Annotated in this window: 199 protein-coding genes, 2 tRNA genes, 1 other RNA gene, 4 pseudogenes and 1 riboswitch (2 of these 207 running past the window's edge); of the genes and pseudogenes, 100 read left to right on the plus strand and 106 right to left on the minus strand. The window is 59.2% G+C overall.

Going from position 1 to position 230,686, the window contains the following annotated elements:
• The 4 genes and pseudogenes from ACLEXF_RS21485 to ACLEXF_RS21500 all read right to left on the minus strand — a co-directional run.
• Positions 1-342, minus strand: a pseudogene (locus tag ACLEXF_RS21485) (hypothetical protein); the annotation flags it as partial.
• Positions 343-487: 145 nt separating this feature from the next.
• The gene (locus tag ACLEXF_RS21490; RefSeq protein ID WP_004205145.1) at positions 488-790 is read right to left on the minus strand and encodes a PTS lactose/cellobiose transporter subunit IIA; all 303 of its coding nucleotides are present in this window, start codon (positions 788-790) and stop codon (positions 488-490) included.
• Positions 791-888: 98 nt separating this feature from the next.
• A complete protein-coding gene (locus tag ACLEXF_RS21495) occupies positions 889-2,211 on the minus strand; it encodes a PTS sugar transporter subunit IIC (RefSeq protein ID WP_004205144.1) in 1,323 nt (440 codons plus the stop codon).
• A gap of 11 nt (positions 2,212-2,222) precedes the next feature.
• Positions 2,223-2,537: a PTS sugar transporter subunit IIB gene (locus ACLEXF_RS21500; RefSeq protein ID WP_004205143.1), complete on the minus strand. Its 315-nt coding sequence runs from the start codon at positions 2,535-2,537 to the stop codon at positions 2,223-2,225.
• A gap of 94 nt (positions 2,538-2,631) precedes the next feature.
• Between ACLEXF_RS21500 and ACLEXF_RS21505 the strand changes: the two genes are divergently transcribed.
• The 4 genes and pseudogenes from ACLEXF_RS21505 (at position 2,632) to ACLEXF_RS21520 (ending at position 6,631) form a co-directional block, all read left to right on the plus strand.
• On the plus strand, positions 2,632-2,847 hold the full coding sequence (locus tag ACLEXF_RS21505; protein ID WP_131080047.1) for a hypothetical protein: 216 nt from the start codon (positions 2,632-2,634) through the stop codon (positions 2,845-2,847).
• The gene (locus ACLEXF_RS21510; RefSeq protein WP_004205142.1) at positions 2,831-3,772 is read left to right on the plus strand and encodes a LacI family DNA-binding transcriptional regulator; all 942 of its coding nucleotides are present in this window, start codon (positions 2,831-2,833) and stop codon (positions 3,770-3,772) included. The genes ACLEXF_RS21505 and ACLEXF_RS21510 overlap by 17 nt, the downstream gene beginning before the upstream one ends.
• Positions 3,773-3,985: 213 nt before the next feature.
• Positions 3,986-5,355, plus strand: a pseudogene (locus ACLEXF_RS21515) (MFS transporter).
• 13 nt (positions 5,356-5,368) lie between these two features.
• The gene (locus ACLEXF_RS21520) at positions 5,369-6,631 is read left to right on the plus strand and encodes a gallate dioxygenase (RefSeq protein ID WP_004205139.1); all 1,263 of its coding nucleotides are present in this window, start codon (positions 5,369-5,371) and stop codon (positions 6,629-6,631) included.
• On the opposite strand, the gene ACLEXF_RS21525 is transcribed toward ACLEXF_RS21520, so the two are convergent.
• Complete coding sequence (locus ACLEXF_RS21525) at positions 6,628-7,854, minus strand: LysR family transcriptional regulator (protein WP_017900183.1); 1,227 nt, start codon at positions 7,852-7,854, stop codon at positions 6,628-6,630. The genes ACLEXF_RS21520 and ACLEXF_RS21525 overlap by 4 nt on opposite strands.
• A gap of 127 nt (positions 7,855-7,981) precedes the next feature.
• Here ACLEXF_RS21525 and galB point away from each other — a divergent pair, with 127 nt between their 5' ends.
• From galB to ACLEXF_RS21545, 4 genes are read left to right on the plus strand one after another with little or no spacing between them, the layout of a single operon-like run.
• On the plus strand, positions 7,982-8,722 hold the full coding sequence (gene galB, locus ACLEXF_RS21530) for a 4-oxalmesaconate hydratase (protein ID WP_004205133.1): 741 nt from the start codon (positions 7,982-7,984) through the stop codon (positions 8,720-8,722).
• On the plus strand, positions 8,719-9,432 hold the full coding sequence (locus ACLEXF_RS21535; RefSeq protein ID WP_017900182.1) for a 4-carboxy-4-hydroxy-2-oxoadipate aldolase/oxaloacetate decarboxylase: 714 nt from the start codon (positions 8,719-8,721) through the stop codon (positions 9,430-9,432). Before galB ends, ACLEXF_RS21535 begins: the two co-directional genes overlap by 4 nt.
• A 1-nt stretch (position 9,433) precedes the next feature.
• Complete coding sequence (locus ACLEXF_RS21540) at positions 9,434-10,519, plus strand: 4-oxalomesaconate tautomerase (RefSeq protein ID WP_004205131.1); 1,086 nt, start codon at positions 9,434-9,436, stop codon at positions 10,517-10,519.
• A 5-nt stretch (positions 10,520-10,524) separates the two neighbouring features.
• Positions 10,525-11,388: an NAD(P)-dependent oxidoreductase gene (locus ACLEXF_RS21545; RefSeq protein WP_182971997.1), complete on the plus strand. Its 864-nt coding sequence runs from the start codon at positions 10,525-10,527 to the stop codon at positions 11,386-11,388.
• Positions 11,389-11,391: 3 nt separating this feature from the next.
• Here the strand turns inward: ACLEXF_RS21545 and ACLEXF_RS21550 are convergent, their stop codons facing one another.
• From ACLEXF_RS21550 to eefA, 8 genes are all read right to left on the minus strand, one after another.
• Positions 11,392-11,682 carry a YicS family protein gene (locus ACLEXF_RS21550; RefSeq protein ID WP_002923120.1) on the minus strand — a complete coding sequence of 97 codons (291 nt, stop codon included), beginning with the start codon at positions 11,680-11,682 and terminating at the stop codon, positions 11,392-11,394.
• Between the two features lie 106 nt (positions 11,683-11,788).
• Positions 11,789-12,691, minus strand: coding sequence for a DMT family transporter (locus ACLEXF_RS21555; protein WP_004205129.1), 903 nt, complete (start codon positions 12,689-12,691; stop codon positions 11,789-11,791).
• 151 nt (positions 12,692-12,842) lie between these two features.
• Positions 12,843-14,273 (minus strand): PTS N-acetylmuramic acid transporter subunit IIBC, encoded by a 1,431-nt coding sequence (gene murP / locus ACLEXF_RS21560; protein ID WP_004205128.1) that lies wholly within the window; start codon positions 14,271-14,273, stop codon positions 12,843-12,845.
• 24 nt (positions 14,274-14,297) lie between these two features.
• Positions 14,298-15,200, minus strand: coding sequence for an N-acetylmuramic acid 6-phosphate etherase (murQ, locus tag ACLEXF_RS21565; RefSeq protein WP_017900180.1), 903 nt, complete (start codon positions 15,198-15,200; stop codon positions 14,298-14,300).
• A 162-nt stretch (positions 15,201-15,362) separates the two neighbouring features.
• Positions 15,363-16,526: a multidrug effflux MFS transporter gene (locus ACLEXF_RS21570; RefSeq protein ID WP_017900179.1), complete on the minus strand. Its 1,164-nt coding sequence runs from the start codon at positions 16,524-16,526 to the stop codon at positions 15,363-15,365.
• 45 nt (positions 16,527-16,571) lie between these two features.
• Complete coding sequence (gene eefC / locus ACLEXF_RS21575) at positions 16,572-17,936, minus strand: multidrug efflux RND transporter outer membrane subunit EefC (protein ID WP_049093866.1); 1,365 nt, start codon at positions 17,934-17,936, stop codon at positions 16,572-16,574.
• Positions 17,937-17,939: 3 nt separating this feature from the next.
• The gene (gene eefB, locus ACLEXF_RS21580) at positions 17,940-21,047 is read right to left on the minus strand and encodes a multidrug efflux RND transporter permease subunit EefB (RefSeq protein ID WP_017900177.1); all 3,108 of its coding nucleotides are present in this window, start codon (positions 21,045-21,047) and stop codon (positions 17,940-17,942) included.
• The gene (gene eefA, locus ACLEXF_RS21585; RefSeq protein ID WP_017900176.1) at positions 21,047-22,171 is read right to left on the minus strand and encodes a multidrug efflux RND transporter periplasmic adaptor subunit EefA; all 1,125 of its coding nucleotides are present in this window, start codon (positions 22,169-22,171) and stop codon (positions 21,047-21,049) included. The genes eefB and eefA overlap by 1 nt, the downstream gene beginning before the upstream one ends.
• A 206-nt stretch (positions 22,172-22,377) precedes the next feature.
• Here eefA and ACLEXF_RS21590 point away from each other — a divergent pair, with 206 nt between their 5' ends.
• On the plus strand, positions 22,378-22,500 hold the full coding sequence (locus tag ACLEXF_RS21590) for a hypothetical protein (protein WP_032426094.1): 123 nt from the start codon (positions 22,378-22,380) through the stop codon (positions 22,498-22,500).
• Here ACLEXF_RS21590 and ACLEXF_RS21595 read toward each other — a convergent pair.
• A complete protein-coding gene (locus tag ACLEXF_RS21595) occupies positions 22,460-22,576 on the minus strand; it encodes a hypothetical protein (protein WP_032431163.1) in 117 nt (38 codons plus the stop codon). The genes ACLEXF_RS21590 and ACLEXF_RS21595 overlap by 41 nt on opposite strands.
• Here ACLEXF_RS21595 and ACLEXF_RS21600 point away from each other — a divergent pair.
• Positions 22,551-22,967, plus strand: a complete 417-nt coding sequence (locus ACLEXF_RS21600; protein ID WP_004205120.1) for a GNAT family N-acetyltransferase — start codon at positions 22,551-22,553, stop codon at positions 22,965-22,967. The genes ACLEXF_RS21595 and ACLEXF_RS21600 overlap by 26 nt on opposite strands.
• A gap of 738 nt (positions 22,968-23,705) precedes the next feature.
• Here the strand turns inward: ACLEXF_RS21600 and ACLEXF_RS21605 are convergent.
• Positions 23,706-24,353 (minus strand): TetR/AcrR family transcriptional regulator, encoded by a 648-nt coding sequence (locus tag ACLEXF_RS21605; protein WP_032456747.1) that lies wholly within the window; start codon positions 24,351-24,353, stop codon positions 23,706-23,708.
• A gap of 80 nt (positions 24,354-24,433) precedes the next feature.
• Here ACLEXF_RS21605 and ACLEXF_RS21610 point away from each other — a divergent pair, with 80 nt between their 5' ends.
• Positions 24,434-25,927: an MDR family MFS transporter gene (locus ACLEXF_RS21610; RefSeq protein ID WP_407259551.1), complete on the plus strand. Its 1,494-nt coding sequence runs from the start codon at positions 24,434-24,436 to the stop codon at positions 25,925-25,927.
• Here the strand turns inward: ACLEXF_RS21610 and ACLEXF_RS21615 are convergent.
• Positions 25,924-26,838: a LysR substrate-binding domain-containing protein gene (locus ACLEXF_RS21615; protein ID WP_114506286.1), complete on the minus strand. Its 915-nt coding sequence runs from the start codon at positions 26,836-26,838 to the stop codon at positions 25,924-25,926. The two genes, ACLEXF_RS21610 and ACLEXF_RS21615, sit on opposite strands and share 4 nt — an antisense overlap.
• 95 nt (positions 26,839-26,933) lie before the next feature.
• Between ACLEXF_RS21615 and ACLEXF_RS21620 the strand changes: the two genes are divergently transcribed.
• Both ACLEXF_RS21620 and ACLEXF_RS21625 read left to right on the plus strand, forming a co-directional pair.
• The gene (locus ACLEXF_RS21620; protein WP_023319359.1) at positions 26,934-27,566 is read left to right on the plus strand and encodes a pyridoxamine 5'-phosphate oxidase family protein; all 633 of its coding nucleotides are present in this window, start codon (positions 26,934-26,936) and stop codon (positions 27,564-27,566) included.
• Entirely contained in the window at positions 27,563-28,033 is a 471-nt protein-coding gene (locus ACLEXF_RS21625) for a DUF1348 family protein (RefSeq protein ID WP_017900757.1), read from the plus strand. Before ACLEXF_RS21620 ends, ACLEXF_RS21625 begins: the two co-directional genes overlap by 4 nt.
• Positions 28,034-28,053: 20 nt before the next feature.
• Here the strand turns inward: ACLEXF_RS21625 and ACLEXF_RS21630 are convergent, their stop codons facing one another.
• The gene (locus ACLEXF_RS21630; protein ID WP_004205112.1) at positions 28,054-28,590 is read right to left on the minus strand and encodes a carboxymuconolactone decarboxylase family protein; all 537 of its coding nucleotides are present in this window, start codon (positions 28,588-28,590) and stop codon (positions 28,054-28,056) included.
• Between the two features lie 118 nt (positions 28,591-28,708).
• Here ACLEXF_RS21630 and ACLEXF_RS21635 point away from each other — a divergent pair, with 118 nt between their 5' ends.
• From ACLEXF_RS21635 to ACLEXF_RS21645, 3 genes are all read left to right on the plus strand, one after another.
• On the plus strand, positions 28,709-29,614 hold the full coding sequence (locus ACLEXF_RS21635) for an AraC family transcriptional regulator (protein WP_017900756.1): 906 nt from the start codon (positions 28,709-28,711) through the stop codon (positions 29,612-29,614).
• 126 nt (positions 29,615-29,740) lie between these two features.
• Positions 29,741-30,550, plus strand: a complete 810-nt coding sequence (gene nlpA / locus ACLEXF_RS21640; protein ID WP_407259552.1) for a lipoprotein NlpA — start codon at positions 29,741-29,743, stop codon at positions 30,548-30,550.
• Between the two features lie 24 nt (positions 30,551-30,574).
• Positions 30,575-31,429 (plus strand): DMT family transporter, encoded by an 855-nt coding sequence (locus tag ACLEXF_RS21645; RefSeq protein WP_004205109.1) that lies wholly within the window; start codon positions 30,575-30,577, stop codon positions 31,427-31,429.
• Here the strand turns inward: ACLEXF_RS21645 and ACLEXF_RS21650 are convergent.
• Positions 31,419-31,979, minus strand: coding sequence for an NUDIX hydrolase (locus ACLEXF_RS21650; protein WP_048326072.1), 561 nt, complete (start codon positions 31,977-31,979; stop codon positions 31,419-31,421). The two genes, ACLEXF_RS21645 and ACLEXF_RS21650, sit on opposite strands and share 11 nt — an antisense overlap.
• A gap of 166 nt (positions 31,980-32,145) precedes the next feature.
• On the opposite strand from ACLEXF_RS21650, the gene ACLEXF_RS21655 reads away from it, so the two are divergent.
• Both ACLEXF_RS21655 and ACLEXF_RS21660 read left to right on the plus strand, forming a co-directional pair.
• On the plus strand, positions 32,146-32,925 hold the full coding sequence (locus tag ACLEXF_RS21655) for an MBL fold metallo-hydrolase (RefSeq protein WP_064187385.1): 780 nt from the start codon (positions 32,146-32,148) through the stop codon (positions 32,923-32,925).
• A gap of 21 nt (positions 32,926-32,946) precedes the next feature.
• Positions 32,947-33,900, plus strand: coding sequence for a GlxA family transcriptional regulator (locus ACLEXF_RS21660; protein ID WP_004205105.1), 954 nt, complete (start codon positions 32,947-32,949; stop codon positions 33,898-33,900).
• Here the strand turns inward: ACLEXF_RS21660 and ACLEXF_RS21665 are convergent.
• The 5 genes from ACLEXF_RS21665 to ACLEXF_RS21685 all read right to left on the minus strand — a co-directional run bounded on the left by ACLEXF_RS21665 (position 33,897) and on the right by ACLEXF_RS21685 (position 37,240).
• The gene (locus tag ACLEXF_RS21665) at positions 33,897-34,946 is read right to left on the minus strand and encodes an NAD(P)-dependent alcohol dehydrogenase (RefSeq protein ID WP_004205104.1); all 1,050 of its coding nucleotides are present in this window, start codon (positions 34,944-34,946) and stop codon (positions 33,897-33,899) included. The genes ACLEXF_RS21660 and ACLEXF_RS21665 overlap by 4 nt on opposite strands.
• 154 nt (positions 34,947-35,100) lie before the next feature.
• The gene (locus ACLEXF_RS21670; protein ID WP_004205103.1) at positions 35,101-35,391 is read right to left on the minus strand and encodes a putative quinol monooxygenase; all 291 of its coding nucleotides are present in this window, start codon (positions 35,389-35,391) and stop codon (positions 35,101-35,103) included.
• Position 35,392: 1 nt separating this feature from the next.
• The gene (locus ACLEXF_RS21675; RefSeq protein ID WP_004205102.1) at positions 35,393-36,400 is read right to left on the minus strand and encodes a zinc-binding alcohol dehydrogenase family protein; all 1,008 of its coding nucleotides are present in this window, start codon (positions 36,398-36,400) and stop codon (positions 35,393-35,395) included.
• 112 nt (positions 36,401-36,512) lie between these two features.
• Positions 36,513-36,980, minus strand: coding sequence for a DUF3237 domain-containing protein (locus ACLEXF_RS21680; protein WP_053809853.1), 468 nt, complete (start codon positions 36,978-36,980; stop codon positions 36,513-36,515).
• A gap of 165 nt (positions 36,981-37,145) precedes the next feature.
• Positions 37,146-37,240 (minus strand) — tRNA-Sec (locus ACLEXF_RS21685).
• A 292-nt stretch (positions 37,241-37,532) separates the two neighbouring features.
• Between ACLEXF_RS21685 and ACLEXF_RS21690 the strand changes: the two genes are divergently transcribed.
• The 3 genes from ACLEXF_RS21690 (at position 37,533) to ACLEXF_RS21700 (ending at position 42,139) form a co-directional block, all read left to right on the plus strand.
• The gene (locus ACLEXF_RS21690) at positions 37,533-38,927 is read left to right on the plus strand and encodes a glycoside-pentoside-hexuronide family transporter (RefSeq protein ID WP_049093065.1); all 1,395 of its coding nucleotides are present in this window, start codon (positions 37,533-37,535) and stop codon (positions 38,925-38,927) included.
• Between the two features lie 12 nt (positions 38,928-38,939).
• Entirely contained in the window at positions 38,940-41,258 is a 2,319-nt protein-coding gene (yicI, locus tag ACLEXF_RS21695) for an alpha-xylosidase (protein ID WP_423265812.1), read from the plus strand.
• A 158-nt stretch (positions 41,259-41,416) separates the two neighbouring features.
• A complete protein-coding gene (locus ACLEXF_RS21700; RefSeq protein WP_004205097.1) occupies positions 41,417-42,139 on the plus strand; it encodes a MurR/RpiR family transcriptional regulator in 723 nt (240 codons plus the stop codon).
• A 187-nt stretch (positions 42,140-42,326) separates the two neighbouring features.
• On the opposite strand, the gene ACLEXF_RS21705 is transcribed toward ACLEXF_RS21700, so the two are convergent.
• From ACLEXF_RS21705 to ACLEXF_RS21720, 4 genes are all read right to left on the minus strand, one after another.
• On the minus strand, positions 42,327-43,706 hold the full coding sequence (locus tag ACLEXF_RS21705) for a 6-phospho-beta-glucosidase (protein ID WP_023319347.1): 1,380 nt from the start codon (positions 43,704-43,706) through the stop codon (positions 42,327-42,329).
• Between the two features lie 12 nt (positions 43,707-43,718).
• Positions 43,719-45,278: a PTS transporter subunit EIIC gene (locus ACLEXF_RS21710; RefSeq protein ID WP_004205095.1), complete on the minus strand. Its 1,560-nt coding sequence runs from the start codon at positions 45,276-45,278 to the stop codon at positions 43,719-43,721.
• Between the two features lie 251 nt (positions 45,279-45,529).
• The gene (locus tag ACLEXF_RS21715; protein WP_407259554.1) at positions 45,530-47,245 is read right to left on the minus strand and encodes an AsmA family protein; all 1,716 of its coding nucleotides are present in this window, start codon (positions 47,243-47,245) and stop codon (positions 45,530-45,532) included.
• Positions 47,246-47,395: 150 nt separating this feature from the next.
• Positions 47,396-48,787: a nucleobase:cation symporter-2 family protein gene (locus ACLEXF_RS21720; protein WP_407259555.1), complete on the minus strand. Its 1,392-nt coding sequence runs from the start codon at positions 48,785-48,787 to the stop codon at positions 47,396-47,398.
• A 284-nt stretch (positions 48,788-49,071) separates the two neighbouring features.
• Between ACLEXF_RS21720 and gltS the strand changes: the two genes are divergently transcribed.
• Entirely contained in the window at positions 49,072-50,274 is a 1,203-nt protein-coding gene (gene gltS, locus ACLEXF_RS21725; RefSeq protein WP_004901437.1) for a sodium/glutamate symporter, read from the plus strand.
• A gap of 114 nt (positions 50,275-50,388) precedes the next feature.
• Here gltS and glpK read toward each other — a convergent pair whose 3' ends face one another.
• On the minus strand, positions 50,389-51,900 hold the full coding sequence (gene glpK / locus ACLEXF_RS21730; RefSeq protein ID WP_004873089.1) for a glycerol kinase GlpK: 1,512 nt from the start codon (positions 51,898-51,900) through the stop codon (positions 50,389-50,391).
• Positions 51,901-51,921: 21 nt separating this feature from the next.
• Entirely contained in the window at positions 51,922-52,773 is an 852-nt protein-coding gene (locus ACLEXF_RS21735; protein ID WP_049115182.1) for an MIP/aquaporin family protein, read from the minus strand.
• A gap of 442 nt (positions 52,774-53,215) precedes the next feature.
• Between ACLEXF_RS21735 and zapB the strand changes: the two genes are divergently transcribed.
• From zapB to ACLEXF_RS21755, 4 genes are all read left to right on the plus strand, one after another.
• Positions 53,216-53,461 (plus strand): septal ring assembly protein ZapB, encoded by a 246-nt coding sequence (gene zapB / locus ACLEXF_RS21740; RefSeq protein ID WP_004150222.1) that lies wholly within the window; start codon positions 53,216-53,218, stop codon positions 53,459-53,461.
• Between the two features lie 152 nt (positions 53,462-53,613).
• Entirely contained in the window at positions 53,614-54,603 is a 990-nt protein-coding gene (locus ACLEXF_RS21745; protein WP_004205090.1) for a sulfate ABC transporter substrate-binding protein, read from the plus strand.
• A 242-nt stretch (positions 54,604-54,845) separates the two neighbouring features.
• The gene (locus ACLEXF_RS21750) at positions 54,846-55,616 is read left to right on the plus strand and encodes a CDP-diacylglycerol diphosphatase (RefSeq protein ID WP_161992950.1); all 771 of its coding nucleotides are present in this window, start codon (positions 54,846-54,848) and stop codon (positions 55,614-55,616) included.
• Between the two features lie 64 nt (positions 55,617-55,680).
• Positions 55,681-56,985, plus strand: a complete 1,305-nt coding sequence (locus tag ACLEXF_RS21755; protein ID WP_114465977.1) for an SLC13 family permease — start codon at positions 55,681-55,683, stop codon at positions 56,983-56,985.
• A gap of 92 nt (positions 56,986-57,077) precedes the next feature.
• Here the strand turns inward: ACLEXF_RS21755 and tpiA are convergent, their stop codons facing one another.
• Both tpiA and ACLEXF_RS21765 read right to left on the minus strand, forming a co-directional pair.
• Entirely contained in the window at positions 57,078-57,845 is a 768-nt protein-coding gene (gene tpiA, locus ACLEXF_RS21760; protein WP_002922909.1) for a triose-phosphate isomerase, read from the minus strand.
• A 109-nt stretch (positions 57,846-57,954) separates the two neighbouring features.
• Positions 57,955-58,554, minus strand: coding sequence for a YiiQ family protein (locus ACLEXF_RS21765; protein WP_043522751.1), 600 nt, complete (start codon positions 58,552-58,554; stop codon positions 57,955-57,957).
• A 112-nt stretch (positions 58,555-58,666) separates the two neighbouring features.
• On the opposite strand from ACLEXF_RS21765, the gene ACLEXF_RS21770 reads away from it, so the two are divergent.
• On the plus strand, positions 58,667-59,095 hold the full coding sequence (locus ACLEXF_RS21770; RefSeq protein ID WP_004173894.1) for a DUF805 domain-containing protein: 429 nt from the start codon (positions 58,667-58,669) through the stop codon (positions 59,093-59,095).
• Here the strand turns inward: ACLEXF_RS21770 and fpr are convergent, their stop codons facing one another.
• The 7 genes from fpr to gmk all read right to left on the minus strand — a co-directional run bounded on the left by fpr (position 59,096) and on the right by gmk (position 67,082).
• Complete coding sequence (fpr, locus tag ACLEXF_RS21775) at positions 59,096-59,842, minus strand: ferredoxin--NADP(+) reductase (protein WP_048293911.1); 747 nt, start codon at positions 59,840-59,842, stop codon at positions 59,096-59,098.
• 150 nt (positions 59,843-59,992) lie between these two features.
• Entirely contained in the window at positions 59,993-61,003 is a 1,011-nt protein-coding gene (glpX, locus tag ACLEXF_RS21780; protein ID WP_004205085.1) for a class II fructose-bisphosphatase, read from the minus strand.
• 48 nt (positions 61,004-61,051) lie between these two features.
• Complete coding sequence (gene recG, locus ACLEXF_RS21785) at positions 61,052-63,133, minus strand: ATP-dependent DNA helicase RecG (RefSeq protein ID WP_043522747.1); 2,082 nt, start codon at positions 63,131-63,133, stop codon at positions 61,052-61,054.
• A gap of 5 nt (positions 63,134-63,138) precedes the next feature.
• Complete coding sequence (gene trmH, locus ACLEXF_RS21790) at positions 63,139-63,828, minus strand: tRNA (guanosine(18)-2'-O)-methyltransferase TrmH (protein WP_023319341.1); 690 nt, start codon at positions 63,826-63,828, stop codon at positions 63,139-63,141.
• A gap of 161 nt (positions 63,829-63,989) precedes the next feature.
• Positions 63,990-66,110 carry a bifunctional GTP diphosphokinase/guanosine-3',5'-bis pyrophosphate 3'-pyrophosphohydrolase gene (gene spoT / locus ACLEXF_RS21795; RefSeq protein WP_004205080.1) on the minus strand — a complete coding sequence of 707 codons (2,121 nt, stop codon included), beginning with the start codon at positions 66,108-66,110 and terminating at the stop codon, positions 63,990-63,992.
• Between the two features lie 18 nt (positions 66,111-66,128).
• Entirely contained in the window at positions 66,129-66,404 is a 276-nt protein-coding gene (rpoZ, locus tag ACLEXF_RS21800; RefSeq protein WP_000135058.1) for a DNA-directed RNA polymerase subunit omega, read from the minus strand.
• Between the two features lie 54 nt (positions 66,405-66,458).
• On the minus strand, positions 66,459-67,082 hold the full coding sequence (gmk, locus tag ACLEXF_RS21805; protein WP_002922664.1) for a guanylate kinase: 624 nt from the start codon (positions 67,080-67,082) through the stop codon (positions 66,459-66,461).
• A 258-nt stretch (positions 67,083-67,340) separates the two neighbouring features.
• On the opposite strand from gmk, the gene ligB reads away from it, so the two are divergent.
• Positions 67,341-69,017 (plus strand): NAD-dependent DNA ligase LigB, encoded by a 1,677-nt coding sequence (gene ligB, locus ACLEXF_RS21810; RefSeq protein WP_043522741.1) that lies wholly within the window; start codon positions 67,341-67,343, stop codon positions 69,015-69,017.
• A 5-nt stretch (positions 69,018-69,022) separates the two neighbouring features.
• On the opposite strand, the gene ACLEXF_RS21815 is transcribed toward ligB, so the two are convergent.
• Entirely contained in the window at positions 69,023-69,640 is a 618-nt protein-coding gene (locus tag ACLEXF_RS21815) for a trimeric intracellular cation channel family protein (RefSeq protein WP_002922654.1), read from the minus strand.
• Between the two features lie 275 nt (positions 69,641-69,915).
• Between ACLEXF_RS21815 and ACLEXF_RS21820 the strand changes: the two genes are divergently transcribed.
• Positions 69,916-71,190, plus strand: coding sequence for a chloride channel protein (locus ACLEXF_RS21820; protein ID WP_043522738.1), 1,275 nt, complete (start codon positions 69,916-69,918; stop codon positions 71,188-71,190).
• Between the two features lie 33 nt (positions 71,191-71,223).
• Here the strand turns inward: ACLEXF_RS21820 and ACLEXF_RS21825 are convergent, their stop codons facing one another.
• The 3 genes from ACLEXF_RS21825 to ACLEXF_RS21835 form a co-directional block, all read right to left on the minus strand.
• Positions 71,224-72,282, minus strand: a complete 1,059-nt coding sequence (locus ACLEXF_RS21825; RefSeq protein ID WP_043522736.1) for a bifunctional transcriptional activator/DNA repair enzyme AdaA — start codon at positions 72,280-72,282, stop codon at positions 71,224-71,226.
• Positions 72,279-73,031: an isocitrate lyase/PEP mutase family protein gene (locus ACLEXF_RS21830; RefSeq protein WP_043522734.1), complete on the minus strand. Its 753-nt coding sequence runs from the start codon at positions 73,029-73,031 to the stop codon at positions 72,279-72,281. The genes ACLEXF_RS21825 and ACLEXF_RS21830 overlap by 4 nt, the downstream gene beginning before the upstream one ends.
• A 179-nt stretch (positions 73,032-73,210) precedes the next feature.
• Entirely contained in the window at positions 73,211-74,074 is an 864-nt protein-coding gene (locus ACLEXF_RS21835) for a YicC/YloC family endoribonuclease (protein ID WP_004205076.1), read from the minus strand.
• Positions 74,075-74,200: 126 nt separating this feature from the next.
• On the opposite strand from ACLEXF_RS21835, the gene rph reads away from it, so the two are divergent.
• Together rph and pyrE are read left to right on the plus strand one after the other, a co-directional pair.
• A complete protein-coding gene (rph, locus tag ACLEXF_RS21840; RefSeq protein WP_004205074.1) occupies positions 74,201-74,917 on the plus strand; it encodes a ribonuclease PH in 717 nt (238 codons plus the stop codon).
• A gap of 65 nt (positions 74,918-74,982) precedes the next feature.
• Positions 74,983-75,624 (plus strand): orotate phosphoribosyltransferase, encoded by a 642-nt coding sequence (gene pyrE, locus ACLEXF_RS21845; protein ID WP_004205073.1) that lies wholly within the window; start codon positions 74,983-74,985, stop codon positions 75,622-75,624.
• A 46-nt stretch (positions 75,625-75,670) separates the two neighbouring features.
• Here pyrE and slmA read toward each other — a convergent pair whose 3' ends face one another.
• From slmA to coaBC, 3 genes are all read right to left on the minus strand, one after another.
• The gene (gene slmA / locus ACLEXF_RS21850) at positions 75,671-76,267 is read right to left on the minus strand and encodes a nucleoid occlusion factor SlmA (protein WP_004205072.1); all 597 of its coding nucleotides are present in this window, start codon (positions 76,265-76,267) and stop codon (positions 75,671-75,673) included.
• Between the two features lie 124 nt (positions 76,268-76,391).
• Complete coding sequence (dut, locus tag ACLEXF_RS21855) at positions 76,392-76,850, minus strand: dUTP diphosphatase (RefSeq protein ID WP_017900056.1); 459 nt, start codon at positions 76,848-76,850, stop codon at positions 76,392-76,394.
• Positions 76,828-78,042 carry a bifunctional phosphopantothenoylcysteine decarboxylase/phosphopantothenate--cysteine ligase CoaBC gene (coaBC, locus tag ACLEXF_RS21860; RefSeq protein ID WP_032431274.1) on the minus strand — a complete coding sequence of 405 codons (1,215 nt, stop codon included), beginning with the start codon at positions 78,040-78,042 and terminating at the stop codon, positions 76,828-76,830. The genes dut and coaBC overlap by 23 nt, the downstream gene beginning before the upstream one ends.
• 172 nt (positions 78,043-78,214) lie before the next feature.
• Here coaBC and radC point away from each other — a divergent pair, with 172 nt between their 5' ends.
• From radC to mutM, 4 genes are all read left to right on the plus strand, one after another.
• Complete coding sequence (radC, locus tag ACLEXF_RS21865; protein WP_017900054.1) at positions 78,215-78,880, plus strand: RadC family protein; 666 nt, start codon at positions 78,215-78,217, stop codon at positions 78,878-78,880.
• A 216-nt stretch (positions 78,881-79,096) separates the two neighbouring features.
• Complete coding sequence (gene rpmB / locus ACLEXF_RS21870) at positions 79,097-79,333, plus strand: 50S ribosomal protein L28 (protein WP_000091955.1); 237 nt, start codon at positions 79,097-79,099, stop codon at positions 79,331-79,333.
• 20 nt (positions 79,334-79,353) lie between these two features.
• Positions 79,354-79,521, plus strand: a complete 168-nt coding sequence (gene rpmG / locus ACLEXF_RS21875) for a 50S ribosomal protein L33 (RefSeq protein ID WP_002922510.1) — start codon at positions 79,354-79,356, stop codon at positions 79,519-79,521.
• A gap of 135 nt (positions 79,522-79,656) precedes the next feature.
• Positions 79,657-80,466 (plus strand): bifunctional DNA-formamidopyrimidine glycosylase/DNA-(apurinic or apyrimidinic site) lyase, encoded by an 810-nt coding sequence (mutM, locus tag ACLEXF_RS21880; protein WP_064178615.1) that lies wholly within the window; start codon positions 79,657-79,659, stop codon positions 80,464-80,466.
• A gap of 182 nt (positions 80,467-80,648) precedes the next feature.
• Here mutM and coaD read toward each other — a convergent pair whose 3' ends face one another.
• The 7 genes from coaD to rfaQ form a co-directional block, all read right to left on the minus strand.
• On the minus strand, positions 80,649-81,128 hold the full coding sequence (gene coaD, locus ACLEXF_RS21885) for a pantetheine-phosphate adenylyltransferase (protein WP_004205067.1): 480 nt from the start codon (positions 81,126-81,128) through the stop codon (positions 80,649-80,651).
• Positions 81,125-81,901 (minus strand): glycosyltransferase family 2 protein, encoded by a 777-nt coding sequence (locus ACLEXF_RS21890; protein WP_023319330.1) that lies wholly within the window; start codon positions 81,899-81,901, stop codon positions 81,125-81,127. Before ACLEXF_RS21890 ends, coaD begins: the two co-directional genes overlap by 4 nt.
• Positions 81,901-83,175, minus strand: a complete 1,275-nt coding sequence (waaA, locus tag ACLEXF_RS21895) for a lipid IV(A) 3-deoxy-D-manno-octulosonic acid transferase (RefSeq protein WP_004205065.1) — start codon at positions 83,173-83,175, stop codon at positions 81,901-81,903. Before waaA ends, ACLEXF_RS21890 begins: the two co-directional genes overlap by 1 nt.
• A gap of 91 nt (positions 83,176-83,266) precedes the next feature.
• Entirely contained in the window at positions 83,267-84,256 is a 990-nt protein-coding gene (locus tag ACLEXF_RS21900) for a glycosyltransferase (protein ID WP_004205064.1), read from the minus strand.
• Between the two features lie 29 nt (positions 84,257-84,285).
• Complete coding sequence (locus ACLEXF_RS21905; RefSeq protein WP_048326050.1) at positions 84,286-85,380, minus strand: glycosyltransferase; 1,095 nt, start codon at positions 85,378-85,380, stop codon at positions 84,286-84,288.
• Between the two features lie 2 nt (positions 85,381-85,382).
• A complete protein-coding gene (locus tag ACLEXF_RS21910) occupies positions 85,383-86,510 on the minus strand; it encodes a glycosyltransferase family 4 protein (protein ID WP_043522726.1) in 1,128 nt (375 codons plus the stop codon).
• Positions 86,507-87,583 carry a putative lipopolysaccharide heptosyltransferase III gene (gene rfaQ / locus ACLEXF_RS21915; RefSeq protein ID WP_017900048.1) on the minus strand — a complete coding sequence of 359 codons (1,077 nt, stop codon included), beginning with the start codon at positions 87,581-87,583 and terminating at the stop codon, positions 86,507-86,509. Before rfaQ ends, ACLEXF_RS21910 begins: the two co-directional genes overlap by 4 nt.
• Before the next feature lie 111 nt (positions 87,584-87,694).
• On the opposite strand from rfaQ, the gene ACLEXF_RS21920 reads away from it, so the two are divergent.
• Both ACLEXF_RS21920 and ACLEXF_RS21925 read left to right on the plus strand, forming a co-directional pair.
• Entirely contained in the window at positions 87,695-88,657 is a 963-nt protein-coding gene (locus ACLEXF_RS21920; protein ID WP_012540311.1) for a polysaccharide deacetylase family protein, read from the plus strand.
• Between the two features lie 18 nt (positions 88,658-88,675).
• Positions 88,676-89,755, plus strand: a complete 1,080-nt coding sequence (locus tag ACLEXF_RS21925) for a glycosyltransferase family 9 protein (RefSeq protein ID WP_017900047.1) — start codon at positions 88,676-88,678, stop codon at positions 89,753-89,755.
• A 44-nt stretch (positions 89,756-89,799) separates the two neighbouring features.
• On the opposite strand, the gene ACLEXF_RS21930 is transcribed toward ACLEXF_RS21925, so the two are convergent.
• The 5 genes from ACLEXF_RS21930 to rfaD are packed head-to-tail and all read right to left on the minus strand — an operon-like array spanning position 89,800 to position 94,829.
• Complete coding sequence (locus ACLEXF_RS21930) at positions 89,800-90,969, minus strand: O-antigen ligase family protein (RefSeq protein WP_017900046.1); 1,170 nt, start codon at positions 90,967-90,969, stop codon at positions 89,800-89,802.
• Positions 90,947-91,855 (minus strand): hypothetical protein, encoded by a 909-nt coding sequence (locus tag ACLEXF_RS21935; protein WP_064189825.1) that lies wholly within the window; start codon positions 91,853-91,855, stop codon positions 90,947-90,949. Before ACLEXF_RS21935 ends, ACLEXF_RS21930 begins: the two co-directional genes overlap by 23 nt.
• The gene (gene rfaC, locus ACLEXF_RS21940; RefSeq protein ID WP_407259556.1) at positions 91,855-92,826 is read right to left on the minus strand and encodes a lipopolysaccharide heptosyltransferase RfaC; all 972 of its coding nucleotides are present in this window, start codon (positions 92,824-92,826) and stop codon (positions 91,855-91,857) included. The genes ACLEXF_RS21935 and rfaC overlap by 1 nt, the downstream gene beginning before the upstream one ends.
• 3 nt (positions 92,827-92,829) lie before the next feature.
• On the minus strand, positions 92,830-93,888 hold the full coding sequence (rfaF, locus tag ACLEXF_RS21945; protein ID WP_004205055.1) for an ADP-heptose--LPS heptosyltransferase RfaF: 1,059 nt from the start codon (positions 93,886-93,888) through the stop codon (positions 92,830-92,832).
• An 8-nt stretch (positions 93,889-93,896) separates the two neighbouring features.
• Complete coding sequence (gene rfaD / locus ACLEXF_RS21950; RefSeq protein ID WP_004205054.1) at positions 93,897-94,829, minus strand: ADP-glyceromanno-heptose 6-epimerase; 933 nt, start codon at positions 94,827-94,829, stop codon at positions 93,897-93,899.
• A gap of 213 nt (positions 94,830-95,042) precedes the next feature.
• On the opposite strand from rfaD, the gene kbl reads away from it, so the two are divergent.
• The 3 genes from kbl (at position 95,043) to ACLEXF_RS21965 (ending at position 98,232) form a co-directional block, all read left to right on the plus strand.
• Complete coding sequence (gene kbl, locus ACLEXF_RS21955) at positions 95,043-96,236, plus strand: glycine C-acetyltransferase (protein WP_017900044.1); 1,194 nt, start codon at positions 95,043-95,045, stop codon at positions 96,234-96,236.
• A 12-nt stretch (positions 96,237-96,248) separates the two neighbouring features.
• Positions 96,249-97,274: an L-threonine 3-dehydrogenase gene (gene tdh, locus ACLEXF_RS21960; RefSeq protein ID WP_004205051.1), complete on the plus strand. Its 1,026-nt coding sequence runs from the start codon at positions 96,249-96,251 to the stop codon at positions 97,272-97,274.
• Between the two features lie 169 nt (positions 97,275-97,443).
• On the plus strand, positions 97,444-98,232 hold the full coding sequence (locus tag ACLEXF_RS21965; RefSeq protein WP_017900043.1) for a glycosyltransferase family 2 protein: 789 nt from the start codon (positions 97,444-97,446) through the stop codon (positions 98,230-98,232).
• Positions 98,233-98,237: 5 nt separating this feature from the next.
• Here the strand turns inward: ACLEXF_RS21965 and ACLEXF_RS21970 are convergent, their stop codons facing one another.
• From ACLEXF_RS21970 to gpmM, 3 genes are read right to left on the minus strand one after another with little or no spacing between them, the layout of a single operon-like run.
• Positions 98,238-99,194, minus strand: coding sequence for a divergent polysaccharide deacetylase family protein (locus tag ACLEXF_RS21970; protein ID WP_004205049.1), 957 nt, complete (start codon positions 99,192-99,194; stop codon positions 98,238-98,240).
• A 3-nt stretch (positions 99,195-99,197) separates the two neighbouring features.
• Positions 99,198-100,469, minus strand: a complete 1,272-nt coding sequence (gene envC / locus ACLEXF_RS21975; protein ID WP_004205048.1) for a murein hydrolase activator EnvC — start codon at positions 100,467-100,469, stop codon at positions 99,198-99,200.
• A gap of 9 nt (positions 100,470-100,478) precedes the next feature.
• Positions 100,479-102,023, minus strand: coding sequence for a 2,3-bisphosphoglycerate-independent phosphoglycerate mutase (gene gpmM / locus ACLEXF_RS21980; RefSeq protein WP_407259557.1), 1,545 nt, complete (start codon positions 102,021-102,023; stop codon positions 100,479-100,481).
• 245 nt (positions 102,024-102,268) lie between these two features.
• Here gpmM and ACLEXF_RS21985 point away from each other — a divergent pair, with 245 nt between their 5' ends.
• The 5 genes from ACLEXF_RS21985 (at position 102,269) to cysE (ending at position 105,498) form a co-directional block, all read left to right on the plus strand.
• A complete protein-coding gene (locus tag ACLEXF_RS21985; protein ID WP_004205046.1) occupies positions 102,269-102,700 on the plus strand; it encodes a rhodanese-like domain-containing protein in 432 nt (143 codons plus the stop codon).
• Positions 102,701-102,804: 104 nt separating this feature from the next.
• Positions 102,805-103,056 carry a glutaredoxin 3 gene (gene grxC / locus ACLEXF_RS21990; RefSeq protein ID WP_002922429.1) on the plus strand — a complete coding sequence of 84 codons (252 nt, stop codon included), beginning with the start codon at positions 102,805-102,807 and terminating at the stop codon, positions 103,054-103,056.
• 60 nt (positions 103,057-103,116) lie between these two features.
• Positions 103,117-103,584: a protein-export chaperone SecB gene (gene secB / locus ACLEXF_RS21995; protein ID WP_002922428.1), complete on the plus strand. Its 468-nt coding sequence runs from the start codon at positions 103,117-103,119 to the stop codon at positions 103,582-103,584.
• Positions 103,584-104,603 carry an NAD(P)H-dependent glycerol-3-phosphate dehydrogenase gene (gene gpsA / locus ACLEXF_RS22000; protein WP_004205045.1) on the plus strand — a complete coding sequence of 340 codons (1,020 nt, stop codon included), beginning with the start codon at positions 103,584-103,586 and terminating at the stop codon, positions 104,601-104,603. Before secB ends, gpsA begins: the two co-directional genes overlap by 1 nt.
• 73 nt (positions 104,604-104,676) lie before the next feature.
• Positions 104,677-105,498, plus strand: coding sequence for a serine O-acetyltransferase (cysE, locus tag ACLEXF_RS22005; protein WP_002922426.1), 822 nt, complete (start codon positions 104,677-104,679; stop codon positions 105,496-105,498).
• Positions 105,499-105,600: 102 nt separating this feature from the next.
• Here cysE and trmL read toward each other — a convergent pair whose 3' ends face one another.
• The 5 genes from trmL to ACLEXF_RS22030 form a co-directional block, all read right to left on the minus strand.
• A complete protein-coding gene (gene trmL / locus ACLEXF_RS22010) occupies positions 105,601-106,074 on the minus strand; it encodes a tRNA (uridine(34)/cytosine(34)/5-carboxymethylaminomethyluridine(34)-2'-O)-methyltransferase TrmL (protein ID WP_032456727.1) in 474 nt (157 codons plus the stop codon).
• A gap of 106 nt (positions 106,075-106,180) precedes the next feature.
• Positions 106,181-107,365: an FMN-dependent L-lactate dehydrogenase LldD gene (lldD, locus tag ACLEXF_RS22015; protein ID WP_004205042.1), complete on the minus strand. Its 1,185-nt coding sequence runs from the start codon at positions 107,363-107,365 to the stop codon at positions 106,181-106,183.
• Complete coding sequence (lldR, locus tag ACLEXF_RS22020) at positions 107,365-108,138, minus strand: transcriptional regulator LldR (RefSeq protein WP_004205041.1); 774 nt, start codon at positions 108,136-108,138, stop codon at positions 107,365-107,367. Before lldR ends, lldD begins: the two co-directional genes overlap by 1 nt.
• The gene (lldP, locus tag ACLEXF_RS22025; RefSeq protein WP_004205040.1) at positions 108,135-109,790 is read right to left on the minus strand and encodes an L-lactate permease; all 1,656 of its coding nucleotides are present in this window, start codon (positions 109,788-109,790) and stop codon (positions 108,135-108,137) included. The genes lldR and lldP overlap by 4 nt, the downstream gene beginning before the upstream one ends.
• Before the next feature lie 283 nt (positions 109,791-110,073).
• Entirely contained in the window at positions 110,074-110,436 is a 363-nt protein-coding gene (locus tag ACLEXF_RS22030; RefSeq protein ID WP_002922410.1) for a YibL family ribosome-associated protein, read from the minus strand.
• A gap of 272 nt (positions 110,437-110,708) precedes the next feature.
• Between ACLEXF_RS22030 and ACLEXF_RS22035 the strand changes: the two genes are divergently transcribed.
• Positions 110,709-110,933 (plus strand): hypothetical protein, encoded by a 225-nt coding sequence (locus ACLEXF_RS22035; protein ID WP_002922402.1) that lies wholly within the window; start codon positions 110,709-110,711, stop codon positions 110,931-110,933.
• Here the strand turns inward: ACLEXF_RS22035 and mtlR are convergent.
• From mtlR to mtlA, 3 genes are all read right to left on the minus strand, one after another.
• A complete protein-coding gene (gene mtlR, locus ACLEXF_RS22040; RefSeq protein WP_268086746.1) occupies positions 110,922-111,518 on the minus strand; it encodes a mannitol operon repressor MtlR in 597 nt (198 codons plus the stop codon). The two genes, ACLEXF_RS22035 and mtlR, sit on opposite strands and share 12 nt — an antisense overlap.
• Entirely contained in the window at positions 111,518-112,666 is a 1,149-nt protein-coding gene (gene mtlD, locus ACLEXF_RS22045; protein ID WP_423265813.1) for a mannitol-1-phosphate 5-dehydrogenase, read from the minus strand. Before mtlD ends, mtlR begins: the two co-directional genes overlap by 1 nt.
• A 102-nt stretch (positions 112,667-112,768) precedes the next feature.
• On the minus strand, positions 112,769-114,676 hold the full coding sequence (gene mtlA / locus ACLEXF_RS22050; protein ID WP_017900038.1) for a PTS mannitol transporter subunit IICBA: 1,908 nt from the start codon (positions 114,674-114,676) through the stop codon (positions 112,769-112,771).
• Between the two features lie 538 nt (positions 114,677-115,214).
• Between mtlA and ACLEXF_RS22055 the strand changes: the two genes are divergently transcribed.
• The 5 genes from ACLEXF_RS22055 to selB all read left to right on the plus strand — a co-directional run bounded on the left by ACLEXF_RS22055 (position 115,215) and on the right by selB (position 120,756).
• Entirely contained in the window at positions 115,215-115,583 is a 369-nt protein-coding gene (locus ACLEXF_RS22055; protein WP_004205035.1) for a DUF3302 domain-containing protein, read from the plus strand.
• A 3-nt stretch (positions 115,584-115,586) separates the two neighbouring features.
• A complete protein-coding gene (locus ACLEXF_RS22060) occupies positions 115,587-116,723 on the plus strand; it encodes an HlyD family secretion protein (RefSeq protein ID WP_004205034.1) in 1,137 nt (378 codons plus the stop codon).
• A 92-nt stretch (positions 116,724-116,815) separates the two neighbouring features.
• Positions 116,816-117,424, plus strand: a complete 609-nt coding sequence (locus ACLEXF_RS22065; RefSeq protein WP_043522705.1) for a glutathione S-transferase — start codon at positions 116,816-116,818, stop codon at positions 117,422-117,424.
• Positions 117,425-117,529: 105 nt separating this feature from the next.
• A complete protein-coding gene (gene selA, locus ACLEXF_RS22070; protein ID WP_043522703.1) occupies positions 117,530-118,918 on the plus strand; it encodes an L-seryl-tRNA(Sec) selenium transferase in 1,389 nt (462 codons plus the stop codon).
• On the plus strand, positions 118,915-120,756 hold the full coding sequence (gene selB, locus ACLEXF_RS22075) for a selenocysteine-specific translation elongation factor (protein ID WP_053809872.1): 1,842 nt from the start codon (positions 118,915-118,917) through the stop codon (positions 120,754-120,756). Before selA ends, selB begins: the two co-directional genes overlap by 4 nt.
• A gap of 74 nt (positions 120,757-120,830) precedes the next feature.
• On the opposite strand, the gene ACLEXF_RS22080 is transcribed toward selB, so the two are convergent.
• Positions 120,831-122,780, minus strand: a complete 1,950-nt coding sequence (locus ACLEXF_RS22080) for a glycoside hydrolase family 127 protein (protein ID WP_049115155.1) — start codon at positions 122,778-122,780, stop codon at positions 120,831-120,833.
• A 9-nt stretch (positions 122,781-122,789) separates the two neighbouring features.
• The gene (locus ACLEXF_RS22085; protein ID WP_025999220.1) at positions 122,790-124,190 is read right to left on the minus strand and encodes an MFS transporter; all 1,401 of its coding nucleotides are present in this window, start codon (positions 124,188-124,190) and stop codon (positions 122,790-122,792) included.
• A 251-nt stretch (positions 124,191-124,441) separates the two neighbouring features.
• Between ACLEXF_RS22085 and ACLEXF_RS22090 the strand changes: the two genes are divergently transcribed.
• Together ACLEXF_RS22090 and ACLEXF_RS22095 are read left to right on the plus strand one after the other, a co-directional pair.
• The gene (locus ACLEXF_RS22090) at positions 124,442-125,257 is read left to right on the plus strand and encodes a helix-turn-helix domain-containing protein (RefSeq protein WP_407259559.1); all 816 of its coding nucleotides are present in this window, start codon (positions 124,442-124,444) and stop codon (positions 125,255-125,257) included.
• Positions 125,258-125,367: 110 nt separating this feature from the next.
• Entirely contained in the window at positions 125,368-125,853 is a 486-nt protein-coding gene (locus ACLEXF_RS22095; protein ID WP_004205027.1) for a 4Fe-4S dicluster domain-containing protein, read from the plus strand.
• Positions 125,854-125,895: 42 nt separating this feature from the next.
• Here the strand turns inward: ACLEXF_RS22095 and avtA are convergent, their stop codons facing one another.
• Positions 125,896-127,152 (minus strand): valine--pyruvate transaminase, encoded by a 1,257-nt coding sequence (avtA, locus tag ACLEXF_RS22100; protein WP_004205026.1) that lies wholly within the window; start codon positions 127,150-127,152, stop codon positions 125,896-125,898.
• A gap of 167 nt (positions 127,153-127,319) precedes the next feature.
• Positions 127,320-129,353, minus strand: coding sequence for an alpha-amylase (locus tag ACLEXF_RS22105; RefSeq protein WP_004205025.1), 2,034 nt, complete (start codon positions 129,351-129,353; stop codon positions 127,320-127,322).
• Positions 129,354-129,666: 313 nt separating this feature from the next.
• On the opposite strand from ACLEXF_RS22105, the gene ACLEXF_RS22110 reads away from it, so the two are divergent.
• Positions 129,667-130,485 (plus strand): protein bax, encoded by an 819-nt coding sequence (locus ACLEXF_RS22110; protein ID WP_017900030.1) that lies wholly within the window; start codon positions 129,667-129,669, stop codon positions 130,483-130,485.
• Positions 130,486-130,546: 61 nt separating this feature from the next.
• On the opposite strand, the gene xylR is transcribed toward ACLEXF_RS22110, so the two are convergent.
• The 4 genes from xylR to xylF all read right to left on the minus strand — a co-directional run bounded on the left by xylR (position 130,547) and on the right by xylF (position 135,718).
• On the minus strand, positions 130,547-131,725 hold the full coding sequence (xylR, locus tag ACLEXF_RS22115) for a D-xylose utilization transcriptional activator XylR (RefSeq protein WP_049004410.1): 1,179 nt from the start codon (positions 131,723-131,725) through the stop codon (positions 130,547-130,549).
• 233 nt (positions 131,726-131,958) lie between these two features.
• A complete protein-coding gene (gene xylH, locus ACLEXF_RS22120) occupies positions 131,959-133,140 on the minus strand; it encodes a xylose ABC transporter permease XylH (RefSeq protein ID WP_017900029.1) in 1,182 nt (393 codons plus the stop codon).
• Positions 133,118-134,659, minus strand: a complete 1,542-nt coding sequence (locus ACLEXF_RS22125; protein ID WP_049115151.1) for a xylose ABC transporter ATP-binding protein — start codon at positions 134,657-134,659, stop codon at positions 133,118-133,120. The genes xylH and ACLEXF_RS22125 overlap by 23 nt, the downstream gene beginning before the upstream one ends.
• A 63-nt stretch (positions 134,660-134,722) precedes the next feature.
• Positions 134,723-135,718 carry a D-xylose ABC transporter substrate-binding protein gene (xylF, locus tag ACLEXF_RS22130; protein ID WP_017900027.1) on the minus strand — a complete coding sequence of 332 codons (996 nt, stop codon included), beginning with the start codon at positions 135,716-135,718 and terminating at the stop codon, positions 134,723-134,725.
• 494 nt (positions 135,719-136,212) lie between these two features.
• On the opposite strand from xylF, the gene xylA reads away from it, so the two are divergent.
• From xylA to yiaB, 3 genes are all read left to right on the plus strand, one after another.
• Positions 136,213-137,535 (plus strand): xylose isomerase, encoded by a 1,323-nt coding sequence (gene xylA / locus ACLEXF_RS22135; RefSeq protein WP_004205019.1) that lies wholly within the window; start codon positions 136,213-136,215, stop codon positions 137,533-137,535.
• 92 nt (positions 137,536-137,627) lie between these two features.
• Complete coding sequence (xylB, locus tag ACLEXF_RS22140; protein ID WP_064151002.1) at positions 137,628-139,082, plus strand: xylulokinase; 1,455 nt, start codon at positions 137,628-137,630, stop codon at positions 139,080-139,082.
• 166 nt (positions 139,083-139,248) lie between these two features.
• Positions 139,249-139,620, plus strand: a complete 372-nt coding sequence (gene yiaB, locus ACLEXF_RS22145; protein ID WP_065903770.1) for an inner membrane protein YiaB — start codon at positions 139,249-139,251, stop codon at positions 139,618-139,620.
• A gap of 28 nt (positions 139,621-139,648) precedes the next feature.
• Here yiaB and ACLEXF_RS22150 read toward each other — a convergent pair whose 3' ends face one another.
• Positions 139,649-140,644, minus strand: coding sequence for an acyltransferase (locus ACLEXF_RS22150; protein WP_004205016.1), 996 nt, complete (start codon positions 140,642-140,644; stop codon positions 139,649-139,651).
• A gap of 179 nt (positions 140,645-140,823) precedes the next feature.
• On the opposite strand from ACLEXF_RS22150, the gene ACLEXF_RS22155 reads away from it, so the two are divergent.
• The 5 genes from ACLEXF_RS22155 (at position 140,824) to ACLEXF_RS22175 (ending at position 146,640) form a co-directional block, all read left to right on the plus strand.
• Entirely contained in the window at positions 140,824-141,123 is a 300-nt protein-coding gene (locus ACLEXF_RS22155) for a YsaB family lipoprotein (protein WP_025999219.1), read from the plus strand.
• 127 nt (positions 141,124-141,250) lie between these two features.
• Positions 141,251-142,162, plus strand: a complete 912-nt coding sequence (gene glyQ / locus ACLEXF_RS22160; RefSeq protein WP_004205014.1) for a glycine--tRNA ligase subunit alpha — start codon at positions 141,251-141,253, stop codon at positions 142,160-142,162.
• Between the two features lie 9 nt (positions 142,163-142,171).
• Positions 142,172-144,241, plus strand: a complete 2,070-nt coding sequence (glyS, locus tag ACLEXF_RS22165; protein ID WP_053809877.1) for a glycine--tRNA ligase subunit beta — start codon at positions 142,172-142,174, stop codon at positions 144,239-144,241.
• A gap of 325 nt (positions 144,242-144,566) precedes the next feature.
• On the plus strand, positions 144,567-144,719 hold the full coding sequence (gene hokA, locus ACLEXF_RS22170; RefSeq protein ID WP_004205012.1) for a type I toxin-antitoxin system toxin HokA: 153 nt from the start codon (positions 144,567-144,569) through the stop codon (positions 144,717-144,719).
• A 301-nt stretch (positions 144,720-145,020) separates the two neighbouring features.
• On the plus strand, positions 145,021-146,640 hold the full coding sequence (locus ACLEXF_RS22175) for an ATP-binding cassette domain-containing protein (RefSeq protein WP_423265814.1): 1,620 nt from the start codon (positions 145,021-145,023) through the stop codon (positions 146,638-146,640).
• Between the two features lie 98 nt (positions 146,641-146,738).
• Here ACLEXF_RS22175 and cspE read toward each other — a convergent pair whose 3' ends face one another.
• From cspE to ACLEXF_RS22190, 3 genes are all read right to left on the minus strand, one after another.
• Positions 146,739-146,951, minus strand: coding sequence for a transcription antiterminator/RNA stability regulator CspE (cspE, locus tag ACLEXF_RS22180; protein ID WP_000014594.1), 213 nt, complete (start codon positions 146,949-146,951; stop codon positions 146,739-146,741).
• 251 nt (positions 146,952-147,202) lie between these two features.
• A complete protein-coding gene (locus tag ACLEXF_RS22185) occupies positions 147,203-147,493 on the minus strand; it encodes an HTH-type transcriptional regulator (RefSeq protein WP_004205010.1) in 291 nt (96 codons plus the stop codon).
• 244 nt (positions 147,494-147,737) lie between these two features.
• Complete coding sequence (locus tag ACLEXF_RS22190; protein WP_049093596.1) at positions 147,738-149,093, minus strand: MFS transporter; 1,356 nt, start codon at positions 149,091-149,093, stop codon at positions 147,738-147,740.
• A 440-nt stretch (positions 149,094-149,533) separates the two neighbouring features.
• Between ACLEXF_RS22190 and ACLEXF_RS22195 the strand changes: the two genes are divergently transcribed.
• A complete protein-coding gene (locus ACLEXF_RS22195; RefSeq protein WP_002921929.1) occupies positions 149,534-150,244 on the plus strand; it encodes a DUF3053 domain-containing protein in 711 nt (236 codons plus the stop codon).
• A 109-nt stretch (positions 150,245-150,353) separates the two neighbouring features.
• Here the strand turns inward: ACLEXF_RS22195 and ghrB are convergent, their stop codons facing one another.
• The 6 genes from ghrB to ACLEXF_RS22225 form a co-directional block, all read right to left on the minus strand.
• A complete protein-coding gene (gene ghrB / locus ACLEXF_RS22200; RefSeq protein WP_017900020.1) occupies positions 150,354-151,325 on the minus strand; it encodes a glyoxylate/hydroxypyruvate reductase GhrB in 972 nt (323 codons plus the stop codon).
• A gap of 24 nt (positions 151,326-151,349) precedes the next feature.
• Complete coding sequence (locus ACLEXF_RS22205) at positions 151,350-152,630, minus strand: MFS transporter (RefSeq protein ID WP_004205006.1); 1,281 nt, start codon at positions 152,628-152,630, stop codon at positions 151,350-151,352.
• Positions 152,631-152,734: 104 nt separating this feature from the next.
• Complete coding sequence (locus ACLEXF_RS22210; RefSeq protein ID WP_032456719.1) at positions 152,735-153,670, minus strand: sugar kinase; 936 nt, start codon at positions 153,668-153,670, stop codon at positions 152,735-152,737.
• 3 nt (positions 153,671-153,673) lie between these two features.
• A complete protein-coding gene (locus ACLEXF_RS22215; RefSeq protein WP_407259561.1) occupies positions 153,674-154,423 on the minus strand; it encodes a sugar phosphate isomerase/epimerase family protein in 750 nt (249 codons plus the stop codon).
• A gap of 111 nt (positions 154,424-154,534) precedes the next feature.
• A complete protein-coding gene (locus ACLEXF_RS22220) occupies positions 154,535-155,551 on the minus strand; it encodes a LacI family DNA-binding transcriptional regulator (protein WP_004205002.1) in 1,017 nt (338 codons plus the stop codon).
• Between the two features lie 103 nt (positions 155,552-155,654).
• Entirely contained in the window at positions 155,655-156,317 is a 663-nt protein-coding gene (locus ACLEXF_RS22225) for an OmpA family lipoprotein (RefSeq protein ID WP_002921917.1), read from the minus strand.
• 166 nt (positions 156,318-156,483) lie between these two features.
• Here ACLEXF_RS22225 and ACLEXF_RS22230 point away from each other — a divergent pair, with 166 nt between their 5' ends.
• Complete coding sequence (locus tag ACLEXF_RS22230; RefSeq protein ID WP_048326017.1) at positions 156,484-158,814, plus strand: molybdopterin guanine dinucleotide-containing S/N-oxide reductase; 2,331 nt, start codon at positions 156,484-156,486, stop codon at positions 158,812-158,814.
• On the opposite strand, the gene ACLEXF_RS22235 is transcribed toward ACLEXF_RS22230, so the two are convergent.
• Both ACLEXF_RS22235 and tag read right to left on the minus strand, forming a co-directional pair.
• The gene (locus ACLEXF_RS22235) at positions 158,783-159,223 is read right to left on the minus strand and encodes an N-acetyltransferase (RefSeq protein ID WP_004205000.1); all 441 of its coding nucleotides are present in this window, start codon (positions 159,221-159,223) and stop codon (positions 158,783-158,785) included. The genes ACLEXF_RS22230 and ACLEXF_RS22235 overlap by 32 nt on opposite strands.
• Entirely contained in the window at positions 159,201-159,782 is a 582-nt protein-coding gene (tag, locus tag ACLEXF_RS22240; protein ID WP_004204998.1) for a DNA-3-methyladenine glycosylase I, read from the minus strand. Before tag ends, ACLEXF_RS22235 begins: the two co-directional genes overlap by 23 nt.
• Before the next feature lie 205 nt (positions 159,783-159,987).
• On the opposite strand from tag, the gene ACLEXF_RS22245 reads away from it, so the two are divergent.
• The 19 genes and pseudogenes from ACLEXF_RS22245 (at position 159,988) to ACLEXF_RS22335 (ending at position 184,328) form a co-directional block, all read left to right on the plus strand.
• Positions 159,988-160,569, plus strand: coding sequence for an autotransporter outer membrane beta-barrel domain-containing protein (locus ACLEXF_RS22245; RefSeq protein WP_072140522.1), 582 nt, complete (start codon positions 159,988-159,990; stop codon positions 160,567-160,569).
• 241 nt (positions 160,570-160,810) lie between these two features.
• Positions 160,811-162,016: an L-lactate MFS transporter gene (locus tag ACLEXF_RS22250; protein WP_004204995.1), complete on the plus strand. Its 1,206-nt coding sequence runs from the start codon at positions 160,811-160,813 to the stop codon at positions 162,014-162,016.
• Between the two features lie 242 nt (positions 162,017-162,258).
• A complete protein-coding gene (gene eptB, locus ACLEXF_RS22255; RefSeq protein ID WP_211777083.1) occupies positions 162,259-163,932 on the plus strand; it encodes a kdo(2)-lipid A phosphoethanolamine 7''-transferase in 1,674 nt (557 codons plus the stop codon).
• Between the two features lie 193 nt (positions 163,933-164,125).
• Positions 164,126-165,520 carry an ankyrin repeat domain-containing protein gene (locus ACLEXF_RS22260; RefSeq protein ID WP_154041470.1) on the plus strand — a complete coding sequence of 465 codons (1,395 nt, stop codon included), beginning with the start codon at positions 164,126-164,128 and terminating at the stop codon, positions 165,518-165,520.
• A 119-nt stretch (positions 165,521-165,639) separates the two neighbouring features.
• Positions 165,640-165,716: transfer RNA gene (locus ACLEXF_RS22265), tRNA-Pro, on the plus strand.
• Between the two features lie 34 nt (positions 165,717-165,750).
• Positions 165,751-165,883, plus strand: a non-coding RNA gene (locus ACLEXF_RS22270) — RtT sRNA.
• 821 nt (positions 165,884-166,704) lie between these two features.
• Positions 166,705-168,312, plus strand: coding sequence for a dipeptide ABC transporter periplasmic-binding protein DppA (gene dppA, locus ACLEXF_RS22275; RefSeq protein ID WP_017900014.1), 1,608 nt, complete (start codon positions 166,705-166,707; stop codon positions 168,310-168,312).
• A 134-nt stretch (positions 168,313-168,446) separates the two neighbouring features.
• Positions 168,447-169,466, plus strand: a complete 1,020-nt coding sequence (gene dppB, locus ACLEXF_RS22280; RefSeq protein ID WP_002921786.1) for a dipeptide ABC transporter permease DppB — start codon at positions 168,447-168,449, stop codon at positions 169,464-169,466.
• 9 nt (positions 169,467-169,475) lie between these two features.
• The gene (dppC, locus tag ACLEXF_RS22285) at positions 169,476-170,378 is read left to right on the plus strand and encodes a dipeptide ABC transporter permease DppC (protein ID WP_004204988.1); all 903 of its coding nucleotides are present in this window, start codon (positions 169,476-169,478) and stop codon (positions 170,376-170,378) included.
• A gap of 10 nt (positions 170,379-170,388) precedes the next feature.
• Entirely contained in the window at positions 170,389-171,372 is a 984-nt protein-coding gene (dppD, locus tag ACLEXF_RS22290; RefSeq protein ID WP_004204987.1) for a dipeptide ABC transporter ATP-binding protein, read from the plus strand.
• Positions 171,369-172,382, plus strand: coding sequence for a dipeptide ABC transporter ATP-binding subunit DppF (dppF, locus tag ACLEXF_RS22295; RefSeq protein ID WP_004204985.1), 1,014 nt, complete (start codon positions 171,369-171,371; stop codon positions 172,380-172,382). The genes dppD and dppF overlap by 4 nt, the downstream gene beginning before the upstream one ends.
• Positions 172,383-172,400: 18 nt before the next feature.
• A pseudogene (locus ACLEXF_RS22300) lies at positions 172,401-172,580 on the plus strand (hypothetical protein).
• A 316-nt stretch (positions 172,581-172,896) separates the two neighbouring features.
• Complete coding sequence (locus ACLEXF_RS22305; protein ID WP_048326010.1) at positions 172,897-173,433, plus strand: cellulose biosynthesis protein BcsO; 537 nt, start codon at positions 172,897-172,899, stop codon at positions 173,431-173,433.
• Position 173,434: 1 nt separating this feature from the next.
• Positions 173,435-174,227, plus strand: a pseudogene (locus ACLEXF_RS22310) (cellulose synthase operon protein YhjQ/BcsQ).
• A 19-nt stretch (positions 174,228-174,246) separates the two neighbouring features.
• A complete protein-coding gene (gene bcsA, locus ACLEXF_RS22315; RefSeq protein ID WP_004204982.1) occupies positions 174,247-176,358 on the plus strand; it encodes a UDP-forming cellulose synthase catalytic subunit in 2,112 nt (703 codons plus the stop codon).
• A complete protein-coding gene (gene bcsB / locus ACLEXF_RS22320) occupies positions 176,355-178,790 on the plus strand; it encodes a cellulose biosynthesis cyclic di-GMP-binding regulatory protein BcsB (protein ID WP_004204981.1) in 2,436 nt (811 codons plus the stop codon). Before bcsA (ACLEXF_RS22315) ends, bcsB (ACLEXF_RS22320) begins: the two co-directional genes overlap by 4 nt.
• Entirely contained in the window at positions 178,787-182,839 is a 4,053-nt protein-coding gene (locus ACLEXF_RS22325; protein ID WP_135715995.1) for a cellulose biosynthesis protein BcsC, read from the plus strand. The genes bcsB (ACLEXF_RS22320) and ACLEXF_RS22325 overlap by 4 nt, the downstream gene beginning before the upstream one ends.
• A complete protein-coding gene (gene bcsD / locus ACLEXF_RS22330; protein WP_004204979.1) occupies positions 182,839-183,315 on the plus strand; it encodes a cellulose biosynthesis protein BcsD in 477 nt (158 codons plus the stop codon). The genes ACLEXF_RS22325 and bcsD overlap by 1 nt, the downstream gene beginning before the upstream one ends.
• Positions 183,316-183,326: 11 nt before the next feature.
• Complete coding sequence (locus tag ACLEXF_RS22335) at positions 183,327-184,328, plus strand: glycosyl hydrolase family 8 (protein ID WP_004204978.1); 1,002 nt, start codon at positions 183,327-183,329, stop codon at positions 184,326-184,328.
• A gap of 105 nt (positions 184,329-184,433) precedes the next feature.
• On the opposite strand, the gene bcsG is transcribed toward ACLEXF_RS22335, so the two are convergent.
• The 3 genes from bcsG to bcsE are packed head-to-tail and all read right to left on the minus strand — an operon-like array spanning position 184,434 to position 187,857.
• Positions 184,434-186,110 (minus strand): cellulose biosynthesis protein BcsG, encoded by a 1,677-nt coding sequence (gene bcsG / locus ACLEXF_RS22340; RefSeq protein ID WP_004204977.1) that lies wholly within the window; start codon positions 186,108-186,110, stop codon positions 184,434-184,436.
• Positions 186,107-186,304: a cellulose biosynthesis protein BcsF gene (gene bcsF, locus ACLEXF_RS22345; protein ID WP_004204976.1), complete on the minus strand. Its 198-nt coding sequence runs from the start codon at positions 186,302-186,304 to the stop codon at positions 186,107-186,109. The genes bcsG and bcsF overlap by 4 nt, the downstream gene beginning before the upstream one ends.
• Positions 186,304-187,857 (minus strand): cellulose biosynthesis protein BcsE, encoded by a 1,554-nt coding sequence (bcsE, locus tag ACLEXF_RS22350; protein WP_048295701.1) that lies wholly within the window; start codon positions 187,855-187,857, stop codon positions 186,304-186,306. The genes bcsF and bcsE overlap by 1 nt, the downstream gene beginning before the upstream one ends.
• A 169-nt stretch (positions 187,858-188,026) precedes the next feature.
• On the opposite strand from bcsE, the gene bcsR reads away from it, so the two are divergent.
• The 9 genes from bcsR (at position 188,027) to ACLEXF_RS22395 (ending at position 203,927) form a co-directional block, all read left to right on the plus strand.
• On the plus strand, positions 188,027-188,215 hold the full coding sequence (bcsR, locus tag ACLEXF_RS22355; RefSeq protein WP_002921513.1) for a cellulose biosynthesis protein BcsR: 189 nt from the start codon (positions 188,027-188,029) through the stop codon (positions 188,213-188,215).
• 11 nt (positions 188,216-188,226) lie between these two features.
• Positions 188,227-188,958 carry a cellulose biosynthesis protein BcsQ gene (gene bcsQ, locus ACLEXF_RS22360; protein ID WP_004204974.1) on the plus strand — a complete coding sequence of 244 codons (732 nt, stop codon included), beginning with the start codon at positions 188,227-188,229 and terminating at the stop codon, positions 188,956-188,958.
• A complete protein-coding gene (gene bcsA, locus ACLEXF_RS22365; protein ID WP_148390289.1) occupies positions 188,955-191,573 on the plus strand; it encodes a UDP-forming cellulose synthase catalytic subunit in 2,619 nt (872 codons plus the stop codon). The genes bcsQ and bcsA (ACLEXF_RS22365) overlap by 4 nt, the downstream gene beginning before the upstream one ends.
• Positions 191,574-191,583: 10 nt before the next feature.
• Entirely contained in the window at positions 191,584-193,929 is a 2,346-nt protein-coding gene (bcsB, locus tag ACLEXF_RS22370) for a cellulose biosynthesis cyclic di-GMP-binding regulatory protein BcsB (protein ID WP_032426090.1), read from the plus strand.
• A 3-nt stretch (positions 193,930-193,932) separates the two neighbouring features.
• Entirely contained in the window at positions 193,933-195,042 is a 1,110-nt protein-coding gene (bcsZ, locus tag ACLEXF_RS22375; RefSeq protein WP_064178573.1) for a cellulose synthase complex periplasmic endoglucanase BcsZ, read from the plus strand.
• Positions 195,024-198,503, plus strand: a complete 3,480-nt coding sequence (gene bcsC, locus ACLEXF_RS22380) for a cellulose synthase complex outer membrane protein BcsC (RefSeq protein WP_065878848.1) — start codon at positions 195,024-195,026, stop codon at positions 198,501-198,503. Before bcsZ ends, bcsC begins: the two co-directional genes overlap by 19 nt.
• A 243-nt stretch (positions 198,504-198,746) precedes the next feature.
• Positions 198,747-200,753 carry a biofilm formation regulator HmsP gene (gene hmsP / locus ACLEXF_RS22385; protein ID WP_423265815.1) on the plus strand — a complete coding sequence of 669 codons (2,007 nt, stop codon included), beginning with the start codon at positions 198,747-198,749 and terminating at the stop codon, positions 200,751-200,753.
• Positions 200,754-200,909: 156 nt separating this feature from the next.
• Positions 200,910-202,196: a dicarboxylate/amino acid:cation symporter gene (locus tag ACLEXF_RS22390; protein WP_004204966.1), complete on the plus strand. Its 1,287-nt coding sequence runs from the start codon at positions 200,910-200,912 to the stop codon at positions 202,194-202,196.
• Positions 202,197-202,415: 219 nt separating this feature from the next.
• Positions 202,416-203,927, plus strand: a complete 1,512-nt coding sequence (locus ACLEXF_RS22395; RefSeq protein ID WP_004204964.1) for a M16 family metallopeptidase — start codon at positions 202,416-202,418, stop codon at positions 203,925-203,927.
• A 54-nt stretch (positions 203,928-203,981) separates the two neighbouring features.
• Here the strand turns inward: ACLEXF_RS22395 and ACLEXF_RS22400 are convergent, their stop codons facing one another.
• Positions 203,982-204,911, minus strand: coding sequence for a sugar kinase (locus ACLEXF_RS22400; protein ID WP_004204963.1), 930 nt, complete (start codon positions 204,909-204,911; stop codon positions 203,982-203,984).
• Between the two features lie 194 nt (positions 204,912-205,105).
• Here ACLEXF_RS22400 and ACLEXF_RS22405 point away from each other — a divergent pair, with 194 nt between their 5' ends.
• Entirely contained in the window at positions 205,106-207,157 is a 2,052-nt protein-coding gene (locus ACLEXF_RS22405; RefSeq protein ID WP_194425927.1) for an AsmA family protein, read from the plus strand.
• A 37-nt stretch (positions 207,158-207,194) separates the two neighbouring features.
• On the opposite strand, the gene ACLEXF_RS22410 is transcribed toward ACLEXF_RS22405, so the two are convergent.
• The 3 genes from ACLEXF_RS22410 to ACLEXF_RS22420 all read right to left on the minus strand — a co-directional run bounded on the left by ACLEXF_RS22410 (position 207,195) and on the right by ACLEXF_RS22420 (position 210,826).
• Positions 207,195-208,517: an MFS transporter gene (locus tag ACLEXF_RS22410; protein ID WP_017900001.1), complete on the minus strand. Its 1,323-nt coding sequence runs from the start codon at positions 208,515-208,517 to the stop codon at positions 207,195-207,197.
• Between the two features lie 271 nt (positions 208,518-208,788).
• Positions 208,789-209,820: an inner membrane protein YhjD gene (gene yhjD, locus ACLEXF_RS22415; protein ID WP_048295699.1), complete on the minus strand. Its 1,032-nt coding sequence runs from the start codon at positions 209,818-209,820 to the stop codon at positions 208,789-208,791.
• A 106-nt stretch (positions 209,821-209,926) separates the two neighbouring features.
• The gene (locus ACLEXF_RS22420; protein WP_004204959.1) at positions 209,927-210,826 is read right to left on the minus strand and encodes a LysR family transcriptional regulator; all 900 of its coding nucleotides are present in this window, start codon (positions 210,824-210,826) and stop codon (positions 209,927-209,929) included.
• Between the two features lie 119 nt (positions 210,827-210,945).
• On the opposite strand from ACLEXF_RS22420, the gene ACLEXF_RS22425 reads away from it, so the two are divergent.
• Positions 210,946-211,704, plus strand: a complete 759-nt coding sequence (locus ACLEXF_RS22425) for an SDR family NAD(P)-dependent oxidoreductase (protein WP_004204957.1) — start codon at positions 210,946-210,948, stop codon at positions 211,702-211,704.
• 34 nt (positions 211,705-211,738) lie between these two features.
• Here the strand turns inward: ACLEXF_RS22425 and ACLEXF_RS22430 are convergent, their stop codons facing one another.
• The 3 genes from ACLEXF_RS22430 to ACLEXF_RS22440 form a co-directional block, all read right to left on the minus strand.
• The gene (locus ACLEXF_RS22430) at positions 211,739-212,272 is read right to left on the minus strand and encodes a GNAT family N-acetyltransferase (RefSeq protein ID WP_048295698.1); all 534 of its coding nucleotides are present in this window, start codon (positions 212,270-212,272) and stop codon (positions 211,739-211,741) included.
• 66 nt (positions 212,273-212,338) lie between these two features.
• Complete coding sequence (locus ACLEXF_RS22435; RefSeq protein ID WP_017899998.1) at positions 212,339-213,991, minus strand: alpha,alpha-trehalase; 1,653 nt, start codon at positions 213,989-213,991, stop codon at positions 212,339-212,341.
• Positions 213,992-214,230: 239 nt separating this feature from the next.
• On the minus strand, positions 214,231-215,379 hold the full coding sequence (locus tag ACLEXF_RS22440; RefSeq protein WP_043522524.1) for an iron-containing alcohol dehydrogenase: 1,149 nt from the start codon (positions 215,377-215,379) through the stop codon (positions 214,231-214,233).
• 126 nt (positions 215,380-215,505) lie between these two features.
• On the opposite strand from ACLEXF_RS22440, the gene ACLEXF_RS22445 reads away from it, so the two are divergent.
• Positions 215,506-216,129: a glutathione S-transferase family protein gene (locus tag ACLEXF_RS22445; protein ID WP_023319290.1), complete on the plus strand. Its 624-nt coding sequence runs from the start codon at positions 215,506-215,508 to the stop codon at positions 216,127-216,129.
• A 53-nt stretch (positions 216,130-216,182) separates the two neighbouring features.
• Here the strand turns inward: ACLEXF_RS22445 and gorA are convergent, their stop codons facing one another.
• Complete coding sequence (gene gorA / locus ACLEXF_RS22450) at positions 216,183-217,535, minus strand: glutathione-disulfide reductase (protein WP_004204946.1); 1,353 nt, start codon at positions 217,533-217,535, stop codon at positions 216,183-216,185.
• A 72-nt stretch (positions 217,536-217,607) separates the two neighbouring features.
• A complete protein-coding gene (locus tag ACLEXF_RS22455) occupies positions 217,608-218,450 on the minus strand; it encodes a 23S rRNA (adenine(2030)-N(6))-methyltransferase RlmJ (protein ID WP_004204945.1) in 843 nt (280 codons plus the stop codon).
• Between the two features lie 193 nt (positions 218,451-218,643).
• Between ACLEXF_RS22455 and ACLEXF_RS22460 the strand changes: the two genes are divergently transcribed.
• The 3 genes from ACLEXF_RS22460 to rsmJ all read left to right on the plus strand — a co-directional run bounded on the left by ACLEXF_RS22460 (position 218,644) and on the right by rsmJ (position 222,900).
• Positions 218,644-219,915 carry an acid phosphatase gene (locus ACLEXF_RS22460; RefSeq protein WP_048295696.1) on the plus strand — a complete coding sequence of 424 codons (1,272 nt, stop codon included), beginning with the start codon at positions 218,644-218,646 and terminating at the stop codon, positions 219,913-219,915.
• 182 nt (positions 219,916-220,097) lie between these two features.
• Positions 220,098-222,140 carry an oligopeptidase A gene (gene prlC / locus ACLEXF_RS22465; protein ID WP_060656607.1) on the plus strand — a complete coding sequence of 681 codons (2,043 nt, stop codon included), beginning with the start codon at positions 220,098-220,100 and terminating at the stop codon, positions 222,138-222,140.
• A gap of 7 nt (positions 222,141-222,147) precedes the next feature.
• Positions 222,148-222,900: a 16S rRNA (guanine(1516)-N(2))-methyltransferase RsmJ gene (gene rsmJ, locus ACLEXF_RS22470; RefSeq protein WP_004204942.1), complete on the plus strand. Its 753-nt coding sequence runs from the start codon at positions 222,148-222,150 to the stop codon at positions 222,898-222,900.
• A gap of 145 nt (positions 222,901-223,045) precedes the next feature.
• Here the strand turns inward: rsmJ and dtpB are convergent, their stop codons facing one another.
• Together dtpB and uspA are read right to left on the minus strand one after the other, a co-directional pair.
• Positions 223,046-224,518 carry a dipeptide/tripeptide permease DtpB gene (gene dtpB / locus ACLEXF_RS22475; protein ID WP_023319285.1) on the minus strand — a complete coding sequence of 491 codons (1,473 nt, stop codon included), beginning with the start codon at positions 224,516-224,518 and terminating at the stop codon, positions 223,046-223,048.
• A 255-nt stretch (positions 224,519-224,773) separates the two neighbouring features.
• Positions 224,774-225,211: a universal stress protein UspA gene (uspA, locus tag ACLEXF_RS22480; RefSeq protein WP_004145166.1), complete on the minus strand. Its 438-nt coding sequence runs from the start codon at positions 225,209-225,211 to the stop codon at positions 224,774-224,776.
• 382 nt (positions 225,212-225,593) lie between these two features.
• Here uspA and uspB point away from each other — a divergent pair, with 382 nt between their 5' ends.
• Positions 225,594-225,929, plus strand: coding sequence for a universal stress protein UspB (gene uspB, locus ACLEXF_RS22485; RefSeq protein WP_002921203.1), 336 nt, complete (start codon positions 225,594-225,596; stop codon positions 225,927-225,929).
• 58 nt (positions 225,930-225,987) lie between these two features.
• Here uspB and pitA read toward each other — a convergent pair whose 3' ends face one another.
• Positions 225,988-227,484 (minus strand): inorganic phosphate transporter PitA, encoded by a 1,497-nt coding sequence (gene pitA / locus ACLEXF_RS22490; protein ID WP_004204940.1) that lies wholly within the window; start codon positions 227,482-227,484, stop codon positions 225,988-225,990.
• Positions 227,485-227,713: 229 nt separating this feature from the next.
• Between pitA and ACLEXF_RS22495 the strand changes: the two genes are divergently transcribed.
• A complete protein-coding gene (locus ACLEXF_RS22495) occupies positions 227,714-228,907 on the plus strand; it encodes an NAD(P)/FAD-dependent oxidoreductase (protein WP_004204939.1) in 1,194 nt (397 codons plus the stop codon).
• A 39-nt stretch (positions 228,908-228,946) separates the two neighbouring features.
• On the opposite strand, the gene ACLEXF_RS22500 is transcribed toward ACLEXF_RS22495, so the two are convergent.
• The gene (locus ACLEXF_RS22500) at positions 228,947-229,960 is read right to left on the minus strand and encodes a magnesium transporter (protein ID WP_065697479.1); all 1,014 of its coding nucleotides are present in this window, start codon (positions 229,958-229,960) and stop codon (positions 228,947-228,949) included.
• A 56-nt stretch (positions 229,961-230,016) separates the two neighbouring features.
• Positions 230,017-230,198, minus strand: a riboswitch (M-box (ykoK) riboswitch).
• A gap of 98 nt (positions 230,199-230,296) precedes the next feature.
• On the minus strand, positions 230,297-230,686 hold the 3' portion of the coding sequence (gene nikR / locus ACLEXF_RS22505) for a nickel-responsive transcriptional regulator NikR (RefSeq protein WP_004202063.1). Its footprint extends 9 nt past the window's final position; only the last 390 of its 399 coding nucleotides appear in the window; its start codon lies beyond the right edge, outside the window — the gene reads right to left on this strand; its stop codon occupies positions 230,297-230,299.
• Positions 230,683-230,686 carry the 3' portion of a nickel import ATP-binding protein NikE gene (gene nikE / locus ACLEXF_RS22510; protein WP_064183540.1) on the minus strand. 788 nt of this gene lie beyond the right edge of the window, so the window shows 4 of its 792 coding nt (coding positions 789-792); its start codon lies off the right edge, out of view — the gene reads right to left on this strand; it ends in the stop codon at positions 230,683-230,685. The genes nikR and nikE overlap by 13 nt, the downstream gene beginning before the upstream one ends.

Consider the following 230,686-nt stretch of genomic DNA (forward strand, 5'->3'; position numbering starts at 1 on the left):
GCGGCCGATCGCCGAGGCGCCGTTATAGGAGCCGTCGACGCCGACATATTTCTGGTCGCCGGTCTGGAAGTGGGCGCCATAGCGGGCGTAGCCGCTGAACTTGAGGCCGAATGGAATGGCCATATCCGGCGAGGCGGCGGTGGTCTGCGGGTTGGTGATCACGTCGACCTTTTTGTCGGCCGCGGCGTCGATTTTCGCCTGGCGTTCGGCCAGCGCTTTATCAACGGCCTTGGCGACGATGGCGTCGATCTGTTCCTGAGTAAATTCTTGCGCCATTACGGAAATTGGGCACAGCGCGGCGACAACCGCCATGGCTAAAGGCAGTTTTTTCACAGTATTCATGGTTATCTCGCTTTAATAATTAATATATTTCAGATAATAACCATCCCATTCTGGCTAAAATATATAGCCAAAATAAGCTGATTTGTTTTTTTAGGGTACAGCGACGCCGGAGAATAATATTCTCGCAGGCGTTATTCCATATTCATTAACGCTGGTACAGATGGATTAATTCTTCTGAGAACTCGCGGGCCAGCAGCGAATTCATCAGATGATCCTGGGCATGTACCATAATCAGCGTCATAGGCTGACGCGCTTCACCGGCATCCTGCTCGATGAGCTGGGTCTGCATCTGATGCGCCCGACGGGCGTAACCGTCGGCTTCATTTAACAGTAAACGCGCTTCGTCGATATTTCCGGTTCGGGCCGCATGTAGCGCTTCAAAACATAATGAGCGTGACTGTCCCGCATTAACGATAATTTCCATTACCGCATCTTCTAATTCAATCATGTGTATTCCTGAGGTCTTTATTATTTAATAATGCAGTGAAAGTCCTTTTTCTGCATTATTACGCTGCCATCATATTATCTCTCCGGGGCGGAGAGGAATTAGCTAACGGTTTCTGCTACCGGAACGCTATTTTTGGTTTTCTCAACTTCGGTTTTCATTAAGGAACGTTCATAGGCGCGCAGGAACGGCAGGTAAATCACCGCCGACATCACCATGCAGATAAGGCACATCACTACCGGGCTCAGCGTCCAGTTGGCCGCCCACGAGGCGCCAATCGGTGCCGGCGTGGTCCACGGAGTGAGGGACACCACCTGGCTCAGCCAGCCAAGACGCGTCGCGCCGTAAGCCAGCACCGCGTTGACCATCGGTACGCAGACGAAGGGGATAAACATCATCGGGTTCATGATGATCGGCGCCCCGAACAGGATCGGCTCGTTAATATTAAAGAAGCTCGGCACGATGCCCATCTTGCCGATGGTGCGCAGATGCGTGGCCCGACTACGCAGCAGCAGGAAGGCCAGCGGTAGGGTCGAACCGACGCCGCCAATCAGCAGATAGTGATCCCAGAAGCCCTGCAGATAGACGTGCGGCAACACCGTGCCGGCCGCCAGCGCCGCCTGGTTTGCCGAGAGGTTAGCCATCCAGAACGGGTTCATAATGCCGGTGACAATCAGCGAGCCGTGGATCCCAGCGAACCAGAAAATCTGGCACATCAGGACGGAGAGCAAAATCGCCGGCAGCGAGTCGGAGGCGGAAACCAGCGGCTCCAGCAGATGCATGATCGCCTGCGGCAGGATCATCCCGGTCTGCGCTTCGATAAACAGGTTCAGCGGATGCAAAGTACCAATCACCACCAGCACCGGGATAAGGATTTCAAACGAACGAGCGACGCCGGTCGGTACCTCTTTCGGCAGTCGAATGGTGATGTTGTTTTGCTTCAGCCACGCGTAGACGCGGGTGGAGTAGATGGCGGTGATGAGGGCGGTAAAAATGCCCTGGCCGGACAGATACTGAGTGGAAATTTTTCCATCGGCATAGGGCGCGGCGACCAGCAGGAAGGCCATAAACGCCAGCAGACCGGACATCACCGGATCCAGCTGAAACTGACGACCGAGGCTGGCGCCAATGCCGACCGAGATAAAGAAGGTCATTACGCCCATGCTGAGGTTAAACGGCAGCATCAGCTGTTCGCGGTAGTGCTGGGAGAAATCGAGCCAGCCGCGGGCAAAGCCGTTGGTGGTCTCGGGTGAAAACGGCGGAAAGATAAATACCAGCATGAAAGAGCCGATGATCATAAACGGCAATGCGGCAGTGAAGCCATCGCGGATAGCGATAACATATTTCTGCTGCCCAAGGCGTCCTGCCAGCGGAGTAATAGATTGCTCGATCACGGCAATCATGGACTGATACAGAGAACTCATTTCAACACCTCTCAGTGCGCCGCTGCGATCAGCGACAGAGCATAATTCAGGACGTTGTCTCCCCGCTGCATACCGTAGTCCATCGTATCGATGGGCTGAACAGGAATGTTCAGGGAAGCCGCTTTGTCAGACAGGGTTTTCAACATGTATTTCACCTGGGGGCCTAGCAACACCACCTGATACTGCGGAAACTGGATGTCAAATTCGGAAACGCCATAGGCGTCAATCTGCACCGGCAGATCACGTTCATTCGCCGCCTCCACCATCTTTCTGACCAGCAGACTGGTGGACATTCCGGCAGAGCAGCACAGCATAATCTTGTACATCGACGACCATCCTCAAAATGTAAAAAGTTATTGCGTGGATGATTTGATATCAGACGGAAACCGGTTTCCATTTATAAAAAGCAGAACTGTGATAGTGGTCAAGATCTCCTGCTTATGGGGCGGATTTATTGGATTTGGCTCACATTATTCTGTCGATTTGGCGATGTTTTGCGCTGAAATGGAAAATCGGTTTCCAAACAAATGGCGAAATGGATATACTGCGCTGGTCATAATTGAAGCGATTCAGGTTTACAGGATTTTGGCGGGACGCGGCGCCCGCGCAGGGGAAAATGATGTCGACAATCAATGATGTTTCACGACTTGCCGGGGTTTCTAAAGCCACGGTGTCGCGAGTGTTGAGCGGCTCACGTGGCGTGAAGGAAGCCAGTCGTCAGGCGGTGCTGCAGGCGGCGGAAGCGCTCAATTACCGGCCAAACATGATAGCCCAGTCGTTGCTTAGCCAGTCCACCGGCTGCATCGGCGTCATCTGCGCCCAGGACAATATCAATCAAACCACCAGCTATCTCTACGCCCTGGAAAAACAGCTCAGCCAGCACCAGAAGCACCTGCTGCTGCGCTTCGCCAACACCAGCAGCGGCGTGATGAACTCGCTGGAGGAGTTAACCTGCGGGCTGTGCGATAACGTGCTGATCATCGGCGCGCGTTTTCCTCTGAATATTAACCGCCCGGACGTGGTGTTGGTGGACTGCCTCGACAGCGAGGGCGAAAACAGCATTCAGTTCGATCACGCCTTCGCCGCCGAAACCGCCTGCCACTATCTGATAAGCCAGGGCAGAAGGCAGATTGCGCTGATCCATCCGCAGAGCAGCGGCTTTGCCGATCAGGTGCTGCTGGGCTACAAGCACGCGCTGGAAAAAAACTTTTTGCCGTTTAATCGCAATCTGGTGTTTCTGGATAACACCTCGCCGTCGGTGGCGGTGCAGGAGCTGGTCAATAACGCCACGACGCTGAACTTTAACGCGCTGCTGGTGAGCGATGAGCTGCAGGCGCAGCGCGTGGTGCCGCAGCTGCAGGCGTTTAACCGCGCCGTTCCGCAAAATGTGATGGTGTTTAGCCTCGCCGGATCGTTACAGCTGCCCGGAATCCCGACTATCCCGGCGATTGAATATTCCATGGACGCGATGGCGTCGCGGATCGTCAACTGGCTGACCGAGAAAACGGACAACCCGGGCGGCAGCCCGCTGCGCGGCGATTTAATTATTCCAAAGCACTGATCGTCGCTCTTGCCCTGACCCGCCGCCGTTGGCTGCGGGTTTTTTATTGGCTGTTTTTTGTCGTATCCCTCACATTATAAATAAAACTCATATCTGTCGCCGGGTTTTCGAACCGGACAGCCTGCGTGACCTGCCTTAAGTTGAGTACGAAAGTTCCACTCAAAAAAAACACTAACCAGAACATTCGTACCGCCTGCTTGAGGAAGTCACCCTATGAATCACATGAACGTTGTCGATGTGAAAGCGTGGATAGATGCCCGCCCGGTCTCGCGCTTTCAATGGAACGTGCTGCTGCTCTGTTTCATCATCATTATGCTGGATGGGTATGACGCTGCGGTGATGGGCTTTGTCGCCCCGGCGCTCATCGAGGACTGGGGCATCAGCCGGGCTGAAATGGGGCCGATTCTTGGGGCGGCTATGTTCGGCGTCGCCATTGGCGCGCTGGTGGCGGGCCCGCTTTCTGACCGCTACGGCCGAAAACGCATTTTACTCTGGTCGGTGGCGCTGTTTGCGCTGTTCAGCCTGGCCGGCGCCGTGGCGCAAAGCCCGTCGCAGCTGGCGCTGCTGCGCTTTCTCACCGGCCTCGGACTTGGCGCCGTGATGCCCAATTGCGTCACGCTGGTGGCGGAATATATGCCGGAGCGGCGTAAAGGGGTGATGATCACCCTGATGTACAGCGGATTCAACGTGGGTTCCGGCCTCGGCGGCTTTATCGCTGCCGGGTTGTTATCGCATTACAGCTGGCACTCGGCGCTGATTTTTGGCGGCGTGCTGCCGCTCGTGGTGCTTCCCTTTATGATCGTGATGTTGCCGGAGTCGGCGATGAGCATGGTGGCGCGCCGACTACCGGGCGAGCAGATCGCCAGGGCGCTTAACCGGCTTGGAGGCCAGTTTACGGCTGACACCGTCTTCCAGCTGAATGCGCCGCCCATCACGCGGAGCAGTAAAGTGGCGCAGCTGTTTCGGCATGGCTATGCCCGCGGCACGATAGCGCTGTGGCTGACCTATTTTATGGGGCTGTTCGTGATATATCTGCTGAACGGCTGGCTGCCAACCATTCTCCGCTCCGGCGGGCTGTCGCTGCAGCAGGCGGCGATGATGACCGGTTGTTCCAGCTCGGCGGCCCGCTGGGCGGGATCCTTGTCGGTATGCTGATGGATCGTGCTTCGGCGAAAGCGGTGATTGCGGCAACCTATTTCCTTGGCTGCCTGTGCCTGTTGTCCCAGGGGTTGATGGATTTCGGATCGGCGGCGCTGTCGGTGCTGATTTTTATCAGCGGGATGTGCATTAACGGCGCGCAGAACGGTCTGCAGGCCTATTCGCCAGCCTATTATCAAACCGAGATCCGTGCTACCGGCGTCAGCTGGATGCATGGTATCGGCCGTACCGGGGCTATTCTCAGCTCCACGCTGGGCGGGATGCTGATGCTGGCCGTGCCGGGACACTCGTCGATCTTTTTGGTGCTTGCGCTGCCGGCCTGCCTGGCGGGGACCTGTATTTTGTTGCACCGTATGAATCACGCTAAGCCTCGACTCACAGAGGCAGAACTAGACGCTTTGTCATCCCCCCTGGAACACCGATAAGTGGAGTTATCTGATGGCTAACATTCTCGGCGGTATCGCCGTCTCTCATACCCCGACTATCGGCTTCGCGGTCGATCATCATAAACAGCAGGACCCGGCATGGTCGCCGATCTTCCAGAGCTTCGAACCGCTGCAGCGCTGGCTGGAGGAGAAAAAACCGGATGCGCTGGTGTACATCTTTAATGACCATGTGACCGCCTTTTTCTTCGATCACTATTCGACATTTACGCTGGGAATCGATAGTCAATATGACGTTGCCGATGAAGGCGGCGGACCACGCTGTCTGCCGCCGGTCCAGGGCAATGCGGCGCTCTCAAGGCACATTGGCGCCAGCCTGATGGCCGATGAGTTTGATATGTCGTTCTTTATGGATAAAAAGCTCGACCACGGCCTTTTCTCGCCGCTTTCGGCGCTGTTGCCCTGGGATGAAGCGCAGGGGTGGCCGACGGCGGTAATCCCGTTACAGATCGGCGTGCTGCAATTTCCGGTACCGAGCGCGCGCCGTTGTTACCGACTCGGCCAGGCGCTGCGCCGGGCAATTGAAAGCTTCCCGGAAGATATCAATGTGGCGATTGTCGCGACCGGCGGGCTCTCGCATCAGGTTCATGGCGAGCGCTGCGGATTTAATAATCCCGACTGGGATGCCCAGTTTGTTGACATGCTGGTTAATGACCCGGAAAAGCTTACCGAAATGACCCTTGGCGAATATGCCGAGCTGGGGGGAATGGAAGGGTCTGAGGTGATCATGTGGCTGGTGATGCGCGGCGCGCTATCAGCCAATGTCACCGAAACCTGGCGCGACTATTACCTGCCGTCGATGACCGGTATCGCTACGCTGATCCTTGAGAACAATGCGCGCCTGCCCCCCGTCGATACCCTGACGCGCCATCGCCAGCATATGGCGCAGCAGCTGGCCGGGGTGGAGAAACTGCCGGGAACCTATCCTTTTACCCACGAGCGCAGCCTGAATGGCTTGCGGCTTAACCGTTTCCTGCATCGGCTGATTGAGCCTGCCTGGCGCGAACGTTTTCTGCAGTCGCCTCAGTCGCTTTATGCCGAAGCCGGACTGAGTGAGGAGGAACAGCAGTTGCTCAACGCACGCGACTGGCGGGGATTGATTCAGTATGGCGCCAGTTTCTTCCTGCTGGAGAAAATGGGCGCGGTGGTCGGCGTATCCAACCTGCATATTTACGCCGCGATGCGCGGGCAGACGCTGGAGGCGTTTCAGCAAACGCGCAACCAACAGGTAACCTATTCGGTGGCGGGTAAACGTTAAACAGTCCCGTCCTGAACCTGCTGATAAATAAAACGCAACAGCGCCTGCGTCGCCGGGGAGGGCAGGCTGCCGGCGCGAAACGTCAGCCCGATACGCCGGGTGGTATCGGGCAGGGGGACCGGCAACACGCTGAGCAACCCATTGTCAGTTTCAAAACGCATCTGGCTGGCGGAAACCGCCGCCAGCATGTCGGAGTCCTGCAGCAATCCTCGCACCATCGCCGCATCCCCGGTCTCCACCGTCGGCTGGGGCAGCGGCAGCCCCAGGGTGACAAACGCCTTATCCAGCAAATGGCGCGCCGGCGCGTTGGCGCGCGGCAGCACCCATTGTGCCGTCGCCAGCTGGCTGCGCGGATCCGGATGGCGCAGCAGCGGGTGGTTATTACGCAGTAAAATCAGCATATCCTCTTCGAATAACGCCTCGCTACAGAGGTCCGGGAGATCTTCATCCTGACGCAGGGCGCCGATAATAAAATCGATATTACCTGCGCGCATATCGGCGACCAGCGACTCATACGGGCTTTCATTGGTCATGAGGGTAATACCCGGGTGCTGGGCCAGAAAGGCGGCAATGGCGGAGGGCAGTAGCCGGGTGCGACTCAGCGGCAGGGCGCCAATGCGCACGGTGCCCTCCAGCACCCCGCGACGGGCGGCGAGATCGCTCCAGATGTTTTCCAGCTCGTTGAGCGCTCTGCTCACCGGGGGATAGAGCAGTTCAGCGGCAGGCGTGGGACGCACCCCTTCTGGCGTTCGGCGAAACAGCGCCGAATCCGCCCCTTTCTCCAGGACCTTCAGCGCGGCGCTGACCGCCGGCTGGGTGATCCCCAACTGTTGCGCGACGGTTTGGGTATGGTTGACGTGATAGAGCTGAATAAAAATGGCTAACCGGCGGGTATTGAACAGCCAACCGGCGTCCGCCAGCGGGCCGCTGGTGCGGGTATGGTGCTTCTGCAACAGCGCCGGGATGGCCTGCAGGTCGTCAATCGCCCGCCGGGCGCGCGGCAGGATGCACTTGCCATACTCGGTGGGCACCATGCCGCTGTAATGGCGTTCGAACAGCGTGACGTTCAACGCGGCTTCAAGGTCGCGGATAGCCCGGGTTATCGCTGACTGCGTGCGGAATAAGTCATCGGCAGCACGCGAGACGCTTCCGCGCAGCGCGACCTGACAAAAAAAGCGCAGCTGCATGATATTTATGATTTTATCGTGCTTTCTCTTCAGCATTATTCGTCAGGCCTGAAATAGTGAGTGAGTCGACAACATAAATAAAAATCATAGCCTTCGCAAGTTAACGAATTACCTTCCAACGGCGGGACATGACAAGCTGAAAAAAACAACAGAGGAAGCCATCATGTCTCATCCGGTTAGCGAAAAAAGTGCCCTTGTCGTCAGCGCCCACTCGGCCGATTTCGTCTGGCGCGCGGGCGGTGCGATAGCGCTGCATGCCCTGCAGGGCTATCAGGTCCATGTGGTCTGTTTATCCTTTGGCGAGCGCGGCGAGTCCGCCAAATTGTGGCGTAAAGGCAACATGACCGAGGAGGCGGTGAAGCAAGTCCGTCGCGAAGAGGCGCAGGCCGCCGCCGAGATCCTGGGCGCCAGCGTCGAATTCTTTGATATCGGCGACTATCCGTTGCGCGCCGATAAAGAGACGCTGTTTCGTCTGGCGGATGTGTATCGCCGTATCCAGCCCCACTTTGTTCTGACGCACTCGCTGCAGGATCCCTATAACTACGATCACCCGCTGGCCTCCCACCTGGCTCAGGAGGCTCGGATTATCGCTCAGGCAGAAGGCTATCGCCCCGGCGAGAAAATTGTCGCTGCTCCCCCGGTTTACTGTTTCGAACCGCACCAGCCGGAGCAGTGCAACTGGAAGCCTGATGTGCTGCTGGACATCACCACTGTCTGGGAGAAAAAGTATCAGGCCATTCAGTGTATGCAGGGCCAGGAGCATTTGTGGGAGTACTACACCCGCGTGGCGCTGCAGCGCGGAGTGCAGGCCAAACGCAACATCGGCATCACGGCCGCGCGTGATATCGTTCACGGTGAAGCCTTCCAGAGCATCTTCCCCCGCGTAACGGAGAACCTGGCATGAAGCTGTTAAATAAAAAAGGCCTTGTGATCCGCCATCTGCCGCGCCATGACGAGGCGGTTTTGCGCCGCTGTGAGGCGGCCGGGGTAGCGACGCTCCATGAAGCCTGGGCACGCCAGGGGCTGATGGGGCCGGCAATCCGTCCGATTCAGCAGGGCGTCAGCCGGGCGGGCAACGCGGTCACGGTACTGGTGACGCCAGGCGACAACTGGATGTTTCATGTCGCGGTCGAGCAGTGCCGCGCCGGCGATATTCTGGTGGTGGCCCCGACGTCGCCGTGCGGCGATGGCTTCTTCGGCGATCTGCTGGCGACGTCTCTCCAATCGCGCGGTGTGGTCGGTCTGGTGGGCGATATCGGCATTCGCGATTCGCAAACGTTGCGGGAGATGGGATTCGCTGTCTGGTCCCGTCAGGTTTATGCCCAGGGAACGGTGAAAGAGAGCCTCGGCTCGGTTAACGTCCCGGTGATTTGCGCAGGCCAGCTTGTGCAGCCGGGCGATGTCGTGGTGGCCGACGACGATGGCGTCGTGGTGCTGCCTCACGCCCAGGTGCGTGATGTGCTCGATAAAGCGGAAGCACGCATGAGCAATGAGCTTGCGAAGCGTGAGCGGATGCGCCATGGCGAGCTGGGGCTGGATATTTACGCGATGCGCCAGCGTCTGGCGGAAAAGGGGCTGCGGTATTACGACAGCGCAGATGAGGTGGAGGAGTAAGATGGCGCAACGCGGAATTCCCTGTCTATGGATGCGCGGCGGCACCTCGAAGGCGGCCTGTTTTCTGGCTGACGATCTGCCTGCCGATCCGGTGCAACGTGATGCGGTGCTGCTGGCGGTGATGGGCTCGCCTGATCCCCGGCAAATTGACGGGATCGGCGGCGCCGATCCGCTGACCAGTAAAGTGGCGATTATCCGCCGCTCCGCACGGCCTGACGCCGATGTGGACTATCTGTTTGCCCAGGTGAACGTGACGGGGGCCTCTGTGGACTACGGCCAAAACTGCGGCAATATTCTTGCCGCCGTTGGCCCTTTCGCCATCGAGCGTGGGCTGATTCGCCACGATGCGCCGCTCACTCGGGTGCGTATTTATATGGAGAACACGGGGCAACTGGCGGTGGCAGAGATCCCCTGCGATGCCGACGGGGTCGACTACGTCGGCGAGAGTCGTATCGATGGCGTGCCGGGCAGCGCCAGCCCGATCCTGCTCCATTTTCTTGATGTGGCAGGCTCCAGCTGCGGGGCACTGCTGCCGACCGGCCGGGTCCGTGACCGTTTTGACGGCGTCGAGGTGACCTGCATCGATAACGGAATGCCGGTGATCCTGCTGCGCGCGTGCGACCTCGGTTGCACCGGCTATGAGACACGCGAACAGCTGGATAATGACGACGCGCTTAAACGTCGCCTGGAGTCGATTCGCCTGCAGGCCGGGCCGCTGATGCAGCTTGGCGACGTCAGCCAGCGCACGGTGCCCAAGATGACCCTGATCGCCGAGCCGCGACACGGCGGCGCCATCAGCAGCCGCACCTTTATCCCGCACCGCTGCCACGCGTCGATCGGCGTATTTGGCGCGGTGAGCGTGGCCAGCGCCTGTCTGCTTCCTGGATCCGTCGCGCAGGGCATGGCGCAGGTCGCGCCAGGCGCTACGCCGCTGCTCAGCGTTGAGCATCCGACAGGCGAATTTAGCGTGACGCTTCAGCTTGACGCAGACGGCGCCCTGACAGGCTGCGGCCTGTTACGCACGGCGCGACTGCTGTTTGCTGGCGAAGTTTTTATTCCGGCCCGCGTCTGGCCGCGTGAGGAGTAATGATGATGACAATCGCGTTTATTGGTTTTGGCGAGGCGGGTGGCATTCTGGCGGCAGATCTGGCCCGTGAGCATGCGGTGACCATATGGGATTGCAAGCTCAATGGCCCGGAGCGAGAGGCAATGGTCAGGAAAGCCGGTGATTCGCGCGTTCAGGCGGGGAGTTCGCTGGCGCAGGCGCTGGAGAGCGCCGCGCTGATTTTTTCTACTGTGACCGCCGGTGAGGCGCTAAAGGTCGCGCAGCAGGCCGCCGCGCTGCTGCAGCCGGGGCAATATTTCCTCGATCTCAACTCCGTGGCGCCGGAAACGAAACGGCAGGCAGCTGAACATTTTCTGCCCGGCGCCTACATTGATGTCGCGGTGATGGCGCCGGTGCCGCCGGCCCGATTGCAGACACCGTTATTGATCGGCGGGCCGCAGGCGGAGGCGATCGCGCCGCGTCTGCAGGGGCTGGGGCTGAATGCCCGCTATGGCGCCAGTACGGTGGGCCAGGTGTCGGCGATAAAAATGTGCCGTAGCGTGATGATCAAAGGTCTTGAAGCGCTCACCACAGAATGCCTGTTCGCGGCCCGTGAATATGGCGTCGAGGAGGAGGTGCTTAGCTCCTTGCATCATAGTTTCCCGTCTCTGGGCTGGACAGGCGCGTTTCCCGACTATCTGATCAGCCGGGTGGCGGAACATGGCGTTCGGCGCAGCGAAGAGATGGAAGAGGTGGTGAAAACCCTGCGTGATGTGGGGAGCGCCGGGATAATGAGCGAGGCGATCGCGAAAAGCCAGCGCCAGCTTCCGGAGCAGATGGCCGCCCGTAGCCTGAGCTACAGGCAGCTGACGCCGTTTGACTGGAAAACGCTGGTCGCCAGGCTGAAATAACCGCTATTTGGCCGGACAGACGATTTTGTCGATTGCGGCCTGGTAGCTTTTTTGGTTATTGCGCTCTTTCGCCAGCGTCGCTTCGCGGACCGCGTTCTTGTTGCCGTCGGTCGCCAGTACTTTATTGGCAAAATCGTTGTCGCTAAGGTGGCTTGCTGGCGCGCATTTTTCCTTCACCGCTTTAAGCACCTGCTGCTTTTGCTGCTCGAACTGCAGGCTTTGCAGCGGTGATTCGGCCCACGCCGACGTGGCGCTCAGGGCGGTGACCAGGCATACCATCCAACATGCTTTCATCAGGCTTCTCCTTCCGTAATCGCTTCCGTCAACTATATGCGCAGGCGGGAAAACACGCAAATAGCGGTTAATTTAACTTATTGAAAAGGCGTTTGTTATCATCGCCTCAGGCGGCTCTCACCCGCCGCCGCGAGTCGATGGCGATTAGCACCACTGACGCCAGGATCAGCAGAGTGCCCAGCCAGTCCGGCAGCGTGAAGGTGATCCCCAGCAGCAGGAGCGACAGCAGGGCGCTGCTCAGCGGTTCGGCGCAGCTGAGGATCCCCGCTTTGGCGCCGCCAATCTTCTGCGCGCCGTTAAGATAAAGGCTGAATGTCAGCGAAGTACCGATCACCACCAGGTAGAAAAAAGCTAACAGCAGGCTGCCGTTCACCACAAAATCGGTGCCCTGGCCGCCGTAAAACGGCAGCAGCATCGCACCGCCGAACAACATACTCCAGCCGACGATCGGCAGCGTCCCGTAGCGGGCAATTAGCGTCGAGGGATAGGTGGTATAAAACGCGGCGGCAAACGCCGAGGCGATCCCCCAGAACAGCGCCGCCGGCGAAATCGACAGCGTCGTCGGGTTGCCGTGGGTGACCAGCAGAAAGGTGCCCGCCAGCGAGGTGCAGATAGCCCCCAGCACCAACGGAGTGGGGCGCGCTTTGCGGGCGAGGGCGAACCAGGCGACGATGATCGTCGGGGACAGGAACTGCAGCACTGTGGCCGTGGCGGCATTCGATTTTTCAATGGTCATCAAAAAGGTGAATTGCACGGTTAACGCGCCAAACAGCGAGAAAAACAGCAGGCTGACGGCGTCGCGGCGGTTTTGCAGCACGCGGAAAATGCGGTCGCCGTGAACAAAGCCGAGCATCAGCAGGATCAGCCCGGCGAACAGCAGACGCGTCATGGTCAGAAACGGCGACGACATCTGGCTTTCCTGCATAATAAACTGCGCGCATACCCCGGAACTGCCCCACAGCACGGCGGCAATCAGTACGTTCAGCATCCCTTTTTTGCTGGAGCCCATCTTTTCCTCTGGTGAAATGTGACAAAGGGGAATCATAGCATGCGCCCGCCCGGGCGGCGGGGCAGGAAATGGTAGTTGGCCGCGCTGGGGTAACGATTTTGCAGGCCCGGGAAGGCGAAGTCGCCGCCGGGCATGACCCGACAATCGCGTTCTAGCTTAAATCGACATTTTTACTGCCGAACAGCCAGGTGAGCACAAAGCCGCACAGGTAGGAGACCGCCAGTCCGCCGGCGTAAACCGCCATCCCGGCGTAAATCCCGCTGCCGGAGGTCATCAGCGGCAGCGCCACCAGCCCGGACGGACCGAACACGGTGTTCAGGCCGACCGGCAGCCCCAGCCAGGCGATCAGCCCGACGAAGAAGCCGCCGCAGGCGCCGCCGAGGCAGGCGGTAACAAACGGCTTCATCCGCGGCAAGGTGACGCCGTAGATTAGCGGCTCGCCAATCCCGAGGAAGCCCGGAATAATCGCCCCCTTAATCTGGGTTCGCAGTAGCGAATCGCGCTTCGCCCGCCAGAACAGCGCCAGGGCCGCCCCCACCTGCCCGGCCCCGGCCATCGCCAGGATCGGGAACAGCGAGTTAAAGCCCTGGGCATCCACCAGCGCAAAATAGACCGGGACAAACCCCTGATGGACGCCGAACATCACCGCCAGCAGGAACAGACCGGCCAGCACCGCCGAGCCAAACGGATTGCCATTAAGATGCAGGAACAACCACGACATGCCGGTAAACAACCAGCCGCCAATCGGCATGATCACCGTAAAGGTCACCGCGCCCATGATCAGCAGCGTCACCGCCGAGGTGAGGATCATATCGAGGTTGGCCGGCATTACCCGCCGCACCTGGCGTTCAACCCACGCGCCAAGGATGGCGGCGATCAGTACGCCGATGATATTGCCGCGCGGATCGATGCTGTGGCCGAAGAAGGTGGAGATCCCGGCGTAGACGCCGCTGGTCGCCTCCGGGTTGTAGCCCAGCACGAACAGCGAGGCGATAATCGCGCCGTTTACCCCGGAGCCGCCGAACGCCTTCTGCGCGTTATAGCCAATCAGGATGCTCAGGAAGGTGAACATCCCTTTGCTGAAGACCTTCATATAGCCAATCAGCGCCACCAGGCTGGCGTTCGGATGGGCGTTCTCCAGCACGAAAACCTGTTCCGCCAGGGTGGCGAAGCCCAGCAGCAGCCCGACGGCGATAAAGCCGGGGATTAGCGGCGTAAAGATGGTGGCGAATTTGGCGAGAAACTTCTGCACCGCGCTGGTCTGCTTGCCCTTCAGCGCCTGTTTTCTCTCCGCCGCGACGTCGGCCAGCGACGGCGCGGCGGGGGCCTCCTCCAGCAGGCCGTTCATCATCTCGGCGGCGGTTTGCGCTTTGCCGGGGCCGAGCACTACCTGGAACTGCTCGTCGCTGACGATCACCCCCATCACGCCGTCAATCTGGCGGATGGCGGCGGTGTCGGCCAGCCCTTCATCGCGCAGGGTCAAGCGCAGGCGCGTCATGCAGTTGCCCGCCTGCGCGACGTTTGCGGCGCCGCCCACGTGGCTGAGGATCCGCGCTATCATCTCTTTCGTTATTTTTGCCATTGCCCGTTACCTGTCTGTCGGCGCTCAGGCGTTGCTGAGCGCCTTGCGGATATAGCCGTTGTTTTTCGCCAGCAGCGACTGCGCCTCTTCGGCGCTTAAGTCCGCCAGCACCATCACGATCGCCGTTTTACAGTGGCGGCCGCAGGCCTCCAGCGCATTCTGGGCGGTGGGGCGATCGCAATCGGTCGCCTCCATCACGATGGAAACCTGGCGCTCAATCAGCTTGGCGTTGGTCGCTTCGACGTCGACCATCAGATTGCTGTAGACCTTGCCGACGCGGATCATCGCCCCGGTGGAGATCATGTTCAGCACCAGCTTCTGCGCAGTGCCGGCTTTCAGGCGGGTAGAGCCGGTCACCACCTCCGGGCCGACCACCGGAGTAATGGCGACGTCCGCCAGCTGGGCCATTTCGCCATGCGGGTTACAGCTGACGATGGCGACAAAGGCATTCTGGCGATGGGCATACTCCATAGCGCCAATGACGTACGGCGTGCGTCCGCTGGCCGCCAGCCCCACCAGCACATCGCGGTGGCTGAAGTTCAGGTTCTGCAGATCCATCGCCCCCTGCGCTTTGTTGTCTTCCACGTTTTCCACGGCGCTGAGGATCGCTTTATGTCCGCCGGCGATGATCCCCACCACCTGCTCCGGGCGGGTGCCGAAGGTCGGTGGGCATTCGCTGGCATCGAGGATCCCCAGACGCCCTGAGGTGCCAGCGCCGATATAAATCAAGCGGCCACCGGCCTGCAGCGCCGTCGCGACCTTATCCACCACCTCGGCAATCTGCGGCAGATAGGGCGTAATCGCCTGGGCCACCTGCTGGTCTTCCTGGTTTATCACCGTCAGCATCTCGAGGGTGGAAAGGGTGTCAATGTTGGCGCTGTTGGCGTTGCGTCGCTCGGTCAGCAGTTTGCTCAGGTCGATACTCATAGAAACCTCGTTATTCTCAGTCGTGCGCAGTATAAGGAATTATTTATTCCTTGCCTGTGAAGAGTATCACGATTAGTACGCGGAGAATAATACGAGAATGGTAGAGATGGCGGGAAATAGTGCGGTAATAAAGATGGAATATTTTATTACCGCACCTGGCGTTTAGCGCGCGCTGCGCGGCTGGCTGAGGCCCATTAGCAGCGCCAGCAGGTAGCAGATCGCCATCGCGAGGCTCATTTTCAGCATCGTTTCGCCACCGAGGCCCGCCAGCGGCGCGGCGATGCCGCCGAAGACAAACATCAGGGTGCCCATCAGCGCGGACGCGGTGCCGGACTGGGCGGCGTCAACGGCGCTCATCGCCTCCGCGCCGGCGACGGTGCTGATGCCGCTCATCAGCGACACGGTAAAGAACAGGCCGACCAGCGCCAGCACCGGCAGCTGCAGCCAGGCAAACAGCAGCATGATCGCCGCGCAGCTCACCGCCAGCGTCAGGCCGCCGCGCAGCAGGCTTTCGGCGCTGAAGCGGCGCGCCAGACGGGAAAAGATCATCGCCGCGATAATCAGCCCGATACCGTTCAGACCGAACAGCAGGCTGAACTGCATGGCGCTCATGCCGTATTCGCTCTGCATCACGAAGGAAGAGGAGCCGATGTAGGAGAACAGTCCGGCCATCATAAAGGCCTGAATCAGGCAGAAGCGTAGAAAACGACGATTCTTCAGCACCGGCTGGCCGGGCCGCTGGCGGGTCGCATTGGTTGCCGCGGCCGGGCGCGTTTCCCGCAGGATAGTCAGGCTCATCACCAGCAGCGCGCCGCCAATGGCGGCCATCGTCCAGAAGAGAATTCGCCAGTCGAAGGCGGTGATCACGTAGCCGCCCAGCACCGGTGACAGAACCGGCGCAATACCGTTCACCGTCATCAGCAGGGCGAAAAACTGGGTCAGCAGGGTGCCCTGGTATTTATCGCGGGCGATGGAGCGCGACAGCACCGAACCGCCGGCGCCAGCGAAGCCCTGTAAAAAACGCCAGACAATCAGCATGTTGATATCCCTTGTCAGGGCGCACATCGCCGAAGAGAAGATAAACAGCAGCAGGGACAGCGCCAGGGGTTTCAGGCGGCCAATGCGGTCGCTCAGCGGGCCGAAAAACAGCTGACCCAGGCCGAGGCCAATCAGCGCGGCGGTCAGCGACAGCTGGGTCTGGGTGCTGGTGGCCTGCAGTTGCTGAGTTATCTCCGGCAGCGCCGGCAGATAAAAATCAGTGCACAGCGGGCCGATGCCCGACAGCAGGCCGAGGATCAGCGCCCAGGAGAGGGAAACACGTGGCATAACGATTCCTTACAGAAGCCGGGCGCGGCCGCCCGGCGGGTGAAATTAACTGGCGCCGCCGCCCAGCGACTGCCAGAGGGTGATCCGGTTATTGAGGTCGGTCTGCTGCAGGGACAGCAGCGTCGTCTTCGCCGACCACAGCGTGCGCTGGGCCGTAAGCACCGACAGATAATCGCCGACCCCGGCCTGATAGCTCTTCATGGCGATATCCAGCGAGGTCTGCTCGGCGGCGACGTACTGCCGCTGGGCATCGAGCTCTTCGCTCAGCGTTTCCCGGCGGGCCAGCGCATCGGCAACGTCCTTAAAGGCGCTCTGAATCGATTTCTCGTAGGTGGCGATCAGCCCCTTTTTCTCCGCTTCCGCATAGCGCAACTGCGCCAGGTTGCTGCCGCCGGTGAACAGCGGCAGGCTGATGGAGGGGGCGAACGACCACACCTGCATCCCGTGGCTGAACAGTGACGACAGCGAGTCGCTGCCGACCCCGGCGCTGGCGGTCAGGGAAATCGACGGGAAGAAATTCGCCCGCGCCGCGCCGATATCGGCATTGGCGCTCTTCAGGTTGTGCTCCGCTTCCTGTATATCCGGCCGGCGCAGCAGCACCGACGACGACACCCCCGCCGGCACCAGGGCGATGCTGTTATCCCCCAGACTTTCGAGGGTGCCGGGCAGCAGGCTCTCCGGCACGGTTTCCCCCGCCAGCAGGTTAATGGCGTTTTTATCCTGCGCCACCAGCGTGCGGTAGCTGGCGACGCTGGCGCGCGCCTGCTGATAGACGCTTTCCGCCGAGCTTAAATCGCCGGCGGAGGCGGTGCCCACCGCCATCTGGCGGGCGACGATGTTGCGCGAGTTTGCTGCGCTGTCCATGGTCTGCTGCGCCAGCGCCAGATTGCTGTTATCCGTCGCCAGCGTCACCCAGGCGGTGGTCAAATCGGCAATCATCGTCAGTCGGGTATTCTGCGCGGTGAATTCGCTGGCAAGCCAGGTTTCGCGCGCCGCGCGTGACAGGCTCTGGTTTTTGCCAAACAGATCCAGCTCGAAGCTGGAGACCGCGCCGTCGGCCTGCGAAGATGAGCTCAGGCCGCTGGCCACCGTTTTGCTGCGGCTATGGCTCAGCTCGGCATCGACAGTGGGAAACAGCGACGCCCGCGTCTCGCCGTACTGGGCGCGCGCGGCCTCGATATCGGCCAGCGCCTTTTGCACATCGCGGTTGCTGTTCAGCGCGATACTGACCACTTTTTTCAGCCGCGCGTCATTGACCACTTTCTGCCAGTCGCCGACCACCGCCGTCGATTCGCCGTGCGCCCCGGGCAGGGTGGCCGGCACCGGCGCGGCCGGGCGATCATAATGCGGGTCAAGCGAGACGCAGCCCGCGGTCAGGAGCGCGATAAACATAAAACTCAAACGAAACATACTTTACTCCTGAGAAGGACGTTGGCGGGTGAAGAAGCGTTTCACCAGCACGAAGAACAGCGGCACAAAGAACACCGCCAGCAGGGTGGCCGTCAGGGTGCCGCCGATGATGCCGGTGCCGATCGCCACGCGGCTGTTGGCCCCGGCGCCGGTGGCGACGGCCAGCGGCAGCACCCCGGCAATAAACGCCAGTGAGGTCATGACAATGGGGCGCAGACGGGTCTGCGCGGCGCGGATCGCCGCCCGGGAGAGCGAATACCCCTCATCCACGGCGGATTCAGCGAACTCGACGATCAGGATGGCGTTCTTCGACGACAGGCCGATGGTGGTCAGCAGCGCCACCTGGAAGTAAACGTCGTTGCTTAAGCCGCGCAGCGTCGCCGCCAGCGCCGCGCCGAGCAGGCCGAGCGGGATGACCATGATCACCGAGAACGGCACCGACCAGCTCTCATACAGCGCCGCCAGGCACAGGAACACCACCAGAATCGAAATGGCGTACAGGCTCATCGCCTGGCCGCTGGCCAGCTTTTCCTGCAGCGAAATGCCGCTCCACGCCCAGGTGGAGCCCGCCGGCAGGCTGTCGGCCAGCTTTTCCATCTTGTCCATCGCCGCGCCGGAGCTGAAGCCGGCGGCGTTTTCGCCCTGGATCTCAAAGGCGGCGGAGCCGTTGTAGCGCACCAGGCTTTCCGGGCCGTATTGCCAGTGGGTGGTGGCGAAGGCGGAGAACGGCGTCATGCTGTTATCGCTGCCGCGAACGAACCATTTGCCAAGGTCGGAGGGCACCGCGCGCGCGTCGCTCTCGCCCTGGATATAGACCTTCTTCACCCGGCCGCGATCGATAAAGTCATTCACGTAGGTGCCGCCCCAGGCGCTGGAGAGCGTATCGGTCACGTCGCTCAGCGACAGCCCCAGCGAGACCGCTTTGTTGTTATCGATATCCACCTGCAGCTGCGGCATCTGCGGCAGGTCGTTGGCGCGCACCGACTGCAGCTCGCCGCTCTGGTTGGCCGCCGCCAGTAGCTGACTGCGCAGCTTCATCAGGCTGTCGCGGTCGGTACCGCCGCTGGCCATTAGCTCGAAGGTGAAGCCGTTGCTCTGTCCGAGACCGTCCACCGACGGCGGGGTCATGGCGAACAGGGTGGCGTCGCGGATCGCCCCAAGTTCTTTGTTGGCGCGCAGGGCGATGGCCTGGGCGGTATTGTCGTCGCCTTTGCGCTGCGACCAGTTGTTCAGCGACACGAAGGCCATCCCGGCGTTCTGACCGCTGCCGCTAAAGCTGAAGCCGTCGACGGTGAAAATGACGTTGGTATTGGCTTTCTCTTTCGTCAGGAACCAGTCGGTTACCTGGCGGCGCACCTCGGCGGTGCGCACCGCGGTGGCCCCGGCGGGCAGGGTGTACTGGACCATGATCTCGCCCTGGTCCTCCACCGGCAGGAAGCTGCCCGGCAGTTTCCACATCGCCAGCGCCATCGCCCCGCAAATCAGGACGTAAGCGCCCATCATCACCGCGCCCCGGCGCAGGCCGCCGAGCACGCGGCGCTGGTAGCCCGCTTCCGTACGCCCCCACAGGCGGTTAAACGCGCCGAAGAACCCTTTGGTATGAGGCCTGGAGTGGCTGAGCAGCGCGCCGCACAGCGCCGGGGTGAGGGTCAGGGCCACCACCACCGACAGCATCATCGCCGAGATAATGGTCACCGAGAACTGGCGATAGATGACCCCGGTCGAGCCGCCGAAAAAGGCCATCGGCAGAAAGACCGCCGACAGCACCAGGGCGATCGCCACCAGCGCGCCGGAGATTTCGCCCATCGATTTTTCGGTGGCTTCCCGGGCGGGCAGCCCTTCGTCGCGCATAATGCGCTCAACGTTCTCCACCACCACGATGGCGTCGTCCACCAGCAGGCCGATCGCCAGCACCATAGCGAACAGCGTCAGGGTGTTAATCGAGTAGCCGAACAGCGCCAGCACCCCGAAGGTGCCGAGCAGCACCACCGGCACCGCCACCGCCGGAATGAGCGTCGCGCGGAAATTCTGCAGGAACAGATACATCACACAGACCACGAGAACGATCGCTTCGAACAGGGTCTGAATCACGTCCTCGACCGAAATTTTAATAAACTCGGTGCTGTCCTTCGGATAGGCGATATCGTATCCCTGCGGCATCTGACGCTGGAATTCGGCGATCTTGCTTTTCACCAGGGTCGCGGTATCCAGCGCGTTGGCGCCGGGGGCCATCATCACCGCGATCCCGGCGGCCGGATGGCCGTTCAGATTGGCGGTAGCGGTGTAATCCTCGCTGCCCATCTCCACCCGCGCGACATCGCTCAGGCGCACCACCGAGCCGTCGGCCTGGCTTTTCACGATGATCGCTTTGAACTGATCGGGGGTTTGCAGCCGCGACTGCGCGCGCACGGTGGCGGTCAGCTGCTGGGCGCTGGACGACGGCAGGGCGCCGATTTTACCGGCGGAGATCTGCACGTTCTGCGCCTCAATCGCCGACTGGACGTCGGAAGGCATCAGCGAGTAGGAGGCGAGTTTGGTCGGATCCATCCAGACGCGCATCGCGTATTCTGCGCCGAACACCTGCAGGCTGCCGACGCCCTCCACGCGCGCCAGCGGGTCCTGCAGGTTGCTGACCAGCCAGTCGGAGATATCGGAGCTGGTGGCGCGGTCGGTTTTGTCATACACCGCGAGGATCAGCAGGAAGCTGCTCTGCGATTTTTCCACCGTCACGCCGGACTGCTGGACTTCGCTCGGCAGCCGCGATTCCGCCTGCTGGACTTTGTTCTGCACCTGCACCTGGGCGGTGTCCGGGTCGGTCCCCTGCTCAAAGGTGACGGTGATGCTGACCGAGCCGTCGGAGCTGCTGGTAGAGCTGAAGTAGAGCAGATGGTCGAGGCCGGTAAGCTGCTGCTCGATGACCTGGGTGACGCTGTTCTCCAGGGTTTCGGCAGAGGCGCCGGTATAGGTGGCGGAGATTTTCACCGCCGGCGGTGCGACGTCCGGATACTGGCCCACCGGTAGGGTGCGGATCGCCAGCACGCCGGCGAGCATAATCAGAATGGCGATCACCCAGGCAAAGACCGGGCGACGCACGAAGAAACGGGAGAACATCAGGCGTTGCCTCCGTTATTGTTGACGGCAACGGCCTTCACCGTCTGGCCAGGGGCCACTTTACCGGTGCCTTCGACGATCAGCTTGTCGCCCGCTTTCAGGCCGCTCAGCACCAGCCATTTATCGCCGTAGGTGTCGCCGGTTTCCACGGCGCGCTGCGCAACTTTGTTGTCGGCATCGACCACCAGCGCCGTGGCGTTGCCTTTGGCATCGCGGGTAATCCCCTGCTGCGGGGCGAGGATCGCGTCGTTCATGATGCCTTCATCGATGCGTGCGCGAACAAACATCCCCGGCAACAGGACGTGCTGTGGGTTGGGGAAGATAGCGCGCAGGGTTACCGAGCCGGTAGATTCATCGACGGCGACTTCGGTGAGCGCCAGACGCCCTTTTTCCGGATAGGTGCTGCCATCTTCCAGGGTTAACGTCACGCTGAGGGTGTCGCTGTTGCTGGCCAGGCTTTGTTTGCGTAAGCGCAGGAGATCGACGCTGGATCGCGTCAGATCGACATACATGGTGTCGAGCCCGCGGATCGTCGCCAGCGCGGTATCCTGATCGGCGGAGACCAGCGCCCCCGGCGTGACCGACGAGATGCCGATACGCCCGGCAATCGGCGCGGTGACGGTGGTCCAGTTCAGGTTGATGCGCGCGCTCTCCAGCGCCGCTTTCTTCGATTCCACGCTGGCCTTGTCCTGGGCGCAGGTGGAGGCGGCGTCGTCGGCATCCTGGCGGGAGACGCCGTTATCCCGGACCAGCGACGCGTAGCGCTGAGCCTTCTGGCAGTCGGAGACTACCAGCGCCTGGGCCTGTTTCAGCGCCGCCGCCGCTTCGTTCCAGGTCGCGCGATAGCTGGAGGGATCGATCTGGTAAAGGGCCTGCCCGGCCTTCACCATATCGCCTTCGGTAAACAGGCGCTTCTGGATGATGCCGCCCACCTGCGGGCGTACTTCGGCGCTGAGCGAGGCGGTGGTGCGGCCGGTGAGCTGGCTGACTACCGGAACCGGCTGGCTTTGCAGAGTGACCACGCCCACTTCCGGCGTGGGTTGCTGCGGGGCAGATGTCTGCGCATTATCGCATCCGCTAAGGAGAAATAATGCTGTCGCGATGGGAGCTATGATGTATTTCATTATATTTTCTCAAGATATAAGACGTCCGCCCCGTTTATTTAAAAACGAGGGAATAGGTTGGGCGCTGAGGCATTTTCGGCTAAGCGAAAATGACAAAAAAGGAACACAGATGTTCCTGAACGTGATTGTTATTGTGTCTCCGCTGAAGCCAACCTCTTCGGCCTTCAGGAGGTGAAAAGCGCATCTCCTCTGGTTTTGTGGTGAGAATGATCATTCTCATTTTTTGCCATTATACGATCCGCCGCGATAATGGAAAGGTTTTTTTGCTTACTTTTAGAACGCAAAAAATTAAGGCAAATAATCATGGAGAAAATAAGAATTTTTTGTGAAAGTGGAGAGGGAAAATAACCATTCGGCATCGCGATACTGGAGATAGTTAATGGCGTTAATCATTACAAAAAGCATTAATCCCGACGATCAACAAGAATTGTTTGCCGGTCTGCGGCACTATAATCAGCAGTATCTTGATGCGGCGCAGTTTGGCGATCTGGGGGTTTACTCCCGCGATGCGCAAGGGGTGATGCAGGGCGGGCTGATTGCCAAACGCAAAGGCAACTGGCTGTGTATTGAGTATCTGTGGGTCAGCGAGGCGACCCGCGGACGCGGGCTGGGAAGCGAGCTGATGCAGGAGGCGGAGCGGCAGGCGCAGGCGCTGGGCTGCAGCCATCTGCTGGTGGATACCTTTAGCTTCCAGGCGTTACCGTTTTATCAGAAATTAGGCTATCAGTTGCAGATGTCGCTGCCCGACTTCCCGCACGCGGGGATGCAGCGTCACTATTTGTCGAAAGCGCTGTAACGATCCTGATATCGCCGGGCGGTCAGGTACCGTACCTGTGATTGTGCCGGATGGCGGCATAAATGCCTTATCCGGCCTACACCGTTCTCCCGTAGTTTCGCCCCACCCAGGACCGGCAAGCGCAGCGCCGCCGGGCAGGATATCAGGCACGTCACCTGTATTCTTGCCGGGTGGCGGCTATCGCCTTACCCGTCCTGGGGTTCGTGCGACCTGTTGTTAATTTAACCACTTGCGCGACTGAAACTGCCGGTGCTGGCGGCCTCAAAATCGCTGAGACGTTCCCGGAAGGCCGGGGCAGCCCGCATGGATGCGGGCTGAGGGCCGTGTTTTGCATGGACGCTGCCTCGGCCCGACCCGAAGCCTGCAGGGATAAGTCGAAGGCACCGCGCAGCGGCGATTTTGCTGGCCGGAGCCCGGGGGTACAGGGGGCGGCGGCGACTGGCCACCCCCTGTGCGCTCCCTGCTCCATAAGAGACATAACGCAGAAGATCAACCGGGAGCGCAATCTGCCCGGATATAACACGGGAGTGGTAGCCCTGCTAAACGTTGTGGCCCTGCCAAACATAGTGCGAACAGGGACATTTCCGGTTGTGTCGTTATTTCGCCGGGTGGCGGCTGCGCCTGACCCGGCCTACGACTGTAGCCCTGCTAAGCGTAGCGCGAGCAGGGAAAATCCCGGATGGCGGCGCGTGGCGCCTTATCCGGGCTACAAAAGCTTTTGCCGGGCGGCGGCTGCGCTTAACCCCCGACGCCGTGGCCCATCAACGCCAGGGCGTGGCTGACGATGGTCTGGCGGTTGACCGCCTGTAAACGCGGATCGCTGTGGATGCGCGAAAACGGCACCAGCACCAGGCTAATCACCGTGGTAAACAGCAGCTCCGGCGACAGCGCCGGGTTAATCTTGCCCTCCAGCTGCCAGCGGCGCACTGCCTCCAGCATCACCTGAAAACGCTCCTCGCCGAAGCGGGCGTCCATATGCTGACGCAGGATCGGCATCTCGCCGATGATCTCCTGCATCCACAGCGGCGCGAACCAGGTGTTCTTCTCCGCCATATGCGCCAGCGTTTCGACCATCATCGTCAGCGCCAGCACCGGGTCCTGCGGATGGTCGACAAAGATGCGGCTGATGTGGTTGCGCAGCGGCATAAAGCGCTCCTCAATCAGCTGCGTCACCAGCGCATCCCGCGAACTGAAATAGTAATGCAGCATCGCCGGCGTTACCCCGGCCTCTTTGGCGATGGCGTTCAACGACACGCGGGCCGCACCGTCGCGGGCAAACAGCGTCAGGGCGATGTCCATCAGCTGTTCGCGGTTGGCGGTACCCGGTTTTTTTCCACGCGGTCGCCCCGGGCGGCGGGGGGCATTCTGATCCTTTTGTGCTGTCATGATATGGCGATCTCTTGACCCGACTCATTCTTTCACTAAATATTAATTATGCATTTAATTAATTTCAAGCGAGCGTTGTAATGACTTCTCAAGTCGCGAATCCACCGGTGCAGTCGATACGCCTGCTGTTCAGCGCATTGCTGTTGGTGATGCTGCTCTCCGCGCTGGATCAGACCATTGTCTCCACCGCGCTGCCGACGATTGTCGGCGAACTGGGGGGGCTGGACAAGCTTTCCTGGGTGGTCACCGCCTATATCCTCAGCTCCACCATCGCGGTGCCGCTGTACGGTAAATTCGGCGATCTGTTCGGTCGCAAAATCGTGCTGCAGGTGGCGATTGGGCTGTTTCTCGTCGGCTCCGCCCTCTGCGGGCTGGCGCAAAACATGACCCAGCTGGTGCTGATGCGCGGCCTGCAGGGGCTCGGCGGCGGCGGCCTGATGGTGATCAGCATGGCGGCGATGGCCGACGTCATCCCGCCCGCCAACCGCGGCCGCTATCAGGGTCTGTTCGGCGGCGTTTTTGGCCTGGCGACGGTGATCGGCCCGCTGATCGGCGGCTTTCTGGTGCAACACGCCTCCTGGCGCTGGATCTTCTACATCAATCTGCCGCTGGGCCTCTTCGCGCTGCTGGTGATCGGCGCGGTATTCCACAGCAGCAGTAAACGCAGCCAGCATCAGATTGACTGGCTGGGAGCGATTTACCTCAGCATGGCGTTGCTGTGCATCATCCTGTTTACCTCGGAAGGGGGCAGCGTCCATGCCTGGAATGACCCGCAGCTGTGGTGCATTCTGGCCTTCGGCATCGTGGGTGTCATCGGCTTTATCTACGAAGAGCGGATGGCCGCCGAGCCGATTATTCCGCTGTCGCTGTTCCGCAACCGCAGCTTCCTGCTGTGCAGCCTGATCGGCTTCGTCATCGGCATGTCGCTGTTCGGGTCGGTCACCTTCCTGCCGCTCTATCTGCAGGTGGTGAAGGAGGCGACCCCCACCGAGGCCGGGCTGCAGCTGATCCCCCTGATGGGCGGCCTGCTGCTGACCTCGGTTATCAGTGGGCGCATTATCAGCCGGACCGGTAAATATCGCCTGTTTCCGATCCTCGGCACCCTGCTTGGCGTGACCGGCATGGTGCTGCTGACCCGGATAACCATTCACTCGCCGCTGTGGCAGCTGTACCTGTTTACCGGCGTGCTGGGGGCTGGTCTGGGGCTGGTGATGCAGGTGCTGGTCCTGGCGGTGCAGAACGCGATGCCGGCGAAGCTGTACGGCGTGGCCACTTCCGGCGTGACCCTGTTCCGCTCGATCGGCGGCTCCATCGGCGTGGCACTGTTTGGCGCGGTGTTCACACACGTACTGCAGAGCAACCTGCAAAAGCTGTTGCCGGAAGGCGCGGTGCTGCCGCCGGGAATGAATCCGGTGGCGGTGCAGCACCTGCCCGCGGATATCCGCCTCGACTATCTCGACGCCTTCGGCGCGGCGATCCACGCGGCGTTCCTGATGGCGGCCGGCATTATGGCGATGGCGTTTGTCCTCTCCTGGCTGTTAAAGGAGGCGCCGCTGAAGACCGCGACGCACTAAGCGGCCCCGGCGATGCGCAGCAGCGCCTGACGCAGCGCCGGCGCGGCAAAATCGATAAATTTGCGCAGCTTAAGCGGCGCCAGGTCCCGCACGGTATACAGCAAATGGACCGGCGCCGGTTCCGGCTCGACGCGTTCCAGCAGCAGACGGAGCTCACCCTGTCGCAGGCCGTCCAGCGCCTGATAGTGCAGTAAGCGAGCTACGCCCACCCCCAGCCGCGCGGCATCGGCAGCGCTCTCCGGCGTGGTGACCGATAGCGCCGGCGGCAGATTAATTAGCTGGTCCTCGCGCTCAGCGGCGCGAAAGCGCCAGCCGCGATAGGGCATCGGCGATTCAATACGGATGATCGGCAGCGCCGCCAGATCGCGCGGCCGCTGCGGCTCGCCGTATTTCGCCAGCAGCGCCGGATGGGCACAGGCCACAATGCGCATCCTGCCGAGGCGGGTGGCCACCATGCTGCTGTCCGCCAGGTCGCCAATCCGCACCGCCAGATCGATATGGTCGCCCACCAGGTCGGCGTTACGATCGCTGAGCAGCAAACGGACGCGAATTTGCGGGTAACGGGCGATAAATTCAGCGATCACCGGGAGAACGTGCTGGCGTCCAAACATCGTCGGCGCAGAGATCACCAGCTCGCCTTTCGGCTCCTGATACTCGCCCGTCGCCTGGCGCTCGGCGTTTTCCACCTCCTCGAGGATCCGCCGCGCGGCGGCGACATAATCGACCCCAGCGTCGGTGAGCGTCAGTTTGCGGGTGGTCCGCGCCAGCAGGCGCACCCCCAGCGCGTTCTCCAGCTCGCCGATATGGCGGCTGACGGTGGTCAACGGCATATTCAGCGCCCGCGCCGCCGCTGACATACTCCCCAGCTCGGTCACTTTCACCAGCAGCGCCATCGCGCTTAATCGATCCATTATTCTCCCGATTTTTGGAAAGATGATTGCCACTAAATCAGTATTATCATTTTTCGCAGTACAGTCCATGATGGCGCCAGACAACAGGAGGCGCTATGGCAGCAACCTTTCTCGATATCGCCATCACCCCGGACGTGATGGATGTGCAGCATGAAATGGGCAGCGACCAGCTGTGGCAAACGCCGCATAGCCGCCGCCAGGCCGACCGCTTCGGCGACAGCGAAGCGGGGATGATCGCCACCCGCGACAGCTTCTATCTGGCGACGGTGTCGCAGAGCGGCTGGCCCTATGTCCAGCACCGCGGCGGCCCGCCGGGGTTTCTGCATCTGCTGGATGACACCACCCTGGCGATGGCGGATTTCGGCGGTAACCGTCAGTACATCACCACCGGCAACCTGCGCGGCAGCGACCGGGCCTGCCTGTTTTTGATGGATTATCCACGCCGTGCCAGGCTGAAAATCTACGCCACCGTCGAGGTCGTGGCGGCAGAGGACCACCCGCAGCTGCTGGCGCAGGTGGCGCCGGCCAACTATCGCGCCCGCATCGAGCGCCTGTTTCTCTTTCATCTGCAGGCGTTTGACTGGAACTGCCCGCAGCACATTACGCCGCGCTACAGCGCGCAGCAGGTGGCGGAGTACAGCCAGAACCTGCAGCAACGTATTCATGACCTGGAGCAGGAGAATCAGCGCCTGCAGCAGCAATTAGCCCGCAGAGGAGAGTCAGCATGACCGAACAACGTCCCCCGTTACCGCCGTTTACCCGCGACAGCGCTATCCAGAAGGTCCGCGCCGCGGAAGATGGCTGGAACAGCCGCGATGCCGAAAAGGTCGCTCTGGCCTACACCGTGGACAGCGAATGGCGCAACCGCAGCGAGTTTGTTCATGGCAGGAGGGAAATTGTCGAATTCCTGCAGCGAAAATGGCGCAAAGAGCAGCAATATCGGCTGATTAAGGAGCTGTGGGCATGGCAGGAAAATCGTATCGCCGTGCGCTTCGCCTACGAGTGGTGCGACGACAGCGGCAACTGGTTTCGCTCGTACGGCAATGAAAACTGGGAGTTTGATCAGCACGGGCTGATGCAGACGCGCTACGCCTGCATCAACGATCTGCCGATCGCTGAAAGCGAGCGCCTGTTCCACTGGCCCCAGGGGCGTCGCCCGGACGATCATCTGGGGCTCAGCGATCTGGGGCTGTAAAACCGGCGCTGCGCGACGGATTAATCGGCTTTCGGGAAGTCGACCACCGTGTCGTTAACCCGGTTCACCATGTTGGTGAACAGGATCGCGCTGATGGCGCTGATAATCTCAATCACCTGCTGGTCACTAAAACCGGCGTTGCGTAGCGCGGCGACGTCGGCTTCCGGCAGCGTACCGGTGGTGGTGACCAGAGTCTGCGCAAATTTCACCAGCGCATCAAGCTGTGTCTCTTCCGCATACGCCCCGCGGCGCAGGGCGTGGATCTGCTCGCTGCTGAAGCCGGCTTTTTTCGCCATCAGGGTGTGCGCGGCCAGGCAGTAGTCACAGCCGGTGGCTTCGCTGACTGACAGATTAATCGCCTCCAGCTGTTGGGCGCTGAGGCTGCCTTTATGGAGCATCGCATTGTGCGCCAGCGCCTGCTGCAACGCCGCCGGCGAGTGGCCGCCGATGGTCAGGTAGGCGTTTGGCACTTTGCCCATCGCTTTTTTGATCCCGGCGAAAATATCGGCGGCTTTGCCAGTGGCGTCTTGTTCACGAATATCAGCTAAACGGCTCATGGTTAACTCCTGTTGTTATCGAGGGTGTGTGTTGGCATTGGGGTCATCTTAGGCCGTTGCCGCATGCTAGACTGGCGGTCTTCGTCTCACCTTTTTGTCTTATCGTCTCAGGAGAAGCATGGACAGTCTCAGTCATCTGCTGGCGCTGCTGGCGCCGCGCTGCGAAGTGAACCTGCACTGTCGCTTCGGCGGCCGCTGGCAGGCCGGGCACCAGCAAATGCGCAGCGGCGTGGTGCCGTGGCACGTGGTGCTGCGCGGTGAGGGGCGGCTTAACGTCGGCGGCCAGACTCATCACCTGCGCGCGGGAGATGTGGTCCTCCTGCCGCACGGTTCGCCGCATCTGATGGAGAGCCTGGTGGAGTGGGGCCAGGTGCTGCCGGTAGCGCACCGGTTTAACGGCACGGTGACGGAAATGCGCGCCGGCCCGGCGGAGGGGGCGCTGGAGATGCTGTGCGGCGAATTTTATTTTGGTCCGCACGTTAGCTGGCTGTTCACTGAGGCATCGACGCTGATCCATCTCCATACCGATACGCGCGAAGACTGCCCGGAGCTGCAGCCGTTGCTTAACATACTGGTCCGCGAAAGCCTGGCGCAGCGTCCCGGCGGCAGCGCTATCGTGCGCAGCCTCGGCGATACGCTGCTGGTGCTGCTGCTGCGCATGCTGCTTGGCGAGCAGCAGCCGCCCGGCGGGCTGCTGCGTCTGATGAGCGATGAACGCCTGATGCCGGCGGTGCTGGCGGTGATGGCGACCCCGGAGCAGCCGTGGACGCTGGAAACCATGGCCGCCCGCGCCTTTCTGTCGCGGGCCACCTTTGCCCGTCATTTTGCCCGCGTTTATCACCTGACGCCGCAGGCGTGGCTGTCGCAGCTGCGAATGGCGCTGGCCGCCCGGCTGCTGCGCCTCGAGCGTCAGACCAACCTCGAGGTGATTGCCGAACGCTGCGGCTTTCAGTCGCTGGCGTCCTTCTCGAAGCGTTTCAAAATGCGCTATGGCGTGACGCCGGGCGAGTGGCGACGGGGCTAGTGCTTCGCTCTGGGGAAGATGATTTTATTTCCGGTTGCGTGGTTTGCTGTTTATTACCCCACCCGAAAGTCGCTATAGTTTTGCACGAAAAAAACAATGACAGTCAGGACGGACAGGGTGAAGAGGATGAGATTACGTTTACGTGCCGCCGCCGCGGTAATGCTGGCGGGTCTGGCGCTGGTCGGCTGCGACCAAAAGAGTAATGAAGCGAAGCACATTAAGGTCGGCGTGATTAATGGCGCTGAACAGGATGTGGCGGAAGTGGCGAAGAAGGTGGCCAAAGAGAAGTATGGTCTGGAGGTAGAGCTGGTGGGGTTCAGCGGCTCGCTGTTGCCTAACGAATCGACCAACGCCGGGGATCTGGACGCCAACGTCTTCCAGCATCGGCCTTTCCTTGAGCAGGACAACAAAGCGCATAACTACCATCTGGTGGCGGTCGGCAATACCTTCGTCTTCCCGATGGCCGGCTATTCGCGCAAGATCAAGTCAGTCGCCGAACTGAACGTCGGCGCGACGATCGCCATCCCCAACGACCCGACCAATCTCGGGCGGGCGCTGCTGCTGTTGCAAAAAGAGAAGCTGATTACCCTCAAAGCCGGCACCGGCCTGCTGCCGACGGCGGTGGATATCACCGACAACCCGCATCACCTGAGAATTATGGAGCTGGAAGGGGCGCAGCTGCCGCGCGTACTCGACGATCCTAAAGTCGACGTGGCCATCATCAGCACCACCTACCTGCAGCAAACCGGGCTGTCGACGGTTCGCGATGGCATCTTTATCGAAGATAAAAACTCGCCCTACGTGAACATCATCGTGACCCGTGAAGACAATAAAGACGCGGAAAACGTGAAGGAGTTTATGCAGTCGTACCAGTCGCCGGAGGTGGCGAAGGCGGCTGAGACTATCTTCAACGGCGGCGCGGTGCCGGGCTGGTAAGCCAACACACAGGGAGAGGCGCGTATGGTACGCCAACGGCAGGCTGACCTGCTGCTGATTGCTGCGACGGTGATTGCCGCCTGCGGCTGGATTTTTTCCCGCGAGGCGATCGCCGGCATGCCGGTATTCGCGTTCCTTGGGCTGCGCTTCTTCTTCGCCGCGCTGCTGCTGCTGCCGTTCTGCCGCGGGTTTCGCCCGCAAAAGCAGCACTGGCCAAAGCTCATCATCAGCGGGCTGTGGTTTGCGCTCAACCTCTGCCTGTGGATCTACTCGGTCTCCACGACGGCGTCGCTCGGCGAAGGGGCGTTTATTATGAGCCTGTCGATGATGTTCGTCCCGCTGACCGCGTGGGTGATGATGAAGGTGCGTCCGCCGCGGGCCTGGTGGGAGTGCCTGCCGATCGCGGTGGTGGGCCTGGGCCTGCTCAGCCTGCACATGCCGATAGCCTTCCACCCCAGCCAGGGCTGGTTTTTGCTGACGGCGCTGGTGCAGTCGATCTGGTTCTGTTACACCAGCCGCTGCGCGCGTGAAGTACCGCTGATCCCCCTGACCACCGTGCAGCTGGCGATCACTGGTATCGTCGGGTTGACCATCTCCGCTGCCGTTGAACGCTGGGACCAGCCGATGACCCTGCCGACCTTCGGCTGGCTGGTGGCCAGCATTGTCATCGCCACCAGCCTGCGCTTCGGTCTGCAGATGAAGGGGCAAAAGTACGCGGCGGTGGCCAGCGCGGCGATCATTATGGTGCTCGAACCGCTGCTGACGGTCATTGCCGCCGCGCTGTGGTACGGCGAACAGCTGCCGCTGCAGAAAATTATCGGCGGCGTGCTGATCCTCGTGGCCCAGCTGTGGTTCCGCTGGCGAATGCTTAAGCCGTAGCCTGCCCGGTGCGCGGCTGCGCCATCAATTGCAGCAGCGGCACCAGCGACAGCCCGTCCGGCATTTCGCCGCGGGCGATCAGCTGGTTTATCTCCTCAAAGGTAAACCAGCCGGTTTCCATTACCTCATCCTGATCCGCATCCATCCCCACCCAGCGTAAACCGGTAGCCAGCCAGGTGATAAACAGCTGATCGCTGCTGCCGTAGGAGGGGTTGAAGCGAATGATCTCCTCGACGCGTTGCGCCTGCCAGCCGGTCTCTTCCCGCAGCTCGCGCAGCGCGGCCACCGCCGGATCTTCCCCTTCGTCAACGCCGCCAGACGGAATGGCCCACACCACCTTGTCGATCAGGTAGCGGTAGTGGCGAATCAGCAGCACTTTGCCCTCCTGGATAGCCACAACCCCCACCGCCGGGCGGGGATAGTGAATGGCGTAAAAGTCGCGGCGCTCGCCGGGGGCGATATCAATACCCACCTTGCGCATGCTGAACCACGGCGTCTCGGCGATGACCTGCGGGTCGTGCATATCGGCGGCGGTCAGTTTTTTCTTCATCCTGCCACTCCTGTCAAAAATGGAGCCTTCAGAACAACATAGCCGGAGACGGATAGCAATCGCCGCAGGTTGGCCCGATTTCATCGATCCTTGCCCAAATGCCCCTATTGCGCCAGGCTGGTACTCATTACGATGTTCGTCAAATCACCCCCTGAGGAACGCCGACATGAACATCACCCATATCCGTAACGCGACCCAGATTATTGAATACGCCGGGAAAAAGTTTCTGATCGATCCGATGCTGGCGGACAAAGGCGCCTGGCCGGGTTTTCCGGGCACCGCGCGCAGCGAGCTGCGCAACCCGCTGGTGGCCTTGCCTTTTTCCCGCGATAACATTATCGACGTTGACGCAGTGATCGTCACCCACACCCATGACGATCACTGGGACGAGGCGGCGATCGCCGCGATCCCGAAAACCCTGCCGGTGTTCGTCCAGCACGAGGCCGACGGTGCGCTGCTGCGCAGCCAGGGATTCCAGGATATCCGCCTGCTGACGGCAGACAGCGAATTTGCCGGCGTGCGCCTGCTGAAAACCACCTCCGGCCAGCACGGCAGCGATCGCACCTACGCGGTGCCGGCGATAGCCGAACGCCTGGGCGAGGCCTGCGGCGTGCTGTTTCGCCATCCGCAGGAGAAGACGCTGTGGCTGGTGGGGGATACCATCTGGCGTGATGAAATTGCGGCCGACCTGCTGAAGCTGCGCCCGGACGTGGTGGTCCTCAACGCCGGCTACGCCCACGTCATCGGCTTTGGCCCGATTATCATGGGCAAAGAGGATCTCCTGAACGTACACTTCACCCTGCCGGAAGCGAAAATCATGGCTATCCACCTGGAGGCGGTCAACCACTGCCTGGTGAGTCGGGAAGAGATGCGCCAGTATGCGCTGGATAATCAGATTGCCGAGGTCGTGTGTATCCCGCAGGATGGGGAAACCGTGGTTTATTAACGTGCGCAAGGGGAAGGAACGATGAAGCTCACCGACGTGGCGATTGTTGCCGTAGAGGGCTTTAGCCCGTTTCATTACGCCGTTCCCTGCATGCTGTTTGGCGATTCGGTCTCTGAAAACAAACGCTTTAATCTGCACATTTGCGCCGAGCGACCGGGGCTGCTGCGCGCCCGCGACGGCTTCGCGCTGTACGCCAGCGGCGATTACGCCGTACTGGAACAGGCGGATATCGTGGTGGTGCCTTACTGGGGCGAGGTCGACCGGCGCCCGCCGCAGGCGCTGCTTGATAGCCTGGTGCGGGCCCGGAATAACGGCGCGGAAATCGTCGGTCTGTGCCTGGGCGCGTTCGTCCTTGGCTACGCCGGGCTGCTGGACGGGAAACGCGCGGCGACCCACTGGGAGTTTGAGCAGGATTTTCAGCGCCGGTTTCCGCAGGTGCGGCTGGATATCAACGCCCTGTACGTCGATGACCAGCGGATCATTACTTCAGCGGGCACCGCGGCGGCGCTCGACTGTTGCCTCTACATCATCCGCCAGCGTTACGGCAGCCTCGCGGCCAACCAGATCGCCCGGCGGCTGATTGTTTCGCCGCACCGCGAGGGCGGCCAGGCGCAGTTCATCGCTCAGCCGGTGCCGAAAAATACCCGCGATGCGCGAATCAACTGCCTGCTGGATTATCTGCAGCAGCATATTGCCGAGCCGCATAATCTCGATTCGCTGGCCCGGGTGGTGGCGATGAGCCGCCGCAGCCTGACCCGCCACTTCGCCCGGGCGACCGGGATGAGCATCACCGACTGGCTGACCGCCGAACGCCTGCGCCGCAGCCAGAGCCTGCTTGAGGCGGGGGATCTGCCGGTCGAGCAGGTGGCGGAGGCGGTGGGTTATCTCTCTGCCGTCACCTGGCGTCAGCAGTTTAAGGCGCGCTTTGGCGTCAGTCCGACCGAATGGCGGCGTACCTTTCGCCGCGGCGCTTAGCCGCCGAGGGTCGCGCTGTCGATCACGAAGCGGTATTTCACGTCACCCTTGACCATTCTTTCCCAGGCTTCGTTGATCTCATCGCCGCGGATCAGTTCGATATCGGCGACGATGCCGTGTTCAGCGCAGAAGTCGAGCATCTCCTGGGTTTCCGCGATCCCGCCAATCATCGACCCGGCAATCGACCGGCGACGGATGATCAGATTGAACACTTCCGGCGACGGATGCGGTGTGGCCGGCGCGCCTACCAGCGTCATCGTGCCATCGCGCTTCAGCAGCGTGGTGAAGGCATCGAGATTATGCGGCGCCGCCACGGTGTTGAGGATGAAATCGAAGCTTTTGACGTGGGCCGCCATTTCCTCTTCGTTACGCGACACCACCACTTCATCAGCGCCTAGCGCTCTGGCCGCATTACGCTTGGATTCGGAGGTGGTAAAGGCCACCACGTGGGCCCCCATGGCGTGGGCCAACTTGATTCCCATATGCCCAAGGCCGCCGATGCCGACCACGCCGACTTTTTTACCCGGCCCGGCGTGCCAGTGGCGCAGCGGCGAGTAGGTTGTGATCCCGGCGCACAGCAGCGGCGCGACGGCGGCCAGCTGCGCTTCGGGATGGGTTATCCGCAGCACGTAGTGTTCTTTGACCACGATCTGCTGTGAATAGCCGCCCAGGGTGTGGCCCGGCGCGTCCTGGGTCGGTCCGTTGTAGGTCAGCACCATATGGTCGCAGTAGTTCTCCAGCCCTTCAGCGCACTCCTCGCACTGTTGACAGCTATCGACCATGCAGCCGACGCCCACCAGATCGCCGACGGCGTAGCGCGAGACGGCCTCGCCGACCGCGGTGACCCGGCCCACAATTTCATGCCCCGGCACGCAGGGGTAGAGCGTTCCGGCCCATTCCGATCGCGCCTGGTGGAGATCGGAGTGGCAGACGCCGCAGTAGGCGATGGCGATCTGCACATCCTGCGGCCCCGGTTCGCGGCGGGTGATGGCCATTGATTCCAGCGGTTGGCTGGCGGAGTAGGTACCTATAGCGTTGATCAGCATAGCGAAACCTCTTGATTATATCGGTGTTAAAACGGGCGGACGGAGGTGAGCGTTTTTTGCGCGGTAAGGATAAGCGTAGCCTGGAGCGCCCGGGATGCGAGACGGGTAGCTCAAAGCGTTAAAACCGCTCCTCACCGGGTGAGGAGCAGACTTTTCAGGGGGCGACTGGCGTCAGATAGTCCAGGCGCAGTGGCTCGGCGAGCAGGGAATCCATCTCGCCAATAAAGGCCTGAAAGTAGGGTTGGTCGATATGCTCATCCAGCGCCTGCTGGTCACGCCAGGACTCCCGCATGTAGAAGGTATCCGGCGCGTCGCGCAGCTGGAACAGCGCGTAGTCAAGATTGCCCGGCTCTTGTCTCGTCGGCAGGAGCAGACCCTGCAGGACCTTGCGCAGCGCGTCCGTTTGGCCTGGTTTCGCCTTGAGCACGGCGAGAAGGGTTATCATCTTAAAATCCCTCCAGCACAATCTTGCCCACTGCGCGTCCGGTTTCCAGCTGGCGATGCGCTTTCTGCAGATTGTCGGCGGTGATAGCGCCGTAGTGTTCGCCGAGTGTGGTTTTGATCGTGTGGTTGTCGATCAGGGCCGCCACGCGGGTTAGCAACTGATGCTGGGCGATCATGTCATCCGTCTCAAACATTGAGCGGGTGAACATAAATTCCCAGTGCAGGGACAGGCTTTTGGCTTTCAGCGGCACCACGTCCAGGGTCTCCGGGTCATCAATCAGCGCCAGCTTGCCCTGCGGGGCGAGGGCGTCGATCAGCGCGTTGAAGTGCTGGTCGGTGTTGGTCAGGCTGGCGACATGGGTCACCGCGTTGATGCCGATGCGCGCCAGCTCGTCGGAGAGCGGCTTGCTGTGATCGATAACATGGTGCGCGCCCGCCTCGCGGACCCAGCGTTGGCTCTCCGGACGCGAGGCGGTGCCGATCACCGTCATGGCGGTCAGTTTGCTGGCCAGCTGGGTCAGGATCGACCCTACGCCGCCCGCCGCGCCGACGATCAGCAGCGTGTCGCCCGCGTTGCCGCCTTCCGTGACGCCAAGACGGTGAAACAGCAGCTCCCAGGCGGTGATAGCCGTCAGCGGCAGCGCGGCGGCGGAGGCGTTATCGAGGGTGCGCGGTTTGTGGGCCACCAGGCGCTCATCCACCAGCTGATATTCACTGTTGCTGCCGGCCCGGCCCAGGGCGCCGGCGTACCAGACCTCATCGCCTGGTGCGAACAGCGTCACTTCCTCACCGACGGACTGCACCACGCCAACGGCGTCCCAGCCCAGCACCCGCGGCGTGTCGCCCTGGAAGCCGGCGCGCACTTTGGTGTCCACCGGATTGACCGAGACCGCCTTCACGGCAACCAGCAGGTCACGCCCGTGGGCGGAAGGGACCGGCAGGTCGATCTCGGTTAAAAAAGGGATATTGTCGCCGTCAGCGGCGGCTTGAGTAATGGCGATAGCTTTCATAACTGCTCCGGTCTGTGAATCGGGTGAATAAAGCGATGACGCGATAGTAGACCGGCGCCGGGAGGGGAAAAACGGGTTAACGGCAATAACAGTTATATGCAGAAAGTGAAAATCAGCCCACCTGATAGAAATCGAGCATCACCCCATCCTGAGTACGTCCGCCCGCGCAGATAAACAGCGAGGTGGTTAGCCAGCTGAGCGCGGGGGTATCCACCTCGAAGGTGGGGACGGTGCGAAAATAGATTTCTTCCGGCGGAATAGTGCTAAAAAAGCGCATATCGTCGGTGAACAGCTGGTCATGATAGCGGGCCGGCACCCGGCGAATACCGTTGTTTTCCACGTACACCGTTCCTTCCTCCACCTGCAGGGCATAGCGGGCGGATAGCCTGCACGTGCCGTCGGGCTCGATAATCTGGCTGTCGACGCCGCCGGGCAGCACGTGGCCGCGAAGTTGACCCGAAACGCTGCCCCCGAGAATCGGGATCAGCTGGCGCTTGCCGGTTTGCGGACTGCGGGAAACGATTATCGGTTTATCAACCTGGATGGTAATGGAAAAACAGTGTCTCAGTTCGGGGGTCATCATGGCTCTCCTGTTTCGGTTGGCAACGGCACGCGGCCTTTGCGCCAGTGTAACGGGTTCGCAGGAGACAAAATAACGCAGAGTTTGGATGAAAATGATTGACTGGGATGATGGGTTTTGCGGCTCAGTTTGGTATGGCGTGGCGGTGGAGGAGCAGAGGCAAACTGGCGGAAGATCACAGGAGTTGAACCTGCCCGGGACCGCTGGCGGCCCCAACTGGATTTGAAGTCCAGCCACCTCACCGGAGATGACGATCTTCCGCGCCTCGATTGCTACATGGAGGCGGGGCGCATTATAGCTACTTTCAGCCGTTTACCACATACCTGAACGCACTTTTTTACTGTTAAAACTGGACTTTGCAGAACAGTCTGAAACAAATCCTTTCAAAATCCATGGGTTACACTTTTTCATACGCTTTCAGGCTACCGCGATCACAGAAAACAAGAAACGTAATCTGATAACGAGATATCGCAATTCATCTTCCTGCGGCAAAGGTTTACAAGAAATGTAACCGGTACCAATCCGTGGCGCCGCTAAGGGAATTGTGCCCATATGAAAGATCATATTTTGTCCGTCAAAGAGAAAATTGGCTACGGCATGGGTGACGCCGCCAGCCACATCATTTTTGATAACGTTATGTTGTATATGATGTTTTTCTACACCGATATCTTCGGCATCCCCGCTGGTTTTGTCGGCACCATGTTCCTGCTGGCGCGCGCGCTGGATGCGATCTCCGACCCGTGCATGGGCCTGCTGGCCGACCGTACCCGCAGCCGCTGGGGTAAATTTCGCCCGTGGATCCTCTTCGGCGCCATACCGTTCGGCCTCGTCTGCGTACTGGCCTACAGCTCGCCGGACTTAAGCCACCACGGCAAGCTTATTTACGCTGCGGTAACCTACACGCTGCTGACGCTGCTCTACACCGTGGTAAATATCCCCTACTGCGCGCTCGGCGGCGTGATCACCGACAACCCGACACAGCGCATCTCCCTGCAGTCCTGGCGCTTTGTGCTGGCAACAGCAGGCGGCATGCTCTCCACCGTGCTGATGATGCCGCTGGTCAACGTTATCGGCGGAGATGACAAAGCGCTTGGCTTCCAGGGCGGCATCGCGGTGCTGTCGGCAATCGCCTTCCTGATGCTGGCCTTCTGCTTTTTTACCACCAAAGAGCGTGTCGAAGCGCCGCCGAGCAGCACCTCGATGCGCGAAGATTTGCGCGATATCTGGCGCAATGACCAGTGGCGAGTGGTTGGCGTGCTCACCATTCTCAATATCCTCGCGGTCTGCGTTCGCGGCGGCGCGATGATGTACTACACCACCTGGATCATGGGCTCGGCGGCGCTGTTCACCGTCTTCCTCACCACTTACTGCGTCGGCAACCTGATTGGCTCGGCGCTGGCGAAACCGCTGACCGACTGGAAATGCAAAGTCAGCGTCTTCTGGTGGACCAACGCCCTCCTGGCGGTGCTCAGCGTGGCGATGTTTTTCGTACCGATGAATGCCGAAATCACCATGTTCGTCTTTATCTTCGCCATTGGCGTACTGCACCAGCTGGTGACGCCAATCCAGTGGGTGATGATGTCCGACACCGTCGACTACGGCGAATGGTGCAACGGCAAACGCCTGACCGGCATCAGCTTTGCCGGCACCCTGTTTGTGCTCAAGCTGGGCCTGGCGCTGGGCGGCGCGCTCATCGGCTGGATGCTGGCCGGCGGCGGTTACGACGCCGCAGCCAAAACCCAGAACGGCGCCACCCTCACCATTATTATCGCCTTGTTCACCCTCGTTCCGGCGGTGTGTTACCTGCTGAGCGCGGCGATCGCCAAACGCTTCTACACGCTGAAAACGCCGTTCCTGAAAAAAATGATGGCCGAGCTGGCCGAGGGTGCGCGTCGTAATGAACAAGATTTCGCAACAGCCCCGATCGACAAAGAATGGCAAAACTAAGAGGACGTTTTAATGAAAATCAGTGATGGAAACTGGCTCATTCAACCAGGGCTCACCCTGATCCAACCCGTACAGGTTTATGAGGTGGAGCAGCAGGGGAATGAAATGGTGGTCTATGCCGCGCCGCGCGATGTCCGCGAACGCGCCTGGCAGCTGGATACGCCGTTATTCACCCTGCGCTTTTTCTCCCCGCTGGAAGGGGTGATCGGGGTGCGTATGGAGCACTTCCAGGGCGCGCTGGATAACGGTCCGCACTACCCGCTGAACGTGCAGAACGACGTCAATGTCACCATAGAGGATACGGCCGAATTCGCCGAGCTGAAAAGCGGTAGCCTTAGCGTGCGCGTTACTAAAGGCGAATTCTGGGCGCTGGATTTTCTGCGCGACGGCGTGCGTATCACCGGTAGTCAGCTGAAAAACAATGGCTACGTGCAGGATAGTCAGACCCAGCGCAATTATCTGTTTGAGCGCCTCGACCTCGGTGTCGGCGAAACCGTCTACGGTCTCGGCGAGCGCTTTACCGCCCTGGTGCGCAACGGCCAGACGGTAGAAACCTGGAACGAAGACGGCGGCACCAGCACCGAGCAATCCTATAAAAACATTCCGTTCTACCTGACCAACCGCGGCTACGGCGTGCTGGTCAATCACCCGCAGCGCGTCTCCTTCGAGGTGGGCTCGGAGAAGGTCTCGAAAGTCCAGTTTAGCGTGGAAGGCGAATACCTTGAGTACTTCGTGATCGACGGCCCGACGCCGAAAGCGGTGCTCAACCGCTATACGCAGCTCACCGGTCGCCCGGCGCTGCCGCCGGCATGGTCGTTTGGTCTGTGGCTGACCACCTCGTTCACCACCAACTATGACGAAGCGACGGTGAACCGCTTTATCGACGGCATGGCCGAGCGCCAGCTGCCGCTGCACGTCTTCCATTTCGACTGTTTCTGGATGAAGGCCTTCCAGTGGTGCGATTTCGAATGGGATCCGCTGACTTTCCCGGACCCGGAAGGGATGATCAAGCGCCTGAAGGCGAAAGGGCTGAAGATCTGCGTGTGGATCAATCCGTATATCGGCCAGCGCTCGCCGGTGTTCAAGGAGCTGAGAGAGAAGGGCTGTCTGCTGAAGCGCCCGGACGGTTCGCTGTGGCAGTGGGATAAGTGGCAGCCTGGGCTGGCGATATATGACTTCACCAACCCGGAAGCCTGTCAGTGGTACGCCGACAAACTCAAAGGCCTGGTGGCGATGGGCGTCGACTGCTTCAAGACCGACTTCGGCGAACGCATCCCGACCGATGTGCAGTGGTTTGATGGTTCTGACCCGCAGAAAATGCACAACCATTACGCCTTCATCTATAACGAACTGGTGTGGAACGTGCTGAAAGAGACCGTCGGCGAGAAAGAAGCGGTGCTGTTCGCTCGCTCCGCCTCGGTGGGCGCACAGCAGTTCCCGGTGCACTGGGGCGGCGACTGCTACGCCAATTACGAATCGATGGCGGAAAGCCTGCGCGGCGGGTTGTCGATCGGCATGTCTGGCTTCGGTTTCTGGAGCCACGATATCGGCGGTTTCGAGAATACCGCCCCGGCCCACGTCTACAAGCGCTGGTGCGCCTTCGGCCTGCTTTCCAGCCACAGCCGCCTGCACGGCAGTAAATCCTATCGTGTGCCATGGGCCTACGACGAAGAGTCCTGCGACGTGGTGCGCCACTTCACGCAGCTGAAATGCCGCATGATGCCCTATCTCTATCGTCAGGCGGCATTGGCCAATGAGTACGGCACCCCGATGCTGCGCGCGATGATGCTCGAGTTCCCGGACGATCCGACCTGCGACTATCTCGACCGCCAGTATATGCTGGGTGATTCAGTGCTGGTCGCGCCGGTGTTCTCCGAAGCGGGCGATGTGCAGTTTTATCTGCCGGAAGGGCGCTGGACGCATCTGTGGCATAACGATGAATTGCCGGGTAGCCGCTGGCATAAGCAGAATCATAATGCGCTGAGTCTGCCGGTCTACATTCGCGACAATACTCTGCTGGCGCTGGGCAACAATGACCAGAAACCCGATTATGCCTGGCATGAAGGCACCGCCTTCCAGCTGTTCCACCTCGAAGAGGGGCGCGAGGCGCGCTGTCAGGTTCTGGCGGCGGACGGTTCCACGATCTTCACCCTGAAGGCGAAGCGCCAGGGCAACACCATCGCCGTGAGCGGCGAAGGCGAAGCCCGCGGCTGGACGCTGTGCCTGCGCAATATCCAGCAGATAGCCGGCGTTCAGGGCGGCACGCAGACCGGCAGCGAATGGGGTGTGGTGGTGAGCGCCCAGGGCAATACGCTGACGATTACGTTGTAAAAGACTGCGTTAACGGCAGAGACCCTCTTCGCCTGGCGGAGAGGGTTTTTTATTCCATTTTTGTACAAAAAGTAATATTCATTTCAGTCTGGTGACTCAGGCCGCAGACTCCGTTGCTGAACGGTGATAGCGTATTCTGCCGCTGAGAGGAGCCCGCCATGGACGTAGAAAATATCTTTCGTGACGTGAAGCTAAGCAAAACGGAAATGACCGTGCTGCGCTTTATCCAGAACGACCCGGAGCAGTGTATCCGCCAGGGGGTCCGCGCCGTGGCGGAGCAGTGCTACAGTAATCCCTCCTCGCTGGTACGGCTGGCGAAAAAGCTTAAGTTCAGCGGCTGGCTGGAGCTGGTCTATTTCATCAAGTTCAATATCACCATGCCGAAGCTCGATGTCACCAACGATATCGACTATATGAGCATTCAGCCGGCGGAGGCGCTGACGCCACTGCTGGCAAGCCTCGCGCAGCAGCGCGTCCTGATCCACGGCAGCGGCTTTTCGCAGCTGATCGCCCAGTATATTTATAACAAGTTTCTCGTCACTGGGGTGAATGCCAGCCTGGCGCTGTGGCCGGATTACGAAATTCTTGAACAGAAAAACGCCGCTCGCTTCGACTCCATCTGGATCATTTCGAAATCCGGGCGCAGCAGCTCAGCGCTTAACTGGGTGAAGGCCCTGGAGGGGAAGGAGATTAATCTGGTCTGCTTTACCGGTGATTATCAGAGCCCGCTGGCGCAGGCTGCAGATACGGCGTTTATTATTCACGACCCGCAGAAGTTTGACGATGATATTTACTGGAGCAACCCGTTTTTCGGCTACTGCATCTTAGGCTTTGAGCGGCTACTGAAGATGTGGTTTACCCGCGTACGGAGCAATAGCTAGACCCGCTAAGCGCGGTGCGAGCGGGGGAGTTCCCGGATGGCGGCTGGCGCCTTATCCGGGCTACCGGGTGATGCGGCTATTTGTCGGGTGGCGGCTTACGCTTGACCCGACCTACATAAAATCATAACCGCTCCGTTCGTAGCCCCGCTAAGCGTAGCGCAAGCGGGGGAATCCCATCGGCAGCAGGTTACCGCCAGGCGGCGAACTGCTCATCGTCGAGGTAGGCCTCGACCAGGGTTTTCGCCAGCGAATAGGAACCGATCAGCGGGTGCGCCATCAGCGCCCGCACCGCCAGCGACTTATCCTGCTGCAGGATCGCCGCAACCGCCAGCCGCTCATACTCTTTCACGCAGGAAATCATATTTTTCTGCGCCGTCGGCACCTTCACCGGCGTTACCGGCTTGAGACCCTCCCGGCTCAGGTCGCAGCTGATCTCAATCACGTCGTCAGGGCGCAAAAAGTCGAGCGTGCCATTATTCTGGATCGACACCACGATCCGCTTGGTGGTGGTGCTGTTCACCGCTTCCAGAATATCCAGCGCCACCCCGGCATAGCCGCCGGTGTCCGGCTCTTCGATAAACTGCCGCAGCGTCAGCGGCTCGCGGGTATGAAATTTCTCCTGCCGGGATTCGTTCTGCATATAGCTATTTTCCCGGCGAAGGTAGTGCTGCATCCAGATATTGAAGGCGGCTTCCGGCTGCGTTCTGGCATCCACGGTGCGCAGCGCCTGGCGCATCTCCTGATTGATACGGGCGATCTGCTCCCCGCGCGTTTCGCCTGCCCCCTGAATCGCCTTCAGCGCCTCGTCGCGATAGTAATAATAATAGAGATATTCGTTGAGTAACTGGTTATCGCACAGCCGCACCAGTTCGGGTGAGAAATACTGCATCGCGGTCTTCTGGTACAGCGCCGGGCTGGCGATCAGCCGCTCGGTCACCGCTTCCCCGCGCACGGTGAAGTGGGTAAACCAGGAGAAATGGTTCAGCCCATAGCATTCCACGCTCAGGTCGCGCTCCTCACAGCCGAGGATCGCCGGCAGCTCACGAATCAGCTCGGAGGGGGCATCGCAGATCCCGTAGACCCGACGCTTAAAGCCGGACTTGACGATCGCTTCCGTCACCAGGCCTGAGGGGTTGGTAAAGTTAAACAGAATGGCGTCTTCGGCGGCATGCGCTTCGATCAGCCGGCAATAGTCGAGGATCGCCGGGATCGAACGCATGGCCATCGCGAAACCGCCGGCGCCGGTGGTCTCCTGGCCGAGGGTGTTATGTTGCAGCGCAATGCGCTCGTCGCGAATACGGCTTTCATCACCACCGACCCGCAGGGTGGTAATAATATAATTGGCGTTTTGTAGCGCCGCGACCGGATCGGTAGTGGTCGTGAAATGAATATCCGGGCGAATGGTCGTAAATACATAGCGGGCAATTTCACCGAATATCGCCAGATTATCTGCAGAGTTATCGAGAAAAACCACCTCCGTTAAACCAATGCGGTGAGCATTATATGCCAGAGATTTCGCTAAAAATGCAGAGCGAACGCCGCCCCCGCCTAATACGGTTAATTTCATACAAACTCCTCATTAATTTTCTGCTAACCAGTTATCAACCCGGGAACGTACCTGTCCCACTTTTACGCCATAAATAACCTGAACCTCATTGCGATTGCGCACTACGCCGTTGGCGCCGGTATTTTTTAATTGCGCGTCATCAACCCGCGCCATATCGCGCACGGCCACGCGCAGGCGGGTAAAACAATTATCGACGGAGAGAATATTCTCCTTGCCCCCGAGACCGCGGATAATGTCATCGGTGACCGACTGCGGCTGCGCGACTTTCTGGCGATACTCCGCTTTGCTGTAGAGCTTCACGTTCTCGTCATCTTCCCGGCCCGGCGTTTTCAGATTCAGCTTCACCACCAGAGTGCGGAAAATCACGTAGTAGACGGCGAACTGGCCGATACCGATAAGGACATATCCCGGCCAGCGCGTTAAGGAGACCGGTAGCGGCAGGTTATAGATCAGAAATTCGATCAGGCCCGAGGCTCCCCAGGGGCGTACGGTGAAGAGGTCGCAAATGGCCTGCGAGGCGGCGGTTAACGTCGCATGGATCACCCACAGCAGCGGCGAGACAAACAAGAAGGTGAACTCAATCGGCTCGGTGATGCCAGTCAGCATCGAGGTGATAATTGCCGGCAGCAGAATCGCCTTGGCCATCACTTTTTTCTCCGGCTTCGCGGTGTGGTAGAACGCCAGCGAGGCGCCGGCCAGGCCGAAGATGGTGGTCATCCCTTGCTGTGAGAAGCGTAGGGCCTCATTCATCACCGGGGTCAGATCCGGATGGCGCATATAGGCGAGAAAAATGGCCTGGGTACCGGAGACCACCTGGCCGTCCACGTTCAGGGTGCCGCCAATCTGGGTGAGCTGGAAGGGTGACCAGACAAAATGGTGCAGGCCGGTCGGGATAAGAAATTTTTCAAAGAAACCATAGACGAAGACCCCGGCGACCCCGGCATTTTTCATAAAGCCGGTGAGGGCGGAGATGCCGTGGGTCATAAACGGCCAAATCCAGGTAAAGGCGATGGCGTAGAAGATAACCACCGGCGTCATCGCCACCAGCGTCAGCTTGGCGCCGCCGTACATCGACAGCGCGCCGGGCAGCTCAATGGTAGAAACTTTATTGTGCACCCACGCGATAGTGCAGCCGAGAATAATGCCAAGGAAAACGCCCATATCCACCACTACAAAGCCCAGCAGTTGGGTTTGCCCGGTGCCATAATATTCACCGTTAATTTTTTCGGCGAGTCCGTGGGTGTGTTCCAGCCAGGAGTGGTTGGCGCCAAGAAACATAATGAAGCACATCACCGCAACCAGCGCGACTTCGGTTTTTTTATCTTTTGCCAGGCCATAGCTAATACCGACGCAAAATAATAAGCCGAGGTTGCCAAATAGAGGCCAAAAGGTGTCGCCGAGCATCTGCCCAAGCTGGTGCAGGAAACTGGTTTCAGCTATTAATGTCGGATTAGTTAATACTGAACTGAGGGCCAGAATTAAGCCAATGACCGGCAAGAACAATACGGCGCCGATCATGGCCCGGGAGAATTTTTGCATATTCTCCAGAATACGCTGACGTATTTCAGGCATGATTGATCCTTTTATATTTTTGTAGGTACAGGGAGCGGTTTCTTTTTATCGACTTCCAGTATTTTGGTTATAGCAACTCTGATATTTGAAAGGAACCAGTAGCGGTAAATAGGCACAGATAGCCGCTTATTGCACACAGGTTTCAGAATGCTTGCAGACCCCCTCCCTGAAAGGGAAAGGGCGTAGCCAGAGCGGAGTGTTTGCAGAGAAGCGTTCCCTCTCCCCGTGGGGGAGAGGGGGATGGGGCATCGCTAGGGCGTGACGGGAGCGGACGCTGGCGCGGCGGGGGCGGTATTGACCTCGCCGTTGCGCATGGTTTGCGCCACCTGCTGTTTCTCCATATTTACGGCGCTAAGCTGTGCGTTGACCGTCGGCTTGAGCGGGGCATCGGCCTGCACGCTGCCGCTGGCGGTCAGCTGGAGGTTGCCATCCCCGCTAATGGGGAGCGAAGGCCAGCCCCAGGCCTGCAGAATATTCAGCGGCACGCCGCGGCCGTTCAGGCTCAAATTGACCTGGCGCTGCGGCAGCTGGGATACCGCGGCGGTGGCCTGCAGAATGCCGCGCTCGGTGAAGGCGCTGAGCTCAGTGATATTGACCGTCGACGCCGTGGCGCTCAGCTTGAGTGAAGGGCGACGCACGTCAATTCGGTTAAAGGTCGCCGCCGCGGCGTTCAGCGTCGCGCTACCGTTCCACACCCCCCAGCTGCCGTTTTTCACCAGCTGAAGCTCGCCGCCATAGCCATCGAGAGCGGTAATCTGCCATGGGAAGGCTGGGTCCACATCGATGATCAGGTTGCGGCTGGCGCTGAATTTTTTAAGCGTCAGGCTTTGCAGCCAGGCCGGCAGCGGCGCCATCCACAGTGGCTTCCAGTTCGCCGGCAGCGTGTACTCCAGCCCGGCGAAGGCGGTGTCGTCAAGCACCAGCGCGTTACCGGCGCGCAGCCAGCTGCCGGAGGTTCGCACCATGCCGCCCTCCCAGCGCGAGGAGAACTGGCGCAGGGCAATACCCTGGGGTGAAAATTCGGCATTCAGGATCGGGTCGAAAAAGTGCAGCGAGCCGTAGATAAATTCGCTGGCATTCATCGACAGCGCGCCGTCCTGGCTCTGCCAGCCGCCGTGACTGAGCGTCAGGTTGCGCAGGCTCAGGTCAAGGTCGGTTACCGCCCAGTCCGGCCCCTGCAGGCGGGCGTCGGTGATATCCAGGCGGCCAATCTGCAGAGAGGGGACCGTGGTTAACGGCGCGAAAAAGTCGGCCAGCGAGGCGGCGCTCTGCAGTCGGATCTCATTGAGCTGCAGGTTATCCACCAGCCAGCTGCCGTCGGCGCTGCGTTTCGCATTGCCGGTTAAGGTGCCGCGGGCGACATCGGCGCCGAGGGTGGAGAGGGTGACCTCGCCCTGATCAATCTTGCCCTGAATCAGAACATTGCTGGCTTCGACGCCATTGAGCGTCATCGAGCCCGCGCTCATCTGGATCTGCGCCGTTTTCCCCAGCACATTGCCTGCCTCCGGCGCCCATGGGCTGACGCCGCCAGTGACGCGCTGCGCGCTGAGCGCCCAGCCGGTTTCCGGACTATTGAAGGCCATATTGCGCAACATTAGCCGGTCTGCAGCGAACGGCAGGTCGGCAGAGTGGGGTGACAGATTCAGGGTGCCGTCGTTAAGGACAATCTCATCCGCATGCAGCGGGTCGCTAAACTGGCGGGTGCTGAAGCCAATATCGACCGTTTTCGCCACCAGGGTTGCCGGCTTGCCTTCCCGGCCAAAGGTGACGTTTTGCAACTGCACATGAAGAGGGGAGGAGAAATCGTGGTCCATCGCATCGAAGGAGACCTGCCAGCCGGTGCCATTGCTGAGCCAGGCGCTGGCCTGGCGGGCGCCCCAGTGGGTTTGCAGCAGGAACCACGCGCCAACGATGACGAGCAGCAGAGCGACTAGCAGCCAGAGAATCAGCTTTCCAAGAAATTTCATGGTCTTCCATTCTGTGAGATGCACATAACCGTGTTATGCCCGATTTATGCGCACTTCTCAAGGCAGGCGTGGTTTATTTCCGTGACGGGGCAGGCGGTGGAGGGCAGCGCCAGGGTGCCCCGGCCGATGGCACGACCGGGACGCGTTAAATCAGGCTTTTTCTGGCGGGAAAATTAAATTCAGAACAATCGCCGTGATACCGCCGGCGGCGATACCGGAGGAGAGCAGATTCTTCAGCCAGTCCGGCGCGAACTGCAGGATCAACGGCTGCTGCGACACGCCGAGGCCCACCGCCAGCGACAGGGCGATAATCAGGATCGCCCGGCGATTCAGCGGCTCGCGGGAGACGATGCGCACGCCGGACGCGGCGATGGTGCCGAACATCACCAGCGTGGCGCCGCCGAGCACTGGCTCAGGGATATGCTGTACGAAGCCGCTCACCGCCGGGAACAGCCCGAGGACGATCAGCATCAGCGCCACCACAAAGCCGACGTAGCGGCTGGCGACGCCGGTCAGCTGGATCACGCCGTTGTTCTGGCCGAAGCAGGAGTTCGGGAAGGTGTTGAAGACCGCGGACACAAAGGAGTTGAGGCCGTTAGCCAGCACGCCGCCTTTCAGGCGCTTCATATACAGCGGACCCGAGACCGGCTGTTCGGAGACGTCGGAGGTGGCGGTGATATCGCCGATGGTTTCCAGGGAGGTGATCATAAACACCAGCATCAGCGGCAGCAGCAGGCTCCAGTCAATGCCGAGGCCATAGTAGAGCGGCGTCGGGACGGTGATGAGGCTGCTGTTGGTCGGGGCGGTGTTGGCCGGCAGCATATCCAGGAACCACGCCGCCAGATAGCCCGCCGCCATGGCAATCACCAGCGAAGCGATGCGCAAATAGGGATTACGCTGGCGGTTGAGAATGATGATCAGCGCCAGCACGATGCCCGCCAGCAGCAGGTTCTTCGGCGCGCCGAAGCTATGGTCGGCCATCGCCGCGTAGCCGCCGCCGATGGAGGTCAACCCAACCTGAATCAGCGACAGGCCGATGATCATCACCACCACGCCGGAGACCAGCGGGGTAATGATGCGGCGCGCGAGGTGCAGGACGCGGGAGAGGACCATTTCCGTGCAGCTGGCCAGCATCAGGGTGCCGAACAGGGCGGCCATCATCGTCGGGACGTCGGCGCCGCCGGTTTTCAGCGCGGTGCCGCCCATGATCAGCGGGGCGACAAAGTTGAAGCTGGTGCCCTGGATGGAGAGCAGTCCGGAACCGACCGGGCCCCAGGCTTTGATCTGAATAATGGAGGCCACGCCGGAGGCGAACAGCGACATGCTGATGATATGTTGGGTATCTTGCGCCGGGAGACCGAGAGCCTGGCAGATTAACAGCGCCGGGGTGATCACCGCGACAAACATCGCCAGCAGGTGCTGGAAGGCGGCGAACAGGGTTTGCGGTAGGGGCGGGCGATCTTCGAGGCGGTAAATTAATTCGCTGGCTGGTTTATGCGCAACCGGTTGCGCATTTTCTGACTCTGCGGTGTTAACGGACATCACAAGCAATCCCAAGGTGGCAAAGCGGGAATTTTATCGGACTGTAGACCAAAAGCAAACGTTTGCCAGCGTTTGCCCATAAAAATTTATGCTGTGAATATGCGCAAGGAGATTATTAACATTATGTATGCTAAATCGCATCATTCAGGATACAAAATATCTTTTTCTGTCATTTTTTCCGCCGTTCTGCGTAAAATCCCCCTCTGCCTCCTCATGAAGAGAAGCTAAAGACACCAGGAATATCGTCGCGTGTGAATGGATCATGCGCCCATAAGGAGCTTTTTATGTTTCATCTCGATACCTTATCGACGCTCGTTGCCGCAACGCTTGTGCTATTACTCGGCAGAAAACTCGTCCAAACCGTACCCCTCCTCAAGAAATACACCATTCCTGAACCTGTTGCCGGCGGTCTGCTGGTGGCGCTGGCGCTGCTGGTGCTGAAAAAAAGTATGGATATCGATATTGATTTCGATATGAGCCTCAAAGATCCGCTGATGCTGGCGTTCTTCGCCACCATCGGTCTGAACGCCAACCTGGCCAGCCTGCGGGCGGGCGGCAAGGTACTGGGTACCTTTCTGATTGTGGTGGTTGGTCTGTTGCTGCTGCAGAACGCCCTCGGTATCGGCATGGCGAAGCTGTTGGGCCTGGATCCGCTGATGGGTCTGCTGGCCGGTTCTATTACCCTTTCCGGCGGCCACGGCACCGGGGCGGCATGGAGCAAGCTGTTCGTTGAGCGCTATGGTTTTGCCAACGCCACCGAGGTGGCGATGGCCTGCGCGACTTTCGGCCTGGTGCTCGGCGGCCTGATCGGCGGCCCGGTGGCGCGTTACCTGGTGAAACACTCTTCCTCGCCGGACGGGACGCCGGACGATCAGGTGGCGCCGACCGCCTTCGAAAAGCCGGACGTGGGGCGGGTGATCACCTCGCTGGTGCTGATCGAGAGTATCGCCCTGATCGCTATCTGTCTGACGGTGGGCAAGGTGGTTGCGCAACTGTTGGCGGGCAGTGTCTTTGAATTGCCGACTTTTGTCTGCGTGCTGTTTATCGGCGTGATCCTCAGCAACAGCCTGGCGCTGGCGGGGCTGTACCGGGTGTTCGATCGCGCGGTGTCGGTGCTGGGCAACGTCAGCCTGTCGCTGTTCCTCGCCATGGCGCTGATGAGCCTCAAGCTCTGGGAACTGGCTTCTCTGGCGCTGCCGATGATTATTATCCTGGCGGTGCAGGCGGTAGCGATGGCGCTGTACGCGGTGTTCGTCACCTATCGGATGATGGGTAAAAACTACGATGCCGCGGTGCTGGCAGCCGGGCATTGCGGGTTTGGTCTGGGGGCAACGCCGACGGCGATCGCCAATATGCAGGCAATTACCGACCGTTTCGGCCCGTCACATATGGCCTTCCTGGTGGTGCCGATGGTGGGGGCGTTCTTTATCGATATCGTCAACGCGCTGGTGATTAAGCTGTACCTGTTGCTGCCGATATTTGGTTGATAAAAAACCCGGAGGCGGTGCTGCGCACCTGTCCGGGCTACAAGATCGTGCTGTTTGGGGTTATGTAGCCCGGCTAAGGCGTTTACGCCGCAAGCCGGGAATACCTGCACAATCTTACGCTTCGTCGTGCTCTTCCCACGCTAACGCGCGTTTCACCGCTTTCTTCCAGCCGCTGTAACGATAGTTACGCTCAGTGGTTTCAATCCCCGGGCGGAATTCACGCTCAATCACCGCTTTTTCCTGCAGCTCATCGAGGTTCTGCCAGAAGCCGACCGCCAGACCGGCCAGATAGGCGGCGCCCAGGGCTGTCACTTCGCGCACTTCCGGACGCTCCACGCGGGTGCCGAGGATATCGGACTGGAACTGCATGAGGAAGTTGTTGGCCACCGCGCCGCCATCCACGCGCAGCGCATGCAGACGGATACCGGAGTCAGCCTGCATCGCTTCCAGCACGTCGCGGGTCTGATAGGCAATGGACTCCAGCGTCGCACGGATAATGTGGTTCGAGTTCACGCCACGGGTGAGGCCGAAAATCGCGCCGCGGGCATAGGGGTCCCAGTACGGCGCGCCAAGACCGGTGAACGCAGGCACGACGTACACGCCGTTGGTGTCCTTCACTTTGGTGGCGAAGTACTCGGAATCGAACGCATCGCTGATGAGCTTCATCTCGTCGCGCAGCCACTGAATGGAGGCGCCAGCCATAAACACCGCCCCTTCCAGTGCGTAGTTCACCTCGCCGCGCGGACCGCAGGCGATGGTGGTCAGCAGACCGTGAGTGGAGGTCACCGCTTTTTCGCCGGTGTTCATCAGCATAAAGCAGCCGGTGCCGTAGGTATTTTTCGCCATCCCTTCCTTAACGCACAGCTGGCCGAACAGGGCCGCCTGCTGGTCACCGGCGATCCCGGCGATAGGAATACGGGTCCCGCCTTTACCACCGATGTTGGTCTGGCCGTACACTTCGGACGACTTGCGCACTTCCGGCAGCATGGCGCGCGGAATATCCAGCGCGTCGAGCATCTTGTCGTCCCAGTCCAGGTCGTGGATGTTGAACAGCATGGTACGCGAGGCGTTGGTGTAGTCGGTGACGTGCACGCGACCCTGGGTCATCTTCCAGATAAGCCAGGTGTCCACGGTGCCGAACAGCAGCTCACCGCGCTTCGCACGCTCACGGGAACCTTCGACATGGTCGAGGATCCATTTCACCTTGGTGCCGGAGAAGTAGGGGTCCACCACCAGGCCAGTGGCCTTGCGGATATACTCCTCCATCCCGTCACGCTTGAGCTGCTCGCAGATCTCGGCGGTGCGGCGGCACTGCCAGACGATGGCGTTATAGATCGGTTTGCCGGTCTCGCGCTCCCACACCACCACGGTCTCACGCTGGTTGGTGATACCGATGGCCGCGATCTGATCGGAGTTGATATCCGCTTTGGCCAGCGCTTCGACCAGCGTCGAGCTTTGGGACGCCCAGATTTCCATCGGGTCGTGTTCAACCCAGCCTGGCTTAGGATAAATTTGTTCGAATTCTCGCTGGGAGACGCTGACGATATTGGCATCATGATCCATCACAACGGCCCGGGAGCTGGTAGTGCCCTGGTCAAGCGCAACGATATATTTTTTGTCGGTCATAGTCGGTGTCCCGTAGTCAGATTACAGCGAAGCTTTATGTTGAGTGGGGGAAGAGGAGGGGCTCTCTTGCTCTTCGTCCACGCAGGTGTCGCAAGGCAGGTGGCGGCCAATCAGCTTACGATAGCTGAACGCGCCCAGCGCCGCGCCGACCACCGGTGCGCACAGCGGCACCAGGAAATAAGGAATATCTTTACCGCCGGTGAAGGCGACGTCGCCCCAGCCGGCCAGCCAGGCGAAGGCTTTCGGGCCGATATCACGCGCCGGGTTCATGGCGAAGCCGGTCAGCGGTCCCATGGAGGCGCCAATCACCGCGATCAGCAGGCCGATCAGCAGCGGCGCCAGCGGGCCGCGCGGCACACCGTTGCCATCGTCGGTCAGTGCCAGGATGACGCCCATCAGGATAGCGGTAATCACCATCTCTACCGCGAAGGCCTGCACAAAATTGATATGCGGGTTCGGGTAAGTGGAGAAGATGCCAGCCAGATCAAGGCTTTCCACGCTGCCGCGTACCATATGGTGGGTGGTTTCATAATCGAGGAAAAGATTGTAATAAAGCCCGTAAACTAATGCCGCAGCGCAAAAGGCGCCAGCGAATTGCGAAATAATAAAAGGAACCACTTTGCGGCCATCGAAGCAGGCGAACAGCCAGAGCGCGATAGTCACCGCAGGGTTAAGGTGCGCACCGGATACCCCTGCGGTCAGGTAGATCGCCATGGCGACGCCCAGACCCCAGATGATGCTGATTTCCCACTGTCCGAAGCTGGCTCCCGCGACCTTGAGCGCAGCCACGCACCCAACGCCGAAAAAGATCAACAACCCGGTACCGAGGAACTCTGCGATGCACTGGCCTTTTAAGGTTGATGTTTGGCTCATAATCGAATCCTGAAGCGTGGTGATGATTATTGTATGTAGGGTGGTCACAGACGACCATATTGCCATGTAGGCATAGTGTTAATTTATCGTTAACGAGCAAAAACGAGAAATATCGAACTTCAAATGTGTGTACCACGTCAAGAAAATGAGCGTTTTCGCGCCATTCGCGCGCATTAAGCGCGCTGCCGGAGCGTTTCACCTCGCATTTTGTTAACCATAATATTAACAATGGCTCATGAAGTACGAGCGAACTGCGCTGAAAGTACCAGGTAAAGACTGAAAAGTGTTGCAAACCGCAATCTGCGCGGCTTGCCGCTGGACAGGGGCGGCGGGGATTCATACAATCGACGATAACACCGCTATGTGCGCTAATTTTCGTTAAGGCGGGACCGCGTATACGAAACACCAGTTTCTATCAACGCCTTGCAAGTTCAGGAGAGGTATGACGATGTCATTAGAAGTGTTTGAGAAATTAGAATCTAAGGTTCAGCAGGCGATTGATACCATCACTCTGTTGCAGATGGAAATCGAAGAGCTGAAAGAAAAGAACAACACCCTGGTGCAGGAAGTTCAGAGCGCGCAGCATGGTCGTGAAGAGCTGGAGCGCGAAAACAGCCAGCTGAAAGAGCAGCAGCAGGGCTGGCAGGAGCGTCTGCAGGCGCTGCTGGGCCGCATGGAAGAAGTCTAATCGCTTCACGCCCTCTCCCGCCAGGGAGGGGGTGATCCTTATCCCTTCCTTTATACTCACAAGTTATAGCCAATCTTTTTTTATTCTTTAATCATTGAATCGCTTTCTGGCACGCTTAGCCCATCACAACACGACATAAAGAGAGCGGTGCGATGAATAAGTGGGGCGTAGGGTTAACTCTGTTGCTGGCATCCGCCAGCGTTCTGGCAAAAGATTTTCAGCTATTAAACGTATCTTATGATCCAACGCGCGAGCTGTACGAACAGTACAACAAAGCGTTCAGCGCGCACTGGAAGCAGGAGACCGGCGACAACGTGGTGATCCGCCAGTCGCACGGCGGCTCCGGCAAGCAGGCGACCTCGGTGATTAACGGTATTGAAGCGGATGTGGTTACGCTGGCGCTGGCCTACGACGTCGACGCGATCGCCGAGCGCGGCCGTATCGATAAAAACTGGCTGAAGCGCCTGCCGGATAACTCCGCGCCTTATACTTCCACCATCGTGTTCCTTGTCCGTAAGGGCAACCCGAAACAGATCCATGACTGGAACGACCTGATCAAACCGGGCGTGTCGGTCATCACCCCGAACCCGAAAAGCTCCGGCGGCGCTCGCTGGAACTACCTGGCGGCCTGGGGCTATGCCCTACATCAGAACCATGGCGACCAGGCGAAAGCCCAGGATTTCGTCAAGGCGCTGTATAAAAACGTGGAAGTGCTGGACTCCGGCGCGCGCGGTTCGACCAATACCTTCGTAGAACGCGGGATCGGCGATGTGCTGATCGCCTGGGAAAACGAAGCGCTGCTGGCGACCAACGAACTGGGCAAAGACAAGTTTGAAATCGTGACCCCGAGTGAGTCGATTCTGGCTGAGCCGACCGTTTCGGTGGTCGATAAAGTCGTGGATAAGAAAGGCACCCGCCAGGTGGCGGAAGCGTACCTGAAGTATCTCTACTCGCCGGAAGGCCAGGAGATTGCGGCGAAGAACTTCTACCGTCCGCGCGATCCGAACGTGGCGAAGAAATATGCTAATGAATTCCCGAAACTGAAACTGTTCACTATCGATCAGGAGTTCGGCGGCTGGACGAAAGCGCAGAAAGAGCACTTCTCCAACGGCGGCACCTTCGACCAGATTAGCCAGCGTTAATTCTCTTGTCCCTGCTTGCGCTACGCTTAGCAGGGCTACAGTTTTGCGCTGTGCGTAGCCCGGGCAAGGCGCCAGCCGCCACCCGGGAATCCCTGCTTGCGCTACGCTTAGCAGGGCTACGGTTATACGCCGTGCGTAGCCCGGGCAAGGCGTCAGCCGCGACCCGGAAAACGCTCCGCCCGTCATCTGTTTTCATTTAGTCATCAAATTACGTTACTCTTCCGCTTCAGGCTTAACAGGGAATGAAAATGAGAAGAGTAAGATACTTTTTGCTGGCGCTGCTGGTGACGATCCTCGCGGCGCTGGCGGGCGGCTACTACTGGCTGCACTCTGGCAACCCGGATGCGTTGCGCAAGATTGTTCTGCAGCAGTGCGTCCCCCATCAGCAACAGCAGCAAAACCCGTCGCCGTGCGCCGAAGTGAACCTCAAGGGCGGCTATGTGCTGTTTAAAGATCGTAACGGCCCGCTGCAGTATTTGCTGATGCCGACCTATCGCATTAACGGCACCGAAAGCCCGCTGCTGTTGGATCCACTGACGCCGAACTTCTTCTGGCAGGCCTGGCAGGGGCGTGAGATCATGAGCCAGCGCCACGGCGCGCCGGTTCCTGATAACGCGGTATCGCTGGCGATCAACTCGCGCAGCGGACGCACGCAAAACCATTTCCATATTCATATCTCTTGCCTGCGCCCCGATGTGCGCGCGCAGTTAGACAAGGATGCGGCGGCGATCAGCAGCCGCTGGCTGCCGTTGCCGGGTGGGCTTCAGGGCCATGAATACCTGGCGCGCCGAGTGACGGAGGCGGAGCTGGCCCAGCGCAGCCCATTCCTGATGCTGGCGGAAGAGGTGCCGGAGGCGCGTCAGCATATGGGACGCTTCGCGCTGGCGATGGCCCAGCAGAGCGACGGCTCGCTGGTGCTGCTGGCGACGGAGCGTAACCTGCTCTCCCTGAACCGGGCCTCGGCGGAAGAGATTCAGGATCATCGCTGCGCCATCCTTAACGCAAACCACTAGTTCTGGCGTTTACCTGTCTTACCTGTCGTCGTATTCTTGCTGAAAAAAACGACAGGAGACAGGCATGTCGCTCTGGCTTACCCACCCGCTGTTCCTCCCTTCACTGATTGTCGGCGTCACCATTGTGCTCTGGGCGACATCGCTGCTGCCGGAGTTTATCACCGCGCTGCTGTTTTTCGCTGCGGCGATGATGGCGAAAATCGCCCCGCCGGAGGTGATCTTCGGCGGCTTTGCCTCCTCGGCCTTCTGGCTGGTGTTCAGCGGTTTTGTGCTCGGCATCGCGATCCGTAAAACCGGGCTGGCGGACCGGGCGGCGCAGGCGTTGTCGGCGCGGCTAACCGACTCCTGGCCGCGGATGGTCGCCAGCGTGGTACTCCTGAGCTACGCCCTGGCGTTCGTGATGCCTTCCAACATGGGGCGCATCGCGCTGCTGATGCCGATCGTGGCGGCGATGGCCCGCCGGGCGGGCATTGCCGACGGTAGCCGCGGCTGGTTCGGCCTGGCGCTGGCGGTGGGATTCGGCACCTTTCAGCTGTCGGCGACCATTCTGCCCGCCAACGTGCCGAATCTGGTGATGAGCGGCGCGGCGGAAGGCTCGTACGGTATCCACTTGAATTATGTCCCCTATTTACTGCTGCATACGCCGGTGCTTGGCTGGCTGAAAGGGGCGGCGCTGGTGGCGCTAATCTGCTGGCTGTTTCCTGGTAAGCCGCATCCGCCGCGCGACCTGGCGCCGCTGCCGGCGATGAGCCGCGACGAGAAGCGTCTGGCGTGGCTGCTGGCGGTGGTCCTCACGCTGTGGGTGACCGAGAGCTGGCACGGCGTCGGCCCGGCGTGGACCGGCCTGGCGGCGGCGGTGGTAACGCTGCTGCCGCGGGTGGGCTTTATCAGCGGCGAAGAGTTTGCCAGCGGGGTGAATATGCGCACCTGCATTTATGTTGCCGGGATTCTGGGACTGGCGATCGCCGTCACCCAAACCGGAATTGGCGGTGCGGTGGGCAATGCGCTGCTGCAGGTGATGCCCCTGGATAAAGACAATCCTTTCACCAGCTTCTTGGCGCTGACCGGAATTACCAGCGCGCTGAACTTTATTATGACCGCCAACGGCGTGCCGGCGCTGTATACCACCTTTGCCCAGAGCTTTGCCGACGCCACCGGCTTCCCGCTGCTGAGCGTGATTATGATTCAGGTGCTGGGTTATTCCACGCCGCTGCTGCCGTATCAGGCGTCACCGATCGTGGTCGCGATGGGGTTAGGCAAAGTCCCGGCGAGGGCGGGGATGTTGCTTTGTCTGGCGCTGGCGGCGGTGAGCTATTTGATTTTACTGCCGCTGGACTACGCGTGGTATCAGCTGTTGGGAAAACTGTAGCGGCAAAAGAAAGCCCGGCTTGCGCTGTGCTAAGCCGGGCTCCCACGTTTTGTCAGTCAACCCGGTCGCGTGTCGCCACCGGGAAAAGCGGATTACGCTTTTTTCGCTGCTTCTGCTGCTTTAACGATCACCGCGAAAGCGTCTGCTTTCAGGGAGGCGCCGCCAACCAGCGCGCCGTCGATGTCCGGCTGGGTGAACAGCTCTGCGGCGTTGCCAGCGTTAACGGAACCGCCGTACTGGATGATCACTTGCTCAGCGATTTTCGCGTCAGCTTTAGCAATGTGGTCACGGATGAATTTGTGCACCGCCTGAGCCTGAGCCGGGGTCGCGGATTTGCCGGTACCGATAGCCCATACAGGTTCGTAAGCGATAACCACGCCTTCGAAAGCGGCAGCGCCCTGGGTTTTCAGCACGGCGTCGATCTGACGTGCGCAAACTTCTTCCGTTTTGCCCGCTTCGTTTTCGGCTTCGGTTTCACCGATGCACAGTACCGGAGTCAGACCCTGCTCTTTCAGCACGGCGAATTTCTTCGCGATCAGCTCGTCGGATTCTTTGTGGTAGGTACGACGCTCGGAGTGGCCGATGATGATGTACTGTGCGCCGATATCTTTCAGCATTTCGGCGGAGGTTTCACCGGTGAAAGCGCCGGACAGGTTTACGTCAACGTTCTGCGCGCCCAGGTGGATGTGGCTGCCTTCTGCCGCACGCTTAGCCAGGTCCAGATACATTTCCGGCGGGGCGATGGCAACTGCGCAGCCGCTTACGCCAGCCAGCTCGGTACGCAGGTTCGCAACCAGTTCGTTTACCATGTGGCGGCTGCCGTTCAGTTTCCAGTTACCCATCACTAAAGGATGTCGCATTTTAATTCTCCACGCTACTTAAGCGAATTAAGGAATATAGCCGCCCCAGAGGGCAGCATGGTCTGTGAAACAGTATAGAGACTCGTCACTGGAAAGGCTTTGCTTTTTGTCATTTATTGTTACCTTCCAGCGTTTCAGATAGCGCCAGCTTAATCGGTTCAACAGCGAAGGTCAGACCCTTTTCACCATGATCTGCCACCACATAGCGCACGGCGCCCTCGGTGTCGGAGAAGTAGCGTTTGCCTTTGCCGGCAGTCAGCAGTTTCTGCAGTTTTTGCTGGCTCTGCGCCGGGCTAAGGGTGGGCACGAAGGCGCGGATCATGGCGCTCATATACTCCAGCGCTTTGGCCTTCGCCGCCTTTTGCTCCGGCCCCTGGATCGGCAGCCAGGTGATCTGCATGGATTTGATCTTCAGCGTGCCGCGCTCCAGCGCGGTGGAGGCATAGAGATTTTCGTTAATCTTGCTGGCGGCGCGGGTCAGGTTAGCCCGATCGCGGCTGGTTGATATGGAACGGAATTCATTCAGAGGCAGCTTCGGGTTATCGACGTTAAATTTTTCCCGGAACTGGCTGATCGACAGGTCAAAGCTCGGCGCGCCGGCGAGCAGGTAGGGGGCAGCGGTCGTCGATTCGCTTTCTGCGGACAACGCATGCGGGCCGACGGCAAGGCCCATCAGCCCACTGAAACACAAGATTGTCCACTTCTTCATGCCCGTCGTTCCTTTTTTTGCCTGCTGACGATTAAATCGGGAAGCGCGGCGCTTGTCAAAAAGTCACGACGCCAGGGTAAACTACGCAGACGATGATGATAAGGAAAAACGCATGACCCTACAGCAGTGGTTATTCTCAATTAAAGGGCGCATTGGCCGCCGCGATTTCTGGATCTGGATTGCCATTTGGCTGGTGACCATGAGCGCGCTGTTCACCCTGGCAGGCAGCAATCTGCTTAATCTGCAGACGGCGGCGTTTATTATTGTCTGCCTGCTGTGGCCGACGGCGGCGGTGGTGGTGAAGCGGCTGCACGATCGCGGCAAATCCGGACTGTGGGCGCTGCTGATGATTCTGGCGTGGATGCTGCTGGCGGGGAACTGGGCGATGCTGCCGCAGGTCTGGCAGTGGGGCGTCGGGCGCTTTGTGCCGACGCTGATTATCGTCATGATGCTGATCGACCTGGGGGCGTTTGTCGGCACCCAGGGCGAGAATAAGTTCGGCAAGGAGACCCAGGACGTGCGCTGGAAAGCGGACGCCTGATTACCAGTAGTGCTCCGCCGTCATGTGGCCCGGCCGGCGACGCAGATGTTTGGTCATCTGCCGGGTCTCTTTTAACAGCTGTTGGGTATCGCGCACCATCTGCGGGTTGCCGCACAGCATCACATGGCTGGTGTCGCGGGTCATCGGCAGGCCGACCGCCTCCTCCAGCGCCCCGGTTTCAATCAGGAACGGCACCCGGCCGGTCAGCGAGCCTGCCACGGTTTCGCGGCTGACCACCGTCTGGATGCGTAATTTGCCGGCGTAGCGCTGCTCGAGTTCGCGCATCAGCGGCAGATAGCTCAGGTCCGCGGCGTAGCGCACGGCGTGGACCAGCACCAGATGAGTAAATCGCTCAAGATCTTTGCCTTCCTGGAGAATCGACAGATAAGGCCCGAGGGCGGTGCCGGTCGCCAGCATCCACAGAGTATCGCAATCCGGTACTTCCTCGAGGACGAAGAAGCCAGCCGCTTCGCTCACCACCTGGACCTCATCGCCCGGTTTCAGCGCCGCCAGACGCGGGCTCAGCTTGCCTTCCGGGACGGTGACCAGATAGAACTCGAGATCGGGATTGCCGGGGGCGTTGACGTAGGAGTAGGCGCGCTGCACGCGTTCGCCGTCGATTTCCAGCCCGAGCTTGGTAAATTGCCCGGCGGTAAACGGATGGACAGGCGCCCGCACGTATAAACTGAACAAGGCGTCCGTCCAGTACTCCACTTTTGTCACTTTGCCGCTAACCCAGTCCGCCATCGTCTTCTCCTGTTGCCAAGCGATGCCTTATCTTCGGCCCAGACGGGCAAGATTTCCACCCCGCAGGCGCAAGAAAGCTCTATTGATCAAATATAAACGAAGAACAGGACAACCGCCCGCGGACGGTTGCCTGGAGGAGAGAAAGCGGTATTACAGGATGTGCTGCTGGACGTCCGGATCTTTACGGTCGAGGTAATGAATCGACTGGATCCGACGGATGGTGCGCGACTTGCCGCGGATCAGCAGCGTCTCGGTGGTGGCCATATTGCCCTTACGGGTGATGCCGTCCAGCAGATCGCCTTTGGTGATGCCGGTAGCGGAGAAGACGACGTTATCGCTGCGCGCCATTTCATCAAGGCGCAGCACTTTACCCGCTTCGATGCCCATGGTTTTGCAGCGCGCCAGCTCGTTTTCACCGATGCGGCGATTCTCTTCGCTGTCGCCCTTCACGTGGTGACGAGCCAGCAGGCGGCCCTGCATATCGCCGTCGAGCGCGCGGATCACCGCGGCGGAAACCACCCCTTCCGGCGCGCCGCCGATGCCGTACAGCACGTCCACTTCGCTATCCGGCATGCAGGTGAGAATGGAGGCCGCGACGTCGCCATCGGGAATGGCGAACACGCGCACGCCCAGCTGCTGCAGCTGAGCAATCGCCGCATCGTGGCGCGGTTTCGCCAGCACGGTGACGGTCAGCTCGCCCAGCGGCTTGTTCAGCGCGCGGGCGATATTGCGCAGGTTCTCTTCCAGCGGCAGATTGAGATCGATAGCGCCTTTAGCGCCTGGGCCGACAATCAGCTTTTCCATATACATATCCGGCGCGTTGAGGAAGCAGCCTTTATCGCCGACCGCCATCACTGCCAGGGCATTAGCCTGGCCCATCGCCGTCATCCGGGTACCTTCGATGGGATCGACGGCGATATCCACCGCATCGCCCTGGCCGGTGCCCACTTTTTCGCCGATATAGAGCATCGGCGCTTCATCGATTTCGCCCTCGCCGATGACGATGGTGCCGTCGATATTGACGAGGTTAAGCATAATGCGCATGGCGTTAACCGCTGCGCCGTCGGCGGAGTTTTTATCGCCGCGGCCCAGCCATTTATAGCCCGCCAGCGCGGCGGCTTCGGTGACACGCGAAAATTCGATGGCCAGTTCTCGTTTCATAATCCACTCATTGTGTAGAAAGATTGCCCGCAGCGCGGCAAAAGCGCGCTACGCGTTGGAATAGCGTTCGGTTTCCGGCATCCAGCGCTCGATCAGCGCCTGGGCCTGCAGCGGATAGCGTTCATGAATGTGACGCGCAATGCGCTGAACGTCGGGGATCATCGCCTGATCGCGCAGCAAATCCGCCACTTTAAACTCAGCGTTGCCGGTCTGGCGGGTGCCGAGCAGCTCACCGGGACCGCGAATTTCAAGGTCTTTCTGGGCGATGACGAAACCGTCGTTACTGTCACGCAGCACCTGCAGGCGTTTCTGCGCCGTTTTAGAGAGCGGCGATTTATAGAGTAGCACGCAGTGGGAAGCGACCGCGCCGCGCCCGACGCGCCCTCTGAGCTGGTGCAGCTGCGCCAGACCCAGACGTTCCGGGTTTTCGATAATCATCAGGCTCGAGTTCGGTACGTCGACACCGACTTCAATGACCGTCGTGGCCACCAGCAGATGCATTTCGCCCTGCTTGAAAGCCTGCATCACCGCCTGCTTCTCCGCCGGTTTCATCCGCCCGTGCACCAGACCGATATTCAGCTCCGGCAGCGCCAGCTTGAGCTCCTCCCAGGTCGCTTCCGCCGCCTGGGCCTCCAGCAGATCGGACTCCTCAATCAGCGTACAGACCCAATACGCCTGGCGGCCTTCGTGGGTGCAAGCGTTGCGCACGCGGTCAATAATATCGCTGCGCCGGGTGTCCGGGATAGCGACGGTAGTCACCGGGGTTCGGCCCGGCGGCAGCTCGTCGATAACCGAGGTATCGAGGTCGGCGTAGGCGGTCATCGCCAGGGTGCGCGGGATCGGCGTGGCGGTCATGATCAGCTGATGCGGGTGGAAACCTTGCTGCTGACCTTTCTCCCACAGCGCCAGCCGCTGGTGTACGCCGAAGCGGTGCTGTTCGTCGATGATCACCAGCGCCAGGCCGTTAAACTGCACCTGTTCCTGGAAGATGGCGTGGGTGCCGACAATCATCTGCACCTCGCCGCTGGCGATAGCGTCCTGCTGCGCCTGGCGTGCTTTGCCTTTCTGTTTGCCCGCCAGCCAGCCGACCTCAATGCCCAGCGGTGCAAACCAGCTGCGGAAGTTGTTGGCGTGCTGCTCGGCGAGCAGTTCGGTGGGCGCCATCAGCGCCACCTGTTTGCCGTGGGCGATAGCGCGCAGAGCGGCCAGGGCGGCGACCAGCGTTTTACCGGAGCCGACGTCGCCCTGCACCAGGCGCATCATCGGCACGTCCAGCGCCATATCGCGCTCGATCTCGGCGGTGACCCGCGCCTGCGCGCCGGTGGGCTTAAAGGGCAGGGAGGCCAGCAGCTGATTTTTCAGGGTATCGTTGGCGCCGAGCGGCAGGGCGTGATAGCGCTGGGCGCCTGCCCGCAGCGCCAGCATACTAAGGTTGTGCGCCAGCAGCTCTTCCAGAATCAGGCGCTGCTGCGCCGGGTGCTTGCCGCTTTCCAGCTCGCTAAGTTGCAAGGAGGGAGGCGGACGGTGCAGCGTACGCAGCGCCTCCGGCAGGCTCATCATCCCCTGCGACAGCTCCGGCGGCAGGAGTTCGCTAATTGCGCAGGTCTCGAGCAGCTCGAGCGCCTGATCGGTGAGCTTGCGCAGGGTCGCCTGCTTAATGCCTTCGGTAGTCGGGTAGACCGGCGTCAGGGTCTCCTGCAGCTCCGGGGTGCTCATATCGCCCTGGACGCGGTATTCCGGGTGGATCATCTCGGCGCCGTACTTCCCGCGTTTGGCTTCACCGTAGGCCAGCACTCGTCGACCGGTCGCGAGGCTGTTTTTCATCGCCGCGTTGAAGTTGAAAAAGCGCATGGTGAGGATGCCGGTGCCATCGCTGATCTGGCAGGTCATCATTCGGCGGCCGCCGAAGGTGATATTGCTGTTGAGCACTTCGCCTTCCACGGTGGCATAAACCCCGGGCAGCAGATCGGCTATCGGGTAAAGATGGGTGCGATCTTCGTAGCGCAAAGGCAGGTGCAGCAGCAGATCCTGTACCGTATGCAGGCCGATCTTCGCCAGCTTGCTGCTCTGCGCAGCCCCAACGCCGGTGAGTGAACTGAGCGGAACGGCATCTAACAGGCGGCCTGACATGGGGTTTACCTCGCAGCCTGCATGGTGGCCCACCACGCGGCATCGGCTTCCACTTCGCCCTGCTCGTTAACGTGGGGGTAAGGCAGCCCTTTCTGTCTCGCGACGCGGGCCAGCACCGGATAGCCGCCTTCAAACAGCAGGCGCTGCTGCTCTTCCGGCGGCAGCATGCTGTTGGCGCGTTGGTACATCCCGGCGTTCTGTCGCTGCCGCTGGGCTTCATACAGGATCAGCGCCGAGGCGACGGAGACGTTCAGCGACTGCACCATGCCGATCATCGGGATAATAATGTCCTGATCGGCCAGGGCCAGCGCTTCCTGAGTGATGCCGGTTTTCTCCTGACCCATCAGGATGCAGGTTGGGCGCGTATAGTCGATTTCACGGAAATCGATGGCTTTGCCGGAAAGATGGGTGGCGAGGATTTGCATACCCTGGCCTTTGAGGTGGCCGACGGCATCTGCGATGGTACGGTGGGTTTTCACCTGCACCCAGCTGTTGCTGCCCGCGGCGGCGGAGGCCATGGTGCGCATCCGGCTGCTCGGCCAGACCGCGTGCACCTCGTGTACGCCAACGGCGTCTGCGGTCCGGATGACCGCAGAGACGTTATGGGGCTTATGGACCTGCTCCATGCAGACCGTCAGGTCAGGCTGACGCCTGGCGAGCATCTCGCAGATACGCGCATAACGCTGTGAATTCATTACACTTCATCCTTCGAATTACCTCTTTAGTCGCTGCGGATCACGCGGCCCATCCCTGAGCCTCTCCCCTGACGGGGCCTGCAAGCAGCGTTCAAATCTGCTCCCGGCAGATTTGTCATTCGCTTGCCGCCTTGATGCAATTCGAATGTTTTGTCTAAAAGCTAATTTCGGTTACGGGTGACTTTAATCACGTCCGGCATGACGCGGATTTTGCGCATGATATTCGCCAGATGCACGCGGTCGCGGGCGGTCAGGCGGATAAAGGCGCTGTATACGCGGCCATCTTTCTCTTCCGTATTCAGACTCTGGATATTGGAAGAGGCGGTGTTGATCGCCGCCGTCAGGTTAGCCAGTGCGCCCTGGTGGTTAAACATATCCACCTTGATCTCCGTAATGAACTCCTGAGCGGTCTCTTTATCCCACTCAACCGCCATAAATTTCTCCGGCTCTTTCTGGTAGCCGCGGATGTTACGACAGGATTCATGATGGATAACCAGCCCTTTGCCGGGACTGACGTGGGCGATAATCGGGTCACCGGGGATCGGACGACAGCATTTGGCAAAAGTGATCAGCACGCCATCGGCGCCTTTGATCGGTAGATGGCCGTGGTTCGAGGCATTGGCCGGCACCGGAGCCGCAGCGGCTTCGCCCTGCTGCAGGTTTTTCGCCACCACCACGCTCATGGCGTTGCCCAGACCGATCTCCGCCAGCAGATCGTCGAGCGAGGCCAGCTTCATCCGGTCGAGCTCGCGCTGGATATTCTCCGGCGGGATCTCGGCGAGTTTGCGGCTACCGCCTAGCGCGTGGTTGAGCAGACGACGGCCAAGGCTGACCGAGTCATCGCGCTTGAGGTTTTTCAGCAGCTGACGGATCTTGGCGCGCGCCTTCGAGCTGACGACAAAGTTCAGCCAGGCGGCATTCGGACGTGCGCCCGGCGCGGTAATAATTTCGACAGTCTGACCGCTGGAGAGCGGCTGCGACAGTGGATAGGGCTGGCGGTCGACGCGCGCGCCGACGCAGGCATGGCCGATATCGGTATGCACCGCATAGGCGAAGTCCACCGGCGTGGCGCCAGCGGGCAGTTCGACAATGCGCCCTTCCGGGGTGAAAACGTAAATCTCATCGGGGAACAGATCGGATTTAACGCTCTCAATAAATTCAAACGAGCTGCCGGCGCTCTGCTGCAGCTCCAGCAGGCTCTGCATCCAGCGCTGGGCGCGGATTTGCGCGGTGGTGCTGCTTTCGCCGCCGTGCTCTTTATAAGCCCAGTGCGCCGCGACCCCCATCTCCGCCATCTGGTCCATGTCTTCGGTACGAATTTGTACCTCGACCGGGACGCCGTGGGGGCCGATCATCGAGGTGTGCAAAGACTGATAGCCGTTCGCTTTCGGAATGGCGATATAATCTTTGAAACGACCTGGACGCGGTTTATAGAGGCTGTGCATCTGGCCAAGCACGCGGTAGCAGACATCGGCATCATGGACGATAACGCGGAAGGCGTAGATATCCATGATCGAGTGAAAACGCTGCTCTTTGAGCACCATTTTGCAGTAGATCGAGTACAGATGCTTTTCGCGACCGCTGACGCGGCAGGGGATCCCCGCTTCCTGCAAACGCCCTTCGATTTCCGAGAGGATCTTTTGGATCATCTCTTTACGGTTGCCGCGCGCCGCTTTGACCACCTCTTTAATGACGCGGTAGCGGTTCGGGTACAGCGCCTCAAAGCCCAGCTCTTCGAGCTCAGTTTTGATGTGATGGATACCTAAACGGTGCGCCAGCGGGCTGTAGATTTCCAGCGTTTCGCGGGCGATGCGGCGGCGTTTATCCGGGCGTAGCGAGCCCAGGGTACGCATGTTGTGGGTGCGGTCGGCAAGCTTGATGAGGATGACGCGGATGTCCTGCACCATCGCCATGATCATTTTACGAAAGTTTTCGGCCTGCGCCTCTTTCTTATCGCGGAACTTGAGCTTATCAAGTTTCGATACCCCCTCTACCAGTTCGGCGACGCTTTTACCAAAAAGCTGTTCCATGTCCTGGTAGGTGGCGGGAGTATCTTCAATCACATCATGCAGCAGCGCGGCCATCAGCGTTTCGTAGTCGAGCTTCATCTCGGCCAGAATACAGGCTACCGCGACCGGGTGCGTAATATAAGGTTCACCGCTTGAACGTGTCTGACCCTCGTGAGCGTCACGTGCAACGAGATACGCCTGCCGCAGACGTTTGATCTGGTCTTCCGGCAGGTAGTTTTGAATCAGCTGATTCAGGCTTTCAAACAGATACAAGGGCGACCCGCTGTGTGATTAACGACGACCTTCAGCAATCGCGGTAACGGCTTGTAATTCAGCGGCTTCCTGCTCTTGCTGTTCCTGGCGCTCACGTACGTCGAGGATCTGGTTGTTGATCAGACCTTCTTCGATTTCGCGCAGTGCGATTACGGTGGTTTTATCGTTTTCTTCCGGTACCAGCGGATCCTTTCCGCCTACCTGCATCTGACGAGCGCGACGCGCGGCGACCAGTACCAGGTCAAAACGGTTACCAATTTTCTCTACAGCGTCCTGAACAGTTACGCGTGCCATACTTAAAATGCTCCACAGATGAAGAAATGACTGGGCATGATACTGAATGTGGGTTCAGTCTGCCAATAGTTTGGTGATTAAAGCGCCATGTCGCTGCTTTTGGCGGCTCATGCGCAGACGTTCAGCGCGGATGATATTTTTCAGGTCGCTCAGGGCGGTGTCAAAATCATCATTCACAATCAGGTAATCATATTCGGCGTAATGGCTCATTTCCGCAACGGCCTGGGCCATTCGTTTCGCGATCACCTCTTCGCTGTCCTGGCCGCGGCCGCGCAGGCGACGGTCCAGTTCATCTTTTGACGGCGGCAGAATAAAAATGCTGCGTGCGCCCGGCATGCTTTTACGGATCTGCTGCGCGCCCTGCCAGTCGATATCGAGGAAGACATCAACACCGGTCGCCAGCACCTGCTCGATCGCTTTACGCGACGTGCCGTAATAGTTGCCAAAGACCTCTGCATGTTCCAGAAACGCGTTTTCGCCAATCATCGAGCGGAATTCGTCGTGATTCACGAAGAAATAGTGTTCGCCGTGCACTTCACCCGGACGCGGCGCCCGCGTGGTATGGGAAACCGATACCTGGGTGTCATACAACGGTTGGGTTTTTAATAAAGCCTGAATCAGGCTGGATTTACCCGCGCCGCTAGGGGCGGAAACAATATAAAGCGTGCCTTGAGCCATGAGTGTCTTTTGTATGTGGTTATCGAAAGAGGTCCTACATACGAGCCTATTATACACGTCGCCGCGGCGTGACGCAGTCCTTGTCACACTTTTTGCCGCTGTTTCTTTCATTTTGCCTGCCGTTTTCCTGAATTCGCCAGCTGTTGCTGCAACGAGGTGCAAATCCTGGAAGGCGCTTCGCAGGGTGAAAAAGCCCCCGTCGCGGTTTCCGGTATTCTGCCGCAGACTCTCCGTCAGGTGCTGAAGGAGGGAACTGCAATGCGTAAAGGAGGGGGGTGGCTGGCGATAGGGATGTTCTCTGCCAGCGCGCTGGCGACGTGCCCGGACTGGCCGCCGGCTAAAGGCAGACAGGAGATTGCACGTCTTCATCAACAGATTGACGCCTGGAACGAGGCTTACTGGCGACAGGGCGCCAGCGAGGTGAGTGATGACGTTTACGACCAGCTCACCCAGCGCCTGACGCAGTGGCGGCAATGCTTTCCGGGCGCGACGCCTGAGGAGGACGGTCTGTCTCCACCGACCGGCGATACGCGTCATCCGGTCGCCCATACCGGCGTACGCAAGCTGGCGGATGAAGCCAGCCTGGCCCGCTGGATGAAAAATAAAACCGACCTGTGGATACAGCCTAAGGTGGACGGCGTGGCGGTAACCCTGGTCTATCGCCAGGGGCATCTGGTTCAGGCTATCAGCCGCGGGGATGGCCTGCGCGGTGAGTTGTGGACCGCCCGAGCGCGGCAGATCCCGGCGCTGGCGAAGCTGACGACCGGCGAACTGGCCAACAGCGTGCTGCAGGGGGAGCTGTTTCTGCGTCGGGAGGGGCATGTTCAGCAGCAGGCTGGCGGAATGAACGCGCGGGCGAAAGTCGCCGGGTTGATGATGCGGGCTGACGCGGCGGCGCCCCTCAGCCAGCTGGACGTTTTTATCTGGGCCTGGCCAGACGGTCCGTTGGATATGCGCCGTCGTCAGAAGCTGCTGGCGCAGGCGGGGTTTATCTACAGCGGACAATACACCCATCCGGTGACGCGTGTTGAGCAGGTGGCGGAGTGGCGCCAGCGGTGGTATCGCTCGCCGCTGCCCTTCGTCAGCGATGGCGTGATTGTGCGTGAAGGGCGCGAACCGGCGGGGCGCGTCTGGTCACCGGGAAAGGGCGAATGGCTGGCAGCCTGGAAATATCCTCCGGCATCGCGGGTGATGGAGGTGCGGGCGATCCATTTCAGTACCGGCCGCAGCGGTAGAGTCAACGTAGTGGCTGAGCTTGAGCCCCAGCGACTGGATGACAAACGCGTGCAGCGGGTTAACGTTGGCTCTGTGGCCCGCTGGCAGGCGCTGGATATTGGGGTTGGCGATCAGCTGCAGATCAGTCTGGCAGGTCAGGGTATTCCACGGATCGACGCGGTCGTCTGGCGGATGGCCGAGCGCCTTAAACCGACGCCGCCGGCGGCCAAATTCAATGCGCTAACCTGCTATTTCGCCACCCCTGAGTGCAGCGAACAGTTTCTTTCCCGGCTGGTCTGGTTGTCATCAAAGTCGGTGCTGGATATCGATGGCGTAGGGGAAAACGTATGGCGCGTCATTCAGCGGCAGCACCCGATGGAGCATCTTTTTTCCTGGCTGGCGCTCACGTCGGAGCAGCTGCAGGCGATGCCTGGGATCTCGGCCGCCCGTGGGCAGCACCTCTGGCATCAGTTTGATCTTATTCGTAAACGGCCTTTTATACGCTGGGTGCTGGCGATGGGGATCCCGGTGCCCCAGGAGGCGCTGGCGCAGCCTGGAAATGAAAACTGGCGCCTCCTCACGGCAAAGAGTGAAGCGCAATGGCGCACGCTGCCGGGCGTGGGGGCGATCAGAGCCCGACAGCTGGTGGCTTTCCTGCATCACCCTGACGTGGCGGCGCTGGCGCAATGGCTTAGCGGGCAACGCATCCCCGGGTTTTGAGGCGGTTAGTGGGCGTCGTGGGTGTAGTGGAAGACCGGTAGCCCGAGCTTCCAGCGCAGCGCCAGCATGCGGGCGGTAAAGCCGAACAGCAGCGTGGCCAGGACCACCACATCGTGGCTGCTAACGTAATGTTGCAGCGCTATATAGAGTACCGCTGCGGCAAACGAGATCCCGGCGTACAGCTCTTTCTGGAAGACCAGCGGAATGCGTTTGCAGAACATATCGCGCAGTACACCGCCAAAAACGCCGGTGATGACCGCAGCAATAGAGGCGATAACCGGCCCTTCTCCCATATCCAGGGCGATTTGCGCACCGATGATGGAAAATACGATCAGCCCCAGCGCATCCAGCACCAGGAAAAGCCGGCGCAGGTGCGGCATTACCGGGGCGGCAATTGTGGTAAGGACGGCGGCGACGGCGACAATAATGACGTATTCCGGATGCTTCACCCAGCCGAGAGGATAGTGTCCCAGCAGGATATCGCGAACGGAACCCCCGCCCAGCGCGGTCGCGGTGGCGATAATAATGACGCCGAACGTATCCATCCGCCGACGCCCGGCAGCCAGCGCTCCGGTCATGGCTTCCGCGGTGATACCGATTAAATACAGAACATGAAGCAGCATAGATCCCCCCAGACAGTGGCCGGCAGGTTAACGATTTGTGCGCAGGATCACGATTGAGATTTTCTAAAGTGAAATCGTTAGGCCAGGAAAAACTAATGCCAATATAGATTAAATTGGCTTTAATTGGCGGTTGATTTCTATTTTTTGAATTTTTAAAGATTAGAAAAAGTAATGACTTGTTCCCGATCGATTTTCTATATTGAAAACGCTACGAATACCTAATGTTTAAGTCCCGACCTTTATCCTTTTATTTTCTTTCTCGAGGAGATGAGAAAATGCGTGTCGCCGCCGGGAGCAAACATTCTCTGACTCGCCTGTTGGCCGTGGTATTAACCGGGATTTTGGCCGGTCTGTCCGGCATGGTTTTGGCACTGATTTTACACGCCATTCAGCACCTGGCTTTTGGCTACAGTTCCGGGCAGATCGTCGGTTCGGTGTCATTTTTACAGGGCGTCACGGCGTCGCCCTGGCCACGTCGCATCGCGGCAATCGTGGCCGGCGGCATCGTCGCCGGATTTGGCTGGTGGCTGCTTGGTCGCTATGGGCAGAAGCGGGTTTCCATTGCCGCGGCGGCGGCTAACCCTTCCGTCCCCATGCCCGCGGGCACCACGACGATCCACGCCCTGTTGCAGATCGTCACCGTAGCGCTGGGTTCCCCGCTTGGCCGCGAAGTGGCGCCGCGGGAAATGGGCGCGCTGGGAGGGGGGATGGTGGCGCGTAAGCTGAGCCTGCTGGAGGATGACACCCGCACGCTGATTGCCTGTGGGGCGGGCGCGGGCCTGGCGGCGGTGTATAACGTCCCGCTGGCAGGGGCGTTGTTCACCCTCGAGGTCATGCTGCTGTCGTTTAGCTGGGAAAAAACGCTGGCGGCGATAATGACCTCGGCGATTGCCGCCTGGACGGCCACCCTCGGGTTAGGGGATGAATCGCAATACCATTTTGTTTCCAGCGCGCTTCCGCACACCTTTCTCTGGTGGGCGATTCTGGTGGGCCCGATTCTGGGCGCCGGCGCCTGGCTCTTTCGCAAAGCGACCAACGCAGCGCGTTCACGCGTGCGAAGTAACTGGCAGATGCCAGTGTTCTGTCTGCTGGCGTTTTCACTTCTTGCCGTCCTGAGCCTCTGGTTCCCTGCGCTACCGGGCAATGGCAAGGGGCCGATGCAGCTGGCGCTCAGCGACGGGCTGCCTCTCTCCATGGTCGCGATCCTGTTAGGGCTGAAGATGGTGGTGATCCTGGCGGTGCTGCGCGGCGGCGCGGAGGGCGGGTTGCTAACCCCGGGGCTGGCGGTGGGCGGGCTGGCCAGCCTGCTGCTCTGCGCGCTCTGGCAATCAGGGTTCCCCGGCGGAGATGAAAGTAGTTTCGCCCTGGTGGGAGCAGCCGCTTTTCTCGCCGCCTCCATGCAGATGCCGCTGACGGCGGTGGTGCTGGTGATGGAATTCACCCACATGGATCACAGCTATCTGGCCCCGACGCTGCTGTGCGCGGCAGGGGCGTTTTTGACCTGCCGGGTACTGGATAAGAAAGCGGTTAATGAGCTGCAGCGAAAGTGAACCGGGAGAGGGCCATTCATCCTGGAAGTAAAATCAGCCGCAATTTTGCCTGATGGTTGCCTCATGGTTGATAAGCCATTTTTTACGCGCAATGCCGCCGCCATAACCCGTCATCGAACCATCTTTGCCGATAATTCGATGACAGGGGATGATGATGGCGACACGATTGGCACCATTTGCGGAAGCGACCGCCCGCGTGGCCGTCGGCTTACCTATATCCATGGCAATGGATTGATAATTCGTCGTCTCGCCGAAGCTAACGCGCTGTAAACTGTGCCAGACCGCTCGCTGGAACTCACTGCCTGGCGTATCAAGCGCCACCTCGAATGATTGGCGCTGCCCGGCAAAATACTCTGTTATTTCTTGTTGCGCCTGCCGGGTGTGGGCGTTTTCTCCTGCGATGATGCTGGCGTCGAACCGTCGCTGCAGGTCGCTGAATTCTGTCTCCAGCGCTCGTCTGTCGACAAATTCCAGCAGACAAATTCCCCCTTGCGTTGCGCACACGAACATTGGTCCTAGCGGAGTGGTAAAGCGATGAATTAAAACAATCTGGCGTTGCGCGCTGGGAGCGGAACCGGTCAATTTTTTGCAGGTATAGCCGAAGCCGCTTAAGGATTCGTAGCCGCTATCGAAAGCGACATCGGTAGTTGAGCGGCCTGCTTTCAGCTCCTGAAGCGCCATATTCACGCGCTGCATCCGTTGAAAAGCCTGAAAAGTGATCCCGTGATTTTGCAGGAACCAGCGGCGAACGCGTTCCGGGCTAATATCATGCTGACGTAGTTCGTTATCGCTGAGGCGAACCTTCGGATTTTCTCGCAGCAGGCGAAGCGCTTGCTCAACAAAGGCGGGAGCCGTCCGGGCATTCTCCGTCGGGCGACAGACTTTGCATGGCCGGAATCCAGCATCCAGCGCGGATTTAACGTCATTATAAAATTCGACGTTTTCGCGTCTGGGTTTTCGCGCCCGGCAGACCGAGATACAAAATACACCGGTGGTTTTGACGCCAACGAAAAAGACGCCGGTGAATTCCACTGCGCGTTCAAGCAGCGCCTGATACCAGATATCGCACTGGACACTGTCGGTAATTTTCATGGTAAAAAAACGTCCGAGAAAGAGTGATGAGCTTGTACCTGACAGAATAAGTCTTTCAGTTTGGTCTGTGTGGCAGCGTGCAAAAAATTGCCCATTGAAATACGTCTTACGCCCAGCGCAGATAAGGCGCTGAAGTCTGCCAGCTCAGGCATACACATTACGTTTAATGGTAAAGGCACGCGGCGAACGATGGAGGTAATATCCTCTGCATGGGTGACGCAAGGCACAAAAAAACCGTCTGCGCCGTGGTTCGCGTAGAGTTGACCGCGATAGAGCGTCTGATCCAGCGCATCTTGAACGTCGAGAAGAAAGGTATCGGTGCGGACATTAACAAACATGCCGGGACAGGCGCGGGTGATTGCCTGCAGTTTGACGGCAAAGCGCTTCGGATCATCAAGAAGACGCCTGTTATTTACCACCTGACTATCCTCGAGGTTTATTCCGCTCACGCCGAGATGCGCCAGACGCTGAATATTCTCAATAATGTGGCTGGTTGTGGCGCCGTAGCCGGCCTCTAAATCGACGCTTAACGGCAGTTCGCTAACGGCTTTGATGCGTGAGACGATATAGAACAGCTCGTCAAAACTCATCTCTTCGCCATCTTTATAGCCTAACATCGCGGCGATAGCGGCGCTGGAGGTCCCCAGCGCCTGGTAATCGGCCTGCTGAGCGGCCTGAGCGCTGCTGGCGTCCCAGACGTTGGCAAGCAACAAAGGTTGGTTTTGCTGGTGAAGCGCGTTGAAGTCCATTCTTTTCTCCCGCAGTGGTGTTTCCCCTGACTGTGCCGCGTTGTGCTCATTGGCCACAACCGAAAACTGGACGACTATTTTTTACGGCAGCTTATCGTCAGCCTGCGGTAGAGATAAATAAAAAGGCCATGATTGATCATGGCCTTGTGAACGGAAAGACTTTAACAGACGAGAGCGCGTTACTCGATATTCTGGATCTGCTCGCGCATTTGCTCGATCAGCACTTTCAGCTCAATTGCGGAGTTGGTGACCTCGGCATTGATCGATTTTGACGCCAGGGTGTTCGACTCACGGTTGAACTCCTGCATCATAAAGTCGAGACGGCGACCCACGGCCTCTTTCTTTTTCAGAATGTTGTAGGTCTCTTTCACGTGGGCTTCGAGGCGGTCCAGCTCTTCGGCAACGTCGATACGCTGCGCCATCAGCACCAGCTCTTGCTCGAGACGGTTATTCTCCAGCTGCACTTCCGCATCCTCCAGCTTGGCGACCAGACGCTCGCGCTGCCACTGGAGAATTTCCGGCATATGAGCGCGAACTTTCGCCACTTCGCCGCTCACGCCTTCAAGACGCTGCTCGATAAGCGTTTTCAGCGCCTGGCCTTCCGTTTCGCGAGCGACGATGAAGTCATCCAGCGCGCCGTCAAGGGCTGCCAGAATGTCGGCGGCGATGGCGTCAAGATCCTGCTCTTTGGCGGCCATCACGCCCGGCCAGCGCAGGATATCAACCGGATTGATTTCCCCTTCATCGCTCTGCATTTTCACCCAGTTGGCAGCGTTAACCAGCTGTTTAGCCAGTTTTTCGTTGAGAATGAGTTCGCCCTGAGCGCTGGGGTCTTGTTCAAAACGCAGGGTGCATTCGACTTTACCGCGAGTCAGGCGGGCGCGAATGCGTTCGCGTACCACGGGCTCCAGGCTACGGAACTGCTCCGGCAGGCGGAAGTACGTTTCCAGATAGCGCTGGTTTACCGAGCGCAGCTCCCATGCGGCGCTACCCCAGTCACCCTTGATTTCACGGCGGGCATAGGCGGTCATACTGCGGATCATAGTCGTTCCTGTTTTTAAAGGAGAGTGGGGAGGATTATAGCTTTCGAGGCCTTATCAGGATAGGAATAAGCGCCTTTAATCCGTATAATGCGCAGCCACATTCGTTTCAAGCCGGAGATTTCTATCATGCGTCCAGCAGGTCGTAGCGCCAACCAGGTGCGCCCCGTCACCCTGACCCGTAATTACACAAAACACGCTGAAGGCTCTGTGCTGGTTGAATTCGGTGATACCAAAGTGCTGTGCACCGCCTCCATTGACGAAGGCGTTCCGCGTTTCCTGAAAGGACAGGGACAGGGGTGGATCACCGCTGAATATGGCATGCTGCCGCGTTCAACGCACACGCGTAACGCGCGTGAAGCGGCAAAAGGCAAGCAGGGCGGCCGGACGATGGAAATTCAGCGCCTGATCGCCCGTGCGCTGCGCGCGGCGGTTGATCTGAAAGCGCTGGGCGAATTTACTATCACCCTCGACTGCGATGTGCTGCAGGCCGACGGCGGCACCCGCACCGCGTCTATTACCGGTGCCTGCGTGGCGCTGGCCGACGCGCTGAATAAGCTGGTGGCGGCCGGCAAGCTGAAAACTAACCCGATGAAAGGGATGGTGGCGGCGGTCTCTGTTGGGATCGTTAATGGCGAAGCCATCTGCGATCTGGAGTACATCGAAGACTCTGCCGCGGAAACCGACATGAACGTGGTGATGACCGAAGATGGTCGCATCATTGAGGTGCAGGGTACGGCAGAAGGCGAGCCGTTCACCCATGAAGAGCTCCTCACTCTCCTGGCGTTAGCCCGAGGGGGGATCGAATCCATTATTACGACGCAGAAGGCGGCGTTAGTAGATTAGTTTTTAAGGCGACTGAGAAGTCGCCTTTTTTTTGACCGTAAAAAAGTAAGATGAGGAGCGAATCCATGAAGCCGTATCAGCGCCAGTTTATTGAGTTTGCGCTAAGCAAGCAGGTTCTTAAGTTTGGCGAGTTTACGCTGAAATCCGGGCGTAAGAGCCCCTATTTCTTTAACGCCGGCCTGTTTAACACCGGGCGCGATCTGGCTCTGCTGGGCCGTTTTTATGCCGAGGCGCTGGTGGATTCCGGGATTGAGTTCGACCTGCTGTTTGGCCCGGCCTACAAAGGGATCCCGATCGCCACCACCACCGCGGTGGCGTTAGCCGAACACCATGACCGCGACCTGCCTTACTGCTTTAACCGTAAAGAGGCAAAGACTCACGGCGAAGGCGGCAATCTGGTCGGTAGTCCACTGCAGGGGCGGGTCATGCTGGTGGATGACGTGATCACCGCCGGTACGGCGATTCGCGAATCCATGGAGATCATCCAGGCCAACGGCGCGCAGCTGGCGGGCGTGCTGATCTCCCTGGATCGTCAGGAGCGCGGCCGCGGTGAAATCTCCGCCATTCAGGAAGTGGAGCGGGATTACGGCTGCCAGGTTATCTCGATCGTAACCCTGAAAGAGCTGATCGCTTACCTGGAAGAGAAACCGGAGATGGCGGAACACCTGGCGGCCGTTCGCGCTTATCGCGAAGCCTACGGCGTGTAACGAAAAAGCCCGGTAAGCAGAGCGCTACCGGGCAATGCAAAGAAAACTACTGCAGCTGTGCGGCGACCAGCGGCCAGCGGGCGTCGAAATCATCCGTCGGACGGTATTTGAACTCGCTGCGCACAAAGCGCGACAGCATGCCCTCGCAGAAGGCGAGCAGCTGGCTGGCCAGCAGCGTTTCGTCGAGCGTGTAGCCTTCGCCTTCGCGCATTTTTTTCTCGCGCATCACCTGACGCAGCTGCACTTCGATGCGTTCAAAAAGCTGGTTGATACGGCCCTGCAGCCGGTCCTGTTCGAACATCAGCGCGTGTCCGGTGAGGATGCGCGTCAGCCCAGGATTACGCTCGCCAAACCCAAGAATCAACAGAACAATCAGGCGCAGGCGCGCGGACGTGTCCTTCTCATCTTTCAGAATCAAATTGATGCGCGTAATCAGACTGTCTTCAATGAACTCGATCAGGCTGTCAAACATGCGGGTTTTGCTGGGAAAATGGCGATACAGCGCGGCCTCAGAGACGCCGACGGAAGCCGCCAGTTTCGCGGTGGTAATACGTTGACTACCATCGCTGGATTCCAGCATTAGCGCCAGAGATTGAAGTATTTCTTCGCGACGATTCCGTTTCGCAGTTTGCTTTTCTGCCATGTTTTAAAATACCCCTGAAAATAAGCACTTGTCAGGCAGACATCCACAACGCGACCGCAAACCAGAGTTTGCGGTGGTGTTATTGCATTATGCGCGTTGGGATGCAGATTCCGTGTTGCTGGGCCTATTTGCGCCCTGAGTGACCGAAGCCGCCTTCGCCGCGGTCGGTGGCATCGAAAGATTCCACCAGGTTAAATTCCGCCTGCACGACCGGCACAAAGACCATCTGCGCGATACGTTCGCCCGGCTCGATAACAAAGCTCTGCTGACCGCGGTTCCAGACGGACACCATCAGCTGCCCCTGGTAATCGGAGTCGATAAGGCCCACCAGGTTGCCCAGCACCACGCCATGCTTATGACCCAGGCCGGAGCGCGGCAGGATCACCGCCGCCAGAGAGGGATCGGCGATATGAATCGCAAGGCCGGTCGGCAACAGCGTGGTTGCGCCCGGCGCAAGCTCTACGGCGTCGTCGAGACAGGCTCGCAGGTCAAGTCCGGCGGAGCCGGAGGTGGCATAGGTCGGCAGCGGAAATTGCTGGCCGACACGCGGGTCCAGAATCTTAACGTCGATTTTTTTCATCATAACGGGTCACGATCTCGTCGAGTAATAATTGGCCCAGGAGTTCCTTGCGCTCAAGTGGTAAGCGCTTTTCCCCATCCTGCCAGAAAAGGTGTAATGCGTTACTATCGCTGTTAAAGCCCTGATTAGGCTGGGAAACATCGTTGGCGCAAATCAGGTCGAGGTTTTTGCGGGCACGTTTTTGCCGCGCATATTCTTCCACATTATTCGTTTCGGCGGCAAACCCAACGACGTAGGGGCGATGCGATTTTAGCGCTGCAACCCCGGCCACGATATCCGGGTTTTTAACCATTTTTATTGTTAATTCATCACCTTGTTTTTTTATTTTATCTTCGGCGATGGCGGCGGCGCGGTAATCCGCCACCGCGGCGCAGCCAATAAAAATGTGCTGCTGTTGAGCGCCGGCCTGGACGGCCGCTTCCATTTCCAGCGCGGTAGTGACATCAATACGCTGCACAAAGGGCGGTGTCGGAAGTGATACCGGTCCGCTGACCAGGGTCACGTTCGCGCCGCGCTGTGCGGCGGCGGCGGCAATCGCGAAGCCCATCTTACCGGAGCTGTGGTTAGAGATGTAACGCACCGGATCCAACGGTTCACGGGTCGGGCCCGCGGTAATCATGAGGTTGAGATGTTGCAAATCTTTGACAGGGGAGGCGAAATGCTGTGCGGCCATCTCCACGATGGTTAACGGATCGAGCATTCGCCCCGGGCCGATGTCGCCGCAGGCCTGGCTACCGCTGTCCGGTCCCCACAGCAGCAGGCCGCGGGAAGCGAGCGTCTGCAGATTATGCTGGGTGGCCTGCGCGCGATACATCTGCTGGTTCATGGCGGGCAAGACGGCAACCGGAGAAGGGGTGGCAAGACAGATCGTCGACACCAAATCGTTAGCCATGCCGGCCGCCACGCGGGCAATCAAATCGGCGGTCGCCGGGGCGAGGATCACCAGGTCGGCCCATTTTCCGAGCTCAATATGGCCCATGGCCGCTTCCGCCGCCGGATCGAGCAGGCTGTCGGAAACCGGATAGCCGGATACCGCCTGCAGGCTGAGTGGGGTGATGAACGCTTTTGCCGCCTCCGTCATTGCGACACGCACTTCCGCGCCGCGTTCACGTAGTCGCCGTACCAGTTCCGGGGTTTTATACGCCGCGATACCGCCGCTGACGCCCAGGACGATTTTTTTACCCGCCAGAGTCATCATGATGTATTCCTGTTGCCGTAGACCAGAATCCGCGCATCTTATCACAATCCTGCCGCCGTCGTGCCTCTGACGGGCATTCACTTTGCGAGCGGCTACGCAGGGTGAAAAGCGGCGGGTCGGCAGCGTCGTCAGGTTGTGCCAGGATAGGCTGATTCACGCAGGAGGGCGCATGGACGGAACGGAAAATCTGATGCCACGGGAGAAGATGCTGCAATTCGGCATCGAGGCGCTGACGGATGTTGAGCTACTGGCGCTGTTTCTGCGCATTGGCACACGCCGTCAGGATGTGCTGAGCTACGCCCAGGCGTTATTGCAGCGTTTTGGTTCGCTCTACGCTCTGCTTTCCGCTGATAAAGCGCAACTGGTTGCCGTTGACGGGCTGGGGCTGGCGAAATATGCGCAACTGAAGGGGATTGCCGAGCTGGCGCGGCGCTATTTTAGCTCGCAGCTGGTTGAGGAGGCCGCGCTGGTCACCCCCTCGATGACGCGGGAATTTTTGCAAAGCCAGCTGACGGAAGAGGAGCGCGAGATCTTTATGGTGATCTTTTTAGATAATCAGAACCGCGTGTTGAAACATAGCCGCCTTTTTTCTGGTACTCTTAGCCACGTTGAGGTGCATCCGCGAGAAATTGTACGCGAAGCCATCAAAGTGAACGCCGCCGCCGTGATCCTTGCGCATAATCATCCCTCCGGTAGTCCGGAGCCGAGTCAGGCTGACAGGCTGATTACCGAAAGGGTGGTAAAGTGTTGTCGATTCATGGAGATACGTGTGCTTGACCATCTGGTTATCGGCCGCGGTGCGTATGTATCTTTTGCCGAACGTGGCTGGATTTAGCCCCGAACTGGCGATCCTTCGGGATCTTTGTCTGTTCGGGACTTGAGCACATCGCCGAGTCAGCGTATACTACGCCACCTTTGAGAATCTCGGGTTTGGCATTTGGGCCTGGCAGTCGAGAGTTCACATTGAACTGCGATGACCAGGCTGTAAAGCCTGACGAGGCGCCAATACCCCATACGAAGCTCGAGCTAATTTGATTTTTGGAGAATAGACATGTCCCGAGTCTGCCAAGTTACTGGCAAGCGTCCGGTGACCGGTAACAACCGTTCCCACGCACTGAACGCGACTAAACGCCGTTTCCTGCCGAACCTGCACTCTCACCGTTTCTGGGTTGAGAGCGAGAAGCGTTTTGTCACCCTGCGCGTATCTGCTAAAGGTATGCGTGTAATCGATAAGAAAGGCATCGATACAGTTCTGGCTGAACTGCGTGCCCGTGGCGAAAAGTACTAAGTACTTAGAGGAAATAAATCATGGCTAAAGGTATTCGTGAGAAAATCAAGCTGGTTTCTTCCGCTGGTACTGGTCACTTCTACACCACCACGAAGAACAAACGTACCAAACCGGAAAAAATGGAACTGAAAAAGTACGATCCGGTTGTACGTCAGCACGTTATCTACAAAGAAGCTAAAATCAAATAATTTTAGCCTCCTTGTATAAAAACCCCGCTCCGGCGGGGTTTTTTGTTTTTAAAACTCCCCCATATTGCTTTCACACACTCCCTTTTCAGCCACCTGTCCGTGAAGCACAATACGCCGGGTTAATGGAGGAAAATCATGCCTGAATTACCAGAGGTTGAAACCAGCCGTCGCGGCATTGAGCCGCACCTGGTTGGCGCCACCATTCTGCACGCCGTCGTGCGCAACGGACGGTTGCGCTGGCCGGTTTCCGAAGAGATTTATCGCCTGAGCGACGTTCCGGTGCTCAGCGTGCGACGTCGCGCCAAATATTTGCTTCTGGAACTCCCGGACGGCTGGATCATCGTCCATCTTGGGATGTCGGGGAGCCTGCGCATCCTGAGCGAAGAGCTGCCTGCGGAAAAACACGATCACGTTGATCTGGTTATGAGTAACGGTAAAGTCCTGCGCTATACCGATCCGCGCCGCTTTGGCGCCTGGCTATGGACCAAAGAGCTGGAAGGCCACCCGGTGCTGGCGCATCTGGGGCCGGAACCGCTAAGCGATGCCTTCAACGCCGACTATCTCCAGCAGAAATGCGCGAAGAAGAAAACCGCGATCAAACCCTGGCTGATGGATAACAAGCTGGTGGTGGGCGTCGGCAATATCTACGCCAGTGAATCGCTGTTCTCCGCCGGGATCCACCCTGACAGGCTGGCGTCCTCGCTGTCGCGGGACGAGTGCGAGCAGTTGGTGAAGGTGATTAAGCTGGTCCTGCTGCGCTCGATAGAGCAGGGCGGCACCACGCTGAAGGACTTCCTGCAAAGCGATGGCAAGCCCGGTTATTTTGCCCAGGAGCTACAGGTCTATGGCCGCAAGGGCGAACCCTGCCGGATCTGCGGCGCGCCGGTCGTCGGGACCAAGCATGCCCAGCGGGCGACCTTTTATTGCCGCCAGTGTCAGAAATAGTCACCGGAACAGGAATGATTGTCGGCCAGGTCAGCGAAACTGCGGGTGCGCATCTGGCGGACCCGGGGCGTTTGTAGGCCAGGTAAGCGCAGCGCCACCTGGCATCAAGACAGAGACAGAGCCGGTGTGGATGGCCCAGCAGCGCAGCGCCAGCCCGCGTGGCTCACGCCCCAGCAGATGCGTTACTTCAGCTTATTCAACAGCGCCTGGTGGACGTTGGCTGGCAGGAAATGAGAGACATCGCCCTGGTGGCGCGCGACTTCCTTCACCAGCGAAGAGGAGATAAACGACCACTCTTTGCATGGCATCAGGAACACGCTCTCAAGGGTGGGCATCAGATGGCGGTTCATATGGGCCAGCTGCATCTCATACTCGAAATCCGCCACCGCCCGCAAGCCGCGGATCAGGATATTGGCCTGCTGCGCGCGCGCGAAGCTGGCCATCAGGTCGCTAAAGCCGACCACCTGCACGTTCACCAGGTGGGCCGTCGCCTGCTCCGCCAGCGCAATGCGTTCATCAAGGCTGAACATCGGCTTTTTGCTTGGGCTGGCGGCGATAGCCAGCACCACTTTATCGAACATACTCGCCGCGCGGGTGACAATATCGATATGGCCATTGGTGATGGGATCGAAGGTACCCGGATAGATCGCTTTTGTGCTCATGATGACTCTTTCTCCGAGTAGCCGTGGCTCAGCGCCCACAGCTCGGTATATTTTGTAAACGTATACTGCGCGTTGACCATCGCCAGTAACCAGCCCTGCTTGCCGTCCAGCACCCCACCGCGCAGCAGCAGCGTTTTCAGGAACGCCCCCAGCGTATGGCTGAATATCCCCGCCATCGAGGTCTTCTTGCCCTTCTGATGGCGTTCCAGCGCCCACGCGGCGGCATACGCCAGCTGTTTTTGCTGGAAGCCAGCGAAGTCGCGGCACGTCAGATGCAGGAGATCGCCGGTCAACGGAATGACCTCGGCGCCCAGGCTATCCAGCGATTCATGGACCAGATTATCGTTATAGCGGTAACGGGCGCGTTCGTACAGGCGCAGGACGCGATCGGGGTACCAACCGCTGTGGCGCATAAAGCGTCCGAGAAAATAGTTACGGCGGGCGATGCTGTAGATGGCGCCGCGCTGCGGGGCTTCCAGTACCTTAAGAATAGCCTGCCTGAGTTCTGGCGTGACGCGCTCATCGGTATCGATCATCAACACCCAGTCGCCGGTGGCGTAGTCCTGCGCGCGCTGGCGCTGAATGCCATAGCCTCGCCAGTCGGTATGGGTATAGACCTGCGCCCCGAGGCGGCGAGCCAGCTCGACGGTGCTGTCAGTACTGCCGGAGTCGAGGACGATAATTTCATCCGCCCAGCTAACGGAGTCCAGACAATCCGGCAGCAGGTCCGCTGCGTTTTTGGCGATCATCACCACGGAAAGCCGGTTAGACATTAATGACTCCGCTGCGGCAGGTAAGGTTGCAGTAACTGTAGCAGACGCGACAGCGCGCCCTGGTTCTGGTGCAGCACTTCCACCGCGTGACGGCCATACCACAGGCGGTAGTCTTCATCGGTCAGGAGCGTGGAAACCTCTTTGACCAGCGAGTTCGCGTCGGTGACGGTGATCAGGCCATCGTCCTGCTGCAGCTTGGCGCAGATATCTTTGAAATTGAAGGTATGCGGCCCCATCAGCACCGGAATGGCGTGCGCCGCCGGCTCGAGCGGGTTATGGCCGCCGCGCTCCACCAGGCTGCCGCCGACAAAAGCGAGGTCGGCAATGCCGTAGAGCAGCATCAGTTCGCCCATGGTATCGCCAATGACCACCTGGGTACTGGAGGAGGGGATCTCGCCGGTGCTGCGCAGAGTGAAGCTCATTCCGGCTTTTTGCACCATGTCGCGGGCGTCAGGGAAGCGCTCCGGATGGCGGGGAACAAGGATCAGCAGCAGGTTCGGAAAGGTCTCCAGCAGCTTTTTATGCGCCTGGAGGATAATTTGCTCTTCGCCATCGTGGGTGCTGGTGGCAATCCAGACTTTGCGGTGCGGCGCCCATTGCCGACGCAGCGTCACCGCGCGCGCCGCCAGCTCTGGCGTAACGGAGATATCGAATTTCAGGCTGCCGGTGACCGCCAGCTGATTGCGCTTCAGTCCCAGCGCGAGGAAGCGGTTGCCATCTTCTTCATTCTGCGCGGCGATAAGCGTAATACGGCTCAACAGGCGGCGCATAAAGCCGCCCAGTTTGGCATAGCCTTTGGCGGAACGTTCGGACAGGCGGGCGTTGGCAATCACCAGCGGGATCTTACGCTTATGCAGCGCGGCCACCATGTTCGGCCACAGCTCGGTCTCCATGACGATCACCAGCTTCGGCTGAACGGTGTCCAGGAAGCGGTTCATGGCGCCGGGCAGATCGTAGGGCAGATAGACGTGATGGACATCTTTGCCGAAGGCCGACATGGCGCGCTCGGAGCCGGTCGGCGTCATGGTGGTGACGGTGATCGGCAGAGAAGGGTAGCGGTGGCGCAGGGCGCGAACCAGCGGAATGGCGGCTAAGGTCTCGCCGACGGAAACGGAGTGCAGCAGAATGCCATCCGGCTCTACCTTGTTCTGACAGAAGCCATAGCGTTCCGCCCAGCGTTTACGGTAGGCAGGAGCCTTACGACTGCGCAGCAGCAGCCGCAGCCACACCAGCGGCTGAATAAGGTAAAGTAGGGTGGTATAAAGCAATTCCAAACTATTTATCCGTTCTCTGTTTTGGCGGGCAAATTCTAAGCATTTAGCCCGCGTAAAGCTATCTCTTTGGCGGAAACAGCGGGTTTTTGGTCTATCCCGCGTGGCGATAACGCTTAATACGCAGATAACGGCGTCCCAGGCGCCAGCGTAAACGGAAAGTACAGGCGTTTTTCCAGATTAACCGCCAGATACCGCGGTCGAAGAATTCTTTAATAATAACATGCTTTTTCGACTCATCTTTCATGCTGTCGAAGGTGTGGATGATCCCCAGGCCTTCTTTGGCGATCTGCCAGCGACAGGCGGCGATATGGCGCACTTTATCCGGGTAACGCTGGTTGATCGCCTCCAGCATCTCCAGAATTTTCATGTAATGGCGCGCCGAACGCATCAGCGTGTCGTCGTTGTCCGGCTTATGCGATACCGACTCAGAATGGATGTAGTAATCATAGAATTGCTGACTGGTGTACTGCACGCGCTCCGCGGCCAGCAGCGCCTCGGTGGTCCACGGGATATCCTGATGGCGCAGGCCGGGCTCGAAATGGAAGTGATGCTGGCGGATAAAATCGTGGCGATAGATATTGAGCCAGGTGACGTGCAGAAATTTCCGCGAGTCCAGGGCCTGCTTGAGCCAGACATGGCCCGGCAACACGCCGGTCGAGGGCAAGCGATCCAGCGGGAAGATCGGGTGGCTCTCGCGGCGCTTTTCGTACACGTAGGTGCCGTTGCAGGTGGCGACATCGAGATGTGCTTTCTCGGCCATTTCCAGCAGCGTGCGATACATGCCCGGATAGAGTTTATCGTCGATGTCCGGAAACGCGAGGTACTTGCCGCTGGCGGCGGCGAGGCCGGTATTACGCGCGACCGAGACGCCCTGGTTTTCCTGCTCCAGCACCTGGACGTTCTGCAGCCGATCCCGCCATTCGGCGATCACCGCCAGGCTGTTGTCCGTCGACCCATCGTTCACCAGGATCAGTTCATAGCTGTCCAGCTGCTGCTGTTCAATGCACTCAAAGAATTGCGCAAGAAATTTCTCACCGTTGTAGACGGCAGCCACGATGCTCAGTAAAGGCGTTTGACTCATAAATCTTCGATCCTGGTTAACTAACGGCGTCAGGTGCGCTGCAGCTGACGGTACTGCTGACAAATGGACACGACGCTGAATTTTTCCAGCGCGGCATCGTCGATGGCCGGCGGGTTATGGTAAATGCTTTGCATCGTCTGAGCCAGCGCCGGACTGGTGAGATCCGCCAGACCGCGGGCAAGTTCGCCGGTCAGGATCTCGGTGACGCCGCCGGGACAGCGGGTGCTGGCGACCGGGGTATGTAACAGCAGCGCCTCCACTACCACATTGCCGAATCCTTCGCTATCCGAGCTCAAAACCAGCATCCGCGCGCCTTTGATCCACGGTAAGGGGTTTTTCTGAAAACCCTTGAACCACACCCGGTCTTCAATCTCAAGCGTTTTGGCCAGCTGGCGCAGGCGTTGCTCTTGCTCCGGTTTCCCCTGTCCTAACAGCACCAGCGGCGCGTCAATGCCGCTTTGCGCGTAGGCTTCGAGCAGGCGGTCGTGACGTTTACCGGGATGGAAGCGGCCGACGTGAATCAGGTAGTCGCCGTCCGGGCGCTCGCTGTCGGCTTCCGCTTCTGCGCGCAGGGCGGCGATATCGAAGGGGTTATAGATGGTTTTCAGCTGCGCCGGGTGCAGGGCGAAGGCTTCCACCAGATCGCGCCCCACGGCATCGGAAACCGCCACCACGTTGCGCCCTTGGTAAATCTGCTTAATTTTCTGCTGCTTCATCCAGCGGTCAAAGCCGGTACGGTGACCGAGATAAGAGGCCGAGAAGACGCCGTGCAGGCAGAACCAGACGTTGCGCTCGCGCAGCGCCCGGCTGCGGGCGACGATGCGGTCGGTTTTATGCAGGTTGGAGAGTACAAGGTCAAATTGTCCCTGCTGCTCGGCCCGGATGACCGCGGCGTCCAGCTGGCGGGCGCGGCGGGACAGCTCGGTCAGCTTGCGCCAGGGTTTGCGGCAGCGATCGGCCACCACCTGGTAGTCGAGCCCCTCGGGCAAGGGGTACTCGCAGACGTCGCGTAGCGAAATGAGTGATACCCGATCGCCGTCGCGCAGGAACTGTGCTGCCAGGGTCAGGACCACTTTTTCCGCGCCGCCGCCGGGCAATCCGTCAATCACAAATAAGATGCGCATCGTTATTTCACCAGATCCTGATAAAGGGAAAGCAGCTGGGTGGAGAGGCGCTCGCTGGTGCAGGCCATGATGCGCTCGCGGGCGCGGTCGCCTTCCGCGGAGCCCAGCGCGCGGGCGGGCAGGGCCATCACCGCCTGCTGCAGCGCCGGGATATCCAGGGCGTCGCAGACATAACCGTTGTGGCCGTTGACGATAAACTCCGCCCCGCCGCAGCCGGTGGTGGTGATCACCGGCAGACCGCAGGCCATTGCCTCGAGGATGACGTTGGGGAACGGATCGTAGAGGGTGGGCAGCAGCAGGCCATCGGCCATCTGATAGAACGGCAGCGTCTCCGACTGCATGCCGAAGAAGCGCACTCGCGCTTCGCAGCCGAGACTCTTCGCCAGCGCCTGGTAGCGCGGCTGATCCTTATCTTTGCCAACCACCAGCAGATAGCGATCGGTCGGGGCGATGGCGCGGATCGCCGCCGCCAGCCCTTTACGCTCAAAGCCGGAGCCGACGTAAATCAGGCAGGTTGCCTGCAGCGGCAACTGCCATTTGGCGCGTAAGGCGGCAAAGGTGTCTTCGCCCGGCGGCAGGAAACGCTGGTTATCAATGGCGTTATAGATAACGTGGATCTTGTCCGCCGGCAGGCCAAAGTCTTCAATGATCTCGCGCTTGATCATCTCGGCGTTGCAGATCACCCCGCGCAGATGCGGGTCTTCGTACATCTCCCGTTCCGCTTTCATCACATAACGGTGGTAGCGGTCGGCGAACAGCAGGCGGCTTTTCCAGGCCGGTAAGATGCGCGAGCGCTGTTGCAGCCAGCGGCGATGAACACCATCGCCGGCGCGGTAGAGATCGCAGCCGGGAATACGCTCATGGCTCTGCACCAGGTCGAAGGACTCGCGCTGCCAGAGCGCTCGCGCGGCGTTGGCAAACCCACGCTCGCGGCTGATGCGCCCCCATTTGCGTGGGTTACAGATATGGATCTGCCAGTCGGGCTTGACCGGCCCCTGCCATTCGCGGGTGATGACGTTCAGCTGCAGATGACTGCTGTCGAGGGCTTCCAGCGCGCGGGAGACAAACCGTTCTGCGCCGCCGTCCGGGCGGTACTTCTGCCGCACCAGAGCCAGCCTGAATTTACTCATGCCAGTACCTTTTTCGCCGCCGCGATCACGGCGTCGGTAGGAATTAAATCGAGATAACGTTCGTCGGTGTTGGTGTTGATGGCGTCCGGGTCGGGCAGCGGTCCGAAGTCGCCGGCCCAGATCACCTCGCCTTTCGCCTGCCACGGACGCCAGAAGGTCAGCTTCGAGGGGCCGAACAGGGCGACCAGCGGGGTGCCGAGAGCCGCTGCCATATGCATCGGCACCGAGTCGACGCCGATAAACAGCCGGGCGTGATCGATCACCGCCGCCAGCTGGCGCAGCGTTAACTGACCGGCTAAAGAGTGCAGCCGCGCCTGCGGACAGCCGGCGATGATAGTCTCCACCATCTGCTTCTCTCTGTCGTCGGGGCCGGAGGTGAGCACCACCGCGTACCCTTCGGCGGACAGCGCGTTGATCAGGGCGCTCATCCGATCTTCGCGCCAGCATTTAAAGAACCAACGCGACGTTGGCTGGATGACGATGTAGTTATCCCGGAAGTCCTCCGGCAGCAGGGCGCGGCTGGTGGCCCAGTCTGCTTCGCTGTAGCCCATCCGCGCCGGCGCGTCGTTCAACTGGATACCGAGCGGAGCGAGGATAGAGAGATTCTGCTGTACCGTATGCAGCTGATTATGCTGTTGGGTGGCGGCCAGCGCGGTGTGGCAATAGCGCCAGAACGGGTGGCGACGCTTCGGAAAATCAAAGCCGATCCGCGTCGCGGCGCCGGTCAGTTTGCTGATAATCGCGCTCGGCCACTGGTCGGCAAGGTTAAGCACCATATCGTATCGCTGCTGGCGCAGCGTCTGAATGAGCTGCCATTGCATCTTCAACTGATGCTTTTTCCCCTGCTTTTTCCAGCGGCGGTCGAGACCATAAATTTGGTGAATATCGGGGTTGGCGGCGAGCATATCCCGGGTCTCTTCATACAGCAGGACATCCACGCAGGCGGCGGGGTACTGCTGTTTCAGCGCGTGAATAAGCGGGGTGATCAGCAGCATGTCGCCATGATGGCGCAGCTTAATGACCAGGATCCGCGCCGGGTTCAAGGGGCTGCGGGAGAGGGTTTCAGGCGTCATACTCTGTTCTTCATCCAGGATAAGGGTTCCGATTCTAGGGGATCAGACAGATTGAGAGAAGCGTTGTATTGCTCTACCATGACCCGATACGTATGGCCTGAGGACGTTTTCGTGCACAATCCCGCATTTCTCATCACGATTGATACAGAGGGCGATAACCTCTGGCAAAAACATGACAGCATCACCACCGAGAATGCGCGTTATCTCCCGCGTTTTCAGCAGCTTTGCGAAAAGTATGGCTTTAAACCGGTCTATTTGACCAACTATGAAATGGCCATCGACCCCTTTTATATCGAATTCGCCAGAGACGTGATTGCCCGCGGCACCGCGGAAGTCGGTATGCATTTGCATGCCTGGAACAGCCCGCCGACCGAGCCGCTGACCGCCGACGACTGGCGGCATAAGCCTTATCTCATTGAATACAGCGATGCCATGATGCGTGAAAAGGTCGACTATATGACGCATCTGCTGGAGGACACCTTCCAGACCAAAATGGTTAGCCATCGCGCCGGGCGCTGGGCCTTTGACGAGCGCTATGCGCGTCTGCTGGTGGAGCACGGTTATCAGGTGGATTGCTCGGTGACCCCACGGGTGAACTGGAAGACCGCCAAGGGGGCGCCGCAGGGCGATGGCGGGACCGATTATCGCCGCTTCCCGCAGCATGCCTATTTTCTCGATGAAAATGACATCAGCCGCGAAGGCCACTCGCCGCTGCTGGAAGTGCCGATGAGCATTCAGTACAAGCACTCCGCGTGGATGAACAGCGTGAAGCAGGGCTACGACCGCCTGCGCGGCAAAGTGCGTTCTCCCTCCGTACACTGGCTGCGTCCGATGGGCGGCAACGTGGAGACGATGAAAAAAGTCGTCGAACAAACGTTGACGCAGGGCAATGACTACGTGGAATATATGCTCCACTCTTCAGAGTATATGCCCGGCGGCAGCCCCACGTTCCAGAATGAACGGGATATTGAGCGTTTATACGCTGACCTTGAAGCCTTTTTTAGCTGGCTGGCGCCGCAGGTGAAGGGCATGACGTTGGCAGAATATTACCAGCGGAAAATCACACAGCGCTAACACAGCTCAAGGTACCGTATGCGTATCCTTAAACAATTGACGCGGAAAAAGAACGCTTTTTTCCGCGGCATTAAATTTAATTTAATTAACTATCGATACAGAAATAAGCCGGCGCGCAAACCCTTCGACCCGGTCCCCGTGCGCCGCGTGCTGCTATTGCGTCTGGACGATAAAGTCGGCGATATGGTGGTGACCACCGGCTGCGCCAGAATACTGGCCGAACGGGGATATCAGGTTTCGGTGTTAACCGGACCAATATGCTGCGAAATATTAGCCGGCTCAGAATTCATCGAGCAAGTATATTTATATCGACCACGCATGCCCTTAAATACGTTACGGGCGGCGGGTTTTGATGCGGTTATCGATTTTGATGACGTGACCAGCTATGAACGTTTTAAATTACTCGCCGATTTACGGGCGACCAGCGTGATTGGGTTTAATAAAGAGCCCTATAAACTTTACGATCATTCGATCGCTTTTTTTGACAGCAACAGCCATATTTCCCAGCGCTATAAACAGGTGGTGAAGCTTTTTGGCGTCGTTGACGACCAGCCATACGACTATCATCTCCCTGGCTGTCGCCATGAGCGGGAGAAGGTGGCGCGCTTGCTTTCCCAGGCCGGAGAGGTCGCACTGCGCATCGCCATTAACCCTTTTACCGCCTCCGAAGATAAAGACTTCTGTCGTCATCAGGTGGCGACCCTGGTCGAGCGGCTACATGCTCTGCCTTACCGGGTCTGTATCGTGATGGTGGGGCGCAGTGAGAAGATTCAGCAGCTGGGGCTGGATATGGCGCTGTACATCGCCGACAGCACCATCAACTCCGCCGTGGAGGTGATCCGCAGCTGTGATTTAGTCATTACGCCGGACACCTCGATCGTGCATATCGCCCGCGCCTTCGATAAACCGATGGTGGCGGTCTATAACAAACGTAAACTCAAGGATACCGGGCTGCCCGGCTATCATATTTGGGCGCCGGGCTATGACAAAGCGAGGCAGATCGTCTGTGAAGAAGCGAATGTCGCCGATGTGGCGATTGAGTCGGTGTGGCCGGTGATTAAAGAGCAGGCCGACCGGCTGGTCGCCGCCCGCAGTTAATATAAAAGTGACTATAAAAAAGGGCCGTCAGCGGCCCTTTTTTGTTAACGCTTTTCCGCCAGCCCTTTGCTGAGCGCAATGCCCAGCGGCAGCCAGAACAGCACCCAGGTCTCCCGGGGGTTGCTGATGATAAACATCCCCTGCGAGGCCATAAACACCAGAGCGTAAAACAGGATCGCCAGACTGTAGCGGCTGTCGGAGCGGCGCTTGCGCCACGCCTGCCAGAGTCCGCAGGCAATGACCGCCAGCAGCAGCAGTAAACCCACGATGCCGCCTTTCAGCAGCGCGCCCATATACACGCTGTGGGTGGTGGTGATGTGTTCGCCGCTGTAGTTGATGAAATCCAGTTCATAGCTGAAACCGCGTCCCAGCCAGGGCTGGCTGGCCATCTCCGACAGCGTATGGTGCCAGATACTCAGACGCAGCCCGCTTTGGGTGCCCAACTCTTCGAAACGGGCGAGCAGCATGTCGCCCACCGGCGTCATGACCAAAAGCAGAGCCACCAGCACGGCCAGCGCCGCGGCGATCAGCAGGTTGCGGCGGGTGAAGACGTGCAGGTGCAGCGTACAGCCGACCGCCAGCACCAGGGCGATGATCGGCCCGCGGCTTTGGGTCAGCAGCATCATCACCAGCATGATGGCCACCGGCAGATAGAGCCAGTGGCTGGCTTTTTCTTTCAGTAGCATGCCGCAGATTAAGATGCCGATGCCGCAGTATCCGGCAAGGTCGATAACGTTTGTTGGCCCGGGGTTCTCGGGGGAGACCGCTCGTTCGGTGAGGACCAGCGTGTGGTCGAACATCAGCGTCCACAGCGAGAGCACGGTGATCCCGCCAACCACCGCCAGCATGGCCAGGCGGCGGGTTCGTTCGTCGCTAAGCAGCATCGCCATCAGCAACAGATAGCCCGTCAGATACACACCGTGGGTGATCGGCGAATCAATATGCTGCGGCGTATGGCCCCACAGGTTACTGAGGGCGTAATAGGTAAAGAAGGCCGCCAGCAGCGTCCAGGTCTGCCACTGCTCGCGTAACACGTCGGCCAGCGCCTGGCGATTTTCCTGGCGTACCAGCGACAGCAACAGCAGCAGGATCGATAAATGCAGCAGATTATTGGTCCGGGTGGACATACAAAAAATCGCGCTGAAAAATAAAAACAAAGGAAAGACAATCGAGTAACCCTGTCGGGCGAAGTTACTCACTTTTAAAGTACTCATTAAACGCAACCTTTTCGAAAATAGTATCCGGTACAGCGCTTTCTGGGGAAAAATTAATCACCCGGATCTGGCGTTGCTGCAGTACCTGCGCGGCATGCGCAAAGGAGGGCATGACGAGGGTATCCACTTTTGTTGCCAGGTAAGAAGGCAATTTTTCTTGTTGTGTTTCGTAGAATCGCGGCTGGTTAAAATTGGTCATATCCAGGCCGCTCACCAGGATAGTATTGAAGCCCAGCCAGGCGAGAACTTGCAGCGCCCAGTAGACCACCGTACCGGCATCGAAGACGCCCTGGCGAATATCGGTGCTAAAACAGATATCCGGGCGCTGGGGATGAAAGCACATCGCCGTATTCTGCTGGTAAGTGCGCTTTATCGCTTCGCTGGCGACTTTAGGCTGGTAAATCTTATAGCAACCGTCCTCAATCAACGCCAAACGGCAGCGCAGCGCGTCCGGATAGCGATCGACGATTTTGGCGATCCCATGCATGGTGGTGAACAGCAGAATGTCCGGTTGGCTGACGATAGCGCGGATAATGTCCGGCTTCTTATCGAAAAACTCCATGTCGACGATGGTATAGAGCGAAAAGTGCAGGCGGTCGGCAAGATGCCAGGCGCCATTGACGCCCATCACTGGGATCGTTTTCGACAACAGGGAAAAATCGATATTGCGGGTCGAAGGGCCGGTGGCGGTCAGCAGGACTTCACCCTGCATGCTGTTTTTCAGCGCGCTCAGGCTGACCAGCGGCACCGTTTTCCCTTTATAGCGCAAGGCGCTGATTTCGCCGCTCGGCGCGCGAGTGATGCGGGTAAAAGGCCACAGATTTTCATTGTGACGATAAGCGCGAGGGCGGGTGTAGCGATAGATCTGCTTAAACAGGGATCCCATCAGAGCAGCCCCTGATTGTGCAGAAGAAGATGAACCTGGCTGGCGGTAATATCGCCGGTGCTGGCGCTGTTTTCCGGCCGCACGATGTGCTGGTTTTTACCGTATCCGCCAATCAGCCCCGGATCGGTCGGGCCGTAAAGCGTGAAGTTCGGTTTATCCAGCGCGGCGGTCAGATGACTGAGGCCGGTATCGACCGAGACGACGGCCCGGGCGCTGGCCAGAACCTGCGCTACCTGCTCAAGGCTCATGCGCGGCAGCACTTCAACATACTCCCGGCCTTCCGCCAGCCGCTTCGCCCGCGCCTCTTCGTGCGGGGCGCCCCACGGCAGCTTAATGCGGACGCCACTGTCGGCCAGCAGATCGAGCAGCTCCTGCCAGCGGTTTTCCGGCCAGTGCTTATCGTCGCGGGTGGTGGCGTGCAGGAACACCAGATAGGGGGCGGCAGCGCTAGCCTCGTGCTGCAGGAAATGGCGCGCAATGGCGTAATCCCCCTGGGTTTGGGGTTTCGCGTAGCCGAGACTTTTGGCGAACAGCTCGCGGGTACGTTCCACGGCGTGCTGCTGTTTCGCAATGTGGTGGCGGCGGTTGTAAAACAGGCTGGCCAGCGGCTCGCGGGCCGTTTGCCAGTCCATACCATGCTTGACGCCGTGCGCCAGGCGGGTGACTAGCGCAGCGCTTTTCACCAGCCCCTGGGCGTCGATGATGGCGTCATACTTTACCGCCTGGACGACCTCGCGAAAGGCTTTACGCTCCGCTTTGATCGGCGCGGAGAACCAGGCTTTACGCCAGCGGCGGATCGCCACCGGGATCACCCGCTCGACGCTTTCATGCCAGGAGGGGATCTGCGCGAAGCCTTCTTCCACTACCCAGTCGAAGCGGATGCCGGGGATAGCCTGCGCGGCGTCGGTCAGCGCGGGCAGCGTGTGCAGCACGTCGCCCATCGATGAGGTTTTTACAATCAATACCCGCATCCGCTACGCTTCCTCGTGTCCGGTTTTATCCGTCAACAATTCATTCAGCTCTTGCAGGACGCGCTCTGGCGTAATGTCGATCAGGCTCTGATGATAGCCTTCGGCGGCATCGCCTTTGCGCACTTTGTGGTAGCCGCTAATCAGGCGGATCACGCGCGCTTTATGCGACAGCGGCGGGGTAAAGTCCGGACTGCTCGGGCCATACAGCGCCACCAGCGGGCGGTCCAGCGCCGCGGCGACGTGCATCAGCCCCGAATCGTTAGTCACCACCGCTTTACAGGCGGCAATCAGGATCACCGCCTGCTCCAGCTGGGTTTCACCCGCCAGATTCCGGCACCAGGCCTGCTGCTCGCTGCTGAGGGCGGCGATGATCTCTTTGCCGGCCTCGTTATCTTTTGCCGAGCCAAATAGCGCGATCTGATAACCATCGTCGATGAGCTTTTTCGCCAGCGCAGCATAGTGATAGTGCGGCCAGCGTTTTGCCGGGCCGAACTCCGCGCCGGGGCAGAAGCCGATGATCGGCCGATCGTTGGACAGGTTAAAGGCGCTGCAGGCCTGCGACTTTTCCCCTTCGTTGACCTGCAGCTGCGGCCACAGCAGCGGCTGCGGCAGATCTTTGGCGCAGCGCATCACGCCGTTGTCGTAGGCCAGCGCCACGTAGCGTTCCACCATCAGCGGCCAGGCGTCTTTGTCCAGCACCCGGGCGTCGTTGAGCAGGCCGTAGCGCATCTCGCCGCGCCAGCCGGTGCGCAGCGGGATGTTGGCAAAGAAGGGGACTAATGCCGATTTAAACGAGTTCGGCAGCACGTAAGCGCGATCGTAGCGACGCTCGCGCAGGCTGTGCCCGAGCTTGCGGCGTTCGCCGATAGCCAGCGCGCCGTGGCCCAGCGGCATCGGGATCGCTTCGTTCACTTCCGGCATGCGCGATAACAACGGACGGCACCAGGCAGGCGCCATCACGTCGATAATCGCCTGGGGATAGCGCGCCCTGAGCGTACGATAAAGACTTTGCGACATCATCATGTCGCCCACCCAAGACGGGCCTACCACCAGAATTTTCATGTTATCTCTTACGCGCCCCGATTCAGCCAGGCCATATACTCCGTTACGCCTTCGGCAACGGTTTTGAACGGTTTGTCATAGCCCGCTTTACGCAGGTTAGTCAGATCCGCCTGGGTGAACGCCTGGTAGCGGCCTTTCAGTTTGTCCGGGAACGGGATGTACTCGATGCTGCCTTTTTTGTGGTACGCCAGGGTCGCATCGGCGACGGCCTGGAAGGATTCCGCGCGGCCGGTGCCGAGGTTGAAGATGCCGGAAACGCCGTTTTCCCAGAACCACAGGTTGACGTCAGCCACGTCGCCGACGTAGACGAAGTCGCGCTTGAAGCCGTCGCTGCCTTCGAACAGTTTCGGACTTTCGCCATTATTCAGCTGGGTGTTGAGGTGGAAAGCGACGCTCGCCATGCTGCCTTTGTGGCCTTCGCGCGGCCCGTAGACGTTGAAGTAGCGGAAGCCGACGATCTGCGAATTGGCTTCAGGCAGGATCTGACGGACGTATTCATCGAACAGGAATTTGGAGTAGCCGTAGACGTTCAGCGGCTGCTCGTACTCGCGGGACTCGATGAAATCGCTGGTGCGTCCACCGTAGGTGGCTGCCGAAGAGGCGTACAGGAACGGAATTTCGCGCTCCAGGCAGTAGTGCAGCAGCTCTTTGGAGTACTGATAGTTGTTGTCCATCATGTACTTGCCGTCCCACTCCGTGGTGGAAGAGCACGCGCCTTCGTGGAAGATAGCGTCAATGTCGCCGAACTCTTCGCCTGCCATAATCTGGATCAGAAAGTCTTCTTTATCCATGTAGTCAGCGATGTTCAGGTCAACCAGGTTCACAAACTTGGTGCCGTCTTTCAGATTGTCGACAACCAGAATGTCGGTAATGCCCTTGTCGTTCAGCGCTTTAACGATGTTGCTGCCGATAAAGCCTGCGCCGCCGGTTACGATGATCATAACTGTACCTTTGAAGTTGAGAGCCCGGAGACAATCCGGACATGAATGCTCATATCATATCACCACATGAGCAAGCCTACAGCCATTCGCAGAATAAGGTGCTGGGCTGACGTGATTTATGCTGCAAATAATTCATTCAGGCATGCATCATCTCGTATCAGCGTATAGCTTTGGGTAATATGTGCCAAATTTTGCCGAATCTGGAGAGTTGCAATGCGTGGTGATTTCTACAAACAGTTAACTAGCAATCTGGAGACCGCTCGGGCCGAAGGCTTGTTTAAAGAAGAGCGCATCATCACCTCGGCGCAGCAGGCGGACATTACCGTCGGCGACAGCCACGTGATTAACTTCTGCGCCAATAACTATCTGGGTCTGGCCAACCACCCGGCGCTGATCGACGCGGCGAAATCCGGTATGGACAGCCACGGCTTCGGGATGGCCTCGGTACGCTTCATCTGCGGCACCCAGGATACGCACAAGCAGCTGGAGAAGAAGCTGGCGGATTTCCTAGGTATGGAAGACGCGATCCTCTACTCCTCTTGCTTCGACGCCAACGGCGGCCTGTTTGAAACGCTGCTCGGCCCGGAAGACGCCATTATCTCCGACGCCCTGAACCATGCCTCTATCATCGACGGCGTACGCCTGTGTAAAGCGAAACGCTTCCGCTATGCCAACAACGACATGCAGGAGCTGGAAGCGCGCCTGAAAGAAGCCCGCGACGCCGGGGCGCGTCACGTGTTAATCGCCACCGACGGCGTCTTCTCGATGGACGGCGTGATCGCCAACCTGAAAGGCGTATGCGATCTGGCGGATAAATACGATGCGCTGGTGATGGTCGATGACTCCCACGCCGTCGGCTTCGTCGGCGAAAACGGCCGCGGCTCCCACGAATACTGCGACGTGATGGGTCGCGTCGACATTATCACCGGCACGCTGGGTAAAGCGCTGGGCGGCGCCTCCGGCGGCTACACTGCCGCACGCAAAGAGGTGGTCGAGTGGCTGCGCCAGCGTTCCCGTCCGTATCTGTTCTCCAACTCTCTGGCGCCGGCCATCGTGGCCGCCTCCATCAAAGTGCTGGAGATGGTCGAAGAGGGTGCAGACCTGCGCGATCGCCTGTGGGCCAACGCGCGTCTGTTCCGTGAAAAAATGACCGCGGCAGGCTTCACCCTGGCGGGCGCCGACCACGCCATCATTCCGGTGATGCTGGGCGAAGCGGTGGTGGCGCAGAACTTTGCCCGCGAGCTGCAGAAAGAAGGGATCTATGTCACCGGCTTCTTCTATCCGGTGGTACCGAAAGGCCAGGCGCGTATTCGCACCCAGATGTCGGCGGCGCATACCCCTGAACAAATTGAGCGTGCGGTGGAAGCCTTTACCCGCATCGGTAAACAACTGGGCGTCATCGCCTAATAAGGGTGTGAGATGAAAGCGTTATCCAAACTGAAAGCGGAAGAAGGCATCTGGATGACCGACGTACCGGAACCGGAAGTCGGCCATAACGATCTGCTGATTAAAATCCGCAAGACCGCCATTTGCGGGACCGACGTGCACATCTACAACTGGGATGAGTGGTCGCAGAAGACTATTCCGGTACCGATGGTGGTCGGGCACGAATATGTCGGCGAAGTGGTGGGGATTGGCCAGGAAGTGCGCGGCTTTAAGATTGGCGACCGCGTCTCCGGCGAAGGGCATATCACCTGCGGCCACTGCCGTAACTGCCGCGCGGGCCGTACCCACCTGTGCCGCAACACCATCGGCGTGGGCGTCAACCGCCCGGGCTGCTTTGCCGAGTATCTGGTGATCCCGGCCTTTAACGCCTTTAAAATCCCCGACAATATCTCTGATGACCTGGCGTCTATCTTCGACCCGTTCGGCAACGCTGTGCACACTGCGCTCTCCTTCGATCTGGTGGGGGAAGACGTGCTGGTCTCCGGCGCCGGCCCGATCGGCGTGATGGCGGCGGCGGTGGCGAAACACGTCGGCGCGCGTAATGTGGTGATCACTGACGTTAACGAGTACCGTCTTGAGCTGGCGCGCAAAATGGGCGTCACTCGCGCGGTGAACGTGGCGAAAGAGAACCTCAATGACGTGATGGCCGAGCTGGGGATGACCGAAGGTTTCGACGTGGGCCTGGAGATGTCCGGCGCGCCGCCGGCGTTCCGCAGCATGCTGGATACCATGAACCACGGCGGTCGTATCGCGATGCTGGGTATTCCACCGTCAGATATGTCCATTGACTGGACCAAGGTCATCTTTAAGGGGCTGTTTATCAAAGGGATCTACGGCCGCGAGATGTTCGAAACCTGGTACAAGATGGCGGCGCTGATCCAGTCTGGTCTGGATCTTTCACCGATCATCACCCACCGCTTCGGCATTGACGACTTCCAGAAGGGTTTTGACGCCATGCGCTCCGGCCAGTCCGGTAAAGTGGTTCTGAGCTGGGAATAACGCCTCCGGTCTGTTGTAAAAACCAGCAAAAAAGGCGCCTGCGGGCGCCTTAATTTAGATTTGGATAACATTTTTAGCCTGCTTAATATCAAGCGCACAATTTCTACATCGATTTTACGGTTATTCGCTTATACAGTGTGTTTAGTCGCGGTTTAACTTTGTAACTATCATGCTTAAACTCTCCGTATGCTTACTGACCTGTAACTCTGCACGTCTGCTCATGGAGGTGCTGCCCCCGCTGCTGAGGGTGGCCGATGAGTGTATTGTCGTCGACTCCGGTAGCACCGACGAAACGGTCTCTATTTGTCAGCAGTTTGGTCTCACCGTCCATCACCATGCCTATAAAGCCCACGGCGCGCAGATGAACTATGCCATTGGGCTGGCCAGCCATGACTGGGTGCTGTGCATGGACAGCGATGAAATTCTTGATAACGACGTCGTGTCGGCCATTCAGGCGTTAAAAGCGGGGGAGGAGCCTGACCCGGCATGCGCCTGGCGTTTGCCGCGCTACTGGTTTGTCCTCGGCAAGCAGGTGCGGACGATCTACCCCATTTCCTCGCCGGATTACCCGGTGCGCCTCTTTAACCGCCAGCAGGCGCGATTTAACGACCGGCCGGTGGATGACCAGGTGGTTGGACACGCGCGATCCGTCAGGCTGCCGGGCTTTGTACGCCATGACACCTTTTATTCGCTGCATGAAGTGTTTAATAAGCTGAACAGCTATACCACCCGGCTGGTGAAGCACCAGCAGATCAAACCTTCGCTGGCGCGGGGGATCGTCAGCGCGATTGGCGCTTTCTTTAAATGGTATCTGTTCAGCGGGGCGTGGCGCTATGGCAAAGTCGGCGTGGTCACCGGCCTGTACGCCACGTTTTATAGCTTTCTCAAATATTTTAAGGCGTGGTACGCCCACGAAGATAACCAGGCGCCCGTCGCGCAAAAGCGAACGGACCCCTGAGTGGTCTAGTTGCCGGGATTGTCCCAGCCCTGCCATTTGAGGCGATAGTACTGGACCAGCGCGCTCTGGCTGATGCTGTCGCTGAGGATAGTGAAGAAGCGGCTGGCGTTCACGGGCTCCAGCGGGCGCTTCGGCTTGCAATACTTCACGCCGTGGAACGGATTACGCGGCTTCTGCTGCTGCGGCGCCGTTTGTTGCGCGGGCGGCTGAGCGTAGTTTGGCGTCGAATTGTCGACCTGCGGCTCGTTGAGCAGGCTGCTCGGGCGCACCAGCGTGATATCCGGCGGCAGGTTATAGACCATCTGCTGCAGCACCCGCACCGTCGTCGGATGCGGATGGCCAATGGCTATCGCAGAACCGTTACGTCGCGCCAGGGCGATGGCGCGGTTGAACTGGGTGCGGATATCGGCTTCATTCTGCGTATCGTCAAGAAACACCTTGCGCTTAATCACCTTCACCCCGGTGCCCTGCGCGGCGCGCATGGCCTGGGTATTGCCGATGGTCACGCTGTCGAGAAAATAGAGATTGTAGCGCTCCAGGGCCTGCATCACCTTCTGCATGCCAAACAGGTTGGAGGTCATCGCGCTGCCCATATGGTTATTCAGCCCGACGGCGTAGGGGACTTTGCCGTAAGCTTCGCGAATGATGCGCTCGATCTCCTCGCTGCTCATTTCGGGACGCAGGGTGTCTTTTTCCAGCGGCTGTTTGCTGAGCGGCGCCATCGGCAGGTGGATGAGCACTTCATGGCCCAGATTATGCGCTTTCGTGGCCATTTCCCGGGCGTGCGGCGCGTTCGGCAGCACGGCGACGGAGATAGTGGACGGCAGCGCCAGCACCTGATTTTCGGTCTGCGGGCGGTAGCCAAAATCGTCAATAACGATGGAGAGTTTGCCAGCGAACGCTGGCGCCGCCAGAGCCAGCGAACCGGCTACGGCAAGAGCAATTGCGCGAAATTGAAGCAAAACTTATCTTCCCAACCACGGCTGTGGATTGACCGCCTGACCCTGGCGGCGAATTTCGAAATAGAGCGACGGACGGCCCTGACCGCCGCTGCTGCCTACGAGCGCGATAGGCTGACCGGCACGCACCTGCGTACCGACGCTGACCAGCGCGCTTTGGTTATAGCCATACAGGCTCATGTCGCCTTTGCCATGCTCGACCACCACCACCAGACCATAGCCCTGCAGCCAGTCGGCCAGAATGACCCGACCATCGGCAATGGCTCTGACTTCGGTGCCTTCAGACGCGGCGATAACCATCCCTTTCCAACGTAGTTCACCTTGCAGCTGTTCGCCATATCGATGAAGGAGCGGACCGCGAACCGGCCAGAACGCCTGACCGCGCGGCGAGCCCAGCCCGCCGGTGCGTGACATCAGCGAACGCTCGCTTTCCGTTGGTTTATAGGTGGTGCCTTTGCGCGATGCTTCCTGCTGGCGGTCGCGCACCGCCTGCGCATCGCGTGCTTCCCGATCGGCTCGGGCTTTGGCGGCAGCCTCCGCCTGGGCGATACGACCGCGTAGGCGCGATTCGTTAGCCCGCAATTCACTTAACTGTTGCTGACCTTGCTGAATGGAGGATTCCAGTCCGGAAAGGGTCTTTTTCCGTTCGTTACGCGCCTGCTCCAGCTTCGCCTGCTGAGCTTTTTGCTCGTAGACCAGCGTCTGCTGCTGGCTCTGCTTCTCTTCGAGCATCGACTTTTGCACCGCCATCTCTTCGCGCGTTTTCTTCAGTTCCGCGATGGTTTCCTGACGGGCCTGGTTGAAATAGCTGAAGTAGACCTGCATCCGCTGATTGCGCTGGCCCTCTTCACCGCTCAGCACCATCTGGATGCCGGTATGCGGCCCCTGGCGGAACGCGGCGTCAAGCTGCGCGGCGAGGTTACGCTCCTGAGACGCGCGCTGGCGCTCCAGCTTGGCGAGAGAGGCGTTCATTTCGTCAATCTGCTTATTGAGCTGGTTCAGGTTGTCCTGGGTTTCGCGCAGTTTGCGGGCCGCGGCGGCGATCGCTTCTTCCTGCGCTTTGAGCTGGGCGAGCAGGCTTGCGCGCTGCTGCTGCTGTTGCTTAATCGCCCGCTGCCTGGCGGCGATGTCGGCCTGGATGGACTTAAGCTGATCGCGATCGTCGGCGTGCGCAGATGACGCGCACAGTAATACGCCAGCGCTGAGCGCGCTGGCGTAAAGGACGGATCGAACTGCCGTTGCGATCCATGTAGTTGAATACGTCGCCTTTCCCCTCATGGGGAAGGATTATTCCACGATGAACAGCGGCTTGCCAGTCATCTCTTGCGGGATTTCCATTCCCATCAGCGACAGCATGGTTGGGGCGATGTCGGAAAGTTTGCCGCCATTGACCGCTTTAACCGCTTTGTTACCGACGTAGATCAGCGGAACCGGCAGGTTGGTGTGGGCGGTGTGCGCCTGACCGGTGGCCGGGTCGCGCATCTGCTCGGCGTTACCGTGGTCGGCGGTGATCAGCAGCTGACCGCCAACGGATTCCACCGCCTGCGCTACCTGATCGATGCAGTGATCCAGCGCTTCAACGGCTTTTACGGCGGCTTCCATCACCCCGGTATGGCCAACCATATCGCCGTTCGGGTAGTTACAGATGATAGTGTCGTACTGGCCGCCTTTGATGGCCGCGACCAGTTTCTCGGTCAGCTCGGCGGAGCTCATTTCCGGCTGCAGATCGTAGGTCGCTACTTTCGGCGAATTAATCAGAATCCGCTCTTCGCCTTTGAACGGCTCTTCTACGCCGCCGTTGAAGAAGAAGGTGACGTGGGCGTATTTTTCAGTTTCGGAGATGCGCAGCTGGGTTTTATCGTGCTTGGCCATCCACTCGCCGAAGGTATTGGCCAGCGAGGCGGGCGGGTAGGCGCAGGCCACTTTGATGTCGGCGGCATATTCGGTGAGCATCACGAAGTCGAGGTTAACCACTTTCTTACGCGCAAAGCCGTCGAAGTCGGCGTTGACGAAGGCGCGGGTGATTTCGCGCGCGCGGTCAGCACGGAAGTTCATGAAGATCAGCGCATCGCCATCTTCCATCGCCGCATCGGCCTGGCCGGCGGCGCGGATCACGGTCGCTTTCACGAACTCGTCGTTTTCGTCACGGGCGTAGGCAGCCTGCAGACCGGCGACGGCGGTATCGGCCTGGAATTCGCCTTTCGCCAGGGTCATCAGGTCATAGGCCTGCTCAACGCGATCCCAGCGGTTGTCGCGGTCCATGGCGTAGTAGCGGCCGATGAGCGACGCGATGCGGCCTTTGCCCAGCGCGGCAAATTTGGCTTCGAATGTCGCCAGCGTTTTTTCCGCGCTGCGCGGCGGCGTATCACGGCCGTCGAGGAAGGCGTGCAGGTAGATCTTCTCAGCGCCGCGCTCTGCCGCCAGCTCCACCATCGCCATGATGTGATCTTCGTGGCTGTGGACGCCGCCTGGCGACATCAGACCCATGATATGTACCGCTTTGCTGGCGGCAACCGCTTTATCGACCGCGGCGGTCAGTACCGGGTTGGCGAAGAAGGTGCGTTCTTTAATTTCCACATCGAGACGGGTCAGGTCCTGATAGACGATACGACCGGCGCCCAGGTTGACGTGACCCACTTCGGAGTTCCCCATCTGACGGTCCGGCAGGCCAACTTCCAGGCCGGATGCATCGATCAGGGTATGCGGACGTTTGGCCCACAGGGCGTCCATTACCGGCGTTTTAGCGCTGTAAATGGCGTTATCCTGTTGGTCTTCGCGATAGCCGTAGCCATCCAGAATCACCAGTACCATAGGTTTTTTAGTAACCGACATTGCGACAACCTCATGCTCAAAGACAGAAATTTTGCGTAATTTTACTACAGCTGAATCGTTTAAATCCCCGTGAAAGATCAAAGAAAGGGAGCGGCCAGTCCGTGGCGCGTCAGCGAGAACGGCTTTTTTTCGCCGCCGCCCGCAGAAAATACATTACATCGCGCTCACTGGCTGTAATTGCCACAAGGCACAGGTATACTCCTTTCCTGGTTTTTTTCTCACTTAGTCGGGAGTTGTAACCCCCCATGCAAGAAATTATGCAATTCATCGGCCGTCACCCTGTTCTGAGCATCGCGTGGATCGCGCTGCTGGGGGCGGTGCTGTTCACCACCTTCAAGGGCCTGATGTCGAAAGTTAAAGTCATCACCCGTGGTGAAGCGACGCGTCTTATCAATAAAGAAGACGCGGTAGTGGTCGACCTGCGTCAGCGTGACGATTTCCGTAAAGGCCATATTGCCGGCGCCATCAACCTGCTGCCCAGCGATATCAAAGCGAATAACGTCGGCGAGTTGGAAAAACACAAATCGCAACCCATTATTGTGGTAGACGGTTCCGGCATGCAGGCGCAAGAGCCAGCCAACGCGCTGAACAAAGCCGGGTTTGAAAAAGTCTTTGTACTGAAAGAGGGCATTGCTGGCTGGAGCGGCGAAAACCTCCCTCTGGTACGCGGCAAATAACTTACCCCGCGTGGTGATGCCGCCGCGTTTTCCCCGTCGCGCCTGACGTGAGGGGAACACAGGCTGCGGCGTAAAACCCTCAGGGTAATAACAGGAGTGAAGTCATGGCCAATATTGAGATCTACACCAAAGCGACCTGCCCGTTCTGCATCCGCGCGAAAGCGCTGCTGAACAGCAAAGGCGTAACGTTCCATGAGTTGCCGATCGATGGCGATGCCGCGAAGCGTGAGGAGATGATCCAGCGCAGCGGACGGACGACGGTTCCGCAGATTTTTATTGATGCGCAGCACATTGGCGGCTGTGACGACTTGTATGCGCTTGATTCACGTGGTGGACTTGATCCCCTCTTGCGCTAATTTTTGCGCGCTTTCCCTGCCGGAAGCGCGTATTTAAGGACAACACGAAAGGGTTTTACTATGTCAGAACAAAACAGCACCGAAATGACCTTCCAGATCCAGCGTATCTATACCAAAGATATCTCTTTTGAAGCGCCGAACGCGCCGCAAGTTTTCCAGAAAGACTGGCAGCCGGAAGTTAAACTTGATCTGGATACCGCCTCCACCCAGCTGGCTGAAGGCGTTTATGAAGTGGTGCTGCGTGTAACCGTGACCGCCGCGCTGGGCGAAGAGACCGCGTTCCTTTGCGAAGTACAGCAGGGCGGTATTTTCTCCATCGACGGCATCGAAGGCACCCAGATGGCGCACTGCCTTGGCGCATACTGCCCGAACATTCTGTTCCCGTACGCGCGCGAGTGCATCACCAGCCTGGTTTCCCGCGGTACCTTCCCGCAACTTAACCTTGCGCCAGTGAACTTCGACGCGCTGTTTATGAACTATCTGCAGCAGCAGGCTGGCGAAGGTGCTGAACAACATCAGGATGCCTGATGAACGCACTTAATGCTGCAATGACTGTGATCGGTGCCGGCTCTTACGGCACCGCTCTTGCCATCACCCTGGCAAGAAATGGCCACCACGTTGTGCTCTGGGGCCATGACCCGAAACATATCGCGACGCTGCAACACGATCGCTGCAACGCCGCGTTCCTTCCCGATGTGCCTTTCCCGGATACGCTGCATCTTGAAAGCGACCTGGCCACCGCGCTGGCCGCCAGCCGCGATATTCTGGTGGTGGTGCCAAGCCATGTGTTTGGTCAGGTGTTACGCCAGATTAAACCGCTGATGCGTCCTGACGCGCGTCTGGTGTGGGCGACCAAAGGCCTTGAGGCCGAAACCGGTCGTCTGCTGCAGGACGTGGCGCGTGAAGCGCTGGGCGATGATATCCCGCTGGCGGTAATCTCCGGGCCAACCTTCGCCAAAGAGCTGGCCGCCGGCCTGCCGACGGCGATTTCGCTGGCGGCGACGGATCCGCAGTTTGCCGAGGATCTGCAGCACCTGCTGCACTGCGGCAAGAGCTTCCGCGTCTACATCAACCCGGACTTTATCGGCGTACAACTCGGCGGCGCGGTGAAAAACGTCATCGCCATCGGGGCGGGGATGTCGGACGGCATCGGCTTCGGCGCCAATGCGCGGACGGCGCTGATTACCCGTGGCCTGGTGGAAATGTCTCGCCTTGGCGCGGCGCTGGGTGCCGACCCGGAAACCTTTATGGGGATGGCCGGCCTCGGTGACCTGGTGCTCACCTGCACCGACAACCAGTCCCGTAACCGTCGCTTCGGCATGATGCTCGGCCAGGGGATGGACGTGCAAAGCGCCCAGGAAAAGATTGGCCAGGTGGTTGAAGGCTACCGCAATACCAAGGAAGTTCGCGTTCTGGCACAGCGTTTAGGTGTCGAAATGCCAATAACCGAGGAAATTTATCAGGTATTGTATTGCGGAAAAATTGCGCGCGAGGCAGCATTGACCTTATTGGGTCGCGCCCGCAAGGACGAGCGCAGCAGCAATTAGCTTTCCTTTGTCACCTGAATGACCCTGCCAGCGCAGAACTGGCAGGTCATTACCATATCGCCTGGAGTATGCAATGCCGTGTGAAGAACTGGATATCGTCTGGAATAATATTAAAGCCGAAGCCCGGGCTCTGGCTGACTGTGAGCCAATGCTCGCCAGTTTTTACCACGCAACGTTACTCAAGCATGAAAATCTGGGCAGCGCACTGAGCTATATGTTGGCCAACAAGCTGGCTTCCCCGATTATGCCGGCGATCGCCATTCGCGAAGTGGTGGAAGAAGCCTACGCCGCCGACCCGGAAATGATCGCCTCCGCCGCCTGCGATATTCAAGCGGTGCGCACGCGTGACCCGGCGGTGGATAAATACTCCACGCCGCTGCTCTATCTGAAGGGTTTCCATGCCCTGCAGGCCTATCGTATCGGCCACTGGTTGTGGACGCAGGGCCGGCGTGCGCTGGCGATTTTCCTGCAAAACCAGGTCTCCGTCTCTTTCCAGGTGGATATCCACCCGGCGGCGAAAATCGGCCGCGGGATCATGCTCGACCACGCCACCGGTATTGTGGTTGGCGAAACGGCGGTGATTGAGGATGACGTCTCTATTCTGCAGTCGGTCACCCTCGGCGGTACCGGTAAAACCAGCGGCGACCGTCACCCGAAAATTCGCGAAGGCGTGATGATTGGCGCCGGAGCGAAGATCCTCGGCAATATCGAAGTCGGGCGTGGGGCAAAAATCGGCGCAGGCTCAGTGGTGCTGCAGCCGGTGCCGCCGCATACCACCGCCGCAGGTGTTCCTGCGCGCATCGTCGGCAAGCCGGAGAGCGATAAGCCGGCGATGGATATGGATCAGCATTTCAACGGTATTCACCACACTTTCGAGTACGGCGACGGGATTTAACGTCTTGCCCGGTGGCGCTGCGCTTACCGGGCCTACGATCTCATCCCGCCAGCCTGTCGCCCGGATAAGGCTCCTTGCGCTGCAATCCGGGAATCGCTCAGGCTAGCTGCGCAGCACCGCGCCGGGATACCCCAGCTGCCGCCAGGCCTCATACACCACCACCGACACCGCATTCGACAGGTTCATGCTGCGGCTGTCCGGCATCATCGGAATCCGAATTTTCTGCTCCGGCGGCAGGGCATCCAGAATGCTCGCCGGCAGACCGCGGGTTTCCGGACCAAACATCAAGAAATCGCCATCCTGATAGCTGACCGCGCTGTGCGCCGGGGTTCCTTTGGTGGTCAGGGCGAACAGGCGCTGCGGCTGCGCGCTGGCGAGAAATGCCGTGTAATCGGCGTGGCGCTGCACGGCGGTGAACTCGTGATAGTCCAGTCCGGCGCGTCTCAGGCGCTTATCGTCCCAGGTGAAGCCCATGGGCTCAATGATATGCAGACTGAAGCCCGTGTTGGCGCACAGGCGGATAATATTCCCGGTGTTCGGCGGGATCTCTGGTTCGAATAACACGATGTTCAGCATACTGCCCCCTTAATTGCGGGGGGCAGAATAGCAGATATTTGGTCAACCCTCACCCCGGCCCTCTCCCTGAGGGAGAGGGTGAGGAGAGAGAGCACAACGGCGCAGCTTATGCCGCGTTATGCTGCTTCAGCGCATCGAAGGTCTGCAGCGCCTCCGCGTTCTGCACCAGCGAATCACGGCTAATGTCCGCGATGGTTTTCGCGCCGGTCAGGGTCATCGCCACCTTCATCTCTTTCTCGATTAGATTCAGCAGATTCGCCACCCCCTGCTTGCCATGGGTCGCCAGGGCGTACAGGTAAGCGCGGCCCAGCAGTACGCTGTCGGCGCCCAGGGCGATCATCCGCACGACGTCGAGACCGTTGCGGATGCCGCTGTCGGCGAGAATGGTAATGTCGCCTTTCACGGCGTCGGCAATTGCCGGCAGGGCGCGAGCGGAGGAGAGCACGCCGTCAAGCTGGCGGCCGCCGTGGTTGGAGACCACAATACCGTCGGCGCCAAAGCGCACCGCGTCGCGGGCGTCCTCCGGGTCGAGGATCCCTTTGATCACCATCGGACCGTCCCAGAAATCACGGATCCACTCGAGGTCTTTCCATGAAATCGATGGATCGAAGTTATTCGCCAGCCAGCCGATGTAATCCTCCAGGCCGGTCGGCTGGCCGAGATAGGCGGAGATATTCCCCAGATCGTGCGGACGGCCGTTGAGGCCAACGTCCCATGCCCACTGCGGATGGGTGACCGCCTGCCAGTAGCGGCGCAGGGCGGCGTTCGGGCCGCTCATGCCGGAATGGGCGTCGCGGTAGCGGGCGCCGGGGGTCGGCATATCGACGGTAAAGACCAGCGTTGAACAACCCGCCGCCTTAGCGCGCTCCAGCGCATTGCGCATAAAGCCGCGGTCGCGCAGAACGTACAGCTGGAACCACATCGGCCGCTTGATGGTCGGGGCGACCTCTTCAATTGGGCAGACGGAAACGGTGGAGAGGGTAAACGGAATACCTTTGTCATCCGCTGCGCCGGCGGCCTGCACTTCGCCGCGGCGGGCGTACATCCCACACAGCCCCACCGGCGCCAGCGCCGTCGGCATCGCCAGCTTCTCGTTGAAGAGGGTGGTCTCGAGGCTCAGGTCCGACATATTGCGCAGAATACGCTGGCGTAACGCCACGTCGGAGAGATCTTCCACGTTGCGGCGCAGGGTATGTTCGGCGTAAGCCCCGCCGTCGATATAGTGGAACAGGAAAGGCGGCAGGATACGCTGGGCGGCGGCGCGATAGTCGCTGGCGGCGGAAATAATCATCACGAATTCTCCCTGGAATTATCAATAGCATCGCCGGGCAGGCGGGTAATTCGCGCCTGGCGGGCCTGGTCTTCATCAAAACGTTTAATGGTGGCGTGGACAAAGCCTAAGTGGGCCATCATCGCCTGGCGCGCCGCCTCGGCGTCGCCGGCGACAATCGCCTCCATGACGGCCTGGTGCTGTTCGGTCAGGCGGGCAAATACCGGCGGCACCAGATACATACGCTGACGGCTCTGCTTGACGGAGGAGTGCAGCAGGTCGAAAAAGCCGCGCATGGTTTGCAGGAGCACCACGTTATGCGAGGCTTCGGCGATGGCCAGATGGAAGCGGACGTCCGCCTGCGAGGCGATATCCGGGTCTTCGCTCTGGGTCGCTTCAAAGCACAGGCGAATTTTTTCTTTATCAGCGTCGGTGGCCCGCATCGCCGCGTGCCACGCGGTGCTGGCTTCGATGGCGTGGCGGGCCTCGAGGATGTCGAAGCTGTAGTCAGGGTCATCGGCTAGTAGCGTCTTCAGCGGCTGGACGATGTTTTGCTCCGACCACGGTTCATGCTGAAAGCGGACGAAAGTGCCGCCGCCTCGACGGCTCAGCAGTACCCCTTCATTGACCAGCATCGCCAGCGCTTCGCGCAGGGAATTGCGCGAGACGCCGAGCTGAGCGGCGAGCTGACGCTCGGCGGGCAGTCGCATGCCCGCCTCCAGCTGTTGTTCTTCAATCAGCGCCCGGACGCGACGGGCTACATCGTCGGCCAGGCGTTTAGGCATCACTATCACGGGATCATCCAGGTTAAAACGTAGGCCTGCAGCGTGGTGATCAGGCCCACCATACAGGTGAAGATCAGGCTGTGTTTGACGGTAAAGCGGAACAGATCCGACTCTTTACCCACCAGGCCAACCGCGGCGCAGGCGATGGCGATCGACTGTGGGGAAATCATCTTGCCGGTGACGCCGCCGGTGGTATTGGCCGCGACCAGCAGGATATCGGAGACGCCAATCTGCTGCGCCGCCGTTGCCTGCAGCGCGGCGAACAGGGCGTTAGACGAGGTGTCCGAACCGGTCAGGAATACCCCCAGCCAGCCCAGGAACGGCGAGAAGAAGGTAAACGCGTGGCCGGTATGGGCCAGCGCCAGGGCCAGGGTTGACGACAGCCCGGAGTAGTTGGAGATAAAGGCGAACGCCAGCACCATGCCGATAGAGTAGATCGGCAGCGCCAGGTCCTTCAGCGTCCCGGCGAAGGTGGTCAGCGCGTCTTTCGGCTTCATACGCAGCCAGACGATGGACAGCAGGGCGGCGAACAGAATGGCGGTGCCGGTTGCCGACAGCCAGTCAAACTTATAGATGGCGGCGTAAGGCGTCGCGGCGCTGACCACCGGCGGCATGCGGGCGACCATTTTGTCGAGGAACGGCACCGAAAAATTGATGACGAAGTCATACATCGCGCCGCCCGGCGCGAACAGCGCTTTGAACGGCGGCACGCTCCACAGGGTTACGGTGGCGGTCAGGAACAGGAACGGCGACCAGGCGCGGATCACTTGTCCTGCGGTGTAGCGCGTGCGGGCCAGCGTCATATCCACCTGCGAGGCGCCGATGTCGCCAAAGCGGAAGATGCGCACCGGTTGCCAGCGTTTGAGGAACAGGGTCAGGCAGACCAGGGAGACCAGCGATGAGATGATGTCCGGCAGCTCCGGGCCAAGGAAGTTAGAGCTGAGGTACTGGGCGATAGCGAACGAGCCGCCTGCGACCATCACCGCCGGCCAGGTCTCTTTGATGCCCCGCCAGCCATCCATGATGGCCATGATCCAGAACAGCACGATAATGGTCAGGAACGGCAGCTGACGGCCCACCATCTGGCCGATGGCGAAGCTGTCGATACCGGTTACCTGGCCGGCCACCAGGATTGGGATGCCCATCGCGCCGAAGGCCACCGGCGCGGTGTTGACGATCAGGCACAGACCAGCCGCATACAGCGGGTTAAACCCGAGGCCGACCAGCAGCGCGGCGGTAATCGCCACCGGCGCGCCAAACCCCGCTGCCCCTTCGAGAAAGGCGCCGAACGAGAATCCGACGATCAGCATCTGCAGGCGTTGGTCAGGCGTAATCGACAGGATCGACGAGCGGATAATGTCGAACTGTCCGGTCTTCACCGAGATTTTATAGACAAAGACCGCGGCGATAATAATCCACGCGATGGGCCACAGTCCGTAGAAGAAGCCATACACTACCGAGGCCAGGGCGCGGTCCACCGGCATTTTATAGAACAGCAATGCGACGGCCAGGGCGATCGCAACGGTCCAGGTAGCGGCGAGATAGCCTTTCAGTTTGAGCTTAATCAGCGCAAAAAAGAAAAACAGAATCGGTAGCGATGCGATAAGACTGGATAACCAGATATTACCGGCGGGATCGTAGTTTTGTTGCCAGAGATTCATGCAGGGTCTCCATCGGGCCGCCAGGACGGGTGGGCTGAGTCTGCGCTCATTGCCGAATCCGTCTTAGGTAAAATTGGCCCGGCCAATTAGGGATAGCAGGGTTGATGACAACGAATGGTTAACCAGATGTTACTCTTAGGCAACGGGTTTGTGATGCATTTTGATGGATTTGTGAACTGCTGGGGGGTAGATGAATTTATTGGTTGGACCAATCTGCCGGCAGGGGACGAAAAAGGGTGGCGGTAGGACAGAATAACCCTCTCCGGACGGAGAGGGCTGGGGATTAGAATTCGCTGCGGGCGAAACCGGTCATCTCTTTCAGACCCATTTCCCGGCCCAGGGCGGTCATCGGATGGACGACCACCAGGCCGCGGACGCTTTTCTTCAGCTTGCCCATATCGGCCTGCTCTTTTTTGGTAATCGCGCGACGGAACGGCAGGCTCATCAGCTTTTGCGCCTCTTTGCTCAGCTTCTGGCTCTGGACGGAACGCAGACGTTCAATCTCCGTTTCCAGAGTGGCTTTTTCTTTTTCCAGCTCAGCGTATTTATCGGCGGCTTCCACCAGCGACAGCTCGGCCTGCTGGTGGCGGATGGCGTCGAGACGATCGCTCAGACGTTTGATTTCATTCTTTTCGACTTCTTTCATGGTGATTTGATCTGTTAATAAAGGGGCTTCATTCGCCTATAGTATGTGCCGTGACCGCTATTGTTGATAGCTATTTATCAAAAATTCGCCGTTAATCGCCGTCAGAATACGATACCTGAACCTGCTAATAATTTGAATTTTATTAATATTCTTTCTGATACCCGCTCTAATTTCATTTCTGTGAAGCCGGTCGGCAGATAAGCACGTTTTCCTTAACCCACGCCGGTGAATTGGCTAATGCTTAATCAGATTATTCCCAAAAGGAGGACGTGATGGCAAAGATCGGCGACGGCGTACCACGTTTAATCGACAAAGCGGTTGATTTTATGGCTTCCAGTCAGGCGTTTATGGAGTATTTGAAAAAGTCTCCGCGGCTGCAGCATGTACCGCGAGATATCCCGCAGGATAAGGAAGCGTTGTTTCTGCAGCGTCTGGAATATTATCGTCAGCTTTACCGGCCGACCTGCGACCAGACGGAGCCGGAATCAGAGCGTTGATTTCTGGAAGGCTTTTTTTAAGCTGATTCGTGAAATCAGCTCAGTCAGGGACAACACCATCGTTGAACGCACCATCTGCTGGTAACGCAGTTTCTGCATTGCCAGCAGTTCGGCGTCGCTGTCATCAAACTGCGGCGTTGGCGGCAGGGCGGCGACGCAGTGCAGTTCGCCGAACGGACCGATAATTTCGTCGTCGGTAAAGCTGTACTCATTGCCGTCGTGATTAAGCTCCTCGCGCAGGGCCATCAGCAGCTCGGCGTCTTCATATTCGGCACGACTTATCACCCCAAGGCCATAAATCAGCTTCAGGCGTACAGAGAGAGCGCCGAGCGGCCCGCTGCCCTCCAGCAAGGGCTCGACGGCGTATTTCACCGCGTAGTCGTCTTTACGGAACACCTGAAGCACCAGAATATTGACCGCTTCCGTTAACAGCTCGACGGTGGCGATCAGGAAGCTTCGTACGGTTTTGCCAGCATTCAGACGCTCAAGCACACGGTTTTCAAATGCTTGTGTTTCTTCCATCATTGCCTGCATATCTGACAGGAGTCGTAATGGGCGCGACGTCGGTCGCGCCAGGTTGTGCATCATTTCACCGCGTTGTAGTCGTTAACGGCCTCCGCGACGACATCGCTTGCCGCGTCAAGGCCGGAAATCTGGGCCAGCGCGGCCTGCGGCCCCTTGTCGGCGATCAGCGCCGCCAGCTCCTGAGCCTGCGGATCGTCTTCGCTACGGAAATGCATCGCCGCCGCGATCCCTTTCACCAGGTTGCGGTGCGGCAGGCCGTATTCCAGTGTACCCAGCAGCGGCTTAATTAAACGGTCGCCGGCTCTCAGTTTGCGCAGCGGCTGACGGCCAACGCGCTCAACATCGTCTTTCAGGTACGGGTTCTCGAAACGGCCAAGAATTTTCTGGATATAAGCCGCGTGCTTCTGCGGGTCAAAGGCGTAGCGTTTGATCAGCACCGCGCCGCTCTCCTCCATCGCGCCCTGCACGACGGCCCGAATTTTCTCGTCGAGGATCGCATCGCGAATCGTCTGGTGGCCCGCCAGTTTTCCGAGGTAGGCGGTTATAGCATGCCCGGTGTTCAAGGTGAAGAGCTTGCGCTCGACAAATGCCATCAGGTTATCAGTTAATTCCATTCCCGGGATGGTCGGCAGTTCGCCCTTGAACTGGGTTTTATCGACGATCCATTCGCTGAAGGTTTCCACGGTGACTTCCAGCGGGTCATGGGTAGCGGACGCCGATGGCGGCACGATACGGTCAACGGCGGAGTCGACGAAGCCGATATGGGTTTCCACCCAGGCCTTATCTTCCTCCGCCAGGGCGTTAAATACGTGGCCTTTTAACTGCGTTGTGCCGCGCACCATATTTTCGCAGGCGATAATGTTCAGCGGGCGTTCGGTGCCCTGCGCTTTGCGCTTCGCCAGCCCTTTGGCGATGGCCGGGGCGATGCGCTCAAGGACCACGGGACCGACGGCAGTGGTCACCAGGTCGACGCTGGCGATCAGATCCACGACCTCGTCGCCAATGCTGCTGACGGCATTCACGCCGGAGACGGTATCCACCTGCTCATTTTCGCCAACGACGTGAACCTGGTAGCTATGACGGGCATTCAGGGCATCAAGTACGGTCTGATTAACATCGGCAAACGTCAGTTCGATGCCCGCGTCGGCCAGCAGTTTACCGATAAAGCCACGTCCGATATTACCTGCGCCAAAATGTAATGCTTTCATAGTAGTAACCTTCAATTAATGTTTTTACCTGAGAGGGCTGGGGTGAGGCTTTTCCCCTCACCCAAACCCTCTCCAAAAAGGAGAGGGAATGGACCGGTCTGTTTATTTATTCAGCAGCGCCAGTACGTCGTCGACGCTGGTGGTGTTCGCCAGTCGCTCAATCACCGTTTCGTCATCCAGCGCGTTGGTCAGGCTGGTAATCACCTGAATGTGCTCGTTGTTGCGGGCGGCGATGCCGATCACCAGGCGGGCAACATCGTCTTCATCTTCCCCAAAGCGCACCCCTTCCGGGTACTGGCAGAAGACGACGCCGGTTTTCAGCACGCGGTCTTTCGCTTCGATGGTGCCGTGCGGCACCGCGATGGACTCGCCAAGATAGGTCGAGGTCAGTTTTTCGCGGTCCAGCATCGCCTGCACATATTCCGGCTCGACGTAGCCGCCTTTCACCAGTTGCTCGCCGGCGAAGCGGATGGCTTCTTCTTTTGTGGCCGCTTTGCGGCCGAGGAAGATGTTATCCGCACCCAGCTTGAACAGGTTTTTGTCAGTATCATCAAAGCTGTCTTTCAGGCTATCAGTGACTTTGACTTCGTTGTCGATGTGGCGCTGGGCCGCCACCAGACGCTCGGTCAGGCTGGTGTAGAGACCGCTGTCGAGGAAGTTGGTCAGCGAAATATGCTGCGCCTGCGGTACCTGGCGCATGGCGCGCTCGGTCAGGTCGCGGTGGGTGATCACCAGGTCAACATCCGGCGGCAGATTATTGATCGCGCTGTTGGTGACCGAGATGTTGCTCAGGCCGGCATCCTGCACTTTCTTGCGTAGTACCCCGGCGCCCATGGCGCTGGAACCCATCCCGGCGTCGCAAGCGACGATGATTTTCCGCACATGGCTCAGGTCGTTGGTGACATTGCCTGCCGCCAGCGGGTTGGCGCCTTTTGATTGCGCCTTCATGTCATGCATACGACGCGTCGCGGCTTCGATATCGTCTTCTTCTTTGACTTTGCTGGTCTTCAGCAGAACCGCAGAGACCACGAAGGAGACCGCCATCGCGGCGATAATGGCTGCGATGTTCGCGAAGTAGGCTCCTTTCGGCGTCATCGCCAGCACCGCCAGGATAGAGCCCGGGGAAGCCGGAGAGACCAGACCGCCGTTGAGGATGGTCAGGGTGAAGACACCGGTCATCCCGCCGAGGATAACGGCCAGGATCAGACGCGGGTTCATCAGCACGTACGGGAAGTAGATTTCATGGATACCACCCAGGAAGTGGATGATAGCCGCCCCGCCTGCAGACTGTTTAGCGCTGCCGCGGCCAAAGAACATGTACGCCAGCAGAACGCCCATCCCCGGACCCGGGTTCGCTTCAATCAGGAAGAAGATGGATTTACCCAGCTCGTGGGACTGCTGAATACCCAGCGGCGAGAAGATACCGTGGTTGATGGCGTTGTTAAGGAACAGGATTTTCGCCGGTTCCACGAAGATAGACGCCAGCGGCAGCATGTCGTGCGCCACCATGAAGTTAACGCCAGCCGCCAGAATTTTCGACAGAACTTCTACCGCCGGGCCGATGCCGAGGAAGGCAAGAATAGCGAGGATCATCCCGATGATGCCGGCGGAGAAGTTATTCACCAGCATTTCAAAACCGGATTTGATCTTACCGTCGACCCAGTTATCGAACTTCTTGATGCAGTAGCCGCCCAGCGGGCCGGCAATCATGGAGCCGAGGAACATCGGCATATCCGCGCCGACGATAACGCCCATGGTGGTGATCGCCCCGACCACGCCGCCACGTTCGCCGCCGACTAATTTACCGCCGGTGTAACCGATCAGCAGCGGCAGCAGGTAGGTGATCATCGGACCGACCAGCTTCGCCAGCGTTTCGTTTGGCAACCACCCTGTCGGAATGAAAAGCGCGGTGATGATACCCCACGCGATAAACGCGCCGATATTCGGCATCACCATATTGCTGAGAAAACGACCAAAGCTTTGCACTTTGATCTTGATATCGGATGACATAAAACACCCCTTCTTCTGTTTTGCGTATCGCGCAGGCTAAAAGCCCGAGGTTTGTTGTTAATGTGGCGGCAGAGGTAGCCGGGCCCTGATTGATAGTGCGAAATCTGGCACTGAATCGTTTAGCTGTCCAGCCAACGCCTTTTTATGTGATATAGATCACATGAATATAGGGGGCACGGTGGGTTTTGTAGTGATTGCGATCACATAATTGCTGTGTAAAAAAACAACAGACCGTCGTTTTTGCCGCTAATCTGCGATTTAGTGTGATATTTGTCACAATTTTGTTTCGTATTTTTGTTGTTTGTTTGTGATTTTGATCACAAAGAATTTCACGGTGGATTTTCGCCGCTGTGATCTCGGCCCGGTTTTGCGGCCATGGCGAGGTGGCTGTGTAACTAAGCAACCATGTTGGTTAAATAACTTTTTTCCACCGGATGGCAAAAATGAAAGGGGTGAATTATGCTCAAATCAGCGGCCCGGATGTCAGTGGGGCGTGAATAAAATTTATATAAATTATTAGCGTAAAGCCGAGGGAATTATGTTTCTCAATTATTTTGCGCTGGGTGTTCTGATCTTCGTTTTTCTGGTCATTTTTTATGGGATTATCGTTATTCACGATATTCCTTATTTGATTGCCAAAAAACGCAACCACCCCCATTCCGATGCTATTCATGTCGCCGGATGGGTCAGTCTTTTTACTCTCCATGTCATCTGGCCGTTTTTATGGATATGGGCCACGCTGTACCAACCTGAGCGCGGCTGGGGCATGCAGCATAAGGCGAATACGGACCCCGACGAACCTGAAAAAGAAAGCGATATACAACAGCTTCGCCAACGACTGAGCGACCTTGAACATCAGGTGGCGGCCATCCAGCGGCCACAGTCCACCTCTGCGGCGGAGAAATAAACTATGGATCTGTTGATAATTTTGACCTACGTGGCTATCGCCTGGTCGATATTTAAAATTTTCAAAATACCGGTAAATAAATGGACAGTTCCCACCGCGGCGCTGGGGGGCGTATTTATTGTTAGCGCGCTTATTTTATTAATGAACTATAACCACCCTTACACCTTTCTGGCGCAAAAGGCGGTGATATCTATTCCTATCACGCCGCAGGTTACCGGAGTAGTTGACAGCGTCACCGACAAAGCGAATCAGCGCGTCAAAAAGGGCGAGGTGCTTTTTACTATTGACCCGGCGCGCTATCAGGCGCGGGTCGACCGTCTGCAGGCCGACCTGGTGACAGCGCTGCACAGTATTAACACCCTCAAGGCGCAGCTCTCTGAAGCCCAGGCCAACACCACCCGCGTATCGGCGGAACGCGATCGCTTATATAAAGACTATCAACGTTACCTGAAAGGGAGCCAGGCCCGGGTGAATCCGTTCTCAGAAAGCGACATCGATAACGCCCGGCAGAATTACCTGGCTCAGGACGCGCTGGTCAAGGCGTCGGTAGCGGAACAGGCGCAGATCCAGAGCCAGCTGGACAGCATGATCAACGGCGAGCAGTCGCAGGTGGTTAGCCTGCGCGCCCAGCTGGCGGAGGCGAAGTACAATCTCGACCAGACTACCGTGCGGGCGCCCAGCGATGGGTATATCACTCAAGTGTTGATCCGTCCGGGGACCTACGCTGCCTCGCTGCCGCTGCGGCCGGTGATGGTGTTTATCCCTGAGCAAAAAAGGCTGATCGTCGCCCAGTTCAGGCAAAATTCGCTGTTAAGGCTGGAGAAGGGCGACGACGCGGAAGCGGTGTTTAATGCCCTGCCCGGACAGGTATTCCACGGCAAACTGGTGAGCATTTTACCGGTGGTGCCGGGGGGAACCTATCAGGCGCAGGGGGCGTTGCAGTCGCTGACCGTGACGCCGGGCAGCGATGGCGTGCTGGCGACCATTGAGCTCGATCCGAATGCCGAAATCGATGCACTACCCGATGGCATCTATGCGCAGGTGGCGGTCTACTCCGACCATTTCGCCCACGTTTCGGTGATGCGTAAAGTGCTGCTGCGCATGACCAGTTGGATGCACTACCTCTATCTCGACCATTAATGCGATCGGCGGCAGGTTGAGCGGGATGCTCACCTGCCTTTTACCTCGCCCTGAGCCATACTCATATCTTTGTTGGCGATAAGGAGCAGGCTATGAAACTGATCGGCAGCTACACCAGTCCCTTTGTGCGCAAAATATCGGTGATCCTGCTGGAAAAGCGCATCCCTTTTGAATTTGTCAACGAATCCCCCTACAGCGAAAGCAACGGCGTGTCGCGCTATAACCCGCTGGGCAAAGTGCCGGCGCTGGTGACAGATGACGGCGAATGCTGGTTTGACTCTCCGGTTATCGCGCAGTATCTCGAGCTGCTGGGCGTGGCGCCGCCGATGATCCCCGCCGATCCCAGAGCCGCTCTCAGGATGCGCCAGCTTGAAGCGCTGGCAGATGGGGTGATGGAGGCCGCCCAGGCGCTGGTGCGCGAAAAAGCTCGCCCTGCGGTCCAACAGTCAGAGCAAGAGCTGCTCCGCCAGCGGGAGAAAGTGGCGCGCGGCCTCGACAGGCTGGAAGCCTGCGCGGCGGACGGAACGCTACGCGGTGACGAGGTCAATCTGGCGACCATCTCTACGGCCTGCGCCATTGCCTACCTGAACTTTCGCCGGGTGGCGCCGGGCTGGTGCGCCACCCGGCCGCAGTTGGTGAAGTTGGTGGATGCGCTGTTCCAGCGCGCCAGCTTTGCGCGCACCGAACCGCCGCGGACTTGACCCAGGCAGGTAACAGTTTGCGCAAGGAGGCGTTACAATCGCCGCTGATTGTTGACTCCCTCTCCCGTCGGGAGGGGGGAAAATAACTTACCGCCAGGCCCATTCATGACTACCGAAATTCATGCGCTTTATACCCGGCTTCCGGCCATTGACCGCTTACTCCGCGACCCCGCTTTTTCCTCCCTGCTGGTGCAGCACGGCCATTCGCAGGTGGTGACGCAGCTGCGCCAGATGCTGGACGAGGCGCGGGAACAGATCCGCCAGTGTCAGACACTGCCTGACTGGAGCCATGACTGGCTGAGTGCCTGCGCGCAACGGCTGACCGCCAGCCGGCAGAGTGCCCTGCGTCCGGTGTTTAATCTCACCGGTACGGTGCTGCACACCAATCTCGGGCGCGCCATCCAGGCTGAGGCGGCGGTGGAGGCGGTCGTCAGCGCGATGCGCGCGCCGGTGACGCTCGAATATGATCTCGACGACGCCGGGCGCGGCCATCGCGATCGCGCTATTGCCGATCTGCTGTGCCAGATCACCGGCGCGGAAGATGCCTGTATCGTGAACAACAACGCGGCGGCCGTGCTGCTGATGCTGGCGGCCACCGCCAGCGGCAGGGAGGTGGTGGTCTCCCGCGGCGAGCTGGTGGAGATCGGCGGGGCGTTCCGCATCCCCGACGTAATGCGCCAGGCAGGTTGTCAGCTGCACGAAGTGGGCACCACCAACCGCACCCATGCCAAAGACTATCGCCAGGCGGTGAATGACAATACCGCCCTGCTGATGAAGGTCCACACCAGCAACTACAGCATTGAAGGCTTTACCAAAGCCGTCGACGAAGCGGAGCTGGCGGTCATCGGCCGCGAGCTGGACGTCCCGGTAGTGGCCGACCTGGGCAGCGGGTCGCTGGTGGATCTCAGTCAGTATGGCCTGCCGAAGGAGCCGATGCCGCAAGAGATGATCGCCGCCGGGGTGAGCCTGGTCAGTTTCTCTGGCGACAAGCTGCTCGGCGGCCCGCAGGCCGGAATTATCGTCGGCAAACGCGCGCTGATTGCCCGCCTGCAGAGCCATCCGCTGAAGCGGGCCCTGCGCGCGGATAAAATGACTCTCGCGGCGCTGGAAGCCACGCTGCGCCTCTATCAGCATCCGGAAGCGCTGCGGGAAACCTTACCGACGCTGCGCCTGCTCACCCGCCCGGCGGACGAGATCCGCCGGCAGGCTGAACGCCTGCAGCCTGCCCTGGCGGCACACTATGCTGATTTTGCCGTCAACGTGGCAGCCTGCCAGTCGCAGATTGGCAGCGGCTCGTTACCCGTCGACCGTCTGCCTGGCGCGGCGTTGACCTTTACCCCCCATGACGGCCGCGGCAGCCGGCTGGAGGCTTTGGCGGCCCGCTGGCGCAGGCTGCCATGCCCGGTGATTGGCCGCATTTATGACGGCCGGCTCTGGCTGGATCTGCGCTGTCTGGAAGATGAAACCCGGTTTATGGAGATGTTGTTACGATGATTATTGCCACCGCTGGACATGTTGACCACGGCAAAACGACGCTGCTGCAGGCGATAACCGGCGTGAATGCCGATCGTCTGCCGGAAGAGAAAGCGCGGGGAATGACGATCGATCTCGGCTATGCCTACTGGCCGCAGCCGGACGGGCGGGTGCTGGGGTTTATTGACGTGCCCGGGCACGAAAAGTTTTTGTCCAACATGCTGGCGGGGGTGGGTGGGATCGACCATGCGCTGCTGGTGGTGGCCTGCGATGACGGGGTGATGGCGCAAACCCGCGAACACCTGGCGATCCTGCAGCTGACCGGAAAGCCGACGCTGACCGTGGCGCTCACCAAGACGGACCGCGTGACGGCCGCCCGGGTGGCGGAGGTTCAGGCGGAGGTCGAGCAGGCCCTGCGCGAACTTGGCTTTGACGCCGCCGCTTTCTTCCCCACCGCGGCGGTGGAAAACCTCGGTATTGCCGAACTGCGCAGCCATCTGCTGCAGCTTGCGGAGCGCCCCCATCCGCAGCAGCGGCGTTTTCGCCTGGCGCTGGATCGCGCTTTCACCGTCAAAGGGGCGGGGCTGGTGGTCACCGGGACGGCGCTCTCCGGCGAAGTACGGGTCGGGGATACCCTGTGGCTTACCGGCGTCAACACGCCGATGCGCGTCCGCGGTCTGCATGCCCAGAATCAAGCGGTTGAGCAGGCGCACGCCGGGCAGCGCATTGCGCTGAACATTGTCGGCGATGCGCAGAAAGAGGCATTGCACCGCGGCGACTGGCTGCTCTCTTCCCCGCCGCCGGAGCCTGCAGAGCGGGTGATTGTCGAACTGCAGTGCCATACGCCGCTCAGCCAGTGGCAGCCGCTGCATATTCACCACGCTGCCAGCCACATCACCGGCCGGGTGTCGCTCCTTGAGGGCGACCTGGCGGAGCTGGTGCTGGATACCCCGCTGTGGCTGGCGGATAACGACCGGCTGGTACTACGCGATATCTCTGCTCGCTTGACGTTGGCCGGCGCACGAGTGGTGACGCTGGATCCCCCGCGCCGCGGCAAGCGTAAACCGGAGTATTTGCAGTGGTTGCACGCCCTGGCGGCGGTTGGCGCTGACGATGCGCAGGCCCTGGAGCTGCATCTGCAGCGGGACGCCGTCCGGCTTGAGCGCTTCGCCTGGGCTCGGCAGCTGAGTGAAACCGGAATGGCGGCCTTGATCCAGCGGCCTGACTATCTGCAGGCCGGACAGCGCTTGCTTAGCGCGCCGCTTGCCGCCCGCTGGCAGCGAAAATTGTTGGATGCCCTGGCGCGCTACCATGAACAGCATCGCGACGAGCCGGGCCCTGGCCGGGAGCGCCTGCGCCGCATCGCGCTGCCGATGGAAGATGAAGCGCTGGTGCTGCTGCTGATTGAGCAGATGCGCGAGAGCGGCTTAGTCCGCAGCCATCACGGCTGGCTGCATCTGCCCGAGCATAAAGCCGGGTTTACCGACGAGCAGCAGGCGGTCTGGCAGAAGGTGGAGACCCTGTTCGGCGATGATCCCTGGTGGGTGCGCGATCTCGCGCGCGAAGTCCATGTTGAAGAGTCCCTGATGCGCGCGGTGCTGCGCCAGGCGGCGCAGCAGGGGATAATTACCGCGATCGTCAAGGATCGTTACTACCGCAACGATCGCATTGTGCAGTTCGCCCAGCGGGTGCGCGAGCTGGATCAACTGCGCGGGTCAACCTGCGCGGCGGATTTTCGCGATACCTTAAACGTAGGGCGGAAGCTGGCGATCCAGATCCTGGAGTATTTCGATCGGATTGGCTTCACCCGCCGTCGCGGCAACGATCATATCCTGCGCGATAAGGCGTTGTTTCTGTAATCATTAACGCCTGCTCCCCGGCGGACAGCGAACGCTGTGTTGCCGGGGAAGAGGAGGTCGCGCTGTGCCGGGCCTTATTCGGCTTCCCGTACCCAGATACGCATTTCGCCTTCTCCGCGGTTTGCCCAGCTAAACCAGGGAATAAAGGTCAGCGTCTGTGAATGGGGGGTGGCCAGCGGGTGATCGTAGCTCCAGAGATTCTGCGCGTCGGCGTTTTCTGCATGTTTTCTGTAGCCTGGAGCCTGAATCAACATGTTGCGAGCAAACAGCCCCTTTCCTTCAAACACCGTGAACCTGGCATCGCGTGGCAGCAGCAGGTTATGCAGCGCTTCGCCGTTATCAGCTTGTTCGAGACAATAGACCAGTGGACCGCGCTGCAGCGCGACCTGGCCTGCCTGGTGACGAACAAGCGGATTGCCATATACCCGGCGAACCGGCATCGGCAAGGTAAGCATCAGGGTGTCACCTTCCTGCCAGAGATGATGGATATGCAGATAGCCCTGGCGAATATCCTGCGTGACCGGCGCGCCGTTCAGGGTGATGTGCGGACCCTCGCACCAGTCAGGTAGACGCAGCGCCAGCGTATGGTTCACTGTTGACGGTGATTCGATGACAATTTTGACCTGTTCCCGCCAGGGATAGTCACCGCTGATACGCAGGCGTAACGTCTTTTCCCCAACCGGGATCTCGACCTGATTGCCGACATAGAGATTGATATACAACGCCTCCTCGCGTGGCGTGTAGATATAATGCCCCAGTGAGGTCAGAAGACGAGCGATATTCGGTGGGCAGCAGGCACAGCCGAACCAACGCTGACGAACAGGCTTAACATGGTCATAAATATGATTGAATTTTAAAGACTTAGGCTGCACTTCCAAGGGGTTGACGTAAAAGAAATGTTTACCGTCCAGCGCCATACCGCCCAGAACGGTATTGTACAGCGCGCGCTCCATTACATCAGCATATTGGCTGTCGGCTTCCAGTTCCAGCATGCGGCGCGCGAACATCATCAGCCCGATAGAGGCGCAGCTTTCCGCATAAACGGTATCATTCGGCAGGTCGTAATCGCTGCTGAAGGCTTCCCCGCTGCTCTGTGAGCCAATGCCGCCCGTAATATACAGCTGACGCTGGACCATGTTTTTCCATAACCGCAGGCAATCCTGGCGTTTGCCTTCGTTCTTGCTCAGGCGCGCAAGGTGCGCTACGCCGGCCATTAAATAAACAAAGCGAACCGCGTGACCCACAGCGGTGGTCTGTTCGGCAAGCGGCAAATGCGCCTGGCTGTAGGGTTTATCCATCACCATCCACGCCGGCCCATAGGTATTCCAGAAGGAAGTTTTGCCGCGTTTTTCATACTCGATGTCATAGAAATGCGGCTGTGTCCCACGCTGTTCAACGAAGTAATTAGCCAGCGCCATATAGCGTGGTTCCTGAGTCACATCGTACAAACGCATTAACGCCAGCTCTATTTCAGGGTGTCCCGGGTAGCCGTGCAGCTGATTGTCGTCGGGACCAAACACGCTGTCGATATGATCGGCGAGGCGACATGCCACCTCCAGCAGGCGGCGTTTACTGGTCGCCTGGAAGAATGCCACCCCAGCTTCAATCAGGTGACCGGCACAGTACAATTCATGGCATTCGGCGAGATTGGTCCAGCGTTCCCCGGGCGCTTTCACCGTAAAATAGGTGTTCAGATAACCATCTTCACATTGCGCGGCGGCAATCAGCTCAATCACCTCGTCGGCGGTTTTTTCCAGTTCCGCATCTGGCTTCTGGCACAATGACCAGGCGACGGCCTCGAGCCATTTCGCCACATCGCTATCCTGGAACACCATTCCGTAGAATTCTCCTGCCTGCTGACCTGCGGCGATACGGAAGTTTTCTATCGCATGGCTGGGCTCAGCCTCGGCGATCCGGTCATTGAGGGCCTCCCACTGGTAGGGAATGACGACATCACGCACCAGTTGCTGATACTGACCCAGAAACGGATCGTTAACTTTCAGTTTGTGCAGATCGACTTCCATGATTTCTCCTTAAGACTGAACGTGACGTGCGCGCAGATCGGCTGCAATACGCGACATCATGGGATTGTTGAGCTTGCAGGCGCGGATAGCGAAGGCCAGCAACAGATGGAACAGCGCGGGCAGCAGGGTTTCCATCGCCGTGATCCCCGATAGTGAGGATGGAGTCTGGTTGCTGGCGCCGGGTTGATAAGCGACGTAGATAAATACCAGGCTGATAATGCCCGCACTGGAGGCCCATGCCAGCTTGATAAAGAACAGGTTGAAAGCAAAGTTCATCCCCGACGAACGGACACCCGTCTTCCATTCGCCATAATCATCAGAGAAGGCCATCAACGAAAAATGCAGCGGTAGGGTAAAGCCCAGGATGATGCCATTGCCGAGAATGACCGCCAGCCACAGCGTTTGCCAGGACGGACCGGTGGGCAGGAACCACATTCCGACCGCCAGTAAGGCCAGTACCACATTGGTGTAGTAATAGAGCTTGACGGTATCAACGTGGCGCGACAGCCAATTGACGATCGCGGCGCCCAGAATCGAGGAAAAGGTGACCATGGTGAAAAACAGCGATGTATAGCCAGTAGAGCCGCCGAGTACATAGGTAATGAAGTACATGTAGCCGCCACCGCGAATGTTAAACACGTTGATCAACAGGAATGACATCGCCAGCATGAGTAACAGCTGATCGTTTTTACGCAGACCGGCGATATGTTCGCGCAGGGTGAATTTGCCGAGCATCTCCAGGGAAACACGCTCTCGTACCCAGAAAAAGCAGCACAGAAACATCACCGCCGCGATGGCGCACAGTACGCCGACACCATACTGATAACCCTGGGCGGTATTCCCCTGACCGAGCGCTTTTACCAACCACGGCAGGCCCACGGAGACCAGGAATCCTGCCACACCGCATAGTATAAAGCGCCATGCCTGGCAGGAGATCACCTCGCTATGGCGAGTGGTCATCGTATTAATGAGCGCGCAGTAAGGGACGTTAATCGCGGTATAGCTGACTGAAAGCAGCAGGTAAGTGCCGAAGGCCCAGGCGATTTTTACCCCCATGCCGGCATCCGGCACGGTAAAGGTCAGCACGCCGATCGCTGCAATCGGAACCGCAATCCATAGCTGCCAGGGGCGAAAACGTCCCCATCGGCTTTGGGTCCGATCGGCGAGGACGCCCATGATCGGATCGGAAATAGCATCAAACACGCGCAGCGCAAGGAACAGAGTACCGACCAGCGCCGGGGTGAGCCCAAAGACGTCAGTATAGAAAAAAGTGAGAAAGTTCATGATCAGGCAGGTGATGACCGTTCCACCGGCGTCGCCCAGACCATAGCCTATTTTTTCACGGAGAGATAATTTGTCGTCCTGCATGTGCTTCGTGAGGTCGCTTGTCGTAATCGGAGCCGTAGTCATAAATAACTCCCGAAGAGAATGTTCAGAATTATTCCGCTGTCTGGCCGGCGGACATTTTTTGTCTTTTGCAAATACATTAATTATTTTGCACCGAATAAACGAGGCAACAAGGGAAGGGAAAAGTATAAAAAGAGAACGATTCCGACTTTGTCATAAAAATGTGATTCCGATCCGGAAAGGCGTTAATTTATGATTAATAATCAGTTGGAAAGAGATGTTTTATCGTTTCGTTAGCGGAAAATTAAATATATATGCTTGAATTATCCATGTCTCTTCCGATTCGCGTACAAAATGGCGGCTTATTTATTTCCCGTGGCGTCGGCAGCCATCCGGCGCGTAAACTGCAATCCTGGGAAATTATTTTTGTCGAAAAGGGAACGTTAACGATTTGCGAAGAGGATGAAATATTTAACGTTAATGCAGGGGAAAGTTTAATGCTGTGGCCAAAACGTTCTCATGTTGGGGTGGGGGAATTTCCCGCCGACCTGAAATTTTATTGGCTGCATTTTGAAGTACTGACGGAGAGTGTCCGGTCTCTGCCGCCAGCGCTGCTTAACGTTCCGCAACATACCCGCGTCAGCGATCCACAATACATTATTTCGCTGTTTCGCCAGTTTCTTCGTGAACAGGAGAACATTCACCGCAGCCTGGCGCTGGAGCTCCTGTTATTGCTGATACTGCAGCAGATTGCTGCGGCGGCAAGCGAAAAACCGGACGACAGTCCCGGCGCTGCGCTGGCCTGGAAAGCGCAGCAGATCATCCATACCCGTTACCACTTGCCTGTTTCAGCCTCGACGCTGGCGAAAGAGCTGCACTGTAATGCGGACTATTTAGGACGCGTGTATCGTCACGTTTTCCGCGTGACGTTGACCGAAGCGATCCATCGTCAGCGGGTCAGAGCGGCGGAAAAGCTGTTGATCAGCGATTCACTGTCGTTGACCGAAGTCGCGGGTCAGTGTGGCTTTAATGACGTCGGTTATTTTCGCAAGATCTTTCGTAAGCACACCAGCCTCACGCCTGCCGCCTGGAAGCGCCGCTACTGTAAGGAGCACATTAATTCAGCGTAATGAAAAATCAGTTGTGCTAGTGACTAAAAACAGCGCTGATTCCATTCAGGATCAAAGCGCGGGCAGGGACTATTCTGGCACCCTGCGGTTTTATCCCCAGGGAGCAGAGGATGAACCGGTTTCTTATTGCTAATGCCCAACAGTGTATTGGCTGTCGTACCTGTGAAGTGGCCTGCGCGGTGGCGCACCAGCAGGCGCAGGATGTGTCCATGCTGTCGACAAGCCATTTCGCGCCGCGGATCCGGGTGGTGAAAAGCGGCGAGATATCAACGGCGACGGCCTGTCGGCAGTGCGAGGATGCGCCCTGCGCCAGCGTCTGCCCGCAGGGGGCGATTCGTCTGGAGGAGGACGTCTGGTGGGTCGATCAGCGCCGCTGCATCGGCTGTAAAAGCTGCATGGTGGCCTGCCCGTACGGCGCGATGACCGTCACGGTGGTGAACCAGCAGGCGCAGGCGCTGAAATGCGATTTATGCCACCACCGCGCCGAGGGGCCGGCCTGCGTAGCCGCCTGCCCGACGCAGGCGCTGCGGGTGATGGCTCCCGCGGAGCTGGAGGCGCTATGCGCGCAAAAACGCCAGCGGCTGGCGCTGGCGTGAGCGGGTCCGCCGACGGACGTTACCCGTCAGCAGCGTCAGGAATTACGCTTCCTGTTCGCGCCAGGCGAATTCAACCTCTTCGGCGAGAATTTTCACCCCGGCCTCGATTTTTTGCGGGTCCGGCACATAGTTCATGCGCATGCACTGGTGGGTATGCGGCCACGGTTTATCGAGTCCCGGGAAGAAGTAATCCCCCGGCACCATCAGCACGCCGCGCTTTTTCAGCCGCTGATACAGCAGCTCGGTGGAGATCGGCAGATCCTTAAACCACAGCCAGAGGAAGATCGCCCCCTCCGGTTTGTGAATAAGGCAGCGCTCCTCCGGCAGATAGCGGCGAATAATGGCGATGGTCTCCTGCACCCGCTGGTAATAGAAGGGTTTGATCACTGTCTCTGACAGGCGCAGCAGATCCTGACGTTTAATCATTTCACACATCATTGCCGGCCCGATACCGCCGGGCGCGAGGCTGATAATGCCGTTCATGTTGCTGATGGCGGTAATGATTTTCTCGTTGGCGATGATAATCCCGCAGCGGCTGCCCGGCAGGCCCAGCTTGGACAGGCTCATACACAGCACGATGTTCGGATTCCACAGCGGTCGGGCGTTGCTGAAGATTATGCCCGGGAACGGCACGCCGTAGGCGTTATCAATCACCAGCGGGACCCCGTGCTGATTCGCCAGCGCATCCAGTTTGATCAGCTCTTCATCAGTGATGACGTTGCCGGTCGGGTTGGTGGGACGCGAGACGCAGATCATCCCGGTCTCCTCCGTCACCTGCAGATGCTCAAAATCAACGTGGTACTTGAACTGGCCTTCCGGCAGCAGTTCGATATTCGGCCGGGTGGCAACGAACAGATCCTCTTCCAGGCCGGCATCGGCATAGCCGATATATTCCGGCGTCAGCGGGAACAGCACCTTGCGGGTGGTGCCATCTGCCCGACGCCCTGCGAACAGATTAAATAAGTAGAAAAATGCGCTCTGACTGCCGTTTGTTAGCGCAATATTCTGTGGTTCTATCTCCCAGCCCAGTTCGTCGCGCAGCATCTTCGCCAGCAGGCTCAGCAGCTCGCTCTTGCCCTGCGGACCATCATAATTACAAAGCGCATCAAGGGCTTTGCCATTATCCAGCATGTCGGAGAGCAACTGCTGGAAGTAGTCATTCATCTCCGGGATCTGAGCGGGGTTGCCGCCGCCCAGCATAATAGCGCCCGGCGTGCGCAGACCGTCATTAAGGTCTTCCATCAGGCGGGTAATGCCTGAATGACGGGTGAATTTGTCGCCGAAAAGGGAAAATGTCATCGCGAATCGTCTGTCGGTGGTTCTGGAAAGTGGCTAACCATAACGCCAGCGCCAGCGTGGTGCAAATCGAAGGGAAGAGGGGTATTTTTGTTTTTATCCTGTGAATCGATATTTTATCAGCGTATTGTTCTGAATGGCTCCCCGCCGGGCAGGGAGCCACTCCTGTATTACTGCTGTTGTCCGGCCCAGATGACCATCACTTTGTCTTCACCGCTCTCGCGCACGAATCCGTAACCCCGCTGCATCGACAGCGTTGTCTGTTTGCCCATGCCGATCGCCGGATGGCGCGCGCGGAACTGGCCGATCTTCTGCCAGTGGGTAACGCTGCGGGCCGCTTTACCGTTGACATCCTGCCAGTTCATCTCTGAACGGGTGCCCTGCAGCGGATCCGAGCCGGTGGGGCCGAACGGGCGCGACGACTCGTCACCATAGAAAATCTGCACGGCGCCAGGGGCCAGCAGCAGCAGCTCTGCCGCCGTGGTGCCGCCTTCGCGGAACAGGCGCGTATCGTGTGAGGAGAGGTAGCTCAGCACGTTAAAGCTCTGCAGCTTGTCCGCCATTTGCTGCCAGGTGAGGTCAATGTTGGCCATGCAGGTCGCCGCTTTCGCCGCCTGGTCCTGATAGTCGAAATTGATCATCGCATCAAAACCGTGGCGATAGTAATCGCTCTCCATCACCCCGTGTCCCCAGGCTTCCCCGGTCATCCAGAACGGCGCCGCATCCAGCGCTTTATCCGGATTGGCTTTTTTCCACTCCGCCAGCGCGGCGGTGGCCTGGGTTTTTAACTGCTGCCAGGCATCCATCTCCACATGTTTAGCGGTATCGACGCGGAAGCCGTCGATGCCGTAGTCGCGCACCCACTGGCTCAGCCAGTGCGTCAGGTAGTCGCGCGGCGTATAGCCCGGGATCGCCTTCGCCGCAGTGTCCGGTTTATGGCTATAGAAGTTCGGCAGGCCCGACGCCTCCTTCGATTCGGTTTTCAGGTCCGGCAGGAAGGCCAGCGACATGGTGAGGTCGTCATAGCCCGGGTTGTCGTAATCGCCGATATCGGTGCGGATCCACTTCTTACCCCACCACTTCTCCCAACCGGCCTTGTCGCTGAAGTTGATATAGTCGTTAAAGCTGTGCCAGGTCTGGCCCGCGCCGGGCTTCCAGTCCGTCCAGCGCTCGCCGAGGGTTTTTTTCAGCTCATCCCCTTGCAGATACAGGGAGCCGAACTGGAACTCCTGCATGTCGGCCAGGGTGGCGTAACCGGTATGGTTCATCACCACGTCGAACAGAATACGTATTCCGCGCTTATGCGCTTCATCCACCAGCCGGCGGAGATCCGCTTCGGTCCCCATGTTGGCGTCCAGTTTCGACCAGTCCTGAGTGTAATAGCCGTGGTAGGCGTAGTGCGGGAAATCGCCTTTCGTCCCGCCGCCTACCCAGCCGTGGATCTGCTCGAGCGGGGAGCTGATCCACAGGGCATTGACCCCCATCTGCTGCAGATAATCCAGCTTGCTGGTTAATCCCTGCAGGTCGCCGCCGTGGAAGGTACCTATCTCCTGCATGCCGTCTTTATGTCGGCCATAGCTATTGTCGTTGGCCGGGTTACCGTTCACGAAGCGGTCGGTCAGGACGAAGTAGACGGTGGCGTTGTGCCAGTCGAACGGCGCCGGCGCGGCCGTCTCGGCGCGCTCAAGCAGCAGCAGGCCATTGCTGCCGAAGGCGGGCTGCAGAGTGATTTTGCCGCCGCTGACGGTCGCGACATTGCCGCTGTAAAAATCGCGAACCTTACTGCCCTCGGCGAAGGTTTTGCTAACGTCGATGGTCAGAGGTTTTCCATCCCACTTCGGACACTGGCGGATCTGCGGCGCCGCGGCGCTGGCCTCTTTTTCCTCCAGCGAAATCATCATCGTCGGCGTGCCGGAGCGGGTATCCACCTCCAGGGTATACAGGCCCTGGCGGAAGATGCGCCATTGCGGCGGCGTGCCGCGACAGGGTTCCATGGAGAGCATCTGGTTGAGCTTAATGCCGCCGGAAGGCTGCCAGCACTGTTGGTCAAAATTTAGCTGCAGGGGACGTGTACCCTTCTCAACCACTTTCTGGCTGATGAAGCGGCCCGTCCCTTCTTCGGTGAAAGCAGGGAAGTCGGCGGTGGTCCAGGCGGCAAAGGCCATCCCAGGCACGAATAACGTGGCAAGCGCAGCGAGTTTCATTGTGGGATCCTTGAGCGGTTTTTATCTAGTGTGCCTTGTTGCCGCAAGGGTGAACTCCTCCCGGCGGACGTTTTGCCAGGAGGATGAAAAGGGGTGAGTGACACCGCTCAAAAAATAGGCTAAAAATGAGACGAAGCTAGCATTTTCGCGCTGGCGATGCGGCGCAGAAACCGATTTCAGATGACAGCAATTCGGAATTGGACTATTTCTGTTGATGCCCTCAGTGCGTATTTTTGATACTATTAGCGATTCAGCTATCGTTTTTTTGTGAAAAACAAGGTGTTGGAATGCATATATCCGACCAGGAGACCTGATGATATCGAATCCCATACGACGATATGGGGCCGCCATACTTATGTTACTAACCTGCGTCTTTTCAGGTAGTGTGTTGGCAACAACGCACACAGCAACAAAGAGTCATAAAGCCCCAACGGTTAAGAAAATCAGTAGTACTAAGGTAAGCAGTAAACAAGAGTATTCTCGCAATAGTGTAAAGAGCAGTTCACTTCCTGACTTGCGAAAATACCCTTCCGGAACACCAAGGAAAAAAGCGTTTCTCCGGACGGTCATGCCTTATATTACCAAGCAGAATCAGGCGATTACTGCGGATCGTAACTGGCTTGTTTCCAAGCAGTACGATGCTCGCTGGTCGCCGAGCGAAAAGGCGCGCCTGAAAGATATCGCGACGCGTTACAAGGTGAAGTGGTCAGGCAATACGCGTCATGTGCCATGGAACGCGCTGCTTGAGCGTGTCGACATTATTCCGAACAGCATGGTTGCGACCATGGCGGCGGCGGAAAGTGGCTGGGGTACCTCTAAGCTGGCGCGTGAGAACAACAATCTGTTCGGCATGAAGTGCGGGGCTGGTCGCTGCCGCGGCGCGATGAAAGGCTACTCGCAGTTTGAGTCGGTGGAGCAGTCGGTGCAGGCTTACGTCACCAACCTGAACACCCACCCGGCCTATTCCTCTTTCCGCAAATCGCGCCTGCAGCTGCGTAAGGCGGATCAGGAAGTAACGGCCAGCACCATGATTCATAAGCTGAAGGGTTATTCGACCAAAGGGTCGAGCTACAACAACTATCTCTTCGCGATGTATCAGGATAACCAGCGGTTAATTGCCGCGCACATGTAATGTGCTTATCTACGTCATTATTAATGCCCGGCGCGCAAGCCCGGGCATTTTTCTTTGCTCTCTACATCATGACTTCACTGTGCCGGTCACGGTACTCTTTCGGCGTCACGTCGTACTCCTTCTTAAACACCGAATAGAAATATTGCAGCGACGGGTAGCCGCACATCTGCGAAATCTCATTGATCGACAGGCTGGTGGACACCAGCAGGCTGCGCGCCTTTTCCAGTTTCTCGCTGTGGATCACCGTGTGGATGGTCTCCCCCACTTCCTCTTTAAAGCGTTTCTCCAGGTTGGAGCGTGAAATGCCGACGGCGTCGAGCACCTGCTCCACCTTGATGCCTTTGCAGGCGTTGTTGCGAATGTAATGCATCGCCTGAATCACGGAGGGATCGTTTAACGACCGGTAGTCGGTGGAGCGTCGCTCAACGACGCGCATCGGCGGGATCAGCTGGCGCTGCAGCGGAAGCGCCTCGTTATTCAGCAGCCGGTGGAGTAATTTTGCCGCCTGATAACCCATCTGGCGGGTGCCCTGGGCGACGGAGGAGAGGGCGACGCGAGAGAGATAGCGGGTTAGCTCTTCGTTATCGATGCCAATAACGCACAGTTTCTCTGGCACCGGGATATGCAGCAGCTCGCAGGCCTGCAGGACGTGGCGGGCGCGGGCGTCGGTGACGGCGATGATGCCGGTTTGCGGCGGCAGCGTTTGCAGCCAGTCGGCGAGCCGGTTTTGCGCGTGCTGCCAGTTTTCCGGCGCCGTCTCCAGCCCCTGGTAGACCACGCCGCGATACTTCTCCTTCGCCACCAACTGGCAGAAGGCATACTCGCGCTCTACTGCCCAGCGTTTACCGCTGGAGTTGGGGAGTCCGTAAAACGCGAAGCGGTGTACCCCTTTTTCCTTCAGATGAAGAAAGGCGCTTTCCACCAGCGCGGCGTTGTCCGTGGCGATATAGTGGACCGGCGGGTACTGCTCTGGCTGATGATAAGAGCCGCCGACGCCGACGATGGGGACGTTGACATCGGCCAGTAGCTTTTCGATTTCGGGATCGTCATAGTCGGCGATAACGCCATCGCCTAACCACTCTTTGATGTTTTCGATTCGCGCCCGAAAATCCTCTTCAATAAAGATATCCCACTCCAGCTGGGAGGCCTGCAGATACTCGCCGACACCCTCAACCACCTGACGGTCATAAGCTTTGTTGGCGTTGAATAACAGCGTAATACGGTGACGCTTTTCAAACATAGATGATGTTCCTGCTCTAACCCCGGTCATACCCCTTCATTCATGATGTTGCCGATGGCCTGGCTTTCTCATTCACCCCGGCCACGTACGCGATACGCGGCCGGGATGCGCCGTCTGCAACCCGAATGCTGTTGGGTATACACTACCGGCTAATGCCCGAGATATTTCAAGCGCCTTATGGCGAAGTTTGGCGGTAGCGCAAAGAATTCAGACATTCTTCAGAGAGCGCTTCCTTACGCGCGCCGCTTGGTGGCGGAGTCCATCCACACCGCCAGCAGCAAAATGGCGCCTTTGACGATATATTGCCAGAAGGTGGCGACGTCCATCATGCTCATGCCGTTATCCAGGGCCGACATAATAAACGCCCCCATTACCGCCCCGGCGACGCTGCCGATCCCGCCCGCCAGGCTGGTGCCGCCGATAACGCAGGCGGCGATGGCGTCCAGTTCGGCGATGTTGCCCGCCGAGGGCGACCCCGCGCCGAGGCGCGAGCTGAGGATCAGTCCGGCAATGGCGACCATCAGGCCGTTAATGGCAAACACCGCCAGCTTGGTGCGCTCGACGTTAATCCCGGACAGGCGTGCCGCCTCCAGGTTGCCGCCGATGGCGTAGATGCGGCGGCCAAAGGCGGTACGAGTGGCCATGAACAGCCCTGCCAGCAGCAGGGCGGCGAGGATCAGTACCGGCGTCGGCACACCGCGATAGTCATTGAGCAGCCAGATTGCGCCCAGCACAATCACCGCGGTAATGGCCTGGCGGCCAACGGCGGCGGTGGAAGACGCGGTCGCGAGACCTAACGCCTGCCGGCGCATCCGTCCGCGCCACTGCCAGATAATGAACGCCGCCATGCCGACAACGCCGATGCCAAAGCCAATGCCATCTGGCAGGTAGCTTTGGCCGATCTGCGCCATCGCCGGGCTGGTGGGCGAGACGGTGGTCCCGTTGGTGATGCCGATCAGAATGCCGCGAAACGCCAGCATCCCGGCGAGGGTGACGATAAACGAGGGAACCTTACGATAGGCCACCCACCATCCGTTCCACGCGCCGAGCAGCAGGCCCATCACCAGCGTCACCAGAATGGTGAGCGGCAGCGGCCAGCCGAGCCAGACGTCAAAAATCGCCGCCGCGCCGCCCAACAGACCCATCATCGAGCCGACGGACAGGTCGATTTCTGCCGAAATAATCACAAACACCATGCCGACGGCGAGGATGCCGGTGATGGCCGTCTGGCGCAGCAGGTTGGAGATATTGCGTGCGCTCAGGTAGGCGCCATCGGTAACCCAGGTGAAAAACAGCATAATGACGACGATCGCGGCGATCATCACGAAGACCTGGAGGTTAAGCCCCTTCAGCGCCGGCAGGGCGGTGGGGGCGGTTGGAGTAAGTTTGATTTCAGACGACGTGTTCTTCGACATGGCGTTCGCTCCTCAGCGCGGCTTCCATCACCTGTTCCTGGGTCAGATGTTGATTAACCAAATTGGCTTTTAGTCTGCCTTCATGCATGACCAGCACCCGATCGCTAAGACCAAGCACCTCGGGCAGTTCGGATGAAATGACAATGACCGCGATGCCCTGCTGCACCAGCTGGTTAATCAGTTTATAAATTTCATACTTCGCCCCGATATCGATGCCGCGGGTGGGTTCGTCGAGGATCAGAATGCGCGGATTAAGCAGCAGACAGCGGGCCAGAATCGCCTTTTGCTGGTTGCCACCGCTCAGGCGGCTAATCGCCAGCTCCGGCGAGGAGGTTTTAATTTTCAATCGCTGAATGGACTGCTCAATACAGTGCTGCTCGGCGGCGTCGTCCAGGCTGCTCATCGCGCCGGTGAACTGGCTGAGCGCTGCCAGGGTAATGTTCTTACCTACCGCCATTACCGGCACGATACCGTCTTTTTTGCGGTCTTCCGGCACCATGGCGATGCCGTGGCCAATGGCCTGCTGACAGTTAGTGATGCTGACCGGCTGGCCATCAATAAAAATCTCCCCCTGCCAGCGCCCCGGCCAGACGCCGAACAGGCACTGCACCGCCTCGGTCCGTCCGGCGCCGACCAGCCCGGCGATGCCGAGGATTTCCCCGCGACGCAGGGAAAACGAGACGTCGTTGACCCGTTTAATATGACGGTTTACCGGGTGCCAGGCGGTCAAGTGTTCGACCCGCAGGATCTCCTCGCCGTGGGCGTGCGGTTCGCTGGGATAGAGCGCGGTGAGCTCCCGGCCAACCATCATGGTGATGATGTCGTCTTCGCTCATGCCGCTGGCGTCGCGAGTGCCGATGTGCTGGCCGTCGCGGATCACGCAGATTGTATCGGAGATCGCTTTGACCTCATTGAGCTTGTGCGAAATATAGATGCAGGCGATATCGTGGTTTTGCAGATCGCGAACGATCGCCAGCAGCGTCGCGGTCTCTTGTTCGGTTAAGGAGGCGGTCGGTTCGTCGAGGATCAGCAGGCGAACCTGTTTATTCAGCGCCTTGGCGATCTCCACCAGCTGCTGCTGACCGAGGCCGAGGTCGCCGACGCGGGTGTCGGGCGAAATGGGCAGATTGACCTGCGCCAGCAGCTTCTGGCAGCGCAGCGTCATGGTTTCATAATCCAGCAGACCGTGGCGGGAGATCTCGGCGCCGAGGAAAATGTTCTCCAGCACGGTGAGATGTTTCACCAGCGCCAGCTCCTGATGAATAATGGCGATGCCTTTGCGTTCGGTATCGCGAATATGGTTTGCCTGCAGCGTTTCGCCGGCAAAAATAATCTCCCCCTCATAGCTTCCGTGCGGATAGATACCGCACAGCACTTTCATCAGCGTCGATTTTCCCGAACCATTTTCACCGCATAACGAGACCACCTCGCCAGCGTTCAGGCGCAGGCTGACATTATCCACGGCCTTAACGGCGCCGAAGGTTTTGGTGATGTTCTTCATTTCGAGTAGCCAGGCCATAAAGACTCCGAAAAGTGATATCCGGCGGGATGAAAATGACGCCCCGCAGCGGGGCGTCAGCCATTACAGTTCACTCTTTTTATGGAAACCGTCTTTAATCACCGTGGCGTCGATATTCTCTTTATTCACTTCAATTGGCGTTAACAGGCGCGAAGGGACATCTTTTAAACCGTTATTCAGCGTAGTGTCAGACTTCGGCTGCTTATCGTTGCCCAGCTCAACGGCGATTTCGGCGGCGTTGGTGGCCAGGGTGGTAATCGGTTTATAGACGGTCATCGTCTGGGTACCGGAAATAATGCGCTTCACGCCCGCCAGGTCAGCATCCTGACCGGAGATCGCCACTTTGCCGGCCAGCCCCTGGGCGGTTAAGGCCTGGATGGCGCCGCCGGCGGTGGCGTCATTGGAGGCAACCACGGCGTCGATTTTGTTATTATTCGCCGTCAACGCGTTTTCCATTATTTTCAGCGCGTTTTCCGGCAGCCAGCCGTCAACCCACTGATCGCCGACAATCTTAATTTTGCCCTCATCGACATACGGCTTGAGGACCTTCATCTGCCCGGCGCGGAACAGTTTGGCATTATTATCCACCGGCGAACCGCCCATCAGGAAATAATTACCCTGCGGCACTTTGTCGACCAGGCTTTGCGCCTGCATTTCGCCGACTTTTTCATTGTCGAAAGAAATATAAAAATCAATATCAGCATTATTAATCATGCGATCATAGGCCAGGACTTTAATACCTTCCTGTTTGGCCTCTTTAATAACGTTGCTGAGCACCTGACCGTTATAAGGAATAATGACTAAGACATCGACGCCGCGGTTGATCATGTTTTCAATTTGCGACATTTGCGTTTCTTCATTGCCATTGGCGGACTGAACAAAAACTTTGGCGCCTAAGGATTCCGCTTTATTGACGAAAATATCGCGGTCTTTCTGCCAGCGCTCCAGACGCAGATCGTCGATGGCCATGCCAATCTTCACTTCTTTCGCCATCCCCGCCATGCTGGCGAGCAGGAGGGAGCTGGCGCAAAGCGTAAGGCAAAGGTTCTTTATCTTCATAATAACGATACCTTTTTGTAAGGGTAGGTAAGACGAACGGAAAATAATGTTTGATACATGAGGTTGCGGATACGTTACAGATTCTTAACGCGGAAAGCAGGGCTGGCAATTACCGGTTTTTATTTTGCGGTTATGAAATTTCGTTTAATGCGTAAATTATGACGGCGATCGTATTTTATTCATGCACACTCTTATTATTGCACTGGACTTCTCTGACAGGACGGCAGAAGAACGAGGAGATATTATTTTTTGCGAGCTAGCGCACGTTTGTGGATTCTCTCAATGGCGGTGTGAAATAACGTAATTGAGGAAAATGAAAGCGAAATTCTATATTGGCTTAAACCCGTCATACTTCAAGTTGTAGGTGTGTTGGTGACATTCGTTGCTTCGCCCCTTGGTTATCGGGGACTCGCGCTCCTGCCGCCTTCCTGCAACTCGAATTATTTAGGGTACCTGATTGGTTATTCGCCGCATCTCTGAATATGGAGTTCTCTATGCAGACCTATTTCGATCAACTCGATCGCGTTCGTTACGAAGGCCCGAAATCCACTAACCCGCTGGCTTTCCGTCATTACAACCCGGATGAACTGGTGCTGGGCAAACGGATGGAAGATCATCTGCGTTTTGCGGCCTGTTACTGGCACACTTTCTGCTGGAATGGCGCCGATATGTTTGGCGTGGGCTCCTTCGATCGCCCATGGCAGCAGCCTGGCGACGCCCTGGAGATGGCCAAACGCAAAGCCGATGTGGCGTTCGAATTTTTCCATAAACTCAACGTGCCTTACTACTGCTTCCACGACGTTGACGTCTCGCCGGAAGGGAGTTCGCTCAAGGAGTACAGCAATAACTTCGCCCGGATGGTCGAGGTACTGGCGGAGAAGCAGCAGCAGAGCGGCGTCAAGCTTCTGTGGGGGACCGCAAACTGCTTCACCAACCCGCGCTACGGCGCTGGTGCGGCCACCAACCCGGACCCGGAAGTGTTCAGCTGGGCGGCCACCCAGGTGGTCACCGCCATGAATGCCACCCATCAGCTGGGCGGCGAAAACTATGTTCTGTGGGGCGGTCGCGAGGGCTATGAAACCCTGCTGAATACCGACCTGCGCCAGGAGCGTGAACAGATTGGCCGCTTTATGCAGCTGGTGGTGGAGCATAAGCACAAAATCGGCTTTAAAGGCACGCTGCTGATCGAGCCCAAACCGCAGGAGCCTACCAAGCATCAGTATGATTATGATGCCTCTACCGTTTACGGCTTCCTCAAGCAGTTTGGCCTGGAAAAAGAGATTAAACTGAACATTGAAGCCAACCATGCGACCCTCGCCGGCCACTCGTTCCATCATGAGATCGCGACGGCCATCGCGCTGGGGCTGTTCGGTTCCGTCGACGCCAACCGCGGCGATCCGCAGCTGGGCTGGGATACCGACCAGTTCCCGAACAGCGTCGAAGAGAACGCGCTGGTGATGTATGAAATTCTCAAAGCGGGCGGCTTCACCACCGGCGGCCTCAATTTTGATGCGAAAGTGCGCCGTCAGAGCACCGACAAATACGATCTGTTCTATGGCCATATCGGCGCGATGGATACCATGGCGCTGTCGCTGAAGGTCGCGGCGCGGATGATCGAGGACGGTGAACTGGATAAACGCGTGGCCAAACGCTACGCCGGCTGGAACGGCGAGCTGGGGCAGCAGATCCTGAACGGGCAGATGACCCTCAGCGACATTGCCCAGTATGCCGTTCAGCATCAGCTGGCGCCGCAGCATCGCAGCGGCCAGCAGGAACAACTGGAAAACCTGGTCAACCATTATCTGTTTGACAAGTAATCATGCGGCGGCGCCCGGCGTGACCGGGGTCGCCACCAGGATGCTCTGTTCGCGCCACGCTCAGCCGTGGCGCGCGTTTAAGGAGAGGGAGTATGTATATCGGCATCGATCTGGGGACATCGGGCGTCAAAGCCATTCTGCTCAATGAGCAGGGTGATGTGGTGGCATCGCATACCGAAAAGCTTACCGTCTCGCGTCCGCATCCGCTGTGGTCGGAACAAGATCCCGAGCAGTGGTGGCAGGCGACGGACACGGCGATGAAAGCCCTGGGCGCGCAGCATAGTCTGCGCGACGTGAAGGCGCTGGGGATCGCCGGGCAGATGCACGGCGCCACCCTGCTGGATAAATCGTTACAGGTGCTGCGTCCTGCCATTTTATGGAATGACGGCCGCTGCGGCGAAGAGTGCCAGCTGCTGGAGGAAAAAGTCAGCGCTTCCCGGCAGATCACCGGCAACCTGATGATGCCGGGCTTTACGGCGCCGAAGCTCTTGTGGGTGCAGCGCCACGAGGCGGCGGTGTTCAGCCAGGTCGATAAAGTGCTGCTGCCGAAGGATTATCTGCGTCTGCGGATAACCGGCGAGCTTGCCAGCGATATGTCTGACGCCGCCGGTACCCTGTGGATGGACGTCGCCCGACGCGACTGGAGCGATGAGATGCTCGCCGCCTGCGATCTCAGCCGGGACGCGATGCCGGCGTTGTTTGAAGGCAGCGACGTCACCGGGCAGCTGCGCCCGGAGGTGGCGCAGGCGTGGAATATGCCACAGGCGCTGGTGGTGGGGGGGGGCGGCGACAACGCCGCCGGCGCGGTCGGGGTTGGCATGGCCGATGCCGGTCAGGCGATGCTGTCGCTGGGCACTTCAGGTGTGTATTTCGCGGTCAGCGAAGGATTCCTCAGCAAGCCTGAAAGCGCGGTGCATAGCTTTTGTCATGCGCTACCGGGCCGCTGGCATTTGATGTCGGTGATGCTCAGCGCGGCCTCCTGTCTGGACTGGGCGGCGAAATTAACCGGTCTCGCCAGCGTGCCGGCGCTGATTGCGGCGGCACAGTCAGCCGACGAGAGCGCCGGTCCGGTGTGGTTCCTGCCCTATCTGTCGGGCGAACGCACGCCGCACAACAACCCGCAGGCCAAGGGCGTCTTCTTCGGCCTGACGCATCAGCATGGGCCGGCAGAGCTGGCGCGGGCGGTGCTGGAGGGGGTGGGCTATGCGCTGGCGGACGGTATGGACGTGGTACACGCCTGCGGCATCAAGCCGCAGAGCATCACCCTTATCGGCGGCGGGGCGCGTAGCGCTTACTGGCGACAAATGCTGGCGGATATCAGCGGCCAGCAGCTCGATTACCGTACCGGGGGCGACGTCGGCCCGGCGCTGGGGGCGGCCAGGCTGGCGCAGCTGGCGGTGCACGGCGAAACCGACCGCGCCGGGCTGTTGACGCCGCTGCCGCTTGAGCAAGCGCATCGCCCGGACGATCGCCGAGTGGCCCACTATGCGCCGCAGCGGGAAACCTTCCGCCAGATTTATCAGCAGCTGAAACCGCTGATGTCATAGCCTCAGTCCGTCCGGCAGCGCCGGGCGGATTACTCCCCTGAATGCCCAAGCTGCATTCATCCAAAACACGTATTTATTAATTCCGAAATGTCAGCTTTGCTGCACCTGGCCTGCGCCATCGCCGGGCGGTTCGGTCATAATCAGCGCGTGTCGACAGGGAGGAGCGATGAATATAAAACGCAGTATTGCCAGAGGGATGATGGCAGCAGGGTCGCTGGTTTATCTGCTGGGTATCTGGCGGACCTGCCCGCTGTTTAGCGGTAAAGGTTATTTTCTTGGCGTACTGGTGATGGGGATGTTTGCCGTCCTCGCCCATCAGCGCGCCAGACGGTGGCAGGGGCAAGACGACGGATTTATCGCGTTATGCCGGCTGGTGTTGCTGCTGTCGGCGGGCCTGCTGCTGGTGGGCGCCTGGCATGTGCCGGCAGACTGGTATGAAAAAGCCGTCTATATCGCGGCGTGGTTTGTCTGCTTATACGGCGCATCTGCGACCCCCGAACGGACCCGCGTCGCCCGCGCGGTGCAAAAAACGGAATAGGCGCCCGGTTGTCCGGTGCGCCGGGCCGTTAGCTGACCAGCCGGCGGCGATCAACCCGCTGCACCAGGCCGGACAGCAGCAGACTGCCGAGCAGGGCGGCGCTGAAAATCCACACAATATCCAGCAGCGGCCAGCGGCTCAGTTCCAGATGGCTGGCGCGCAGCGCATGTACAATCAGGGCATGGAAGCCGTAAATCCCCAGAGAATGACGCGCAATACATTCGATACCGGGCAGGGGACGCGCGTTAAGCCAGTTTTTGGCGAGCGTAAGCAGGGTGACCGCGCAAACGAACACCGCCGGTCCGCAGTAGAGATACCAGGTGTCGCCGAAGTCCCCGCGCCAGCGCAGCTCATGCAGCGTGCCGCGGGAGATGACCCACACGGCGGCGAGGAACAGCGCGGCGCAGAGCGGGGTCAGCCATTTTTTATCCGTGTTCAGGGTGCCAATGGCCCTGCCCAGCACGCCGTAGAGCACGTAATAAAAGGTGTCACCATTGATATAGAGGTTGACCGGCAACCACTCAATCCCGGCGGCTTTGACGCCGACCATATTGGGGTTGGCCAGAATGCCGAGGATCGCCATCAGCGTCAGCAGCATTTTGCCGCTGACGGACTTAACCTGAATAAGCGGCGAGAGCAGGTAGATAACGGTGATAGCAAAGAAAAACCACAGGTGGTAGAAGACAGGCTTCTGCAGCACATTCTTTAACGACAGCTCGACGTTGATATGGGTAAACAGCGCGATATACAGCAGAGAAAGCGCGCTATAGAACGCAATGCACAGGCCAATCCGCCAGAAGTGGCGCGGCTGGGCGCTGCGTTCCCCAAAAAAGAGGTAGCCCGAGATCATAAAAAACAGCGGCACGCTGACGCGGGAGGCGGAATTGAGCAGATTGGCGATATCCCATTGCAGCAGCGTAATCGCATGCGGATGAGTGATATACCAGCTGGTACTGTGGATCATCACCACCATCATGCAGGCAATGCCGCGCAGGTTGGTGATCCAGTGAATCTTTTCTTGCATCCGTCCCTCAAAGTCTACTGGCGAAATAAGGTCTGACCCGCCTTATGCCCCGGTGTCGCACGAGATTAGTCTGAGTTTTTGGTCACAGGCTTGTCGATGTTTCATGATATTCGCAAAATACCTGTAATACTGAATATTTACGATAACAACTTGCTAACAAGGCGGTGGAGGAGAACGTGGTGAAAGGTGTCGTTTCCATAATGCTGGTGCTGCTCCTTGCGGGCTGCAGCGAGACCGTTTCCCCGCCGGCGCAAAAAGCGCAGCGCGCGCGTATTACCCCGCAAACCACGCTCAATATGGCGCAGCTTTGCAAGGACCAGGCCGCTATCCGCTATAACACGCAAACGCAGTTAGTTGACGTGAACCATTTTGAACAATTCCAGGCAAGCTATGAGCTTTCGGGCCGTACCGGCAAGAATGAACGTTTCATCTGTTCCTTTGACCCGGACGGCCAGTTTATGCATCTTTCGATGCGCTGAATCGACCCCACCTGGCGTAAATTTCGTCCGTTTTCCTGAAACTACGCCGTTTCGTACTGTATATCTCGCAGCCAGCGGGTATACTGACTCCTTCCTTTAAATCCACACGTATCCAGCACGAAATCATATGCAAAAGTTTGATACCAGGACCTTCCAGGGCCTGATCCTGACCTTACAGGATTACTGGGCTCGTCAGGGCTGCACCATTGTTCAACCACTGGACATGGAAGTCGGCGCCGGCACCTCTCACCCGATGACCTGCCTGCGCGCGTTAGGGCCGGAGCCGATGGCGACCGCCTACGTACAGCCTTCCCGTCGTCCAACCGATGGCCGCTATGGCGAAAACCCGAACCGTTTACAGCATTACTATCAGTTCCAGGTGGTGATTAAGCCTTCTCCGGACAACATCCAGGAGCTGTACCTCGGGTCGCTGAAAGAGCTGGGTATGGACCCGACCATTCACGACATTCGCTTCGTCGAAGACAACTGGGAAAACCCGACGCTGGGAGCCTGGGGTCTGGGTTGGGAAGTGTGGCTCAACGGCATGGAAGTGACGCAGTTCACCTACTTCCAGCAGGTGGGCGGCCTGGAGTGTAAGCCGGTGACCGGCGAGATCACCTACGGTCTGGAGCGTCTGGCGATGTACATCCAGGGCGTCGACAGCGTCTACGACCTGGTCTGGAGCGACGGCCCGCTGGGGAAAACCACCTACGGCGACGTGTTCCACCAGAACGAAGTGGAGCAGTCCACCTATAACTTCGAATACGCCGACGTCGATTTCCTCTTCTCCTGCTTCGAGCAGTATGAGAAAGAGGCCCAGCAGCTGCTGGCGCTGGAGACCCCGCTGCCGCTGCCGGCCTACGAGCGTATTCTGAAAGCGGCTCACAGCTTCAACCTGCTGGATGCGCGTAAAGCCATCTCCGTCACCGAGCGTCAGCGCTATATCCTGCGCATTCGCACCCTGACGAAAGCAGTGGCGGAAGCGTACTACGCTTCCCGTGAAGCGCTCGGCTTCCCGATGTGCAACAAGAATAAATAAGAGGCGGCCATGTCTGAGAATACTTTTCTGGTGGAAATCGGCACTGAAGAGCTGCCACCAAAAGCGCTGCGCAGCCTGGCGGAATCTTTTGCTGCGAACGTGACCGCAGAGCTGGATAACGCCGGCCTCGCGCACGGTAAAGTGGAATGGTTTGCCGCTCCGCGACGTCTGGCGCTGAAGGTAGCCAACCTGGCGGCGGCGCAGGCCGATCGCGAAGTGGAAAAACGCGGCCCGGCCGTTACCCAGGCGTTCGATGCCGAAGGCAAGCCAAGCAAAGCGGCCGAAGGCTGGGCGCGCGGCTGCGGTATCACCGTCGATCAGGCCGAACGTCTGACCACGGACAAAGGCGAGTGGCTGCTGTATCGCGCCCATGTGAAGGGCGAAAGCACTGAAGCCCTGCTGCCGAACATGATTGCCAGCTCGCTGGCGAAGCTGCCGATCCCGAAACTGATGCGCTGGGGCGCGTCTGACGTCCACTTCGTGCGCCCGGTTCACACCGTCACGCTGCTGCTGGGTGACAAAGTGATCCCGGCTACTATCCTCGGTATTCCGTCCGATCGCGTGATCCGCGGCCATCGCTTTATGGGCGAGCCGGAATTCACCATCGACCATGCCGACCAGTATCCGCAGATCCTGCTGGAGCGCGGTAAAGTCATCGCCGATTACGAACAGCGTAAAGCCAAAATCAAAGCCGATGCGGAAGAGGCGGCGCGTAAGATTGGCGGTAAAGCCGATCTGAGCGAAAGCCTGTTGGAAGAAGTCACCTCGCTGGTGGAATGGCCGGTGGTACTGACGGCGAAGTTCGAAGAAAAATTCCTCGCGGTGCCGTCTGAAGCGCTGGTTTACACCATGAAGGGCGACCAGAAGTACTTCCCTGTCTACGACAACGCCGGTAAGCTGCTGCCGAACTTTATCTTCGTCGCTAACATCGAGTCGAAAGATCCGCAGCAGATCATCTCCGGTAACGAGAAGGTAGTCCGTCCGCGTCTGGCCGATGCCGAGTTCTTCTTCAACACCGACCGTAAAAAACGTCTGGAAGACAACCTGCCGCGTCTGGAAACCGTGCTGTTCCAGCAGCAGCTGGGGACGTTGCGCGACAAGACCGATCGCATTCAGGCGCTGGCGGGCTGGATTGCCGAGCAGATTGGCGCTGACGTGAACCACGCGACCCGCGCGGGCCTGCTGTCCAAGTGCGACCTGATGACCAACATGGTCTTCGAGTTCACCGACACCCAGGGCGTGATGGGGATGCACTACGCGCGCCATGATGGCGAAGCGGAAGATGTGGCCGTGGCGCTGAACGAACAGTATCAGCCGCGCTTTGCCGGCGACGCGCTGCCGTCTAACCCGGTGGCCTGCGCGGTGGCGATTGCCGATAAGATGGATACCCTGGCGGGTATCTTCGGTATCGGCCAGCACCCGAAAGGCGATAAAGACCCGTTTGCGCTGCGCCGCGCCGCGCTGGGCGTCCTGCGTATTATCGTCGAGAAGAACCTGAATCTCGATCTGCAAACGCTGACTGAAGAGGCGGTGCGTCTGTACGGTGAGAAGCTGACCAACGCCAACGTGGTCGATGACGTGATCGACTTTATGCTGGGCCGTTTCCGCGCCTGGTATCAGGACGAAGGCTACGGTGTCGACACTATCCAGGCGGTACTGGCGCGTCGTCCAACCCGCCCGGCGGATTTCGATGCGCGTATGAAGGCGGTATCGCACTTCCGTACTCTGGAAGAGTCCTCCGCGCTGGCGGCGGCGAACAAGCGTGTCTCCAACATCCTGGCGAAATCCGACGAAACGCTGAACGACATCGTTCACGCTTCGGTGCTGAAAGAAGCGGCGGAAATTAAGCTGGCGGGCAATCTGGTGGTGCTGCGCGACAAGCTGCAGCCGTACTTCGCCGCAGGCCGCTATCAGGATGCGCTGATTGAGCTGGCCGCCCTGCGCGAGCCGGTGGATGAGTTCTTCGAGAACGTGATGGTTAACGCTGAAGACAAAGATGTTCGCATCAACCGTCTGACGCTGCTGTCCAAACTGCGCGAGCTGTTCCTGCAGGTAGCGGATATTTCTCTGCTGCAGTAAGCGTATCGGAAATAATAAAAGACCTGCCTCAGGGCAGGTTTTTTTATACGTGAAATATAAATAGGTGAACCGCTAATAATTCTGTCATTGATATCTTCATTATTTTCATTCATCGATAAGAAATGTTTAGGAATATATAAACATAATTCCGCGAGGTATTTACGCTAGAATGGCGGCGGGTGCTTGAGACTGTGTGTCTCAGGTATTCAGCGGGAGGCAGACAGAGAAAAGCCCCACCTGATAGTAATCAAAGTGAGGCTCCCCTATGCATGAACACCATAAGAGTAGCCTCTTACTTGTTGAAAATCAACACGGGAGGCGAGGAATGCCGCAAAAGTATCTGTTGTTTGGCTTAGTAGTGATTTGCTTCACTATTTTATTATTGACCTGGATGGTTCGTGATTCGCTATGTGAATTACAGATCAGGCAGGGAAATATTGAGCTGGTGGCATTCTTAGCCTGTGATATTAAACAGTAAGAGCATCTGGTGGGGATCTATCCCCACCATGCTTGCGGTGTCAGGTATTCTCAATGCACCCTTTCATTGTTCACCAAATAAATCCTTTGCCTCCTGATATCAGGAGGCCTTTTTATTTTTACACGGCCGTTGAATTAAACGGGCTTGAAATTCATAGCGGAGTGTGGCTATCCTATGCCCCGACGAATCCCTCGTCTCACTGGAGCGCGCCCCACAAATGAACAAACACGACTGATGAATTTCACGCCTTACCTCGCAGATGTTGCGGGTAGGGGAGTATTGATTTCATTCAGGAGTGCTTATGGCTCATTGCGCCCACATCCCCGCTTTTGTTTTACATCAGGTCACCTGTCAGTTTGCGACGGGACAGACCCTGTTTGGTCCGCTAAATTTATCGCTGGAACCGACCCTTTGCGGTCTGGTCGGCCGGAACGGCGTCGGTAAGACGCGCCTGCTGCGCCTGCTGGCGGGCCTTGATTCTCCTGCCGGCGGCCATATCGAGCGCGCCGCCGCCGTGGCCTGGGTGGCGCAGCAGCCGACGCTCACGCCGGAGACCACCCTCGCCGCGCTTCTCGGCTATGTGCCAGTATTTGACGCCTTGTTCCGCCTGGAACAGGGTAATGGACTGGCCGACGATTTCGAGCTATTGGATGGCCACTGGGATCTCACCGATCGCCTGAGTTTAGCTTTCCGTGAAGCCGATCTCCCGCCGTTCTCTGCCGATCGCCCCGCTTTTTCACTCAGCGGCGGCGAGCGGATGAAGGCTCTGCTGTGCGGCGCCTTTGTCTCCGGCGCCGATTATCTGCTGCTGGATGAGCCTACCAACCATCTGGACCGCCAGGGGCGGGAGTGGCTCTATCACCAGCTGGAAAGCTGGCAGGGCGGGGCTCTGATCGCCAGCCACGACCGCGAGCTGCTGACGCGGATGCCGAGGATTATTGAGCTGACGCCGACGGCGCTGCGCAGCTACGGCGGCAACTATGCTGAATATCAGCGGCAGCGTGAGGCGGAGCAGCAGGCCGCGCGCGCGGCGCTGGACCATGCGACGACCGAGCGGCGACGCACCCGCGCGCGAATGCAAAAGGAGCATGACGCCGCCCAGCGGCGCTCGGCGCAGACATTGCGTACTATTGATACCCTGAATATCGCCTCTTTTGAACGTGTGAAGTACAAAGGCGCGGCAAAAGAGCGTCCGGGAACGCTGCGCCGTCAGCATCGTGAACAGAACAGCAGTCTGAATGGCGCCGTGCAGCAGGCGCGAGAGCGGGTGGAAGAGGATACGCCGGTGATGTTCACCCTGCCAGGCAGCGAAGTGGCCGCCGGCAAGCAGGTGCTGGTGGTGGAAGCATTGCAGCTCGACCATGCACCGGCTGCGCCGCTGGACTGGCGCGTGGATGGTCCGATGCGCATCGCGCTAAAGGGGCCGAACGGCTGTGGCAAAACCACTTTGCTGAAAACGCTGCTGGGGCTGGAGCAGGCCGCCTCAGGCGATGTCCGGCTGTCGGTGAGCGCCGCTTACCTCGATCAACATCTGACGCAGCTGGATCTGTCGTTATCGGTCATGGCGCACCTGAGCCTGGACGATACCCCGCTGGATGAGGGCCTCCTGCGCACCCGCCTGGCGCAGCTGCAGCTGGGCGCGGATAAGGTCACTCTGCCGCTGTCGGCGCTCAGCGGCGGCGAACGCCTGAAAGCGGCCCTGGCGTGCTTGCTCTGGCGACGCGATCCGGCCCAGCTGCTGTTGTTGGATGAGCCGACCAACCATCTCGATTTAGCATCGACGCAGGCTATTGAAAGCGCGCTGGCGGCGTTTCCCGGCGCGATGCTGGTGGTGTCGCATGATGAGGCGTTTTTACAAGGTCTGAGGCTGACCCATAGTCTGGCATGGGAGGAAACGGGCTGGCGCTATACCCGGCTCTGAATGCCCAACAGCCGCCATCGTAAGCTGGCGGCTGTTGGCGACAGATAAAAAAAATCCCCGCCATCAGGCAGGGATTCTTGATTCTTAGCGGCTTGAACTTACAGAGAAGTTACGTTGCCAGCTGCCGGGCCTTTAGCGCCGCTTTCGATGGTGAAGGAGACTTTCTGACCTTCATCCAGGGATTTGTAGCCATCGTTCTGGATAGCAGAGAAGTGTACGAACACGTCTTTAGAGCCATCGTCAGGAGTGATGAAGCCGAAGCCTTTGTCAGCGTTGAACCATTTTACGATACCAGTCATTTTACCGGACATAGTGAATTACCTTTAAAAAAATAAGTGAGCCTTGCGGCGTAGCGGTCTGGACTACAGATTTAAAGCGATAAAGGGAAAGTTCACTACGGGGGTATCTTTGGATAACCTTAGAAGGACTGCTCTATTCGACTGCTCTGTGGTCTGTACATCAAACCTGCGAGCATTAACGCACGTTCAGCACCTGATAGCAAACTTTTTTTACGGTGCAGCGGTAAAAGCTCCCTTGCTGGCCCTTACCGCTGCGCTCGGGATTAATCGAGTAACTGCCTTGAAAGCTGCGGGTTGGCCTGAATCAGGCGCATTAATTTTAGCTCAGTGGGGGACGGTCTTACCCGTCTCGATTCCCACTCTCTTACCATAGCGACGCTCACGCCCATGGCGTTGGCGAAGTCGTCAATCTTAAGTCCAGTGCCTTTACGCAGCTGTTCAAATTCACTAAACACAGTGGACTTACGGTTTGAGGTAAGTGTCTGATTATCGTCCTTAAAAACGATGTGTTCCAGGCTGCTCAGCAGTTCAAACACGGGATCTTTATATTCCATTGAGAACTCCTTTTATCACACAGCGGAAGAGATTTTTCTAAAGCTCTTTAAGAATAGTCAGAAAAAAGCATCAAGGATGGTAACGCCCGTGATTATTTGCCAGCAGGTTATCGAATCAGCCCCAATAGCCGAACGGCAGCGGTCCCTAAGAGCATGATTACTAATACGATGGCGTGGCTTCGAAAATTTTTGTAAACGGATAAGAAAAAAGCGGCAAAGCCGGCGCGGGTCGCCGGCTTGTCGATCAGGCTTTCTGCAGACCTCTCGCGTCCTCTGTCGCCGCCGGCGCTGATTTACTGACCCGATATTTAATCAGCAGCGCGATGGCTGACAGGAATGCCGGGATAGCCAGCAGGGTGAAAATGGTCTCAAACGAGAGCTGGGCTTGCATCAGGAAGGCGCCGCTGAACGCGCCAAGGATCCCGCCGAAGCGACCAATGCCCAGCATCCAGGCCACGCCGGTGGCGCGCCCTTGCGTTGGATAGAAGCCTGCCGCCAGCGCCGGCATCGACGACTGCGCGCCGTTCATAATACTGCCGGCGATGAACACCATCACCCCCATCAGCGCCAGGCTGCTGGTAGAGAAGCCCACCAGACAGACGAAAACGCCGGTCAGCAGCCAGCCGACGGCCACCACCTTATTGGGATTGATCTTGTCCATCAGAGCACCGAGGATCAGCACGCCAATTCCGCCGCCGAGCGGGAACAGGGCGGTGATAATTGAGGCCTGACTCATCGATGCGCCGGTTTCACGGATCAGCAGCGGCAGCCAGCTGGTCAGGAGATAGAAGATCAGCAGACCCATAAAGTAGGTCAGGCACAGCATCACGGTACCCACTGCGTAGCGTGGGGAGAAAATGACGCCGATAGCCGACTTCTCTTTCACCTGGCCTGCTTCGCGCAGCTCAAACTCCACCACCTCCGGCAGCGGCGCAATACGCCGCAGGATAGTGGCAATGCGCTGCGCCGGCTGACGCTTCACCACCAGATAGCGGGCGGACTCCGGCAGCAGGAAAATTAATGCTACCGCCAGCAGGAGAGGCATCACGCCGCCCAATACCAGCACGCTCTGCCAGCCATAGTGCGGGATCATCCAGGCGGATAAAAAGCCGCCCAGCGACGAGCCCATCGGAAAGCCGACAAACATCAGGTTCACCAGCAGCGCCCGACGGCGCTCCGGCGCATATTCGCTCATTAGCGTCGCGGCATTGGGCATCGCCGCGCCGAGGCCCAGGCCGGTCAGGAAGCGCAGCAGCGTCAGCTGGTTAAGGCTGGTGGCAAAGGCGGTGAGCAGGCTGAATCCTCCGAACACCACGATCGACATAATCAGCACTTTCTTGCGGCCGATACGGTCAGCCAGTGGTCCCGCGGTTAACGCGCCGACCGCCAGGCCAACCAGCGCGGCGCTCATCACCGGGCCGAGGGCTGATTTTTCCACGCCCCATTCCTGGACCAGGTCGGAGGCGATGAATCCGATGATCGCGGTGTCGAACCCGTCCATCGCGACGGTGATGAAGCAGAGCGCGAGGATCATCCACTGGTAGCGGGTGAAGGGGTGCTCGTTGATAAAGGCCTGAATGTCGATGGTTGTCTTAGTCATACGGCTTTCCTGGCAGACTGAGCGAGGGACAGAGGTTTGTTATTATCGTCGCCTTCGCGTCGTTGAGATTGATTTGTGCGATAATCGAACGCATCGCCGTTAATCGCTCATTTATCAAATCATTGAAGCGCTGACCAGGCAATCCGGGCGGGCGCCAAAGCGTGCGATTATCGTCCGCTTCAGGGCGCGGTGTTGGGCAGTGGATTATAAATTGCAGAAATATCAATCAGTTAATTGATATTCATCGGTCTAATTTGAAGCGCATATTTGTGATGCGCATAACAGACGCGCCAGGCGACGGCAGCGGCGTGCGGAATGGCGTTTTTCCTGCGTAAGATTAGCAGTAAAGGGTATCCTGCGAGGCCGAGCTGGACTATCCTTGTCAGCGTCTGGCACGTGTGTGTCTTTGTGCGCTTTTTTTGGCTGAAAGGAGTAAAAAAATGGCGACAGGAAAGTCCTGCTCTCGCTGGTTTGCGGCTATGGCGGCCTTATTAATGGTGGTTAGCCTGAGTGGGTGTTTTGATAAAGAAGGCGATCAGCGCAAAGCGTTTATCGACTTCCTGCAGAATACGGCGATGCGTAGCGGTGAACGACTGCCGACGCTGACCGCCGATCAGAAAAAACAGTTTGGGCCGTTTGTCTCTGACTACGCGGTGATCTACGGCTACTCGCAGCAGGTGAGCCAGGCGATGGACGCTGGTCTGCGCCCGGTAGTGGACAGCGTCAATGCGATCCGCGTTCCGCAGGACTATATGACCCAGCGCGAGCCGCTGCGTCAGGCGAACGGCGCGCTGGGCGTGCTCAGCCAGCAGCTGCAGAATGCCAAAATGCAGGCCGATGCCGCGCATGGCGCGCTGAAGCAGGCGGACGATCTCAAGCCGGTCTTCGATCAGGTTTACGCCAAGGTGGTGACGGCGCCAGCCGACGCGCTGCAGCCGCTGATCCCGGCCGCGCAGATCTTTACCCAGCAGCTGGTTCAGGTGGGGGATTTTGTCGCCCAGCAGGGAACCCAGGTGAGCTTTGTGGCCAACGGCATTCAATTCCCGACTTCCCAGCAGGCTAGTCAGTACAATGCGCTGATTGGGCCGCTGGCGGCGCAGCATCAGGCGTTTAATCAGGCATGGACGGCGGCGGTGAACGCGACCCGCTAATGCCCTGTCTGGCTGACGTGAGCTGCGGCGAACGGGCTGGATAACGGACAGAATGCAAAAAAGAACCCGGGGAGGGCGATTGCCGCCGCTACCCGGGTTTTTTTATGGCTTATTTTACCTGCGGATTGACGCAGTTTTTTTCGACCTTGCCGTTCAGGGCGTCGATCAGGTTATCCACCGCGCAGGCCGCCATGTTGTAGCGCGTCTCATGGGTGGCGGAGCCGATATGCGGCAGCGCGACGACGTTCGGCAGGCTCAGCAGCGGCGAATCTTTAGCCAGCGGCTCGTGCTCGAAGACATCAAGGCCGGCAGCGTGAATGTCACCCGCCTGCAGGGCGGCGATCAGCGCCTGCTCGTCGACCACCGGGCCGCGCCCGGCGTTAATAAAGATGGCGGAAGATTTCATTTTGGCGAACTGCGCCTGGCCGAACAGATGATGGGTCTCTTCGCTCAGGGGCAGGATCAGGCAGACAAAATCGGCTTCCTGCAGCAGGGTATCAAGATCGCAATAGCGTGCGTTGAAACGTTCCTCCGCCTGCGGATGCTGGCGGCGCGCGTTATACAGGATCGGCATGCCGAACCCGAAGTGGGCGCGCTGCGCCAGCGCCATGCCGATGCGGCCCATGCCGACGATACCTAAGGTTTTATGGTGTACGTCGGTACCGAACCAGTCTGGCCCAATGCTCTTCGTCCATTCGCCCGCTTTAACGCGCTCCGCCACTTCCACCACCCGGCGGGCGGTGCTCAGCACCAGCGCCATGATCGTGTCGGCGACGGTCTCGGTCAGCACGGTCGGGGTATGCATCAGCAGCACCCGGCGGGCGTTCAGCGCCTCGACGTCGAAGTTGTCATAACCAACGGACACGGTGGAGGTCGCACGCAGCTTCGGCATCTTCTCCAGCAGCGCGGCGTCAACCTTTTCGCTGGAGCCCAGCAGGCCTTCAGCCTGGGCAAAGGCCTCAGCGTGCTGCGAAACGGTCTCCGGCCGCAGGTTTTTCACCTGAGTGACGGAAAAGTGCTCCTCCAGACGCTGTAGCAGGTCGTCGGGAAGCGTTTTATAGAGAATGACAGACGGCTTCATGCGAATCTCCGTAGTGTGAGTCGTTCAGGCGTGATGAGCGCCAAGTGGAAGGTTTTGATTATTAGCAGGCTTAACAATCAAAGTCAGCCATACTGAGGCGAAAAGCGCCACCCCCATAAAAATATAGGAAGCTGCTGGGCTGCCGGTGGCACCGTTCAGGTAGCCGACAAACCACGAGCCGCAGAAGGATCCCAGGGCGCCCATGCTGTTGATCAGCGCCATGGCGCCACCGGCGACGTTGCGTGGCAGCATTTCCGGAATAATGGCGAAGAAGGGGCCGTAAGGCGCATACATTGCCGCACCAGCCACTACCAGCAAGGTGTAAGAGACCCAGAAGTGGTTGGCGCCGACCGCCCAGGAGCCGATGAAGGCCAGTCCGCCAATCAGCAGCAGCGGCCAGACGAACAGCTTACGGTTCTGCATTTTATCGGAAGCCCAGGAGACCACGATCATGGCGATAGTCGCCGCCAGGTATGGGACCGAGGAGAGCCAGCCCACTTCCACCATCCCCATATTTTCGCCGCCGCTGCGGATAATCGACGGCAGCCACAGTACAAAGCCGTACACGCCGATGCTCCAGGCAAAGTACTGGGCGCAGAGCAGGATCACGTTGCGGGAGCGGAAGGCCTCGCCATAGTTACGCACCGCTTTGATGCCCTGCTGCTCACGATCCAATTGTTCCTGCAGCGCGGCTTTTTCACTCTCCGCCAGCCAGGATACCTGCGACGGTTTATCTTTCACCAGCACCCACCAGCAGAAGGCCCAGATCACCGCCGGCACCCCTTCGATGATAAACATTTCCCGCCAGCCGAAGGCCTGAATCAGGTAGCCGGAGACCACCGACATCCACAGGACCGTCACCGGGTTGCCGAGGATCAGGAAAGTATTGGCCCGCGAGCGCTCGGATTTGGTGAACCAGTTGCTGATATAGATCAGCATCGCCGGCATCACCGCCGCTTCGACGACGCCGAGAATAAAGCGAATGGCCGCCAGCGCCGGGATATTATGCACAATCCCGGTCAGGGAGGCGCAGCCGCCCCACAGGATCAGGCAGATAAAGATCAGTTTGCGAACGCTGCGGCGCTCTGCATAAATAGCGCCGGGGATCTGAAAGAAGAAGTAGCCAAGGAAGAACAGCGCCCCCAGCAGGGAAGAGATCCCTTTGGTGATGCCCAGGTCTTCGGTAATGCCTGCCGCGGAGGCGAAGCTGAAGTTGGCGCGGTCGAGGTACGCCAGGCTATACGTGATAAACACGATAGGCATGATGTACCACCAGCGTTTCGTTGCATTTGTTGAGCTATTCATAGGCTTGCCTCTGTCAATGAGGTGACATACGTCCGTCGAAACGGGCGCTGCTGTGCCGCGCTGCAGGTAGGGTACAGGGCGGCTGTTATTGTTGCGTATAAATGTTATTCGCCCAGCGCGTCGCGGGTGGGCAGCCCCTCGCTGTCGCCCTGGACCTGAATCGCCAGCGAACCGATTTTATTGCCGCGGTTCACCGCCTGACGCAGGGTTTTGCCTTCCAGCAGGGCGCTAATCACCCCGACGGCAAAGCCGTCGCCGGCGCCGACGGTATCGACGACGTTTTCGACTTTAATGGCATCAACCGTTCCCTGTTCGCCGTTGGCGCTCTTGAACCAGGCGCCGTCGCAGCCAGTTTTAATGACCACCGCCTTGACGCCGCGCGAGAGATAGAAATCGGCGATCCCCTCCGGAGTCTGCTGGCCGGTGAGGATGACGCCCTCTTTTAAGCCTGGCAAAACCCAGTCAGCCTGGAAGGCGAGACGGTTGAGTTTCTCCACCATCTCGGCTTCGCTTTTCCACAGCACCGGACGCAGATTGGGATCGAAAGAGAGGGTTTTGCCCTCGGCTTTCATGACCTTCGCCGCATGCTCCAGCAGCGCATATGAGCTTTCAGAGAGCGCGGCGGCCACGCCGCTCAGGTGCAAATGACGGGCGCTGGTGAAGTAGTCGGCGCGAAAATCGTCAGGCGACAGATGGCTGGCGGCAGAACCTTTGCGGAAATACTCCACAATGGGATCGGTTCCATTTTCGACTTTCGATTTCATCTGGAAACCGGTAGCGAAGCGGTTGTCAATGGCGACAGCATGGCTATCGATCCCCTCTTTCGCCAGCGATTGCAGTACGAAGCGGCCAAAGCTATCGTTACCGACGCGGCTGACCCAGCCGACCTTCAGACCCAGGCGCGCCAGACCGGTGGCGACGTTCAGCTCGGCGCCGGCGACACGTTTCATAAAATGCTCCACCTCAGCCAGATCGCCGGTTTCGGTGGCGACAAACATGGCCATAGCTTCGCCGATGGTGATGACATCTAAATTTTCCACGGCTTATTCCTCGCGTAACAGGTTGACGTAGCGGCGGGTCACGGCCGTCAGGTCATGGCCAGTCAGCGGAAACTCGATTCCACGCGGCGCGTCGGCGGGAAGATTATCGAGCAGGGCCAGCCAGCGGTCGGCGGCCTGATCCGGCGGCACAGCGCGGAATTTCTCCTGATGTGGCTCCGCCGCTTTCACATGAATATAGCTGACCGCCGGCGCAAGATGGCGGGCTGCCTCTTCCGGCGAATCGCCGACCCACAGCCAGTTGCCCATATCAAACGTTAAGGTGATCGGCAGCTGATGGACCCGGCAGGCGGCTTTGAAGCGCTGCATCGGCGCCAGCTGGCCGCAGTCGGTCTGGTCATTCTCCACCACCAGCGCCATGCCGCTGTCGCTGAGGATATGGCGCAGCTCGTCGAGCTGCTGGTTGTGGCGGAAATGGCCAAGGGAGAGCTTCAGCCACAGGGCGTTAAGGGTCTGCGCTTCCGCGAGCAGCGTCGGGAGATGCGGGTTAAGCTCGCCGTTGTCGGCGAACAGCGCCTGGGGCGCGGAGTAGCAAGCCAGCAGGCCGTGGCGCTCGATGGCGGCTGCCAGCGCCGGCAGGGCGTTGAGCTCTTCGGTTCTGAACAGCTCGCGGCGGATTTCGACGCCGTCCGCGCCGGCGTCGGCGATAAACGGCAGGACGGCGGCCTGGCCGCCTAAGGATTTAACATGGTCATTACCATAGGCAGCGGTAACGACAATAATTTTTCTGGCCATCGCGCTCTTACTCCCGGCGTTTGTTGCTTAATCTCCTTATTACGCTAGATGGTATCGGTTCCATAAGAAAGGGCGAGATGTTTAATTTATGATCGGCATCACGAAGGATCGTTAACGGGAGGTTGATCCGCGGACGATAAGCTCGCCGGAAAAGACCCGCTCGCAGATGGGGTCGTTAGTGCCGGCAATGCGCCGAATCACCTGTTCCACCGCCGCGTAGCCGATCTGCCACGTCGGTTGTTTGAGGGTGGTGATGCCGACGCCGGCCAGCTCCGCCCACTCCAGTTCGTCGAAGCCCAGCAGGCCGATATCGCTGCCCCAGATCAGGCCGACGCGCTTCAGGGCGCGGGCCACCTGCAGCGTCAGCGCGCCGTTGGCGGAGATCACCGCTTTGCGCATCCCGCGGTGGCGCGCGTGGAACTGGCGCAGGACGTTGTCCATCATCGCGCCGTCGTTGAGCTGCACTTCGGCGTTTTCGGCCACCACGCCGTGGTGGCGGGCGAGCGTGGCGCGAAAGGCGCTCAGGCGCTCGCGGCGGGTATTGACCGAGCCCAGCGGTTCGCTGAGAAACAGGATGGCCTCAAAGCCTTTCTCCACCAGGTGTTCGGTGGCGGTGGTGGCGGCCTGAGCGTTATCAAGCCCGACCACATCGCAGGCGAAATCGGGGATTTTACGGTCAATCAGCACCATCGGCAGGGCCGACTGCTGCAGGCGGTTCAGGCCATCCTCCCGCATGCCGACCGCGTTGACGACGATGCCTTCCACCTGATAGCTGCGCAGCAGGTCGAGATAGTGCAGCTCCTGGTCAAGCTCGTTATTGGTGTTACACACCAGCAGGGTAAAGCCCTTTTCCCGGCAGGCCGCTTCAATGCCGCTCATGACATTGACCGAATAGGGGTTGGTGATATCGGCGATGATCAGGCCGATGAGGCGGGTGCGGCCGTGCTTGAGGCCGCGGGCCATCAGGCTGGGGCGGTAGTCGAGTTCGGCAATGGCTTTTTCAATACGTGATAACAGATCGTCGGAAAGCAGGTGCTTCTCGCCGTTAAGATACCGTGAAATGCTGGTTTTGCCGGTCTTTGCGGCTTTCGCCACATCGCTAATGGTTGCACGCGCCGCTTTCGCCATGATGGCTTCCTTTGCTGAAAATCTGCCAACACCTTAGCGCGAAAAATAGCGATATCAAGCATTTTGCCCGGCAGAGGCGCGGCCGGGCAACATGAGGATGCGCTTATTGCAGCGGGCTGAGGGTGATTTCCACGCGACGGTTCTGCGCCTTACCTTCCGCCGTGCTGTTGCTGGCGATCGGGTTCGCCGGCCCCATGCCGGTGGTGCGAATGCGGTTGGCCGCCACGCCCTGGGTGATCAGTGCGCTGGCGACGCTGTCAGCACGCTGCTGCGACAGACGCATATTCAGATCCTTACTGCCGGTGCTGTCGGTGTAGCCGACGACGTTAACGGCGGTTTTCTCATACTCTTTCAGCACCATGGCCACGCCGGTCAGGGTGTTGGCGCCGGCCGGTTTCAGGTTGGCGCTGTTGCTGTCGAAAGTGACGTTATTCGGCATGTTCAGCACGATATTGTCACCATTTCGCGTCACGCTGACCCCGGTTCCCTGCATTTTGTCGCGCAGCTTCGCTTCCTGCACGTCCATGTAGTAGCCTATGCCGCCGCCCAGCGCCGCGCCTGCAGCTGCGCCAATCAGCGCGCCTTTGCCGCGGTCATGTTTGGAAGAGGAGAGCGCGCCGACGCCAGCGCCCACTAAGGAGCCAATACCTGCGCCAATACCGGATTTACCTGCTTCACGCTCACCGGTATAGGGGTTGGTGGTGCAGCCAGAAATCGCCAGGGTGCCGCTGACCAGCGCCGCAATCATAAGTACGCGTTTTTTCATTTAATGTCCTTAATCCTTTTTATTCTTTGTCACAGCGAACGTGACGGTTGATTATGACGCGCGAATACGTAGAAAATTCCCCAAACACCATCTCATTTTGTAAATAACATTGAACGGCGCCGATCGCACCGTCACCACACCTGCTTTCGCTGACCAGGAGCTGCCCTTGCCAACCTCATCTGCAACCAAAACCATTTTAACCGCCGCCCATTGGGGACCGATGCTGGTGGAAACGGACGGGGAAAACGTCCTCTCCTCCCGCGGCGCGCTGGCGACACCGTTTGCCAACTCGCTGCAAACGGCGGTGCGCGACCAGGTGCACAGTAAAACCCGCGTGCGCTACCCGATGGTGCGCAAAGGTTTCCTTGCCTCTCCGGACAAGCCCCAGGGGGTCCGCGGTCAGGATGAATTTGTGCGGGTGAGCTGGGAGCAGGCGCTGGATCTGATCGATGCCCAGCATCGTCGGATCCGCGAAAGCTACGGACCGGCCTCTATTTTTGCCGGCTCCTACGGCTGGCGTTCTAACGGCGTCTTGCATAAGGCGGCCACCCTGCTGCAGCGCTATATGAGCCTGGCGGGCGGCTACACCGGCCATCTCGGGGATTACTCCACCGGCGCGGCGCAGGCGATCATGCCTTACGTCGTGGGCGGCAATGAGGTGTATCAGCAGCAGACCAGCTGGCCGCTGGTGCTGGAATACAGCGAGGTAGTGGTGCTGTGGAGCGCCAACCCGCTGAATACGCTGAAAATTGCCTGGAACGCCTCCGACGAGCAGGGTATCCCGTGGTTCGACCGGCTGCGCCAGAGCGGAAAACGCCTGATCTGCATCGATCCGATGCGATCGGAAACTGTCGATTTCTTTGGCGATTCGATGGAGTGGATCGCGCCGCATATGGGTACCGACGTCGCGCTGATGCTGGGTATCGCCCATACGCTGGTGGAGAATGGCTGGCAGGACGACGAGTTTCTTGCCCGCTGCGCCAGCGGCTACGAGATTTTTGCCCGCTATCTGACCGGCGAAAGCGACGGCGTGGCGAAAACCGCCGACTGGGCGGCGGCTATCTGCGGCGTCGCAGCGGATAAGATCCGCGAACTGGCGAAACTTTTCCACGAAAACACCACTATGCTGATGTCTGGCTGGGGCATGCAGCGCCAGCAGTATGGCGAGCAGAAACACTGGATGCTGGTCACCCTGGCTGCGATGCTGGGGCAGATTGGCACCCCGGGGGGCGGGTTTGGTCTTTCCTACCATTTCGCCAACGGCGGCAATCCGACCCGCCGCGCGGCGGTGCTGGGCTCGATGCAGGGGAGCGTGGCCGGAGGCGTGGACGCCGTGGAGAAGATCCCGGTCGCGCGGATTGTCGAGGCGCTGGAGAACCCGGGGGCGGAGTATCAGCACAACGGCATGGCGCGGCGCTTCCCCGATATTCGCTTTATCTGGTGGGCCGGCGGCGCCAACTTTACCCATCATCAGGATACCAACCGCCTGATTCAGGCCTGGCAGAAACCAGAGCTTATCGTCATCTCCGAATGCTTCTGGACCGCCGCCGCGCGTCATGCCGATATCGTCCTGCCGGCGACCACCTCGTTTGAGCGCAACGATCTGACGATGACCGGGGACTACAGCAATCAGCATCTGGTGCCGATGAAGCAGGTGGTCGCCCCGCAGGGTGAAGCGCGCGATGATTTCGCGGTCTTTGCCGACCTCAGCGAACGCTGGGAGGCGGGCGGCCGCGAGCGCTTTACCGAAGGGAAGAGCGATCTGCAGTGGCTGGAGACCTTCTATCAGATGGCCGCCCGGCGCGGCGCCCAGCAGCAGGTGACGCTGCCGCCGTTTGCCGAATTCTGGCAGGCTAACCAGCTGATTGAGATGCCGGAGGAGCCGGAGAATGCCCGTTTCATCCGCTTTGCCGCCTTCCGCGACGATCCCCAGGCCAACCCGCTGAAAACGGCGAGCGGTAAAATTGAGATCCACTCGCCGACCATCGCCGCCTTTGGCTACACCGACTGCCCGCCGCACCCAATGTGGCTGGAGCCCGACGAGTGGCATGGCAACGCCGAGGCGGGGCAGCTGCAGCTGCTGTCGGCCCATCCGGCCCACCGGCTGCACAGTCAACTGAACTACTCCGCGCTGCGCGAACGCTATGCCGTTGCCGGACGCGAACCGTTGACTATTCATCCGCAGGATGCCCGGGCGCGGGGGATTGCCGATGGCGATCTGGTGCGGGTGTGGAACGCCCGCGGTCAGGTGCTGGCCGGCGCGGTGGTGACGGAGGGGATCCGCCCGGGGGTGATATGCCTGCATGAAGGAGCGTGGCCCGACCTGGATCCGGTGGCAGGCATCTGCAAAAACGGGGCGGTGAACGTCTTAACTAAAGATATCCCAACATCCCGCCTGGGCAACGGCTGCGCCGGTAACACCGCCCTGGCGTGGCTGGAGAAATATACCGGCCCGGCGCTGCCGCTTACGGCATTTGATCCGCCGGCCAACGCATAATCCAGGTGGGGTGCTGAGTATCGTCCTGCCATGCGCAATCTTCAATGCGGAAGCCTTGCGCATGGTAGAAACTGACCGCTGATTCGTTTTTCTGATAAACCTCAAGGCTAAGCCAGGCGTAGTGCTGCTTGACTTCATCCAGCAGCGCCCGGCCAATGCCCTGGCGAATAGCGTCCGGCGCGACGAACAGCGCGCCGACGAAACGGGACTCCAGCACGCTGACAAAGCCTTTTAGCTCCCCGTCGCGCTCCCAGACCCAGGTGCTGGCGGCGGGAAGATAGACATCCCGTACCACCGCGACGCTGTCGCGCCAGTAGCTTTCGCTGATAAAGGGATGGGCATGAATCGTACTTTCCAGCCACAGGTCCAGCAGCGGCAGGTTATCTTTAGCGTCCCACTTGCGGATCATCCTGACCTCCAGGGTGACAGAAGCAGCCGGTGACATGGTCGTTGACCAGCCCGCAGGCCTGCATAAAAGAGTAACAGATTGTCGAACCGACAAACTTAAAACCGCGTTTTTTCAACGCTTTAGACAGAGCATCTGAGGCCGGCGTCGTGGTCGGGATCTCCGCCAGCGTCGCCGCGCGGGTGACCTGGGGCGCATTGTCGACGAAGGACCAGACAAAATCAGTGAACGACTCGCCATTTTCCTCCATCGCCAGATACGCCCGGGCGTTGCCGATGATGGCCTGGATTTTTCCCCGATGGCGGATAATCCCGGCATCCTGCAGCAGCCGCTCGACATCTTCATCCCCCATCGCCGCCACCCGCACCGGATCGAACTGGTGAAAAGCCTGGCGATAGTTTTGCCGTTTTTTTAACACCGTGATCCATGATAACCCGGCCTGCTGACCCTCAAGGCAGATCATTTCAAACAGCCGCTGGGATGCTTTTTGCGCGACACCCCATTCGGTATCGTGATACTCGATATATAACGGATCCTGACTCACCCATCCGCAACGCTGCATAGCTATTTCTCCCTCTGCGCTAAAAAAGTGGACGCCCCGGCTTGACGACTGAAAGATAAAGATAATAGTTAATACAGGGAAATCGTATCCCCAAAAAAACACAGCAATAATGCCGATTCGGCTCTTTTCTGGAGTCGCATTAATGATAATAAAGAAATGCAATGGCCTCCGGGGGTTCTTGTTCCCGGTGTGCGTATCCGTCTGGGTGTCGTGTGTCTCTGGAGCGAATGCCTGGCAACAGGAATATATCGCTATCGATACAAAAAGTAATACGTCGGAACGCTATACATGGGATAGCGATCACCAACCACGCTATGAAGATATCCTCGCCGAGCGGATGAAGTCGTCTGAAACGCCGGGCGGACTGGCGTTAAACCAGGGGCTGGCGCCGCCGGACAGCAGCCGTGGGATGAGCGTCGGCTGGAATTATCTGCTGGCAAACGGCATGACCTCCGGGCCGGTGGCCAGCCTGCGCAGCGACTACACCGCGCCGGCGACGAAAAGCGTGGGCGAGACGGGATATGTCAACACGCTCGGCTGGCGTATGGATTATCAGTCGCTGTGGGGCGTGCACCCTTGGGCGCAGGTGAGCTATAACCAGTCGCTCGCCAGCGATGCCTGGTCGCCGACCACCCGCGCCAGAGAGGGCGGCTGGAGTGATGTCACCCTGGGCGCCGATATGCCGCTGGGATCGCATGTGGCGGCATGGGCCACGCTGTCACAGGCGGACAACGTCCCATCGGGGGAAAATACGCTCTATCTGATGGGGGTCAGCGCCAACTTTTGACCCGCGATTGTTACGCATTTGAAACGATGTGGTTATTGTTAAATCTCAGTAATGGCGCATTTCTGTGAGATAGCGCACACTAACTTTTTCCCTGAAATTCGCGGAATGAATGTCATGCAATGTCATTCATTCCGCCATTAATGCATTTCATTCCCTGCTGATGGCAGTTCATGCCTTTTTCCCCCACTGGATGAGGGGCCTTCGCTATTGTGGCGGCAGTTAATTTATCAGGACAACTGCTATGAACGCTGCAAACCGTCAATCGACCCGCTGGCTTACGCTTATCGGCACCATCATCACCCAATTCGCTCTCGGTTCGGTTTATACCTGGAGCCTGTTTAACAGTTCACTATCTGACAAACTGGGCGAACCGGTCAGCCAGGTCGCCTTCTCCTTTGGCCTGCTGAGCCTCGGGCTGGCGCTCTCTTCGTCGGTCGCCGGCAAGCTGCAGGAGCGTTTTGGCGTGAAGCGCGTCACCATGGCCTCCGGGATCCTGCTTGGTCTGGGCTTCTTTCTGACCGCCCACTCCAGCAGCCTGATGATGCTATGGCTGAGCGCTGGCGTGCTGGTGGGGCTGGCGGACGGGGCCGGTTATCTGCTGACCCTGTCGAACTGCGTCAAGTGGTTCCCGGAACGCAAAGGGCTGATCTCCGCCTTCTCCATCGGTTCCTATGGCCTCGGCAGCCTGGGGTTCAAATTCATTGATACTCATCTGCTGGCCACCGTTGGTCTGGAAAAAACCTTCGTTATCTGGGGCGCTATCGTGCTGGTGATGATCGTCTTTGGCGCGACCTTGATGAAAGATGCGCCAAATCATACGGCGACCACCACGGCCAACGGCGTCGTGGAAAACGACTTCACTCTCGCCGAATCGATGCGTAAACCGCAGTACTGGATGCTGGCGGTGATGTTCCTGACGGCCTGCATGAGCGGTCTGTATGTGATTGGCGTGGCGAAAGATATCGCGCAGGGAATGGTCCACCTGGATGTCGCCACGGCGGCCAATGCGGTAACGGTTATCTCAATCGCTAACCTTAGCGGTCGCCTGGTGTTAGGTATCCTGTCCGATAAAATTTCCCGCATTCGCGTGATCACCATCGGTCAGGTGGTGTCGCTGGTGGGGATGGCCGCGCTGCTGTTCGCCCCGCTGAATGCCATGACCTTTTTCGCCGCCATCGCCTGCGTTGCTTTTAACTTCGGCGGAACCATCACCGTCTTCCCATCGCTGGTCAGTGAATTCTTCGGTCTGAACAACCTGGCGAAAAACTATGGTGTGATTTATCTGGGTTTTGGTATCGGCAGCATCTGCGGTTCCCTCATCGCTTCGCTGTTCGGGGGCTTCTACGTCACCTTCTGCGTGATCTTCGCCCTGCTGATTATTTCGCTGGCGCTTTCCACCACCATTCGTCAGCCGAAAGGCAGTGTCTATAGCGAGGCGCACGCCTGAAACCTGCAGCGTGAAACGTGCCCCTGATTAATACCCTAAGCAAATAGTGCCAATCCAGCCAAATATTTTGTAAATGTTTGGCTGGATCACATTCCCTCCTGATACTTTTCCCGTTCCCTGTGGTCTACTTATCGCGCTTTGTAGAGGTTTCTGATAACCAACCCTAACGCACCCTATTAGCCTACTGACTCATGCCACAGCGTCAGGCGGTGTTTTATTCTTCTTTTTCCAGGTTTGCTTGCATGAAATATATTAGAACGATGACGCAGCAGAAGCTTAGTTTTTGGCTGGCGCTGTACATCGGCTGGTTTATGAACGTCGCCGTTTTTTTTCGGCGTTTCGATGGTTATGCTCAAGAGTTCACTGTCTGGAAAGGGCTTTCCGGTGTCGTTGAGCTGGTGGCCACGGTCTTTGTCACCTTCTTCCTGTTACGTCTTCTGTCGCTGTTCGGTCGCCGTATCTGGCGCATTCTGGCGACGCTGATTGTTCTGTTTTCCGCCGCCGCCAGTTACTACATGACGTTCCTTAACGTGGTGATTGGCTACGGGATTATCGCCTCGGTGATGACCACCGATATCGACCTGTCGAAAGAGGTCATCGGCTGGCATCTGATCCTCTGGCTGGCGGCAGTGAGCGCGCCGCCACTGCTGTTTATCTGGAGCAACCGCTGCCGCCATACGCTGCTGCGCCAACTGCGTACCCCGGGCCAGCGGGTTAAAAACGTGCTGATCGTGGTGTTGGCCGGCCTCATCGTCTGGGGACCTATCCGCCTGCTTGAGCTGCGCCAACACGATGTCGAGCGCCATTCGGAAGTGGATATGCCGAGCTACGGCGGGGTGATCGCCAACTCCTACCTGCCGTCGAACTGGCTGTCGGCGCTGGGGCTGTACGCCTGGGCGCAGGTGGATGAATCCTCAGATAACAAATCGCTGATTAACCCGGCGAAGAAATTTACCTACGTCGCCCCGGAAGGGCTCGATGACACCTACGTGGTGTTTATCATTGGCGAAACCACCCGCTGGGATCATATGGGCATCCTTGGCTATAGCCGTAACACCACGCCAGAGCTGGCGAAAGAGAAGAATCTGGTCGCTTTCCGCGGCTACTCGTGCGATACCGCCACCAAGCTGTCGTTACGCTGCATGTTTGTGCGTCAGGGCGGGGCAGAGGATAACCCGCAGCGGACCCTCAAAGAGCAGAACGTCTTTGCGGTGCTTCATCAGCTGGGCTTCAGCGGCAATCTGTACGCCATGCAGAGTGAGATGTGGTTCTACAGCAACACGATGGCCAACAATATCGCCTATCGCGAGCAGATTGGCGCCGAGCCGCGCAACCGCGGCAAGAGCGTTGACGATATGCTGCTGGTGGATGAGATGAAGCGCGGTATGGAGCAGGGCAACGCCTCTGGTAAGCACCTGATCATCCTCCACACGAAAGGCTCGCACTTTAACTACACCCAACGCTATCCGCGCAGCTTCGCCCAGTGGAAGCCGGAGTGCGTCGGTGTTGATAACAAGTGCTCGAAAGCGGAGCTGATCAACTCCTACGACAACAGCGTGACCTATGTCGATCACTTTATCGTCAGCGTCCTCGACCAGCTGCGGGATAAGAAAGCGATTGTGTTCTATGCCGCCGACCACGGCGAGTCGATTAACGAGCGTGAACATCTGCACGGTACGCCGCGCAAGATGGCGCCGCCGGAACAGTTCCGTGTGCCGATGATGGTCTGGATGTCGGATAAATACCTGGAGAATCCGGATCATGCCGCTGCGTTTGCCCATCTGCAGCAGCAGGCCGCGATGAAGGTGCCGCGCCGTCACGTCGAACTGTACGACACCATTATGGGCTGCCTTGGCTATACCTCGCCGGATGGCGGGATCAACGAGAACAATAACTGGTGTCGGCGGAAAAAGTAAGACAGCGGATTTTTCAGATTCTCGGGTCTGTTTTCCTTTCCTGAGCCCAGGATAAGCTAATCCCTCGCCGGCGTCCGCCGGGCGAGGGATTTTTTTTGCACAGCGGATGTGTCTGGCAGGTTGCCTCTTCTTCTTTGAATACCCTCCAGTGTTCCCGCTCCTCCTGTGCAGCCACTTTTCACGGAGAGAAAGGATGAAGGTAATAAAGGGGTTGGCCCTGCTGTGCCTGCTGATGCTAACGGGCTGTCAGTCCGAAGAGGAAACCCGCCAGTTCCTGCTCGCCTGTAAATACGATGCGCCGGCGACGATCGAAGCCATGCTGAATAACGGCATCGATGTGGATGGTCAGGATAAAACCGGCTTAAGCGGCCTGATGGTCGCTGCCGCGGAAAATCGTCGCGAGGTGGTAGCGCTCCTGCTTAAGCGTCAGGCGCAGCCGAATCTCCAGACGCGCCAGGGCGTCACGGCGCTGATGCTGGCGGCGGCGCGAGGCAGCGATGCGGCGATTATCGGCGATCTTCTCCAGGCGGGCGCGTCGGTGAATCAGACCACCGTCGACAAGAGCACAGCATTGATGTCCGCCATTGCCGACGGCGGGGACGTCAGAAGCGACTACCAGCATATTCTGGCGATGAAAAAGCCCGATGCGCCTGTGGAGGAGCAGAGTGCGCTGGACAAGATTGTCGGCGCAACGGCGGCGAAATCGCTGGCGACGGGCAGCCGCGCGCTGATGACGGAAGACATGGCGTTACAACTGGCCCCCGGCGCGTTTAAGAAGAACGTTGACGAGATCGTGGCGTTGCTGATCGGGCATGGGGCGGACGTGAAGGCCGTCAATGCTTCAGGGGAATCGGTCTTTTTCCTCGCTGTCGATCACGCGCGATCGGCGGAAACCATCACGACCCTGGCCAACGCCGGGGCGGATACCAGCCTGGCGGATAAATCCGGCACCACGCCGCTGATGCTGGCGGCGGCGGGGGACGATCCCAATCTGGTGCTGGCGTTGTCAGCCTCCGGCGTGGAGGTGGATAAGCCGAACCGGGAAGGGCTCACGGCGCTGCAGGTGGCGGCGGGTCAGGGGTCGCCTGCGGTGATCGCGGCGCTGGTGCAGCGCGGCGCAAAGGTGGACCAGCTCTCCGCCAACGACCTCAGCCCGCTGATGCTGGCGGTCAAAATGAATAATAAAGCCAATGTCGAGGCACTCCTCGAGGCCGGCGCCAGCGTCAATCTCAGCAATAAGGCAGGGTATACGGCGATTGGCTACAGCCGGGCCGGCGAGGTTCGCCAGCTGCTGCTGGCGCAGCATGCCGAGCTGAAAGGGCAGGCCGCGCATATGGCGCAAAGCGAACTGCAATTCTGCGCCAATGCCTTTGCCGACAAGCTGGCGTACAGCGACATCGCCCGCGCGGTAAACAACGATACCCGCCCGGACATTATGCGTCATCAGCATACCTGCCCGGGGTTGGGGGAACTGACGATGCTGCTGGGAGAGTTTACATTCAAACCGGCGGGCCCAACTTATCTCGGTGAGCCGGTGACCTGTAAGGTAGCCGAGCATCGCAAAGCGTTTGAGGTCAGCTGCCGCTAAAAAAGCGGACCAACCGGCGATTCGCTGCGCAGGGTGCTGAGTTTCTCGCCGGTTGAACGATTTTTTGAAAATAAGGCATTGACGGGTAGGCATCCCAGCAGTAAGATGCGCCCCGCATTCGGTGATTGGCGCAGCCTGGTAGCGCACTTCGTTCGGGACGAAGGGGTCGGAGGTTCGAATCCTCTATCACCGACCAAATTCGAAAAGCCTGCTCAACGAGCAGGCTTTTTTGCATCTGCGGCCAGTGAGGATGAGAACCTCCGGGGGCAGGAGGTTCGACTCGAGCGAAGCGAGAGAACGTTGCGTCAGCAACGGCCCGCAGGGCGAGCCACAAAGTGGCGAGTCATCCTCGACCAAATTCGAAAAGCCGGCTCAATGAGCAGGCTTTTTTGCTTCTGCGGCCAGTGAGGATGAGAACCCCGAAGGTTCGCTCCAGATCCCGTAGGCCCGCGCAAGCGCAGCGCCGCCGGGCACCGTCTGCAGTCTCCCGGCCCAAAACCGCATCAAAATCACAAAAAACATCTTTACCCCCGTTTCCAGCCAGCTGTTCGCTATTTTGTGACATCTTCCATTGCATTTTTTTATCGATGAACAGATCTTTTTTCGCGAAGCTTATGGCTGAATACAGCATTTTCCGCTGTGCGTTTTAACGTTCACGCTATTAATCGCTCACATATTGGTCACATAGCAAGAAATTTTTCTCATTTACTGGCATTGTTTCCCACTGGGTGTCGCAAATTAATAAGGTCTTTATTCTGCATATTCGCCAGTAGCATAAATTTCTCTGCTGAAAATAGCGTCTTGAAGTTTTTTTAATCTTTGCCTGTCGTTTCTCACGCTGGATGTAAAACCCGGCTGGCTGTATTGACGTTTCCCCATTCTGTTGACAGATTGTAGGGCATGAGGGGCATTTCATGGAGAATCCGTACTGCAACTCAGTCGTTTTTGCGAAAGGAATCCCCATCTCTCTCAACGCCTTCGGGCACCACCGACTGGACCGGGTATATTCTAAATAGTTCGAATTGCGGGAAGGCGGCAAGCTTGAGCATCCCCAGGAGCATAGATGGCTATGTGACTGGCTTATTGAGCACAGCCAACGCATCCATCATTCGAATATGACGAATAAAAATAAATAAAGGTCCGGCGGATATATGCAAACAACATCACAGTTTTGGAGCAGAATAATGAGTATTTCCTTGAAGAAATCAGGGATGCTGAAGCTTGGTCTGAGCCTTGTCGCCATGACCGTCGCTGCCAGCGTGCAAGCGAAAACCCTGGTTTATTGTTCAGAAGGCTCGCCGGAAGGCTTTAACCCACAGCTCTTCACCTCTGGCACCACCTATGACGCCAGTTCCGTACCGATCTACAATCGCCTGGTCGAATTCAAAACCGGTACGACGGAAGTTATTCCTGGACTGGCTGAAAAATGGGAAGTCAGCCCGGATGGTAAAACCTATACTTTCCACCTGCGTCAGGGCGTGAAATGGCAGGATAATAAAGACTTTAAACCAACCCGTGACCTGAACGCCGATGACGTGGTGTTCTCCTTCGATCGTCAGAAGAATACCAATAACCCGTACCATAAAGTTTCTGGCGGCAGCTATGAATACTTTGAAGGGATGGGGTTACCCGACCTGATTAGCGAAGTGAAGAAAGTGGACGATAAAACCGTCCAGTTCGTCCTGACCCGCCCGGAAGCGCCGTTCCTCGCTGACCTGGCCATGGACTTCGCCTCTATTCTCTCTAAAGAGTATGCCGACAACATGCTGAAAGCCGGCACGCCGGAAAAAGTAGACCTCAATCCTATCGGTACCGGTCCATTCCAGCTGCTGCAGTATCAGAAAGATTCCCGCATTCTGTATAAAGCCTTCCCGGGCTACTGGGGCACCAAGCCGAAGATCGATCGTCTGGTCTTCTCCATCACCCCGGATGCCTCCGTGCGCTATGCCAAGCTGCAGAAAAATGAGTGCCAGGTGATGCCGTATCCGAACCCGGCGGACATCGCGCGCATGAAGGAAGATAAGAGCATTACCCTGCTGGAACAGCCGGGCCTGAACGTCGGTTATCTCTCCTTCAACACCGAGAAGAAACCGCTGGACGACGTGAAAGTTCGTCAGGCGCTGACCTACGCGGTTAACAAAGAAGCGATCATCAAAGCCGTTTACCAGGGCGCAGGCCAGGCGGCGAAGAACCTGATCCCGCCGACCATGTGGGGCTATAACGACGACGTTAAAGACTACACCTACGATCCGGAGAAGGCGAAGCAGCTGCTGAAAGAAGCGGGCCTGGAAAAAGGCTTCACTATCGATCTGTGGGCGATGCCGGTACAGCGTCCGTATAACCCGAACGCCCGCCGTATGGCGGAGATGATCCAGGCCGACTGGGCCAAGATTGGCGTCCAGGCCAAAATCGTCACCTACGAGTGGGGCGAGTATCTGAAACGCGCGAAAGCGGGCGAGCACCAGAGCGTCATGATGGGCTGGACCGGCGACAACGGGGATCCGGATAACTTCTTCGCCACCCTGTTCAGCTGCGCCGCGGCGAAAGACGGCTCCAACTACTCGCGCTGGTGCTATAAGCCGTTTGAAGATCTGATTCAGCCGGCCCGCGCCACCGACGACCACAACAAGCGTATTGAACTGTACAAACAGGCTCAGGTAGTGATGCATGACCAGGCTCCGGCGCTGATCATCGCTCACTCCACCGTTTACGAGCCAGTGCGTAAAGAAGTCAAAGGCTATGTGGTGGATCCGCTGGGTAAACACCACTTCGATAACGTCTCTGTCGAATAATAAGCACGATGCCTGACTCCCTCTCCCCGCGTGGGAGAGGTGGGGGGCGTATTCCCGCTATTCCGGGGAATGCTTTTGTGAGCAATACAGACGCCCTGTCGCCAGGCGGGGCGTCACTAGAGAGAATCCGGGTTATGTTGCAGTTTATTCTCCGACGTCTGGGACTTGTCATCCCGACATTTATCGGTATCACCCTTCTCACCTTTGCCTTCGTCCATATGATCCCCGGCGATCCGGTGATGATTATGGCGGGCGAACGTGGTATTTCCCCCGAACGTCACGCGCAGCTGCTGGCCGAAATGGGCCTTGATAAGCCGCTGTGGCAGCAATATGCCCACTATATCTGGGGCGTGCTGCACGGCGATTTAGGCATCTCGCTGAAAAGCCGCATTCCCGTGTGGCAGGAGTTTGTCCCACGCTTTAAAGCCACCCTTGAGCTGGGCGTCTGCGCGATGATCTTCGCCGTCGCCGTCGGCATTCCGGTGGGCGTGCTGGCTGCGGTAAAACGCGGCTCCATCTTTGACCACACCGCGGTGGGCCTGGCGCTGACCGGCTACTCGATGCCTATCTTCTGGTGGGGCATGATGTTGATTATGCTGGTTTCGGTGCAGCTGAACCTGACGCCGGTCTCCGGGCGTATCAGCGATACGGTCTTCCTTGACGATACCTTGCCGCTGACCGGCTTTATGCTGATCGACACCGCCATCTGGGGCGAGCAGGGCGACTTTATTGACGCCTTAATGCATATGATCCTGCCCGCCATCGTGCTGGGCACCATTCCGCTGGCGGTGATCGTGCGTATGACCCGATCGTCGATGCTGGAAGTGCTCGGCGAAGACTACATCCGCACCGCGCGCGCCAAAGGCCTGACCCGGATGCGGGTGATTGTGATCCACGCGCTGCGTAACGCGATGCTGCCGGTGGTCACGGTGATTGGCCTGCAGGTGGGCACGCTGCTGGCGGGCGCCATCCTGACGGAAACCATTTTCTCATGGCCTGGTTTAGGCCGCTGGCTGATCGACGCGTTGCAGCGTCGCGATTATCCGGTGGTGCAGGGCGGGGTGCTGCTGGTGGCGACGATGATTATCCTCGTCAACCTGCTGGTCGACCTGCTGTACGGCGTGGTGAACCCGCGTATCCGGCATAAGAAGTAAGGGGTCATCATGTCACAAGTTACTGAAAATAAAGTTATCACTGCGCCGGTGCCCATGACCCCGCTGCAGGAGTTCTGGCACTATTTCAAACGCAATAAAGGGGCGGTGGTCGGTCTGGTGTACGTGGCGGTGATGATCGTAATCGCCGTGTTCGCCAACTTTCTCGCCCCGTATAACCCGGCGGATCAGTTCCGTGATTCGCTGCTGGCGCCGCCGTTCTGGCAGGAGGGCGGCAGCCTGGCGCATCTGCTCGGCACCGACGACGTGGGCCGCGATATTCTGTCTCGCCTGATGTATGGCGCGCGCCTGTCGCTGCTGGTGGGCTGCCTGGTGGTGGTCCTGTCGCTGATCCTCGGCGTGGTGCTCGGCCTGGTGGCGGGCTATTTCGGCGGAGTGGTGGACTCAATCATCATGCGCGTCGTCGATATTATGCTGGCGCTGCCGAGTCTGCTTCTGGCGCTGGTGCTGGTGGCTATCTTCGGACCCTCCATCGTCAACGCCTCGCTGGCGCTGACCTTCGTGGCGCTCCCGCACTATGTGCGTCTGACGCGCGCGGCGGTGCTGGTGGAGGTCAACCGCGACTACGTGACCGCTTCCCGCGTGGCGGGCGCCGGGGCGATGCGCCAGATGTTCGTCAATATTCTGCCTAACTGTCTCGCGCCGCTGATCGTTCAGGCGTCGCTGGGCTTTTCTAACGCCATTCTCGACATGGCCGCGCTGGGGTTCCTCGGCATGGGCGCGCAGCCGCCGACGCCGGAGTGGGGCACCATGCTCTCCGACGTATTGCAGTTCGCGCAGAGCGCCTGGTGGGTGGTGACCTTCCCGGGCGTGGCGATCCTGCTGACGGTGCTGGCATTTAACCTGATGGGTGACGGTCTGCGTGACGCGCTCGATCCCAAACTGAAGCAGTAAGAGGTTCGAGATGGCGTTATTGAATGTAGATAAATTATCGGTGCATTTCGGCGATGAAAACGCGCCGTTCCGCGCCGTGGACCGCATCAGCTATAGCGTGAAGCAGGGCGAAGTGGTCGGCATCGTCGGGGAGTCTGGATCCGGTAAATCCGTCAGCTCGTTGGCGATTATGGGTCTGATTGATTACCCCGGCCGGGTCATGGCGGACAAACTGGAGTTTAACGGCCGCGACCTGCAGCGCATCTCTGAAAAAGAGCGGCGCCAGCTGGTGGGGGCGGAGGTGGCGATGATCTTCCAGGATCCGATGACCAGCCTCAATCCCTGCTTTACCGTCGGCTTCCAGATTATGGAAGCGATAAAAGTCCATCAGGGCGGCAACAAGCAAACCCGCCGCCAGCGGGCCATCGACCTGCTGAACCTGGTCGGCATTCCCGATCCGGCGTCGCGGCTGGACGTCTACCCGCATCAGCTTTCCGGCGGGATGAGCCAGCGCGTCATGATCGCGATGGCGATTGCCTGTCGGCCAAAACTGCTGATTGCCGATGAACCGACCACCGCGCTGGACGTGACCATTCAGGCGCAGATCATCGAGCTGCTGCTGGAACTGCAGCAGCAGGAGAATATGGCGCTGGTGTTGATCACCCACGACCTGGCGCTGGTGGCCGAGGCCGCGCATAAAATTATCGTTATGTATGCCGGTCAGGTGGTGGAGACTGGCGATGCGAAGGATATTTTCCGCGCGCCGCGCCATCCATACACCCAGGCGCTGCTGCGCGCGCTGCCGGAGTTTGCCCAGGATAAAGCGCGTCTGGCGTCGCTGCCGGGCGTAGTGCCGGGGAAATATGACCGTCCCAACGGCTGCCTGCTGAACCCGCGCTGCCCCTATGCTACGGATAAATGCCGTAGCGAAGAGCCGGCGCTCGCGGATCTCAATGGCGGTCGCCAGTCTAAATGTCACTACCCACTCGATGATGCCGGGAGGCCTGGATTATGAGTACGCAAAAGGCCGCCACGCCACAACCGCTGTTGCAGGCCATTGATCTGAAAAAACACTACCCGGTGAAGAAGGGGTTATTCGCCCCGGAACGGCTGGTGAAGGCGCTGGACGGCGTCTCCTTTACTCTTGAGCGCGGTAAAACGCTGGCGGTGGTGGGAGAGTCGGGCTGCGGTAAATCGACCCTCGGTCGTCTGCTGACGATGATTGAAATTCCCACCGGCGGCGAGCTCTATTATCAGGGGCAGGATCTGCTTAAGCACGACCCACAGGCGCAGAAGCTGCGGCGGCAAAAAATCCAGATTGTGTTCCAGAACCCCTACGGTTCTCTGAACCCGCGTAAAAAAGTGGGGCAGATTCTGGAAGAGCCGCTGCTGATTAACAGTAGCCTGAGCAAAGAGCAGCGCCGCGAAAAAGCGCTGGCGATGATGGCGAAAGTGGGCCTGAAAACAGAGCATTACGATCGCTACCCGCATATGTTCTCCGGCGGTCAGCGCCAGCGTATCGCCATTGCCCGCGGGCTGATGCTGGATCCGGACGTGGTGATCGCCGATGAGCCGGTCTCCGCGCTGGACGTTTCGGTACGCGCTCAGGTGCTGAACCTGATGATGGATCTGCAGCAGGATTTAGGTCTGTCCTATGTGTTTATCTCCCACGATCTGTCGGTCGTCGAGCATATCGCTGATGAAGTGATGGTGATGTATCTCGGCCGCTGCGTGGAGAAGGGCACCAAGGACCAGATCTTTAACAATCCGCGTCATCCGTACACCCAGGCGCTGTTGTCGGCGACGCCGCGTCTGAACCCGGACGACCGTCGCGAGCGGATTAAGCTGACCGGCGAGCTGCCGAGCCCGCTGAATCCGCCGCCGGGCTGCGCCTTCAACGCGCGCTGCCGCCGGCGCTTCGGCCCCTGCACCCAGCTTCAGCCGCAGCTGAAGGATTACGGCGGCCAGCTGGTGGCCTGCTTTGCCGTCGACCAGGATGAGAATCCGCAAAAGCCCCACGCCTGATGGCACGCTCCCGGTCCGATAACCGGGGGCTTCTCTCCCGCCGGGGATAAAACCCGGCGATATCGCCTTTTATCGCAGTGAATGCCACGTTCTCGGCGCATTCTTCGTCGATTATCCGAAAAAATAAGGCTTTCAGTCCATTTTTATAGAATTAAAGAGAAATTAAAATGGTTCAGGTTTATTCTTTCGCTGATCTGACGCTATGATTCTATCATTACCTAATACATTTATATAAAAACGGACGGGAAGCGCGGTGGAAGCGTGGTTTAAGGATGGACGCATACCTAAAAAATGGGGCTATCCTTCTGAAAGGAAAATGTTAGTGTAGCGATACTTCTGCCGTGGAATCACACCGAAAATCAAATTCTAAACTATTATAACCCTGTCAACCGTATGTATTGGTACGTCTCCAACGGCGCGTTTTCTGCCATACCAGAGACGCCACGATATTTTAAATATACTTAGAAAATAACAACAAACTTAATATGAAATTTTTAAAATCATGAGGTTATCAATGAACCATTATGATGATCTGCAGCGCTTTCAGGAAAAAACGCGGACGCAAAACCTCAAATTTCAGGATCTTTCATCGCAAGCCGCCACGCGCGAGCATGGAGACTGGGCGATCCTCAATCAGCTAAATCCCGGCGCAGAGAAACCCTCTTCCCTGGCGCTGGGAGGCTCGGTTTCCGCGCCCCTGCCGCAGTCAGTGCCCGCGGATCTGTTCCACCAGATAGAAGCGGCCGTAGCGGCGGCGCCAGCCTCCGCTTCCGTTGTGCCTGCCGCTCCGGCCGCGCCAGCGGCCCCGCAGCCGGCCGTGGAGACCGCCACCGCCGCGCCGGAGCCAGTCAGGCAGGAGCCTGCGGTGACCCCTGCGCCTTCAATCCCGGCGCCTGAACCGGCAATGGCGCCGCCGAGAATGGCTCCTCGACCCGCGCCCACCGCCGAGAACTATGCCCACCTGTTCGCGGCGAAAAGCGCAGAGCCGGTGGCGAAAAATAAAGACCAGCCTTTGAAATCACTTCTGGAAAGGATCGCAACATGCCGTTGATTTGCGTCTGTTCACCGAAAGGTGGCGTAGGGAAAACGACCCTGGCGGCCAATTTAGCCTATTCGCTGGCGCGGACCGGCAGCAAAGTGCTGGCGCTGGATTTTGATGTCCAGAACGCGCTGCGTTTGCATTTTGGCGTGCCGCTGAACGATGAGCGCGGCTATGTGGCGAAGGCGCTGGAGCTGCACGACTGGAGCCAGTGCGTGCTGAGCGCCGGCAGCAACATTTTCGTCCTGCCGTATGGCGAAGTGAGCGAAGCGCAGCGTCAGGCGTTTGATGAGCAGCTGACCCACAATGACCATTTTCTCCAGCGCGGACTGTCCGCACTGCTGAATTATCCCGGACTTATCACCATCGCCGATATGCCGCCAGGGCCTTCGCCGGCGCTAAAGGCGCTGACGGGGCTGGCGGACCTGCATCTGATCCCGCTGCTGGCGGATACCGCCTCGATGTCGACCCTGGCGCACGTGGAAAAACAGCGCCTGACCGGCGCGGCGCTGAATCACAAGCATGGGCACTATTTCGTCATTAACCAAAGCGATAGCCGTCGCCAGGTCAGCCGGGACGTCACCAGCCTGATGGAAGAGAAGCTGGGCGAGCGACTGCTTGGCATCGTCCATCGTGATGAAAGCGTGGTGGAGGCCAATGCGTCGCAGAAGTCGATTCTGGACTTTAACGCTTCCTCGGCAGCGGCCTTCGATATTGAAATTATTGCTAAAAAAATATCTTCGCTGTTGGGTATCCATATTGGCGATGGCACGGTGCACAGCCAGCCACGCATGTCAGGGCTTTAACTTATTGCAGGGCTGCTGAATGAAAAAATCTCTTTTTTGGTTGCTGGCGCTGGTGCTGTCACCCGTCGCCGTGCTGGTGGTGATCACGCCGATGGACAGCCAGAAGCAGTATATTTTTGGTCTGCTGAGCATCGGTATTCTCTTTCTGATGGGGTTCAGCAAGCGCCGCAGCGTATCGGTCATTATGGTCGTCACGTCGCTGCTGATGTCTACCCGTTACATGTATTTTCGCCTCACGCAGACCCTGCACTTCAACTCAGCTATTGAAACTATCCTCGGCATGGGGCTCTTTCTGGCGGAAGTCTATATCTGGGTGATGCTGCTGCTTAACTATCTGCAGACCGTGTGGCCGCTGAAGCGCGGTATTGTTCCGCTGCCGGATGATATGAGCAAGTGGCCGACGGTGGATATCTATATTCCGAGCTATAACGAACCGCTTGAGGTGGTGCGTGACACCGTCCTCGCGGCACAATGTATTGATTATCCAAAAGATAAAATGAAAATCTATCTTCTGGATGATGGTAAACGCAGCGAGTTTGCCGTCTTCGCCGCCGACGTCGGGGTGGGCTATATCACCCGCAACGATAACAAACACGCTAAAGCGGGGAACCTCAACCACGCCCTAACCCTGACCCAGGGGGAGCTTATCTGTGTTTTCGACTGCGACCACGTTGCCACGCGCGTGTTTCTGCAGGCCACCGTCGGCGGCTTCCTGAAAGATCCGATGCTGGCGCTGGTGCAGACGCCGCACTACTTCTATTCCCCGGATCCGTTTGAGCGCAACCTCTCCGTCGGGCGCAACATCCCAAACGAAGGGATGCTGTTCTATGGCCCGATTCAGCAGGGCAACGATAACTGGAACGCCACCTTTTTCTGCGGCTCCTGCGCGGTGATCCGCCGCGAGGCGCTGGCGCAGATCGGCGGTTTCGCCGTTGAAACGGTGACCGAAGATGCCCATACGGCGCTCAAGTTCCAGCGCCTTGGTTGGAAGTCGGCCTTTCTCGATATTCCGCTGGCGGCTGGCCTCGCCACCGAGCGCCTGGTGGTGCACGTTATCCAGCGTACCCGCTGGGCGCGCGGGATGACGCAGATTTTTCGCGTCGATAACCCGCTGTTTGGCCGCGGGCTGACCTTCCAGCAGCGCTTGTGCTATCTCAGCGCCATGCTCTACTACCAGTTTGCGCTCCCGAGGGTGGTGTTTGTCACCGCCCCGCTGGCTTATCTGCTGTTTAACCTCAATATCATTTACTCGTCAGCGAGCCTGATCGTCTCCTATGCGCTGCCACACCTGTTTCTCGCCATCTACGTCGGTTCGCGAATGAACGGCCGCTATCGCTACAGCTTCTGGGGGGAAATCTACGACATTGTGCTGGCTTTTCACCTGGTGCTGCCGACCCTGGTGACGATGATTTTCCCCAAACGCGGCAAATTCAACGTCACCGATAAGGGCGGCCTGCTGGACGTCGGCTACTTCGATTTCACCGTGGTGCGTCCGCACCTGGTGGTGGCCTGTCTGCTGGCGCTGGGGGTGATCGTCGGCATCGTCCGGGCGATTGGCCATGACTACTTTGGCTCGGACCCCAACGTTATCGCTCTGAACGTCGGGTGGGGGATCTACAGCCTGATCTTCCTGCTGGCGGCGATTGCCGTCGCGCGTGAAACGCGGCAGGTGCGGAAAACCATTCGTATCGATGTCGATATCCCGGTAGTGATCCATTACGCCAGCGGCATCGTGTCCCGCAGCCACACCGAGGATCTGTCGATGGGCGGTTGCCGCGTAGTGGCGCCGGATAAGCGCCATCTGGAGGATGATATCGAAGAGGTTGAGCTGATCCTGCAGTCCGGGGCTATCTCCATCCCGGCCCAGTTGGTCACCTCTGACGAGCGCTTCCTGCGCCTCAAGTTTGATGAAGATATTCCGCTTTCGCGCCGCCGTGAGCTGGTGCGCGTGGTGCTGGCCCGCGCGGATGCGTGGATTAATCCGCCGCGCCCGCAGGATAACCCGTTCCGCTCCTTCTTCACCATTTTACGCTGCGTGTTCGAACTGTTCTGGCTGACGTGGAAAACCCGTCGCAGCCAGCGCAATCGGGCAACAGTGGCGAAAACGGCGCAGGAGGATGGCACGTTATGAAGCGATTAACGACGCTGGCGCTGCTGGCAGGGATGCTCTCTGCGCCTGCGCTGCACAGTGAAGAACCGGGCTCCGGCGCCGCCGCGCCGCTGAGCTTTCCGCAGCTCAATGGCGCGGCGGACAGCGAGCCAGGCGACGAACCCCCGGCCGCCTCGCCGGAGGAGAGCGCCTCCCCGACAGCCCCCGCCACCGCCGGCGATGCGGCGGCGACGGCCCCTGCGCCGGATATGCCGGACTTGCCCCCGCCGGTGAGCGGGTCGGCCGCGCCGGAGGTCATTCCTGTCGCTCCGGTCTGGGGAGGCGATCTGAATCTGGCGCAGATGGGGATGCCGGACGGCATTATCCTCAGCGGCGGTCAGCGGCAGGGGGGCGTCAGCTTTACCCTGCCTTCCGATCAGGTGGTGATCCATTCGCAGCTTAGCCTTGCCGTTCGCGTATCGCCGGAAATGGCGAGCCGCAACGCCACCCTGCAGCTGATGCTCAACGGTCAACCGCTCGGCACCCTGCCGTTGGGCGCCGATGGCGAGGATGTCTCCCATTATCAACTGGATATCCCGCCCGCGCTGATGGTTTCCAGTAATAACCTGAGCGTGAAGATCAACGATGGCGATACCCTGCAGTGCCAGCGTGACATTCATGATTCGTCGCGGGTGACGGTGCTGCCCACGTCGCATTTCAGCTGGGAAAGCCAGCAGTTGAACATCAGCGACGATCTGAGCCACTTCCCGCGTCCATTCTTCGACAGCATGCAGATGACGCCGGCGGACATCGCCGTTTCCTATGGAGCGAAGCCGTCGGCCGACGTCTTCAGCGCCGCGGCGCTGGTCTCTTCCTGGCTGGGTATCCAGGCGGACTATCGCGGCATCGCCTTCAGCGCGCTGCGCGACCGCCTGCCGGAACGCCACGGTATCGTGATTGGCCACCCGGGCGAGCAGGTGGGCGGCATGACGCTGCCGGAAACCGATAAGCCACTGCTGCGCATCATCGCCAACCCCGCCAATCCAGCCTACAAGCTGCTGTTGATTGTCGGCAAAAACGATACCGCGCTGCGCATGGCCGCCTGGCGCCTGACCCGCGGCAACTTCGCGCCGCAAACCGCGACGCTGGATGTTGAACCACAGACCATCCCGGTTGGCAAAGCGTACGATGCGCCGCGCTGGATCCCCACCGATCGTCCAGTCAGACTCAGCGAACTGCTGCGTAAGGATCAAAGCCCGACCGTCAGCGGCGTCTGGCACGAACCTTTACGTATCGCCTTCCGCGCCGCGCCGGACCTCTATCTGTGGGATGGCGAGACGATCCCGCTGCAGGTTGGCTACCGCTTCCCGTCGGAGAGTTGGATCAATGAAGACAAGTCCCTGCTGAGCGTCACGCTCAACGGCACCTTCCTCAACAACCTGCCGATGAACAAGCAGGGGCCGCTGGAGAAAGTCTGGCGCTACCTCGGGGGCGATGCGCGCCAGGAGCGCTTTACCATCCCGCTGGCACCCTACCTGATCTATGGCGATAACCAGCTGTCGATGTACTTCAATGTGGTGCCGAAGGACGATGTTCCGTGCTCGGTTCTGCTGAATAACAATATCAAGAGCCGCATCACTGACGACTCATGGATTGATTTGAGCAAAACGCGACACTTCTCGCTGCTGCCAAACCTCTCCTATTTCGTCGGCGCCTCTTTCCCTTTCTCGCGGCTGGCGGACTATTCGCAAACGACGCTCCTGCTGCCGGCGGAACCGTCTGAGACCCAGGTGGCAACCCTGCTGAATCTGGCGGCGCGCTCCGGGAATGCGACCGGCACCGCGCTGGCGAATAACCGCGTCGTGCTTGGGATGCCCACCGGCGGCGGGGATTTGCAGTCGCTGCGCGAACGTGATGTGCTGGCGGTCACCGCTCTCGATCAGCAGGCCTTCAACCAGAGCCTGCTGGCCGACTCACCCTACCGCCCGGTGGATAATGTGCTGAGCGTCCGCGAGCCCGACCTGTGGCAAAAAGCGCAGCGCCGACTCACCGGCGACTGGACCTCCGCCAGCCTCGATGCCGATCGCTACTTCTCATCCAGCAGCGCCTGGCGCGGGTTTATCAGCTATCGTTCGCCGTGGAATCCCGCCCGCCTGGTGGTGGTGGCGATGGCCAGCAATGATGACCAGCTGGCGCGACTGAAAAACGATCTGGACTCACCGCGCATCAATGCCGGGATCCGTGGCGATACCGCGGTGATCACCAGCGATAACGGGGTGCGTAGTTTCCAGGTAAGTACGCCGTTCCCCAGCGGTCAGATGCCGTGGTACATGATGGCGGTCTGGTATGCCAGCCAGCACTCCGGTTTCCTCGCTCTGCTGGGGCTGATTGCCACCTCGATAATGGGACTGGCGCTGACCGCGATGTTTAAACGTCACGCCCGTAAGCGTCTGGGTTCGGGGGATAACCAATGAAAAGAAAGATAACGATAACGATGAAAAGCTCCCGGCGGCTCACCACATTCTGCCTCACCGGCGCCCTGGCTCTCGGCGCTTCTGGCGGCGCGCTGGCGGCGGGTAACGACGCGGCGCTGCAGGCGCTGTTCGCCCAGGCCAACTACTGGCATGAGAAATCCCATGACGAGCTGGCGATGGAGTCCCTGCAGAAGGTGCTCTCGGTGGATGCCAACAACACCCAGGCGCTGTATCTGATGGCGCTCTGGTCGCAGCAGGGCGGCGATATGCAGGCGGCGGCGCAGTGGCGCGCGCGGCTGGCGAAAGCGGCGCCGGACAGCCCGGGACTGCAGGATCTGGACAACGCCAAAAAAATGTCGCAGGTGCCGCAGGGCCAGCTCAGTCTGGCTCGCCAGCAGGCGCGCGGCGGCAATATCCCCGGCGCGCTGGCGACCTGGCGCAGCATGTTCAATGGCAATACGCCGCCTGCCGGGCTGGCGGCGGAATATTACCTGACCATGGCCAGCGACAAATCGCTCTATCCGCAGGCCATTAGCGAACTGCGGCAGTACGTGGCGCAGCATCCCCAGGAGAACGCCCCGCGGGTAGCGTTGGGCAAAGCGTTAACCTGGCGGGAAGATACCCGTCGGGAAGGGATCGCCCTGCTCGAGCCGATGGCCAGCGGCAATAAAGAGGCGGACAGCGGCTTGCGTCAGGCCTTGCTCTGGCTGGGTCCGCAGGCCGGGGATGAGCAGTATTACGACACCTGGATGCAGCGTCATCCGCAGGATAGCGAAGTTCAGAACTACTTTCGTGAACGGCGCAGCGGCCAGGCGCGCGGCCAGGGCTACGCCAATCTCAACAGCGGCAATACCGCTGCCGCGAAGCAGCAGTTTGAAGAGGTATTGCAGACCAACCCGCAGGATGCCGATGCGTTGGCGGGCATGGGCTATATCGCGCAGCGCAGCGGCGACTACCAGGCCGCATCGCAATATCTGAGCCGGGCGGCGGACCTCGGCGGCGACGCCTCGGCGACCCGCCGTCAGCAGGCGGCTGATGCCCTGTTCTACGGCCAGCTAGCGCAGGCTCAGCAGGCCTATAAGCAGGGCAATATCAGCCAGGCGCTGGCGCTCTCCGCGCCGCTTGCGCAGCAGAGCGGGGCGCGGGGCGCCTCGGCGAAGCTGTTTCGCGCCGATGTGCTGCGACATAACAAAGATTTACCCCAGGCCGAGCAAACGCTGCGCTCACTGTTAAACGACGACCCGCAGAATGCGGCGGCGCGGGAAAACCTCTACTACGTGCTGCGCGAGCAGAATAAATCCGCCGAGGCGCAGGCGATGCTGCAGACGCTGCCGCAGAGCCTACAGCAAAAACTGCAGCCGCGAGTGGTGGCCGGCATGCCAGGCGACGCCCTGCGTCGTCAGGCCCAGGCGCAGGTCAGCAGCGGTAACCCAGCTGGCGCAATAGCCACCCTGCGCGAAGGCGTTGCCCGCTATCCGGACGATCCCTGGCTGCGTCTCGATCTGGCACGACTGCTGCAAAAATCGGGTAACGCCAGCGAGGCCTCTTCGCTGATGTCGGCGGCCTATCGCCCCGGCGCCAGCAACAGCGCGTTGTATGCCGCCGCGCTGTTCGCCAGCGAAAACGGCGCCTGGCAACAGGCGCAGACGCTGCTGGCGCGCATTCCCGGCGGCAGCCAGACCAGCGACATGCGCGATTTACGTCAGCGGGTGAACTACAACCTGCAGCTGGTGACCGCCGAAAACTACCTGGCGCAGGGCAATACCATCGCCGCCAGCAATACCCTGCGGGCGATGGCCTCCACGCCGCCGAAAGCCCCGGCGGACGCCGGCAAGCTGGCGCGGCTGCTGGCCGAGAGCGGCGACCTGACCACCGCGGTATCGCTGGTGCGCAACAATATCAGCGGCGGGGTGTCCGGCAACGCCGGGGATTACGCCGATCAGATCGCCGTCCTGAACCAGGCCGGGCTGACCGGCGAGGCGCAGAACCTGATCAGCAATCCGCAGCTGCAGGCCAGCAGTACGCCTACGCAGCTGGCGAGCATTCGCAATGGCTATGTGATCAACGAGGCCGACCGCCTGCGCGAGCAGGGCAATTATGCCGCGGCGTATGACAAGCTGATCCGCGCCATGCAAAGCGATCCGCAGAATACCGATCTGATGTTCGCGATGGCGCGGCTGTACCAGAGCGGCAAAATGAACAAAGAGGCCGGGGTGGTCTATGACTACCTGATGACGCGCGATACGCCGAACCAGGATGCGCGCGCCGGGGCTATCGACGTCGCGCTGTCGGCGGGGAACAACGAGCGCGCGGAACAGCTGGCCGGCGGCTTGCGTCAGGATAACTCCCCGGATCGCCTGCTGCTGCTGGCGAGAGTGGCGGAGGCCCAGGGTCATCATCAGCAGGCGATGACCTACCTGCGCAGCGCCCGCGGCAAACTGCTGGGCATGCAAAGCACCAACAGCAGCGAAACGCCGACCGTCGGCGGGGTGCTGGCGGCGGATAACCCCTTCATCGGCGTGTCGCAAACGTCGGCGCCGACGCGGACGGCCTCCGCCTACGGGCAGTATATGCCGTGGCAGGTTGCCCAGTCGGCCGCCGCGCCCGGCTCCTCACTGCCGGGGATCCAGCGCACCGATCTGCCGGTGGAAACCGCCCAGACGCGGATGCTGCGTCAGGTGGACACCATGATGGAGTCGCTGCAGGAGAAAACCGGCAGCTGGCTGCAGGGGGGAATGGACGTGCGCGGACGCGACGGCGAATCGGGCACCAGCAAGCTGACGGAGCTCAGAACGCCGCTGACCTGGTCCTCCTCGCCGTTTGGCGACTCGCGCTTTGACTTTACCGTCACCCCGGTGTCGTTAAACGCCGGGACCGCCAGCGGCGACGCCTGGCGTCGCTACGGTGCCAACCCGCTGGCCAACGCGGTCTCCAATATGGTGAGTACCGCCACCAGCGAGCAGGCGGCGATCGCCTCGATGACCGAGGCGGAGCGGACGGCCTATTTTGCCAGCAATCCGGGGGCAGAGGCGTTAAGCGGCCTGGGCACCCTGAACGCGGCGGACTTCAATCCGACCACCAGCAGCGGGATGGAAAACCTGGCGAAGCTCGGGAGCTATGATTCGGGGCAGGTGGCCAGCTATCTTTCCTCGTCCAGCCGTAAGCCGAACGTTGACCAGACCAGCGGCTCGACCGATTCGCAGAAGGCCAACGGCGTCGAACTGGCGCTGGCGCTAAGCGGTGACGATTACCGGGTCGATATCGGCAGCACGCCGCTGGGCCAGGATCTGAATACCGTTGTCGGCGGGGTGAAATGGTCGCCCAAGCTGACCAACTATCTGTCGCTGATCCTCACCGGCGAACGCCGCTCGCTCACCGACAGCCTGCTTTCGTATGTCGGTCTGAAGGATGCCTATTCCGGTAAAACCTGGGGGCAGGTGACGAAAAACGGCGGCACCCTGCAGCTGAGCTATGACGACGGTGACGCGGGCTTCTACGTTGGCGGCGGCGGTTACAGCTACCTGGGGCAGAACGTCGCCAGCAACACCAGCATCAACGCCAATGCCGGGGTCTATCTGCGGCCCTATCATGACGAATACCGCCAGCTGCAGGCCGGGTTGAGCATGAGCTATATGGATTACTCCAAAAACCTCAGCTACTTCACCTATGGCCAGGGGGGCTACTTTAGTCCGCAAAACTACGTCAGCGTGTCGCTGCCGGTCAGTCTGACGGAAAAATATGATAACTGGACCATGAAGCTCGGCGGCTCGGTGGGCTACCAGTCTTACAGCCAGGATAAGAGCGCCTATTTCCCGACCAATTCGGAGTGGCAGCAGACCCTGGAGACGGCGGTGAGCAATGGGTTTGCCAAGGAAGCCTACTATTCTGCGACCTCGAAGAGCGGCATCGGCTATACCCTGCGCGCCGGGGCGGATTACAAGGTCAACAAACAGATGACGCTGGGGGGCCAGATTGGCTATGACACCTTCGGGGATTATAACGAAAGCACCGCCGGGCTCTATATTCGCTATATGTTAGGAGATCATTGATGATGACGGAGAACAATAACCCGGTGGTGATGACCTGGTTTCAGCAGCAGCAAACGCCTGCCGGATGGTTCGATCTGTTGATTATTATGGTCGAAGGTATGTTAAATAATGCCGGCGAGCTGGAAAGTCAGCCCTTCCTGCGTCAGATGGGCGCCTCGTTGGCGGAGACCCATCCGTTGCCGGCGTCGGAGACCGTAGGGGAGCTGGAGGCGAATATCAACCGGCTGCTGACCCATTTTCACTGGGGGGTGGTAACCATCGACGTCGGTGAGGATGGCCTGCGCTTGCGCCATCAGGCGTTGCCGGTCAGCCGCGATGATGCGGGGCGCGTGCGCTGGTGCAACGCGTTCTGTGCCATACTCGAGGGGTTATATTCTCGCTGGCTGCAGAGTCAGGGAGGCAGCGCTCACGTAATATTGCAGCGTGAGCGGGTGTTCTCTGTCTCTGACGTTCAGTTTCTTTACTACCATCCATAATGAGTGAATTTATGCCCCTGCGTGCTTTAGTGGCGGTGATAGTGACAACGGCAGTAATGCTGGTGCCCCGGGCGTGGGCGGATACGGCCTGGGAGCGTTATAAGGCCCGTTTTATGATGCCGGACGGCCGTATCATTGATACCGCCAATGGCAATGTGTCGCATACGGAAGGCCAGGGCTTCGCCATGCTCCTGGCGGTGGCGAATAACGATCGCCCGGCGTTCGACAAGCTGTGGCAGTGGACGGACAGCACCCTGCGCGACAAGTCTAACGGGCTGTTTTACTGGCGCTATAACCCGGTGGCGCCGGACCCGATCGCCGATAAAAACAACGCCACCGATGGCGATACCCTGATCGCCTGGGCGCTGCTGCGCGCGCAAAAGCAGTGGCAGGACAAGCGCTACGCCACGGCCTCCGATGCCATCACCGCCTCCCTGCTGAAATATACGGTGGTGACTTTCGCCGGTCGCCAGGTGATGCTCCCGGGCGTGAAGGGGTTTAACCGCAACGACCACCTGAACCTTAACCCCTCCTATTTCATCTTCCCGGCCTGGCGCGCCTTTGCGGAGCGGACGCACCTGACCGCCTGGCGGACATTGCAGAGTGACGGGCAGGCGCTGCTGGGGCAGATGGGCTGGGGGAAATCGCATCTGCCCAGCGACTGGGTGGCGCTGCGGGCGGATGGCAAGATGCTGCCGGCCAAAGAGTGGCCGCCGCGGATGAGTTTCGATGCGATCCGTATCCCGCTGTATATCTCGTGGGTCGATCCGCACAGCGCATTGCTCGCACCGTGGAAAGCCTGGATGCAGAGTTACCCGCGCCTGCAAACTCCGGCGTGGATCAACGTTAGCACCAACGAGGTCGCCCCGTGGAATATGGCCGGCGGCCTGCTGGCGGTGCGTGATTTAACGCTTGGCGAACCGCTGGAAGCGCCGCAGATTGACGACAAGGATGATTATTACTCCGCCAGCCTCAAGCTGCTGGTCTGGCTGGCGAAACAGGATCAGCGCTAGCGCTGTGATGGCTTTGCAGGTTTCTCAGCCCGTATCCTGCGGGCTGAGAGAAAAGAGCAGGAACGTCTCACGATGTAAGGCCGCCAGAATAGGCGGCCTTGTCGCTTATTGCGGATAAGGCACCCAACTGCCGCCATTCAACTGGACATAAGGCTTGCCCTGATACTGGATAACGATGGCGTTGGCGTTTTCGGACACCGCCGCGCTCTGCGGCAGGTTGGCGACATACTGCTGCCAGTTGACGCTGTCTTCGCTGAACATTTTGCCGTCGAGGGCGCGCACCACCAGCTCCGACACCGCCAGGTAGCTGCTGGGCTGATCGATGATAATTGGCGCGCCTTCATGCGGCGCCTTCATGCCGAAGAATTTCACCGCCGTCGGGACGTTAGTGATCGACGGGCTCGGGATATCCCGCAGGCCAGACACCTGCATCTTATCGCCCTTCAGCGCGCCGCCGTGTTCCGGCACCACTACCACCATCACCTTACGCCCCGATTTTTCCAGTTCGGTGAAGAAGTTATCCAGGTCGTCAAACAGCTTCTGCGCCCGCACTTTGTAGTCCGCGGTTTTGCTTTGTCCCGGGAAGTGATTGCCGTCATGCAGCGGCAGGGTGTTATAGAACGTGGCGCTCCGCGGATTGCTGCTGGCCTCTTCGGTCTTCAGCCAGCGGTTGAGAACCGCGAGATCCTCATACACTGGCGAGCCATCAAATGCCTGCAGGCTGACCGGCAGACCGCTCTGGTCCATCAGCGGGCTCTGCATGCCGCCCAGCGAACGCAGCTCTTTTAGGAAGTCGCCGAACAGGCCGTTGTGGCCGAGCATCAACTGCTGGTTGAAGCCGAGTTTCGCCAGGTTTTCAAACAGGTAGCAATCGGCGCCGGATGGCTGATACAGGTTGGTATGCGACAGCTGGCCGCAGCTGGCGCGCAGCAGACGCACCGCCGCAGGTCCGCTGTAGGAGGTCGCTGAGTTAAAGTTTTTGAAGACGATATCGAAATGCTTCCACAGCGGGTGGTCCATCAGCCCGGCGGCTTCAATATCCGACCAGGAGAGCGAGCAGATATTGATCACCAGCAGGTCAAACGGCTGCGCATCCGCCGGCAGCTGGTCCGGGAACGGTGTCTTGCGCTTCTGCTCGGCGGCATAGAAACCGTTCAGCCAGTTGGTGAGGTTGGCCGAGGTCGGCGGTTCGGTCTGCGGCGGAATATCGCTGCTGGCCGGGCTGGACGCGGCGCCAGCGGCAGCGTTGGTCCCGACGTTGGCCGGCGCGGTGGCGGCGGCAGTGGTGGGCTGACCGGCAGGCCAAATGGTAAAGGCCGGCAGCAGCGGACTGACCGCCTGCCAGACGACCATCGCGGAGACAAACACGGTAACGCGCAGCCACTGGCTGATAAACAGCCACAGCACCAGTAAAACAAAGAAGGCGCCGACCATGCTCCAGTTGATAAAGCGGACAATCAGATCCCAGATATAGCTGGCGCTGAAGCCGGCGATTTGCGATCCCTGGCTAAAAATCGACTCTGGCCCGGGCAGCCAGGTATCGTGCCAGAACAGCGCGAATCCCAGCGGAATGGCGATCCAGTGGCGGATGCGGTGCAGCTTTTCGCGCGGGATCGGCACCAGCAGAAAGGCGAGAAACACCAGGTTAAGCATCGGGTGAAAATTGAGATACCCGGCCCACAGCAGGGCAAACTTGACCAGAAAGTAGAAGTTCCAGCCGCCAAGGCCGCGCCAGTACTGCCAGAGCGGAAGCGGTGCCGCGGTCGTTTTTTTATTTGTCATTTGTTCGCTTTGCCTTGCTTAACCGTTGTTCCCCGGCGTAATACCCCTGCCGGTTTCACGTAACGGGGTTTAAAGAACATCAGTCTTAACGTCGTGCGGATCCGGCGCTGATAGTGGCGCGTCAGGTAGCCCAGCGGAAAAAACAGCAGGGCGCAGAGCACCACCAGTTGCAGAATATCGGCGATAGACATCATCAGACTTGCTCCTCACGGGTGGTTAACCGGTGTGGTTCGGGGTAGCGTCGCCAGTGGCGTCCATCATGGGTGGCGTTGATGGTCTCGTTTTTACCGACCGTGAGAGGCAGCGGTGTGTTCCAGCGCGCCGGCTCGACGCCGCGCATGATTACGATTTCCGAGAGGATTTGCTTGTCTTCAAACCACACCATGCGGTTAGAAAAAATATCGCCGGTCGGCAGCGGGAAAATGTGGTTTAGCGCGGTATCGAGGTCATTGATCCGGCAAAACGACAAGAACAGCACCAGCCGGTTATTGCCGATGGTCATGATGTCGCCCATCCGGTTGGGTTTGCATAACGTCAGCGCCTGCTCAACGCGCAGCCCCGGCGCCGGGCGCAGGGCCACCATCACGCCTTTGCTGTCGGCCGGCAGCAGGGTATTGGTCATCACGTTATGCACCGCTTCGCAAAAGGCGTCCCACTTCTGATAGCCCCGCAGCTTTAACGGCTGGCTCCAGGTCAGCAGGGTGGCAAAATCTTCCGGGATATGGCGGGAGAACTTTTGGTTCTGAACGCTTTCAATCAGCGTCAGGCAGCGGGAAAGCGACGCGCTGTTAGGGATCACCAGGCTGGCGCCGCTGCTGAGCAGCAGCCGCTCATCAGTCGCGCGCAGGCTGGGGGTTTGTTCGCGGACAATAATTTTCAGCGCCGTGCCGCGCTGACGGCGCAGGGTATGAATATAGCGGCCCAGCTGTTCAATTTGCGTGTTCTGGGTAATGGAGAAGAGGATCGTCGCCGCCTGCGCAGTGCGCCCGGCGTTGAAGACCTCGTCGTTGGTGTCAAACAGCGTCCAGTATTCCGACAGCGGCGGGGCACCTTCCAGCACGCGCACATTGCTGAGGATCGCTTTTTCATCGCTGCGCGGCTGCACGCTGGTTTCAGCATCCTGCGCTAATCGCCAGCCGGCGTCATCGTGTTGCACCATCAGCTGCTGCTGGGCGCTGATGCCCTTATCGCTTCCCCACCAGGCAATATCAAAAAGATGGCGATCGCCCTGGTAGCGAATACTTGCCAGACCGGAAAGGGAGCGGTACGCGCGTAATAAAGGCGTGAGCTGCCGATCAATATCCTGCGCGGAATTGATCGCTAAGAATGCGCAGCGATGATATTGCGCCCAGCGGCTGGTCTTTTCCACCCAGGCGCATAACTTTTCGTTATTTATATTTTGCCAGGCATTTTCAGCACATAGCAGAATAAATAAATAATTGCCAGGTTCGAGGGAGCAGACCAAGTCGCGATGTATTTCTTCCAGCGCCTCCGGACGATTCGGCAGGGTAAACAGTGCAATATTATCCGGGCCGTGAATGTGTTCTAATGAAATGATATCATTTGGTTTATTCCCCATCACCAGCGCGGCAACCTTGCTGTTTTTCGCCTGCGTGGCCAGCGTCTGATTAAATAGACTGACGGCATCGGCATAACGGTCAACGTTGAGCCACCATACCCCGCCGACCGGCATATGGCACACTTCATCCCATAATGATGAAATACCCAAAGTAAATACACTATCCACGGCATCCCTCGTGCGCCCTGATTCACACTGGATAAGTTTACTAGCGAAACTGACAGAGTAAACCTAACATTGAAATTAAAGGTCATCAGTTTTAGCATGTACACCTGCTTTTTAAGGATGCGCTGTATACGTCCTCTGGTTTAATAATAAATTTCGAACGGACAGAGATATGCCAGCAAAAGATCCTGCGGTACCCACGGACGCCACGCTGGGGTACACCTTTCAAAATGATTTTCTGGCGCTTAGCCGGGCATTTTCCCTGCCGGATATTGATTATCATGATATTTCCAGGCGCGAACAGCTGAACGCGGCGCTGAAGCGCTGGCCGCTGCTGGCAGAGTTTGCAGAGAAAAAATAAGGAAGCCGGAGATGGCTATTCTGGGATTACAGGGCGTGCGAGGGGGGACTGGCGTCACGTCCATTACGGCTGCACTCGCCTGGGCGCTGCAATTGCTCGGTGAAACGGTGCTGGCGATCGACGCCAGCCCGGATAATATGCTGCGTTTTTTCTTCAATACCGACATCCATCATCAGGACGGCTGGGCGCGGGCGCTGCTCGATGGCCGGGACTGGCGCGACGCGGGTCTGCGCTATACGCAGCATATCGATCTGCTGCCGTTTGGCCAGCTCAGCGCGGGCGAAAGAGAAAACGTCGACCAGCTGCAGCCCACCCTGGGGGCGATGACGGAGGCCGTACTGCAGCTGCAGGGGCAGTACCGCTGGCTACTGCTGGATCTGCCGGCGGGCTATTCGCCGTTGACCCGCGAGCTGCTGACGCTCTGCGACCGCTCGCTGGTGGTGGTCCATCCTGACGCCAACAGCCATATCCGTTTGCACCAGCAGCCCTTTCCGGCCAACAGCGATATTCTTATTAACGATCTGCGGGTCGGCAGCCAGCTGCAGGAAGATCTCTACCAGCTGTGGCTCGAGAGCCAGCCGCGCATCCTGCCGGTGACCATTCATCGCGACGAGGCGATGGCCGAGTGCCTGGCGGCGAAGCAGCCCCTTGGGGAGTATCGCCAGGACTCTCTGGCGGCGGAAGAGGTACTGACCCTGGCGAACTGGTGCCTGATCCACTATGCCGGCGGGAGGCCGGCATGATCCGCCTCAGCACGCTGCTGCTGACCCCGCCGGTGGGGGAGCGGCTGCGCGCGCGCTATGACGACTACCGGCAGCATGGCGCCTCCTGGCTGTCGGCGTCGCTTGGCTGCCTGTGGGCATCGCTGGTCTGGGCGCTAATGCCGCTGGAGACGCCGCGCTGGCAGGCGATTCTGGCGCACCATGACACCTATTTCCCCCATATTAATCCGCATCGGCCACGTCCGCTGGATCCGCTGCGCTACCTGCTGCAATCCCTGTGGTTACTGACAACGCGCGTGCCGGAGCCGGAGAAAAAGGTCAACTGGCGTTCGCTGGCGGCGCTGGAAGGGGTGCACGGTCGCTATACGCAGTGGCTGGAAAAATTGCCTGAGCAGGTCAACGCCCGCACCGGTCATCTGGATAAACAGAAAGAGCTGGCGCACCTCAATCCCAAACTGCGCCGGGCGATCCTTGGGGGGGTGACCTGCTGCTCGCTGGTGCTGGCGCTGATGTGTATTACGCAGCCTTTTAACCCGCTGTCGCAGTTTATCTTCCTGATGCTGCTGTGGGGCGTGGCGCTGCTGGTGCGGCGCATCCCCGGCCGCTTCTCGGCGCTGATGCTGATCGTGCTGTCGCTGACGGTCTCGTGCCGCTATATCTGGTGGCGCTATACCTCGACGCTGAACTGGAACGACCCGGTAAGCCTGGTGTGCGGGATTATTTTGCTGTTCGCTGAGACCTACGCCTGGGTGGTGCTGGTGCTGGGCTACTTCCAGGTGGTCTGGCCGTTGAACCGCCAACCGGTGCCGCTGCCGGAGGACATGGATCTGTGGCCGACGGTGGACATCTTCGTCCCCACCTACAACGAAGATCTCAACGTGGTGAAAAACACCATCTACGCCTCGCAGGGCATCGACTGGCCGAAGGACAAGCTTAACATCTGGATCCTCGACGACGGCGGACGGGAAGCGTTTCGCCAGTTTGCCAAAGATGTCGGGGTGCACTATATCGCCCGTACCAGCCATGAGCACGCCAAAGCCGGCAACATCAACAATGCGCTGAAATACGCCAAAGGGGAGTTCGTCTCGATCTTTGACTGCGACCATGTGCCGACGCGCTCGTTTCTGCAGATGACCATGGGCTGGTTCCTGAAAGAGAAAGAGCTGGCGATGATGCAGACCCCGCACCACTTCTTCTCGCCCGATCCCTTTGAGCGCAACCTTGGTCGTTTTCGCAAAACGCCGAACGAAGGGACGCTATTCTACGGCCTGGTGCAGGACGGGAACGACATGTGGGACGCCACCTTCTTCTGCGGCTCCTGCGCCGTGATTCGCCGTGGCCCGCTGGATGAGATCGGCGGAATCGCCGTCGAAACGGTGACCGAAGATGCCCACACCTCGCTGCGCTTGCACCGGCGGGGTTACACCTCCGCCTATATGCGTATTCCGCAGGCGGCGGGGCTGGCGACGGAGAGTTTATCCGCGCATATCGGCCAGCGCATCCGCTGGGCGCGCGGGATGGTGCAGATATTCCGCCTCGATAATCCGCTGTTTGGCAAAGGCCTGAAGCTGGTACAGCGCGTCTGCTACGCCAACGCCATGCTTCACTTTCTCTCCGGTATTCCGCGCCTCATCTTCCTCACGGCGCCGCTGGCCTTTTTGCTGCTCCATGCCTATATCATTTATGCGCCAGCGCTGATGATCGCGCTATTCGTGTTGCCGCATATGATCCACGCCAGCCTGACCAACTCGAAGATTCAGGGCAAATATCGCCATTCGTTCTGGAGTGAAATCTACGAGACGGTGCTCGCCTGGTATATCGCGCCGCCCACCTTTGTGGCGCTGATTAATCCGCATAAAGGCAAATTCAACGTCACCGCGAAGGGCGGACTGGTGGAAGAGGAGTATGTCGACTGGGTGATTTCCCGGCCCTATATCTACCTCGTGCTGCTCAACCTGGTCGGCGTCGCGGTGGGGATCTGGCGCTTTATGTACGGCCCGGAAAACGAAATTCTCACCGTCTGGGTGAGTATTGTCTGGGTGTTCTACAACCTGATTATTCTTGGCGGCGCGGTGGCGGTCTCGGTCGAAAGCAAGCAGGTCCGCCGGTCGCATCGTGTCGAAATGAGCATGCCGGCGGCAATTGCCCGCGAAGATGGCCATCTGTTCTCCTGCACCGTTCACGACTATTCCGACGGTGGGCTGGGGATCAAAATTCACGGCGACGCTCAGGTGTTGGAGGGGCAGAACGCCAGGCTGCTGCTCAAACGGGGACAGCAGGAGTATGCCTTCCCGGTGCGGGTCGCGCGGGTCAACGGCAGCGAAGTGGGATTGCAGCTGCTGCCGTTGACCAACCAGCAGCATATCGATTTTGTGCAGTGTACGTTTGCCCGCGCCGATACGTGGGCGCTTTGGCAGGATAGCTTCCCGGAAGACAAGCCGATGGAAAGCCTGCTGGATATCCTCAAGCTGGGGTTCCGTGGCTATCGTCACCTGGCGGAGTTTTCGCCGCCGTCGGTGAAGGTGGTTTTCCGCGCGCTCACCTCGCTGGTGGCATGGATAGTGTCGTTTGTACCCCGACGCCCTGAACGCGCCGCGCCGACGCTCTCCGCAGACCCGGCAATGGCTCAACAATGATGATAATGCGATGAAAAGAAAACTTTCCTGGATGTGTGCAGTAGCGGTGGGCATGTGCAGCTGGTATCCGCTGGCCTCTTACGCGGCGCCGGCCACCGTGGTGAATCCGGCCCCTGGCGTTCAGCCGCAGGCGGCCTCCCCGCTCGCGCCGGTGACGACAGGCGAGCCGACGGCAACCCTCGCCGAACCGACCGCTCCGGCGGTGGTCGCCGAGAACGTCCCGCAGCGGGAGGTGAAGCTGACCTTTGCCACCATCGCGCCGCCTCCGGGCAGCATTGTGCTGCGCGGCTCACGGCCTGACGCCTCGGTTGAATTCGGCATGCGTAGCGATGAGCTGGTCGCTAACGCGCTGCTCAATCTGGAATACACCCCGTCGCCCTCGCTGCTGCCCGTGCAGTCGCAACTGAAAGTCTATCTCAACGATGAGCTGATGGGCGTCCTGCCCGTCACCAAAGAGCAGCTGGGGAAAAAGATCCGCGCGCAGCTGCCGATTGACCCGCTGTATATCACCGACTTCAACCGTATACGGCTGGAGTTTGTCGGCCACTACCGCGATGTCTGCGAAAACCCGGCCAGCAGCACGCTGTGGCTGGACGTCGGGCGCGAAAGCTATCTGGATCTCACCTACCAGTCGCTGAAGGTGCATAACGATCTGTCGCACTTCCCGGTACCGTTCTACGATCCGCGCGACAACCGCCCGCTGACGCTGCCGATGATTTTCCCGGGCTCGCCGGCGGTGGCCCAGCAGCAGGCGGCGGCGATTATCGCTTCATGGTTCGGCAGCAAGGCCGGCTGGCGCGGCCAGCAGTTCCCGGTCTATTTCAACGAACTGCCGGATCGTAACGCCATTGTCTTCGCCACCAACGACAAGCGTCCGGATTTCCTGCGCGATCATCCGCCGGTCAACGCGCCGACCATCGAAATGATCGACAACCCGAACGATCCTTACGTCAAGCTGCTGGTTATTTTCGGCCGCGATGATAAAGACCTGCTGCTGGCGGCGAAGGGGATTGCCCAGGGCAATATTCTGTTCCGCGGCAGCAGCGTCACCGTGGACGGCATCAAAACCCTGCAGCCGCGGCAGCCATACGATGCGCCAAACTGGGTGCGCACCGACCGCTCGGTCACCTTTGCTGAGCTGAAAACCTATGAGCAACAGCTGCAGTCCAGCGGGCTGGTGCCGGATGCCATCACCGTGGCGCTTAACCTGCCGCCGGATCTCTATCTGCTGCGGGCCAACGGCATCGATATGGATCTGAAATATCGCTATACCATGCCGCCGGTGAAGGATAGCTCGCGGATGGATATCAGCCTTAACGACCAGTTCTTGCAGTCGTTCAGCCTTAACAGCTCGCAGGACGTGAACAAACTGATCCTGCGCCTGCCGGTGCTGCAGGGGCTGCTGGACGGCAAATCGGAGGTTACCATACCCGCGCTGCGTCTTGGGGCGGTGAACCAGCTGCGCTTTGACTTCCAGTACATGAACCCGATGCCCGGCGGCTCTATCGACAACTGTATTACCTTCCAGCCGGTGCAGAACCATGTGGTGATCGGCGACGATTCGACCATCGACTTCTCGAAGTATTATCACTTTATTGCTCTACCGGACCTGCGCGTCTTCGCCAATGCCGGCTTCCCTTACAGCCGTATGGCGGACCTCGCCGACACCCTGGTGGTGGTGCCGAAGGCGCCGACCCAGGGCCAGGTGGCGACGCTGCTGCAGGCGCTGGGCGGCATCGGTTCGCAGACCGGCCTGGCGGCGATTAATCTGCAAATGACTGACGATGGCAACCAGATCAAGAATAAAGATGCGGATCTGCTGCTGATCGGCGCGATCCCCTCTTCCCTCAAGGACGATACCAAAATCAACCTGCTGGTCGAGGCGACCAAAAGCTGGGTGAAAATGCCGATGCGTCATTACGACCTGGCGAGCATTTATCCCGATGATGAGGCCCGCACGCCCAACACCCGCACCGACATCACTTCTTCCGGACCGATGGCGGCGGTGATTGGCTTCCAGTCGCCCTACAACGATCAACGCAGCGTGGTGGCCCTGCTGGCCGACAGCCCACGCGGTAATGAACTGCTAACCAACGCCCTCAACGACAGTGGTAAGCGGGCGGCGATGTTTGGCTCGGTGGCGGTGATCCGCGAATCCGGCGTCAACAGCCTGCGGGTGGGCGATGTTTACTATGTCGGCCATCTGCCCTGGTTCGAGCGCATCTGGTTCGCGCTCTCTAACCACCCGATACTGCTGGCGATCTTCGCCGCGGTCAGTATCGTGCTGCTGGCGTGGGTGCTGTGGCGCATGCTGCGCATTATCAGCCGCCGCCGCCTTAGCCTGGATGATGAGTAAACGATGATGAAAGTACTTTGCGGCGCGGTGCTCTCCGCGCTGGTGCTGGCGGCGGGCCAGGCGAGCGCCGCCTGCCAGTGGCCCGCCTGGGAGCAGTTTAAGCAAGCCTACGTCAGCCCCGAGGGGCGGGTGATCGACCCCAGCGATGCGCGCAAAATTTCCACTTCCGAAGGACAGAGCTATGGCCTGTTCTTTGCCCTGGCGGCCAACGATCGCGCGGGGTTCGACAAGCTGCTGACCTGGACGCAGAACAACCTGGCGGAGGGCGACCTGCGGCAGCATCTGCCGGGCTGGCTGTGGGGGAAAAAGGACGACGAGCAGTGGACGCTGCTGGACAGCAATTCGGCATCCGACTCAGATCTGTGGATAGCCTGGGCGCTGCTGGAGGCGGGGCGCCTGTGGCAGCAGCCGCAGTACACCGAGACCGGGAAAGCGCTGTTGGCGCGGATTGTCGATGAAGAGACGGTGGCGGTGCCGGGCCTTGGCACGATGCTGCTGCCGGGAAAAGTCGGTTTTGCCGATGACAGCGGCTGGCGGTTTAACCCCAGCTATCTTCCACCGCAGCTGGCCACCTATTTTGTGCGTTTTGGCGCGCCGTGGCCTGCCCTGCGCGATACTAACCTGCGTCTGCTGCTGGAGACCGCACCGAAAGGCTTTGCCCCGGACTGGGTGCGCTATGAGAAAGGGAAAGGCTGGCAGCTGAAAACGGAGAAGCCGCCGATCGGCAGCTATGACGCGATTCGCGTCTACCTGTGGGTGGGCATGCTTCATGACGGCGATAAGCAGAAAGCGCGTCTGCTGGCCCGCTTTGCGCCGATGGCGGCGCAGACCACGGAGCAGGGGGTACCGCCGGAGAAAGTGAATATCGCCACCGGCAAAACCAGCGGCCAGGGGCCGGTGGGCTTTTCCGCGGTGATGCTGCCGTTTTTACAGAACGACGAGGCCCGGTCGGTGCAACGGCAGCGCGTCGCCGATAACTATCCCGGCGCGGATGCCTACTACAGCGCGGTCCTGACGCTGTTTGGCCAGGGTTGGGATCAACACCGTTTTCGTTTCACTGCGGGTGGCGAATTACAACCTGACTGGAACCAGGAATGCGCAAGCTCTCACTAAGTTTACTCACGCTGTCCCTCGGCGTTGCGCTGCTGCCGTTAGCGCAGGCGGCGACGACGCCCGCCCAGGAACATCTGCTGGAGCAGGTGCGCCTCGGCGAGGCCAGCAATCGTGAAGACCTGGTGCGCCAGTCGCTGTACCGTCTGGAGCTGATTGACCCCAACAACCCGGACCTGATTGCCGCGCGGATGCGCTATCTGCTGCGCCAGGGGGATGCCGCCGGGGCGCAAAAAGAGCTGGAGCGACTGACGAAGCTGGCGCCGGACTCCCCGGAGCTGAAGGCGTCGCGCAATGAGATGAAAAGCAACACCGGCGAGGGTCGTCAGGCGCTGCAGCAGGCGCGACTGCTGGGCGTGGCCGGGAAGGTCGATGAAGCCATCGCCGCCTACGAAAAGCTGTTCGGCGGCGTGCCGGATGATGTTGATGCCGCGATTGAATACTGGACGCTGGTGGCGCGCCTGCCGGCCCGTCATAGCGAAGGCGTCAGCCAGCTGAAAAAACTGAACGCCAGCGCGCCGGGCAACGTCAGCCTGCTGACGGCGCTGGCGAAGCAGATGTTTGCCGATAACAAACCGCAGGAAGGGTTCGCCTATCTGGCGGAAATGGCCCGCTCGGCCTCAGGACGCGGTATCGCCGCCGATATGTGGTACAGCGAGGTGAAAAGCATGCCGGTGAGCAAGGCCAGCGTGCAGGCGTTGCAGCAATTCCTGCTGCAATTTCCTACCGGCTCGGTGGCGGCGAACGCCCGCGTCCTGCTCGACCAGCAGCAGGCGCAGCTGCAGGATCCGACGTTCCGCGCCCGCTCGGAAGGGCTGGCGGCGGTCAAATCCGGAAATACCTCGCAGGCGGTGGCGGATCTGCAGAAAGCCGTTCAGGCCGACAGCCGCGACAGCGATGCGGTGGGCGCCCTCGGCCAGGCCTATTCCCAGCGCGGCGACCGCGCGCGGGCGGTGGCCCAGCTCAATAAAGCGATTGCCATGGATCCCGACAGCCCGAATCGCGGCAAATGGGACAGCCTGCTGCAAACCAACCGCTACTGGCTGCTGATCAAGCAGGGGGATAACGCCCTGAAGGCCGGTCAGCTTGCGCAGGCGCAGAATTATTATGCCCAGGCGCAGCGGGTCGATCGGACCGACAGCTATGCCGTGCTGGGGCTGGGCGACGTCGCGGCGGCGCGCAAAGAGTCGGCGGCGGCGGAGCGCTATTATCAGCAGGCGTTGCGCCTGGATCGCGGCAATAACCTGGCGGTGCGCGGCCTGGCCAACCTCTATCGCGCCGAATCGCCCGAGAAAGCCAGCGCCTGGATCGCCGGCCTTCCTGCTGCCCAGCGGCGCAGTATTGATGATATCGAGCGCAGCCTGACCAACGACCGGCTGGAGAAACAGGCGCAGGCCCTGGAGAGCCAGGGCAACTGGGCGCAGGCGGCGGAAGTCCAGCGTCGGCGCCTGGCGCTCGATCCGGACAGCGTGTGGATCACCTATCGTCTGGCGCGGGATCTGGTCAGCGCCGGCGAACGCCAGCAAGCCGATGCGCTGATGCGGGCGATGGTCAACCGCCAGCCGCAGGATGCTGAACGGATATACGCCTCGGGGCTGTACCTGTCGGGGAACGACCAGGACGATCTGGCGCTGGCGCAAATCGCCACCCTGCCGCGCAACGCGTGGACGGATAACATCCGTGAACTGGAGGCGCGTCTGCAAAGCGACCGGGTGCTGCGCCAGGCGAACCAATTGCGCGACAGCGGCGAGGAAGCGCAGGCGATCGCCCTCATCAAACAGCAGCCGGCCTCGGTACGCTATGACCTGACGCTGGCCGACTGGGCGCAGCAGCGCGGCGACAACCAGACGGCGATTGCCGACTATCAGCGGGTGCTGCGTCAGGAAGCCGACAACGGCGATGCGCGCCTCGGCCTTGCGGAAGTCTACCTGGCCGAGGGGGATAAACCGGCCGCCCGGGCGCAGGTCATGCAGCTGAAAGGCGCAGAGGCCGAATCCATGAATATGCAGCGGCGGGTCGCCCTGGCGCGAGCTGGCCTTGGCGATACCGCTGACGCCCAACGGATTTTTAACCAGATTGTGCCGCAGGCGAAGGCGCAGCCGCCCTCGATGGAGAGCGCGCTGGTGCTGCGCGATGCCGCGCGCTTTGCCACCCGGAACGGGGAGCCGCAGCAGGCGCTGACTCACTACCGGGAGGCGATGGTGGCCTCCGGCATCACCCCCGCGCAGCCGCAGGATAACGATACCTTTACCCGGCTGACGCGCAACGACAGCCGGGATGACTGGCTGAAGCGCGGGATCCGCAGCGATGCCGCCGATCTTTATCGCCAGCAGGATCTGAACGTCACCCTGGAACATGACTTCTGGGGATCCAGCGGCACCGGCGGCTATTCCGATCTGAAGGCGCATACCACCATGCTGCAGGTGGATGCCCCGCTAGCGGATGGCCGGATGTTCTTTCGCACCGACCTGGTCAATATGGATGCCGGCAGCTTTTCCACCCACAGCGACGGGAGCTACTCGCCCAGCTGGGGCACCTGCGGGGAGATCGCCTGCACCAGCGGTAGTAAAAATCAGACCGACAGCGGGGCCAGCGTGGCGGTCGGCTGGCAGAACGACACCTGGAGCGGGGATATCGGCACCACGCCGATGGGCTTCAATGTCGTCGATGTGGTCGGCGGCCTGAGCTACAGCAGCGACGTCGGGCCAGTGGGGTACACGGTCAACGTCCACCGGCGGCCCATCTCCAGCTCGCTGCTCTCCTTCGGCGGGCAGAAAGACAGCAACAGCCATACCGGCACCACCTGGGGCGGTGTTCGCGCCGACGGCGGCGGTGTGAGCCTCAGCTATGACCGGGGCGAAGCGCACGGGATCTGGTCCTCGCTGGGGGCCGACTCGTTGACCGGTAAAAACGTGGCGGATAACTGGCGCGTGCGCTGGATGACCGGCTACTACTACAAGGTGATTAACGAGAATAATCGTCGCGTCACCGTCGGCCTCAACAATATGATCTGGCACTACGACAAAGATCTCAGCGGCTACACCCTCGGCCAGGGCGGCTATTACAGCCCGCAGGAGTACCTCTCTTTCGCCGTGCCGGTGACCTGGCGTCAGCGCACGGAGAACTGGTCCTGGGAACTCGGCGGGTCGGTGTCATGGTCCCATTCGCGTACCCAAACGCAGGCCCGCTATCCGCTGCTGAACCTGATCCCGTCCGACTACCGGCAGCGCGCCAGCGAACTGACGGAGCAGGGCAGCAGCAGCCAGGGATTCGGTTACACCGCCAGAGCGCTGGTGGAGCGGCGGGTGACCAGCAACTGGTTCGTTGGCGCCGCGGTCGATATTCAGCAGGCGAAGGATTATACCCCAAGCCATGCGCTGCTTTACGTCCGCTACTCGGCGGCAGGCTGGCAGGGGGATCTGGATATGCCGCCCCAGCCGCTGGTGCCTTACGCCGACTGGTAGCAGAATAGGCTGAATTACGTCACAGAGCGCCACTCCACGGCGCGCTTCGCGTATACTCGTGAGGCGTTGCCCACCGTCGGCCGCCGGGGAGGTCTCTCCGGCGTCTGCGTCACCGCGCGGAAATATCCCGTCACTTCATCCCTCGCGGGCGTGGGCGAAGGATTTGAGTATATAATCAGCCTGAAACGACCGGGATTGAAGGATTGATACCGGGTATGCATTCAGTATCAGTGGAGAACACCGTTGCGCGTCAGCCGTTCACTTACAATCAAACAGATGGCGATGGTCGCGAGCGTGTCCATGGCCTTTGTATTGGTTTTTTGCACTATTTTGCTGTTTCACTTTGTGCAACAGAGTCGCTTTACCACGGCCACGCAGTTAGAAAGTATCGCGCGATCCGTTCGCGAACCGCTGTCGGCGGCTATTCTGAAAGCCGATATTCCGGAAGCGGAAGCTATTTTAAGCCGTATCCAGCCTGCTGGCATCGTCAGCCGGGCGGATGTGGTCTTGCCCAACCAGTTCCAGGCGTTACGGATGCGGTTTATCCCCGAGCGGTCGGTGCCGGTGACCATCACCCGGCTGTTTGAGCTGCCGGTGCAGATTTCGCTGCCCATTTATTCGCTGGAGCGGCCGGCCAACCCGCAGCCGCTGGCCTATCTGGTGCTGCAGGCCGATTCCTATCGCATGTATAAATTCGTCATGAGCGCCCTTGCCACGTTAGTGACTGCTTACTTACTTCTGGTGCTGATGTTGACGGTGGCGCTCACCTGGTGCATCAACCGGCTGATGGTTCGCCCTCTGCGGCGTATCGCCCGCGAGCTGAACGATCTCTCCCAGCAGGAGCGTCTTGGGCATCAGCTGACCCTCCCGCGCCTGCACCATGACGACGAGATCGGCATGCTGGTGCGCAGCTATAACCGCAACCAGCAGAGCCTGGTGCGCCAGCATGATGAGCTGTCCATCCAGTCGACCCGCTTCCCGGTCTCCGAGCTGCCGAATAAAGCCTTTTTGCTGGCGATGCTGGAGCAGACGGTGGCCCGCCCGCGGAGCGCCGCGCTGATCGTCGTCGCCTGTGAAACCCTGCAGGACGCCGCCGGCGTGCTCAAGGAGAGCCAGCGCGAAATGCTGCTCCTGACGCTGGTGGAGAAGCTGCGCGCCGCGATCCCGCCGCAGATGGTGCTGGCCCAGGTGAGCGGCTATGACTTCGCCATTCTCGCCGATGGCCTCGCCGAATCCTGGCAGGCGGTGACGTTAAGTAAGCAAGTGCTCACTATTATTAATGAACGTTTGCCGCTGCATGGTCTGCAGCTGCGACCCTACGCCAGCGTCGGGATCGCTATGTTCCACCCCGGCCTCAGCGCCGAACAGTTTTACCGGCGCGCGGTGTCAGCCGCCGTCACCGCAAGACGCAAAGGTAAAAACCAGATTGAGTTCTTCGATCCCGAGCAGATGGAAAAGGCTCAGCGTCGCTTGATGGAAGAGCACGATATAATGACCGCCCTCGACAACCAGCAGTTCGCTATCTGGCTGCAGCCGCAGGTGGCCTGCGCCAGCGGCGAGATCTGCGGCGCCGAGGTGCTGCTGCGTCAGCGGCAGGCGGATGGCAGCTGGTCGCTACCGCCGGCGCTGATTGAGCGCATTGAGTCCTGCGGGCTGATTATCCCGGTCGGCTACTGGGTGATGGAAGAGGCCTGCCGCCAGCTGGCGGCCTGGCAAAGCCAGGGGATTATGCTGCCGCTGTCGGTCAATGTTTCGCTGCTTCAGCTGCTGGAGCACGATCGCGGCGAGGAGATGCTGAAGCTGATCGCCCGCTACCGCATCGCGCCGGGGACCTTAATCCTCGAGGTGACGGAGAGCTGCCGGATGGACGATCCGCAGGACGTGATGGCGCGGTTGCGGCCTCTGCGCGAGGCCGGGGTACGTATTGCGCTGGATGATTTTGGCATGGGTTACGCCGGGTTGCACCAGCTGCAGCAGATGAAGGCCCTGCCGGTTGATATCCTGAAAATCGATAAGGTATTCATCGATATGCTGCCGGAGGATGTCAGCATGGTGCCGGCGATGATCCAGCTCGCGCGCGGCCTGTCGCTACGTATCGTGGCGGAAGGGGTGGAGAACGAGGCCCAGTTCCGCTGGTTGCAAGCCGCCGGCGTCGAGGTGCTCCAGGGCCATCTGTTCGGTTGCGCTTTACCGCAGGAGGCGTTCAGCGCGCGCTATCTCTCCCCGGTCCGGGAGGATGCAAATTTGTAAATGTTTTGTTGACTTGTGCGAGTCAGCTCAAAGATTTTAACAATTGCGTTGCACTTTCGGCGTTAGTTATTTCTGAAATGTTTCCAGGGTGTTATTTTTAAGCCACAGACGTCAAATATCCCTTCTTGCTCTGTGGTTATTCCCAAAGGACACCCTATGAAAACCTCTATCTTTAAAAGCCTCTATGTCCAGGTTCTGACGGCCATAGCGATCGGTATTCTGCTGGGCCATTTTTACCCGGAACTGGGCGCGCAAATGAAACCCTTCGGCGACGCCTTCGTTAAGCTGATTAAAATGGTGATTGCTCCGGTTATCTTCTGTACCGTCGTGACGGGGATCGCCGGGATGGAGAGCATGAAAGCCGTTGGCCGTACCGGGGCGGTAGCGCTACTCTATTTCGAAGTGGTCAGCACCATCGCGCTGATTATCGGTCTGATTATCGTCAACGTGGTGCAGCCGGGGGCCGGGATGAACGTCGACCCGTCGACGCTCGATGCGAAAGCGGTGGCGGTGTACGCTGAGCAGGCGAAAGACCAGGGGGTGGTGGCCTTTTTACTGGATGTGATCCCGGGCAGCGTCATTGGCGCCTTCGCCAGCGGCAACATCCTGCAGGTTCTGCTGTTCGCCGTTCTGTTTGGCTTTGCCCTGCATCGTCTGGGCAGCAAGGGCCAGCTGATTTTCAACGTCATTGAAAGCTTCTCGCAGGTCATCTTCGGCATCATCAATATGATCATGCGCCTGGCGCCGATCGGCGCCTTCGGGGCCATGGCCTTCACCATCGGTAAATATGGCGTCGGCACCCTGGTGCAGCTGGGGCAGCTGATCATCTGCTTCTATATCACCTGTATCCTGTTCGTGGTGCTGGTGCTGGGGAGCATCGCCCGGGCCACCGGCTTCAGCATCTTTAAATTTATCCGCTATATCCGTGAAGAGCTGCTGATCGTGCTGGGGACCTCCTCATCCGAATCGGCGCTGCCGCGCATGCTCGACAAGATGGAGAAGCTCGGCTGTCGTAAGTCGGTGGTGGGCCTGGTGATCCCGACCGGCTATTCGTTTAACCTCGACGGCACCTCTATCTATCTGACGATGGCGGCGGTGTTTATCGCCCAGGCGACCAACAGCCATATGGATATTTTCCATCAAATCACCCTGCTGGTGGTGCTGCTGCTCTCCTCGAAAGGGGCGGCGGGAGTGACCGGCAGCGGCTTCATCGTGCTGGCGGCGACCATCTCGGCGGTTGGGCATTTACCGGTCGCTGGCCTGGCGCTGATCCTCGGTATCGACCGCTTTATGTCCGAAGCCCGCGCTTTGACTAACCTGGTCGGTAACGGCGTCGCCACGGTGGTGGTGGCAAAATGGGTGAAAGAACTCGATGCCAAACAGATGGATGATGTGCTGAATAACCGTGTTCCCGCGAACAAAACGCACGAATTATCCTCTTAAATCCTCCTCTTAGGCCCGTACTCCCTTGCTGGAGTACGGGCTCCTGCGCATAATTAGAGGTCATTTCCGCCCGGCGGGAATGACACGAAATGATTATTTTACGTTGTCATGCGACATTTTCGTCTCCGTGTGGTCTAACCGACGTATTTCACTCTCACTTTTTTCGGCAGCCCGTCAGTGGGATGCTGTTGTAACCAGGAATGTTCATCAGGGGTTCACATGCAGGGCACAACAATTAAACTCTTAACGGGCGGTTTGCTGATGGTAGCGGCGGCCGGTTATGTGCAGGCAGAAGCGCTCCAGCCTGATCCGGCCTGGCAACAAGGGACCTTAGCGAATGGGTTGTCGTGGCAGGTGCTGGCCACGCCGCAGCGTCCCAGCGACCGTATCGAAGTCCGTCTGTCCGTGAATATTGGCTCGCTGAGCGAAAGCACTCAGCAGAGCGGTTTCAGCCGTTTTATTCCCCGTCTGGCGTTGACGCAAAGCGGCAGCCTGCCGACGATGCAGGCGCGCTCGCTGTGGCAGCAGAGTATTGACCCGAAGCGTCCTCTGCCGCCGGCCATCGTCTCCTACGATTACACGATGTTTAATCTCAGCCTGCCGAATAACCGCAACGATCTGCTGAAAGAGGCGCTGAGCTGGCTGGCGGACGCCAGCGGTAAACTGACCATTACGCCTGAATCGATCAATCACGCGCTGCAGGGCAGCGACATGGTGGCGACCTGGCCGCTGGATACCAAAGAGGGCTGGTGGCGCTATCGCCTGAAGGGCTCCACCATGCTGGGCCACGATCCCGCCGCGCCGCTGAAGCAGCCGATCGACGTGGCGCAGCTGAAAGACTTTTATCAAAAATGGTACACCCCTGACGCCATGACGCTGATCGTGGTGGGTAACGTCGACAGCCGCAGCGTCGCTGAGCAAATCAGCAAGACCTTTGGCGATCTGAAGGGTAAGCGGGAAACGCCGGCGGCGGTGCCGACCTTATCGCCGCTGCCCACCGTGCCGGTCAGCATCATGACCAGCGCCGTGCGCCAGGACAAACTGTCCATCATGTGGGACGCCCCCTGGCAGCCGATCCGCGATTCCGCAGCGCTGCAGCGCTACTGGCGCGACGACCTCGCCCGCGAAGCGCTGTTCTGGCACGTGCAGCAGAGCCTGAGCAAAAATAACGTCAAGGATATTGGGCTTGGTTTCGACTGCCGGGTGCTCTATCAGCGCGCGCAGTGCGCCATCAATATCGAATCGCCGGGCGAGCGCCTGAATAACAACCTGAGCGTGGTTTCGCGCGAATTGGCGAAAGTGCGCGACAACGGCCTGCCGCAGGAGGAGTTTGACGCGCTTATCGCCCAGAAAAGCCTCGAGCTGCAGAAGCTGTTTGCCACCTATGCGCGCACCGACACCGACATTCTGATGAGCCAGCGCATGCGCTCCCTGCAAAATCAGGTGGTGGATATCGCGCCGGAGCAGTACCAGAAGCTGCGTCAGGAGTTCCTCAACTCCCTGACGGTGGACATGCTGAACCAGTACCTGCGTCAGCAACTCTCTCAGGATATGGCGCTGGTGTTACAGCAGCCGAAAGGCGAACCGGAATACAACATGAAGGAGCTGCAGGCCACGTGGGAAAAACTGATGGCGCCGAGTCCGGCGAGTCCGGCGGCCGCAGCGACCAGCGGCAGCGCCGATACGGTTGACGCCCACAGCGAGGCCAGCGACATCCCGTCGGGGCAGTAACCTGACGCCTCTCCGGCGCGCCAGCGGCGGCCGGAGAGCGCTTACAGGTGAGGATTATTGCGGCATCGCTTCCCGCGGGATGATCGCCCCGCGATACTGGATCACCGTGCTGGCGGTCAGATGTCCGCGTCTGGCGGCGGATTCAGCATCGCCGCCGGTCAGGCGAACGGCCAGATAGCCGGCGCTGAAGGAGTCGCCGGCGGCGGTGGTATCCACCACCTTCTCTTTGGCCAGCTTGACGGCCGGCACTTCCCGCAGCGGTTGCCCGCTAACCGAGACCAGGCAGGCATCCGCTCCGCGCTTCACCACCACCTCTTCCACGCCGGCGGCGTGGGTGCGGGCGATCACCTCGGCGACCGGTTTTTCGCCCCACAGCGCGTCTTCATCGTCGAGGGTCAGAAACGCGATATCGGTGCAGGCGAGCATCTCCTGATAAACCTGCTGCGTCTCCGCCTGGCTGGCCCACAGGCGCGGGCGATAGTTGTTGTCGAAGATCACCTTGCCGCCGTTGGCGCGGCACTCACGCAGCAGCGTGAACAACGTTGCACGACTGACCGGGCTGAGAATGGCGAGGCTGATACCGCTCAGATAGAGATAGTCGAAAGTGGCCAGCTCTTCGCAAATCGCCGCTGCGCGATCGCTCTCCAGCCAGAATTTTGCCGCCGCCTCGTTGCGCCAGTAGTAGAAGGTGCGCTCGCCGGCGTCATCGGTTTCAATGTAATACAGCCCCGGCAGGCGGTCGGCCATCCGCTGGATAAGATCGATGTTGACGTTTTCCTGCTGCCAGCTGTCGAGCATCTGCTGGCTGAACGCATCGGTTCCCAGCGCGGTGACGTAGTGGACGCTCAGCGCGCTGGCATCTGTCTGCCGCGCGATATAGACCGAAGTGTTTAAGGTATCGCCGCCAAAGCCGCGGTTAACGGCCCCGTTCTTCTCTGACAGCTCAATCATGCATTCGCCAATGACGGCAATTTTTTTAGACATAGCCAGAACCTGCAATGGAATCGATATAAGCGCTAGTGTGCGCTGCGCTGTTTTGCTGGTCAATCATATTAAAACATCGTTCCATTATTTTTTTGACCTGACGCGCGTAATGTGACGAAAAGCGCATTTCCAGGAGAAACGCCGCTTTTTGACTATATTCAGGACTGACGTGATGCAAAAGGAGCGGAGTAGGGATGAGCAGAACCCGTAAAACGTTGGTAATCATCACAGGAACGATACTGTTGCTGATCGTTCTCTTCTTTATCGTGCTGGCCACCTTTGACTGGAACCGGCTGAAGCCGACGATCAATCAGAAAGTGTCTGCCGAGCTGAACCGCCCGTTCGCCATCCGCGGCGATCTCGGCGTGGTCTGGGAGCGTCAGCCGGAGGAGCGCGGCTGGCGCAGCTGGATCCCGTGGCCCCATGTGCACGCGGAGGATATCGTGCTGGGCAATCCGCCGGCCATTCCCCAGGTGACCATGATCCACCTGCCGCGGGTGGAGGCGACCCTCGCCCCGCTGGCGCTGCTGAGCAAAACGGTGTATCTGCCGTGGATCAAGCTGGAACGGCCCGACGTGCGGCTGATCCGCCTGGCGGAAGACAACAATAACTGGACCTTTCAGCTGGCTGGCGATCGGCGTGCCGCGGGGGACAGCGCCCCCTCCAGCTGGTCTTTCCGCCTTGATAATATTCTTTTCGACCGCGGGACTATCGCCATCGATGACAAGGTTACCCGCAGCGATATCACCATCCTCGTCGATCCCCTAGGCAAACCGCTGCCGTTCAGCGAAGTCACCGGCACGAAGGATCGGCAGAGCGCGGCGAAACCAGGCGACTACGTTTTTGGTCTGTCGCTGAAGGGCCGCTACAAGGGCCAGCCGGTCACCGGCAACGGTAAAATCGGCGGCATGCTGGCCCTGCGCAGCGCAAGCACGCCTTTCCCGCTGCAGGGCGACTTCCGCTCCGGCAATACGCGGGTGGCGTTTAGCGGCACGGTCAGCGACCCGCTCAACGTCGGTGGCATTGACCTGCGGCTGAAATTCGCCGGCGATTCGCTGCGCGACCTCTACGACCTGACCGGCGTGCTGCTGCCGGAGACGCCGTCGTTCTCCACCGACGGCCACCTGCGCGCCGACTTTAAGCAGAAAAACCGCATGCGCTTTGACTATCAGGATTTTAACGGCCGGATCGGCGATAGCGACATTCATGGCTCCCTGACCTATACCACTGGCAAACCGCGACCGAAGCTCAGCGGCGACATGGAGTCGAAGCAGCTGCGGCTGGCGGATCTCGGGCCGTTAATCGGCGTCGACTCCGGCAAAGGGACGAAGAAAGGCGCTGCGCGCCAGGCGGGCGACCGACCGCAGCCGGCGGGTAAAGTGTTGCCGGCGGACCGCTTTGAGACCGATAAATGGCAGATGATGGATGCCGATGTGCGCTTTAAGGGCCGGAGAATCGAGCACGGCGGCACGCTGCCGATCAGCGATCTGGCGACCCACGTGATCCTGGAGGATGGCGACCTGCGCCTGCAGCCGGTGCGTTTTGGCCTGGCCAACGGGTCGATTGCCGGCAGCGTGCACCTGCAGGGCGATAAAAAGCCGCTGCAGGGTGAGGCCAATCTGCAGGCGCGGCGCCTGAAGCTGAAGGCGCTGATGCCGAACGTCGAGATGATGCAGAAAACCCTCGGCGAGATGAATGGCGACGTTCAGCTGCGCGGCAGCGGCAACTCGGTGGCGGCCCTGCTCGGCAACAGCAACGGCAACCTGAAGCTGCTGATGAACGACGGCCTGATCAGTCGCAACCTGATGGAAATTCTCGGCCTTAACGTTGGCAACTACCTGATCGGCCAGATTTTTGGCGATGAGGAGGTTCGGGTGAACTGCGCGGCGGCCAATATCGACGTGACCAACGGCGTCGCCCGGCCGCAGATTTTTGCCTTCGATACGGAAAACGCGCTGATCAATGTAACCGGGACCGCCAGCTTCGCCTCCGAGCAGCTGGACCTGACCATCGATCCGGAAAGCAAAGGCTTCCGGGTGATCACCCTGCGTTCCCCGCTGTATGTTCGCGGCACCTTTAAATCGCCGCAGGCGGGGGTGAAGGCCGGGCCGCTGATTGTCCGCGGCGCGGTAGCGGCGGCGCTGGCCACCCTGGTGACCCCGGCTGCCGCGCTGCTGGCGCTGGTTTCTCCGGCGGAGGGCGATAGCAACCAGTGCCGGACCATTTTGTCGCAGATGAAAAAGTAGGAGAGCGCCCTGACGCCAGCGGCGTCAGGGCGAAGGATCATAACGACTGGTGGCGGGTCTCGTGGGTCAGCAGCAGGGCGATCAGCGTCAGCGCCGCCATCGCCGCCAGATAGGTGCCGACCGCCGCGAGGCCATAGTTGCCCTGCAGCCAGGCGGCAATGTACGGCGCCACCGAGGCGCCGAGGATCGACGACACGTTATAGGAGAACGATGCCCCGGTGTAACGCACTTCCGTCGGGAACAGCTCCGGCAGCAGCGCGCCCATCGGGCCAAAGGTCAGTCCCATCAGGCTTAAGCCCAGCAGCAGGAAGGCGAAGACCAGCAGCGGATTGCCGGAGCCCAGCAGCGGTTTAAAGGCGAACAGGGCGAACAAAATAATCATCGTGGTGATGATAATCATGCTCTTACGACGACCAAAGGCATCCGCCAGCAGGCCGGCGATCGGCACCATCACGCCAAAGCCAATCACCGCCATCATCAGCATCCACAGCACTTCGTTACGCGGCAGGCCCAGGCCATTCGGCGCCGCGCCGGTGCTGAAGGTCATCGAGTAGACGGTCATGATGTAGAACAGGGTATAGGTTGCCAGCATGATGAAGGTGCCCAGCACCGTCACGCGAACGTGTTTGGTCAACAGGGTACCCAGCGGGATTTTGACCTGTTTTTTTGCCGCCGCCACTTTGGCGAAGACCGGGGTCTCATGCAGCGAAACGCGAACATAAAGACCGATGATCACCAGCACCGCGGAGAAGATAAACGGCACACGCCAGCCCCACTCCATAAACTGCTGATCGGTTAACAGCCAGGAGAGCAGCAGGAAGGTGCCGTTGGCGAAGAAGAAGCCGATCGGCGCGCCCAGCTGCGGGAAGGAGCCGTACAGGGCGCGCTTGCGCGCCGGGGCGTTTTCCGTAGCCAGCAGCGCCGCGCCGCCCCATTCCCCTCCGAGGCCAAGTCCCTGACCGAAGCGCGCCAGCGCCAGCAGCATCGGCGCGACAATGCCAATGCTTTCATAGCCGGGCAGCAGGCCGATCACCACGGTGGAGATCCCCATGGTTAACAGCGAAGCCACCAGGGTAACCTTGCGGCCGACGCGATCGCCGAAGTGGCCAAACAGCGCGGAGCCGATTGGTCGGGCGACGAAGGCGATGGCGAAGGTGGCCAGCGATTGCAGGGTGGCCGCGGCGGCATCGCCCTGCGGGAAGAAGATATGCGGGAAGACGATGACCGCGGCAGTGGCATAAATGTAGAAGTCGAAAAACTCAATGGCGGTGCCAATGAGCGAGGCGACAACGACTTTATTGCGTGAGTTGACCGGGGCGGTTTCCTGCGTGTTTTCGAGTGTGGTGGCTGTGGCTTGCATAGATCTTTCTTATTTTTGCGCGAACGAAAAGCCATATAGCCACAGCCACAGGGACATTTCAATCTGTAACAAACGAAGAGAATGAGCAAAAAAGCGGCAAAAAGCGGATAATTTTTACGCCAGAAAAAATAGTTCTATGAAATGCTTCACACAATTAAAAGGATAGAGAATAAAACCAGTTTTTCGTTAAATAAAAGTTACGCGCTGGATTTATCTGCTGAAATCAAGCGCGAGGATGAATTTTGCCTCTTTTATTCATCCTCGCAATACGTCAGCGGTGGGTTTTGCCCGGCATCCGTCGGTCGTCTTTATACTCCGCGGTGGCGATCCACGCGGCGCAGAACAGCGTCAGGCGGGCAAAGAAATAGAAAAAGGCCATCAGCCCGAGCACCGATCCGAACGCCGCCCCGGAGGGGGATTTCACCAGCGCCGGCAGCGTCCAGGTCATGACGATTTTGATGATTTCAAAGCCAATCGCCGCGATAAGCGTGCCGCGAAACAGGGCCTTGCGCCGCGGACGATGGCGCGGCAGCCGCCAGAAGATCCAGAAAAAGAGCAGATAGTTGGCAAAAATAGAGATGGCGAGACCGATCAGCCGCCAGGCGGGTTTCAGCCATTCAATATTGTCCAGATACAGCGCGGAGATAATCAACTGCTGGGCGGAACCGGCGACAGAGGTGATCGACAGCGTAATAATCAGCGCCACCAGCAGACCGATCAGCGAGATAAGATCGCGGAAGTATTTTATCCAGATTTTCTCCTCGTCCTGCGGCCGGCGCTCCCAGACGTCGCGTGACTGAGCGCGGATCGCTTCGCGCAGGTTGCCCATCCAGTTAATACCGGAATAGAGCGCCACCAGCAGGCCGACCACACCGACGGTGGTGCGCTGCTGCACCGCGGTGTTGATGGTGTTTTTCAGCGTCGCCGCCAGCGTCGGGTCGCTGACGTTTTGCAGAATTTTGTCGAAAATGTCCTGCAGCAGGGTCGGATGCCAGGCCAGAACGAAGCCGGCGGCGGCAAATGAGACCATCAGGATCGGGATCATCGACAGGAACGAGAAATAGGTGATGGCCGCGCCGAACTGATTTCCCAGCCGGTCGTTGAAGCGCTCTGCGGCGCGTAGCAGGTGGGCGATCACCGGGTTGCGCTGCACTTTAGCCGCCGTTCCGGTGACGGTCTTCAGCGCCTGGCTGGCTTTTTGGCCGACGGCCGTGTCATTGAGGGCGTCGAGGGGGCTTTTGCTTTTCTCCGGCTGCGTGTCCGGTTCCTGTGGTGGGCGTCGATCGTCGTTTTCCGGCGTCATACGTAATTTCTTCCTTTTTTACCGCGAGATTCAGCAAAAAGTATACCTTAAATGCCGTATCCTGCAGGAACGCATCTGCCCGCCCCCCGTTCACCCTCCGCGCGGATCAATCGACGTAATCTTTCATCAGCCCGCCCAGCCACTCCATAAACAGATGCACGCGGCGGGAGAGATTGCGCCGGTGCGGGTAGATAAGCGAGACCGGCAGCGGCTCAGCGCGGTACTGGGGCAGGATCTCGATCAGTTCGCCGGCGCGTAACGCCTCGCGCACGCCGGTGCGCGGCACCTGAATAATTCCCAGCCCGGCGATACAGGCCGCCTGATAGGTTTCCGTGCTGTTGACCGTCAATATGCCGCCGCTTTTTACCCAGCGCACGGCGCCGTCGATCACCACCTCGAAGCCGGAAGGACGGACCCCGAGAGTGCTGGCGTAGTGGATCAGGGCATGATCCGCCAGATCCTCCAGGGATTGCGGGTAGCCAAAACGGGCCAGGTAGTCCGGGCTGGCGCAGTTAATTTGCGTCAGCTTGCCCAGCGGGCGGGCGATAAGCCCGGAGTCTTTGAGCGCGCCGACGCGCACCACGCAGTCAAACCCCTCGCGGATCACGTCCACCAGCCGGTCGCTGCTGCTCAGCTCCAGTTCGATGCCCGGATACTGCTGCAAAAAAGTCGGCAGATGCGGGATCACCAGCTTTTTGGCAAAACCGACCGGCATATCCACCCGCAGCCGGCCGCTGATGCTCGCCGGATCGTGCTGGAACATCCCGTCCAGTTCGTCGAGGTTGCTCAGCAGATCCTTTGCCCGCTCGTAGTAGACCATCCCATCCTGGGTGAGTTGAACCCGACGGGTGGTACGGTGCAGGAGCCGCACGCCAAGATGGCTTTCCAGGGCCTGAATCTGCCGCGAGACGCTGCCTTTCGGCAGCGCCAGGGTCTCGGCGGCGCGGGAGAAGCTCTCCAGATCCGCTACGCGAATGAATAACTGCATTGCATGAATTTTATCCATGCTCATGGCCTATTGTTGTTGTGAATGAAACAGTAAAACGTAATGTAGCGTATTTATTGTTTTACTGGCAGTTAATAAGCTAGGACACAATCACAACGCAACCTGAAAGGGGTCTTCTGATGACACAACGTATCGCTTTAGTGACCGGCGGCAGCCGTGGCCTGGGTAAAAACGCCGCGTTGAAGCTGGCGGCGAAGGGAACCGACATTCTTCTGACCTATCACAGCAACCGCCAGGCGGCTCTGGATGTGGTGGCGGAGATTGAGCAAAAAGGGGTCAAGGCGGCAGCATTGGCGCTGAACGTCGGCGATTCCTCAACATTCGACGTCTTTGCCAGCGAGGTGGCGCAGGTGCTGGCGCAGAAGTGGGGACGCACTACCTTTGATTATTTACTGAACAACGCTGGGATCGGCCTCAACGTCCCCTTCGCCGAGACCAGTGAAGCGCAGTTTGACGAGCTGATGAACATCCAGTTCAAAGGGCCGTTTTTTCTGACCCAGCGGCTGCTGCCCCTCCTGCAGGACGGGGGGCGGATCCTGAATGTCTCCAGCGGCCTGGCGCGCTTTGCCCTGCCGGGCTATGCGGCCTACGCCGCGATGAAGGGGGCGATGGAGGTCCTGACCCGCTATCAGGCGAAAGAGCTGGGTGGACGGGGGATATCGGTGAACATCATCGCGCCGGGGGCCATTGAGACCGATTTTGGCGGCGGGGAGGTGCGTGATAACGCCGAGGTGAATCGGCATATCGCCGCCCAGACCGCGCTGGGGCGCGTCGGGCTACCGGATGATATCGGCGACGCCATCGCCGCCCTGCTCAGCGATGAGCTGGCGTGGATGAACGCGCAGCGTGTGGAAGTCTCGGGAGGGATGTTCCTCTGAACCCCGCTGTCGTCAGACCGTGAGCGGCGGCGCGCTAGGGCGCATCGCCCTCCGCGCGCAGCCGACCGAACAGCCAGTCGTTGTGCCAGCGTCCGTTGAGCCAGTAGTTCTCCCGCAGCACCCCCTCCAGCCGGAACCCGGCTTTGAGCAGTAACTGCTTAGACGCCTCGTTGCCGGCGGTGACGGTGGCGGTCAGGCGGCGGACGCCGCCGGTGGTGAAGGCGTAGTCACACAGCGCGCGCAGCGATTCGTAGCCGTAGCCCCGGCCCTGCGCCGCCGGGGCGAAGAGAAAGCCGACCTCGGCTATGTCGCGCTGATGATGTAGGTAACCGGTGAGGCCGAGCGGGGTATGGGTCAGCCTGTCGCGCACCACCAGGCACAGCCAGTGTGCATCCCCGGGCGTCCACGGCGGCAGCCGCGAATCGAACGCCTCGCGGATGGCCGCCTGCGGCCGGGGGTCGGCCACATAGAGCATGACCTGCGGATCCTGCTGCAGGGAAAGAAAAAACGACCAGTCGTCCAGCTGCAGCGGTGAGCAGCGCAGGCGCGGCGTCAGAAGTTCAGGCATAAGCGTCATTCCGGGCAGGGCGAATCCCCTGAACATAGCAGGAGAAGGCCGCCGGGAACAGCCCGACTAGGTTGGCTCACCGTACAGGCCAATCAGCCGGCGCACCACGCCGTTGGTCCAGCCGAAGCCATCCTGCAGGGGATACTCCCCGCCGCCGCCCTCATGCGGCACGCCGGTGGCGATGTGGTATTTCTCAATCAGCTTGTGGTGCTGCTTGTAGAAGTGGTTGACCGTCTGCAGCCAGCTCCAGGCGATCTCATCTCCCAACGGATCCTGACCGTAGCGTTTAAATCCCTGCACCGCCATCCACTGCAGCGGCGCCCAGCCGTTGGGTTTATCCCACTGCTCGCCGCTTTCGTATTCGGTGGCCATGATCCCTCCGGGGGTGAGCAGGCGGGCCCGCACCGCATCGGCAAGGCGTTCCGCCTGTTCGTGGGTCGCCAGGCCGACGTAAAGGGTGACAATGCTGGCGGCGGAAAACAGCGCCAGCTGTTCGCGGCGCCAGTCATAATCGCGAAAACAGCCGTTCTCATCGTCCCACAGGTAGCGGTTAACCGCCGCCCGCCGATCCTGAGCCTTCTGGCGGAAGGCTGCTTCCGTCTCGCGATCGCCCTTCAGCCCGGAGAGGTTGGCGATGGTCGTCTCCAGCTTGAACAGGAAGGCGTTCAGGTCGATGGGGATAAACTGCGTGGTACGGATACTGGCCAGCCGCGTGATATCCCGCAGCCAGCGGCTGGAGTAGTCCCAGCCGGACGCGGCGCCCGCCCGCAGATCGCGGTAGACTTCATTAGCCGGCCGTCCCGAGTGGCGGGCGGTCTCCACGTCCTCGCGCCACGATTCATCCCGCGGCGTGTCCCGATCGTCCCAGTAGCGATTGAGCAAGGAGCCATCCGGCATGCGCACCACGTGCCGATACGCCTGATGCGGGATCAGCGACTCGGCGCCGTCCATCCAGAAGGCGTGCTCCATCTTCAGATGATCCAGATAGCGCTTCGCGCCGCGCACGCCGTCCTCTTCAAAAAGTTCGACCATCAGGGCGAACACCGGTGGCTGCGAGCGGCTGAGGTAGTAGGTGCGGTTGCCGTTCGGAATGTGACCGTAGGTTTCAATCAGCCAGGCGAAGTTATCGGCCATGCATTTTAGCAGATCTTCCCGGCCGCTCTCCGCCAGCCCCAGCATGGTGAAATAAGAGTCCCAGTAATAGGTTTCGCTAAAGCGGCCGCCGGGGACGATATAGGCCTGCGGCAGCGCCAGCAGCGACGACCAGGGGATATGATCCTGAGGCTCGCGGGTCAGCACCGGCCACAGCTTATCGATGTGCTCTTTCAGCGTCAGGTTGGGGTCGGAGGTGTAAACGTCGGTCTGGCTCTCCGGCAGCCAGAAGTTGTCCTCAACGAACTGCCGTAGATCGAAATCGGGCTGACGTTTGACCTTCCGGTAGTTCCGCAGGATGTCCAGCGGGTCGTGCTTCGGCGCGCAGTCGGGAAACGTTTTGCTGTCGGCAAAAATGCGTGATTTCTGCACGTTGGTAAACAGCTCAAGATAGCGATCCGCCGGGGTGAGGGCGTCAGACGCCGGAAGCCCCTCGATCACCTCAGGCTCCGGTTCAGCGTCAATCATCTCATCCAGCTTTAATTCGTACGGATCGGCTTCGTAGCAGGGATCGATGTCGATCCTTAACTCGTCGTCTTCAACGTGGCGTAATTTCTGGCTGAACATAGCGATACGGACCTCCGGATAGCGTGAGTTCGCGGCCGGGCGTACCCGGCCTTGTCTTTTAAGCGTAGACAGTCGCTTCGGTGAGTGTGAAGCAAACTGTGCGTTAGATCACGCTTTTCCGCCTGAAGGGGACGCCGTGATTTTTAAGTAACGCCTTGATAAATCATTAATAAGTCCGCGCTTGGGCGAAGATAAAATTCGGAGCATTCATTATGCAACAAAATTTTATCCCGGGGCGCTCACTCCCACGCCGCCTCCAGCATCTCCAGCAGCTGTTCGCTGCTCAGGCTGACCGGATTGGCCTTCATGGATGAGGAGGTGCTGGCGGCCAGCGCCGCCGGCTCCAGCGCGTCGCGCGCCACGCCGAGGTCGCGCAGGGTGCCGAGACCGGCGTGAAGGCTCCATTCCCGCAGACTGTCCCAGACCCGATCCGCCGGAACCTCCAGCCCGTCGGCCAGCCAGCGGCGAACGTCGTTGAAGCGCTGGCGCAGGGCGGGGTCGTTTATCTGCGACTCATTCAGCGCCAGCCCAAACGGCAGCAGGCTGCCGCACAGGGCACCATGCGAGGCGCGGCTCAGGCCGCCCAGCGGGCCGGCGAGGCCGTGGATCACCCCCAGCCCGGCGTTGGCCAGCGCCAGTCCGCCGCACAGGCTGACCCAGGCCATCTCGTCGCGGCTGGCCGGGCACTCTTTTTCCATCAGAACCTTCAGCGCGCGGATACCCCGCGGGATCGCCTGTTGACAGAGGGCGTCGGTGAAAGGGGTGGCCCGGCTGCAGAGCCACGGCTCTATCACCTGGGTCAGGGCGTCAAGGCCGGAGCTCAGGGTGATACTCCGCGGCGCGTTGTCGGTTAGCGCCGGGTCGACAATCGCCAGGTCAGGCAGCATCCGGTCGTCGCGCAGGCTCACCTTCCGCTGCTGTTCCGGAACGTTGATCACCGCATTTTTGGTAACCTCCGCGCCCGTCCCGGCGGTGGTGGGGATCGCCACGAACGGCAGGGGACTGGCTTCCAGCTGACGGCCCGTTCCCACCACCTCCAGATAGTCGATCACCGGGCCGGTGGCGGGCGCCAGCGCCGCAATCGCCTTACCGGCGTCAATCACCGCGCCGCCGCCGAGGCTGACCACCGCCCTGATCCCTTTCTCGCGCGCCAGCTGGACGCCCTGCTCAATATCGCTAAGCCAGGGTTCGCGACTTATCGCCAGCGTCGTGACCGCAAGCTGCAGCGCCTCCAGCTGCTGGCGGAGAAACGCCGCCCGCTGCGGGCTGGCACCATGCACCAGCAGAATGGGACCACCCTGCTGCGCCAGCCAGGGGGCGGCGCTCTGGGCCTGACCGCGGCCAAAACGAATATTGGCGGGCATCAAAACGGTAAAAGGGGTCAACATGTCGGGTTCCTTTTCGGCAAACAGGCTGGAATCAACTATACACATTATCCAGCGCTCTGCCTTGTTGCTGGCTGGCAATAGAGTAGAGTGAATGAACTGTCTTTTATGGCTGAGGAATCGCTGACGATGCTAACAATTCTGGGCAAACGCTCTTCAATCAATGTACGGAAAGTGCTGTGGACCTGCGAGGAGATCGGGCTGGCGTACCAGCAGGAGGATTACGGCAGCGGGTTTAAGCCCCTGGACACCCCTGAATTTCAGCGCCTGAATCCTAACAGCCTGGTGCCGGTGCTGCTGGACGATGACTTTGTGCTCTGGGAGTCGAACAGCATCTGCCGCTATCTGGCGCGGAAAGCGGAGCGCTGGGATTTGCTGCCCGCTGAGCCGCAGCCCGCCGCCGAGGTGGAGCACTGGATGGACTGGCAGGCGACCGAGTTCAATAATGCCTGGCGCCATGCCTTTATGGGGCTGGTGCGTAAAGATCCTCGCTTTCAGGATCCGGCGGCGATTAAAGAGAGCATTGCCACCTGGACCCACTGTGTGCGCATTGTCGAGGCGCAGTTGCAGCGTACCGGGGCGTGGATAGCCGGCGAGCGCTTCACCCTGGCCGATATCGTGCTGGGGCTGTCGGTGCATCGCTGGAAGATGACGCCCTTTGCGCATCCGGAAATGCCGGCCGTGGAGCGCTGGTATATGGCGCTCAATCAGCGCCCGGCGTTTATGCGCCATGGCAATAACGGCGTGGCCTGAGCATAAAAAAAGAAGCCCCTCAGGGCTTCTTTTTATCATCCGGCGCTCGCGTGTTAGCGCATGGTGACGAACTCTTCTGCCGCCGTCGGGTGAATAGCGACGGTATTGTCGAAGTCTTTTTTGGTAGCGCCCATCTTCAACGCCACCGCAAAGCCCTGCAGCATCTCATCCATTCCGAAGCCGATGCCGTGGATGCCGACAATCTTCTCTTCTGGGCCAACGCACACCAGCTTCATGCGGCACGGCTGGCGGTGCGAGGTGACGGCGGTGTACATCGCGGTGAAGGAGGATTTGTAGACCTTCACCGCGTCGTCGCCATACTGCTCGCGCGCCTGCGGCTCGGTTAAGCCGACGGTGCCGATAGGCGGGTGGCTGAAGACCACGGTCGGAATATTGTTGTAGTCCAGATGCTCTTCCGGCTTGTTGTTAAACAAGCGTTCGGAGAGGCGACGGCCTGCGGCCACGGCCACCGGGGTCAGTTCGACGGCGCCAGTGTTATCGCCCACGGCGTAGATGCCCGGCACGCTGGTGTTCTGGAACTTATCGACGATGATGTAGCCTTTATCGTCGGTTTTCACGCCGGTAGCCGCCAGGTTGAAGTTATCGGTCGCCGGTTCGCGGCCAATCGCCCAGATCAGGCAGTCAACGGTCTGGCTGCGGCCATCTTCCAGCTCAAGGGTCAGGCTACCGTCGGCATGCTTCACCACCGCTTTCGGGATGGCGTTGGTATGCAGCTGCGGACCTTCGGCGTTCATCACTTCCACCAGCGTGTCGACGATCAGCGGATCGAAGCTGCGCAGCGGCGCGTGCTTACGCACGAACAGGTGGGTCTCAGCGCCGAGGCCGTTAATCACCCCCGCCAGTTCAACGGCGATGTAGCCCGCGCCGACCACCGCCACGCGCTTCGGCAGCGCCGGCAGTTCGAAGAAACCGTCGGAATCAATACCGTATTCCACGCCCGGAATGTTCGGGTGGCTCGGACGGCCGCCGGTGGCGATCAGGATATGATCGGCGGTAATGGTCTCGCCGTTCACTTCCACGGTGTGGGCATCGACAAAGCGCGCAAACCCTTTGATCACGTCGACGTTATTCTTACCCAGCACGTTGTCGTAGGAGGTATGAATGCGGTCGATATAGGCGCTGCGGCTGGCGACCAGCTTCTCCCAGTCGAAATGGTTGATGGTGGTATCGAAACCGTAGTCCGGGCCGTAAAGATGAATCGCTTCGCGGATCTGCGCCGCATGCCACATCACTTTTTTCGGCACGCAGCCGACGTTGACGCAGGTGCCGCCCAGCGCTTTGGCTTCAATCAGCGCGCACTTCTGGCCGTACATGGCCGCACGGTTAATCGAGGCGATACCGCCGCTACCGCCGCCGATGGCGAGGTAATCATAATGTTTGCTCATGCCCATATGTCCTTAATCGTTGATTGCCGCGATTGTAGCGCGAGGCGTAAAAGGTTCCACCGATGGTTGCGATTACTCCGGCACGATCCAGCTGACGGTCGTGTGACCGGTACCGGCCGGCACCAGCTTGCTGTGTAGCCACGGCAGCACATTGTTCATCTGCTGCTCCAGCTTCCACGGCGGGTTGATGACGATCATCCCGGAGGCGGTCATGCCGCGCTGGTCGCTGTCCGGACGCACCGCCAGCTCGATTTGCAGAATTTTGCGGATACCTGTGGCTTCTAAATCTTTGATCATGCGTTTTATTTGCGCGCGCAGCACCACCGGATACCACAGCGCGTAGGTGCCGGTGGCGAAGCGTTTATAGCCTTCGTTAATCCCGGTCACCACCGCCTGATAGTCGGTTTTAATTTCGTACGGCGGGTCGATCAGAATCAGACCGCGGCGCGAGACCGGCGGCAGCTTAGCTTTCAGCTGCTGGTAGCCATCGGCTTTATCGACGCGCGCGCGGCTGTCTTTCTGGAACTCGGCGCGCAGCAGCGGGAAGTCGCTCGGGTGCAGCTCGGTCATCTGCAGGCTGTCCTGCTCGCGGAGCAGCTGGCGGGCGATCAGCGGGGAGCCCGGGTAGTAGCGCAGCTGGCCGTTACGGTTGAAGTGTTCGACCACCGAAATATAGGGCTCAAGCTCTGCCGGCAGGTCGTCCTGCTGCCAGATCCGGGCGATGCCTTCGAGATACTCGCCGGTACGCTCGGCGTGCTCGCCGCTCAGCTGATAGCGGCCCGCGCCGGCGTGGGTGTCCAGGTAGAGAAACGGTTTTTCTTTCTCTTTCAGCGCTTCGATGATCAGGCTCTGAACGGTGTGTTTGAGGACGTCGGCGTGGTTGCCTGCGTGAAAGCTGTGGCGATAACTGAGCATGGATGCAGAGATTCCGGGAAATAAACAAGTTAACCGATAGTTTACCGCAGATCGGCCGAGATTACCGCTGCGCCGCCGCGCTGTTTCATTACTGCCAAAAGCGTTGCAAAACATAACGCTGTCATAAAAGCGTCAAACGGCCGCGCTAGCGTCGGATACAGGCAAGGTAATTGTTTGAATAAAAGGAAAAATAATGAAAAATCAACTCTCGCTGCTGGCCGTGGCGCTGCTGCTGGCGCAACCGGTTCTGGCTAAAGACATCCCGCTGAACAGGGCGGCGGCCCTCGCCAATAGCGTGACGCCGGCTGCCTCCAGCCAGGCGTATGACGATCTTGAGCAACAGGCGCTGGCGCAGCTGCGCCACGCTCTGCAGGGGGATGCCGCCGCGCTGACACGCGATCGGCTGGCGCACGCGAAACAAAACAAAACCCAAGCCGATACCGCCTGGCTGAAGGCCAGCGGCTATGACTTCCAGACCCGGGCCAATCAGCAGGCGGGCATTGCGCTGCTGTCGGCGTTCAGCAGCCTGCCGGAGACCGTCGTGCAGCAGAATCTGGCGATGGTGACCGCCATTAACCGCGACGCCGTACAGACCACCCGCCGTCAGGCGCTGGCCGATGCGGAAGGGATTAGCTACCTCTACTTCCTCAGCGACGCGCTGGGGCCGCGGCTGGGCAACGCGTTTCTGACCGCCTATGACCAGGGCGCGCTGGGGAAAGCGGCGGCGCTGATCAAAGCCTCGGAGGTCAGCACCGGCGAGGCGAAAAAGCACTACAACAATCCGCGGCCGTTTCTGGTGCAGGGCAACACCATTCACCTGGTGCCGGACGACGTGGTGGTGAAGGATAACCAGCCCTATACCGCCGACGGCGGCTCGTTCCCCAGCGGTCACACCAACACTGGCTATACTGATGCGCTGCTGCTGGCGGCGATGATCCCGGAGCGCTACGACGCGCTGGTGGCGCGCGGCGCACGCTATGGCTATTCGCGCATCGTGCTGGGTGTCCACTATCCCCTGGATGTGATCGGCTCGCGGATGGTGGCCGAGCGCAACGTGGCCCATTATCTTAACGATCCGCGCTACCGGGTATTATTTAACGAAGCCCGCGATCAGCTGCGCGCCGCGCTGGCGAAAGCCTGCGGCACATCGCTTGCCGAGTGCGCGAAGAGCAGCGTGAAAGACGATCCCTGGCGCGATCCGGCGATGCGTGATTTCACTCGTTTCACCATGACCTACGACCTGCCGCGGCAGACGGGGCCGCAGCCGCGCCTGCAGGTGCCGGAGGGGGCGGAAGTGCTGCTGGAGGCTGCCCTGCCGCAGCTGTCTGCGGCCCAGCGCCGGGCGCTGATGGTCAATACCGCGCTGCCGGCGGGCTACCCGCTGTCCGGCGCCACCCCCGAGCAGCAGTTCTGGCAGCGGCTGAATCTGTCGGCGGCCTGGGAAATGGCGCAAAAAGGGCATTAATGCGGTTTCCGGCACGCTGCACCGCGTGCCGCGTTTTTCCGGCAACGGGCGGACTTATCGCAGCAATACCCAGGCTGACGCACCGCCCGTCATTGAAATTCCCCCAACTATCCCCCATTCTAGATCTCATGCATAAGCGCCGGACGCGCGCTTCACTCACCCTTTTCAACAGGACAGCGCATATGACCAATCCATTACTGACGCCTTTTTCCCTGCCGCCTTTTTCTGCGATCAAACCAGAGCACGTGGTCCCCGCGGTCACCAAAGCGCTGGAGGATTGCCGGGCCGCAGTGGAAAGCGCGGTGGCGCACGGCGCGCCGTATAGCTGGGAAAATCTTTGCCAGCCGCTGGCGGAAGTGGACGATGTGCTGGGACGCATCTTCTCGCCTGTCAGCCATCTCAATTCGGTAAAAAACAGCCCGGAACTGCGCGAGGCCTACGAACAGACGCTGCCGCTGCTCTCCGAGTACAGCACCTGGGTCGGCCAGCATGAAGGCCTGTATAAAGCCTACCGCGACCTGCGCGATGGCGATAACTACGCCACGCTGAATACCGCGCAGAAAAAAGCGGTTGATAACGCGCTGCGCGATTTCGAATTATCCGGTATTGGCCTGCCGCCGGAGGCACAGAAACGCTACGGTGAAATCGCCGCGCGCCTCTCTGAGCTGGGCAACCAGTACAGCAACAACGTTCTTGACGCCACCATGGGCTGGAACAAGCTGGTGACCGACGTCGCCGATCTGGCCGGTATGCCGGAAAGCGCGCTGGCCGCCGCTCAGGCGCAGGCCCAGGCCAAAGAGCAGGAAGGGTATCTGCTGACGCTGGATATCCCGAGCTACCTGCCGGTGATGACCTACTGCGACAATCAGGCGCTGCGCGAAGAGATGTACCGCGCCTATTCCACCCGCGCCTCCGATCAGGGGCCGAACGCCGGGAAATGGGATAACAGCCCGGTGATGGCGGAGATCCTCGCTCTGCGCCACGAGCTGGCGCAGCTGCTGGGCTTTGACAGCTACGCCTTTAAATCCCTCGCCACCAAAATGGCGGAGGATCCGCAGCAGGTGCTCGACTTCCTCACCGACCTGGCAAAACGCGCCCGTCCACAGGGCGAAAAAGAGCTGGCCCAGCTGCGCGCTTTCGCTAAAACCGAGTTCGGCGTCGAAGAGCTGCAGCCGTGGGACATCGCTTACTACAGCGAAAAACAGAAACAGCATCTCTACAGCATCAGCGATGAGCAGCTGCGCCCCTATTTCCCTGAAAACAAAGCCGTTAACGGTCTGTTCGAAGTGGTGAAGCGCATTTACGGCATTACCGCCAAAGAGCGTACCGATGTCGATGTGTGGCATCCGGAAGTGCGCTTCTTCGAGCTGTATGACGAACACAACGAGCTGCGCGGCAGCTTCTATCTCGACCTGTATGCCCGCGAGCACAAGCGCGGCGGGGCGTGGATGGACGACTGCGTCGGCCAGATGCGTAAGCTGGATGGCTCCCTGCAGAAGCCGGTCGCCTACCTGACCTGTAACTTCAACCGTCCGGTCAACGGCAAACCGGCGCTGTTCACCCACGACGAAGTGATCACCCTGTTCCACGAGTTCGGCCACGGTCTGCATCATATGCTGACCCGCATCGATACCGCCGGGGTTTCCGGCATCAGCGGGGTGCCGTGGGACGCGGTCGAGCTGCCGAGCCAGTTTATGGAAAACTGGTGCTGGGAGCCGGAAGCGCTGGCCTTTATCTCCGGTCATTATGAAACCGGTGAACCGCTGCCGCAGGCGCTGCTGGAGAAAATGCTGGCGGCGAAAAACTACCAGGCGGCGATGTTTATTCTGCGCCAGCTGGAGTTCGGCCTGTTCGATTTCCGCCTGCACGCGGAGTACAAGCCGGAGCAGGGGGCGAAAATCCTTGAGACCCTGGCGGAGATTAAAAAGCAGGTCGCCGTGGTGCCGGGCCCAACCTGGGGCCGCTTCCCGCACGCCTTCAGCCATATCTTCGCCGGCGGTTACGCGGCGGGTTACTACAGCTATCTGTGGGCCGACGTGCTGGCGGCAGACGCTTTCTCACGCTTCGAAGAAGAGGGGATTTTCAACCGCGAAACCGGTCAGTCGTTCCTCGATAACATCCTGAGCCGCGGCGGTTCCGAAGAGCCGATGGTGCTGTTCAAACGCTTCCGCGGGCGCGAGCCGCAGCTGGACGCGATGCTTGAGCATTACGGGATCAAAGGCTGATTGCTACGTGAAGATCTGCTTAATTGATGAAACGGGCGCCGGAGACGGCGCCTTATCTGTTTTAGCCGCCCGCTGGGGGCTGGAGCAGGATGACGATAACCTGATGGCGCTGGTGTTGACCGCTGAGCATCTGGAGCTGCGTAAGCGCGATGAGCCTAAGCTTGGCGGTATCTTCGTCGATTTCGTCGGCGGGGCGATGGCCCACCGGCGCAAGTTTGGCGGCGGCCGCGGTGAAGCGGTAGCCAAAGCGGTGGGCATTAAAGGCGATTATCTGCCGGATGTGGTTGACGCCACCGCCGGCCTGGGGCGCGATGCCTTTGTGCTGGCGTCGGTCGGCTGTCGCGTGCGGATGCTGGAGCGCAATCCGGTGGTCGCCGCGCTGCTCGACGATGGTCTGGCCCGCGGCTATGCCGATGCGGAAATCGGCGGCTGGCTGCAGGAGCGGCTGCAGCTGATCCACGCCTCCAGCCTGACGGCGCTGACCGATATCACCCCGCGTCCGCAGGTGGTCTACCTCGACCCGATGTTCCCGCATAAGCAGAAAAGCGCGCTGGTGAAGAAAGAGATGCGCGTTTTTCAGTCGCTGGTGGGGCCTGATTTAGACGCCGATGGCCTGCTGGCCCCGGCGCGCCAGCTGGCGACCAAACGGGTGGTGGTAAAGCGCCCGGATTACGCGCCGCCGCTGGCGGAAGTCGCCACGCCGAACGCGGTGGTGACCAAAGGGCATCGGTTTGATATTTACGCCGGCACGCCGGAGTAATATTACCCCGTGGTGGTATCTCCCGGATAGCGGCGCAACGCGCCTTATCCGGGCTACCTCATTGTAGCCCGGCTCAGCGTAGCGCAAGCCGGGAACCGTAATATTTAAACAAACGGCGCCAGTGCGGGTCGGCCATCTTAAACGGTTACTCGGCGCTGGCCGGGGTATTAATCATCCGGTTCAGCCAAGGCACCATCAGCGCCATCACCACCGTGACCCCCAGGGTCACCAGGCCAATTTTACTGAACACGCTGGTGTAAACCGGCAGCGTCTGCAGCGGGTCGGTGATATTTTCCGGCACCGCGGTGAAGGTCGCCACATAGCCGCCGAGCAGGAACGCGGCGGCCTGGGTCAGGAACCACATCCCCAGAATAAAGCCCATCAGATGCTGCGGCACCAGCGCGGCGACCATCGCCAGCCCCAGGGCGCTGATCAGCAGCTCGCCCAGGCTCTGGAACAGATAAACCAGCACAATAAACCACGGCGAGGTTAATCCCTGGGCGTCGGCGAACCACATCCCGGCGGCCGCGGCGGTCAGGAAGCCCAGCGCGCAGAGGAACATCCCGAGGGTAAATTTCACCGGCATGGTCAGGTCTTTACCCTTATGACCGAGATGGGTGTAAATCGCCGCCAGCACCGGGCTGGCTACCACCACCCAGAAGGGGTTCAGCGCCTGGAAGCTGACCGGGTTGATGGTAAAACCCAGGATCTGATGATGGACGTTGTTGATGGCGAAGAAGTTCAGCGAGGTCGGCATCTGGGCGTAGAGAATGTAAAACAGCACCGCCTCGATCATCAGGATAAAGGCGACGAACATTTTGTTGCGCCCGGTTTTATCAAGGCGAAACGCCTCGCGGAAAAAGAACGCAATGACCACGACCGACAGGACAATCAGCACCAGGTTGGCGATCATCACGTTATGCATCAGCCAGGCGCAGAGAAAAATCATTACCACCGTACCGGCCAGCACCAGCGCCAGATTGCGCAGGCTGAGGGGGCGATGATCGGGCTCGGAGCCAATATCTTTCACCATCCCGCGGCAGGCGAAGTAGACCAGCAGCGCAATAATCAGCCCCGCGCCGCACAGGTTATAGGTCACCGCGTAGCCAAACTTTTCCGCGATCACCGGCGCCAGCGACAGCGACAGCAGCGAACCGATGTTTATCGACATATAAAACAGGGTGAACGCCCCGTCGAGACGGGCATCCTTCGGCGGATAGCATTTTGACAGCAGGCTTGCCGGGTTGGCTTTAAACAAACCGTTGCCGACGGCGATGGTGCCGAGGGCGATAAAGATCAGCTGCGGTTTCAGCAGCGACATCCCGGTCATAAAGTAGCCGATAGCCAGCACAATCGCGCCGAGCACCAGGGTACGTTTGGTCCCCAGCAGATGGTCGCCCACGTAGCCGCCGATCGAGATCAGCCCGTAAACCAGCGCCGCGAAGGCGCCGAAGGTGATAAAGGCCTGTTCCTGAGAGAAGCCCAACTGTTTAACAAAGAAGACCGCCAGGATCCCCTGAACGCCGTAATAGCCAAAACGTTCCCAGAGCTCCACAAAGAAGATCATGAAGAACGGACGAGGTTGCTGCAGCAAACCCGTAGGTGCAGTTGTATTCATATTCCTTCGCCTTGTATTACTTTCCCAAAAAGTATGAACGCGTATGCCAGAACGCGCCGAAAATGTCTGATAACTCGCCATGCTGCGGTTATTGGCTTAATGAGTAGATTATTATATAGATGTTTTAGTGAATAACTGGCTGATCACACTAATTGAATAGCTTTTTTATGGAGTTAATCTCTGTTGTCTGGCGGGGCAGAAGCGAAAATAAAAACGCCCGCAGCGGCGGGCGTCTGGCATGACACAACGGGAGGGTTATTCGTCTTCTTCGTCGCGCAGCGGGACGATCAGCATGTCGACATGGACGGTGTTGATCAGCTGACGGGCAGAGGACATCAGCTTGCTCCAGAAGTCCTGATGATGGCCGCAGACCACCAGGTCCATATCGTATTTTTTAATCGCATCGACCAGCACCTGACCGAGGTCGCCGCTGCCGCTCAGGGTCTCGGTGATCGGGTAGCCGGCGTTGGTTGAGAGCTCGGTCAGCGCGTGATGGGTCTCTTCGGAGATGCGTTTTTGCATATCGCCGAGGTTCACGTCAATCAGCCCGGTGTAGAGGTCGGAGTAATTTACATCCACGTGGATCAGGGAGACTTTCGCGTTATAAGGGCGGGCCATAGAAACGGCTTTTTCAACCAGTACTTTACTCTCCGGGGACAGGTCTACTGCAATCAGAATATGTTTGTAAGCCATAGTGTTACTCCTTCCATAAGTTTGTCGATGACCATTGGACCTGACAGCTGGCGCTGCCGTTTCGCCCGCGTCCTGCGTGCTACATTCGCGGGAGGGTAGCCTTTAAGGACTTCATTGTAGAAGATATTTCTTACCTTATAGCGCCCCCCGCACTCCGTCAATGCACTGGGTTCACCTAAAAGCTAAACAAATTTATCCGTCTTACGTATTGATAACGAATAACCTTGTGGTAAAAAAATTAATGGATCTCCTACACTATTTAATGAGCCGGTCGGAAAAATAAATGTGATCGGAATCGCACTCTTTACGGTATTGTCGTCGGTTATTTGGGGAGCGGTAGCCGCGGAGGATTTCTCCGTGGGCGGGTCGCCGGGGAGGAGGTATGATCAGCACTATTGCGCTGTTTTGGGCCCTGTGTGTCGTTTGTGTGGTGAATATGGCACGCTACTTCTCATCGTTGCGTGCATTATTGGTTGTGCTACGTGGTTGCGATCCCTTGCTCTATCAGTACGTCGATGGCGGCGGCTTTTTTACCTCGCACGGGCAGCCCAGCAAACAGATGCGGCTGGTCTGGTATATTTATGCCCAGCGCTACCGTGACCATCATGACGATGAATTTATTCGTCGCTGCGAACGTGTTCGTCGCCAGTTTATTCTGACCAGCGCCCTGTGCGGCCTGGTGGTGGTGAGCCTGATTGCGCTGATGATCTGGCACTAACGATATTTTCAGAATAAAAAACGGGCCAGCAAGCTGGCCCGTTTTGAACGAATAACGCTTAAATCAGCTTCAGGGAGAGCCAGTAAAGGACGCCTGAAAGGATAATCGCTGCCGGCAGGGTCAGTACCCAGGCCATCAGAATGCTGGTTACCGTCTTTTTCTGCAGACCACCGCCATCCACCAGCATCGTCCCCGCTACCGAGGAGGAGAGCACGTGGGTGGTGGAAACTGGCATTCCGGTGTAGCTCGCCAGACCGATTGAGACCGCTGCGGTCATCTGCGCCGACATCCCCTGGGCGTAGGTCATGCCCTTCTTACCGATCTTCTCACCGATGGTGGTCGCCACGCGGCGCCAGCCGATCATGGTACCAATACCCAGCGCCAGCGCGACCGCCATGATAATCCAGATTGGCGCGTACTCGATGGTGCTCAGCATATCGGTTTTCAGTTTCTTCAGCAGACGCTGGTCGTCAGCGCTCACGTCCGGCAGTTTCGCCACTTTGTCGGTAGTGTCTGAGATGCAGAGCATGATGCGACGCAGCTGGCCGCGCTGTTCCGGTTTTAGCGACTCGTAGTTCTCAACGCCGGTCAGCATGGTCTTCACGCGGTCAAGGGCGTTGATGGTGTTCGCCGGATGGCAATGAAACTCGCCGTTGGCCGCGGTATTGGTGTCCGGAGAGGGAACCAGCTGGTCAACGCCGGTGGCTTTCTTCAGCAGGTCAGGGCGCTGCTGGAAGAAAGTTTCCACATTGTTGACCGCATCGCGGGTACGGGTGATTTCGTAACCGGAGGCGTTCATATTCACCACGAAGCCCGCCGGGGCGACGCCGATCAGGACCAGCATCACCAGACCAATGCCTTTCTGTCCATCGTTAGCGCCGTGAGAGAACGACACGCCGATAGCGGACAGGATCAGGGCGATACGGGTCCAGAACGGCGGCTTTTTCTTGCCGTCTTTCTTTTCACGCTCCGCCGGAGTCAGGTGGATACGCGCCCGTTTTTTGGTGCCGCTCCAGTAGCGGCGCAGCAGGAAAATCAGGCCGCCCGCAATCACCAGACCAACGATAGGCGAGATGATAAGCGAACCAAAAATGCCGATGACTTTCGGGATATTCAACGCATCAACCACGGAGGTGCCTGTCATCAGCGCATTGGTTAAACCAATACCGATGATGGCGCCAATCAGGGTATGAGAACTGGATGCCGGAAGACCGAAGTACCAGGTCCCGAGGTTCCAGATGATCGCCGCCAGCAGCATAGAGAACACCATGGCGAGGCCATGCGCGGAACCCATGTTAAGCAGCAGATCGGTCGGCAGCATATGCACGATGGCATAGGCTACGCTGAGACCGCCCAGCAGAACGCCGAAGAAGTTGAAGAGCGCCGCCATCGCCACAGCGAGCTGTGAGCGCATAGCGCGAGTGTAGATAACCGTAGCCACCGCGTTTGCGGTATCATGGAAACCGTTAATCGCTTCGTAAAACAGTACAAAAGCTAAAGCAAGCAATAATAATAGTCCGGTATGTAAATCCAGACCGGCAAATAAATGTAGCATAGGACGTTACGCCATTTTGAGGACATGAACGCGGCGCATTATCAGTGACTTTAGCGGCGCGGGCAAAGTGAAATATAGACTTTTTTTGATTTTCTTCCTGTTTAGGTTTTACCCTGTTGGGAGTAATCCTATATCTTTCAATGATGTATCTAATGCGGGATTTTTCCCGCTGGTGTGACCAGAGTGAAATATTTACAAAACCCGACAATTGGGGAACGAGGAATGCGGTGTGGAAAGGTTTGATGCCATTGTCGTTGGCGCCGGAGCGGCGGGAATGTTTTGCGCAGCGCAGGCGGGGCAGCTCGGCTGTCGCGTCCTGCTGCTCGACAACGGCAAAAAGCCGGGGCGAAAAATTCTGATGTCCGGCGGCGGCCGCTGCAACTTTACCAATATGTATGTCGAGCCGGCGGCCTATTTGAGCCAAAACCCGCATTTTTGCAAATCAGCCCTGGCGCGCTACACCCAGTGGGACTTTATCGAGCTGGTCGGCAAATATGGCATCGCCTGGCATGAGAAAACCCTCGGTCAGCTGTTTTGCGATGATTCGGCGGAACAGATCGTCACTCTGTTGCTGGCGGAATGCGAAAAGGGCGGCGTGCAGATCCGCCTGCGCAGCGAAATTCTCAGCGTGGAGCGCGACGAGCAAGGCTATCGGCTTCAGGTAAACGGCGAAACGCTGGCGACCAAAAAGCTGGTGATCGCCTCCGGCGGCTTGTCGATGCCGGGCCTCGGCGCCTCGCCGTTTGGCTATAAAATCGCCGAACAGTTCGGCCTGAAGGTGCTGCCGACCCGTGCGGGTCTGGTGCCGTTTACCCTGCACAAGCCGCTGCTTGAGCAGCTCCAGGTTCTCTCCGGCGTCTCGGTGCCGTCGACCATCACCGCCGAGAACGGCACCCTGTTCCGCGAAAATCTGCTGTTCACCCATCGCGGCCTTTCCGGACCGGCGGTGCTGCAAATTTCCAGCTACTGGCAGCCCGGTGAGTTCGTCACCGTGAATCTGCTGCCGGACTGCAATCTTGAGGAATTCCTTAACGAGCAGCGCGGCGCGCATCCCAACCAGAGCCTGAAAAACACCCTCGCGATGCAGTTGCCGAAGCGGCTGGTGGAGTGTCTGCAGCAGCTGGGGCAAATTCCTGATGTCACGCTGAAGCAGCTGAACGTTCGCGATCAGCAAGCGCTGGTGGAGACGCTGACCGCCTGGCGCGTGCAGCCGAACGGTACCGAAGGCTACCGGACGGCGGAAGTGACCCTCGGCGGCGTGGACACCAATGAGCTCTCGTCGCGTACCATGGAGGCGCGTAAGGCGCCGGGCCTCTACTTTATCGGCGAAGTGATGGACGTCACCGGCTGGCTCGGCGGCTATAACTTCCAGTGGGCGTGGTCAAGCGCCTGGGCCTGCGCGCAGGCGCTGGTGGAAGGGTAATCTAAGCGTCCGGGCGCCCTGGCGCCCGGACGTATATGATCAGTTCAACCCAAGAAAATACTGAGCGATTTTGAAATAGATAATCAGTCCGGTGCCATCGATCAGCGTGGCGATAAACGGCGCGGAAACCACCGCCGGGTCGATGCCGATCCGTTTAAGCACCATCGGAATGACCGACGAGACAACTGCGCTCCACAGGGTAATGCATACCAGCGTCAGGCTGACGATCAGCGTGATTTCCATACCGATGCCCATCATCCAGGCGCGCAGGCAGCCCGCCAGCCCCAGCGTTAAGGCAATCAGAAACGAGGTCGACACCTCTTTGCGGATCACCCGCCCCATATCGCGCAGCCGTACTTCTCCCAGCGCCATCGAGCGCACCAGCGTCGAGGTGATCTGCGTTCCGCTGTTGCCGCCGGTGCCGATGAGTAACGGAATAAAGAAGGCCAGCGCAATGGCCGACTCCAGCGCCTCTTCGAAATGCTGCAGCACGCTGCTGGTATAGGCTTCGGCCACGAACAGCAGCAGCAGCCACACCGAGCGTTTCTTCCACAGCGTCCAGGGGCTGATCTCGAGGTACGGTTTTTCCAGCGGCAGCGTCGCCCCCTGCAGCTGAGCGTCCTCGGTGACGTCATCCTCCAGCAGATGGGCGATCTCCTTTTCCATCAGGCAGCCGACCAGCTCGCCTTTATCGACGACGGGAACCAACTCGAGGCCGCGCTCGTTGAGCTCGGCAATGACCTGCGGGCGTTCATCGTCAGGTTTGACGCGGAACAGGCAGCTGTCCATCAGGTAGCGGATAGACTGCCCGGCATCCCCTTCCTGCAGTAGCTTTTTGACCGACAGGCTGCCGCGCAGCTTTTTACCGGCGACAACAAACACCTGGCCGGGAATATCATCGCTGGTGAGCTGCGAGATAAAGTGCTCCCGCGCCTCATGGACGCTGAGATGTTCCTGTAGCGTAATAAAGTCGGTACGCATGTACTGGGCGATGGCATCGCCGTTGAAGCCAGAGGTCGCCTGATGGGCGGCGCAGAGTTGAATGGAAGACATGATTAAAATCCCTATAAAAAATCACTCATAGGGGCGAACAAGACAGGGTTAGCGCAGGCAGATCCCTACGTCCTGGTTTTAGCACTGCATAACGTATCTGAACGGTCATGACCGCCAGAAGTTACCTTGGCAACACCTTGATTCGATGGAAGCCTGTATTTCCCTTAGTGGTCTCTCTCGATACCAACAGGGCGGTAACTTGTATTTATGCAGGAGCCTCGCCATAACGAGATCGTTAAATGAAGCGCCATTATTGGCGAAGCGGGATAATTCACAAAGCGTATAATTTATGTGGTTTATCAACTGTTGATAAACCACCCAAGAATTTTCAAATCGTTAATCATCCGCTAAACACTGCAAATGCCCATGGCGCACGCCGCGCTGGGCAATCACGTCGTCGGCAAAATGCTGTATCTCGACCATGTCTCCCTTCAGCACCGCAATCTCCAGGCAGTCGTCATGACTGATATGCACATGCAGCGTGGCGACGGAGAGATCGTGATGATGATGCTGGGTGGCCACCAGCCGGCTCGCCAGTTCGCGTTTTTCATGCTCGTACACATATGACAGGACGGCATAACCGCGCCGCGGCTCCGACGGTGCGGGATCCTGGTTGAGGGCGTCTCGCAGAATATCGCGTACCGCCTCCGAACGATTGTGGTAGCCGCGGCGGGCGCTGAGCGCATCGAGAGCGGCCAGCAGGTCATCATCAAGAGTCAGGGTTAC

Source organism: Klebsiella pneumoniae complex sp. WS1778 (genome assembly GCF_049472055.1).
Classification (GTDB): domain Bacteria; phylum Pseudomonadota; class Gammaproteobacteria; order Enterobacterales; family Enterobacteriaceae; genus Klebsiella; species Klebsiella quasipneumoniae.

Coding starts and splice junctions, on each gene's coding strand:
- ACLEXF_RS22445 (WP_023319290.1), top strand. CDS start 215,506: ATGCTAACAATTCTGGGCAAACGCTCTTCAATCAATGTACGGAAAGTG.
- yiaB (WP_065903770.1), top strand. CDS start 139,249: ATGAATATAAAACGCAGTATTGCCAGAGGGATGATGGCAGCAGGGTCG.
- mtlA (WP_017900038.1), bottom strand. CDS start 114,676: ATGTCATCCGATATCAAGATCAAAGTGCAAAGCTTTGGTCGTTTTCTC.
- ACLEXF_RS21550 (WP_002923120.1), bottom strand. CDS start 11,682: ATGAAAGCATGTTGGATGGTATGCCTGGTCACCGCCCTGAGCGCCACG.
- xylA (WP_004205019.1), top strand. CDS start 136,213: ATGCAGACCTATTTCGATCAACTCGATCGCGTTCGTTACGAAGGCCCG.
- bcsG (WP_004204977.1), bottom strand. CDS start 186,110: ATGACAAATAAAAAAACGACCGCGGCACCGCTTCCGCTCTGGCAGTAC.
- bcsA (WP_004204982.1), top strand. CDS start 174,247: ATGAAAAAATCTCTTTTTTGGTTGCTGGCGCTGGTGCTGTCACCCGTC.
- ACLEXF_RS21890 (WP_023319330.1), bottom strand. CDS start 81,901: ATGTCTAACCGGCTTTCCGTGGTGATGATCGCCAAAAACGCAGCGGAC.
- glpX (WP_004205085.1), bottom strand. CDS start 61,003: ATGAAACGAGAACTGGCCATCGAATTTTCGCGTGTCACCGAAGCCGCC.
- ACLEXF_RS21570 (WP_017900179.1), bottom strand. CDS start 16,526: ATGCCACGTGTTTCCCTCTCCTGGGCGCTGATCCTCGGCCTGCTGTCG.
- ACLEXF_RS22085 (WP_025999220.1), bottom strand. CDS start 124,190: ATGACTACGGCTCCGATTACGACAAGCGACCTCACGAAGCACATGCAG.
- ACLEXF_RS21745 (WP_004205090.1), top strand. CDS start 53,614: ATGAATAAGTGGGGCGTAGGGTTAACTCTGTTGCTGGCATCCGCCAGC.
- ACLEXF_RS22090 (WP_407259559.1), top strand. CDS start 124,442: ATGCTTGAATTATCCATGTCTCTTCCGATTCGCGTACAAAATGGCGGC.
- ACLEXF_RS21710 (WP_004205095.1), bottom strand. CDS start 45,278: ATGCCTGAAATACGTCAGCGTATTCTGGAGAATATGCAAAAATTCTCC.
- yhjD (WP_048295699.1), bottom strand. CDS start 209,820: ATGACGCCGGAAAACGACGATCGACGCCCACCACAGGAACCGGACACG.
- ACLEXF_RS22400 (WP_004204963.1), bottom strand. CDS start 204,911: ATGTCTAAAAAAATTGCCGTCATTGGCGAATGCATGATTGAGCTGTCA.
- rpmG (WP_002922510.1), top strand. CDS start 79,354: ATGGCTAAAGGTATTCGTGAGAAAATCAAGCTGGTTTCTTCCGCTGGT.
- ACLEXF_RS22190 (WP_049093596.1), bottom strand. CDS start 149,093: ATGACTAAGACAACCATCGACATTCAGGCCTTTATCAACGAGCACCCC.
- coaD (WP_004205067.1), bottom strand. CDS start 81,128: ATGAGCACAAAAGCGATCTATCCGGGTACCTTCGATCCCATCACCAAT.
- murQ (WP_017900180.1), bottom strand. CDS start 15,200: ATGAGTATCGACCTGAGCAAACTGCTGACCGAGCGACGCAACGCCAAC.
- bcsB (WP_032426090.1), top strand. CDS start 191,584: ATGAAAAGAAAACTTTCCTGGATGTGTGCAGTAGCGGTGGGCATGTGC.
- ACLEXF_RS22035 (WP_002922402.1), top strand. CDS start 110,709: ATGGCAAAGATCGGCGACGGCGTACCACGTTTAATCGACAAAGCGGTT.
- ACLEXF_RS22325 (WP_135715995.1), top strand. CDS start 178,787: ATGAAAAGAAAGATAACGATAACGATGAAAAGCTCCCGGCGGCTCACC.
- ACLEXF_RS22060 (WP_004205034.1), top strand. CDS start 115,587: ATGGATCTGTTGATAATTTTGACCTACGTGGCTATCGCCTGGTCGATA.
- ACLEXF_RS21615 (WP_114506286.1), bottom strand. CDS start 26,838: ATGGATCGATTAAGCGCGATGGCGCTGCTGGTGAAAGTGACCGAGCTG.
- ACLEXF_RS22105 (WP_004205025.1), bottom strand. CDS start 129,353: ATGAAACTCGCTGCGCTTGCCACGTTATTCGTGCCTGGGATGGCCTTT.
- ACLEXF_RS22410 (WP_017900001.1), bottom strand. CDS start 208,517: ATGCAAGCCACAGCCACCACACTCGAAAACACGCAGGAAACCGCCCCG.
- ACLEXF_RS22080 (WP_049115155.1), bottom strand. CDS start 122,780: ATGGAAGTCGATCTGCACAAACTGAAAGTTAACGATCCGTTTCTGGGT.
- ACLEXF_RS21600 (WP_004205120.1), top strand. CDS start 22,551: ATGGCGTTAATCATTACAAAAAGCATTAATCCCGACGATCAACAAGAA.
- ACLEXF_RS22430 (WP_048295698.1), bottom strand. CDS start 212,272: ATGCCTGAACTTCTGACGCCGCGCCTGCGCTGCTCACCGCTGCAGCTG.
- cspE (WP_000014594.1), bottom strand. CDS start 146,951: ATGTCCGGTAAAATGACTGGTATCGTAAAATGGTTCAACGCTGACAAA.
- ACLEXF_RS22395 (WP_004204964.1), top strand. CDS start 202,416: ATGCAGGGCACAACAATTAAACTCTTAACGGGCGGTTTGCTGATGGTA.
- grxC (WP_002922429.1), top strand. CDS start 102,805: ATGGCCAATATTGAGATCTACACCAAAGCGACCTGCCCGTTCTGCATC.
- ACLEXF_RS21815 (WP_002922654.1), bottom strand. CDS start 69,640: ATGCTGCTTCATGTTCTGTATTTAATCGGTATCACCGCGGAAGCCATG.
- lldP (WP_004205040.1), bottom strand. CDS start 109,790: ATGAATCTCTGGCAACAAAACTACGATCCCGCCGGTAATATCTGGTTA.
- ACLEXF_RS21590 (WP_032426094.1), top strand. CDS start 22,378: ATGATCATTCTCATTTTTTGCCATTATACGATCCGCCGCGATAATGGA.
- pyrE (WP_004205073.1), top strand. CDS start 74,983: ATGAAGCCGTATCAGCGCCAGTTTATTGAGTTTGCGCTAAGCAAGCAG.
- glpK (WP_004873089.1), bottom strand. CDS start 51,900: ATGACCGACAAAAAATATATCGTTGCGCTTGACCAGGGCACTACCAGC.
- bcsB (WP_004204981.1), top strand. CDS start 176,355: ATGAAGCGATTAACGACGCTGGCGCTGCTGGCAGGGATGCTCTCTGCG.
- gmk (WP_002922664.1), bottom strand. CDS start 67,082: ATGGCTCAAGGCACGCTTTATATTGTTTCCGCCCCTAGCGGCGCGGGT.
- ACLEXF_RS22110 (WP_017900030.1), top strand. CDS start 129,667: ATGATATCGAATCCCATACGACGATATGGGGCCGCCATACTTATGTTA.
- dtpB (WP_023319285.1), bottom strand. CDS start 224,518: ATGAATACAACTGCACCTACGGGTTTGCTGCAGCAACCTCGTCCGTTC.
- ACLEXF_RS21825 (WP_043522736.1), bottom strand. CDS start 72,282: ATGAAAATTACCGACAGTGTCCAGTGCGATATCTGGTATCAGGCGCTG.
- galB (WP_004205133.1), top strand. CDS start 7,982: ATGTCTCATCCGGTTAGCGAAAAAAGTGCCCTTGTCGTCAGCGCCCAC.
- ghrB (WP_017900020.1), bottom strand. CDS start 151,325: ATGAAGCCGTCTGTCATTCTCTATAAAACGCTTCCCGACGACCTGCTA.
- coaBC (WP_032431274.1), bottom strand. CDS start 78,042: ATGACTCTGGCGGGTAAAAAAATCGTCCTGGGCGTCAGCGGCGGTATC.
- ACLEXF_RS21755 (WP_114465977.1), top strand. CDS start 55,681: ATGTCGCTCTGGCTTACCCACCCGCTGTTCCTCCCTTCACTGATTGTC.
- ACLEXF_RS22065 (WP_043522705.1), top strand. CDS start 116,816: ATGAAACTGATCGGCAGCTACACCAGTCCCTTTGTGCGCAAAATATCG.
- ACLEXF_RS22225 (WP_002921917.1), bottom strand. CDS start 156,317: ATGAAAAAACGCGTACTTATGATTGCGGCGCTGGTCAGCGGCACCCTG.
- ACLEXF_RS22405 (WP_194425927.1), top strand. CDS start 205,106: ATGAGCAGAACCCGTAAAACGTTGGTAATCATCACAGGAACGATACTG.
- dppF (WP_004204985.1), top strand. CDS start 171,369: ATGAGTACGCAAAAGGCCGCCACGCCACAACCGCTGTTGCAGGCCATT.
- rfaQ (WP_017900048.1), bottom strand. CDS start 87,583: ATGACGCCTGAAACCCTCTCCCGCAGCCCCTTGAACCCGGCGCGGATC.
- ACLEXF_RS21770 (WP_004173894.1), top strand. CDS start 58,667: ATGACCCTACAGCAGTGGTTATTCTCAATTAAAGGGCGCATTGGCCGC.
- ACLEXF_RS21610 (WP_407259551.1), top strand. CDS start 24,434: ATGACTTCTCAAGTCGCGAATCCACCGGTGCAGTCGATACGCCTGCTG.
- pitA (WP_004204940.1), bottom strand. CDS start 227,484: ATGCTACATTTATTTGCCGGTCTGGATTTACATACCGGACTATTATTA.
- ACLEXF_RS21500 (WP_004205143.1), bottom strand. CDS start 2,537: ATGTACAAGATTATGCTGTGCTGCTCTGCCGGAATGTCCACCAGTCTG.
- ACLEXF_RS21820 (WP_043522738.1), top strand. CDS start 69,916: ATGCGTGTCGCCGCCGGGAGCAAACATTCTCTGACTCGCCTGTTGGCC.
- envC (WP_004205048.1), bottom strand. CDS start 100,469: ATGAGGGGAAAGGCGACGTATTCAACTACATGGATCGCAACGGCAGTT.
- ACLEXF_RS21540 (WP_004205131.1), top strand. CDS start 9,434: ATGGCGCAACGCGGAATTCCCTGTCTATGGATGCGCGGCGGCACCTCG.
- bcsR (WP_002921513.1), top strand. CDS start 188,027: ATGCCAGCAAAAGATCCTGCGGTACCCACGGACGCCACGCTGGGGTAC.
- uspA (WP_004145166.1), bottom strand. CDS start 225,211: ATGGCTTACAAACATATTCTGATTGCAGTAGACCTGTCCCCGGAGAGT.
- dppD (WP_004204987.1), top strand. CDS start 170,389: ATGGCGTTATTGAATGTAGATAAATTATCGGTGCATTTCGGCGATGAA.
- tpiA (WP_002922909.1), bottom strand. CDS start 57,845: ATGCGACATCCTTTAGTGATGGGTAACTGGAAACTGAACGGCAGCCGC.
- gpmM (WP_407259557.1), bottom strand. CDS start 102,023: ATGTCGGTTACTAAAAAACCTATGGTACTGGTGATTCTGGATGGCTAC.
- ACLEXF_RS21660 (WP_004205105.1), top strand. CDS start 32,947: ATGAAGCTCACCGACGTGGCGATTGTTGCCGTAGAGGGCTTTAGCCCG.
- ACLEXF_RS22420 (WP_004204959.1), bottom strand. CDS start 210,826: ATGGATAAAATTCATGCAATGCAGTTATTCATTCGCGTAGCGGATCTG.
- lldD (WP_004205042.1), bottom strand. CDS start 107,365: ATGATTATTTCCGCCGCCAGCGACTATCGCGCCGCCGCCCAGCGTATC.
- ACLEXF_RS22435 (WP_017899998.1), bottom strand. CDS start 213,991: ATGTTCAGCCAGAAATTACGCCACGTTGAAGACGACGAGTTAAGGATC.
- ACLEXF_RS21830 (WP_043522734.1), bottom strand. CDS start 73,031: ATGGACTTCAACGCGCTTCACCAGCAAAACCAACCTTTGTTGCTTGCC.
- glyQ (WP_004205014.1), top strand. CDS start 141,251: ATGCAAAAGTTTGATACCAGGACCTTCCAGGGCCTGATCCTGACCTTA.
- ACLEXF_RS22425 (WP_004204957.1), top strand. CDS start 210,946: ATGACACAACGTATCGCTTTAGTGACCGGCGGCAGCCGTGGCCTGGGT.
- recG (WP_043522747.1), bottom strand. CDS start 63,133: ATGTCAGGCCGCCTGTTAGATGCCGTTCCGCTCAGTTCACTCACCGGC.
- gltS (WP_004901437.1), top strand. CDS start 49,072: ATGTTTCATCTCGATACCTTATCGACGCTCGTTGCCGCAACGCTTGTG.
- xylR (WP_049004410.1), bottom strand. CDS start 131,725: ATGTTTGAAAAGCGTCACCGTATTACGCTGTTATTCAACGCCAACAAA.
- ACLEXF_RS21905 (WP_048326050.1), bottom strand. CDS start 85,380: ATGCGCATCTTATTTGTGATTGACGGATTGCCCGGCGGCGGCGCGGAA.
- dppB (WP_002921786.1), top strand. CDS start 168,447: ATGTTGCAGTTTATTCTCCGACGTCTGGGACTTGTCATCCCGACATTT.
- mutM (WP_064178615.1), top strand. CDS start 79,657: ATGCCTGAATTACCAGAGGTTGAAACCAGCCGTCGCGGCATTGAGCCG.
- ACLEXF_RS21635 (WP_017900756.1), top strand. CDS start 28,709: ATGGACAGTCTCAGTCATCTGCTGGCGCTGCTGGCGCCGCGCTGCGAA.
- fpr (WP_048293911.1), bottom strand. CDS start 59,842: ATGGCGGACTGGGTTAGCGGCAAAGTGACAAAAGTGGAGTACTGGACG.
- bcsA (WP_148390289.1), top strand. CDS start 188,955: ATGATCCGCCTCAGCACGCTGCTGCTGACCCCGCCGGTGGGGGAGCGG.
- ACLEXF_RS21490 (WP_004205145.1), bottom strand. CDS start 790: ATGATTGAATTAGAAGATGCGGTAATGGAAATTATCGTTAATGCGGGA.
- bcsD (WP_004204979.1), top strand. CDS start 182,839: ATGATGACGGAGAACAATAACCCGGTGGTGATGACCTGGTTTCAGCAG.
- nlpA (WP_407259552.1), top strand. CDS start 29,741: ATGAGATTACGTTTACGTGCCGCCGCCGCGGTAATGCTGGCGGGTCTG.
- ACLEXF_RS21900 (WP_004205064.1), bottom strand. CDS start 84,256: ATGAGTCAAACGCCTTTACTGAGCATCGTGGCTGCCGTCTACAACGGT.
- ACLEXF_RS21650 (WP_048326072.1), bottom strand. CDS start 31,979: ATGAAGAAAAAACTGACCGCCGCCGATATGCACGACCCGCAGGTCATC.
- rfaC (WP_407259556.1), bottom strand. CDS start 92,826: ATGCGGGTATTGATTGTAAAAACCTCATCGATGGGCGACGTGCTGCAC.
- ACLEXF_RS21665 (WP_004205104.1), bottom strand. CDS start 34,946: ATGCTGATCAACGCTATAGGTACCTACTCCGCCAGCCAACCGCTGGAA.
- ACLEXF_RS22030 (WP_002922410.1), bottom strand. CDS start 110,436: ATGAAAGAAGTCGAAAAGAATGAAATCAAACGTCTGAGCGATCGTCTC.
- ACLEXF_RS21675 (WP_004205102.1), bottom strand. CDS start 36,400: ATGAAAGCTATCGCCATTACTCAAGCCGCCGCTGACGGCGACAATATC.
- ACLEXF_RS22205 (WP_004205006.1), bottom strand. CDS start 152,630: ATGAATAGCTCAACAAATGCAACGAAACGCTGGTGGTACATCATGCCT.
- ACLEXF_RS21670 (WP_004205103.1), bottom strand. CDS start 35,391: ATGATAACCCTTCTCGCCGTGCTCAAGGCGAAACCAGGCCAAACGGAC.
- ACLEXF_RS22175 (WP_423265814.1), top strand. CDS start 145,021: ATGGCTCATTGCGCCCACATCCCCGCTTTTGTTTTACATCAGGTCACC.
- bcsC (WP_065878848.1), top strand. CDS start 195,024: ATGCGCAAGCTCTCACTAAGTTTACTCACGCTGTCCCTCGGCGTTGCG.
- ACLEXF_RS22220 (WP_004205002.1), bottom strand. CDS start 155,551: ATGGCGAAAGCGGCGCGTGCAACCATTAGCGATGTGGCGAAAGCCGCA.
- ACLEXF_RS21645 (WP_004205109.1), top strand. CDS start 30,575: ATGGTACGCCAACGGCAGGCTGACCTGCTGCTGATTGCTGCGACGGTG.
- bcsZ (WP_064178573.1), top strand. CDS start 193,933: ATGATGAAAGTACTTTGCGGCGCGGTGCTCTCCGCGCTGGTGCTGGCG.
- eefB (WP_017900177.1), bottom strand. CDS start 21,047: ATGTTCTCCCGTTTCTTCGTGCGTCGCCCGGTCTTTGCCTGGGTGATC.
- rfaF (WP_004205055.1), bottom strand. CDS start 93,888: ATGAAAATTCTGGTGGTAGGCCCGTCTTGGGTGGGCGACATGATGATG.
- eefA (WP_017900176.1), bottom strand. CDS start 22,171: ATGAAATACATCATAGCTCCCATCGCGACAGCATTATTTCTCCTTAGC.
- radC (WP_017900054.1), top strand. CDS start 78,215: ATGGACGGAACGGAAAATCTGATGCCACGGGAGAAGATGCTGCAATTC.
- cysE (WP_002922426.1), top strand. CDS start 104,677: ATGCCGTGTGAAGAACTGGATATCGTCTGGAATAATATTAAAGCCGAA.
- ACLEXF_RS21520 (WP_004205139.1), top strand. CDS start 5,369: ATGGCTAACATTCTCGGCGGTATCGCCGTCTCTCATACCCCGACTATC.
- mtlR (WP_268086746.1), bottom strand. CDS start 111,518: ATGCACAACCTGGCGCGACCGACGTCGCGCCCATTACGACTCCTGTCA.
- ACLEXF_RS21930 (WP_017900046.1), bottom strand. CDS start 90,969: ATGAGTACTTTAAAAGTGAGTAACTTCGCCCGACAGGGTTACTCGATT.
- ACLEXF_RS21535 (WP_017900182.1), top strand. CDS start 8,719: ATGAAGCTGTTAAATAAAAAAGGCCTTGTGATCCGCCATCTGCCGCGC.
- ACLEXF_RS21715 (WP_407259554.1), bottom strand. CDS start 47,245: ATGAAATTTCTTGGAAAGCTGATTCTCTGGCTGCTAGTCGCTCTGCTG.
- gorA (WP_004204946.1), bottom strand. CDS start 217,535: ATGAGCAAACATTATGATTACCTCGCCATCGGCGGCGGTAGCGGCGGT.
- ACLEXF_RS21655 (WP_064187385.1), top strand. CDS start 32,146: ATGAACATCACCCATATCCGTAACGCGACCCAGATTATTGAATACGCC.
- ACLEXF_RS22235 (WP_004205000.1), bottom strand. CDS start 159,223: ATGATCCGCAAGTGGGACGCTAAAGATAACCTGCCGCTGCTGGACCTG.
- ACLEXF_RS21510 (WP_004205142.1), top strand. CDS start 2,831: ATGTCGACAATCAATGATGTTTCACGACTTGCCGGGGTTTCTAAAGCC.
- yicI (WP_423265812.1), top strand. CDS start 38,940: ATGAAAATCAGTGATGGAAACTGGCTCATTCAACCAGGGCTCACCCTG.
- bcsQ (WP_004204974.1), top strand. CDS start 188,227: ATGGCTATTCTGGGATTACAGGGCGTGCGAGGGGGGACTGGCGTCACG.
- ACLEXF_RS22185 (WP_004205010.1), bottom strand. CDS start 147,493: ATGGAATATAAAGATCCCGTGTTTGAACTGCTGAGCAGCCTGGAACAC.
- ACLEXF_RS22250 (WP_004204995.1), top strand. CDS start 160,811: ATGAACGCTGCAAACCGTCAATCGACCCGCTGGCTTACGCTTATCGGC.
- ACLEXF_RS21605 (WP_032456747.1), bottom strand. CDS start 24,353: ATGACAGCACAAAAGGATCAGAATGCCCCCCGCCGCCCGGGGCGACCG.
- ACLEXF_RS22305 (WP_048326010.1), top strand. CDS start 172,897: ATGAACCATTATGATGATCTGCAGCGCTTTCAGGAAAAAACGCGGACG.
- kbl (WP_017900044.1), top strand. CDS start 95,043: ATGCGTGGTGATTTCTACAAACAGTTAACTAGCAATCTGGAGACCGCT.
- ACLEXF_RS22150 (WP_004205016.1), bottom strand. CDS start 140,644: ATGCAAGAAAAGATTCACTGGATCACCAACCTGCGCGGCATTGCCTGC.
- glyS (WP_053809877.1), top strand. CDS start 142,172: ATGTCTGAGAATACTTTTCTGGTGGAAATCGGCACTGAAGAGCTGCCA.
- ACLEXF_RS22095 (WP_004205027.1), top strand. CDS start 125,368: ATGAACCGGTTTCTTATTGCTAATGCCCAACAGTGTATTGGCTGTCGT.
- ACLEXF_RS21545 (WP_182971997.1), top strand. CDS start 10,525: ATGACAATCGCGTTTATTGGTTTTGGCGAGGCGGGTGGCATTCTGGCG.
- ACLEXF_RS22125 (WP_049115151.1), bottom strand. CDS start 134,659: ATGGCCTGGCTACTCGAAATGAAGAACATCACCAAAACCTTCGGCGCC.
- dppC (WP_004204988.1), top strand. CDS start 169,476: ATGTCACAAGTTACTGAAAATAAAGTTATCACTGCGCCGGTGCCCATG.
- ACLEXF_RS21620 (WP_023319359.1), top strand. CDS start 26,934: ATGGCAGCAACCTTTCTCGATATCGCCATCACCCCGGACGTGATGGAT.
- ACLEXF_RS22195 (WP_002921929.1), top strand. CDS start 149,534: ATGGCGACAGGAAAGTCCTGCTCTCGCTGGTTTGCGGCTATGGCGGCC.
- rfaD (WP_004205054.1), bottom strand. CDS start 94,829: ATGATCATCGTAACCGGCGGCGCAGGCTTTATCGGCAGCAACATCGTT.
- xylF (WP_017900027.1), bottom strand. CDS start 135,718: ATGAAGATAAAGAACCTTTGCCTTACGCTTTGCGCCAGCTCCCTCCTG.
- tag (WP_004204998.1), bottom strand. CDS start 159,782: ATGCAGCGTTGCGGATGGGTGAGTCAGGATCCGTTATATATCGAGTAT.
- eefC (WP_049093866.1), bottom strand. CDS start 17,936: ATGTTTCGTTTGAGTTTTATGTTTATCGCGCTCCTGACCGCGGGCTGC.
- ACLEXF_RS21630 (WP_004205112.1), bottom strand. CDS start 28,590: ATGAGCCGTTTAGCTGATATTCGTGAACAAGACGCCACTGGCAAAGCC.
- murP (WP_004205128.1), bottom strand. CDS start 14,273: ATGGCAAAAATAACGAAAGAGATGATAGCGCGGATCCTCAGCCACGTG.
- uspB (WP_002921203.1), top strand. CDS start 225,594: ATGATCAGCACTATTGCGCTGTTTTGGGCCCTGTGTGTCGTTTGTGTG.
- ACLEXF_RS22460 (WP_048295696.1), top strand. CDS start 218,644: ATGAAAAATCAACTCTCGCTGCTGGCCGTGGCGCTGCTGCTGGCGCAA.
- ACLEXF_RS21720 (WP_407259555.1), bottom strand. CDS start 48,787: ATGTCCGTTAACACCGCAGAGTCAGAAAATGCGCAACCGGTTGCGCAT.
- trmL (WP_032456727.1), bottom strand. CDS start 106,074: ATGCTGAACATCGTGTTATTCGAACCAGAGATCCCGCCGAACACCGGG.
- ACLEXF_RS21750 (WP_161992950.1), top strand. CDS start 54,846: ATGAAAATGAGAAGAGTAAGATACTTTTTGCTGGCGCTGCTGGTGACG.
- gpsA (WP_004205045.1), top strand. CDS start 103,584: ATGAACGCACTTAATGCTGCAATGACTGTGATCGGTGCCGGCTCTTAC.
- ACLEXF_RS21765 (WP_043522751.1), bottom strand. CDS start 58,554: ATGAAGAAGTGGACAATCTTGTGTTTCAGTGGGCTGATGGGCCTTGCC.
- secB (WP_002922428.1), top strand. CDS start 103,117: ATGTCAGAACAAAACAGCACCGAAATGACCTTCCAGATCCAGCGTATC.
- ACLEXF_RS22455 (WP_004204945.1), bottom strand. CDS start 218,450: ATGCTCAGTTATCGCCACAGCTTTCACGCAGGCAACCACGCCGACGTC.
- zapB (WP_004150222.1), top strand. CDS start 53,216: ATGACGATGTCATTAGAAGTGTTTGAGAAATTAGAATCTAAGGTTCAG.
- ACLEXF_RS22215 (WP_407259561.1), bottom strand. CDS start 154,423: ATGGCCAGAAAAATTATTGTCGTTACCGCTGCCTATGGTAATGACCAT.
- mtlD (WP_423265813.1), bottom strand. CDS start 112,666: ATGAAAGCATTACATTTTGGCGCAGGTAATATCGGACGTGGCTTTATC.
- rpoZ (WP_000135058.1), bottom strand. CDS start 66,404: ATGGCACGCGTAACTGTTCAGGACGCTGTAGAGAAAATTGGTAACCGT.
- ACLEXF_RS21495 (WP_004205144.1), bottom strand. CDS start 2,211: ATGAGTTCTCTGTATCAGTCCATGATTGCCGTGATCGAGCAATCTATT.
- ACLEXF_RS21680 (WP_053809853.1), bottom strand. CDS start 36,980: ATGACCCCCGAACTGAGACACTGTTTTTCCATTACCATCCAGGTTGAT.
- rpmB (WP_000091955.1), top strand. CDS start 79,097: ATGTCCCGAGTCTGCCAAGTTACTGGCAAGCGTCCGGTGACCGGTAAC.
- ACLEXF_RS21925 (WP_017900047.1), top strand. CDS start 88,676: ATGCGTATCCTTAAACAATTGACGCGGAAAAAGAACGCTTTTTTCCGC.
- selB (WP_053809872.1), top strand. CDS start 118,915: ATGATTATTGCCACCGCTGGACATGTTGACCACGGCAAAACGACGCTG.
- ACLEXF_RS21555 (WP_004205129.1), bottom strand. CDS start 12,691: ATGGGCTCCAGCAAAAAAGGGATGCTGAACGTACTGATTGCCGCCGTG.
- trmH (WP_023319341.1), bottom strand. CDS start 63,828: ATGAATTCACAGCGTTATGCGCGTATCTGCGAGATGCTCGCCAGGCGT.
- ACLEXF_RS22055 (WP_004205035.1), top strand. CDS start 115,215: ATGTTTCTCAATTATTTTGCGCTGGGTGTTCTGATCTTCGTTTTTCTG.
- ligB (WP_043522741.1), top strand. CDS start 67,341: ATGCGTAAAGGAGGGGGGTGGCTGGCGATAGGGATGTTCTCTGCCAGC.
- rph (WP_004205074.1), top strand. CDS start 74,201: ATGCGTCCAGCAGGTCGTAGCGCCAACCAGGTGCGCCCCGTCACCCTG.
- ACLEXF_RS22500 (WP_065697479.1), bottom strand. CDS start 229,960: ATGTCTTCCATTCAACTCTGCGCCGCCCATCAGGCGACCTCTGGCTTC.
- ACLEXF_RS21525 (WP_017900183.1), bottom strand. CDS start 7,854: ATGCTGAAGAGAAAGCACGATAAAATCATAAATATCATGCAGCTGCGC.
- ACLEXF_RS21705 (WP_023319347.1), bottom strand. CDS start 43,706: ATGAAATTAACCGTATTAGGCGGGGGCGGCGTTCGCTCTGCATTTTTA.
- bcsF (WP_004204976.1), bottom strand. CDS start 186,304: ATGATGTCTATCGCCGATATTCTGCAACTGGTGGTGCTCTGCGCCCTG.
- ACLEXF_RS21985 (WP_004205046.1), top strand. CDS start 102,269: ATGCAAGAAATTATGCAATTCATCGGCCGTCACCCTGTTCTGAGCATC.
- ACLEXF_RS21700 (WP_004205097.1), top strand. CDS start 41,417: ATGGACGTAGAAAATATCTTTCGTGACGTGAAGCTAAGCAAAACGGAA.
- tdh (WP_004205051.1), top strand. CDS start 96,249: ATGAAAGCGTTATCCAAACTGAAAGCGGAAGAAGGCATCTGGATGACC.
- ACLEXF_RS22260 (WP_154041470.1), top strand. CDS start 164,126: ATGAAGGTAATAAAGGGGTTGGCCCTGCTGTGCCTGCTGATGCTAACG.
- ACLEXF_RS21965 (WP_017900043.1), top strand. CDS start 97,444: ATGCTTAAACTCTCCGTATGCTTACTGACCTGTAACTCTGCACGTCTG.
- ACLEXF_RS21935 (WP_064189825.1), bottom strand. CDS start 91,855: ATGGGATCCCTGTTTAAGCAGATCTATCGCTACACCCGCCCTCGCGCT.
- ACLEXF_RS21690 (WP_049093065.1), top strand. CDS start 37,533: ATGAAAGATCATATTTTGTCCGTCAAAGAGAAAATTGGCTACGGCATG.
- ACLEXF_RS21595 (WP_032431163.1), bottom strand. CDS start 22,576: ATGCTTTTTGTAATGATTAACGCCATTAACTATCTCCAGTATCGCGAT.
- xylB (WP_064151002.1), top strand. CDS start 137,628: ATGTATATCGGCATCGATCTGGGGACATCGGGCGTCAAAGCCATTCTG.
- selA (WP_043522703.1), top strand. CDS start 117,530: ATGACTACCGAAATTCATGCGCTTTATACCCGGCTTCCGGCCATTGAC.
- dppA (WP_017900014.1), top strand. CDS start 166,705: ATGAGTATTTCCTTGAAGAAATCAGGGATGCTGAAGCTTGGTCTGAGC.
- ACLEXF_RS22390 (WP_004204966.1), top strand. CDS start 200,910: ATGAAAACCTCTATCTTTAAAAGCCTCTATGTCCAGGTTCTGACGGCC.
- ACLEXF_RS21910 (WP_043522726.1), bottom strand. CDS start 86,510: ATGAGTAAATTCAGGCTGGCTCTGGTGCGGCAGAAGTACCGCCCGGAC.
- slmA (WP_004205072.1), bottom strand. CDS start 76,267: ATGGCAGAAAAGCAAACTGCGAAACGGAATCGTCGCGAAGAAATACTT.
- avtA (WP_004205026.1), bottom strand. CDS start 127,152: ATGACATTTTCCCTTTTCGGCGACAAATTCACCCGTCATTCAGGCATT.
- prlC (WP_060656607.1), top strand. CDS start 220,098: ATGACCAATCCATTACTGACGCCTTTTTCCCTGCCGCCTTTTTCTGCG.
- ACLEXF_RS21625 (WP_017900757.1), top strand. CDS start 27,563: ATGACCGAACAACGTCCCCCGTTACCGCCGTTTACCCGCGACAGCGCT.
- ACLEXF_RS21835 (WP_004205076.1), bottom strand. CDS start 74,074: ATGATCCGCAGTATGACCGCCTATGCCCGCCGTGAAATCAAGGGTGAC.
- ACLEXF_RS21735 (WP_049115182.1), bottom strand. CDS start 52,773: ATGAGCCAAACATCAACCTTAAAAGGCCAGTGCATCGCAGAGTTCCTC.
- hokA (WP_004205012.1), top strand. CDS start 144,567: ATGCCGCAAAAGTATCTGTTGTTTGGCTTAGTAGTGATTTGCTTCACT.
- xylH (WP_017900029.1), bottom strand. CDS start 133,140: ATGTCGAAGAACACGTCGTCTGAAATCAAACTTACTCCAACCGCCCCC.
- eptB (WP_211777083.1), top strand. CDS start 162,259: ATGAAATATATTAGAACGATGACGCAGCAGAAGCTTAGTTTTTGGCTG.
- ACLEXF_RS22335 (WP_004204978.1), top strand. CDS start 183,327: ATGCCCCTGCGTGCTTTAGTGGCGGTGATAGTGACAACGGCAGTAATG.
- dut (WP_017900056.1), bottom strand. CDS start 76,850: ATGATGAAAAAAATCGACGTTAAGATTCTGGACCCGCGTGTCGGCCAG.
- ACLEXF_RS22440 (WP_043522524.1), bottom strand. CDS start 215,379: ATGTTGACCCCTTTTACCGTTTTGATGCCCGCCAATATTCGTTTTGGC.